This is a genomic window from Rodentibacter pneumotropicus DSM 21403 (assembly GCF_000379905.1).
Classification (GTDB): Bacteria; Pseudomonadota; Gammaproteobacteria; order Enterobacterales; family Pasteurellaceae; genus Rodentibacter; species Rodentibacter pneumotropicus.
Genome location: NZ_KB904040.1, coordinates 57672 through 281812, shown reverse-complemented (window position 1 = coordinate 281812; position 224141 = coordinate 57672). Strand labels below are relative to the sequence as shown.

Annotated in this window: 211 protein-coding genes, 5 tRNA genes, 7 pseudogenes, 1 riboswitch and 1 other annotated feature (1 of these 225 only partly in view); of the genes and pseudogenes, 126 read left to right on the top strand and 97 right to left on the bottom strand. The window is 39.4% G+C overall.

Features of this window, described 5'->3' with window-relative positions:
* The 6 genes and pseudogenes from A3GE_RS0101445 to pssA form a co-directional block, all read right to left on the bottom strand.
* The coding region (locus tag A3GE_RS0101445) for a contractile injection system protein, VgrG/Pvc8 family (protein ID WP_026215342.1) at positions 1-275 on the bottom strand (275 nt) is incomplete at its 3' end.
* Positions 276-498: 223 nt separating this feature from the next.
* Positions 499-1506, bottom strand: a complete 1008-nt coding sequence (locus tag A3GE_RS0101440; RefSeq protein ID WP_018355503.1) for a YeiH family protein — start codon at positions 1504-1506, stop codon at positions 499-501.
* A 266-nt stretch (positions 1507-1772) separates the two neighbouring features.
* Positions 1773-1853 (bottom strand): annotated as a pseudogene (locus tag A3GE_RS12500) (hemerythrin domain-containing protein); the annotation flags it as partial.
* A gap of 63 nt (positions 1854-1916) precedes the next feature.
* Positions 1917-3080, bottom strand: coding sequence for a tRNA guanosine(34) transglycosylase Tgt (gene tgt, locus A3GE_RS0101435; protein ID WP_018355502.1), 1164 nt, complete (start codon positions 3078-3080; stop codon positions 1917-1919).
* 175 nt (positions 3081-3255) lie between these two features.
* Positions 3256-4347: a tRNA preQ1(34) S-adenosylmethionine ribosyltransferase-isomerase QueA gene (gene queA / locus A3GE_RS0101430; RefSeq protein ID WP_018355501.1), complete on the bottom strand. Its 1092-nt coding sequence runs from the start codon at positions 4345-4347 to the stop codon at positions 3256-3258.
* A 91-nt stretch (positions 4348-4438) separates the two neighbouring features.
* Positions 4439-5806, bottom strand: a complete 1368-nt coding sequence (gene pssA, locus A3GE_RS0101425; protein WP_018355500.1) for a CDP-diacylglycerol--serine O-phosphatidyltransferase — start codon at positions 5804-5806, stop codon at positions 4439-4441.
* 149 nt (positions 5807-5955) lie between these two features.
* On the opposite strand from pssA, the gene A3GE_RS0101420 reads away from it, so the two are divergent.
* A complete protein-coding gene (locus tag A3GE_RS0101420) occupies positions 5956-6996 on the top strand; it encodes a TrmH family RNA methyltransferase (protein ID WP_018355499.1) in 1041 nt (346 codons plus the stop codon).
* 100 nt (positions 6997-7096) lie between these two features.
* On the opposite strand, the gene yczE is transcribed toward A3GE_RS0101420, so the two are convergent.
* From yczE to A3GE_RS0101400, 4 genes are all read right to left on the bottom strand, one after another.
* Positions 7097-7759 carry a membrane protein YczE gene (yczE, locus tag A3GE_RS0101415; protein ID WP_018355498.1) on the bottom strand — a complete coding sequence of 221 codons (663 nt, stop codon included), beginning with the start codon at positions 7757-7759 and terminating at the stop codon, positions 7097-7099.
* A 125-nt stretch (positions 7760-7884) separates the two neighbouring features.
* Entirely contained in the window at positions 7885-8214 is a 330-nt protein-coding gene (locus tag A3GE_RS0101410) for a DMT family transporter (RefSeq protein ID WP_018355497.1), read from the bottom strand.
* 69 nt (positions 8215-8283) lie between these two features.
* Entirely contained in the window at positions 8284-9942 is a 1659-nt protein-coding gene (locus A3GE_RS0101405) for a phospho-sugar mutase (protein WP_018355496.1), read from the bottom strand.
* 178 nt (positions 9943-10120) lie between these two features.
* Complete coding sequence (locus A3GE_RS0101400) at positions 10121-10687, bottom strand: DUF5358 domain-containing protein (RefSeq protein ID WP_018355495.1); 567 nt, start codon at positions 10685-10687, stop codon at positions 10121-10123.
* 145 nt (positions 10688-10832) lie between these two features.
* On the opposite strand from A3GE_RS0101400, the gene menB reads away from it, so the two are divergent.
* The 5 genes from menB to accC all read left to right on the top strand — a co-directional run bounded on the left by menB (position 10833) and on the right by accC (position 15363).
* Entirely contained in the window at positions 10833-11690 is an 858-nt protein-coding gene (menB, locus tag A3GE_RS0101395) for a 1,4-dihydroxy-2-naphthoyl-CoA synthase (protein WP_018355494.1), read from the top strand.
* A 54-nt stretch (positions 11691-11744) separates the two neighbouring features.
* Positions 11745-12737 (top strand): o-succinylbenzoate synthase, encoded by a 993-nt coding sequence (menC, locus tag A3GE_RS0101390; RefSeq protein WP_018355493.1) that lies wholly within the window; start codon positions 11745-11747, stop codon positions 12735-12737.
* A 57-nt stretch (positions 12738-12794) separates the two neighbouring features.
* On the top strand, positions 12795-13247 hold the full coding sequence (gene aroQ / locus A3GE_RS0101385; protein WP_018355492.1) for a type II 3-dehydroquinate dehydratase: 453 nt from the start codon (positions 12795-12797) through the stop codon (positions 13245-13247).
* Positions 13248-13494: 247 nt separating this feature from the next.
* Positions 13495-13956, top strand: coding sequence for an acetyl-CoA carboxylase biotin carboxyl carrier protein (gene accB / locus A3GE_RS0101380; RefSeq protein ID WP_018355491.1), 462 nt, complete (start codon positions 13495-13497; stop codon positions 13954-13956).
* A 60-nt stretch (positions 13957-14016) separates the two neighbouring features.
* Complete coding sequence (gene accC / locus A3GE_RS0101375; RefSeq protein WP_018355490.1) at positions 14017-15363, top strand: acetyl-CoA carboxylase biotin carboxylase subunit; 1347 nt, start codon at positions 14017-14019, stop codon at positions 15361-15363.
* 35 nt (positions 15364-15398) lie between these two features.
* Here accC and glmU read toward each other — a convergent pair whose 3' ends face one another.
* Positions 15399-16769, bottom strand: a complete 1371-nt coding sequence (gene glmU / locus A3GE_RS0101370) for a bifunctional UDP-N-acetylglucosamine diphosphorylase/glucosamine-1-phosphate N-acetyltransferase GlmU (RefSeq protein ID WP_018355489.1) — start codon at positions 16767-16769, stop codon at positions 15399-15401.
* A 123-nt stretch (positions 16770-16892) separates the two neighbouring features.
* Between glmU and A3GE_RS10910 the strand changes: the two genes are divergently transcribed.
* The 19 genes from A3GE_RS10910 to rpoH all read left to right on the top strand — a co-directional run bounded on the left by A3GE_RS10910 (position 16893) and on the right by rpoH (position 38113).
* Complete coding sequence (locus tag A3GE_RS10910) at positions 16893-17630, top strand: DeoR/GlpR family DNA-binding transcription regulator (protein ID WP_033259603.1); 738 nt, start codon at positions 16893-16895, stop codon at positions 17628-17630.
* 237 nt (positions 17631-17867) lie between these two features.
* Positions 17868-19637 carry an L-fucose isomerase gene (fucI, locus tag A3GE_RS0101360; RefSeq protein WP_026215341.1) on the top strand — a complete coding sequence of 590 codons (1770 nt, stop codon included), beginning with the start codon at positions 17868-17870 and terminating at the stop codon, positions 19635-19637.
* Positions 19638-19759: 122 nt separating this feature from the next.
* The gene (fucK, locus tag A3GE_RS0101355; protein WP_018355486.1) at positions 19760-21193 is read left to right on the top strand and encodes an L-fuculokinase; all 1434 of its coding nucleotides are present in this window, start codon (positions 19760-19762) and stop codon (positions 21191-21193) included.
* Between the two features lie 10 nt (positions 21194-21203).
* The gene (gene fucU, locus A3GE_RS0101350) at positions 21204-21638 is read left to right on the top strand and encodes an L-fucose mutarotase (protein WP_018355485.1); all 435 of its coding nucleotides are present in this window, start codon (positions 21204-21206) and stop codon (positions 21636-21638) included.
* Positions 21639-21657: 19 nt separating this feature from the next.
* Complete coding sequence (fucA, locus tag A3GE_RS0101345) at positions 21658-22305, top strand: L-fuculose-phosphate aldolase (protein ID WP_018355484.1); 648 nt, start codon at positions 21658-21660, stop codon at positions 22303-22305.
* Positions 22306-22350: 45 nt separating this feature from the next.
* Positions 22351-23640 carry an L-fucose:H+ symporter permease gene (gene fucP / locus A3GE_RS0101340; protein WP_018355483.1) on the top strand — a complete coding sequence of 430 codons (1290 nt, stop codon included), beginning with the start codon at positions 22351-22353 and terminating at the stop codon, positions 23638-23640.
* Between the two features lie 222 nt (positions 23641-23862).
* Entirely contained in the window at positions 23863-25497 is a 1635-nt protein-coding gene (pyrG, locus tag A3GE_RS0101335) for a glutamine hydrolyzing CTP synthase (RefSeq protein WP_018355482.1), read from the top strand.
* A 252-nt stretch (positions 25498-25749) separates the two neighbouring features.
* Positions 25750-26631, top strand: a complete 882-nt coding sequence (locus A3GE_RS0101330; RefSeq protein WP_018355481.1) for a pirin family protein — start codon at positions 25750-25752, stop codon at positions 26629-26631.
* Between the two features lie 183 nt (positions 26632-26814).
* Positions 26815-27615, top strand: a complete 801-nt coding sequence (gene nudC, locus A3GE_RS0101325) for an NAD(+) diphosphatase (RefSeq protein WP_018355480.1) — start codon at positions 26815-26817, stop codon at positions 27613-27615.
* Positions 27616-28680, top strand: coding sequence for a uroporphyrinogen decarboxylase (gene hemE, locus A3GE_RS0101320; RefSeq protein ID WP_018355479.1), 1065 nt, complete (start codon positions 27616-27618; stop codon positions 28678-28680).
* Positions 28681-28689: 9 nt separating this feature from the next.
* Positions 28690-29280 carry a YjaG family protein gene (locus A3GE_RS0101315; protein WP_018355478.1) on the top strand — a complete coding sequence of 197 codons (591 nt, stop codon included), beginning with the start codon at positions 28690-28692 and terminating at the stop codon, positions 29278-29280.
* A 147-nt stretch (positions 29281-29427) separates the two neighbouring features.
* Complete coding sequence (locus A3GE_RS0101310) at positions 29428-29700, top strand: HU family DNA-binding protein (RefSeq protein ID WP_018355477.1); 273 nt, start codon at positions 29428-29430, stop codon at positions 29698-29700.
* A gap of 133 nt (positions 29701-29833) precedes the next feature.
* Entirely contained in the window at positions 29834-30607 is a 774-nt protein-coding gene (locus tag A3GE_RS0101305; RefSeq protein WP_018355476.1) for a DeoR/GlpR family DNA-binding transcription regulator, read from the top strand.
* 55 nt (positions 30608-30662) lie between these two features.
* Entirely contained in the window at positions 30663-32495 is a 1833-nt protein-coding gene (gene glmS, locus A3GE_RS0101300; RefSeq protein WP_018355475.1) for a glutamine--fructose-6-phosphate transaminase (isomerizing), read from the top strand.
* Positions 32496-32676: 181 nt separating this feature from the next.
* Positions 32677-33894 carry an MFS transporter gene (locus A3GE_RS0101295; protein WP_018355474.1) on the top strand — a complete coding sequence of 406 codons (1218 nt, stop codon included), beginning with the start codon at positions 32677-32679 and terminating at the stop codon, positions 33892-33894.
* 120 nt (positions 33895-34014) lie between these two features.
* On the top strand, positions 34015-35718 hold the full coding sequence (gene narQ, locus A3GE_RS0101290; RefSeq protein ID WP_018355473.1) for a nitrate/nitrite two-component system sensor histidine kinase NarQ: 1704 nt from the start codon (positions 34015-34017) through the stop codon (positions 35716-35718).
* A gap of 9 nt (positions 35719-35727) precedes the next feature.
* Positions 35728-36753 carry a UDP-N-acetylmuramate dehydrogenase gene (gene murB, locus A3GE_RS0101285; protein WP_018355472.1) on the top strand — a complete coding sequence of 342 codons (1026 nt, stop codon included), beginning with the start codon at positions 35728-35730 and terminating at the stop codon, positions 36751-36753.
* Between the two features lie 79 nt (positions 36754-36832).
* The gene (locus tag A3GE_RS0101280) at positions 36833-37150 is read left to right on the top strand and encodes a DUF2322 family protein (protein WP_018355471.1); all 318 of its coding nucleotides are present in this window, start codon (positions 36833-36835) and stop codon (positions 37148-37150) included.
* Positions 37151-37267: 117 nt separating this feature from the next.
* Positions 37268-38113, top strand: coding sequence for an RNA polymerase sigma factor RpoH (rpoH, locus tag A3GE_RS0101275; protein WP_018355470.1), 846 nt, complete (start codon positions 37268-37270; stop codon positions 38111-38113).
* 41 nt (positions 38114-38154) lie between these two features.
* On the opposite strand, the gene plsY is transcribed toward rpoH, so the two are convergent.
* Positions 38155-38754 (bottom strand): glycerol-3-phosphate 1-O-acyltransferase PlsY, encoded by a 600-nt coding sequence (gene plsY, locus A3GE_RS0101270; protein WP_018355469.1) that lies wholly within the window; start codon positions 38752-38754, stop codon positions 38155-38157.
* Positions 38755-38839: 85 nt separating this feature from the next.
* Between plsY and folB the strand changes: the two genes are divergently transcribed.
* Positions 38840-39208, top strand: coding sequence for a dihydroneopterin aldolase (gene folB, locus A3GE_RS0101265; RefSeq protein ID WP_018355468.1), 369 nt, complete (start codon positions 38840-38842; stop codon positions 39206-39208).
* Between the two features lie 74 nt (positions 39209-39282).
* Here folB and rplI read toward each other — a convergent pair whose 3' ends face one another.
* From rplI to infA, 5 genes are all read right to left on the bottom strand, one after another.
* Positions 39283-39732, bottom strand: coding sequence for a 50S ribosomal protein L9 (gene rplI / locus A3GE_RS0101260; RefSeq protein ID WP_018355467.1), 450 nt, complete (start codon positions 39730-39732; stop codon positions 39283-39285).
* A 15-nt stretch (positions 39733-39747) separates the two neighbouring features.
* Positions 39748-39978, bottom strand: a complete 231-nt coding sequence (gene rpsR, locus A3GE_RS0101255; protein WP_018355466.1) for a 30S ribosomal protein S18 — start codon at positions 39976-39978, stop codon at positions 39748-39750.
* Between the two features lie 11 nt (positions 39979-39989).
* A complete protein-coding gene (priB, locus tag A3GE_RS0101250; RefSeq protein WP_018355465.1) occupies positions 39990-40316 on the bottom strand; it encodes a primosomal replication protein N in 327 nt (108 codons plus the stop codon).
* Positions 40303-40680: a 30S ribosomal protein S6 gene (gene rpsF / locus A3GE_RS0101245; RefSeq protein WP_018355464.1), complete on the bottom strand. Its 378-nt coding sequence runs from the start codon at positions 40678-40680 to the stop codon at positions 40303-40305. The genes priB and rpsF overlap by 14 nt, the downstream gene beginning before the upstream one ends.
* A 190-nt stretch (positions 40681-40870) precedes the next feature.
* Positions 40871-41089: a translation initiation factor IF-1 gene (infA, locus tag A3GE_RS0101240; protein ID WP_005627617.1), complete on the bottom strand. Its 219-nt coding sequence runs from the start codon at positions 41087-41089 to the stop codon at positions 40871-40873.
* A gap of 219 nt (positions 41090-41308) precedes the next feature.
* Between infA and rsmA the strand changes: the two genes are divergently transcribed.
* The 4 genes from rsmA (at position 41309) to A3GE_RS0101220 (ending at position 45085) form a co-directional block, all read left to right on the top strand.
* A complete protein-coding gene (gene rsmA / locus A3GE_RS0101235) occupies positions 41309-42172 on the top strand; it encodes a 16S rRNA (adenine(1518)-N(6)/adenine(1519)-N(6))-dimethyltransferase RsmA (RefSeq protein ID WP_018355463.1) in 864 nt (287 codons plus the stop codon).
* A 16-nt stretch (positions 42173-42188) separates the two neighbouring features.
* Entirely contained in the window at positions 42189-43016 is an 828-nt protein-coding gene (gene apaH, locus A3GE_RS0101230; protein ID WP_018355462.1) for a bis(5'-nucleosyl)-tetraphosphatase (symmetrical) ApaH, read from the top strand.
* A gap of 10 nt (positions 43017-43026) precedes the next feature.
* A complete protein-coding gene (locus A3GE_RS0101225; protein ID WP_018355461.1) occupies positions 43027-43650 on the top strand; it encodes an HI_0552 family protein in 624 nt (207 codons plus the stop codon).
* Positions 43651-43750: 100 nt separating this feature from the next.
* Positions 43751-45085, top strand: a complete 1335-nt coding sequence (locus tag A3GE_RS0101220; RefSeq protein ID WP_018355460.1) for an NAD(P)/FAD-dependent oxidoreductase — start codon at positions 43751-43753, stop codon at positions 45083-45085.
* Between the two features lie 41 nt (positions 45086-45126).
* On the opposite strand, the gene folD is transcribed toward A3GE_RS0101220, so the two are convergent.
* Positions 45127-45981: a bifunctional methylenetetrahydrofolate dehydrogenase/methenyltetrahydrofolate cyclohydrolase FolD gene (gene folD / locus A3GE_RS0101215; protein ID WP_018355459.1), complete on the bottom strand. Its 855-nt coding sequence runs from the start codon at positions 45979-45981 to the stop codon at positions 45127-45129.
* Positions 45982-46155: 174 nt separating this feature from the next.
* Between folD and A3GE_RS0101210 the strand changes: the two genes are divergently transcribed.
* Together A3GE_RS0101210 and A3GE_RS0101205 are read left to right on the top strand one after the other, a co-directional pair.
* Positions 46156-46232 (top strand) — tRNA-Pro (locus A3GE_RS0101210).
* Between the two features lie 51 nt (positions 46233-46283).
* Positions 46284-46360 (top strand) — tRNA-Arg (locus tag A3GE_RS0101205).
* 478 nt (positions 46361-46838) lie between these two features.
* On the opposite strand, the gene A3GE_RS0101200 is transcribed toward A3GE_RS0101205, so the two are convergent.
* From A3GE_RS0101200 to A3GE_RS0101130, 15 genes are all read right to left on the bottom strand, one after another.
* A complete protein-coding gene (locus A3GE_RS0101200) occupies positions 46839-47132 on the bottom strand; it encodes a type II toxin-antitoxin system RelE family toxin (RefSeq protein ID WP_018355458.1) in 294 nt (97 codons plus the stop codon).
* Entirely contained in the window at positions 47122-47376 is a 255-nt protein-coding gene (locus A3GE_RS0101195; protein WP_018355457.1) for a type II toxin-antitoxin system Phd/YefM family antitoxin, read from the bottom strand. The genes A3GE_RS0101200 and A3GE_RS0101195 overlap by 11 nt, the downstream gene beginning before the upstream one ends.
* Before the next feature lie 487 nt (positions 47377-47863).
* Complete coding sequence (locus A3GE_RS0101190) at positions 47864-49756, bottom strand: DNA primase family protein (RefSeq protein WP_018355456.1); 1893 nt, start codon at positions 49754-49756, stop codon at positions 47864-47866.
* Positions 49753-50040: a hypothetical protein gene (locus tag A3GE_RS0101185; protein ID WP_018355455.1), complete on the bottom strand. Its 288-nt coding sequence runs from the start codon at positions 50038-50040 to the stop codon at positions 49753-49755. Before A3GE_RS0101185 ends, A3GE_RS0101190 begins: the two co-directional genes overlap by 4 nt.
* 8 nt (positions 50041-50048) lie before the next feature.
* A complete protein-coding gene (locus A3GE_RS0101180) occupies positions 50049-50237 on the bottom strand; it encodes a hypothetical protein (protein WP_018355454.1) in 189 nt (62 codons plus the stop codon).
* Positions 50224-50475 (bottom strand): hypothetical protein, encoded by a 252-nt coding sequence (locus A3GE_RS0101175; protein ID WP_018355453.1) that lies wholly within the window; start codon positions 50473-50475, stop codon positions 50224-50226. Before A3GE_RS0101175 ends, A3GE_RS0101180 begins: the two co-directional genes overlap by 14 nt.
* Complete coding sequence (locus A3GE_RS0101170; RefSeq protein WP_018355452.1) at positions 50468-51055, bottom strand: host cell division inhibitor Icd-like protein; 588 nt, start codon at positions 51053-51055, stop codon at positions 50468-50470. The genes A3GE_RS0101175 and A3GE_RS0101170 overlap by 8 nt, the downstream gene beginning before the upstream one ends.
* Positions 51056-51114: 59 nt before the next feature.
* Positions 51115-51345, bottom strand: coding sequence for a hypothetical protein (locus A3GE_RS0101165; protein WP_018355451.1), 231 nt, complete (start codon positions 51343-51345; stop codon positions 51115-51117).
* A complete protein-coding gene (locus A3GE_RS0101160) occupies positions 51326-51541 on the bottom strand; it encodes a helix-turn-helix transcriptional regulator (protein ID WP_018355450.1) in 216 nt (71 codons plus the stop codon). The genes A3GE_RS0101165 and A3GE_RS0101160 overlap by 20 nt, the downstream gene beginning before the upstream one ends.
* Before the next feature lie 62 nt (positions 51542-51603).
* Positions 51604-52269, bottom strand: a complete 666-nt coding sequence (locus A3GE_RS0101155; RefSeq protein ID WP_018355449.1) for a baseplate complex protein — start codon at positions 52267-52269, stop codon at positions 51604-51606.
* A gap of 47 nt (positions 52270-52316) precedes the next feature.
* On the bottom strand, positions 52317-52541 hold the full coding sequence (locus A3GE_RS0101150; protein ID WP_143931426.1) for a hypothetical protein: 225 nt from the start codon (positions 52539-52541) through the stop codon (positions 52317-52319).
* A complete protein-coding gene (locus tag A3GE_RS0101145; protein WP_018355447.1) occupies positions 52534-53532 on the bottom strand; it encodes a phage major capsid protein, P2 family in 999 nt (332 codons plus the stop codon). The genes A3GE_RS0101150 and A3GE_RS0101145 overlap by 8 nt, the downstream gene beginning before the upstream one ends.
* A gap of 354 nt (positions 53533-53886) precedes the next feature.
* Positions 53887-54846 (bottom strand): hypothetical protein, encoded by a 960-nt coding sequence (locus tag A3GE_RS0101140; protein WP_018355446.1) that lies wholly within the window; start codon positions 54844-54846, stop codon positions 53887-53889.
* A 154-nt stretch (positions 54847-55000) separates the two neighbouring features.
* The gene (locus A3GE_RS0101135; protein WP_018355445.1) at positions 55001-55696 is read right to left on the bottom strand and encodes a hypothetical protein; all 696 of its coding nucleotides are present in this window, start codon (positions 55694-55696) and stop codon (positions 55001-55003) included.
* Positions 55693-55914 carry a helix-turn-helix transcriptional regulator gene (locus A3GE_RS0101130; RefSeq protein ID WP_018355444.1) on the bottom strand — a complete coding sequence of 74 codons (222 nt, stop codon included), beginning with the start codon at positions 55912-55914 and terminating at the stop codon, positions 55693-55695. Before A3GE_RS0101130 ends, A3GE_RS0101135 begins: the two co-directional genes overlap by 4 nt.
* Before the next feature lie 476 nt (positions 55915-56390).
* Here A3GE_RS0101130 and A3GE_RS0101125 point away from each other — a divergent pair, with 476 nt between their 5' ends.
* Positions 56391-56645: an ogr/Delta-like zinc finger family protein gene (locus tag A3GE_RS0101125; RefSeq protein WP_018355443.1), complete on the top strand. Its 255-nt coding sequence runs from the start codon at positions 56391-56393 to the stop codon at positions 56643-56645.
* Here the strand turns inward: A3GE_RS0101125 and A3GE_RS0101120 are convergent.
* Positions 56636-57844, bottom strand: a complete 1209-nt coding sequence (locus A3GE_RS0101120) for a tyrosine-type recombinase/integrase (protein WP_018355442.1) — start codon at positions 57842-57844, stop codon at positions 56636-56638. The two genes, A3GE_RS0101125 and A3GE_RS0101120, sit on opposite strands and share 10 nt — an antisense overlap.
* Positions 57845-58057: 213 nt before the next feature.
* Positions 58058-58147: transfer RNA gene (locus A3GE_RS0101115), tRNA-Ser, on the bottom strand.
* A 125-nt stretch (positions 58148-58272) separates the two neighbouring features.
* Between A3GE_RS0101115 and dauA the strand changes: the two genes are divergently transcribed.
* The 5 genes from dauA (at position 58273) to dusC (ending at position 63317) form a co-directional block, all read left to right on the top strand.
* A complete protein-coding gene (dauA, locus tag A3GE_RS0101110; protein ID WP_026215340.1) occupies positions 58273-60015 on the top strand; it encodes a C4-dicarboxylic acid transporter DauA in 1743 nt (580 codons plus the stop codon).
* 58 nt (positions 60016-60073) lie between these two features.
* On the top strand, positions 60074-60790 hold the full coding sequence (rph, locus tag A3GE_RS0101105) for a ribonuclease PH (protein WP_018355440.1): 717 nt from the start codon (positions 60074-60076) through the stop codon (positions 60788-60790).
* Positions 60791-60793: 3 nt separating this feature from the next.
* Positions 60794-61435, top strand: a complete 642-nt coding sequence (pyrE, locus tag A3GE_RS0101100) for an orotate phosphoribosyltransferase (protein ID WP_018355439.1) — start codon at positions 60794-60796, stop codon at positions 61433-61435.
* 73 nt (positions 61436-61508) lie between these two features.
* Positions 61509-62378, top strand: coding sequence for a co-chaperone DjlA (djlA, locus tag A3GE_RS0101095; protein WP_018355438.1), 870 nt, complete (start codon positions 61509-61511; stop codon positions 62376-62378).
* Between the two features lie 3 nt (positions 62379-62381).
* Positions 62382-63317, top strand: a complete 936-nt coding sequence (dusC, locus tag A3GE_RS0101090; RefSeq protein WP_018355437.1) for a tRNA dihydrouridine(16) synthase DusC — start codon at positions 62382-62384, stop codon at positions 63315-63317.
* Between the two features lie 41 nt (positions 63318-63358).
* Here dusC and dapF read toward each other — a convergent pair whose 3' ends face one another.
* Complete coding sequence (gene dapF / locus A3GE_RS0101085) at positions 63359-64183, bottom strand: diaminopimelate epimerase (RefSeq protein ID WP_018355436.1); 825 nt, start codon at positions 64181-64183, stop codon at positions 63359-63361.
* A 133-nt stretch (positions 64184-64316) separates the two neighbouring features.
* Positions 64317-64946: a transcriptional repressor LexA gene (gene lexA, locus A3GE_RS0101080; protein WP_026215339.1), complete on the bottom strand. Its 630-nt coding sequence runs from the start codon at positions 64944-64946 to the stop codon at positions 64317-64319.
* Between the two features lie 160 nt (positions 64947-65106).
* Here lexA and plsB point away from each other — a divergent pair, with 160 nt between their 5' ends.
* Positions 65107-67536 (top strand): glycerol-3-phosphate 1-O-acyltransferase PlsB, encoded by a 2430-nt coding sequence (gene plsB, locus A3GE_RS0101075; protein WP_018355435.1) that lies wholly within the window; start codon positions 65107-65109, stop codon positions 67534-67536.
* 151 nt (positions 67537-67687) lie between these two features.
* On the opposite strand, the gene sodC is transcribed toward plsB, so the two are convergent.
* From sodC to leuA, 6 genes are all read right to left on the bottom strand, one after another.
* On the bottom strand, positions 67688-68236 hold the full coding sequence (sodC, locus tag A3GE_RS0101070; RefSeq protein WP_018355434.1) for a superoxide dismutase family protein: 549 nt from the start codon (positions 68234-68236) through the stop codon (positions 67688-67690).
* An 81-nt stretch (positions 68237-68317) separates the two neighbouring features.
* Positions 68318-69976 (bottom strand): LTA synthase family protein, encoded by a 1659-nt coding sequence (locus A3GE_RS0101065; RefSeq protein ID WP_018355433.1) that lies wholly within the window; start codon positions 69974-69976, stop codon positions 68318-68320.
* A 142-nt stretch (positions 69977-70118) separates the two neighbouring features.
* The gene (gene leuD / locus A3GE_RS0101060) at positions 70119-70721 is read right to left on the bottom strand and encodes a 3-isopropylmalate dehydratase small subunit (protein WP_018355432.1); all 603 of its coding nucleotides are present in this window, start codon (positions 70719-70721) and stop codon (positions 70119-70121) included.
* A gap of 25 nt (positions 70722-70746) precedes the next feature.
* Complete coding sequence (gene leuC, locus A3GE_RS0101055; RefSeq protein WP_018355431.1) at positions 70747-72156, bottom strand: 3-isopropylmalate dehydratase large subunit; 1410 nt, start codon at positions 72154-72156, stop codon at positions 70747-70749.
* 102 nt (positions 72157-72258) lie between these two features.
* Complete coding sequence (gene leuB / locus A3GE_RS0101050) at positions 72259-73335, bottom strand: 3-isopropylmalate dehydrogenase (RefSeq protein ID WP_018355430.1); 1077 nt, start codon at positions 73333-73335, stop codon at positions 72259-72261.
* Positions 73336-73886: 551 nt separating this feature from the next.
* Positions 73887-75440, bottom strand: coding sequence for a 2-isopropylmalate synthase (gene leuA, locus A3GE_RS0101045; RefSeq protein WP_018355429.1), 1554 nt, complete (start codon positions 75438-75440; stop codon positions 73887-73889).
* Positions 75441-75974: 534 nt separating this feature from the next.
* Here leuA and dprA point away from each other — a divergent pair.
* From dprA to A3GE_RS11990, 13 genes and pseudogenes are all read left to right on the top strand, one after another.
* Positions 75975-77096: a DNA-processing protein DprA gene (gene dprA / locus A3GE_RS0101040; RefSeq protein WP_026215338.1), complete on the top strand. Its 1122-nt coding sequence runs from the start codon at positions 75975-75977 to the stop codon at positions 77094-77096.
* Between the two features lie 42 nt (positions 77097-77138).
* Positions 77139-77915 (top strand): peroxide stress protein YaaA, encoded by a 777-nt coding sequence (yaaA, locus tag A3GE_RS0101035; protein ID WP_018355427.1) that lies wholly within the window; start codon positions 77139-77141, stop codon positions 77913-77915.
* A complete protein-coding gene (locus A3GE_RS0101030) occupies positions 77908-78489 on the top strand; it encodes a hypothetical protein (protein WP_026215337.1) in 582 nt (193 codons plus the stop codon). Before yaaA ends, A3GE_RS0101030 begins: the two co-directional genes overlap by 8 nt.
* Positions 78490-78605: 116 nt before the next feature.
* A complete protein-coding gene (gene pfkA / locus A3GE_RS0101025; protein WP_018355425.1) occupies positions 78606-79571 on the top strand; it encodes a 6-phosphofructokinase in 966 nt (321 codons plus the stop codon).
* A gap of 251 nt (positions 79572-79822) precedes the next feature.
* Positions 79823-80347, top strand: a complete 525-nt coding sequence (gene yceD / locus A3GE_RS0101020; protein ID WP_018355424.1) for a 23S rRNA accumulation protein YceD — start codon at positions 79823-79825, stop codon at positions 80345-80347.
* A gap of 22 nt (positions 80348-80369) precedes the next feature.
* Positions 80370-80540, top strand: a complete 171-nt coding sequence (gene rpmF, locus A3GE_RS0101015; protein ID WP_005544470.1) for a 50S ribosomal protein L32 — start codon at positions 80370-80372, stop codon at positions 80538-80540.
* A gap of 21 nt (positions 80541-80561) precedes the next feature.
* The gene (plsX, locus tag A3GE_RS0101010) at positions 80562-81578 is read left to right on the top strand and encodes a phosphate acyltransferase PlsX (RefSeq protein WP_018355423.1); all 1017 of its coding nucleotides are present in this window, start codon (positions 80562-80564) and stop codon (positions 81576-81578) included.
* A gap of 18 nt (positions 81579-81596) precedes the next feature.
* Positions 81597-82547, top strand: coding sequence for a beta-ketoacyl-ACP synthase III (locus A3GE_RS0101005; RefSeq protein ID WP_018355422.1), 951 nt, complete (start codon positions 81597-81599; stop codon positions 82545-82547).
* Positions 82548-82678: 131 nt separating this feature from the next.
* A complete protein-coding gene (gene fabD / locus A3GE_RS0101000; protein ID WP_018355421.1) occupies positions 82679-83617 on the top strand; it encodes an ACP S-malonyltransferase in 939 nt (312 codons plus the stop codon).
* A gap of 12 nt (positions 83618-83629) precedes the next feature.
* Positions 83630-84358, top strand: a complete 729-nt coding sequence (fabG, locus tag A3GE_RS0100995) for a 3-oxoacyl-ACP reductase FabG (RefSeq protein WP_018355420.1) — start codon at positions 83630-83632, stop codon at positions 84356-84358.
* A gap of 260 nt (positions 84359-84618) precedes the next feature.
* Positions 84619-84849 (top strand): acyl carrier protein, encoded by a 231-nt coding sequence (gene acpP, locus A3GE_RS0100990; protein WP_005544465.1) that lies wholly within the window; start codon positions 84619-84621, stop codon positions 84847-84849.
* Positions 84850-85065: 216 nt separating this feature from the next.
* Positions 85066-86736 (top strand): anaerobic C4-dicarboxylate transporter, encoded by a 1671-nt coding sequence (locus A3GE_RS0100985; protein ID WP_018355419.1) that lies wholly within the window; start codon positions 85066-85068, stop codon positions 86734-86736.
* A 244-nt stretch (positions 86737-86980) separates the two neighbouring features.
* Positions 86981-87166, top strand: a pseudogene (locus A3GE_RS11990) (hypothetical protein); the annotation flags it as partial.
* Between the two features lie 90 nt (positions 87167-87256).
* On the opposite strand, the gene A3GE_RS10905 reads toward A3GE_RS11990, so the two are convergent.
* The 7 genes from A3GE_RS10905 to galE form a co-directional block, all read right to left on the bottom strand.
* Positions 87257-91525: a hemagglutinin repeat-containing protein gene (locus tag A3GE_RS10905; RefSeq protein WP_160171485.1), complete on the bottom strand. Its 4269-nt coding sequence runs from the start codon at positions 91523-91525 to the stop codon at positions 87257-87259.
* Positions 91526-91795: 270 nt separating this feature from the next.
* Positions 91796-93433 carry a ShlB/FhaC/HecB family hemolysin secretion/activation protein gene (locus A3GE_RS0100975; protein WP_018355417.1) on the bottom strand — a complete coding sequence of 546 codons (1638 nt, stop codon included), beginning with the start codon at positions 93431-93433 and terminating at the stop codon, positions 91796-91798.
* Positions 93434-93774: 341 nt separating this feature from the next.
* A complete protein-coding gene (gene trhP, locus A3GE_RS0100970; RefSeq protein ID WP_018355416.1) occupies positions 93775-95154 on the bottom strand; it encodes a prephenate-dependent tRNA uridine(34) hydroxylase TrhP in 1380 nt (459 codons plus the stop codon).
* A 174-nt stretch (positions 95155-95328) separates the two neighbouring features.
* Positions 95329-97320, bottom strand: coding sequence for a synaptonemal complex protein 1 (locus A3GE_RS10900; protein ID WP_018355414.1), 1992 nt, complete (start codon positions 97318-97320; stop codon positions 95329-95331).
* Between the two features lie 78 nt (positions 97321-97398).
* Positions 97399-98043 (bottom strand): adenylate kinase, encoded by a 645-nt coding sequence (adk, locus tag A3GE_RS0100955; protein WP_018355413.1) that lies wholly within the window; start codon positions 98041-98043, stop codon positions 97399-97401.
* A 102-nt stretch (positions 98044-98145) separates the two neighbouring features.
* Entirely contained in the window at positions 98146-99420 is a 1275-nt protein-coding gene (locus tag A3GE_RS0100950) for an MFS transporter (RefSeq protein WP_033259596.1), read from the bottom strand.
* Positions 99421-99503: 83 nt separating this feature from the next.
* Entirely contained in the window at positions 99504-100520 is a 1017-nt protein-coding gene (gene galE / locus A3GE_RS0100945; RefSeq protein WP_018355411.1) for a UDP-glucose 4-epimerase GalE, read from the bottom strand.
* A 182-nt stretch (positions 100521-100702) separates the two neighbouring features.
* Between galE and dld the strand changes: the two genes are divergently transcribed.
* Complete coding sequence (gene dld, locus A3GE_RS0100940; protein ID WP_026215335.1) at positions 100703-102397, top strand: D-lactate dehydrogenase; 1695 nt, start codon at positions 100703-100705, stop codon at positions 102395-102397.
* Positions 102398-102509: 112 nt separating this feature from the next.
* Positions 102510-103988 (top strand): aldehyde dehydrogenase family protein, encoded by a 1479-nt coding sequence (locus A3GE_RS0100935; protein WP_018355409.1) that lies wholly within the window; start codon positions 102510-102512, stop codon positions 103986-103988.
* Positions 103989-104092: 104 nt separating this feature from the next.
* On the opposite strand, the gene A3GE_RS0100930 is transcribed toward A3GE_RS0100935, so the two are convergent.
* Positions 104093-104623: an inorganic diphosphatase gene (locus A3GE_RS0100930; protein WP_005695476.1), complete on the bottom strand. Its 531-nt coding sequence runs from the start codon at positions 104621-104623 to the stop codon at positions 104093-104095.
* A gap of 177 nt (positions 104624-104800) precedes the next feature.
* Here A3GE_RS0100930 and A3GE_RS0100925 point away from each other — a divergent pair, with 177 nt between their 5' ends.
* The 10 genes from A3GE_RS0100925 to lipA all read left to right on the top strand — a co-directional run bounded on the left by A3GE_RS0100925 (position 104801) and on the right by lipA (position 114360).
* On the top strand, positions 104801-106117 hold the full coding sequence (locus tag A3GE_RS0100925) for an NCS2 family permease (protein ID WP_018355408.1): 1317 nt from the start codon (positions 104801-104803) through the stop codon (positions 106115-106117).
* Between the two features lie 158 nt (positions 106118-106275).
* Entirely contained in the window at positions 106276-106584 is a 309-nt protein-coding gene (gene rsfS, locus A3GE_RS0100920; protein ID WP_018355407.1) for a ribosome silencing factor, read from the top strand.
* Positions 106585-106637: 53 nt separating this feature from the next.
* The gene (rlmH, locus tag A3GE_RS0100915) at positions 106638-107105 is read left to right on the top strand and encodes a 23S rRNA (pseudouridine(1915)-N(3))-methyltransferase RlmH (protein ID WP_018355406.1); all 468 of its coding nucleotides are present in this window, start codon (positions 106638-106640) and stop codon (positions 107103-107105) included.
* An 18-nt stretch (positions 107106-107123) separates the two neighbouring features.
* A complete protein-coding gene (mrdA, locus tag A3GE_RS0100910; protein ID WP_018355405.1) occupies positions 107124-109079 on the top strand; it encodes a penicillin-binding protein 2 in 1956 nt (651 codons plus the stop codon).
* Positions 109079-110194, top strand: a complete 1116-nt coding sequence (gene rodA / locus A3GE_RS0100905) for a rod shape-determining protein RodA (protein ID WP_018355404.1) — start codon at positions 109079-109081, stop codon at positions 110192-110194. Before mrdA ends, rodA begins: the two co-directional genes overlap by 1 nt.
* A gap of 52 nt (positions 110195-110246) precedes the next feature.
* Positions 110247-111110, top strand: a complete 864-nt coding sequence (locus A3GE_RS0100900; protein ID WP_018355403.1) for a septal ring lytic transglycosylase RlpA family protein — start codon at positions 110247-110249, stop codon at positions 111108-111110.
* 20 nt (positions 111111-111130) lie between these two features.
* Positions 111131-112318: a serine hydrolase gene (locus tag A3GE_RS0100895; RefSeq protein ID WP_018355402.1), complete on the top strand. Its 1188-nt coding sequence runs from the start codon at positions 111131-111133 to the stop codon at positions 112316-112318.
* 109 nt (positions 112319-112427) lie between these two features.
* Positions 112428-112706, top strand: a complete 279-nt coding sequence (gene ybeD / locus A3GE_RS0100890) for a DUF493 family protein YbeD (protein WP_018355401.1) — start codon at positions 112428-112430, stop codon at positions 112704-112706.
* Between the two features lies 1 nt (position 112707).
* Entirely contained in the window at positions 112708-113349 is a 642-nt protein-coding gene (gene lipB, locus A3GE_RS0100885; RefSeq protein WP_018355400.1) for a lipoyl(octanoyl) transferase LipB, read from the top strand.
* A gap of 48 nt (positions 113350-113397) precedes the next feature.
* On the top strand, positions 113398-114360 hold the full coding sequence (gene lipA / locus A3GE_RS0100880) for a lipoyl synthase (protein WP_018355399.1): 963 nt from the start codon (positions 113398-113400) through the stop codon (positions 114358-114360).
* Between the two features lie 119 nt (positions 114361-114479).
* Here the strand turns inward: lipA and A3GE_RS0100875 are convergent, their stop codons facing one another.
* The gene (locus tag A3GE_RS0100875; protein WP_018355398.1) at positions 114480-116135 is read right to left on the bottom strand and encodes a putative transporter; all 1656 of its coding nucleotides are present in this window, start codon (positions 116133-116135) and stop codon (positions 114480-114482) included.
* A gap of 164 nt (positions 116136-116299) precedes the next feature.
* Between A3GE_RS0100875 and A3GE_RS0100870 the strand changes: the two genes are divergently transcribed.
* The 4 genes from A3GE_RS0100870 to mreD all read left to right on the top strand — a co-directional run bounded on the left by A3GE_RS0100870 (position 116300) and on the right by mreD (position 120908).
* A complete protein-coding gene (locus A3GE_RS0100870; RefSeq protein ID WP_018355397.1) occupies positions 116300-118087 on the top strand; it encodes an ABC transporter ATP-binding protein/permease in 1788 nt (595 codons plus the stop codon).
* Between the two features lie 150 nt (positions 118088-118237).
* On the top strand, positions 118238-119293 hold the full coding sequence (locus A3GE_RS0100865) for a rod shape-determining protein (RefSeq protein ID WP_018355396.1): 1056 nt from the start codon (positions 118238-118240) through the stop codon (positions 119291-119293).
* Positions 119294-119367: 74 nt separating this feature from the next.
* Positions 119368-120420, top strand: a complete 1053-nt coding sequence (gene mreC, locus A3GE_RS0100860) for a rod shape-determining protein MreC (RefSeq protein WP_018355395.1) — start codon at positions 119368-119370, stop codon at positions 120418-120420.
* A complete protein-coding gene (gene mreD, locus A3GE_RS0100855; RefSeq protein WP_018355394.1) occupies positions 120420-120908 on the top strand; it encodes a rod shape-determining protein MreD in 489 nt (162 codons plus the stop codon). Before mreC ends, mreD begins: the two co-directional genes overlap by 1 nt.
* Positions 120909-121023: 115 nt before the next feature.
* Here mreD and rho read toward each other — a convergent pair whose 3' ends face one another.
* The 3 genes from rho to A3GE_RS0100840 all read right to left on the bottom strand — a co-directional run bounded on the left by rho (position 121024) and on the right by A3GE_RS0100840 (position 124008).
* Positions 121024-122286, bottom strand: coding sequence for a transcription termination factor Rho (gene rho, locus A3GE_RS0100850; protein ID WP_018355393.1), 1263 nt, complete (start codon positions 122284-122286; stop codon positions 121024-121026).
* A gap of 131 nt (positions 122287-122417) precedes the next feature.
* Entirely contained in the window at positions 122418-123314 is an 897-nt protein-coding gene (locus A3GE_RS0100845) for an AraC family transcriptional regulator (protein WP_018355392.1), read from the bottom strand.
* 61 nt (positions 123315-123375) lie between these two features.
* Positions 123376-124008: a DUF417 family protein gene (locus A3GE_RS0100840; protein WP_018355391.1), complete on the bottom strand. Its 633-nt coding sequence runs from the start codon at positions 124006-124008 to the stop codon at positions 123376-123378.
* A 235-nt stretch (positions 124009-124243) separates the two neighbouring features.
* On the opposite strand from A3GE_RS0100840, the gene argH reads away from it, so the two are divergent.
* Complete coding sequence (gene argH, locus A3GE_RS0100835) at positions 124244-125617, top strand: argininosuccinate lyase (protein ID WP_018355390.1); 1374 nt, start codon at positions 124244-124246, stop codon at positions 125615-125617.
* A 74-nt stretch (positions 125618-125691) separates the two neighbouring features.
* On the opposite strand, the gene A3GE_RS0100830 is transcribed toward argH, so the two are convergent.
* Together A3GE_RS0100830 and serB are read right to left on the bottom strand one after the other, a co-directional pair.
* On the bottom strand, positions 125692-126183 hold the full coding sequence (locus A3GE_RS0100830) for a YajQ family cyclic di-GMP-binding protein (protein WP_018355389.1): 492 nt from the start codon (positions 126181-126183) through the stop codon (positions 125692-125694).
* Positions 126184-126201: 18 nt separating this feature from the next.
* Entirely contained in the window at positions 126202-127146 is a 945-nt protein-coding gene (gene serB / locus A3GE_RS0100825) for a phosphoserine phosphatase (RefSeq protein ID WP_018355388.1), read from the bottom strand.
* A gap of 70 nt (positions 127147-127216) precedes the next feature.
* Here serB and A3GE_RS0100820 point away from each other — a divergent pair, with 70 nt between their 5' ends.
* Both A3GE_RS0100820 and tkt read left to right on the top strand, forming a co-directional pair.
* The gene (locus A3GE_RS0100820; RefSeq protein ID WP_018355387.1) at positions 127217-127885 is read left to right on the top strand and encodes a YtjB family periplasmic protein; all 669 of its coding nucleotides are present in this window, start codon (positions 127217-127219) and stop codon (positions 127883-127885) included.
* A 105-nt stretch (positions 127886-127990) separates the two neighbouring features.
* Positions 127991-129988, top strand: a complete 1998-nt coding sequence (tkt, locus tag A3GE_RS0100815) for a transketolase (RefSeq protein WP_018355386.1) — start codon at positions 127991-127993, stop codon at positions 129986-129988.
* A gap of 305 nt (positions 129989-130293) precedes the next feature.
* Here the strand turns inward: tkt and A3GE_RS0100810 are convergent, their stop codons facing one another.
* The 3 genes from A3GE_RS0100810 to A3GE_RS12105 all read right to left on the bottom strand — a co-directional run bounded on the left by A3GE_RS0100810 (position 130294) and on the right by A3GE_RS12105 (position 131710).
* On the bottom strand, positions 130294-130743 hold the full coding sequence (locus tag A3GE_RS0100810; RefSeq protein ID WP_018355385.1) for a DUF805 domain-containing protein: 450 nt from the start codon (positions 130741-130743) through the stop codon (positions 130294-130296).
* 409 nt (positions 130744-131152) lie between these two features.
* The gene (locus A3GE_RS0100800; protein ID WP_018355383.1) at positions 131153-131428 is read right to left on the bottom strand and encodes a hypothetical protein; all 276 of its coding nucleotides are present in this window, start codon (positions 131426-131428) and stop codon (positions 131153-131155) included.
* Positions 131429-131536: 108 nt separating this feature from the next.
* Positions 131537-131710: a hypothetical protein gene (locus A3GE_RS12105; RefSeq protein WP_018355382.1), complete on the bottom strand. Its 174-nt coding sequence runs from the start codon at positions 131708-131710 to the stop codon at positions 131537-131539.
* 317 nt (positions 131711-132027) lie between these two features.
* Positions 132028-132146, top strand: a riboswitch (glycine riboswitch).
* Positions 132147-132228: 82 nt separating this feature from the next.
* On the opposite strand from A3GE_RS12105, the gene A3GE_RS0100790 reads away from it, so the two are divergent.
* Positions 132229-133596 carry an alanine/glycine:cation symporter family protein gene (locus tag A3GE_RS0100790; RefSeq protein ID WP_018355381.1) on the top strand — a complete coding sequence of 456 codons (1368 nt, stop codon included), beginning with the start codon at positions 132229-132231 and terminating at the stop codon, positions 133594-133596.
* A gap of 237 nt (positions 133597-133833) precedes the next feature.
* Positions 133834-134154 (top strand): ribosome-associated translation inhibitor RaiA, encoded by a 321-nt coding sequence (gene raiA, locus A3GE_RS0100785; RefSeq protein ID WP_018355380.1) that lies wholly within the window; start codon positions 133834-133836, stop codon positions 134152-134154.
* 81 nt (positions 134155-134235) lie between these two features.
* Here the strand turns inward: raiA and A3GE_RS0100780 are convergent, their stop codons facing one another.
* The 4 genes from A3GE_RS0100780 to A3GE_RS0100765 form a co-directional block, all read right to left on the bottom strand.
* On the bottom strand, positions 134236-135552 hold the full coding sequence (locus tag A3GE_RS0100780) for an MFS transporter (protein WP_018355379.1): 1317 nt from the start codon (positions 135550-135552) through the stop codon (positions 134236-134238).
* A gap of 69 nt (positions 135553-135621) precedes the next feature.
* Positions 135622-136365 (bottom strand): 2-succinyl-6-hydroxy-2,4-cyclohexadiene-1-carboxylate synthase, encoded by a 744-nt coding sequence (gene menH / locus A3GE_RS0100775; RefSeq protein ID WP_018355378.1) that lies wholly within the window; start codon positions 136363-136365, stop codon positions 135622-135624.
* Positions 136366-136396: 31 nt separating this feature from the next.
* The gene (menD, locus tag A3GE_RS0100770) at positions 136397-138103 is read right to left on the bottom strand and encodes a 2-succinyl-5-enolpyruvyl-6-hydroxy-3-cyclohexene-1-carboxylic-acid synthase (protein WP_018355377.1); all 1707 of its coding nucleotides are present in this window, start codon (positions 138101-138103) and stop codon (positions 136397-136399) included.
* Positions 138094-139386 (bottom strand): isochorismate synthase, encoded by a 1293-nt coding sequence (locus A3GE_RS0100765; RefSeq protein ID WP_018355376.1) that lies wholly within the window; start codon positions 139384-139386, stop codon positions 138094-138096. The genes menD and A3GE_RS0100765 overlap by 10 nt, the downstream gene beginning before the upstream one ends.
* Positions 139387-139547: 161 nt before the next feature.
* Here A3GE_RS0100765 and A3GE_RS0100760 point away from each other — a divergent pair, with 161 nt between their 5' ends.
* Positions 139548-140762: a pyridoxal phosphate-dependent aminotransferase gene (locus A3GE_RS0100760; protein WP_018355375.1), complete on the top strand. Its 1215-nt coding sequence runs from the start codon at positions 139548-139550 to the stop codon at positions 140760-140762.
* A gap of 74 nt (positions 140763-140836) precedes the next feature.
* Here the strand turns inward: A3GE_RS0100760 and typA are convergent, their stop codons facing one another.
* A complete protein-coding gene (typA, locus tag A3GE_RS0100755; RefSeq protein WP_018355374.1) occupies positions 140837-142687 on the bottom strand; it encodes a translational GTPase TypA in 1851 nt (616 codons plus the stop codon).
* Between the two features lie 272 nt (positions 142688-142959).
* Here typA and glnA point away from each other — a divergent pair, with 272 nt between their 5' ends.
* From glnA to ndk, 15 genes are all read left to right on the top strand, one after another.
* Positions 142960-144378, top strand: a complete 1419-nt coding sequence (gene glnA, locus A3GE_RS0100750; RefSeq protein WP_018355373.1) for a glutamate--ammonia ligase — start codon at positions 142960-142962, stop codon at positions 144376-144378.
* A 173-nt stretch (positions 144379-144551) separates the two neighbouring features.
* On the top strand, positions 144552-145670 hold the full coding sequence (locus A3GE_RS0100740; RefSeq protein WP_018355371.1) for an LPS O-antigen chain length determinant protein WzzB: 1119 nt from the start codon (positions 144552-144554) through the stop codon (positions 145668-145670).
* Complete coding sequence (locus A3GE_RS0100735; RefSeq protein ID WP_018355370.1) at positions 145670-146299, top strand: acetyltransferase; 630 nt, start codon at positions 145670-145672, stop codon at positions 146297-146299. The genes A3GE_RS0100740 and A3GE_RS0100735 overlap by 1 nt, the downstream gene beginning before the upstream one ends.
* 2 nt (positions 146300-146301) lie before the next feature.
* Positions 146302-147339, top strand: coding sequence for an N-acetylneuraminate synthase (gene neuB / locus A3GE_RS0100730; RefSeq protein ID WP_018355369.1), 1038 nt, complete (start codon positions 146302-146304; stop codon positions 147337-147339).
* Positions 147340-147356: 17 nt separating this feature from the next.
* A complete protein-coding gene (locus A3GE_RS0100725) occupies positions 147357-148616 on the top strand; it encodes a cytidylyltransferase domain-containing protein (RefSeq protein ID WP_018355368.1) in 1260 nt (419 codons plus the stop codon).
* Complete coding sequence (gene neuC, locus A3GE_RS0100720) at positions 148616-149773, top strand: UDP-N-acetylglucosamine 2-epimerase (RefSeq protein ID WP_018355367.1); 1158 nt, start codon at positions 148616-148618, stop codon at positions 149771-149773. Before A3GE_RS0100725 ends, neuC begins: the two co-directional genes overlap by 1 nt.
* A 10-nt stretch (positions 149774-149783) precedes the next feature.
* A complete protein-coding gene (locus A3GE_RS0100715; protein WP_018355366.1) occupies positions 149784-150989 on the top strand; it encodes a flippase in 1206 nt (401 codons plus the stop codon).
* 140 nt (positions 150990-151129) lie between these two features.
* On the top strand, positions 151130-152080 hold the full coding sequence (locus A3GE_RS0100710) for a glycosyltransferase family 52 (protein ID WP_018355365.1): 951 nt from the start codon (positions 151130-151132) through the stop codon (positions 152078-152080).
* Between the two features lie 110 nt (positions 152081-152190).
* Positions 152191-153264, top strand: a complete 1074-nt coding sequence (locus A3GE_RS0100705) for an EpsG family protein (RefSeq protein WP_160193522.1) — start codon at positions 152191-152193, stop codon at positions 153262-153264.
* Positions 153265-153277: 13 nt separating this feature from the next.
* Positions 153278-154222, top strand: a complete 945-nt coding sequence (locus A3GE_RS0100700; RefSeq protein WP_018355363.1) for a glycosyltransferase family 2 protein — start codon at positions 153278-153280, stop codon at positions 154220-154222.
* Positions 154223-155032 (top strand): glycosyltransferase, encoded by an 810-nt coding sequence (locus A3GE_RS0100695; protein WP_018355362.1) that lies wholly within the window; start codon positions 154223-154225, stop codon positions 155030-155032.
* A 22-nt stretch (positions 155033-155054) separates the two neighbouring features.
* The gene (locus A3GE_RS0100690; protein ID WP_018355361.1) at positions 155055-156323 is read left to right on the top strand and encodes a sugar transferase; all 1269 of its coding nucleotides are present in this window, start codon (positions 155055-155057) and stop codon (positions 156321-156323) included.
* 1630 nt (positions 156324-157953) lie between these two features.
* Positions 157954-158985 (top strand): dTDP-glucose 4,6-dehydratase, encoded by a 1032-nt coding sequence (gene rfbB / locus A3GE_RS0100685; RefSeq protein WP_018355360.1) that lies wholly within the window; start codon positions 157954-157956, stop codon positions 158983-158985.
* 103 nt (positions 158986-159088) lie between these two features.
* Positions 159089-160393 carry an aminopeptidase PepB gene (pepB, locus tag A3GE_RS0100680; RefSeq protein ID WP_018355359.1) on the top strand — a complete coding sequence of 435 codons (1305 nt, stop codon included), beginning with the start codon at positions 159089-159091 and terminating at the stop codon, positions 160391-160393.
* A gap of 8 nt (positions 160394-160401) precedes the next feature.
* Positions 160402-160824, top strand: a complete 423-nt coding sequence (gene ndk / locus A3GE_RS0100675) for a nucleoside-diphosphate kinase (RefSeq protein WP_018355358.1) — start codon at positions 160402-160404, stop codon at positions 160822-160824.
* Positions 160825-160886: 62 nt separating this feature from the next.
* Here ndk and frdD read toward each other — a convergent pair whose 3' ends face one another.
* From frdD to frdA, 4 genes are read right to left on the bottom strand one after another with little or no spacing between them, the layout of a single operon-like run.
* Positions 160887-161231: a fumarate reductase subunit FrdD gene (gene frdD, locus A3GE_RS0100670; protein WP_018355357.1), complete on the bottom strand. Its 345-nt coding sequence runs from the start codon at positions 161229-161231 to the stop codon at positions 160887-160889.
* A gap of 12 nt (positions 161232-161243) precedes the next feature.
* On the bottom strand, positions 161244-161654 hold the full coding sequence (gene frdC / locus A3GE_RS0100665; RefSeq protein WP_018355356.1) for a fumarate reductase subunit FrdC: 411 nt from the start codon (positions 161652-161654) through the stop codon (positions 161244-161246).
* 10 nt (positions 161655-161664) lie between these two features.
* Positions 161665-162435, bottom strand: a complete 771-nt coding sequence (locus A3GE_RS0100660) for a succinate dehydrogenase/fumarate reductase iron-sulfur subunit (protein WP_018355355.1) — start codon at positions 162433-162435, stop codon at positions 161665-161667.
* A complete protein-coding gene (gene frdA, locus A3GE_RS0100655) occupies positions 162428-164227 on the bottom strand; it encodes a fumarate reductase (quinol) flavoprotein subunit (protein WP_018355354.1) in 1800 nt (599 codons plus the stop codon). The genes A3GE_RS0100660 and frdA overlap by 8 nt, the downstream gene beginning before the upstream one ends.
* 291 nt (positions 164228-164518) lie before the next feature.
* Between frdA and epmA the strand changes: the two genes are divergently transcribed.
* The 5 genes from epmA (at position 164519) to arcC (ending at position 170537) form a co-directional block, all read left to right on the top strand.
* On the top strand, positions 164519-165502 hold the full coding sequence (gene epmA, locus A3GE_RS0100650) for an elongation factor P--(R)-beta-lysine ligase (protein ID WP_018355353.1): 984 nt from the start codon (positions 164519-164521) through the stop codon (positions 165500-165502).
* 227 nt (positions 165503-165729) lie between these two features.
* A complete protein-coding gene (locus tag A3GE_RS0100645; protein WP_026215332.1) occupies positions 165730-166959 on the top strand; it encodes an HAAAP family serine/threonine permease in 1230 nt (409 codons plus the stop codon).
* A 46-nt stretch (positions 166960-167005) separates the two neighbouring features.
* Positions 167006-168373, top strand: coding sequence for an L-serine ammonia-lyase (locus tag A3GE_RS0100640; protein ID WP_018355351.1), 1368 nt, complete (start codon positions 167006-167008; stop codon positions 168371-168373).
* A gap of 141 nt (positions 168374-168514) precedes the next feature.
* Positions 168515-169519, top strand: a complete 1005-nt coding sequence (locus A3GE_RS0100635) for an ornithine carbamoyltransferase (RefSeq protein WP_018355350.1) — start codon at positions 168515-168517, stop codon at positions 169517-169519.
* 73 nt (positions 169520-169592) lie between these two features.
* The gene (arcC, locus tag A3GE_RS0100630) at positions 169593-170537 is read left to right on the top strand and encodes a carbamate kinase (protein ID WP_018355349.1); all 945 of its coding nucleotides are present in this window, start codon (positions 169593-169595) and stop codon (positions 170535-170537) included.
* Between the two features lie 46 nt (positions 170538-170583).
* On the opposite strand, the pseudogene A3GE_RS11370 reads toward arcC, so the two are convergent.
* Both A3GE_RS11370 and A3GE_RS12415 read right to left on the bottom strand, forming a co-directional pair.
* A pseudogene (locus A3GE_RS11370) lies at positions 170584-171822 on the bottom strand (surface lipoprotein assembly modifier).
* Between the two features lie 368 nt (positions 171823-172190).
* The gene (locus tag A3GE_RS12415) at positions 172191-173261 is read right to left on the bottom strand and encodes a Slam-dependent surface lipoprotein (protein ID WP_018355347.1); all 1071 of its coding nucleotides are present in this window, start codon (positions 173259-173261) and stop codon (positions 172191-172193) included.
* Positions 173262-173509: 248 nt separating this feature from the next.
* Here A3GE_RS12415 and A3GE_RS10890 point away from each other — a divergent pair, with 248 nt between their 5' ends.
* Positions 173510-173806 carry a hypothetical protein gene (locus A3GE_RS10890; RefSeq protein ID WP_018355345.1) on the top strand — a complete coding sequence of 99 codons (297 nt, stop codon included), beginning with the start codon at positions 173510-173512 and terminating at the stop codon, positions 173804-173806.
* A 44-nt stretch (positions 173807-173850) separates the two neighbouring features.
* Here the strand turns inward: A3GE_RS10890 and A3GE_RS0100605 are convergent, their stop codons facing one another.
* A complete protein-coding gene (locus A3GE_RS0100605; protein ID WP_018355344.1) occupies positions 173851-174942 on the bottom strand; it encodes a metallophosphoesterase in 1092 nt (363 codons plus the stop codon).
* A gap of 113 nt (positions 174943-175055) precedes the next feature.
* On the opposite strand from A3GE_RS0100605, the gene A3GE_RS0100600 reads away from it, so the two are divergent.
* The 7 genes and pseudogenes from A3GE_RS0100600 to A3GE_RS12295 form a co-directional block, all read left to right on the top strand.
* On the top strand, positions 175056-175385 hold the full coding sequence (locus A3GE_RS0100600) for a YbaB/EbfC family nucleoid-associated protein (protein WP_005629464.1): 330 nt from the start codon (positions 175056-175058) through the stop codon (positions 175383-175385).
* 62 nt (positions 175386-175447) lie between these two features.
* Positions 175448-176050: a recombination mediator RecR gene (recR, locus tag A3GE_RS0100595; RefSeq protein WP_026215331.1), complete on the top strand. Its 603-nt coding sequence runs from the start codon at positions 175448-175450 to the stop codon at positions 176048-176050.
* Positions 176051-176059: 9 nt separating this feature from the next.
* On the top strand, positions 176060-177982 hold the full coding sequence (locus tag A3GE_RS0100590; RefSeq protein WP_018355342.1) for a DNA topoisomerase III: 1923 nt from the start codon (positions 176060-176062) through the stop codon (positions 177980-177982).
* A gap of 141 nt (positions 177983-178123) precedes the next feature.
* Positions 178124-178465, top strand: coding sequence for a preprotein translocase subunit SecG (secG, locus tag A3GE_RS0100585; protein WP_018355341.1), 342 nt, complete (start codon positions 178124-178126; stop codon positions 178463-178465).
* 22 nt (positions 178466-178487) lie between these two features.
* Positions 178488-178573 (top strand) — tRNA-Leu (locus tag A3GE_RS0100580).
* A 105-nt stretch (positions 178574-178678) separates the two neighbouring features.
* A complete protein-coding gene (locus A3GE_RS0100575) occupies positions 178679-180100 on the top strand; it encodes a sucrose-specific PTS transporter subunit IIBC (protein ID WP_018355340.1) in 1422 nt (473 codons plus the stop codon).
* A 13-nt stretch (positions 180101-180113) separates the two neighbouring features.
* Positions 180114-180218, top strand: a pseudogene (locus tag A3GE_RS12295) (D-ribose ABC transporter substrate-binding protein); the annotation flags it as partial.
* A gap of 1 nt (position 180219) precedes the next feature.
* Here A3GE_RS12295 and mtgA read toward each other — a convergent pair.
* From mtgA to A3GE_RS0100540, 7 genes are all read right to left on the bottom strand, one after another.
* A complete protein-coding gene (mtgA, locus tag A3GE_RS0100570; RefSeq protein WP_018355339.1) occupies positions 180220-180963 on the bottom strand; it encodes a monofunctional biosynthetic peptidoglycan transglycosylase in 744 nt (247 codons plus the stop codon).
* Entirely contained in the window at positions 180950-181255 is a 306-nt protein-coding gene (trpR, locus tag A3GE_RS0100565; RefSeq protein ID WP_018355338.1) for a trp operon repressor, read from the bottom strand. The genes mtgA and trpR overlap by 14 nt, the downstream gene beginning before the upstream one ends.
* A 32-nt stretch (positions 181256-181287) precedes the next feature.
* Complete coding sequence (locus tag A3GE_RS0100560) at positions 181288-183471, bottom strand: transglycosylase SLT domain-containing protein (protein WP_018355337.1); 2184 nt, start codon at positions 183469-183471, stop codon at positions 181288-181290.
* Between the two features lie 223 nt (positions 183472-183694).
* Positions 183695-183991, bottom strand: coding sequence for a YciI family protein (locus A3GE_RS0100555; RefSeq protein ID WP_018355336.1), 297 nt, complete (start codon positions 183989-183991; stop codon positions 183695-183697).
* 10 nt (positions 183992-184001) lie between these two features.
* A complete protein-coding gene (gene yciA, locus A3GE_RS0100550; protein WP_018355335.1) occupies positions 184002-184484 on the bottom strand; it encodes an acyl-CoA thioester hydrolase YciA in 483 nt (160 codons plus the stop codon).
* Positions 184484-185044, bottom strand: a complete 561-nt coding sequence (locus A3GE_RS0100545; protein WP_018355334.1) for a septation protein A — start codon at positions 185042-185044, stop codon at positions 184484-184486. Before A3GE_RS0100545 ends, yciA begins: the two co-directional genes overlap by 1 nt.
* Positions 185045-185794 carry a hypothetical protein gene (locus A3GE_RS0100540; protein ID WP_018355333.1) on the bottom strand — a complete coding sequence of 250 codons (750 nt, stop codon included), beginning with the start codon at positions 185792-185794 and terminating at the stop codon, positions 185045-185047.
* Positions 185795-186058: 264 nt separating this feature from the next.
* Between A3GE_RS0100540 and A3GE_RS0100535 the strand changes: the two genes are divergently transcribed.
* Positions 186059-186724 carry an OmpW/AlkL family protein gene (locus tag A3GE_RS0100535; RefSeq protein ID WP_018355332.1) on the top strand — a complete coding sequence of 222 codons (666 nt, stop codon included), beginning with the start codon at positions 186059-186061 and terminating at the stop codon, positions 186722-186724.
* 54 nt (positions 186725-186778) lie between these two features.
* Here the strand turns inward: A3GE_RS0100535 and purN are convergent, their stop codons facing one another.
* From purN to A3GE_RS0100520, 3 genes are all read right to left on the bottom strand, one after another.
* Positions 186779-187420 carry a phosphoribosylglycinamide formyltransferase gene (purN, locus tag A3GE_RS0100530; RefSeq protein WP_018355331.1) on the bottom strand — a complete coding sequence of 214 codons (642 nt, stop codon included), beginning with the start codon at positions 187418-187420 and terminating at the stop codon, positions 186779-186781.
* A gap of 57 nt (positions 187421-187477) precedes the next feature.
* On the bottom strand, positions 187478-188515 hold the full coding sequence (gene purM, locus A3GE_RS0100525; protein ID WP_018355330.1) for a phosphoribosylformylglycinamidine cyclo-ligase: 1038 nt from the start codon (positions 188513-188515) through the stop codon (positions 187478-187480).
* Positions 188516-188654: 139 nt separating this feature from the next.
* Complete coding sequence (locus A3GE_RS0100520; RefSeq protein WP_018355329.1) at positions 188655-188942, bottom strand: YfcZ/YiiS family protein; 288 nt, start codon at positions 188940-188942, stop codon at positions 188655-188657.
* Between the two features lie 203 nt (positions 188943-189145).
* On the opposite strand from A3GE_RS0100520, the gene A3GE_RS0100515 reads away from it, so the two are divergent.
* The 3 genes from A3GE_RS0100515 to mutH all read left to right on the top strand — a co-directional run bounded on the left by A3GE_RS0100515 (position 189146) and on the right by mutH (position 191740).
* Complete coding sequence (locus tag A3GE_RS0100515; protein ID WP_018355328.1) at positions 189146-190471, top strand: outer membrane protein transport protein; 1326 nt, start codon at positions 189146-189148, stop codon at positions 190469-190471.
* A 70-nt stretch (positions 190472-190541) separates the two neighbouring features.
* On the top strand, positions 190542-191081 hold the full coding sequence (locus A3GE_RS0100510; RefSeq protein WP_018355327.1) for a methylated-DNA--[protein]-cysteine S-methyltransferase: 540 nt from the start codon (positions 190542-190544) through the stop codon (positions 191079-191081).
* A complete protein-coding gene (gene mutH / locus A3GE_RS0100505) occupies positions 191078-191740 on the top strand; it encodes a DNA mismatch repair endonuclease MutH (protein ID WP_018355326.1) in 663 nt (220 codons plus the stop codon). The genes A3GE_RS0100510 and mutH overlap by 4 nt, the downstream gene beginning before the upstream one ends.
* Before the next feature lie 64 nt (positions 191741-191804).
* Here mutH and A3GE_RS0100500 read toward each other — a convergent pair whose 3' ends face one another.
* From A3GE_RS0100500 to znuC, 6 genes are all read right to left on the bottom strand, one after another.
* Entirely contained in the window at positions 191805-192422 is a 618-nt protein-coding gene (locus A3GE_RS0100500) for a MarC family protein (protein WP_018355325.1), read from the bottom strand.
* Positions 192423-192500: 78 nt separating this feature from the next.
* Complete coding sequence (gene tilS, locus A3GE_RS0100495) at positions 192501-193790, bottom strand: tRNA lysidine(34) synthetase TilS (protein WP_018355324.1); 1290 nt, start codon at positions 193788-193790, stop codon at positions 192501-192503.
* Positions 193790-194656 carry a pyridoxal kinase gene (gene pdxY / locus A3GE_RS0100490; protein WP_018355323.1) on the bottom strand — a complete coding sequence of 289 codons (867 nt, stop codon included), beginning with the start codon at positions 194654-194656 and terminating at the stop codon, positions 193790-193792. The genes tilS and pdxY overlap by 1 nt, the downstream gene beginning before the upstream one ends.
* 155 nt (positions 194657-194811) lie before the next feature.
* Complete coding sequence (gene accA, locus A3GE_RS0100485; RefSeq protein WP_018355322.1) at positions 194812-195759, bottom strand: acetyl-CoA carboxylase carboxyl transferase subunit alpha; 948 nt, start codon at positions 195757-195759, stop codon at positions 194812-194814.
* 90 nt (positions 195760-195849) lie between these two features.
* The gene (znuB, locus tag A3GE_RS0100480; RefSeq protein WP_018355321.1) at positions 195850-196635 is read right to left on the bottom strand and encodes a zinc ABC transporter permease subunit ZnuB; all 786 of its coding nucleotides are present in this window, start codon (positions 196633-196635) and stop codon (positions 195850-195852) included.
* The gene (gene znuC, locus A3GE_RS0100475; RefSeq protein ID WP_026215330.1) at positions 196635-197438 is read right to left on the bottom strand and encodes a zinc ABC transporter ATP-binding protein ZnuC; all 804 of its coding nucleotides are present in this window, start codon (positions 197436-197438) and stop codon (positions 196635-196637) included. Before znuC ends, znuB begins: the two co-directional genes overlap by 1 nt.
* A gap of 177 nt (positions 197439-197615) precedes the next feature.
* On the opposite strand from znuC, the gene mepM reads away from it, so the two are divergent.
* Positions 197616-199061 (top strand): murein DD-endopeptidase MepM, encoded by a 1446-nt coding sequence (mepM, locus tag A3GE_RS0100470; RefSeq protein ID WP_018355319.1) that lies wholly within the window; start codon positions 197616-197618, stop codon positions 199059-199061.
* A 345-nt stretch (positions 199062-199406) separates the two neighbouring features.
* A complete protein-coding gene (locus A3GE_RS0100465) occupies positions 199407-200360 on the top strand; it encodes a sigma 54-interacting transcriptional regulator (RefSeq protein WP_018355318.1) in 954 nt (317 codons plus the stop codon).
* 26 nt (positions 200361-200386) lie between these two features.
* On the opposite strand, the gene hflX is transcribed toward A3GE_RS0100465, so the two are convergent.
* The 3 genes from hflX to rluC all read right to left on the bottom strand — a co-directional run bounded on the left by hflX (position 200387) and on the right by rluC (position 203090).
* Positions 200387-201742 (bottom strand): ribosome rescue GTPase HflX, encoded by a 1356-nt coding sequence (gene hflX, locus A3GE_RS0100460; protein WP_018355317.1) that lies wholly within the window; start codon positions 201740-201742, stop codon positions 200387-200389.
* Between the two features lie 8 nt (positions 201743-201750).
* Complete coding sequence (gene hfq / locus A3GE_RS0100455) at positions 201751-202029, bottom strand: RNA chaperone Hfq (protein WP_018355316.1); 279 nt, start codon at positions 202027-202029, stop codon at positions 201751-201753.
* Between the two features lie 92 nt (positions 202030-202121).
* Positions 202122-203090, bottom strand: a complete 969-nt coding sequence (rluC, locus tag A3GE_RS0100450) for a 23S rRNA pseudouridine(955/2504/2580) synthase RluC (protein WP_026215329.1) — start codon at positions 203088-203090, stop codon at positions 202122-202124.
* 401 nt (positions 203091-203491) lie between these two features.
* Here rluC and rne point away from each other — a divergent pair.
* The 3 genes and pseudogenes from rne to A3GE_RS0100440 form a co-directional block, all read left to right on the top strand.
* Positions 203492-205999 (top strand): annotated as a pseudogene (gene rne, locus A3GE_RS0100445) (ribonuclease E); the annotation flags it as partial.
* Between the two features lie 57 nt (positions 206000-206056).
* A pseudogene (locus A3GE_RS12495) lies at positions 206057-206287 on the top strand (polyhydroxyalkanoate depolymerase); the annotation flags it as partial.
* Between the two features lie 142 nt (positions 206288-206429).
* Positions 206430-206519 (top strand) — tRNA-Ser (locus A3GE_RS0100440).
* Between the two features lie 46 nt (positions 206520-206565).
* Here the strand turns inward: A3GE_RS0100440 and priC are convergent.
* From priC to gloA, 4 genes and pseudogenes are all read right to left on the bottom strand, one after another.
* Entirely contained in the window at positions 206566-207150 is a 585-nt protein-coding gene (gene priC, locus A3GE_RS0100435) for a primosomal replication protein PriC (protein WP_018355313.1), read from the bottom strand.
* Positions 207151-207180: 30 nt separating this feature from the next.
* Complete coding sequence (locus A3GE_RS0100430; RefSeq protein ID WP_018355312.1) at positions 207181-208533, bottom strand: Na+/H+ antiporter family protein; 1353 nt, start codon at positions 208531-208533, stop codon at positions 207181-207183.
* An 87-nt stretch (positions 208534-208620) separates the two neighbouring features.
* Positions 208621-208743 (bottom strand) — a sequence feature (His leader region).
* Between the two features lie 86 nt (positions 208744-208829).
* Positions 208830-209520 (bottom strand): annotated as a pseudogene (gene rnt, locus A3GE_RS0100425) (ribonuclease T).
* Positions 209521-209592: 72 nt separating this feature from the next.
* Positions 209593-210000 carry a lactoylglutathione lyase gene (gloA, locus tag A3GE_RS0100420; protein ID WP_018355310.1) on the bottom strand — a complete coding sequence of 136 codons (408 nt, stop codon included), beginning with the start codon at positions 209998-210000 and terminating at the stop codon, positions 209593-209595.
* A gap of 266 nt (positions 210001-210266) precedes the next feature.
* Here gloA and pgtP point away from each other — a divergent pair, with 266 nt between their 5' ends.
* Positions 210267-211598 (top strand): phosphoglycerate transporter protein PgtP, encoded by a 1332-nt coding sequence (gene pgtP, locus A3GE_RS0100415; protein ID WP_018355309.1) that lies wholly within the window; start codon positions 210267-210269, stop codon positions 211596-211598.
* 64 nt (positions 211599-211662) lie between these two features.
* On the opposite strand, the gene cmoA is transcribed toward pgtP, so the two are convergent.
* Positions 211663-212388 carry a carboxy-S-adenosyl-L-methionine synthase CmoA gene (gene cmoA / locus A3GE_RS0100410; protein ID WP_018355308.1) on the bottom strand — a complete coding sequence of 242 codons (726 nt, stop codon included), beginning with the start codon at positions 212386-212388 and terminating at the stop codon, positions 211663-211665.
* Positions 212389-212533: 145 nt separating this feature from the next.
* On the opposite strand from cmoA, the gene aspS reads away from it, so the two are divergent.
* Genes aspS through ruvB form a run of 8 tightly spaced genes read left to right on the top strand, consistent with a single transcriptional unit; the run spans position 212534 to position 218806 of the window.
* Positions 212534-214300 carry an aspartate--tRNA ligase gene (gene aspS / locus A3GE_RS0100405; RefSeq protein WP_018355307.1) on the top strand — a complete coding sequence of 589 codons (1767 nt, stop codon included), beginning with the start codon at positions 212534-212536 and terminating at the stop codon, positions 214298-214300.
* A 59-nt stretch (positions 214301-214359) separates the two neighbouring features.
* A complete protein-coding gene (locus A3GE_RS0100400; protein WP_018355306.1) occupies positions 214360-214683 on the top strand; it encodes a MazG nucleotide pyrophosphohydrolase domain-containing protein in 324 nt (107 codons plus the stop codon).
* Entirely contained in the window at positions 214680-215240 is a 561-nt protein-coding gene (locus tag A3GE_RS0100395; protein WP_018355305.1) for an LOG family protein, read from the top strand. The genes A3GE_RS0100400 and A3GE_RS0100395 overlap by 4 nt, the downstream gene beginning before the upstream one ends.
* 3 nt (positions 215241-215243) lie before the next feature.
* Positions 215244-215732 carry a dihydroneopterin triphosphate diphosphatase gene (gene nudB / locus A3GE_RS0100390; protein WP_018355304.1) on the top strand — a complete coding sequence of 163 codons (489 nt, stop codon included), beginning with the start codon at positions 215244-215246 and terminating at the stop codon, positions 215730-215732.
* A gap of 20 nt (positions 215733-215752) precedes the next feature.
* Positions 215753-216493 (top strand): YebC/PmpR family DNA-binding transcriptional regulator, encoded by a 741-nt coding sequence (locus tag A3GE_RS0100385; RefSeq protein ID WP_018355303.1) that lies wholly within the window; start codon positions 215753-215755, stop codon positions 216491-216493.
* Between the two features lie 47 nt (positions 216494-216540).
* Complete coding sequence (gene ruvC / locus A3GE_RS0100380) at positions 216541-217113, top strand: crossover junction endodeoxyribonuclease RuvC (protein WP_018355302.1); 573 nt, start codon at positions 216541-216543, stop codon at positions 217111-217113.
* A gap of 60 nt (positions 217114-217173) precedes the next feature.
* Positions 217174-217788 carry a Holliday junction branch migration protein RuvA gene (gene ruvA, locus A3GE_RS0100375; RefSeq protein WP_018355301.1) on the top strand — a complete coding sequence of 205 codons (615 nt, stop codon included), beginning with the start codon at positions 217174-217176 and terminating at the stop codon, positions 217786-217788.
* 10 nt (positions 217789-217798) lie between these two features.
* Positions 217799-218806, top strand: coding sequence for a Holliday junction branch migration DNA helicase RuvB (gene ruvB / locus A3GE_RS0100370; protein WP_018355300.1), 1008 nt, complete (start codon positions 217799-217801; stop codon positions 218804-218806).
* 65 nt (positions 218807-218871) lie between these two features.
* On the opposite strand, the gene A3GE_RS0100365 is transcribed toward ruvB, so the two are convergent.
* Positions 218872-219177, bottom strand: coding sequence for a DUF5339 domain-containing protein (locus A3GE_RS0100365; RefSeq protein ID WP_026215327.1), 306 nt, complete (start codon positions 219175-219177; stop codon positions 218872-218874).
* 412 nt (positions 219178-219589) lie between these two features.
* Between A3GE_RS0100365 and A3GE_RS0100360 the strand changes: the two genes are divergently transcribed.
* The 6 genes from A3GE_RS0100360 to tolR form a co-directional block, all read left to right on the top strand.
* A complete protein-coding gene (locus tag A3GE_RS0100360) occupies positions 219590-221155 on the top strand; it encodes a cytochrome ubiquinol oxidase subunit I (protein WP_018355298.1) in 1566 nt (521 codons plus the stop codon).
* Positions 221156-221169: 14 nt separating this feature from the next.
* Positions 221170-222306, top strand: coding sequence for a cytochrome d ubiquinol oxidase subunit II (gene cydB, locus A3GE_RS0100355; protein WP_018355297.1), 1137 nt, complete (start codon positions 221170-221172; stop codon positions 222304-222306).
* Positions 222307-222416: 110 nt separating this feature from the next.
* Positions 222417-222701, top strand: a complete 285-nt coding sequence (ybgE, locus tag A3GE_RS0100345; protein ID WP_018355295.1) for a cyd operon protein YbgE — start codon at positions 222417-222419, stop codon at positions 222699-222701.
* A gap of 91 nt (positions 222702-222792) precedes the next feature.
* Positions 222793-223215 (top strand): tol-pal system-associated acyl-CoA thioesterase, encoded by a 423-nt coding sequence (ybgC, locus tag A3GE_RS0100340; RefSeq protein WP_018355294.1) that lies wholly within the window; start codon positions 222793-222795, stop codon positions 223213-223215.
* Positions 223216-223219: 4 nt separating this feature from the next.
* A complete protein-coding gene (gene tolQ, locus A3GE_RS0100335) occupies positions 223220-223912 on the top strand; it encodes a protein TolQ (RefSeq protein ID WP_018355293.1) in 693 nt (230 codons plus the stop codon).
* Between the two features lie 66 nt (positions 223913-223978).
* On the top strand, positions 223979-224141 hold the 5' portion of the coding sequence (gene tolR, locus A3GE_RS0100330; protein ID WP_018355292.1) for a colicin uptake protein TolR. The gene runs 257 nt beyond the window's last position; only the first 163 of its 420 coding nucleotides appear in the window; the start codon lies at positions 223979-223981; its stop codon lies off the right edge, out of view.

Sequence of the window (224141 nt, the reverse complement as noted above, 5' to 3'; positions counted from 1 at the left end):
ATCTGATAAGAGGTGCGCACAAAACCGCTTTTCCCCAAACCGAAGCCCGTGACAATCCCATTGACATACCGAACCGCTTTATCACCCAGCCAAAAGGTGAAGGTCACCGGGGTATCAATCANCGNNGAAAACGACACATTTGGGTTAAAACTTGATAACTGCAACTCCAATTTAAAGGGTTCGGAAAGTCCTTCGGTCAATTTAAAACCCACCACATCAAAGTGATATTTATCGCCTGCATTGAGGGTGTAACGATAGTCGGATTGGGTTGCCATGGTTATTCCTTAATTTGAGGTTTCAAACTCGGTTAGTATAACTGAATTTGTTGTAAGTTAATCGTTGAATGATAAAGACCCAAAGGGCTGAAGTCGATTTTTACTAAATTTTGCAAAATTTTCAAGTGTCAGAGAAATTTGTTTATGACAGCCTTGATTTATATCGTCACTACATCATGGATTTATTCTAATTTCTCAATTCCGAAAGAAAAATTTTCCTTCCTTAGCCTAATAAGTGATAAAGCAGTAAGTTAATAACAAACCCACCAACAACCAGCCATATAAAGACCAATGCACCTAATAAAAGCGGTTTTAAGCCGGCTTGTTTTACTGTACTTACATTTGTTGTTAAACCCAGTCCTGCCATGGCAGCCATTAATAAAATAGTATCAATTTGGACTAATATATTCACCCATTCGGTAGGCAATAAGTTAAATGAATTAAACACGGCAACGAGAATAAATATTAGCGCAAAGTAAGGAATTGAAACCGCGTGCTTTTGTTCTTCATCTTGGTGTAAAAAATAAGATAAGGCGAGTAAAAAAGGTGCAAGCATCATCACCCGTATCATTTTTGAAATCACCGCAATATCAGCGACAACGGGATTAATATTACTCCCTGCCGCATAGACTTGGGCGACTTCGTGTACGGAAGAACCGATGTAAATACCAAATTGATGGGGGGTAATAAAATCAATCAAAGTAGGATAAAGAATAGGATATAAAAACATGGAAATAGTGCCGAAAATAACGATTAAAGCAACAGCAACAGAGACTTTATAAGAGGGGGCTTTTACCACCGGTTCACTCGCAATGATCGCCGCTGCCCCGCAAATACTGCATCCTGCACCGGTAAGGAAAACGATTTGTTTATCAACTTTTAAGATCTTAATGCCTATCCAGCAGGTGATCAAAAACGTCAATATCAACATAATGGCATCAGCCAATATGGCATTTACGCCCACTTGCCCGATATCTTGTAGGGTAATTCTAAAACCATACAAAATAATGCCAAGACGCAACAATTTTCCTTTCGCAAAAGTCACGCCGGAATGCGTAAAATTTTCGATTTTATGATAGAACGTATTGCCGCATAGAATACCAATGACAATCGCCAATGTTAATGCGCTGATATTCAGCCTTTCTACTAACGCATTATTTCCAATTAAAACGGCGATTGTCGTGATCACTAATACCAGAAGTAAACCCCAAATCACGTTTAAATTTTTCATCATTATTCCCTCTTTAAACTAAAATCCTACTACAGAAACTAATTATAGTGATTTTGGTCGATAGGTGTTATTTAATTAAGAGAGATTGAAAGAAATAAATCACAGAATTGAATGTGGTAATCCGATAATCGAAAGCGGCAAAGGGCTGCGATAATCTCGCGTATCAAGTTGATAATCTATAACTCAAGGGGGGCGCTTCGACATAATACGATCCATAGCGTTCAATTCCGTTTCCGACAAGTGTTGTTTGTAAGACTGTTGATGACAAAGCCTTTTACTTTGCTATGGCAGGCATAAAGCATTTCAATGGGGACATTGCAACTGGCGAATTGCTGGGGTTCAAGAATTTACATAATTTTTCTTCTCTTAGTGTGAAAAGTGCGGTCAAAAATGACCGCACTTTTTGTGCTTTATTCAGATAATGATGATGGCGTAGTATCAAGTTGTAGCGGTGGCACAGGCTTGCCTATTCTCGCATAGAACTCTACCACAAAATCATCAAAGCGATCATCTTCAATGGCTTGACGAATTTCCGCCATAAGGCGTTGGTAATAACGTAAATTATGGATAGTATTTAATCGTGCACCTAAAATCTCACCGCATTTATCTAAATGATATAAATAGGCTTTTGTGTAATTCTTACAGGTGTAACAATCACAATGAGGATCGAGCGGGCTGGTGTCATCACGGTATTTGGCATTACGAATTTTCACAATGCCGTCCGTGACGAATAAATGACCGTTACGGGCATTGCGTGTTGGCATTACACAATCGAACATATCGATGCCACGGCGAACGCCTTCAACTAAATCTTCCGGTTTCCCTACGCCCATTAAATAACGTGGTTTATCCGCCGGAATTTGCGGACAAATGTATTCCAAAATACGGTGCATATCTTCTTTCGGTTCGCCCACGGCTAAACCACCCACAGCATAACCGTCAAAGCCGATATTGACTAAGCCTTCCAAGGAAATTTTGCGCAATTCTTCAAATACGCCCCCTTGAATAATCCCGAAAAGCGCATTTTTATTGTTGAGCTCATCAAAGCGATCACGACTACGTTTTGCCCAACGAAGGGACATTTCCATGGATTTCTTTGCATAGTCAAAGGTTGCTGGATAAGGCGTGCATTCATCGAAAATCATCACGATATCCGAACCGAGATCGTATTGAATTTCCATGGATTTTTCCGGAGAAAGGAAGATACGCTCGCCGTTAATCGGATTTTGGAATTTTACGCCTTCTTCGGTGATTTTGCGTAATTTTCCAAGGCTAAATACTTGGAAACCGCCGCTATCCGTCAAGATTGGGCGATGCCATTGCATAAAATCATGCAAATCACCGTGTTTACGCATCACTTCTTGCCCCGGACGCAACCACAAATGGAAGGTATTGCCGAGCAAAATGTCAGCTCCCGTTGCACGGACTTCTTCCGGAGTCATTCCTTTCACGGTACCGTAAGTACCCACCGGCATAAATGCAGGCGTTTCCACTTTAAATGTACCTTGTGGGCGTTCAAAGACTAACCGCCCACGGCGTGCATTGCCGCTCGTTTTGTCTAATTCATACTTCATTTTTGTTTCCTCAACGAATAAACAGTTCGAAGATTATTATCAATAAAAAAGCCTGTTTGAATTTACAGGCTTTATGCTATGGTTTTTTCAATGCTCTTTGAGCAAAGGCGGATATACTAAAGTTCTCACCCCGTGTTTTTTATTGTAGGCGTTGCCTTTCTTTAAGTCAAACGACTTATTCCAATCCCTTCACGTTCGGATTTTTTGTGATGAACATCGCATCGCCATAACTAAAAAAGCGATAGCGATTTTCGACCGCACTTTTGTAGGCATTCATTGTACGGCTGAAACCGGCAAAGGCGGAAACCAGCATAATTAGGGTACTTTCCGGTAAATGGAAATTGGTGATTAAGGCATCCACTACACGGAATTTTTTACCCGGATAAATGAAAATTGAGGTGTCGGAAAAATAAGGTTCGATCAAATCCGGATTACTGTTTTCCTCCGAAGACAACGCGGCAGTTTCAATGGAACGTACGGAAGTGGTTCCTACCGCAATCACGCGTTTTCCTGCTTTTTTGGTTTCAATAATCGCATTACACACTTCTTGTGAAAGCTCCACATATTCGGCGTGCATAATGTGATCTTCAATATTTTCCACTCGAACCGGTTGGAATGTGCCTGCCCCCACATGGAGCGTAACAAATTCAAAATTTACTCCTTTGGCTCGAAGTTTTGCCAGTAGTTCATCATCAAAATGCAAACCGGCTGTTGGTGCTGCCACTGCCCCCGGCACTTTGCTGTAAACCGTTTGATAACATTCTTGATCTGCCTCCTCATCCGGGCGATCAATATAAGGTGGCAACGGCATATGCCCGATTTGTTGTAGCACCGTTAAAAATGCGGTGGATTTATCCTTTAATTCCACTTCAAAAAGTGTGTCGTGGCGTGCTGTCATCACCGCCTGAATGCCCTGATTTTCACCCAGTTTATCTTCCCCTAGAAATAATTCAGCCCCTTCCTTCGGTGCTTTTGAGGAGCGGATATGGGCGAGAAAACGATGATCATCCAGCATACGTTCAACCAGTACTTCAATTTTTCCACCACTGGCTTTGCGTCCGAACATTCGGGCCGGAATCACTCGGGTATTATTAAAAATCAACAAATCACCTTCATCAATGAGGTCTAATACATCTGTGAAAGTGCGGTGAGAAATTTCACCGTTTTCGCCATTTAGTGTCAGAAGACGACAAGAAGAACGATCTTCTTTTGGATAACGGGCGATAAGTTCATCGGGTAAATCAAAATGGAAATCTGAAACAAGCATAATTATATTTGGCTGATAAAAAGAATGGGGTAGTCTAGCTAGTATGATTAGGAAGCTCAAGGGGAAATGTTCGCCATTTCCCCTTTTCCTACTAAAGAATCATTTTTACTAATTTGTCCGCTTTAATTCGGGCAAATTTTTTCAGTAATTTTTGAACCGGCTCAGGGTATTGATACAGTTCTTCCAACTCGGAATAATGACTCAATACGGTGGTATGCTGACGAATATGATTTAATTCTTTTTCAACTTGATCGCGTAATTCCTGCTTCGGATCGTGAATCAATAATCCATTTTCCGCATCTAAACGCCAAGCTCGCGGATTTAAGTTATTACCGGTCAGCAAAATATAATCCTTATCCACCCACACACCTTTTAAGTGGTAAGTGTTATCGCCGTCTTTCCATAAGCGAATGGTTAATCGGCCCTGTTCAATGTCTTGTTGGAATTTTTCACAGAAATGACGGAGATTGCTTTCGTATAAATAAGGTAATGCGCCCGCCATTTTGAAAGGTTGTTCCGGTGGAATATAAAAATCGTTTGCTACTTTGTCACCTACGATAATTTCAATCTTCTTCCCTGCTTCCAAGAGCGTGGTAATTTTGTTTTGCAAGGTACGGGGAAAATTAAAATAAGGAGTACAAACCACCAAATTTTCTTGAACTTGTAAAAATAAATCTTCAATGATTTGATTTAATTCATTACCTGACGCCCCTAAACCAAATAATGGAGAAACACTTAAAATATCGGAAAAACCAACCGCACTTTCCAAGCTATATTCCGCGTGATTGGCTAAATTTTTACGATAGGCACGAATGGCTGCGCGAATTTCTTTTGTGCGGGGGCGGTTTGTCAGATCAAGGGGATGAACGGCATTCAAGTCCAATAAATAATCATTAATAAAATTTACCATTGAATTGGCTAATTCTGCATTCGTGATTTTTTGATAGCGGTCATAGCGGTATTTGTCGTCTTGTTGTAAATACACGTTGTTGATACTCGCGCCACTATAAAGTACCGTATCATCGAAAATAAATCCCTTGATATGCAAAACACCGAACACTTCACGTGTATTAATAGGCACACCGAAAAACATATTCGGATCTTCTGGAAGTTGGTAGGTTTGACGCTGTTCCGAATACCAATCGGCATTGGTCGCAGATTTTTCTGCTCCCAGTAAATTGCGCTGACCACGATGCCAATCCACAAGGATTTTAATATCTAAGTCAGGCTGTTCTTGTTTTATTCGGTAAATTTCATCAAGAATTTCTTGTCCCGCTTCATCTTTTTGCCAGTAAAGTGCGGTTACATAAATACGTTTTTTCGCATTTCTAATTAATTCAATAATCTGAGTTTTGAATTCAGTCGGACTGAACAAAAATTCCACTTGTGCTTTCTCTAAAGGCAAAAAAGGCAGATTTTTGAGATTTTGTTCTGTTCGTTTTAATTTATTGATTAACATAATTTGTCTCTGCATTCTCTAGGAATGGGCTAGTTTACAATATTTCATTGATGGATTGATAGAAAAAAGGTTTTTTTTCGTTATAATGCTCACAAAATTTGACATTTATTGACGAATTATTATCCAAATTTTTTCTTGAGTATCTCCTTATGAACAATTCTCGCAAACCGACTTTTCAAACCAACACGAATAAATCTTTTCAAGAACGTTCCTTTGATGGGCAACAACATTCCAAAAAACACCGTGAAAATCGACCGCACTTTGATAAAAAAAATGATGAAAGAAAAAAGCAACGCCGTTTTCAGCAAGAAGTTCATGAGCCGCAGATTGCTGAACTTTCTTTAAATAAAAGTGGCGGAGTGCAAGGCAGTGTAAAAGTGGTCGTGAAAAGTACGGGTGTAGCGTATAAACCGAAAGAAAAGAAAACCGGTGCACTTTCACCGCGCGCTCCGGAAAAAATTAAAAAAAATCGTGCGGAAGAAATGAAAGTCTATGGTGAAAATGCCTGTTTGGCGTTATTTGAGAAACGTCCTGAAAGTATTATTCGTGTTTGGGCAACGGTGCAGATGTCGCATAAAATCGGTGAGATATTTAGTTATTTGGCGACAAATAAAAAAGTGTATCATGTGGTGGATAATGACGAATTATCCCTTGTGAGCGGCACGGAACATCACGGCGGTATTTGTATGTTGGTGAAAAGACAGCGCCCGTTTACTTTGCAAGGCTATTTGGATATTCCCCGTGAGGAAGATTGTTTAGTGTTGTTAGACAGTGTCAATAATGCACAAAATATTGGCGGTGTATTGCGTACTTGTGCCTTTTACGGCGTGAAGAATGTGGTAACCAATAATGCCGATAAATTGTATTCTGCGGCAGCTATGCGTGTAGCGGAAGGCGGTGCGGAGTACATTCGCTTATTAGAATGTTTAGAGATTGAATCGGCATTACAACAACTCCGTCAAAGAGGGTATCAAGTTGTGCATATTGCACAAGGCAAAGAGGGAATTGCCCTCAATTCACTTCAACTCAATAAAAAGGTCGCGTTTTTATTCAGTGAAGCCGATACATTGGATTTGTACGAAAAACAGGATGTAAATGTTCGTCTATCTTTGAGTAATCCATTAAAAAACGGCTTAAATATTGCGGTAAATAGCGGTATTTTGCTAGCAAAATGGTATTTTTCGAAGTGAAAAACTAAACTAAAGTGCGGTTGTTTTTCTCATTATTTTAAGGCTGAGTTCTCAGCCTTTGATTTTTGAAAAAATACCTGATCATTGTGTTAGATTTTGGCTAAAACTTATGTTTTTCATTTAATGGAGGTGAGACACGAGCAATTAATTCTAGGCAAACTTGCACAACCCAGCCGATTCCGCTGGCAAAAATAAGTGTGCCGATACCGACTATTCCTCCAAGAAAAAAACCTAACAGGCAAACCGATATTTCGATGATGGTACGGACAACTCCTACTTTCAAATGGAAACGTTGGCAAAGCCCCACCATTAGCCCGTCACGAGGGCCGGCTCCCAAATGACAAGTGAGATATAATGCCGTGCCTAATCCATATAGGAAAAGACCGATTATTCCAAAAGCAATACGTGAAGAAAGTGCGGTCGGCTCTGACAGAATTTTTGTGGTAACGTCTAAGAAAAAAGCAATCACAATAATATTTAAAATTGTGCCAAGTCCAAAGCGGAGTTTCAGGGGTAACCATGCAAGCATCACAACGCAGCTAATCAAGAATGATGACCAACCGATACTAATTTCACTCTGTAATGCTACTCCTTGAGAAAGCACTGTCCAAGGAGTCGAACCGAAATTGGATAATACAATTAACCCATCACCAATTCCTAATATTGCCAATGCAAATAACAAAACATAGATTGCTTTTCCTTGTATAGACCATAATGAACTCGCCGCCCAGTTTGTATAAGGAATTGATCGTGCTTTTTTCATAAATTACCTATAGTTAGTTAGATACGGACTATCATAAAGGGGAATCAGTGAAAGGCAAACACTTTAATATCATATTGTATAGCTGAATTCTAATTTGGTGGCAGATCAATTTTTCCCGCTCTTTTTTAGTGAGATGCGGCTGAGAAGAGATTAATCACCAGTACACCGGCAATAATTAGCCCAATACCGATCATTCCTGCGGTATCAATTTTTTGTCCAAAAATAAAATAGGCAACGACTGCGGTGAGGACAATTCCTACCCCGGACCAAATGGCATACACCAAACCAACAGGTAAAGATCGAAAAATAATTGAAACAAAATAAAAAGAAATAGCGTAGAGCGTGAGTGAGCCGAGGGTTGGGAGCAGTTTAGTAAAACCATCACTCGCTTTTAATAAATTTGTTGCGGCAATTTCTAAGCAAATAGAAACGGCAAGTAAAATCCAAGGGTTCATAATAATTCCTCATTCAAATAAAAAGAGACGCAAGCACGCGTCTCCTTTCATCAGGTTAATGTTTATAAATTAGCAATCCTGTTTACCATAAGCATCTTGACGAAGAATGTTGCGTACGCCTTCATCAAAGTCAGCAAGCACTTGTTCGGCATTTTTCGGATCCGTACCACGTGCGTCTAAATAGAACTTAATTTTCGGCTCCGTACCTGAAGGGCGGGCAATTAAACGTGAACCGTTTTCCAATACAAATACGAGAATATCGCTTTGACGATCGGTTTTCGTGTGGTCAATAAATTGTGCCACGTTCACACCACCGATGATGCTTGGTGGGGTATTACGAAGTGCGGTCATTAATTTGCCGATTTCGGAAAGATCGCTGACACGAATAGAGATTTGTCCGCTTACATAAGCACCAAATTCTTTAGTAAATTCATCGGCATAATCCGCTAAGGTCTTACCTTGTTTTTTCAAGTTGCGGACAAGATCTAAGAACATAATTGCCGCTGAGATACCGTCTTTATCACGGACTTTATCCGGATCCACCAAGTAACCGAGTGCTTCTTCAAAACCAAACAGTAAGCCTTGAACTTTACCGATATATTTGAAACCTGTTAAGGTTTCTTCCGATTGGAAACCGTATTTTTTTGCGATTTCGGCAAGTGCAGGGGAGGAGACTAAAGAGCAAGCCAATACCCCTTGTTTGTTTTGTGCATGGTATTGTTTGGCTAAATACCAACCTAAGAAACAACCCACCACATTGCCGTGTAACGGCTTCCAGTTGCCTTCCACATCCGGTACGGCAACGGCTAAACGGTCGGCATCAGGGTCGTTTGCGATAATAAATTCGGCGTTATTTTCTTTCGCCACTTTGATTGCAAGATCCAATGCGCCTTTTTCTTCAGGGTTTGGGAAATTAACTGTTGGGAAAGTACCGTCCGGCCATACTTGTTCGGCGACGATATGCGGTTGTGGTAAACCGGCTTTGGCTAAGGTTTTGCTTAATACTTCATAACCCACGCCGTGCATTGCGGTATAAACATAGTTGATGTCGCATTGTGGCTCTTTAGCAAGAGAGGCGGTTTTGGCAATATAAGCATCCACCACTTCATCATTTAACACAACATAATCATTGCTGCGTGGTAAATCTTGAATACTACCTGTCGCTACTTTGTCAATTAATGCGGCAATTTCCTGATCGGCGGGTGAAACGATTTGCCCCCCTCCGTTCGCTTTTCCTAAGTACACTTTATAACCGTTATCTTCCGGTGGGTTGTGGCTTGCGGTAACCATCACTCCGGCGGTCGTATCGAAATATTGAATGGCGTAGGCCAATACCGGTGTCGGTAATTTGCGTGGCAACAAATAGGCCTTCACTCCCGCACCTGCCATGATTTCAGCGGTATCGCGCGCAAATACATCTGAATTTTTACGCCCGTCATAGCCAATCACAATGGAAGGTTGTTTGTCATAGTCTTTTAAGAAATCTGCTAAACCGCCGGCGGCTTGTGCCACTAAAACTCGGTTCATCCCCATTGAGCCGGCTTGTAAAGGACCACGTAAACCGGCAGTACCAAATTGCAAACGACCGTCAAAACGAGTCTGTAATTCTGCTTCTGCTTTTGTATCGCCTGCTTTTGCTGATTCTAAAAGTGCGGTCAATTCTGCGCGAGTTTCTGCATCAGGATCTTGGTTTAACCAATTTTGTGCTACATCAAAGAGAGTTGCCATAATTTCACCTTCTTAAGTTGAAAAAATATTTTGGATAGACTATCGGAAAACAATTAAACCTCAAAGGGTTATTTACCGAAAGTTTGATCTGTTTAACATTTTTTATTCGTATAATCGTTTACTTAAAAACGATATTTGATTTTTATCTTGAATGATGCCTAGATTCGTTTGATGAAGCTCACAGTAGTAGTGCCGAACCCCATTTTATGATATCAAAAAAGAATTTATTTTGATTGGTGGCGACACCATCAGTATTCTTAGATGTACCGTCTTCATTCTTTGAATTATCGACCATACCGTTTTTATATTGACCTTTCACTACATCTAAATCATCACGTGCTTGGGTGCGTAAAATCTGACAGTATTGATTATTTAGTGATTCCACACTCCCTATTGCGGTACGGAATTTTTTGAATTGATAAGTAGCGTAATTCATTGATTTTTCATCATTTTGAATGATCTTCACATAATCTTCGCCAATAATATTTTCCAGCGGATAGAAAAAAACATATTGAGAGTGGATATAGCTATCTTCTTTGGCAAAATGTTGTTGCTGAATGCGTGTGAGATTAGGGTAAATACATTGCTCCGCTTGTTTACTGGTAATCGCCCACTGTTTCGCATTTTTATCTGAAAGTTGATAATCCGCGCCTGCAAATTCAGCCGGAATAGGCGATTGTGATGAGTCAAAAAGGTTACAAGCACTGAGTAATAGCGTTATGCCGAGTGTAAAAATAAGTTTCATATTTGGTTTCGAGAGATTGGTTGATATGAATGAAATTTTAACAATAAGCACAAAATAGATAAAGGCTGAAATAAATTTTCATTTTCCCGATTAGAAAAACTTCCGCTATAATGACCGCACTTTTCGTTAATTAAAAGGAATATTTATGCAAAATCCAAAAGATGATGTGCTTTATGCGCCCGTTGAATGGGTCGATCATAGCGAGGGCTATACCGATATTCGCTATCATAAATCCACTGACGGTATCGCAAAAATCACCATTAACCGTCCGGAAGTGCGTAACGCATTCCGCCCGCAAACTGTTAAAGAAATGATCCATGCCTTTTCTAATGCGCGTTTTGATGAAAAAATCGGTGTCATTGTATTAACAGGTGAGGGCGAAAAAGCGTTCTGCGCCGGGGGGGATCAAAAAATTCGTGGGGATTATGGCGGCTACAAAGATGAAAGTGGCGTACATCATTTAAATGTGTTGGATTTTCAACGGGATATTCGTACTTGCCCGAAACCAGTAGTAGCAATGGTGGCAGGTTATGCCATTGGTGGCGGTCATGTATTGCATATGTTATGTGATTTAACCATCGCGGCGGATAACGCTATTTTTGGTCAAACAGGGCCTAAAGTGGGATCTTTTGACGGTGGCTGGGGCGCAAGCTATATGGCTCGTTTGGTTGGTCAAAAGAAAGCCCGTGAGATTTGGTTCTTATGCCGTCAATATAATGCACAAGAAGCCTTAGATATGGGCTTAGTGAACACCGTGGTACCTTACGCTGATCTTGAAAAAGAAACCGTACGCTGGTGTCGGGAAATGCTGCGTAACAGCCCGATTGCATTGCGTTGTTTGAAAGCCGCATTAAATGCAGACTGTGACGGTCAAGCCGGTCTCCAAGAATTGGCGGGGAATGCCACTATGTTGTTCTATATGACAGAAGAAGGTCAAGAAGGTCGCAATGCGTTTAATGAAAAACGTGCGCCGGACTTCAGTAAATTCAGACGTAATCCTTAATTATCCAATCAAAAGTGCGGTTAATTTCAACCGCACTTTTTGTAAGCAAAATTTATGACAATTCGACAGTATAATCTTTATCGTTATTCCATTCCCGTTGATAGCCAACTGATTTTGCGAGATCGGTTTTTAAAACGCCGTGAGGGTTTGCTCGTGCGTATCCAATGTCAGAATAATGAAGGCTGGGGAGAAATTGCGCCATTGCCGGGGTTTAGCGAAGAATCCTTAGAAATGGCGGAAAGCCAAGTAATACAATGGCTTGCTGATTGGGATGCTGCCCGTAACCGCGATGAAGAAGTATCACTTGACGGGCTTTATCCTTCCGTGGCGTTTGGTTTGAGCTGTGCACTGGCAGAATTAAAAGGTAAACTGAATGCTGAAGGAAATTACCATACCGCTCCCTTGTGTTATGGCGATCCCGATGAACTTTATGAGGAATTAGCCCATCTTTCCGGTGAGAAGGTGGCGAAAATCAAAGTGGGAATGTATGAAGCCAACCGAGACGGATTGATTGCGGATATGTTTTTAGAGGCGATCCCTGATCTACAATTACGCCTTGATGCAAATCGCCGTTGGTCTTTTGAAAAAGCCTTGCAGTTTGCGGCAAAAATAAAACCGGCACATCGCTCTCAAATTCAATTTTTGGAAGAGCCTTGTAAAACGCCTGAATTAAGTCTTGAATTTGCAGCTCAAACAGGGATTGCGATTGCTTGGGATGAATCACTGAGAGAACCCGATTTTCAGCTTAAAAAAGAACGGCACTTGGCGGCAATTGTGATTAAACCCACATTAATCGGTTCCCTTGAGCGTTGTATTGAATTGATTGACCAAGCCCACGTATTAGGGTTAAAAGCGGTGATTAGTTCCAGTATTGAAAGTAGCCTTGGTTTAACCCAGCTGGCGAGAATGGCGCAACAATATACGCCGAATGTGACACCGGGGTTAGATACGCTGGATTTAATGGACTATCAAGTATTGCGTTCATGGAAAGGATCAACATTGCCGCTTATTGATTTAGAGTCTGAATTGATTACAAAGATTATCTGATTCGACCACCGTTTATCAAAAAATCCGTATAATGCACAATCCCAAAAGGAAGAGAAGATGTTAAAAAAATCCCAAGTTTTGCTGCTAAATGGCCCAAACCTAAATATGTTAGGCGCACGTGAACCCAAACATTATGGCAGTTTATCCCTTGCAGCCATTGAATCTAACCTGAAGGCACTGGCGGAGCAGCACAATGTTGAACTTGACTGTTTTCAAGCCAATAGCGAGGAGAAACTGATTGAAAAAATTCATCAAAGTTTTCAAAGAGTGGATTTTATTTTAATCAATCCGGCAGCCTATACACACACCAGTGTGGCATTACGTGATGCGTTGTTGTCAGTATCCATCCCTTTTGTCGAAATTCATTTGTCTAATGTACATAAACGAGAACCGTTTCGTCACCATTCTTATTTTAGTGATGTGTCGGAAGGGGTAATTTGCGGATTAGGTGCCAAAGGTTATGAATTTGCCTTTTTATTTGCCTTGGATTTTTTAGCAAGAAAGCAATAAAATGCAGTATTTTTAGCGAAATTCACAGAATTTTATCGCAATTTAGATCAATTTAGGGTAATCTTTGCCCGATTAAAAATCGGTTTATAACTGACCGCACTTTTTGTGTGTTGTTGGTATTATGTAGCAGTTTTGTATAAAGTTTTGGGTTCACTTGTAGGGATTTCTGTTCTTGTGCATTTGCCACATAATACTGTGCACTATAATGAAAGTGCGGTTAAAAATTTCATCATTTTAGGAAAAACGTATGGACATTCGTAAAATTAAAAAGCTGATCGAATTAGTGGAAGAATCAGGTATCACTGAATTAGAAGTGCAAGAAGAAGAGGGAACGGTTCGCATTAGTCGTGCTGCACCCGCAGTTGTACCGGCAGCGGTGCAATATGCCGCACCGGTTGCTGCGCCGACAGCTATGCCAGCCCCAACCAATGCCCCAGCACCAACTGCTACATCGGTAGTTCCTGAGGAGGTTGTTGGTCATCAGGTTCGTTCTCCTATGGTAGGAACGTTTTACCGCAGCCCAAGTCCGGAAGCTAAAGCATTTGTTGATGTAGGACAATCAGTTAAAGTAGGTGATACGCTTTGTATCGTTGAGGCAATGAAAATGATGAATCGTATTGAAGCGGACAAAGCCGGCGTGGTGAAAGCAATCCTAGTCAATGATGGCGAACCGGTTGAGTTTGATCAACCGCTGATCGTTATCGAATAATCCTATCAATTATCCAAAATGGCGGGCTTGCTCGCCATTTTTTAACAAATGGAATTTCTTATGTTAGAAAAAGTTGTGATTGCCAACCGTGGTGAAATTGCGTTACGTATTTTGCGCGCGTGTAAAGAATTAGGCATTAAAACCGTTGCGGTACACTCCACAGCAGATCGTGATTTAAAACATGTGTTATTGGCAGATGAAACGGTTTGTATCGGTCCTGCGCCTTCAGCAAAAAGCTATTTGAATATTCCTGCGATTATTGCTGCGGCTGAAGTGACGGGAGCTGATGCGATTCATCCGGGATATGGTTTTTTATCTGAAAATGCGGATTTTGCCGAGCAAGTAGAGCGTTCGGGTTTCACTTTTATTGGACCGACAGCGGATGTGATTCGTTTAATGGGGGATAAGGTTTCGGCGATTAAGGCAATGAAAAAAGCCGGTGTTCCTTGTGTGCCGGGTTCTGATGGTCCGGTTGGAAACGATATTGCCAAAAATAAAGAAATTGCTAAACGTATTGGTTATCCAATTATTATTAAAGCTTCCGGTGGTGGTGGCGGTCGCGGGATGCGTGTAGTTCGTAGCGAGGAAGCATTAGAAGAATCTATCGCGATGACAAAAGCAGAGGCGAAAGCCGCGTTCAATAATGACATGGTTTATATGGAAAAATACTTAGAAAATCCACGTCACGTGGAAATTCAAGTATTGGCGGATACTCACGGTAATGCTGTGTATTTGGCGGAACGTGATTGTTCTATGCAACGTCGTCATCAAAAAGTGGTGGAAGAAGCGCCGGCTCCGGGAATTAGTGAAGAACTTCGCCGTGATATCGGTTCTCGTTGTGCAAATGCCTGTGTGGAAATCGGTTATCGTGGTGCAGGTACATTCGAGTTTTTATATGAAAATGGTGAATTTTATTTCATCGAAATGAATACCCGTATCCAAGTAGAACATCCGGTGACGGAAATGATTACAGGTGTGGATTTAGTGAAGGAGCAGTTACGTATCGCCGCAGGTTTACCGATTTCTTTCAAACAAGAAGATATTAAAGTGAAAGGCCATGCGATCGAGTGTCGTATTAATGCGGAGGATCCTAAGTCGTTCTTACCATCACCGGGGAAAGTGAATCACTTACACTCACCGGGCGGTTTTGGCGTGCGTTGGGATTCCCATGTGTATGGCGGTTATACAGTACCTCCTCATTATGATTCAATGATTGCAAAACTCATTACTTATGGCGATACCCGAGAGGTAGCGATCCGCCGTATGCAGAATGCCTTGGCTGAAACCATCATTGACGGTATTAAAACCAATATTCCATTACATGAGATGATTTTGGAAGATGAAAATTTCCAAAAAGGTGGAACAAATATTCATTACCTTGAGAAAAAATTAGGGTTACATGATTAATTAAAAAAAATGGCTCACGAAAGTGAGCCTTTTGTTTATTTCTTTTTCACCGGGCGTTGCCAGTTTTGAATATGGCGTTGCGGTACTCGGGTTATTACCAATTCATCTTTACCAACATTACGAGTGATGGTTGAACCTGCACCGATGGTTGCACCGTCTTCAACGGTTATTGGTGCGACTAATTGAGTATCGGACCCCACGAAGACATTATCACCGATAATGGTTTTAAATTTATTGGCGCCGTCATAATTACAGGTAATCACGCCAGCACCAATATTACAATTTGCACCGATTTCACTGTCACCCACATAGGTTAAATGATTCACTTTTGACCCTTTACCGACAATGGATTTTTTGATTTCCACAAAGTTGCCGACATGGGTTTCGGCAGCAAGCTCTGCCCCTGGACGTAAACGGGAAAACGGACCAATTGCCGCTTTTTCTCCAATGGTGGCATCGTCTAAAACGGAGTAAGGTTTCACTTCCACATCATCGCCAATCACCACATTTTTTAATACGCAGCCCGTACCGATTTTCACCCGATTTCCTAACCGCACTTCACCTTCAATAATCACATTGGTATCAATCTCCACGTCTTTACCGTGCTCAAGGGTGCCGCGTAAATCAAACCGTTCAGGATCTGCCAACATCACGCCTTCTAACAGTAAACGTTCCGCCTGTTTACGTTGATAGTAACGTTCAAGTGCGCTTAACTGCAGGCGATTATTTGCCCCTTCCACTTCCATCATATCCGTTGCCTGAACGGCAACAACTTGGCAACCATCTTGGTTTGCAAGGGCAATTAAATCCGTTAAATAATATTCGCCCTGAGCATTATTATTGCCTACGCGCGCGAGCCATTTTTTGAAACTCGCTCCATCGGAAACCATTACACCGGTATTCACTTCTTGAATTTTTAATTGTTCTGCATTGGCGTCTTTTTGTTCAACAATAGCTGCCACCTGACCATTTTCACGAATAATACGACCATAACCCATTGGATTGTCTAATTGTACAGTTAATAACGCAATGCCGTTTTCAGGTTTTGCGGCAATGAGTTTTTCCAAGGTTTCTTTTGTAATCAGTGGCGCATCGCCGTAAAGCACCACAATATCCTCATTATCTTTAAAAAAAGGTGCTGCCTGTTGAACCGCATGTGCAGTGCCGAGTTGCTCGGTTTGTAATACCCAATTCACCTTTTCATTAGCAAGACGTTCACGCATTAATTCACTCCCATGTCCGTAAATTAAATGCACATTTTCCGCTCCTAATGAATTTGCCGTATCAATCACGTGTTTGACCATCGGCTTACCCGCCACGGTATGTAACACCTTTGGCAAATCGGAATACATACGTGTGCCTTTTCCTGCCGCCAAAATGACCGCACTTATTGTTTTATTTATCATAAAAATTTCTCTTATCATCAAAAATTGTCAGTATTTTAGCTTAGAAAGGAAAAGATGATAAGCTGTTTATCTTTTCTTAAAAAATTCTATAATGAGACAATTTTTGAGCGATTTGGGGTGAAGATGCGTAGTAGAGATGACATGATTTTGCAATGGATTAATCAGCAAGGAAAAGCGAGTGTGGTTGAACTGGCTGAAAAGTGCGAAATATCTGTTGAAACCATTAGACGTGACCTTAATCGACTTGAGAAACAAGGATTGCTTTATCGTACACATGGTGGAGCGATAAGTAATAAAACGACGGATCTTGGTTCCTTTTTTCAGGCTCGGCGATATATTAACGCAGCGGAAAAACGCTATATTGCTAAGAATGCTCTTGAATTACTCTATGAGAATGCGGTGATTGGCTTGGATGCGAGTTCCACGAGTTGGTATTTTGCTCATTTAATGCCGGATATTCCTTGCACTGTTGTGACCAATTCTATGTTTAATATCAACGCATTGGTTAATAAGCCCAATATCAAAACCATTGTGACCGGTGGGGTTTATTCATCAAAATATGAAGCCTTTTACGGGCCATTATCAGAATATTTATTACAACGTCTTCATATTAACTTTTCTATTTTTTCTTGTTCCGGGATTGATAATCAAGGGAATATTTGGGAATCCAACGAATTAAATGCCTCTTTAAAGCGTAAAATGATGGAAGCATCGGAACATGCTTATCTTTTGGCGGATCATTCTAAGTTTGAGAAAAAAGGTCTGATTCAATTAACTGAATTGAGCAAAATTAATACTATTTTTAGTGATTCCGATTTATCGGAGACCTTCCAAGTATATTGTGAAAAAATGATGTTTTGACCGTTTTATAGCAAATAATGACCGAATTTACCGTTTGTTAAGAATATAAGTAAAAAATGGGCATTATTTTCCTTAGAAAATGCCCGATTATTGTGATCCCTTTCACAAATTTGAAATCAACTTCATTTTCCTTCTGTCTTCTTTCGTTTTTTTATTCAAAAATAATTTCAAGTTAAGCAGATAAACCGCTTATCCGAGGTTTCAATATGAATAAAAAATGATAGGAGACAGACTATGATGACATCTTCCACTCAAACCAATCGTATTAAAATCGGTATTCGTCCAACCATTGACGGTCGTCGTATGGGTGTACGTGAATCATTAGAAGAGCAAACCATGCGTATGGCGAAATCTGTTGTCGATTTATTGCAAACCCATATCCGCTATACGGACGGTGCTTTTGTCGAATGTGTGATTGCCGATACTTGTATTGGTGGTGTTGCTGAGGCTTCGGCTTGTGCCGATAAATTCAAACGTGAAAACGTGGGATTAACTATTACTGTCACACCTTGTTGGTGTTACGGTTCTGAAACTATCGATATGGATCCACATATGCCGAAAGCGATTTGGGGCTTTAACGGCACTGAACGCCCAGGTGCGGTTTATCTTGCTGCGGCGCTCGCAGGTCATTCTCAATTAGGTTTACCGGCGTTCTCAATTTATGGCACAGAAGTTCAAGAAGCGAATGACACCGACATTCCGGCGGATGTAAAAGAAAAATTGTTACGTTTTGCCCGTGCCGGTCTTACCGTTGCCACTCTTCGTGGAAAATCCTACTTATCCATCGGCTCTGTTTCTATGGGAATCGCCGGTTCGATTGTGAACCAACAATTTTTCCAAGAATATCTTGGTATGCGTAACGAATATGTGGATATGACTGAAATCAAACGCCGTTTAGATCGCAAAATTTACGATCAAGAAGAAGTGGAGTTGGCACTTTCTTGGGTAAAACAATATTGCAAAGAAGGAATTGATGTAAACAGCCAGGAAAATCAACGTACACCGGAGGAACGAGCCGAACTTTGGGAAAATGTAGTGAAAATGACCATCATTACTCGCGATTTGATGGTAGGGAATCCCAAATTAGCAAAGTTGAATTTTGCGGAAGAAGCCCTAGGCCATAATGCTATTGCAGCTGGATTCCAAGGTCAGCGTCATTGGACGGACCATTTGCCAAATGGTGATTTTATGGAAGCCATGCTTAATTCTACCTATGATTGGAATGGGGTTCGTCCACCATATATTCTTGCTACTGAAAATGACAGTTTGAATGCCGTATGTATGTTGTTCGGACACCAATTGACCGGTCAGGCTCAAGTTTTTGCTGATGTGCGTACTTATTGGAGTCCGGAATCTGTTGAACGTGTGACCGGTTGGAAACCAGAAAGTGGCTTTATTCATTTAATTAATTCCGGTTCTGCTGCACTTGACGGCACAGGTCAGCACCGAGATGAAAATGGTAAACCAACCATTAAACCGGCTTGGGATGTGACAGAAGAAGACGGAAAACGTTGTTTGGAGAATACCCGTTGGTGTCCTGCTGTACATGAATATTTCCGTGGCGGCGGTTTATCTTCCCAATTTTTAACTAAAGGTGGTATGCCCTTCACGATGCATCGTATTAACCTTATCAAAGGCTTAGGGCCGGTATTGCAAATTGCCGAAGGTTGGTCAATTGATTTACCGGAACGAGTACATAATATCCTCAATAAACGCACCAATGAGACTTGGCCGACGACTTGGTTTGTTCTTCGTTTAACGGGCAAGGGGGCATTTACCGATGTCTATTCTGTAATGGCAAACTGGGGCGCCAACCACTGTGTAACCACTTATGGGCACATAGGTTCGGATCTCATCACACTTGCCTCAATATTACGTATCCCAGTTTGTATGCACAACGTTGAAGAACGCAATATATTTCGCCCAAGTGCCTGGAATGGGTTTGGTCAAGATAAAGAAGGTCAGGATTATCGCGCCTGTCAAAACTTTGGACCACTTTATAAATAATGGCAATCGGCACGTGCTTTTCAGCGAGTACCGCCATTCCATCAAAACCCATAGTGAAGTGCGGTCAAAAAATCCATTTATTTTTCAACCGCACTTTTTTCTAAATTCTAGGGAGGGCTTGTATGCCTATCGTACTGATTTTTGATTGCGGTGCGACCAATTTACGCACTATTGCGATGAGTAATAAAGGCGAGATTTTGGCAGCCTGCCATATTGCGAATAATACCCAACCTGATATCAAATTCGCTGATTATCATATTTGGAATTTTGAAGAAATCTGGCAAAAATTATCCGATTGTGCTGATCAAACTATCGACAAGTTGAGAAGGCAAAATATTGATTTAAAAGATATTGTTGGTATTTCTGTTACTACGTTTGGTGTAGATGGCGCGCCCTTTGATCGGTATGGGCAGCAGCTTTATCCGATTATTTCTTGGAAATGCCCACGCACACTTTCAGTGATGGAGAAACTGGATAATTTGTTGGATGTAAAAGCACTTTATCAACGTAACGGTATTGGACAATACAGCTTTAATACCTTATTCAAACTGCTTTGGTTGAAAGAACATGAACCGGAAGTTTTCCAAAAAATGGATAAGTTTGTGTTCATTTCTTCCATGCTAACCCAGCGTTTAACAGGAGAATGGACCACCGATCACACAATGGCGGGAACATCAATGATGACAAATCTCGCCACCGGTGATTGGGATGAAGGTGTTTTGCGGCTGCTTGGGCTAACGTCAAATCATTTTCCGCCAATGCGTCGTGCCGGTGAAAAAGTGGGTGATCTTACGACCGCACTTGCTATGCGTTGGGGATTAAATTGTATTCCGGTGATTGCTTGCGGACACGACACGCAATTTGCCATGTTTGGTTCCGGTGCGGGATTAAATCAACCGGTGTTGAGTTCCGGTACTTGGGAAATTTTAATGGCTCGTACGCAATATGCGCAGCCACAATTTGATTTTATTTCACAAGGGCTAACGACGGAATTTGATGTTCAACCTAATTGCTTTAATCCGGCGGTGCAATGGGTTGGCTCCGGCATTATGGAATGGCTTGGAAAACTGTTGTTCGCGGATGTATATGGCACAAACAAATATTATTCGACAATGATTGCAGAAGCGATGGAAGTAGGGGAAAGGAGTATCAAAAGTGCGGTCGATTTCCAAGGCGTTTTTAGTCAAATCGGACAAGGGCATCTTGTCGGGCTTTCCATGTTTACTTCTCGTAGTGAAATCTATCGTGCGGCACTTTATTACATGGCAAAGCAGCTTAAGCAAGGTTTGGCGGTGCTACAACAGGTTAGTCATTTTAAAGCGGAAAGTTTGATCTGCGTTGGGGGTGGATCAAAAAATCCGTTATGGAATCAAATTCGCGCCGATGTTTTAGGTTTACCTATTGAGGTGGTCGATGTGGCAGAAACGACAGTATTAGGCGCAGCGATGTTTACTTTTGTTGGTGTTGGCGTTTATGACAACGCAGAAACGGCACAGAAAATCATGCAACCGCAACGCAAACGTATTTATCCTCAGTTTAATTTTGCAAACGAATAGGAGCAATTTAATGTTAAAAGGTATTCATCCGGCAATTTCCCCTGAGTTACTCAAAATTCTAGCCGAAATGGGACATGGTGATGAACTTGTACTTGCCGATGCTCATTTTCCTGCTCACTCACTTCATCATAATGTCGTGCGTGCCGATGGGATTTCTATTGCAACCTTATTAAAAGGTATCGCGCCATTATTTGAATTTGACGCTTATGTCGCGGCACCACTCGTCATGATGCAGGCTGTGCAAGGCGATACGTTGGATCCTGATGTAGAAAAACGCTATTTAGAGGCAATTCAAAGTGCGGTCGATTTTGTGCCAAATCTCACACGTATCGATCGCTTTGATTTTTATGAGCGTACAAAACATGCTTATGCCGTTGTTATGACTGGCGAAACTGCAAAATACGGCAACATTATTATCAAAAAAGGGGTTACCCCTGTTTTATAACAAGTTAGAGGTCTTAAAAATGAATAGAAAAGCACTTTCACAAAAAATTATCGATACCTGCCTTGAAATGACCCGATTAGGTTTAAACCAAGGGACTGCGGGAAATGTAAGCGTACGCTATAAAGAAGGTATGCTGATTACACCCACTGGTATGCCATATCATTTAATCACGCCGGAAAATATCGTTTATGTGGATAACAATGGCAAACACGAAGACGGAAAGCTGCCTTCCAGTGAATGGCAATTTCATTTAGCGGTCTATCAGGCACGTGCGGAGGCTAATGCGGTTGTGCATAATCATTCTCTTCACTGTGCCGGTTTGTCCATTCTCGAAAAATCAATTCCGGCTATTCACTATATGGTGGCAGTGGGAGGAACTGATCATATTCCCTGCGTACCTTACGCAACATTTGGAACCTATGAACTTGCCTCTTATGTGTCGGAGGGAATCAAAAAAAGTAAGGCAATTTTGCTGGCTCACCATGGTTTAATTGCCTGTGGTGAAAACCTTGATAAAGCGTTGTGGCTTGCACAAGAAGTGGAGGTGTTGGCTTCTTGGTATTTGAAATTGCTTGCAACGGGTTTGGATATTCCGCTTTTGAGTCGTGAGCAAATGCAGGTGGTATTAGGCAAGTTCCATACTTATGGATTACGTATTGAAGAATAGTGATTCTTTGTGTTTCTCTCTACTAATTAATAGAAGGAAAATATTATGACTGCCAAGGTGTTAGAAAAGAAATTTATTGTCCCCTTTATTTTAATCACCAGCTTATTTGCTTTATGGGGATTTGCGAATGATATTACCAATCCGATGGTTGCCGTATTTCAAACCGTTATGGAAATTCCGGCTTCCGAAGCCGCTTTGGTGCAATTTGCATTTTATGGCGGTTACGGCACGATGGCGATTCCTGCCGCTATTTTTGCCAGCCGATACAGTTATAAAGCAGGAATTATGTTAGGGCTTGTTCTCTATGCAATCGGTGCGTTTTTATTCTGGCCGGCTGCACAATATGAAGAGTTTAATTTTTTCTTGATCTCACTTTATATTTTAACTTTTGGTCTGGCATTTTTGGAAACGACTGCAAACCCCTATATTCTTGCTATGGGGGATCCGCAAACTGCGACACGTCGTTTGAATTTTGCTCAATCTTTTAACCCATTGGGGTCAATCACAGGTATGTTTGTGGCTTCTCAACTGGTGTTAACAAATCTTAACTCCGATAAGCGTGATGCTGCCGGTAATTTGATTTTCCATACGTTGTCAGAAGCGGAAAAAATGGGGATTCGTACCCATGATTTAGCTGAAATTCGTAACCCATATATTGTATTAGGTTTTGTGGTGATTGCGGTGCTGCTCATTATCAGTCTTTACAAAATGCCGACCGTAAGAGTTGAAGAAGGTCATTGCCGTATCACTTTTAAAGAAGCGGTCCGCCGTTTGATGCAAAAAGCAAAATATCGTGAGGGCGTCATTGCGCAAGTTTTTTATGTGGGTGTGCAAATTATGTGCTGGACGTTTATTGTTCAATATGCAGAACGTTTAGGTTTTACTAAGGCAGAAGGGCAAAATTTCAATATTATTGCAATGGGGATTTTTATCGCCAGTCGTTTTATTAGTACCAGTCTCATGAAATATCTCAGATCTGAATTTATGTTAATGCTCTTTGCTATCGGAGGCTTCCTTAGTGTTCTTGGCGTGATTTTCATTGATGGAATATGGGGATTGTATTGCTTAATTTTAACCTCTGGTTTTATGTCATTGATGTTTCCAACTATCTATGGTATTGCACTCAATGGTTTAAACGAAGAATCCACAATTGGTGCAGCAGGTTTAGTCATGGCTATTGTCGGTGGTGCGTTAATGCCGCCGTTACAAGGGATGATTATCGATCAGGGTGAAGTCATGGGCTTACCAGCAGTGAATTTCTCATTTATTCTACCTCTTGTTTGCTTTGTAGTGATTGCTATCTACGGATTTAGAGCATGGAAAATTCTTAAATAATAGTACAAATGACCGGGCTAAAAGTGCGGTCATTTTTTTACAAGTTTGATGGACAATCCTTGTGTTTAATTCCGTATTCCCGTTGAGTTAGCTCAACAAATAGGGTAAACTACCGTCCCGTCTTTGATAGCTAATCTTCTTCAATTTCCGACCGCACTTTTGTGAAATGTCTCGCAAGATGATTAGCTATAATCATTTCTATCCCAACAAAATAGGTTTCCTATGGCTACAAATTATATTTTCGTCACAGGCGGTGTGGTCTCATCGCTCGGTAAAGGTATTGCAGCGGCATCATTAGCTGCAATTTTAGAAGCGCGTGGCTTAAACGTTACGATTATGAAACTCGATCCCTATATTAATGTGGATCCGGGCACGATGAGTCCTACCCAACACGGTGAAGTATTCGTCACTCAAGACGGGGCGGAAACAGATTTGGATTTAGGTCATTATGAGCGTTTTATCCGCACGAAAATGACGAAACGTAATAATTTCACTACCGGTAAAATTTATTCGGAAGTGCTACGCAAAGAACGTCGTGGTGATTACCTTGGCGCAACCATTCAAGTGATTCCCCATATCACGAATGAAATTAAAGATCGGGTGATTGCAGGAGCGCAAGGACATGATGTGGTGATTGTGGAAGTGGGCGGAACAGTGGGGGATATTGAATCTTTACCATTCTTAGAGGCGTTACGTCAGCTTGCGGTTCAAGTGGGTCGCGAGCATACGTTATTTATGCATTTAACCCTGGTACCCTATATCCCGACAGCCGGTGAAGTGAAAACCAAACCAACCCAACATTCGGTCAAAGAATTACTTTCCATCGGGATTCAGCCTGATGTGTTGATTTGTCGTTCTGACAGAATGATTCCGCCAAATGAGCGGGCGAAAATCGCTTTGTTCTGTAATGTACCGGAGCGGGCGGTGATTTCATTAAAAGACGTGAATTCGATCTATCAAATTCCGGCATTATTGAAATCACAAGGACTAGATGATTTTGTTTGTGAGCGTTTCCGCTTAAACTGCCAAGATGCAGACCTTTCCGAATGGGAACAAGTGCTTTATAAACAAGCCAACCCTGTCGGGGAAGTTACCATTGGTATGGTGGGCAAATATACGGAATTACCGGATGCCTATAAATCAGTGAATGAGGCATTAAAACACGCAGGTTTAACCAACCGCCTATCGGTGAATATCAAATATATTGATTCACAAGATGTGGAAACCAAAGGTGTAGAGGTGCTTCAGGGCGTGGATGGTATTCTTGTACCGGGCGGTTTTGGTTATCGTGGCGTGGAAGGTAAAATTCGTACTGCACAATATGCGCGTGAGAACAATGTGCCTTATTTAGGGATTTGTTTAGGAATGCAAACGGCATTAATTGAATATGCCCGCAATGTAGCAGGATTAGCCAAAGCGAATTCTTCCGAGTTTGACCGTCATTGTGAACAGCCTGTTGTGGCATTAATTACGGAATGGCAAGATGCCGAGGGCAATACGGAAGTCCGTTCCGACAAATCCGATCTTGGTGGTACTATGCGTTTAGGCGCACAACAATGTCATTTAGTAGAGGGAAGCCTTGCACGTGAATTATATGGTGCAGATACCATTGAAGAACGTCACCGCCATCGTTATGAAGTGAATAATGTATTACTTCCACAAATTGAAAAAGCAGGATTAAAAGTGACAGGTTTATCTGCGGATAAAAAATTAGTAGAAATCATTGAAGTGCCAAATCATCCTTGGTTTGTGGCGTGCCAGTTCCATCCGGAATTTACTTCGACGCCACGTGATGGGCATCCGTTATTTGCTGGGTTTGTCAAAGCAGCTTACGAAAACCACAAAAAATCAGCTTAATTTTTGGTCATAAAAAGTGCGGTTAAAAATCTCAATGAATTTTAACCGCACTTTTTTATTAAACATTAGAAGTCTGGTCAGTAGTGATGTGATTTGTCGAAACTTATTGAATTTATTCATGTAATTAGGATTATTGTTTCTTATTGGTAAATTATGTTTTAACTAATGGTCCATTTATTTAAAATTTGGAAAGCATATAATACACTCCATCAACAGAACGATAGGTTCTAACAATAAATTAAGGAGTTTTATATGAAAAAAGTAGCAAATGTTTTTACTGCTCCGGCAAAACACTGGGTAGGTAATGGCTTCCATGTAGCGTCAATGTTTAGTTATAACGATAAAGACAAAAATCTTGATCCGTTTCTTTTAATGGATTACAACCCACCGAAATTTTTCCAAGGCGGTCGTCGTGATAATTCAGAATTTGATTTACGTGGCGTGGAAGAACATCCGCATCGTGGTTTTGAAACTGTGACGATTGCTTATCAAGGCGAAGTTTCTCACCGCGATTCTCACGGTGGTGGCGGTACAATCGGTACAGGTGATGTTCAATGGATGACAGCTGGCTCCGGTGTGATGCACGAAGAAATGCACTCAGAAAAATTTGCTAAAGAAGGCGGATTGTTCGAAATGGTACAGCTTTGGGTAAATTTACCGGCGAAAGATAAAATGACCGAGCCGAAATACCAAGCCATTAAATCAGCAGATATTCCGGTTGTGAAATTGCCTGGCGATGCGGGGCAAGTACGTGTGATTGCCGGTGAATTATTAGGAACAACAGGTTCAGCGAGCACTTTTAGTCCGGTTAATATGTGGGATACCACGATGAATGCAAATGCGACACATACTTTTAGTGTGCCGGAAAGTCATAATGTGGTTATCCTTGTATTAGAGGGAACAATCCAAGTTGGTGGAGATGCGGTTGCGCGTCGTGGCGAGCTAGTTACTTTTGAGCGTGGTGGAGCCGATGTACTTATTGAATCTAACAATGAAGCTAAATTGTTAATTCTTACCGGTGAACCGCTCAATGAGCCAGTTGTAGGTTACGGTCCGTTTGTGATGAATACTCGCGAGCAAATTGTTGAAGCTTTTAACGATGTGCAAACCGGTAAATTCGGTCGTTTAAACTAAAAAATGATAAGCATCCGTGCTTAAATTCAAGGGTAAATTCCGTTTAAGGATTTACCCTTTTTTATATTTTCTCTGTGGTATATCATATTTTTGGAAAATCTAATTGTGAATTAAATCTAAGCTTGTAGGTTTGGAACTTGGTAAAATCATTAAAAAAGCGTGGTCATTTTGGGGAAATATTTTATGCACAATATTAAAGTCACAGATTCAGGATATTGGCTTCTCACACAGGGTTCCAATTTACATTTAGTTAATCGCAACTTACCTTATGGAAATGCCACATTATTCGGTTTTGAAAATTTAAAAGGTATGCTAATTGGCGAATGGGCAGGGCAGCCATTATGGCTTATCGAAGAACAACAGGATGATCAACGAGACTATTTTAGTTTACGAGATCTGCTTTTTCTTTCGGAGGAAAAGTTTTATTTGTTAAGTCGTGGAGTGGAAATTAACCATTTTCTGAAAACTCATCGATTTTGTGGCAAGTGCGGTCATTCCAATCGTCAAACGGAAGACGAGATTGCTATGCAGTGTACACATTGCGGTTATCGTACTTACCCCGTCATTCATCCTTCTATTATTGTTGCGGTACGCCGTGATACGCAGATTTTACTCGCCAACCATAGACGCCATTATCAGCCCCGCGGTGGAATGTACACCACGCTTGCCGGTTTTGTTGACGTAGGGGAAACTTTTGAACAGGCTGTTCATCGGGAGGTATTTGAAGAAACGGGCATTCGGATTAAAAATATTCGTTATTTCGGTAGCCAACCTTGGGCATTTCCTAATTCACAAATGGTAGGTTTTTTAGCTGATTATGAGAGTGGCGAGATTGCTTTACAGGAAACGGAAATTCATGATGCGCAATGGTTTTCTTATCATCAGCCCTTGCCAGAATTGCCTCCAACAGGTACTATCGCACGAAAATTAATTCATGCTACGCTTGAGCTTTGTAAAGTGGCAGATAACAAAAAGGAAACCTAAATGTCAGTATTAAAAAATGATCGCTATTTAAAAGCCTTATTACGCCAATCCGTGGATTACACACCGGTGTGGATGATGCGCCAGGCAGGGCGTTATTTGCCGGAATATAAAGCGACGCGCGCGCAAGCAGGGGATTTTATGTCCCTTTGTCGCAATGCGGATTTAGCTAGTGAAGTAACCTTGCAACCCCTCCGCCGTTATGATCTTGATGCGGCGATTTTATTTTCCGATATTTTAACCATTCCCGATGCGATGGGGTTAGGCTTGAGTTTTGGTGTCGGCGAAGGCCCCAAATTTGCCAGACCGATTGAAAGCAAAAGTGCGGTTGAAAATCTTCCGATTCCTGATCCGGAACAGGAACTGCAATATGTGATGAATGCTGTACGTACTATCCGCCGTGAACTAAATGGTGAAGTGCCACTTATCGGCTTTTCCGGTAGTCCGTGGACGCTCGCCACTTATATGGTGGAAGGTGGTAGCAGTAAAACCTTCAGTAAAATCAAAAAAATGATGTATGCAGAACCGCAAACATTGGATTTATTGCTGGATAAACTTGCGGATGCCGTGATTCTCTATCTTAACGGGCAAATTAAAGCCGGCGCACAATCTGTGATGGTATTTGACACTTGGGGTGGGGTATTGGGACATCGTGAATATTTGGATTTTTCCCTTCAATATATGCACAAAATTGTTAATGGTTTGATTCGTGAAAATGAAGGACGCGTTGTGCCGGTAACACTCTTTACTAAAGGCGGTGGGCTATGGCTTGAAGCAATAGCAAATACCGGTTGTGATGCAATCGGCTTAGACTGGACGGTCAATTTAGCCGAGGCAAAAGCACGTGTCGGACATAAAGTTGCGTTACAAGGCAATATGGATCCAAGTGTGCTTTACGCGCCGGCAGAACGCATTGAACAAGAAGTGCGGTCAATTTTAGCGGATTTTGGCGAGGGCAGCGGACACGTGTTCAATTTAGGGCACGGTATTCACCAAGATGTGCCGGAAAATGCACCGAAAGTGTTCGTTGATGCGATTCACGAATATTCTAAAACTTATCATAAATAAAGAAATAAGATGCGAAATCCTATTCATAAACGTCTGGAAAACTTTGAAAGTTGGCAGCATTTAACTTTTATGGCGGCATTGTGCGAGCGTATGATGCCGAATTTTAAATTGTTTTGCCAAATAAATAATATGGAAGCTGAGGGCAAAATTTATCAAAATATTCTCAACCTTGTGTGGGAGTTTTTAACAGTAAAAGATTGCAAAATTAATTTTGAGAACCAGCTGGAAAAATTGGAAGACATTATTCCTGATGTGAATGATTATGACAATTTTGGCGTGGTACCCGCACTTGATGCTTGTGAAGCATTGTCTGAGATTTTGCATGGAATTATTGCTGGAGAAACTTTAGAAAGAGCGGTCAAAATCAGCCATATTTCTTTGGGGACGATTACGGCGTTATTGGAAACGGAAAACGGTCGTCATTTTTCTGAGAGTGAGCTTAAAGAAAGCGAGGATATTCAAGCTGAATTGGATGTGCAGTGGCAAATTTATCGTTTGTTAAAAGAATGTGAAAAACGGGATGTTGAACTGATTTTAGATCTAAAAAACGAAATTAGAACTGAGGGAATATCCAATATTGGTATAAAATTTAACCAATAACGTGAGATTTATCACAAATTTAAAAAATCTTACTTTTATTTCATTGAAAGTTAGATTATGCTTTACGGAGCTGTTGTTGCCTGGGCTGAATGCTTGGTGGCGCGCTTTATAAGAGAAACAAATTAAATTTAACGAAAGGTGAAGTCTATGAACAAAACAGATTTAATTGATGCAATTGCAAATGCCGCAGAGCTAAATAAAAAACAAGCTAAAGCAGCATTAGAAGCAACTTTAGAAGCAATCGCTGCAAGCCTTAAAAAAGGTGAGCCGGTACAGTTAATTGGTTTCGGTACATTTAAAGTGAACCAACGTGCAGCGCGTACTGGCCGTAATCCACAAACCGGTGCAGAAATTAAAATTGCTGCATCTAAAGTACCGGCATTTGTATCCGGTAAAGCATTAAAAGACGCAATCAAATAATTGATGCATAAATTGCTATAAAGAACCCTGCCTTGAGCAGGGTTTTTTGTTGGCTAAAATTTCTTTACAAAAGCGCTGTGCTGCTATAATCTTACGAACCGAAATTTATTCCGTAATATTTTAAGAGTCATTAATGAAACGAACCGGTCAACCACGTAATACACAACAACGCCGACACGCAATTATGCGACATTTGCAACAGCAAGGTGAAGTGAGTGTAGAGCAGCTAGTTCAACTACTTGATACATCAGAAGTGACTATTCGTAAGGATTTAACCGTATTAGAAAGTAGCGGTTTTTTATTGCGTAAATATGGCGGTGCGATCTTAATGCCAAAAGAGATTATTGATGAAAACGAAAATGAGGAACTTTCGAAACGAAAGTTGGTCATAGCCAAGGCTGCAGCAGAATGTATTCGTGATCACAATCGTATTATTGTGGATAGCGGTAGCACCACCGCGGCATTGATTAAGCAACTTAATCGCAAGCAAGGCTTGATTGTGATGACAAATTCCCTTTCTGTGGCAACGGAGCTTCGGGCTTTGGAAAATGAACCAACTTTACTAATGACCGGTGGAACGTGGGATATACGCTCCGAATCTTTCCAAGGCAAAGTAGCGGAACAGGTATTACGATCTTACGATTTCGATCAGCTTTTTATTGGTGCAGATGGTGTTGATTTAGAGCGGGGAACAACGACATTTAATGAGTTAGTTGGCTTAAGCCAAGTTATGGCGGACGTTTCTCGTGAAGTGATTGTGATGGTGGAATCCCAAAAAATTGGCAGAAAAATGCCTAATTTAGAGTTAACTTGGCGGCAAATAAATGTATTGATTACAGATAGTGGGCTGTCAGAACAAGATAAACAAGCGATTTTGGCACAGGGTGTGGACGTGATCTGCGTATAAAGTGCGGTCAAAATCATTATTATTTTTCAAATTAGTGAGTAAATAGGGAAAACTTATGTGTGGTATTGTAGGCGCAGTTGCGCAACGTGATGTGGCAGAAATTTTAACTAATGGATTACATCGTTTAGAGTATCGTGGTTATGATTCTGCCGGTGTGGCTGTGGTCAATGAAAAGCATGAATTACAACGTGTTCGTTGTTTGGGTAAAGTTAAGGCATTGGATGAAGCTGTTGCGGTCAAACCATTAATTGGTGGAACCGGCATTGCGCATACACGTTGGGCTACCCATGGTGAACCTTCAGAAGCGAATGCTCACCCTCACGTTTCCGGCAATTTTGCTGTGGTACATAATGGTATTATCGAAAATCATGAAGAATTGCGTGAATTACTAAAATCACGGGGTTATGTGTTCCTTTCACAAACCGATACTGAAGTTATCGCTCATCTTGTGGAATGGGAAATGCGCAGCACGGATGCCTTACTTGAAGCAGTCCAAAAAGTGGTGAAGCAGCTTACCGGAGCCTATGGTATGGTGGTGCTGGATCGCAATCATCCTGAACATTTAGTGGCAGCCCGTTCCGGTAGTCCATTAGTGATTGGTTTAGGGATTGGTGAAAATTTCTTAGCGTCAGACCAGTTAGCACTATTGAGTGTGACCCGTCGTTTTATCTTTTTAGAAGAAGGGGATATTGCGGAAATCACACGTCGCACTGTGGATATTTATGATGCGCAAGGGAATAAAGTTGAGCGTGAAGTGCATGAGTCTAACCTTGAAAATGATGCGGCGGAGAAGGGCAAATTCCGTCACTTTATGCAAAAAGAAATTTTTGAACAACCGACCGCACTTATCAATACGATGGAAGGTCGTATCAATCATAATAACGTGATAGTGGAATCTATTGGTAATGGGGCGAAAGACATTTTAGAGAAAGTACAACATATCCAAATTGTCGCCTGCGGTACATCTTACAATGCCGGTATGGTCGCACGTTATTGGTTTGAAGCCCTCGCCGGTGTTAGCTGTGATGTGGAAATTGCCTCTGAGTTCCGTTATCGTAAATTTGTCACCCGTCCAAACAGCTTATTGCTCACCCTTTCTCAATCCGGTGAAACCGCTGACACTTTAGCCGCACTTCGTTTAGCGAAAGAAAAGGGTTACATGGCTGCAATGACAATTTGTAACGTCGCAGGATCTTCTCTTGTGCGTGAATCTGATCTTGCGTTTATGACTCGTGCAGGGGTGGAAATTGGCGTTGCTTCGACAAAAGCCTTTACTACCCAATTAGCAGCAATGCTTATGTTGGTGACTGCAATCGGTAAACTCAATGGTAGTATTTCCGATGAAAAAGAGAAAGAAATTGTTAAAGCATTACATTCTCTTCCGGCAGACATTGAAAAAGGTTTAGCTTTTGATAAAGATATCGAATTGCTCGCAGAAGATTTTGCTGAGAAACATCATGCACTGTTCTTAGGTCGTGGTGAATATTATCCGATCGCCATGGAAGCCTCTTTGAAATTAAAAGAAATTTCTTACATTCATGCAGAATCCTATGCAGCAGGTGAATTAAAACATGGTCCATTAGCATTAATTGATGCAGATATGCCGGTGATCGTGGTGGCACCAACCAATGATTTATTAGAAAAAGTGAAATCCAACATTGAAGAAGTGCGTGCCCGTGGCGGTCAATTATACGTCTTTGCGGATAAGGATGCCGGTTTTAGTGAAACGGAGGGGATGAAAATTATCACTATGCCAAAAGTCAATGAAATTATTGCGCCGATTTTCTACACAGTACCGATGCAATTACTGGCATATCACGTGGCTTTAATCAAAGGTACGGATGTGGATCAGCCGCGTAATCTTGCAAAAGCGGTAACCGTTGAATAAGTGCGGTTGATTTAATCACTGTTTTTAAAAGCACGAAATATGATTTTCGTGCTTTTTATTTGCTTAATATAAAAAGATTCTTTAAACTACGCCCCAGTTTTGAGCGTGGATAGTTTTGCAGCTCATTACATAACCTTTCTCCACTTTAAATACTACCTGCGAGTAGTAAAAGGACATCAACATGACAACCAAAGTTAATCAATATGGCTGGAAAGCCCTTATTGGCTCTGCCGTCGGCTATGCAATGGATGGTTTCGATTTACTTATTCTTGGTTTTATGCTCAGTGCTATTTCTGCCGATCTTAATCTTACACCCGCTCAGTCAGGATCGCTTGTCACTTGGACATTAATCGGTGCCGTATTCGGCGGCATTGTGTTTGGGGCATTAAGCGATAAATATGGTCGTGTGCGTGTCCTGACGTGGACGATAGTATTATTTGCTATTTTCACCGGTTTATGCGCTCTCGCCCAAGGTTACTGGGATTTGTTAATTTATCGCACGATTGCTGGTATTGGTTTAGGCGGTGAGTTTGGTATCGGTATGGCGCTTGCTATTGAGGCTTGGCCCGCACGTCACCGTGCTAGAGCTGCCTCTTATGTGGCTTTAGGCTGGCAAGTGGGCGTGTTAAGTGCGGCGTTATTAACGCCGACATTGCTACCTTATATTGGCTGGCGTGGTATGTTTATTCTCGGTATTTTCCCTGCATTTGTCGCTTGGTATTTACGGGCCCGTTTGCACGAACCTGAAATTTTTACCCAAAAACAGACCGCACTTTTAGCGCAAAAAACATCAAAATTGGAATCTTTTAAGCTTTTAGTGAAAGATAAAGTGAGTGCGAAAGTTAGTTTAGGAGTCGTTGTGCTGACATCCGTACAAAATTTTGGTTACTACGGGATTATGATCTGGATGCCAAATTTTCTTTCTAAACAACTCGGCTTTAGTTTAACGAAATCGGGCGTTTGGACGGCTGTCACCGTATGCGGAATGATGTTGGGTATTTGGATTTTTGGTCGTCTCGCCGATAAAATTGGACGCAAACCGAGCTTTTTATTATTCCAGCTTGGTGCCGTGCTTAGCATTATCGCGTATTCACAGCTCACTGACCCAACTATAATGTTGATTGCCGGTGCGTTCTTAGGAATGTTTGTAAACGGTATGATGGGAGGGTATGGAGCGTTAATGGCTGAGGCTTACCCTACAGAAGCACGTGCTACAGCACAAAATGTTCTATTCAACTTAGGGCGGGCTGTAGGTGGTTTTGGACCGATTGTCGTAGGCGCAATTGTTTCAGCCTACTCATTCAGTCTTGCCATTGCATTCTTAGCAATTGTTTACGTGATTGATATGGTCGCCACGATTTTCCTTATTCCCGAACTAAAAGGCAAAGCATTACAGTAAAGTGCGGTTGATTTTAGGCTTATTTTTAAATCCGTCTTATTACAAGGCGGATTTCTTATTTTAAAAGCCTGATCGTTTTTATGCTAAACTAGCACGAGTTTTTTTCATAAAGGTACTCTTGTGCAAATTACTCGTTCTGTTTCTTTACGTATTGCGAAATATCTTTTTCTTATCATTATTGTCGCAGGCGTGATCAGTTCCTTGAGCTTGGCAATTATGACAAGCAATAAATCCGATGCGGAAGCAATTAACGTTTCCGGTTCATTGCGTATGCAAAGTTATCGTTTGCTTTACTTGATGGAAAAACAACCGGAAACCGTTGAAAAAAACTTGAGTTTTTATGAAAAAAGCCTCCATGCTTCAAGTTTGGTGGATATTCAGCATCAGCTTTTTACACCGGATATCGTAAAACAATCCTACCAAACTATTCTTGAACGCTGGGCAGAAATGGAAACCTTTGCCCGTCAAAATAATATCTACCAATATAGTCAAAATCTGACGGATTATGTGAGTGAGGTGGATTATTTTGTATTTGAGCTGCAACGTTTTAGCGAACAAAAATGGTTTTTTGCCTTATCCGTATTGTGTTTTTCTATGTTGCTGATTGTGGGAATGGTGTCTTATGTCATTTGGTTTACTCAGCGTGAAGTGGTCAAACCGCTAAAATTACTGACACGTGCCAGTACTCAAGTACAAATGCGCCAGTTTAACCATATCCCATTGGATACAAGAAATGATAACGAGCTTGGTACGCTAGCACGTGTGTTCACTCAAATGTCAACGGAGCTAGGCAAATTGTATTCACGTTTGGAAGATGCGGTGAATGAAAAAACTCAAAAATTACGTCAAACCAACCGCTCTTTATCGACGCTTTACCAAATCTCACAATTACTTACTGTGAATACAATTAATGATAAAATTCTTAATCAAGTATTGCACCAAATTTTGGTCAGCGAGCATTTAGGCTATATTGAGTTGGCGGTGCTAGGCGCTGAACATTGGGATATTGTATTAGGGAAGATGAAAGCTCATCAGGGTTTAGAAATACGAGAGTTGAAAGTGGAAAATGAGGCGCTGGGAGTACTTTCATGGCAAGCGGGCTTGCCTTGCCCTGATCCTCGAATGATGCAGAATTTGGCGCAAATGTTAGCTCGGGCTTTATATTTTCACAAAAATCAACGCCAGCAAGAGCAGCTTTTATTAATGGAAGAACGTTCAATTATTGCACGGGAGCTGCATGATTCACTGGCTCAAGTGTTATCTTTCTTACAGATTCAACTTACTTTGTTGAAATATAATTTGAAGAAAAATGATGAAGCGGCTCAACAGGAAAGTTTTGCCATTATTGCCAGTTTTGAACAAGCACTTTCTAGCGGTTATGTGCAGTTGCGTGAGTTGCTCGCGACCTTTCGTCTAACGGTACAGGAGGCTAATTTACAGCAGGCATTAGAACAAGTTGTTGATTCTTTGCGTCCACAAACTCATATGCAAATGAACGTAAATAGCCAGCTCCCATCACAAAGTTTAAATCCTCAGCAACTTGTCCATTTGCTGCAAGTCGTACGTGAGGCTACTTTAAACGCAATTAAACATTCAAAAGGAACGATAATTGAGATTACCGCTCATATCAATACGGAAGGAGAGTATGAAATTCTCATTCAAGATGATGGCGTGGGTATTCCAAGTTTAGATGAGCCTGAAGGCCATTATGGACTCAATATTATGGCGGAACGTTGCACTCAGCTCAATGCCGAATTAAGCATTAGTCGCCGTGAACAAGGCGGTACACAGGTTAAAATCACGTTACCGCAAAAATTATTTTAAGGAAAAACAATGAAAAGTTTACAACTTTTTCACACCTTTCATATCTCTGCGAATGCGCGTGAGATTATAGAAGTGCAAAATCTTGAACAACTGAAACAAGCTTGGTCTAAAGCAAAGGCTCAGCATCTCCCTGTACTCTTACTCGGGCAAGGTAGTAATATACTCTTCGTCGAAGATTTTGATGGAGTAGTCATTATCAATCGATTGCAAGGTATTACGTATGAGCAAGATGATCGCTTTCATTATCTCCATGTCAATGCCGGCGAGAATTGGCATAATTTGGTTAAATACACTCTTGAGCAAGGTATAGGGGGATTAGAAAATCTTGCTTTGATTCCGGGTTGTGCCGGGTCAGCACCGATTCAAAATATCGGTGCTTACGGGGTCGAATTTAAAGATGTTTGCCATTATGTAGATGTACTGGATTTGACAACAAACAAGCAATTTCGATTAAGTGTAGAAGAATGTGAGTTTGGTTATCGGGAAAGTATTTTTAAGCACCGTTATCGGAATGATCATGTGATTACGGCAATAGGGTTAAAATTGTCAAAAAATTGGCAACCTGTATTGGAATATGGCACGCTTGCGAATTTTAGTAGAGAACATGTAACAGCAAAAGAGATATTTGATGAAGTTTGCCATATTCGCCAAAGTAAATTACCGAACCCAGATGAATTTGGCAATGCGGGGAGTTTTTTTAAAAATCCGGTGGTGAGTGCAGAACGGTTTGTTGAACTACAAAAACTTAACGAAAATCTACCGCACTTTCTACAGACTGATGGTCGTGTAAAACTGGCTGCCGGTTGGTTAATCGAGCAATGTAATCTTAAAGGCTTTAAAATTGGTGGGGCATCGGTACATAAAAAACAAGCATTAGTACTGATTAATGAGGCTAATGCGACAGGGCAAGATGTGGTGAGGCTTGCGCATTATATTCGTCAGACAGTGGCTGAAAAATTTGCTATCTATCTTCAACCGGAAGTTCGTTTTATCGGAGAAAAAGGCGAGATTGATAGCGAAAAGGCAATCGCTTAATTTTTTAGTGTATAAATGGTAAAATCTATCACCACGTTAAATGGGTAAATAAAAATTCCTATTAATGAAGGAAAGTAAAATGAATTTTAAAGAAATTTTAGAGACTCTTCCAATAATAGATCACCTGACTGGGTTAAATGTAAAACAAGGTGGTGATGTCATCCACAATATTCCTGCCGTTGAGGGAAAATTAGGGTCGTTGCGCCTTTATAACGCTCTAGCTGAAAAATTTAATGGGAAATTAGACCGCACTTCAGCGCAGCAGGGGATTGAGTGGTTTGCGGAACATGTGGAAGATGCAAAGGGAAATCCGGGTAAACACCCGAATATTGATCTACTTTTTAAAGTACTTGATGAAGATTTAATTTTAGAACTTGAAGTGTTAAAAAATAGCTAAATATATTGAACTTTTAATCGGTAAAACCTGTCTTAAAGAGCAAATTAGTTCAATAAAACCTTTTATTGTGCTATAACGAAAGTTATTAATTGGCAATGTCCAAAAAGAAGGAAAGAGATGGATAAAGAAACACAAATGATGTTAGTTCCTCAAGGTAGTATTGAAGGTTATATTCGTGCGGCAAATGAGTATCCAATGTTGACCGCAGAGGAAGAGAAGGAACTAGCGGAACGTTTATATTACAACGGTGATATTGAAGCGGCTAAAAAATTAGTATTGTCTCATCTTCGTTTTGTCATTCACGTGGCTCGGGGCTATTCCGGTTATGGATTGCCGCAAGCCGATTTGATCCAAGAGGGCAATATTGGCTTAATGAAAGCCGTCAAACGTTTTAATCCGGAAGTAGGTGTGCGCCTGGTTTCTTTTGCGGTGCATTGGATTAAAGCTGAGATTCATGAATATGTATTGAGAAACTGGCGTATCGTGAAAGTGGCAACCACAAAAGCACAACGTAAGTTATTTTTCAATTTACGCAAGACAAAACAGCGCTTAGGTTGGTTCAATGAAAATGAAGTCGATATGGTTGCAAATGAGCTGGGCGTATCAAAAGAAGATGTGCTTGAAATGGAATCCCGTATGACAGGGGCTGATGTGGCCTTTGATTTGCCGAACGATGACAGTGAAACAGAAACTTATTCACCGTCACTTTATTTGGAAGATAAAACTTCTAATTTTGCTGCTGAACTTGAAAATGAGGCTTTTGAAAGCCAAGCCGTAGAGCAGTTAAGTGTGGCATTGAAAAATCTTGATGCCCGTAGCCAAGATATTATTAAAACCCGTTGGTTGGATGATGATAAAGCAACGCTACATGATTTGGCTGCAAAATATAATGTTTCCGCAGAACGAATTCGTCAACTTGAGGCTAATGCCCTTAAAAAATTAAAAAGTGCGGTGAGTTTTTAGCGACTTTTGAAAAAAGAAAACCTGCCAAATGGCAGGTTTTTTTAATTTTTCTTTAATTTTGACCATACTTTGTCTTCTTGTCCACGCCATAGGCGCTGAATGTTGTCATGATGGCGATAAATCAATAAACAGCTTACCAATGCCACCGGGAACGTAAATTCAGGTTTGAACCACCACACATAAAAAGGAGCGAGTAGTGCAGTGATGACGGCACTTAAAGAAGAATAACCACTCGCTAAGAAAACGATAAACCAAGTACCGAAGATAGATCCTGCTACTGCCCATGCAATTGGTGCAATAGCCCCAAATGCTGTGGCGACCCCTTTTCCGCCTTTAAATCGAAAAAAGATAGGGAAGATATGCCCTAAGCAAGCTCCTAATGCTACCATACCCAATTCAAATTGGGTTAATCCTAGATAATAACCTACCCAAACCGGTAACATGCCTTTTAGAATATCAAAAATGAGGACGGCGAGCGCAGTCCAGCGTCCTCCAATGCGAAATACATTAGTTGCACCGGGATTATGAGAGCCATATTGGCGGGGATCGGGCAAGCCCACGATTCTACAAATTAATATTGCGCTGGAAATCGATCCTAAGAGATAGGCAAAAATCATGTAAATAATGGCGAATAGGCTCATTTAATCCCCCGGAATGATAAAATTTCCTCGCTATTTTACCTAAACTTGCTAGCATACGCCTACTATAATTTTAGGAGAATCTGATATGGATCGTATTTTTATTGAAGAATTAACAGTATTTGCCCAAATCGGTGTTTATGATTGGGAGCAGCAAATTAAGCAAAAGTTAGTATTTGATATTGAAATGGCGTGGGATTGTCGAAAAGCGGCAGAAACCGATGACGTACAGTATTGTCTTAATTATGCGGAAGTCAGTCAGTTTGTTTTAGATTATGCACAAGCCAAGCCTTTTTTACTTGTTGAGCGTGTTGCTTATGAGGTCGCTGAACAGTTACAACAACGTTTTGCTATTCCGTGGCTTCGTTTGAAACTAAGTAAACCTAAAGCGGTAGCTCAGGCATATAGCGTAGGGATTGTTATTGAGCGGGGCACTTTATCGACAGAGATAAAATAAATGAAAAAATGCGAAATTTTTACCGCACTTAGTAATAAAAAACCCGACTTGGTCGGGTTTTTTTACGGATAAAATTATTCCGCAACAATAGTGATGTTTAATGCCGCAAACACTTCGCTGTGAAGTTGGAAACGAACATCGTGCTCACCAAGTGTACGAATTGGACCGTTTGGTAAACGAACTTCACTTTTTGCCACTTCAACACCTGCCGCGCTAACTGCTTCAGCTACATCACGGGTAGTGATAGAACCGAATAAACGACCTTCATCACCGGCTTTAGAAGTGATAGTCACTTTTTCTAATGCTTCTAAACGCTCTGCGCGGTCGATTGCAGCTGCTAATGATTTAGCCGCTTTTTCTTCCAATTCGGCACGACGTGCTTCAAAGTGTTCGATGTTTGCTTTAGTTGCCATAACCGCTTTACCTTGTGGGATTAAGAAGTTACGGGCAAAACCTGATTTAACATCTACTTGGTCACCTACATTACCTAGGTGAGCAATTTTATCTAAAAGAATAACTTGCATTTGACCTTCTCCTTCTTAGTGATGATGTGCATCAGAGTAAGGTAATAACGCTAAATAACGCGCGCGTTTAATTGCACGGGCTAATTGACGTTGGTACTTCGCACGAGTACCGGTAATGCGGCTTGGTACAATTTTGCCGCTTTCAGAAATGTAGTTCTTTAATGTAGCGATATCTTTGTAATCGATTTCTACAACATTTTCCGCTGTAAAACGGCAGAACTTACGACGACGGAAATAACGTGCCATTTGGCTGTCTCCTAATCTATAAATTCGATTTGCTCGGCATGTAAAACTAACTGGTTTAAACCGTTTGCGGTTCTATGTGAGGTGATGAAACCCACAACCAATAGCTGATTGCCGACCGTAATGCTTTGAGTTTTTTCTACTAATTGATTACCACTAATTTGAATGGGCATCTTTAACCACGCTTGGCGTGATAAACCACTTTCAAGCTGCTCGGAACGATGTTCCAACCAAAACTGGCAATGTTCAATGCCATTAGGGCTTTTATATCGCTTTGGTAATTGGCAAACTGTGCCGATTAATGAAAAGCGATTATCAACTTTTGAATTACTCTTCAGCATCCTCAAAATCGTTGTTTTCAACTTCAGCTAAAGCTTTACGATCATCTTTTGCTTTAACCATTGGGGACGCTTCTGTTACGGCGTGCTTAGTATGAATAACAAGACTGCGTAATACAGCATCGTTATAACGGAAAGTCGTTTCTAGCTCGTCGATGACTTGTTGAGGCGCTTCTACATTCATGAGCACATAATGTGCTTTGTGTAATTTGTTGATTGGGTATGCTAATTGACGGCGACCCCAATCTTCTAGGCGATGAATTTGACCACCGGCTTCTTTAACAGAACCTGTGTAACGTTCAATCATACCTGGTACTTGCTCGCTTTGGTCCGGATGAACCATAAACACGATTTCGTAGTGACGCATTACTGCTCCTTACGGGTTAATCAGCCTTTGACGTAGATTAGTCACCAATCTGCAAAGGCAAGGAACGAAAAATTGAATGTGACTAAGGGTTGCGGATTATATCGAAATTTTTGTTTTTTGCAACCGATTTGCAGTTTTTTTAGACAAGAAAAAACCGATATAAATTATCGGTTTTCTTTTTCCATTAAAACTAACGACTACGGAAAATAATGCGTCCTTTACTTAAATCGTAAGGAGTCATTTCCACTGTCACTTTATCACCGGTTAAAATACGAATGTAGTTTTTACGCATTTTGCCGGAAATGTGGGCTGTCACTACATGACCGTTTTCTAATTCTACACGAAACATTGTATTAGGTAAGGTTTCTAAAATTGTGCCTTGCATTTCAATGCAATCTTCTTTTGCCATTGTATCCTCTAAAAAATAACTGATTTTTTGACCGCACTTTCAGCGGTAATTTAAGAAAAACGGGCGGATTATAGCCGTTTTTGCGTTGAGGTGAAAGGTGAAAATCAAGTTGTGTTGAAAAAATAACCTTTTTGTGTGGGGAAGGATTCAATAGCTCAATGATTTACAAACCCAAATCACGTTCTATAATAACTGCACTTTAATAGAAGATAGAATATTATGAGCTCAAAAAAACACTTAGGGCATACGGCCCGCAAACGTTTCGGACAAAATTTTTTGCACGATAATAATGTGATTCAAAATATTGTTGCGGCGATTTATCCGCAAAAGGATCAATTTTTACTGGAAATAGGTCCGGGACTTGGTGCACTAACCGAACCGGTCGCGGAACAAGTCGATCGTTTAACTGTGGTGGAACTGGATCGTGATCTTGCCGAACGTTTGCGTCATCACCCATTTTTACATCACAAAATTACCGTAATTGAAAATGATGCGATGCAATTTGATTTTGGCGAGCTTTATCGTCAAGAGAATTTGGCGGAGAAGGGGCAAAAATTACGTGTATTTGGAAACCTGCCCTATAACATTTCTACTCCATTGATGTTCCATCTTTTTAAATATCACCATATTATTCAAGATATGCACTTTATGTTGCAAAAAGAGGTGGTAAAACGTTTATGTGCTGCACCGAATAGTAAGGCTTACGGGCGTTTAACTATTATGGCGCAGTATTTTTGTCAAGTGATGCCTGTATTAGAAGTGCCGCCAACAGCCTTTAAACCTGCGCCCAAAGTAGATTCAGCCGTGGTACGTTTAATTCCTCATCAAGTATTACCACATCCGGTAAAAGATTTATATTGGCTTAACCGAGTATGTTCACAAGCTTTTAATCAACGCCGTAAAACCTTACGTAATGCACTGTCAACACTATTTTCAGCAGAAAATTTGACCGCACTTGGGATAGATTTAAATGCACGTGCGGAAAATCTTTCTATTGCGGATTACGCCCGTTTGGCGAATTGGTTGACGGATAATCCTCCGGAAGAAATGAATAAACCGGAAATTATTGATACGGATGATTAATTAAAGAGCGGTTAACATGGCGACATATTTTGTAGGCGATCTGCACGGTTGTTATGATGAATTGCAACTTTTGCTGGAAAAAGTGGCATTTGAACCTACGCAGGATAAATTATACCTTGTGGGGGATTTAGTCGCGCGAGGGGATAAATCGCTAGAGTGTTTGCGTTTTGTGAAATCCCTGGGTAATGCGGCTCAAACGGTTTTAGGCAATCACGATTTACACTTAATTTCTACTGCACTTGGTATTAAAAAAGTGAAATCAAAGGATCGGGTAGATAGTATTTTTCAAGCACCGGATTTTGAAGAACTGATAGATTGGCTACGCTATCAACCTTTGCTTGTACATAATGAAAAACAACATTTTGTTATGTGCCATGCTGGTATTTCACCTGATTGGGATCTGGTTATGGCAAAAGCCTGTGCGAAGGAAGTGGAAAATGTATTAAGGCAGGGCGATATTCATCATTTACTGGAAAATATGTACGCGGAACAACCGGATTGTTGGTCGCCTGAATTACAAGGGCTGGATCGCCTTCGCTATATTATTAATGTCTTTACCCGTATGCGTTTTTGTTACAGGGATCATCGCCTTGATTTTAGCTGTAAATCACCACTGAAAGATGCACCGCCGGAATTAACGCCTTGGTTTAACTTGTATAATCCTCTTTATCAAAAAATTCCGATTATTTTTGGGCATTGGGCGAGTTTAGTGGATGAATCGACACCGAACGGCATTTATGCGCTGGATACAGGCTGTGCGTGGAATAATAGAATGACAATGTTACGTTGGGAAGACAAACAATTCTTTACACAAAGTGCGGTTAAAAATTACCGTGTTTTCTAAGGAGTAATGAGTGCTCTCTCTCAGTGCCGAATCGTGCGAAATTTTTGAGATTCCTTTTTATCAATTCGCACAAATGAAAAAATTTTGTCCGGCAGAAATCCCGTCAATCAAAGCCAATTACAAATGCCATTGGGATAATTGGAAAGCCATTATTCAAGTCGTTGCGAAACAACTTGGTACGCCTTTTGCTAAACCTCATATCGAAAGCTGGACAAACGGTTGGCAAGTCAGAGCGCATTTTTTTGCCTATTTTAAATATGAATTTAATCAAAATTCGGCAGCAATTTTTTCGGTATTGTTAAATCGCCGGCGTTTATCGGTGAGTTTAGATTGGCATTGTTACCGAGCAGATCGTTCGCAAATTAGTTTGCAACAATATAATCAATGGCTGGATGAATTCGATTTTCAGATGTTTCCTGATTGGGATATATGGCGTGGCGATGAAACTGAATACGATGATTTTCGTCAAGTTAATCAGTTGGAGGCGAAAGATTTATTGCTACGTTCCGATGATGATTTTTGGTGTATTGGTCACAATATTGAAAAGAATGCGTTGCAGAATATTGATATTGTAAATTTTATAGTGAGTACCATTCAGAGATTACAACCGCTTTATGAACGTTGTCATCGATAAGTGCGGTCATTTTAGTGAAAGTTTTTCTTATCATTTCTTTACTTATGTTATCATTACAAAGATTTAACATTTTTAACAATATTTTATTTAGGAGAGCAATATGAAAAATGTCGTGGTCGTTGGCGGTGGTGCCGGCGGTATTGAATTGGCGACTTTTTTGGGTAATAAATTAGGGCGCAAGGGGCAAGCTAAAATAACCCTAGTGGATCGTAATGCTACCCACCTTTGGAAACCGTTATTACACGAAATTGCAACCGGTGTTCTAGATGACGGAGTGGATTCTTTAAGCTACCGTGCCCATGGTAAAAATCATCATTTCAGCTTTGAACAAGGTACGATTACCCGTATCAATCGCGAACAAAAATATGTGGAACTCGCCCCGATTTATGGTCAAGAAGGGGATATGTTGGTGATCGCTCGCCGTATTCCTTATGATTATTTGGTTTTGGCTATTGGCAGTAAATCTAATGATTTCAATACTAAAGGTGTAGCGGAAAATTGTATTTTCTTGGACAGTTCTGATCAAGCATTACGCTTCCAGCGAAAAGTTTTGGAACTCTTTTTGAAATTCTCAGAAAATCGGGCATTGGACGATATTGGTGAGGAAGAATTCAAACAGAAGTTAGTGGATGAAAATAAAGTTAATATTGCCATTGTCGGTGGTGGGGCGACGGGTGTGGAATTAACAGCAGAACTTTATCATGCCACTGAAGACTTATCTTCATATGGCTATGGAAAAATTGACAACTCCTGTTTGCAAGTAACCTTAGTCGAAGCCGGTCCTCGTTTGTTACCGGCGTTACCGGAAGATTTATCCACTGCTGTTTTAGATGAGTTAAAAGATATGGGCGCAGATGTGAAGCTCAATACGATGATTACCGAAGCACAACCCAATACGCTAATCACAAAAGTGGGAGAAGAAATCAAAGCTGATTTAATTGTTTGGGCAGCAGGCGTTCGAACTTCAAAAGTCACCCACAATTTTGATGGTTTAGAAATTAACCGCACTAATCAATTAGTGGTGAAAGATACGCTACAAACTACGGTGGACGAGAGTATTTTTGCTATCGGCGATTGTGCCGCATTCACTCAAGATGACGGTACATTAGTACCGCCTCGTGCTCAAGCTGCACACCAGATGGCAAAAGCTTGTGCGAAAAATATTTTTGCCATCTTTGATAATAAACCGCTGAAGACGTTTAAATACAATGATAAAGGTACTTTGGTATCGCTTTCCAGTTTCACTGCATTAGGCAGTTTAACCAATAAATTTGGCAAGAATCCACTGACCGTACACGGCAAGTTTGCACAATTTGCTTACGTATCACTTTATCGTATGCATCAACATGCATTGCATGGTTGTACTAAAATTGGATTGATTATCTTAGTGGATAAAATTAATCGTTATTTAAAACCGAGATTGAAATTGCATTAATCATAAGTAAAAGTGCGGTCTTTTTTGACCGCACTTTTTCGTTATACTGGAATATTATGTTCGTAGGCATAAAGTGTGTTATACATCAACATTGCAACGGTCATTGGACCTACCCCACCTGGAACAGGGGTAATATGACTTGCTTTTTGGGCTGCAGCTTCAAACCCTATATCTCCTACTAATTTACCTTCAATTCGATTAATGCCTACATCAATAACGACAGCACCTTCTTTTACCCATTCGCCCGGTACAAGATTCGGTTTTCCAACAGCGACAACCAAAATATCGGCTTGTCGTACGTGATTTTCAAGATCTTTTGTGAAACGGTGAGTAACCGTGACTGTTGCGCCTGCAAGCAATAATTCCAAAGACATTGGGCGGCCCACAATATTTGAAGCACCAACGATAACCGCATGTTTGCCGTGTAAATCAATGCCGGTTGTTTCCAATAATTTCATCACGCCATAAGGGGTGCAAGCACGTAGAGTTGGGATACGCTGGCATAAATGCCCAACGTTATAAGGGTGAAAACCATCCACATCTTTTTTCGGGTCAATGCGTTCAATAATAGCTTCAGAATTGATTTGTTTTGGAAGAGGGAGTTGTACCAAAATGCCGTCAATGGTTTCATCTGCATTTAACTGGTCGATTAAAGCAAGTAATTCCTGCTCGGTTGTTGTTTCCGGCAAATCATAGGATTTAGAATTAATCCCGACTTCCTCACAACTGCGACGTTTACTTTCTACATAAACTTGAGAGGCGGGATCTGAGCCGACGAGAATCACAGCAAGCCCGGGGGCTCGTTTATCCTCGTTACGATACTGGGTAATTTTTTTTGAAATTTCGGATTTTATCTGCTTAGAAAGTCTGGTTCCCGAGATAATTTGTGCTGTCATTAAAAGTCCTTAATAATGGAAACGTAAACGTTTGCTATTTTATCCAACAATGGGAAATTTACAAAATCAAATATGCTGAATAGTGAAATTGAAATAATTTTGAGCAGTCAAATACAAAAATAATAAAAATTGATTGACTGAACAAGAAACCTCTCTATAATTGAGCGCACTCGTCGGCGAGTAGCGCAGCTTGGTAGCGCAACTGGTTTGGGACCAGTGGGTCGTAGGTTCAAATCCTATCTCGCCGACCACTTCTTTTGTATTTCCCTTGGAACTTCATAAAAAAGATACAATCCTTAAATGCGCCCTTAGCTCAGCTGGATAGAGCAACGCCCTTCTAAGGCGTGGGTCAAAGGTTCGAATCCTTTAGGGCGTGCCATTTGCCTTTTAATTTATTAATTCATTGTTATTGAAGTTTACGCAATAAATTTTTTTGTGTTTACATAAATACAAATTAAGTATATTTGCAGAAATATATTGAACAAATAGAGGCTTTTTTCTCCATTAATAAAATCCGAGGCTATTTTAAAAACTTAGAATTTTTTATATGAAAAATGTTACTGTTTTTGATAGTTAAGCTTTGATAGTTAAGCTTTGATAAAAAGAATCTGCTAGAGTAAATAGAATAGATAAATGGCGGTGAGAGGGAACAACAACATTTAACGTTCAAGCCTTGATTTTACTGGGTTCTTCTCTGATTGCTTTTGTCTAGAGGGATCTAAACAGGGATCTAAAATCCCAATTCAATCTAAATGAGGTAAAAGCCATAATCAAGTAATATCGTTAAATCTCGTTTAATAACAGGCAAGAAAAAGGGCGATATTCTCGCCCTTTATTTATGTACTCTTGAAAAGGGTTTATTGAGGTTGTCTATTACGCGCATTTTCATAGGCTTGTAGGCGGTCTCGCTTGCCTACGGATAACACAAAAACGGTGATCTCATTATCTTGCATTTCATAGACAAGGCGATAACCCGCCGAGCGTAGTTTGATTTTATAAAGTGCGGTCGAAAAACCGCTTAATCTGTCGGCTTGAACGTGCGGATTTTCTAAGCGTTCGTACAATTTCTTCTTAAATTGGCTTTTTACCGGTTCACCGAGTTTCTGCCATTCTTTTAAGGCTTTTTCGTGGAATTTTAGGCTATAAGTCATCAAGATTCACCGCGATAAATTCACCGTCTTTCATGCGTTCTTGTGCAATTCTGCCTAACTCCGCATCTTCTGCCAATTCTTGAAAATATTCAAAAAGTGCGGGGGTAACACAATAAAAAGCCGGTTGATTACGGTTCAAAATAGCGACTGCGCCCTGTTCACTTGCCTGTGCAATGCCCATTGGGTCGCGTTTTAAATCGGTAATGCTTGCCGCCTGCTGTGTCAAAATTTGGTGTATTGCCATGATTTGCTCCTTATCAATAGTTTCAATTCAATAATAGCACTCTAAAAAGTTTTTTTAAAGTGTTTGTTAGATATAGAAACGATCCTTTGGGGGCGGTAGGTTAATAGTTAAAAGCGATTGGATGGGCTTGCGTTTCGCTATTTGGGGCAAATAATGAAATGAATCCAAAGTAATTTCATTTTTTTATTCACTTTTTCACTTTTTCACCCTAAAAGAAAGTAACGTATTGATTTAAAAGATAAAAATGGTGGGTGAATAAAATAAATCATTCTCCAATGAGGTCGCTTTATTCACTTTATCACCCTTTTTATCACTTTATCACTTTTTCACCCTAGAATAATTTTTATAAAATCCTTATATATCAATATCTTATTCATCTTTAGGGTGAAAAAGTGAAAAAGTGAATAAAAAAAATCACTTTCAGAAAAATTTCAAAATTCCATAAAAAAACGCATTTTCGGTTAAAAAATGCGCCTTTGGGTGGGTTTTACAGATTCTGCCACTTTATCATCGTGCCGTCTTTATCCTTAAATTTAACGTTTGTGTAATTATAGCCCCCTTTTAAATTCCTATTTTGGAACCGGGTTTTATAGCCGGCAGTTTTGAAGGCAATATCTAATTCTTGTTTTAAATCGTTTGGTTTTAATCGCGCTTTTTCCGGTCTGCCGTGGATATCGCAAAAAAGTAAATACGTCCAATAAAGGCGGGTGTAAATTTGCGGGCTATCATTTGCCGGCATGCCTCGCGAGCTGCCAAAAATAAGCCCTTGATTTGTTACTTGCTCCAGTAGGGTAAATTCTTCGATAAATTCTAAAATATGGTCGTTTTTTCTTTTCATTTCTAACGCCTCTTTGCTCTTTCTTTGTCGGTTTAATGCCTCTTTCGCCTCATTCGGGTCGCTAAATTCATCATAAAGTTTACGGATAATACCGCCTAATTCACGTTGAATTTTCTCCACAAGGTGCTCATCTTTGTCCTTATCTTCTACCGCACGTGTAAAAGGAAATAATACGCGGCGGCGTTCCATGCCGCCCCCATCATTTTTATAAATTGGCAAGGTGTTTGAACAGATAGCAATAATGGCATTCACTTTTGCACTGAATGATTTTTTATTTTTAGGGTTGAATGTAATTTCATCGCCGCCGGAAATTCGTTTGATAATTGAGGAATCACCAACAAAACGCGTCTGATCCGGTGAGAATAAAAAGGTTTTATTCAAGATAATATCGCGCGCCTTTTCATCTTTTAATAATTCCAAGTCAATTGCGGTATGGTTGCCCTCACCGCTTATCATCTTGGCGACTTGTAAAAAAGTACTTTTACCGCCGCCCGGCTCGCCAATCAATTCTAGAGTTAATTGCCAGTCGTGGCGATTATTCAAAATCATATAAAGGGCGGCTAATAATGATTTTTTCCGCTCTTTACTATCGTTACTGATAAAATCAATCCACTTGTCAAAATTCGGGGTAGGCGTTTGCGTTTCTAAATAATCGCAAGGATTAAAACCGGTTAAATAATATTCCTTACGGTGTGGCATAAATTCCAATGTATTTTTATTTAGTACGCCATTTTTAAACGCCAATAATTTCGCGTCTGTTTGTTCAAATAAAGGCAGATCTACATTTAAACATTTGATCACATTATTAAGCGTATCAACATTCTTGTATTTCGTGTTGTATTCTTCATAAAAGGCTTTAACTTTGCGTTGTAACTCATTTTCTCCAATAACTTCCCAAATGATCCCGTTATAACCATAAATAATGCCTTGCTCTGCATGATAAGAAAGGGGCTTTTTCTGCCACTTATAAAAATATTCCGCTACTTCCGCGGCTGAAAGTTTTTTCAATGTTTCTGCATCAAGCTCTATCATTTCTGGCGATATAGTCAAATCGGAAAATTCCACATCTTGGCGGATTCTTCCGATATAGCCGCTTAAATCTTCTAATAGTTCGCCGGTGCTATTTTTTAATGTAAAAGATTTAACCTTGCTTGTTTTGGCTAGGTGATTACATAAATCAGTCAGAATCTGTTGATTTTCACGAATCGTTATGCCGTTTTCACTGCTTTTGACTTTGAAAAAATCGCTTGTGTCGATAATACTTGCCACTTCATGATCGTCAGGCAAAATAGCAAGATTAAATAAGTTCTCCAATGCGTTATCGTCAAGAATAACGGGGCTTTCATTGTATCGATTGGGGTTATCGGGATCCCGTAAATCGGCTAATAGCTGCCATTTTAAACCTTGTCCGTTGGTTTTTTCGTCTTTCGGGTTTTGGCGGTAAAATTCCCAAGGCTCGCCCATCAAAATATAGATTTCTTGTGCCGGTGATACGTTCTCTTTTAAAACGTTTTTCAAATTAGGGGCTCTTTTTAATTTCATTTTGAACACTCCTTAACATTTCTATTCTTAAAAAACGCAATCACATCGCCGGCGCGGTATTTTTTCGGGCTGCGTGGGCGCGGGTCGCCTAAGGTTGCCGGAAAGCCCGGCAATTTAATTAAGGTTTGAATCACATAACCATAAGAACAGCCCGCATAGTCGGCTATGTCGTGTGGTGTCCATATTTTATCGGCGTTTAATTGTTGCGCCTCTATGGTTTGCACTCGGGCTTTCAGGCTTTCCAATTCCTTTAATAAAAAATCTGTGGTTGGTTTCTTTTCCATATCTCCCCCTAGCGTTGTTGCCGTCTTGCTTGTTTTTGTTGAATGCGCTGTTTTTTCTTGCGGCGTTGTGCTTTGGCTTTGATAAATTGCGCTTGTTGTACTAATCGTTCGGCTTTCTGCCATAGGGCGATCCCCTCTTCATCGCTAAAAATTTCAATCAGCGTGCCATTTGGTAAAGTGATTCTATGCGTGATCATGGCTCGCTCCTTTCTGTAAAGTAGGGTGGGATTTGGGAAAACATTGATCTAATTTCCCTTGAATTCGGTCGATCTGTAACTGTTGAAAGTGCGCAATATTCAACATAAAGCCGCGCAATTCGTTTATATCTTTCAAATAATCGGTAGCACCAGCTATTTCTAAGCACGTGCCTAGGGTTTCAAGACGAGAAACTTCCGTTTGGATTTCATCAAGAAAAGAAAGGGAAAGATTAGGCATAAATCCCCCCTTGCACAAAAGTGCGGTCAAATTTCGGGTTGATTTTGGCGATAAGTGAAAGGCATTGAAAATCGGCGCTAAGGCTTAGGCGCGCGTTGGTTTCGTTGTTGGCTTGAATAGTTTGAACGCACAAATTAAAGTGCGGGTGCGTGCGATTCACGCATAGAAATTTGTAGATCATTTCTGCGGTTTCCTTGTATTCATTTTCAAGAGTTACCGCTAAAATTGTCACGTTTTGGCGGTAACGCGTAACGGGGTGACAAACTGCCATACAAGGAAAGCAGCCAACCGCAAGCGGTTGCCCATTACGCGCTACCATTGAGAATAGTCTATCAGAAGATAGATTATTTGGGAGAGGTGCGCGAGCGCTACGAACAAAAAAAGCGCAAATTGGCGCGCTGTTGTTCGCCTTGTATATTTTCAGCTTGTCACGGCCGGCTTCAGATTTTGCTAAAGCGGATTTAATATAGTTTAATTTCGTTTTAACTGTCAAGCCGCTTTGTAAAAATTTTCTGTTTTTAGGTGCGAAAAGGTTGCACCCCACCGCATTAAACGGTAGATTGTCGTTTAAATAGTTCATTGAATTATTCGCTTTAAATTGTCGTTATAGGGAACGGGCTTATCTTTCGGGGTAAGCCCTTATTTTTTGTTTGAGGTTTCCGCTTTGTCGTCTTGCGCCCATCGGTGCGTTTGAGCTACGGGAGAAAATTGCGCAAATTGCCCTTGTTCAAATCCGGCGCGAACAATGCCTTTCAATTCGCATGATTCGCAATAAACGTGAGCAACCGTCACAACCGCGCTAGGGCGTGTGGAACTCCGGATTTTCAACGCTTTGCCACATTCCGGGCAATCAAGCCGTAAGCCTGCCATCTTCTCCGCCTTTTGTATGGTTGGGATTTTGTTTATCTAGCCACGCTTGCACATCTTCACGCGCCCATCGGTTGGTTCTGTCATATTTAAGCGGTTTGGGAAAGTCACCCCGTTTCACTAAATAATAAATTTTTGTGCGAGAGGCGATCCCCATTTCTTCTAATTCTTGAATGGTTAATAAGGCTTTTAATGTCATATTCTTTCCTTTTATTTAAGTGCGGAATTGACCGCACTTTGATTAAATTAAACGGGTTTTAATCAAACACCGTGATTACTCCAATCTCCTTTTGCGCCTGCTTTTATCGCTCCCAATAAATCCCCCTGATTTAATCGACCTGATGCACTCATATCTGTTTCTGAACCGCCTATTAGTTCGTTTTCCGGATTTTCCACCGCACTTTTATTCGTGCTTTTATTCGCCGATTGCGCCACCGGGGCTTTTTCGCCCTGTACTTTGGCTTTTGGTTTTTTCTTGCGTTGGTCTTTTTTCTCTGCAACAGAATTGACTTCTCGAAGAGTAAATGAAACCGCCCAACCTAATTGCCCGTTTTGTTCTGTAGCAGACACTTCGCTGCTGAATTGCACTTCACGCATATTCACCGCCTCGGCAACGGTGCAAGAAACTCGATATTTACTTTGTTCGCCTTTGCCGTCTTCCGATTCGGCAAGATTAAACAATTGAGTGAGCCATTCTTTACGGTTGTAAGGAATGAATCCTGTTACGCTTAATTCTTTCGCTTTTATGCCCTTATCCGATTTCTTAGTGCTGGATTTTTGCCCGCTCATGTCTTTTTCTTCCCGTTTTACGGAAACGGTCATCAAAATATTATGCAGATAAATAGGTGTGCCATTAAGTGCCAGTTGTACGCTTGGATTGCGTTTTATCGGTTGTGGTGATGAGCCTTTGATAGCTTGTAAAGTCATAATTTTTCCTCTAATTGAAGTGAGTTATAAACCGTACTTTTACTAAATTAAATTAGGGTTTTGCCTACAATATCTTTTTCTAAATATTCCATCAGAATAACAAAGAATGTCATTTTTTCTCTTTTATCCAGTTTGTTATAGTCAGGCAAAATTGAACTATAAATTGGTATTCTTTTTTCTAATAACTCACCTTTCGTTTCATTTATAAAACGGCGTTGTTGTGATATTGGTAAGTGTGATAACTGGATCATGAGGGATAAGGGTTTACTCATTTTCAAATACCACATTTTTGTGTTCTATCGCCGCCATTAAATTAAGATTTTCCACGATATAACATTCTTGTCTTAAATAAGCGCTGATATAATCCGTCGTCTCTTCATCATTATAAATTGAGCGGTGACAACTGCCTTTTTGAGTATAAATACTTAGATTTTTCAATGTGGTAACCACGGCGCATTTTAGAGGGAACTGCGGCGGAATAATTGCCGGCATACCACCAAAATAATTTGATAAATAAAGATTGTTGATACCGTTATTTTCTGAATAATTAAATGCCCCTTGAATATTGGCATTCGTTTTAGCCACTAAATCCGCCCCCACAAAGAAAACAAGATCATTACGCTCTTGATATTGTGCCGGCAATTTATTGCGGAGTGCGGTTGCCAATTCGTCTAAGTTTTTATAATCGGCTTGTTCAGAAAATAAGGTAATTTTGCCCGCACTTTTTCCACCGGTGATGATATTTGACGGGTTTTGTTCTTTCAGTTGGGCGATCCAACCTTTCACCACATCAGATAAATCTTCGGCTTGTGTGTTTGTTGCTTCGCTTTCACCGTGCCAACCTATTTGCAACATATCTAAAATAAATTGCTGTTCCGTCAAGCGTGTGAAATTTTCCGAAAAGTTATCTTGAATCACTTCAAGCTCATCAATTAAACGCCAATCAATTTGCACGCCGCTGTCGATTTCTTGGAGTTGATAAATGTCGCCATATTCCACAATAGAACGATTACGCCCCTCATATTTACGCCCCGTTGTCGTGCCTTTTAATGCACCAAAGATTTTTTTATCTTTTTGATTTCTCACCGTTATCCAGTTAATCGCGTTGAGAAAATCAGAACGGGCTTTAAAATCTTTCATCAGCTCTTGCTGCGCCTTGTCATTAAGTGAAATGGATAATAAAACGCCTTTTCTTTCATCCAATTTATCTTGATATTTTGCCGCCAATTGGCTGGCATATTGTTTTAGTGGGGATGTTGTCATCTTGTTTTCCTCTTTAAAAAGTAAAGTGTGTTTATATACTCCGCAATCTTCATCAACGTTCACCATTTGTTTATTTCGATTGCGGAAAGGATTGTAGGGAAAAGAGAAAAAAGAAGTTGGCAATTGCCAAAAAATGGGACGAAATGCCAAATAAAAATATAACCTATTGATTTTTAAAGGTGTGAGTGTGGGATTAGTGAGAAGTTGGCAAGTGATTAAAGAATAGGCTAAAAATAACAATAGGCAAAAAAAATCTCCCGTGCTGGGACACATAGGAGATTTTCAGTTAAACCCTTAATACACTTATCATAAGGATTAGAATAAGTGTAAGGCTATTTTAGCATAAAACGCTATTTAATCATCTTTAATTTCTTTTAATACATCACCTAAATATTTTCTTATTGTTCTATCTTTTATTTTATCATCAAGAAAATCATTAGGATTTTCCTCAATAATCGTTAAAATTTCTTTGCTGATTTCATTTGTTGTGATTTTTCCTCTTGGTGATGAAAAAATCCGTTTCTTATTGTGTATTTTGTCAATAACAAGTAGTAAGCCTTTAATAATAGCACGGTGGCTTGACAACATTTTTTCGTTATTATTTGAGGGTGATTCTATTTTATTAATCTCTTCTTTAATTTTATCTTCTTTATGTTTAATAAAATCTTCATAGTGTTCTATCTTATATAAAATATCTTCTATTTGAAATTTTGAAACATAAACTTCAGATATAAAATCAAATTCGTGATTTACAATATCAGAAAGAGTGATATTAAAGGTAGGGCAAAACCATTCATCAGATTCATAATCAACAAGTTTATTCTCTAATAAATTACCATTCATATAAAACTTTTTATCTTTATATCCCACTAGTGAAAAATAGCCAGAAAATTGTTCTATTTCATCAACTACAATTACCTCTTGTCTCCCTAAATCTGAATCATTCATAAAAAAATTAGATTTAAAACTAAAGCTAATTTTTCCTTTCAAATCAAATAAAGGTGCATAAAATGATTTTCCCCTTTTATTTAAAATAACTCTACCCACGCTATAATATTTATCTTCATCGTCTAGGTGATAACCAAAAGAGCCAGAAATATCCATAATAGAAATATAAAAACTAGCACTTTTTCTAGGTATAGGGAAAGAGAATTTTTTTGTAAAAAATAGCTGCTTATTTTTGAAATAAATAAACGTAAAAAGAGAGATTTCACCAGCATCAAATAAATTCATTAGATGTTCTCGGTTTACTTCTAAATTCTGTTTAAGAAAATCATCAAGAAGAATAAAATCATCATCAAATTGGTTTTTCATACATGTCTCAATACTGTTTATTTATATAGTAAAGATAGCACAATACTTTTTGTTTGAATAGTCTCAAGTCGTCAAAATTCGTCCCAAATCGTTCAAAACGGCATAAAAAAGCCCCGTATCTTCTACGGGGCGTTGCGCCATCCACAATTTTCAGCTACTGATTAGCCAGCTCTTCTAGTTCGCGTATATATTCACGCTTTTGCCATGAGCCGCCGCCCGGATTAGGAATGCTAAATTTAATCTCCGGCATATTAATTTTTAAATGGCTAATATCAGATTTTTTATCTAGATGAGATTTAACTTTCCCAACAAATAGATTTAAAAATGCTTCTTCATGATTATAGTGAATATAGTTTGAAAATAAAACGCTGCTTTTATTTTCAAATAGAATTGAATAGATTTCATTGATTTTCTTCATAGACTCACTTTTGAAAAACTCTTCCATGAATTCTTGAGCAATTAAATCTAAGGCTTTTGTTTTGATACGGATAGAGTTATCTGAAAATGCTTTATATTCTGTGATTAGTAGAAGTTTTAATTTCGCATCAAATTTTGTGATAACTTTATTCAGTGCATTAATCTTTAATGTATTTTTACTCACACGCTCGGAAACTTCATCAAAGCCCTCAAAATTAATCTCTCCGGTATCACTTACTTGAAGGTTATCAATTTCTTTTTGTGCCTCTTGGTTTTCCTGTTCCAGTGCCTCAATCATTTTTTGATTGCGTTCAATGTTTGATTTAATCGTTAAAGCCTTATCTTGAACGGCTAAAAAGGCTTGATTATTTTTGTTTAGTTCTGCAATCAGCTTTTCTAGTTCCGCTTGCTTTTCCGGATTTTGTAGTGTCATTGGTTTGTCTCCTGTTGGTTTCGTTTGTTAATTTGTTCTTTCATCCAGGCATTCACTTCACTTTCAAGCCAAACTGAATTTTGTTTATTCAGTTGAATACTTTTAGGAAATTCACCGGCTTTCATATTTCGATAGATTGTGGAGCGACCTAAGCCTGTTTTATTCATCACTTCCGGCAGTTTAATAAATCGTTCCGCCTGTGCTGTCTTCTCGGCCATAACTTTCCTTATCATAAAAAAGTAGATTCATAGGTATCCAAATTCATCCCATTGGATAGGGCAAAAATAAAATATTTATCTCGGATCAAATAGAAAATTTAATTGTGAAATGACGAACCACAATAAAAGGATAAAAAATAAACAATTCTTAGACATGACACGGAAATTTTTCACGGAAAATCCCACGCCACGGAAAATCCACTTCCTCCCCCGCCAAATTTGCGTTAAAAATTGATAAAATTACAGTTAATTTTCAGCCGCTAAAATAGCGAAAACCCTTGCTATATCTAGCTTTAGATACATCAATCTAACTAATTCTTAACTGTAAAAATTACACTCTTTTTCACTATTTTTCAGTTAAGAAAAAGTATGATTTTCTTGATATAAACTATAACCATTTGATTTATAATAAATTTCAAGATTTTACGTGGGCTGAATAGCAAAAAAACATTTCAGTTAAGAGGGAAAAGCGGTAAATGGTAGAGTGTAAAATATGCGGCTCAAAAGCCCTAATAAACAAAGGCCAAAGAGAACACAAAGAATTTACTAAGCTCTATTGCACCTGTAAAAATCAGGATTGCGGGCATAAATTCGTATTAAATTTAGAATTTAGCCACACAACAAAGCCTAGTAAATTAAAAGAACAAGATTATTTTAAATATATCCTCACTTGCTTACCGAATGACAAAAAACAAGAAATTTTAGAGGTGTTAATGAATGATCAAGCGTAAAGTGCCTTAAATTTACATTCTTCCACATAATCGCCCCATTTCTGCATAATTTCTTGTCGGGAGCGCCATTTTTTCGATTTATCATACGCCGCACGCACCTTACCGCGGTTCTCATGGGATAAACAAAGCTCAATGGCTTCTGATGAAAAAATATCAAGCTCATGAAGATAAGTGCTGGCAATACTGCGCAATCCGTGAGCGACTAACAAATCTTTAAATCCCATTCGTTTTAATGCCACGTTAGCCGCACCGCTATTCATAGGGCGATTATAAGGCGCAACACGGCTACAAAACACATATTTACGGTTGCCCGTATAACGGCGCATTTGCTCTAACACATTCAAGGCTTGAGAGGAAAGCGGAACACTATGCGCACGTTTACCGCCTTTCATCCGCTCTGCCGGAATATGTAAGGCTTTTGCTTCCCAGTCAATATCAGCCCATTCTATCGTCACCGCCTCGGAACTTCTCAAAATGCTCAATAACTGCCACTCGATTAAAAGTGCGGTCGGTTTCTTCACATCTGCCCCTTGTAACACTTGGAATAGGCGCGGCAAATCTTCCGGCTTAATGGTCGGGTGATTCCTCGTCTCTACATACGTAAATTCATCATGAATATTGCGAAAAGGATTCTTAATAATCAAATCTTCATCTTCTGCCATTCTAAAAATCTGATTAATAGCAATATTGATTTTATAAAGCGTATTGGAATTTTTCAGCGGTGAAAGCGCCGGGCCAAAAGTCTCATAATTTGCCTCATCAATCGGCAGATCTGCGATTTTAGGGAATAAATGCAACTCTACGCGGCGGAATGCTTCATTTACGGTTTGCGCCTTGAGTTTCCCCAATTTTAATCGTTTATCGCGCCATCTAATCGCCATCTCTGCAAAGGTGATTTTCTTTTCCTCTACAACCTCATTTAAAGATTGGCGATACTTTAGCGGATCAACATTACGCAAAATAAGTCCCCGGTATTCCCGCGCTAATTCGCGTGCATGGATAAGAGATAAATCAGGGAACGCCCCTAAACTAAGTTTTCTGTGTTTCCCCTGCCATTTATAGGCAAAGTACCAAATCTTAGCGCTATTGGGTTTTATTCTGACATAAAGTCCGCCCCCATCTGATTTAATGTATTCTTTTTCGGCGGCTTTAAGATTCTGAATCGTTGTATTTGTTAAAGGTTTAACTATCTTGCTCATATCACATCATCTCATAAAGAATAAGGTGTAATCGCATTTTTAGATCCCTCGCAAAAAGCCCTAAACAGTGAGGGATCTAAACAGGGATCTAAAAAATGCGGCTATAAGCAATCAGAAATAAACAGTAATGAACATTAATGAATAGCAACTCATTGAAATATTAATGAATTTTTATCTGAAGTGAACGTTGGTGAACGTTGATGAATTGTGTTCTGGCGGTGAGAGGGGGATTCGAACCCCCGATGCAGTTTCCCACATACACGCTTTCCAGGCGTGCTCCTTCAACCACTCGGACATCTCACCGTGCTGAGGTGCGCAAACTATAAAGATTTGCAGAAATTTAGTCAAGTTTTTTGAGCTATAATATAAAAATCTTCTTAAATTTTCGTTAGAATAACGATATTTTGTTCATGTTTTGCCGTTTTTTTATGCACCTTAAATCATTATTTTCTAAAAATGTGTTTTTAGCCGTAAAACCTTTCAGTGCTTTAAAGGATTCATTTCGAGCCGGATACACAAAAAAATCATTCATTCGGGATATTATTGCAGGCTTAACCGTAGGCGTGATAGCTATTCCCCTTTCTATGGCGTTGGCGATTGCTAGTGGTGTACCGCCTCAACATGGGCTTTATACGGCAATTATCGCAGGAACGGTAATCGCAATTACGGGGGGCTCCCGCTTCAATATTTCAGGCCCTACTGCCGCTTTTGTGGTGATTTTGTATCCGGTAACCCAGCAATTTGGTTTGAGCGGTTTATTGATGGCAACGCTACTTTCCGGACTGATCTTAATTTTAATGGCACTATTTCGCCTTGGTCGATTAATTGAATATATTCCATTGCCGGTAACTTTAGGTTTTACCTGTGGGATTGGGATTACCATCGGTACTCTACAAATTAAAGATTTTTTAGGCTTGAAGATTGAGCAAATGCCGGCACATTTTTTAGAAAAAATTCATGCAATTTTGACCGCACTTCCTACGATTAATTGGGCTGATATGGTGGTGGGCATGGTAACTTTGTTGGTATTAACCCAATGGCATAAATTACGCCTTGCGATACCGGGACATTTACCGGCAGTGATTATCGGCACAATGCTGGCACTCGTTTTACAATATTTTGAATTTAATGTGGAGACGATTGGATCCGCATTCCAATATACGTTGCCGGACGGTTCAATCGGGTATGGTATTCCGGACGTTTTGCCAGATCTTTCCTTACCATGGAATATTCCTCATGCACAAGGTGAGTTGGTTCAATGGGATTTTGATAGTTTGCAAGCCTTGTTACCGGCTGCGTTTTCTATGGCGGTGTTAGGTGCGATTGAATCGTTACTCTGTGCGGTGGTGCTTGATAATATGACGGATACCAAACATCATTCGAATAACGAACTGTTAGCACAAGGATTAGGAAATATTGTTTCCCCATTTTTCGGTGGAATCACTGCTACGGCAGCTATTGCTCGTTCTGCAGCGAATGTCAAATCCGGCGCGGTTTCACCGATTGCCAGCGTAGTGCATGGGCTTCTCGTGTTATTTGCATTATTGTTTTTCGCAAAAGCCCTCTCTTATCTTCCTCTTTCCTCTATGGCTGCGCTACTTTTAATCGTTGCATGGAATATGGCAAGTGTACACGAAATCATAAATCTTGCCCGCCGTTCCAGTAAAAATGAGCTTACCGTATTATTTACCTGCTTAATTTTAACCGTGTTATTTGATATGGTAATTGCAATCAGCGTAGGCGTATTGTTAGCGAGCCTCTTGTTTATCCGTACCATTGCGGAAATGACAAAAGCCATTGAATATAATGCACCGGACGATCTTAATGATGTTTTAGTCTATCGCATTAGTGGACCTTTGTTTTTTGCTGCGGCAGATAAATTATTTTCAGATTTGCATGATAAAACGGTACATACGGATCATGAAATCAAGCATATCGTATTACAGTGTGATGCTGTGACGGTACTGGATGCAGGGGGAATTCATGCACTCACAAGATTTGTGCAACATATGTTACCGCACCAGCAACTTTATTTGTGTAATATGCAGTTCCAACCGCTCAGGATGTTAGTGAAATCAAATACAGTACCTGAAATACAAAAAATTAATTTTTCCTCTGATTTACCGGAAACCTTTAATAAAATTCGCGATTTTGAGCAATCTAATCCATAATAAAAACAAAAGCGTGCTAGAATAGTGCGCTTTTTTATAACATATTAAGGAATTTTCAATGCGCCCAAATAACCGAGAAAATTATCAATCCCGTCCGATAAAAATTACCCGTCATTACACCAAACATGCCGAAGGTTCGGTTCTCGTCGAGTTTGGTGATACGAAAGTCCTTTGTACTGCTACGGTGGAAGAGACTGTACCGCGTTTTTTAAAAGGTCAAAATCAAGGTTGGGTTACTGCTGAATATGGTATGTTGCCACGCTCTACCCATAGCCGTATGCAACGTGAAGCGGCAAAAGGTAAACAAGGTGGGCGAACAATGGAAATTCAACGTTTAATTGCCCGCTCTTTACGCGCGATGATTGATTTAAAAGCCTTGGGAGAACGGGCAATCACCTTAGATTGTGATGTGATTCAGGCTGATGGTGGTACTCGCACCGCTTCAATTACCGGTGCGGCTGTTGCATTATGTGATGCGGTTAATGGTTTAATTGAGAATGGTACGTTAAAAACAAATCCGATTAAAGGCTTGGTCGCTGCTGTTTCAGTGGGGATTGTTGAAGGAAGAGCCGTCTGTGATTTGGAATATGTGGAAGATTCTGCGGCAGAAACCGATATGAACGTCGTGATGATGGAAGACGGGCGTATGATTGAAGTTCAGGGCACCGCCGAAGGTGAGCCGTTTAGTCATGAAGAATTACTGACCTTATTGGATTTAGCCAAACAAGGTTGCCAACAAATTTTTGCCGCACAACGTGAAGCATTGGGGTTATAAAAAATGGAACAATATAAACGTGATTTTATTGAGTTTGCCCTAAGCCGTAACGTATTAAAATTCGGCGAATTTACCTTAAAATCCGGACGTAAAAGTCCATATTTTTTCAATGCAGGTTTATTTAATACAGGTGCAGATTTAGCGCGTTTAGGCGAATTTTACGCCGCCGCTATTCAAGCAAGTGCGGTTGATTTTGACGTTATTTTTGGGCCAGCCTATAAAGGTATTCCGATTGGTACGACAGTATCTGTGGCATTATTCAACCGTTACGACATTGATAAACCGGTATGTTTTAACCGTAAAGAAGCCAAAGATCACGGTGAGGGGGGGAATTTAATCGGCAGCCCACTACAAGGAAAAATCTTATTAGTGGATGATGTGATTACCGCAGGAACGGCGATTCGTGAATCGATGGAACTTATTCAGGCAAATAATGCCGAATTGGCGGCTGTATTGATCGCTTTAAATCGTAAAGAACGTGGCAAAGGCACACTTTCTGCCATTCAAGAAGTTGAACGTGATTATCAATGCCGAGTGTTATCCATCATTGATTTAGATGATTTAATGCAATTTATTGAGCAAGATCCACAATATCACGATTATTTGCCGACAATGCGTGCTTATCGAGTGGAATTTGGTGTATAAAACTTGATAAATCAATCTTTATCTCCATTTTAGAAAAACATTGGCAAAATTAACCGCACTTTAGAGGAAAAGAATGAATTTTATTGGAAAAATTTTAGGTGTGTTTATTGGCTGGAAAATGGGCGGATTTTTTGGTGCTATTGCCGGGCTCATTTTGGGATCTATTGCTGATAAAAAGTTATACGAACTGGGGGCCGTAAACTCAAGTTTTTTCAAACGCAAAACTACACGGCAAGAACTTTTTATGCAAACGACTTTTGCCGTATTGGGGCATTTGAATAAATCTAAAGGGCGGGTGACGGAAGAAGATATCCAAATTGCCAATCAGTTAATGACACAAATGAAGTTGGATGATAACGGTCGCAGTCTCGCTCAAGAAGCTTTTCGACGCGGTAAAGAAGCCGACTTCCCAATCCGCCAAGTTATTCGTGAGTTTCGTATCGGTTGTGGACAACGGGCAGATTTATTGCGAATGTTCTTACATGTGCAAGTGCAGGCCGCATTCTCTGACTCTCAATTACATGAAGGAGAAAAAGAAGTGCTTTATGTGATTGCGGAAGAACTTGGGCTTTCCCGTATGCAATTTGAGCAGATGATCGCTATGGAAATGGCCGCCAGAGCTTTCACGCAAGGCGGATTCTATCAGCAATATCAACAGGGCGCATATCAACAACAAGGAAATTATCAATATCAGCAAAACAACAGTGGGTATCAACGCTCTTCCGGTCCGACTTTAAGTGATGCTTATAAAGTGCTGGGTGTTAATGAATCGGATGATCAGAGTACGGTTAAACGGGCTTATCGTCGTTTAATGAATGAGCACCATCCTGATAAGCTCGTGGCAAAGGGATTGCCTCCTGAAATGATGGAAATGGCGAAAGAAAAAGCACAACAAATTCAATCAGCTTACGATTTAATTTGCAAATCAAAGGGCTGGAAATAAAACGTGCGTGTTATTCTCGCACCTATGCAAGGCGTACTGGATCCTTTCGTACGCCAACTTCTTACTGAAATCAACGACTACGATTTATGTATTACGGAATTCGTCCGTGTAGTTGATCAGCTTCTTCCTAAAAAAGTATTTTACCGTTTATGCCCTGAACTAAAAAATCAGGGATTCACGCCCTCTGGTACACCCGTGCGGGTTCAGTTACTTGGGCAACATCCCGATTACTTAGCCGAAAATGCCATTCGTGCCATTGAACTCGGTTCGAGCGGCGTTGATTTCAATTGTGGTTGTCCTTCTAAAACTGTAAATGGTAGTCATGGTGGAGCAGTGTTACTCAAACAACCTGAATTGATTTATCGTGCGACACAGGCTTTACGAAAAGCAGTACCGAGTCCCCATGCTGTCAGTGTCAAAGTGCGGTTAGGTTGGGATGATATTTCCCAAGCCATTGAGATTGCTGATGCGGTACAACAAGGTGGTGCGACAGAGATCGCTATCCATGGTCGAACTAAGACAGATGGATACCGTGCCGATCGTATTAACTGGGAAAAAATTGGTGAAATTCGTGAATATCTCTCCATTCCAGTCATTGCAAATGGTGAAATTTGGCATTGGCAAGACGGGCAGAATTGTCTTGCGAAAACAGGTTGCTATGATCTTATGGTGGGGCGGGGGGCATTAAATATACCGAATTTAAGCCGCGTTTTAAAATCAAATGTGCCGAAAATGCCATGGTCAGAAATTCAGATGATATTACAAAAATATGCCGAAATGGAGAATTCTCACGATTCCGGTTTTTACCATGTCGCACGTATTAAACAGTGGTTACGTTATTTGAATAAAGAATATGATGAAGCCAATATTGTTTTTGAAAAGATAAAAACTTGTCAAACGGCTGAGGATTTAAGACAAAGATTAAATCAAGATATGTAAAATAAAAGTGCGGTCAAATTTGAGCGCACTACTTTTTGTATTTAAAGTTGAATATATCCATCGTAAATATGGGTGGCATCACCTGTCATATAAAGCGGATGACCTTCGCCTTGCCATTCAATCATAAGGCTTCCCCCCGGTAAATCAACTTGTATGTTGTTATCAAGCAAACCTTGCATTATTCCCACTGCCGCGGCTGCACACGCCCCACTACCACAAGCCAGTGTTTCACCGGCACCGCGTTCATAAACACGTAATTTAATATGGTGACGGTTTATTACCTGCATAAATCCAACATTGACACGCTCAGGAAAGCGTTCGTGACTTTCTAATAAAGGACCAAGTTGTTCAATATTTGCCGTTCGAATATCTTCCACTTGTACCACACAATGAGGGTTTCCCATAGAAACTGCACCGCACAAAACCGTTTGAATATCTGTACGTAAGATATAATTTTTTTCAAATTTATTGGCTATAAAAGGGATTTTTGCCGGTTCCCAAATAGGTTCACCCATGTTTACACGAATTTGCCCATTGTCTTTTACGGTTAAAATCATTTTGCCTTTTTGCGTGCTAACTGAAATATCTTTTTTATTGGTTAAACCTTTCAGTGTAACGAATCGTGCAAAACAGCGCGCGCCATTACCGCATTGTGATACTTCGCTACCGTCGGCATTAAAAATACGGTAGTGAAAATCTAAATCAGGATCGTAAGGTGGTTCTACGATCAATAGTTGATCAAAACCAATTCCACGGTGACGATCTGCAAGACGTTTAATCGTTTCAGGTGTAAAGTAAACATTTTGTGTAATGGCATCGACCACAACAAAATCATTGCCTAAACCATGCATTTTGGAAAATTGCATTTCCGTTCCTTAGTTCTTTTAAAATGATATTTCGGCATTATAGTAAGCAATGAATTGAATGGCAAACAGCTGAAAATAAGAGGTAAAAATAAAAAAGTGCGGTTGGTTTTGACCGCACTTTGTTGGTTAAGAGTTACATCCACGCATTGTTACGAATAATTCCAACAGCAATACCTTCGATTTCAAAATTAGGTTGTTCTGCCAAATTTACAACAATAGGCTGAAATTCCTCATTTTCAGCATGGAGATAGATAATCGATCCTTTGCGTTCAAAACGTTTTACGGTTACTTCATCTTCAATGCGTGCGACAACAACTTGTCCATTTCGTACATCTTTTGTGCTATGCACAGCCAGTAAATCACCATCTAAAATACCAATATCTTTCATGGATTGACCATAAACTTTCAATAAAAAATCTGCTTGTGGTTTGAACATACTGGCATCTACGCTGTAAGTTGCTTCAATATGCTGTTCGGCAAGAATCGGTTCGCCTGCAGCAACTCGACCAATCAATGGTAAACCTTCCATTTCATCGTTAGCGCTATCATAATCACTTAGGATGCGAATACCGCGTGACGCACCGGCGATAATTTCAATGGCACCTTTGCGGGCGAGTGCTTTTAAATGTTCTTCAGCTGCATTCGGGGATTTAAATCCTAGCTCACGTGAAATTTCTGCACGAGTTGGGGGCATACCGGTAGTTTCTAGATGCCGCTTTAATAAATCCAGCACTTCCTGTTGTCTATTGGTTAATGGTTTCATATCCACTCCTGTCGTTATATACAGATTTTTTGATATTATATACAGAGGGCAAGCTATTGCAACTGTTATTTATATTCTATGGAAAATTTTAAGGAGTGATTAAAGAGGCTAATATGGTATTATTGTGACGATAATTGAATAACTAAAAGAGAACCTAATTATGTCGAGTATCGTGAATGTTTACCGTAAATTATTAGAATTTCCACTGTCATTCTTGGTAAAAAATAACCCTATTCCGGCTAATCCTGCTGAAGAACTTCAACTAAATCTTTCTCAACCTATCGTCTATGTTCTACCTTACACCTCACAAACGGATTTTGTCATTTTTCGTCGTAATTGTTTGAGTTTAGGCTTACCTGATCCAGCAGAAAAAAATGAAATACAGGGTGTGATGTTGCCGCGTTATGTGTATTTGGATGAAGGACGTCGATTTTTTAAATCAAAAGGGGCGAAAGATGAAACCATTCAAGTTTTTAATAAGTACCTGGAATTACACCGCACTTTTGCAGATTTAGACGTGCAGCTCGTGCCGGTTTCAGTACTTTGGGGGCGCTCTCCGGGGCATGAGGATAAAGCTGGTTTACCTAATTTGCGTTTACTAAACGGCATACAGAAAACCTTTGCAGCAATTTGGTTTGGGCGCGATACGTTTGTGCGTTTTTCTCAAGCGGTTTCATTGCGCTATATGGCAAATATGCATGGTTCCGATGAAAAAATGGCGCAAAAATTAGCACGGGTTGCAAAAATGCATTTCGCTCGCCAACGTATTTCCGCAACAGGTCCACGCTTGCCGAATCGCGAAGCGATGTTTAATAAATTATTGCAGTCAGCACCGATTCAAGCAGCGATTGATGATGAAGCAAAAAGCAAAAACATCAGTCGTGAAAAAGCACAAAAAGAAGCTTACAAAATTTTAGATGAAATTGCCGCGGATGTCAGTCATTCAAGCCTTCGTGCGGCGGATCGTTTCTTGCGTTGGTTATGGAATAAATTGTATTCCGGTATTGATGTACAAAATGCGGATCGTGTTCGTAAACTTGCCCTTGAGGGACACGAAATTGTTTATGTCCCTTGCCACCGAAGCCATATTGACTATTTATTGCTTTCCTATGTGCTTTATCATCAAGGGTTAGTACCGCCTCATATTGCAGCAGGAATTAATCTGAATTTCTGGCCGGTGGGACGTCTTTTCCGGAGCTGGGGGGCATTTTTTATTCGCCGTACGTTCAAAGGAAATCGTCTCTATTCGGCGATTTTCCGTGAATATTTAGCGGAATTATTCCATCGTGGCTATTCTGTGGAATATTTTATTGAAGGCGGGCGTTCTCGCACCGGTCGTTTGCTTGCTCCGAAAACGGGGATGATGTCGATGACATTGCAAGCGCTCCAACATCATCAAACCAGACCTATTTCCGTTGTGCCGGTGTATGTCGGTTATGAACACGTATTGGAGGTAGATACTTACGCAAAAGAATTACGTGGTGCGGCAAAAGAAAAAGAAAATGCCGGTTTAGTGATACGTGTTATTAAAAAATTACGTAATTTGGGGCAGGGTTTTGTAAATTTTGGTGAACCTATTACCTTATCAAATTATTTGAATCAACATTTTCCCGATTGGAAAGATAATCACCATGAGGAAAAGCCACAATGGTTTAACCATGCAGTGAGTGAGATTTCTAATCAAGTGATGATAAATATTAATAAAGCAGCCGCAGTTAATGCGATGAATTTGGTTGGAATGGCGTTACTTTCTTCCCGTCAGCGTGCCCTTTCCCGTGAACAATTAGTTGAACAACTCAATAGTTATCAACAAATGTTACAACACGCGCCTTATTCGGAAGATATGGTTATTCCAAAAGATTCACCTGAAACAATGTTGGAGCATGTGTTAAGCCTTGATCGTGTCGGTGTTCTAATAGAGAAGGATAATTTTGGTGAAATTGTTCGCCTGGAGCGCACTTCTGCGGTGTTAATGACTTACTATCGCAACAATATTCAACACGCTTTTGTACTCCCTTCTTTAGTTGCAAGCATTGTTCTGCATTACGAAACGATTCAACGGGACTTGTTGTTGGATGCGGTGAGTAAAATTTACCCGTTCTTACAAGGGGAATTGTTTTTGCATTTCAATCAAGAAGGGTTAAGAGAGCAAATTAGTAAAATCATTGCTGAATTTACCCGTCAAGAAGTGATTTATTCTAGCGAAAACCTACTTTCAATTAATCGACCGAAAGTGCGTATCTTGCAACTTTGGGCGGCAGGAGTGCGGGAAATTTTGCAGCGCTATTATATTACTGTAACCATTTTGCAAAAAGATCCAAAAATCGCCCGTGCTACACTAGAAAAAGAGAGCCAATTGGTCGCGCAACGTCTTTCTGTGTTACATGGTATTAATGCGCCGGAATTTTTTGATAAAGCAGTATTCTCTACCTTTATTGCTAGCCTGAAAAACGAAAACTATTTTGATGAACAAGGTAATGGAAATCTCGCTTATTTAGATGAACTTTCTTCTATCCTTGAACATCTCATTTCAACTGAGATCAGTTTGACCATTAAAGGTACGGTTGAAAAGGCTGACGAGATGAAATAGCACAAAAGTGCGGTTAGAATTGATTGTATTATCAGAAAACTGATTGATAACGATAAATCAATCTCCTTTGTTTTTGCTTAGTATCAAAGGAGATGTTCTATATAAAAGCGAGCTAAATTAGTTAGCTCGCTTTTATATTTTTAGTAACAGATTATTTAATCACACCACAGGCCATACGAGCACCGCCACCGCCGAGTGGGGCTGGGTGATCGGAGTGATTATCGCCACCGGTATGAATCATAATGGCATGGTCACGAACCTCATCTAAATGTTTAATACGTGGTGCTAGAACAGGATTGGTTGCCGTACCATCGTGTAATACGGTTAATGCCGGCAGATCTCCTAAATGGGCATCATCTTGCCAAGGATAGCCGTGTTGTTTGGTTTCTTTTGGATCCCAGTGACCTCCGGCAGCCAAACCGGCAGTGAGTTTGCCGTCTTTTTCTTTCGGTTCACAGCTTGGATTCTGGTGAAGATGGAAACCGTGTAAACCTGCCGTCAAACCTTGTAAATTTGGTGTGAACACCAAACCGTAGGGGGATTCAGTGATCGTTACTGTTCCCACATCTTTGTTACCGTTTACCGGATCAAGTTGCTGTACTTTAACTTCAATTGATTTATCGGTTGTTTGTTGTACGTTTGCGATAGCCGATGTACAAACGGCACCCAATGTTAATGCTAAGAGAGTTTTTAGACTCATATAAGCTCCTTAATTTTTGAAAAACTCGGAGTCATTGTAATCAAATTTAAACAATAATCCGACAAATTTTACAAATTTCATTTATTGCACGATTTTCAACGTTTGGTAAAGATAATGGCGATAATCGTTCACGAATTGAACATTATGATGATCTTCCAGTTTTCCTTCACTTAATTGGCGCATAGCCTTGTTGGCTTTCATAAAATCATCCTGTGCCGGTAATCCGGCAATGTCTAATAATAAACCACCGGCAAAGGCGAGATCGAGAAACGCCTGTTTTTGTTTAAATTTTACTTCCAAATTGCTTCTTACCACAAATTGAGTGACATAATCAGGGAAAGGAAAATTCCCTTTTTTAGGTGGTATGGCGTTATCAAATGCCACTTGATGATCACCGAAATAGCCGAAAACGAAGGGATTATGGCGTTGATGTAAATATTCATCCATTTTTTCAATGGCTTCATTAAGATCGACAATACGTTGCGTGTAATCATTGAGAGAAGAAATACTTTTGGCACTAAGATTCGGTATTTCAAGTTGATAGCGATTTGCCATCTCCAAACTGTAAGGTCCATGTTCACGCATGGTTAAAACATAGACGAACATCGGCTGGTCAACTTTTTCGAGCGAAGGATGCTGTTTTTCTAAAATCATTCTGGTGTATGCCATCATTTCTTCACTGCTGATTGTCCACAAATTTTTGCTCAAAGGGGCGGGATACCCCAAATCTTGCGGTTGTAACATAAGATCGAAACCAAAATGATCGTAGGCGGATTTCGCATTGTAATTGCCTTTTGTAAAAGGCGAAAGTGCCACGCAGAAATAGCCCTGTTCGCGTAAATTTTTAATTAATCCTGACTGTAAATGAGGGACGACCGAATAAAATACTCCACTGGCTAGCGCACCAAAATCTGTGCAGGGCACACCGGCAAGAAAGCTAAATTCGGATCGCCAAGTCGCGCCGGCAAAGGTATGTACCCGTAGCGGCGACATAAAAACCGTATCATTTTGCCGTTCAAACATCGACAATGGTGGGATATTTTGTTGAGTGAACGCAAATTGATGGGGATTGAGGGTTGATTCTAATAATGCCACGACAATATCCGGTTTGGTGGCGGAATGTTGCTCTGGTTGTTCGGCATAAAGTGCGGTCATTTTTTTCGTGAAATTTTCGCTTTCGCCCGAAAATTGCGGCACATTAAAGAAAATTCCCCGACAAGACATCGGTAAATTTAAAAACACATCACGTCCGTCATCCGGTAAGGAATCAAGCCAAACCTGTAATGCGTTGGGATCTTTGGAATAATGCCACATTAAACCGAAACTCGTGAGAAATAACACTGCCCCCAATATATGCCCGAACATTCCCCATGATTCGGCATTTGACCAAGAGAAAATCGCATAGCAGAGTAACCCAAGCAAGCCAATTACACCGCCTAATGCCCCCTTATAATGGAGCAGGGTTTCCCAGTTTCGCCAATCGACTACTAGAAAAAAATCGGAAATGAGTAAAGGTTGTTTGTAATAATGAATTTTTAAGCGGTGGAATAGCATGAGTGCCACAAATAGTACGGAGGAGAAATTAAGCGCTCGCTGCCATTGTCCTGTCAGAGTGAGCATTCCGCCAAAGAAAAAAACGAATAACGAAATCGCAAAAAGATATGTCCAACGATAATGAGAGTTGATGATAAAAATTATGGCTGCGATTGTAAATAGAGATAAAAAGGTGTAAGCAATCATTGTGCTGTTCCTTGAAGTAATAAGTATAAGATAGCTTGGGAGATAATAGGGGGAAGGGAAAAGCCTGTCAAACGCTATGGGTAAATTTTAGGGAAAAGTGCGGTTAAAAAACACTGAGAATCTTAGCCGCACTTGAAAGGTATTAACGCAAAAATGCCGGAATATTTTTCTCGTATTCTGAGATTTTATTCTCGTGTTGAAGGGTCAAGCCGATGTTATCCAAACCGTTTAATAAACAATGACGGCGGAATTCATCCAGTTCAAAGTGATAGACTTTGTCGCCCACAGTTACGGTCATGGCTTCCAAATCTACATGAATTTGTTTTCCTTCATTCGCCCATACCCATTGGAAAATTTCTTCAACTTCTTGTTCGCTCAAAAGAATCGGCAGCATATGATTGTTTAAGCTGTTATTGTAGAAAATATCCGCAAAACTTGGTGCGATCATCACTTTAAAACCGTAATCGGCGAGTGCCCAAGGGGCGTGTTCACGGGAAGAACCGCAGCCAAGATTTTTACGGGCAAGCAAAATTGTCGCGCCTTGATATTGTGGAAAATTCAGTACAAATTCAGGATTCGGTTGTGTGCCTTCTACATCTAAATAACGCCATTCATGGAATAAATGTTTACCAAAACCCACACGTGTGATCGCTTGTAAAAATTGTTTTGGAATGATGGCGTCAGTATCCACATTTGCTGCATCCAAAGGGACGACCAAGCCTGAAAGTTGTTTAAATCCTGTCATTTTTTCTTTTCCTCTTTTTCGTACCTTAATTTAATGCGACATCACGAATATCAACAAATTTACCGAACATGCCTGCGGCCGCAGCCATTGCAGGGCTGACGAGGTGAGTCCGTCCGTTTCGACCTTGGCGACCTTCAAAGTTACGGTTGCTGGTGGAGGCGCAACGTTCCCATTCGCCTAAGCGGTCATCATTCATTCCTAAGCACATGGAGCAGCCCGGGTTACGCCATTCAGCCCCTGCTTCCATAAAGATTTTATCTAAGCCTTCTTTTTCCGCTTGTTCTTTGACTAGACCTGAACCCGGAACAACTAAAATTCGTTTTACGTTATCTGCTTTTTTCCGCCCTTTCATTACTGCCGCTGCTGCACGTAAATCTTCAATGCGTGCATTGGTGCAAGAACCGATAAACACTTGATCCACGGAAATATCCTTCAAATTCGTATTGGCTTCCAAACCGATATACTGTAAGGCTTTTTCGGCGGAAGCACGGGTGACGGGATCATCCATTTCTATCGGATTCGGCACTAACTGGTTGATGCCGATGACCTGCCCCGGGTTGGTTCCCCAAGTGACTTGTGGGGCAATATCTTTTGCTTCCAAGATCACCACAGTATCAAATTGTGCATCCTCATCGGATTTTAAGGTTTTCCAGTATTCCACCGCCTCATCCCAATCTTTGCCTTTCGGGGCGTGAGGGCGACCTTTTAAATAGGCAAAGGTGGTTTCATCCGGTGCTATTAAACCGGCTTTTGCACCCATTTCGATGGCCATATTGCAGACGGTCATTCTGCCTTCCATAGAAAGATCCCGAATTGCTTCACCGCAAAATTCCACAACGTGTCCAGTGCCACCTGCCATAGTGGTTTTACCGATGATCGCGAGGATAATATCTTTTGCGGTTATACCCGCTGCAACCTTGCCACGTACTTCAATTTTCATACTTTTCGTGCGTGCTTGCTTTAAGGTTTGCGTGGCTAAAACGTGTTCTACTTCGGAGGTGCCGATACCGAATGCTAATGCTCCAAATGCACCGTGGGTTGCGGTGTGTGAGTCGCCACAAACAATCGTCATCCCAGGAAGGGTTAACCCTTGTTCAGGCCCCATTACGTGTACAATACCTTGTTCTTTAGTATTCATATCGAACAATTGAATACCCGTAGCTTTGGTGTTTTTTTCAAGTTCTAATACTTGAATTTTTGCCTGACCTTCTAATTTACTTACATCTCGTACTTGCGTGGAAATACTGTGATCCATCGTTCCAAAGGTTTTACCCACTTGACGGACTTGACGACCGGCAACACGCAAACCGTCAAAGGCCTGCGGGCTGGTCACTTCGTGGATCAAATGGCGGTTAATATATAAAATCGGTGTTTCTCCTTCCACTTCGTACACAATGTGAGAGTCAAATAATTTTTGATAAAGTGTTTTTGCCATAATCTTTTCTCTATTTATTAAGGGGAAAGTGCGGTCGAAAAACGAGTTAAATTTTGACCGCACTTGTAGGGGGCATAAAATGTAGTTTCACACAGCCTACGGTTAAATTGCGTTTGTAATCAATGTCCCCATTTCTTCCGTTGAAACAGGCGTGGAATCATCTGCTAAATCTGCGGTGCGATAACCGGCTGCCAAAACTTTTTGTACTGCATTTTCGATGGCATCAGCCGCTTCGTTCAAATTGAAACTGTAACGTAACATCATTGCCGCCGACAAAATTTGCGCAATAGGGTTGGCAATGCCTTTGCCTGCGATATCCGGTGCGGAACCGCCCGCCGGTTCGTATAAACCAAAGCCTCCTTCATTTAAACTGGCGGAAGGTAACATTCCCATAGAGCCTGTGATCATTGCGGCTTCGTCGGAAATAATATCGCCGAAAATGTTTGAGCAGAGCAACACATCAAACGATTCCGGTGCTTTGATTAATTGCATGGTCGCATTGTCGATATACATATTTTCAACGGTGACTTCAGGATAATCTTTTGCGATTTCTGCGACAGTTTCACGCCATAAAATAGAAGATTGCAATACATTGGCTTTATCTACGGAGACCACCCGTTTACGGCGCTTCATTGCTGCCTCAAAAGCCGCGCGGGCAATGCGTTCGATTTCATATTTGTAATACACTTCCGTATCGAATGCTTTGGTTTGTCCTCCTTCGCCTTCACGACCTTTTGGCTGACCGAAATAAATCCCTCCGGTAAGTTCACGCACCACCACCATATCAAAACCTTTCGCCGCAATATCCGCACGCAATGGGCAGAATTTCTCTAATCCTTTGTAAAGAGTTGCCGGACGAAGGTTACAGAATAATTTGAAGTGTTTACGTAAAGGCAAGAGTGCGCCTCGTTCCGGCTGTTGATCCGGCGGTAAATTTGTCCATTTAGGGCCGCCTACGGAACCGAATAAAATAGCGTCTGCTTCTTCACAACCTTCTAAGGTTTCAGCAGGTAACGGACTGCCACAATTGTCGATAGCGGCTCCTCCTACATAAAATTCATTAAAGTTGAATTTAACGCTTAATTTCTCTTGGATTTTGTTAAGGACTTTAATCGCCTCTGTCATCACTTCAGGACCAATTCCGTCACCGGGGAGGACGGCGATGTTGTATGATTTCATTTGTTTTTTCCTATTTTGTTTAAATTCTGTTTTTTTATTTACATCGGGTTTCGCCCGATAGCGATTTTTATTAGCATCGGATTTCGCCGATGGCGGCTTACTTTCTTTTGCTTGTACAAAAGAAAGTAAGCAAAGAAAAGTACACCCCGACTAAGCAGCTTATTCTTATTCCAAGCTCATTTTCTTTACGCTAAATTTGTCAACTCGCTACGCTCAACAGTACAAATTTAGCTAAAAATGACCTTTCCATAAGGGCGTCTTACACGGGGATCCCATAGTAGTCCTAAAAGTGCGGTTAATTTTAAGTTTGTTTTTCTACTGCACTTTATTAGTAGAAAGAACAAAATGGGTTCCCTTCTTTGCCGCATTTGTGTAATTGAATTTGTAGGAAATTTTCGTCTGTTTGAGCGTAGCGAGTTCAGAAAATTTCCGTCAAGCAAATTCAATGGAATAAAGGATTAAGGCAAAGCAGGGTTGCCTTTCTTTTGGTTACTTTTCTTTGGCAAAGCAAAGAAAAGTAACTTGCCCTTCAGGGCGAAACCTGAACGGGACTAAGCTCCGACTGCTTTATAATGTTTAATATCCGCCACTCTATGAGCTCGATAAATCGCATTAATCGCATGCACCAACGCTAACGCCGAGGATTCCACAATATCCGTTGCCAAACCGACACCGTGGAATTTTCTGCCTTCGTGTTCCACCACAATATCCACTTGTCCCAAGGCTTCTGCACCCTCTCCTTTGGCGGTTAAGTGATAGTGGGACATTTTGATGTTTAAACCGGTTAAGTTTAAGATGGCGTTATATACCGCATCCACAGGTCCGTTCCCCCCGATAGAGGAGGTGCTTAATTTTTCGCCGTCTAATTGTAATTGAACAAATGCGGTGGCCGGATATTCTTTAGTGGAGTGTGCAGAGAGTTTGTCTAATACCAAACGATCTTCATCACCTTGCTGCATATCAATAAATGCCAAGGCTTCTAAATCGTAATCAAACACTTGTCCTTTTTTGTCTGCCAATTTCAAGAAGGCATCATATAATTTATCCAAATCGTAGTCTTGCTCGGTGTAACCCATATCCGCCATATGACCTTTCACTGCTGCACGACCGGAACGGGCGGTGAGGTTTAATTTTTCTTTCTTCAAACCAATGGTTTCCGGTGACATAATTTCGTAAGTATTTTTGTTTTTCAACATGCCGTCCTGATGGATACCTGAGGAATGGGCGAAGGCGTTAGAACCAACGATCGCTTTGTTCGGTTGAATTGGCATATTGCAAAGCTGGCTCACCATTTGGCTGACACGGTGGATTTCTTGCGTGTTAATACGAGTATCCACACCTAACAATTCTTGACGGGTTTTAATTGCCATTACCACCTCTTCAAGGGCCGTATTACCGGCACGTTCACCGATACCATTAACCGTACACTCAATTTGACGTGCTCCATTTTGTACGGCAGTTAAGGAATTGGCGGTTGCCATGCCTAAATCATTGTGGCAATGCACGGAAATAATGGCTTTATCGATATTCGGCACGCGATTGCGTACTTGCGCGATAATGTTGCCGTATTCTGTTGGTAAGCAATAGCCCACGGTGTCGGGAATATTGACCGTTGTTGCACCGGCGTTAATGGCGGCTTCTACAATGCGGCAAATATTATCAATCCCGGTACGTCCAGCATCTTCGCAGGAAAATTCGACATCGTCTGTGTAGTTACGGGCACGTTTTACCGCAGCAACGGTCATTTCCACCACATCATCAAAGGTGCGTTTCAATTTCGCTTCTACGTGTAAGGCAGAACTGGCGATGAAAGTGTGAATACGGAAGGCTTCTGCAATTTTTAAGGCTTCATAGGCGGTGTCAATATCTTTATCAACGGCACGGGACAGGGCGGCAACACGGGAATTTTTGATATGACGGGCGATAGTTTGTACCGATTTAAAATCTCCCTGAGAAGATACCGGAAAGCCCACTTCCATCACATCCACGCCTAAGCGTTCCAATGCCAAGGCAATTTGCAATTTTTCTTTGACGGTCAAGCTCGCTTTTAATGCTTGTTCGCCGTCACGCAAAGTGGTATCAAAAATAATGACGCGCTCTGTCATAACAATATCCTTCTAAAATCACTCCAAAAGTGCGGTTGTTTTTTGCAAAATTTTTTTAAACAAAAACCCGCAGTTCTGTGAAGTGCGGGTTGATTAAAAAGGGAATTTACATTTAATTGTTTTTCATCCACAACCTAGCCGCACAAAGAATGTGTGAGTAGCAGGTTGAGAGATAAAGAAACAGAAGAAAACATAAAAATCCTATAAAAATTCGTTGTAAAACGCTTGTTATGTTACGAATAAATAAAAAACTGTCAAATGCTTTTTTAGTGTTTTATCTCTTTTGTTGTGCTATTAGTAATATCTGTGTAGTTAAATAGTCTTTTTATTTTTGTTTTATTGGAATAATATTCCTTTGTTTTCGGTTTAAAACCTATTTTTTCTCTGCCTTTCATTTATTTCTAAGAGTGTAAAAAAATCATCAAATTTTCTTTATTTTTACGATCTTTCTCGCAAAAGTGCGGTTAAAAACTCGCAACTTTTTTAAGTTTCTTGAACAATTTGACCCTCACTAAAGAAGGGATGATGAAAATAATGACAAATATTAATGAAACTTTGCTTCGTTTGATGCAGGTGCCCAAATTAGGCGGTGTAACGATTAACAAAATTTTATCAGCCATGACATTAGATGAATTGTTGAACGCAGATGAAAGTGTTTTTCGTCAAATGGGTTGGGGGGCAATTCAGATTCGTCGTTGGTTTAAACCGGAAAAGAAATTTATAGAATCTGCTCTCGTTTGGGCAGAAAAAGAAGGGAATCATTTAGTGAATTATTTTTCACCTTTTTATCCTTTTTTGTTAAAGCAAATCGGGAGCTTTCCTCCTCTCCTATTTGTTAAGGGGAATGCAACAGCAATTTCACAGCGTCAAATAGCAATAGTCGGTAGTCGATACTGTACGTCCTATGGTGAATATTGGGCAAAGTATTTTGCCACGGAGCTTTCCTGTGCCGGTTTTACTATTACAAGCGGATTGGCATTAGGCATTGATGGATATTGTCATCAGGCGATAGTGGATATTAAAGGGCAGACCATTGCTGTTTTGGGGAGCGGATTAGAGGAAGTTTATCCGGCAAATAATCGACGGCTTGCCGAACAAATTTTGGAAAACAATGGGGCGTTGGTTTCGGAATTTATGCCAAACCAGCCCCCGATTGCAACAAATTTTCCCCGTCGTAATCGTATTATTAGCGGTCTCTCTGTGGGGACATTGGTAGTTGAAGCCACTGAAAAAAGCGGTTCGTTAATTACTGCACGTTATGCGTTGGAACAGAATCGGGAAATTTTCGCCGTACCCGGCAACATTCAAAGTGAGTTTAGTCAAGGCTGTAATCGTTTGATTAAACAAGGGGCTATGTTGGTAGAGAATGTGAAAGATATTTTAGAAGCCTTGTATCAACATTCTCTCCATAGCCAAACAGAGATTGATTTTAGTCGGCTTGAAAGCGAAAGCTGTAAGCCACCTCCGTATTCTCATCGGTTAATCGAAGCCCCAAGCCATCCGAAACTTTATGCGAGAATTGGCTATACTCCAGTGAGTATTGATGATCTTGCTCAAGAGTTTGGTTTAAGTGTAGAGGTATTGTTGGTGCAACTTTTAGATCTAGAATTACAGGATTTGATCCTCAATGAAAATGGACTTTATAAACGAGTATAGAAATATGTTAAGATAGCTCCGCAATTTTATTGAGGATCAACTATGTTAGCTATTATTTCCCCTGCAAAGACCTTAGATTTTGAAAGTGCGGTCAGAAAATTCCCTGTTTTTCAACCGCACTTAACCGATTATAGCGAGCAATTAATTGAAATTTGCCGTGAACTTTCTCCACAAGATATTGCTTCATTAATGTCCATTAGTGATAAGCTTGCCGGTTTAAATGCAGCACGTTTTACCGAGTGGACAAAAGAACACAATGAACAAAATTCCCGTGCGGCTATTTTTGCTTTTAAAGGCGATGTTTACACAGGATTGGATGCTGAAACCTTATCTGGTGAGGATATTAGTTTTGCACAATCTCATCTTCGTATGTTATCGGGTTTATATGGCTTACTTCGACCTCTTGATTTGATGCAGCCTTATCGCTTGGAAATGGGAACAAAATTAGTGAATGCCAAAGGCAAGGATCTTTACGCATTTTGGGGCAATGTGATCACCCAAGCCGTGCAACAGGCACTTGATGAGCAGGGAGATAATGTGCTGGTAAATCTTGCTTCCGATGAATATTATAAGTCCGTAAAAGAAAATGGGCTTCAGGCGCATATTGTAAAACCGATTTTTTTGGATAATAAAAATGGTCGTTATAAAGTTGTCAGTTTTTATGCGAAGAAAGCCCGTGGCTTAATGTGCCGTTATATGATTCAAAATCGTTTAACCCAGGTTGAGCAGTTAAAAGACTTTGATTTGGGAGGATATTGGTTTGATACAACGGCTTCTACCGAAAATGAATTTGTATTTAAGCGAGATCATGATGAATAAAATTCTTGTTATTTTAACCGCACTTTTGCTTTCTGCGTGCGTAAGTACATCTTCTCAACTAGATGTACCTAATCAAATTAAATATCACAATAAAACTTATCGCATGATTGTCGAACAGGATTTAGGTCCTGTGGCACGTTATATTTATTTGAGTAAACCCGATACCTTAGAAAAATGGCAATCTCAGATAGAATTGCTGTTGGATCGTAATGAACAACACCGCGATATTAAAGAACGTGTTACATTACGCGAGCGGATTTATCGTAATACAGATGTTGCATCCTTCAAATTGACTCCGATCAGAAATGAGAAAACAAAAAAAGATGAGGGGATAAAGGGCTACGTCGTTTATGCACCTACGGATAAAATGCCTTCTTGGCAAGTGAATGTCATGATAGGCAAAGAAATTCCACAATGCGGTTTTGTTCAATTCCAGTATTCACAAAAAGTAAAAAATAGCCGGCGCTTAAATGATAAAAAAGCATTACGGCATTTGAAAAAATATTTGATTGAGAAAGAAATGAAGCTCTTGGATAAAATGGATTGGCAGTGGTATTGCCAGAGTTTGAAGTAAAAGTATATTTAGAACAAGGGATAAAATTTCTCAAATTTTTTATAGAGCAGTATGTTTGAATAGTGTAACCTTAGCATATTCCAGATTTGATTAAATTTAACTTAAGCAGGTAATATATGATTAAAAAAATTGCGGTATTAACCAGTGGTGGTGATGCACCGGGTATGAACGCGGCTATTCGTGGCGTAGTGCGTGCGGCATTAGCGGAAGGGCTAGATGTTTTTGGTATCTATGATGGTTATCAAGGCTTATACAATAACAAAATTAAGCAATTAAATCGTTATAGCGTATCCGATATTATTAATCGTGGTGGTACATTTTTAGGTTCTGCTCGTTTCCCTGAGTTTAAAAATCCGGAAGTGCGGGCAAAATGTGCAGAGATTTTACGCTCACATGGTATTGATGCCTTAGTGGTAATCGGTGGTGACGGTTCCTATATGGGGGCAAAACTTTTAACGGAAGAACATGGTTTTCCTTGTGTGGGGATTCCGGGTACCATTGATAATGATGTGGCGGGTACCGATTATACTATCGGCTATCAAACCGCGTTACAAACGGCAGTGGATGCTATCGACCGTTTACGTGATACCTCAAGTTCCCATCAACGTATTTCTATCGTAGAGATTATGGGACGTCATTGTAGCGATTTAACGATTTCTGCAGGTATTGCGGGCGGATGCGAATATATTGTTGCCTCTGAAATAGAATTTAATCGTGAAGAGTTAGTGCAACAAATTGAACGCAGTATTATTCGTGGTAAACGTCACGCTATCATTGCAATCACTGAATTAATTACTGATGTACATTCTCTCGCCAGAGAAATTGAAGCACGGGTAGGTCACGAAACCCGTGCTACTGTATTAGGCCATATCCAACGTGGTGGTTCACCTTGTGCATTTGACCGTATTTTAGCTTCTCGTATGGGGGTTTATGCGGTGGATATTCTGCTTCAAGGTAAAGGTGGTTATTGTGTGGGTATCCAAAATGAACAGCTTGTTCACCATGATATTATTGATGCGATTAATAATATGCGCCGTGAATTTAAAGCGGATTGGTTGGAAGTGGCGAAACGCTTAGAATAATTCGTAAAAAGAAAGTGCGGTTGTTTTCAGCCGCATTTTTAATGATAGTAAGTGAATAATATGTAGGCTTATTTAGTCTTGAATTTGGTAGCGTAATTGATATACCACGAACAATTTCCTCAATTTTGGAGTGATGAAAAAAGGGAATTTTTGTAAAAGTTAATTTTATCTGAAATTTGCGTATCTTTATTGCGTAAAAAGTGTGATTTCCCTTTGACTATTTTCTTTACAACGGGTAATATTCACGCCCTATGCAAAAGGTAAAACTACCCCTCACCGTTGATCCGGTTAAAGGCGCACAACAGCGAATTGATTATGAAGGTTGTTATACGATTAATCAGTTAGTGCGGTTAGCTGAATCTGTGGTAAATGTGCTTAGCGATGCACAGGTAACATTATCGTTTTATATTGATCCGCAAAAATTAGTAGTGATGAAAGGGAAAGCACAGGTTGATGTTGAATTAGAATGTCAGCGTTGTGGTGAACCATTTAAACATACATTGGAATGTGATTTTATTTATAGTCCGGTGGCTAATTGGGATCAGGCTGATGTATTGCCAGAAATTTATGAACCGATTGAATTTAATGAATTCGGTGAAATAGATTTACTTGGTGTAGTGGAAGATGAGTTAATTTTAACCCTGCCACTTGTACCAAAGCATTCATCTGAACACTGTGAAGTGTACGCGCAGGAACAGGTTTTTGGCGAATTGCCGGAAGAATTGGCAAAAAAACCGAACCCGTTCGCTGTATTAGCTAATTTAAAACAAAAGTAAATTAAATTTAGGAGTATAGCCAATGGCTGTTCAACAAAATAAAAAATCTCGTTCACGTCGTGATATGCGTCGTTCACACGATGCATTGACTACTGCTGCAGTATCAGTGGATAAAGCAAGTGGTGAAACTCACTTACGCCATCACGTAACCGCAGACGGTTACTATCGTGGTCGTAAAGTGATTAATAAGTAATTTTTACTTATAGGTATTCACTTGAATCGTCTAACCTTAGCGTTAGATGTGATGGGCGGGGACATTGGTCCCCGTATTACTATCCCCGCATCGCTTTTAGCGTTGGAAAATGATCCAATGCTCTCCTTAATCTTATTTGGTGATAGCCAACAAATTTCCCCTTTTTTTGAAAATATCCCAAAACCCTGTTTAAACCGTATTCGAATTCATCATTGCACACGAACGATTGATAATAATCAGGGGATTTCTTATGCACTTCGTCGTAGTAAAAATACCTCGATGCGTTTAGCCCTTGAGTCGGTTCAGCACGGTGTTGCGCAAGGTTGTGTCAGTGCCGGTAATACCGGGGCATTGATGGGATTATCGAAGATTTTATTACAACCTCTTAAAGGAATTGCCAGACCTGCTTTGGTTTCTATGATACCGACCGTTGACGGTGAAAAATCGGTGATGTTGGATCTCGGTGCGAACCTTGAATGTAGTGCGGAAAATCTTTATCAATTTGCTATAATGGGGAGCATTTTTGCCGAACATCGACTTAATTTAGTTTATCCCAGAATCGGATTATTGAATATTGGCGTGGAAGAAATTAAAGGGCATCAATTTATTCGTGATGCTGCCAATTTATTAGAAAAATCGACCGCACTTAATTATATCGGGTTTGTTGAAGGTGATTTATTATTAAACGGTAAAGCTGATGTGATCGTCAGTGACGGTTTTTCCGGCAATGTTGCTTTAAAAACCTTAGAAGGTGCGGCAAAAAATGTTTTATCTTTATTCAAAGGGCAGTCTAAACATTACTGTTTAAAACCTGTTTTTTGGGGAGTGCGTTATTTGTTTAAAACAAGCTATCAACGCTTAAAACATATTAATCCTGATGAATATAATGGCGCGTCGCTTATTGGATTGAATGCGGTGGTGGTAAAAAGCCATGGCAGTGCAAATGTGAATGCTTTTGCTCATGCTATTGCCGATGCCGCTTTTCAAGCCCGTCAGAAATTTCCTGAAAAAATTTTGGCAGGTCTAGCCCGTTATTAATGACTTAACTTATTGATTATGAATAGCAGAATTTTATCTACCGGTAGTTATTTACCAAGCCAAATCCGCACCAATGCGGATCTTGAAAAAATGGTTGACACCTCAGACGAATGGATTGTGACTCGTTCGGGGATTCGTGAACGTCGTATTGCCACAGCGGATGAAACTGTTGCAACAATGGGATTTGAGGCAGCGAGAAATGCCATTAAAAGTGCTGAACTTAATCCTCAAAATATCGATCTTATTATTGTTGCAACCACAAGTAGTTTTTATGCTTACCCAAGTGCAGCTTGTCAAATCCAAGGGATGCTGGAGATTGATGATGCTATTTCTTTCGATTTGGCCGCTGCTTGTACCGGTTTTGTTTATGCTTTAAGTGTTGCCGATCAATTTATCCGAACAGGTAAAGTAAAAAAAGCTTTAGTAATTGGTTCTGATCTTAACTCTCGCAAATTAGATGAAACGGATCGCAGCACCGTTGTGTTATTTGGTGATGGTGCTGGTGCGGTCATTTTAGAAGAAAGTGAACAAGAAGGGATTATTTCAACGCATTTACACGCTTCTGTAGATAAACATAATGCGTTGGTTTTACCACAACCCGAGCGTGGTGTTGAAAAATCCGGTTATATTGAAATGCAAGGCAACGAAACTTTCAAACTTGCAGTGCGTGAACTTTCTAATGTAGTGGAAGAAACCTTAGCGGCAAATAATCTCGATAAAAAAGATTTAGATTGGCTTGTGCCACATCAAGCAAATTTACGCATTATCAGTGCAACGGCGAAAAAACTAGAAATGGATATGTCTCAAGTAGTCGTTACCTTGGATAAATATGCGAATAATAGTGCGGCAACCGTGCCGGTGGCATTGGATGAAGCGGTGCGTGATGGGCGTATCCAGCGTGGGCAACTGTTATTATTAGAAGCCTTCGGCGGTGGTTGGACTTGGGGTTCTGCATTGGTGCGTTTCTGATAATTCTGTTAGAATCAACGTGGAATTATTGGAAAGTGCGGTTAAATTTGACCGCACTTTTTAATATATGCAGTCAAGGACGCTGATTTTTATCAAAGAAATATTTCAATTTAGAATAAATAGGAAAAAGGATGAAAAAATTTGCAATGGTCTTCCCTGGACAAGGTTCTCAGAGTGTCGGTATGCTTGCGGAGCTTGCCACTGAATACCCGATTATTATTGAAACCTTCAATCAAGCCTCTGATGTACTTGGCTATGACTTATGGAAACTTGTTCAACAAGGTCCTGCCGAAGAACTTAATAAAACCTGGCAAACCCAGCCGGCGCTTTTAGCCGCATCTGTTGCTATCTATCGTGTTTGGCAAGAAAAATATCCTCATCTGAGAGCAGACGTGATGGCGGGGCATAGTTTAGGTGAATATTCAGCTTTAGTTTGTTCTGGGGCGTTAGACTTTCAAGATGCGATTAAATTAGTGGAATTACGAGGCAAATTAATGCAACAAGCAGTACCTGAAGGGACTGGTGCAATGTATGCGATCATTGGTTTGGATAATGAGGCTATTATCAATGCTTGTAAGCAAGCTGAGGAAGGCGAAGTGGTTGCAGCAGTGAACTTCAACTCACCGGGACAAGTCGTGATTGCCGGTGCAAAAGCGGCAGTCGAGCGTGCCGCAGCATTGTGTAAAGAAGCAGGGGCAAAACGTGCGTTACCATTAGCGGTGAGTGTTCCATCACATTGTGCATTGATGAAACCGGCTGCGGATAAATTATCTGTTACCTTGGAAACGATCGAGGTGAATGAACCAAAAATTGCAGTAATTAATAACGTTGATGTCGCAACAGAATCAGAAGATACTACTATTCGTGCGGCCCTTATTCGTCAACTTTATAGCCCGGTACGTTGGACGGAAACCGTAGAAAAAATGGCGCAAGATGGGGTACAGGTTTTGGTTGAAATTGGTCCGGGCAAAGTATTGAACGGTTTAACAAAACGTATAGTGAGTGATTTACAAGCAATATCGGTAAATGATCTTACCCAACTCAGTACCATTGAAGAATTTTTAGCGTAAAAAGGAGAAAAGATGCAAAATAAAATTGCTTTAGTAACAGGCGCGACACGTGGAATTGGTCGTGCGATTGCAGAAGAATTGGCCTCAAAAGGCGCATTTGTTATCGGTACGGCGACTTCAGAAAAAGGCGCAGAGGCGATTTCCGCATATTTAGGTGAAAAAGGCAGAGGTTTAGTCTTAAATGTAACAGATAAAGCCTCTATTGAAGTTGCACTAGAACAAATCAAAAATGATTTTGGTGATGTTGATATTTTAGTAAACAATGCCGGTATTACGCGTGATAATTTACTCATGCGTATGAAAGATGATGAATGGTTTGATATTATGCAAACCAATTTAAGCTCGGTATATCATCTTTCTAAAGCGATGTTACGTTCTATGATGAAAAAGCGTTTCGGGCGCATCATCAATATTGGTTCAGTGGTGGGATCAACAGGTAATCCTGGACAGAGTAATTATTGTGCAGCGAAAGCGGGTGTGATTGGTTTCTCGAAGGCATTAGCAAAAGAAGTCGCGTCTCGCGGTATTACCGTTAATGTGGTCGCACCGGGTTTTATCGCAACAGATATGACGGATGTATTAACGGACGAACAAAAAGCGGGGATTCTTTCTAATGTACCTGCTGGCCATTTAGGTGAAGCAAAAGATATTGCAAAAGCAGTTGCTTTTTTAGCTTCGGGTGATGCTTCTTATATTACGGGTACTACATTGCACGTAAATGGTGGCTTATATATGAGCTAATTCCTTGATGGGAATAGCTATTTTTTGTTAGGCGATTTCTCCTTATAAAATCATAGCCAAAGATTTTAGATAATGTTAAAATCAGCCTCGCAATATAATTTGGTTATACCTTAAATGTATAAAAGGTATATCGTTATTTTTCTCTGTATGTATTTTGATTGCGCTTTTGTGGTGCGACCACTTGTGAAAAGCTTGCAAGAATATTAAAAATTCATACACTAACCGCTCAGTAATGAGTTATAACAACATAGGAAAAACAAATGAGCATTGAAGAACGCGTAAAAAAAATCATCGTTGAACAATTAGGTGTCAAAGAGGAAGATGTGAAACCTGAAGCTTCTTTCGTTGAAGATTTAGGTGCGGATTCTTTAGATACAGTTGAATTAGTTATGGCTTTAGAAGAAGAGTTCGATATTGAAATTCCGGATGAAGAAGCTGAAAAAATCACAACTGTTCAATCTGCGATTGACTACGTTCAAAATAATCAATAATTTCAAGTTGGGCGACCTTTTTTAGGTCGCCTAATTTTTTATCTAAAATTTCTTTCAAACAAACCGCACTTTCATTTTTCAATTGATTTATTTCATTAATACTTTCTTAATTGATATAGAACAATAAGTTATCGAATACTACTTAATTAGTGTTAATTATTTGTGTTAGTATTTACCAAATTTTTTAGCCCGTATTTTAAATTTATTGGAGTATCTATGGATTTTCTAACTAACTTAGGTGAAGGTTCTCAATTTGTTATTCAACTCGCTATTGTACTAATCTGTTTGTTTTATGGTGCAAGAAAGGGCGGTATCGCATTGGGGATGTTAGGTGGTGTAGGGTTAATTGTGTTGGTATTCGGTTTTGGTATTGAGCCGGGTAAACCAGCAATTGATGTTATGTTAACAATTCTTGCGGTAGTGGTTACCTCAGCAACATTACAAGCAAGTGGTGGCTTAGATGTAATGTTACAAATTGCGGAGAAAATGCTACGTAAAAATCCAAAATATATCAGTATTCTTGCCCCGTTTGTGACTTGTTTTTTAACGATTCTTTGTGGTACCGGACATGTGGTTTATACCATGCTACCAATTATTTATGATATTGCGATTAAAAATGGTATTCGTCCTGAACGCCCGATGGCTGCGAGCTCTATTGCCTCTCAAATGGGGATTATTGCCTCACCGGTTTCTGTTGCGGTTGTCACATTAACTGCGTTTTTGGTTAATACCAAAACACCACTAGCAGGCTTTGATGGTTATTTAGATTTATTAAAAATTACTGTTCCGTCTACGCTTTGTGGAGTATTGGCGATTGGTATTTTTAGCTGGTTTCGTGGTAAAGATTTGGATAAAGATGCTGAATTTCAAGCAAAACTACAAGATCCTAGTTTCAAAGAATATGTTTATGGCGATAGTGCCTCATTACTTGATAAAAAATTGCCACAATCCAGTTGGAATGCGATGTGGATTTTCTTTAGTGCAATTTTAGTTGTTGCGTTACTAGGTTATTTTAAAGAATTACGCCCCGCATTTGAGAAATCAGTACCGGCACAAGTTCTTGAAGTTGTTTCCTACGGTAAAACAGTAAAAAGCTTTAATGTAAAAGAAGGTCAAATTATTGCTACCACAAAAGATGGCGTTGTGGCCTTTGATGTGAAAGATAATAAAGCAAAAAGTAAAACCACTTATAGTCGTGTTGAAGTTTATAATGAGAAAGGAGAACTCGCTCAAATTATATCTGTACAAGACAACAGCTCAGTTGTTATCCATACAGGTGATAAAGCCGAAACGATTGATAATGCCACAATTGTTTTAAAAGATAGCATGAATAAAAAGGTTAACATCAGTATGGTTCATGTAATTCAAATTTTTATGCTATTAGCCGGCGCACTAATTGTTATCTTTACCAAAACAGAGCCAAATAAAATCAGTAAAAATGAAATTTTTCGTTCCGGTATGATTGCGTTAGTCGCGGTGTTTGGTATCTCTTGGATGGCTGAGACTATGTTTACTGTCCATACGCCAATGATGAAAGCAACACTGGGTGATGTTGTAAAAGCATATCCTTGGACCTATGCAGTAATGCTGTTATTAATTTCTAAGTTTGTAAACTCTCAAGCTGCGGCATTAGTGGCGTTTGTTCCACTCGCATTAGGTATTGGCGTTGATCCTGCAATTATTCTTGCCTTTGCTTCGGCATGTTATGGTTATTATATTTTACCGACTTACCCAAGTGATTTGGCTGCGATTCAATTCGACCGTTCCGGCACAACCCGTATTGGTAAATTTGTGATTAATCATAGCTTTATTTTACCGGGTTTAATCGGAGTAATTACTTCCAGTATCTTTGGTTATATTTTCACAGGTTTATTCGGTTATTTATAATTGTATTGCTTAAATTAACTATTACTTAAATTAACTATTACTTAAATTAACTATTACTTAAATTAACTATTACTTAAATTAACAAAGGCTATTCGAAAGAATAGCCTTTTTGTTTCTAAAGTGCGGTTAAAAAATCGATTATTTTTCACATGACCTATTGGCAAGCAATAGAAAACTGGGAGAAATTGCCGATAGATGAACTGGCAGACTTCAAGAAAAGTAGCTTTGAAAATCCAAAGATTTTCTACAAGCTGATTTAGATAAGTGGTGAATGTATTATAACTGTCATCGACCCCATCAAGGAAAAATGTGCTGAGGAAGAAGACCTATGGTAACACTGCTTAATGGAAAACGGATTTGGGCGGAAAAGAATTTAGGCTCAAATGAACCTGATAGGCACTGTAATTTTAAACGAGAATTGTTAGATTGAGTTTGATCTTCTACAGCTTGCAAAAAATTTACCGAAACACACTGCTTTGAAAGCAGTGTGTTTCGGCAAGGTCATTTATTTAACGTCTGACTATCTGCGGAAATATCCACGTTTCATCATATTGAGAAGCTGTTCTTTCTTTTTGGTGGTTAAAACAACGTTAGTTTTCACCACCTTGTTTTTGACTACTTGAGGTTTCTCCGGATTAATCCCGCCTTGTTTTACCGTTTCGGTTTTGGTGGAATCTACTTTCACATTCACATCGGATTTTACCCCTGCAATTGTGCCGTTATCCCAATCTTTCTTCGCACTTTCTGCCCATTTATCCGCAGGGTATGGGGTAAATTTACCGCTACCATTCGCAGAAAGGTGTACGCTAGTTTCGTTCACCTTATCTGTAACAGGGCGGGTAGTGACGTTACCTTTAAGGTTATTGATGACATTTTCTGCATTGATACTGCTACCGTTAAAGTGAGCATTATTTCCAGAAAGGGTAGCATTTTGCGAATTTAAATCGGTTGTAGTATGAGTTTCATTACGTACTACATCTACATTGAGTTTGCCTGAACCGCTCGCCGGTGTCCATTTATCATCGCTAATCCCGCCGTTTAGTGATAAACCGACATCGACCCCAGTTTTGTTCACGTTATTTTTCGCCGCATTTAAGCTCACATCACCTTTGCCACCATTGAGGTTAAGGTCGGTACTGTTTGAACTTACACCGATTAAATTCACACCATTATTAGCTTGAATGTTCACGTTTTGACCGTTGAGCGACACACCTTGATGGGTGGTACTATTTTCGTGTTGGACGTTCACATTGCCGTTAATGCCAAGGCTAGAGGTATTTGCACCGACACTCACTCCACCACCCACGCTTACGTTGAGATCCTGTACTTGGCTTTTACCTGGCTGTACGTTGACGGTTTCACCAGTGATCGATACATTATTGCCTGCCACAACATTTGTGCCCTGTAAATTCACACCCTCTTTACCATGAATACCCACATTGTTGCCACCTTGAACATTATGCGAGACAGCATCTGTACGGTTGCCTTTATGCCCATTAGCCGTGAAATTTACATCGACAGACGGTACTGCTGCACCTGCTGCTGGAACGACAATCGCACCAACACCAACATTAAGGGTAAAACCCCCTCCTTTATGGCTGCTGGTATTTTGCGATTGGGTAAAGTTTGCTTGATCAGAATTGATATTCACATTGTGTGTTGCCGAAATATCCCCCTGGCTGTTTAATGTCCCAGTGGTGATATTAACATTCTCCCCCTGTACATTTGCTTTATGAGCCGTCGTTGAATTGCTCTGATCTTTTTGGAAGTGAATTCCTGCATTTACCCCAACATTTGCACTTGCAAAATCTTTTGTACTGGCACTAACCCCAATAGTAACCCCCGCATTTAATTTATCATTCTGCTTGGTGTTTTGAGCCGATTGAATATTGTGCGACTGTGAGTTGAGATTAACATTACTACCGCCTTGATATTGTGTCCCAACATCAATTAAGTGGTTGGCATTCACATTTACATCATTACCTGCCGTTACAGTTGTACTTTGTGCATTTGTCGCAGAACTTTGCTCACGTCCACCAGAAGCACCCAATACAAGACTGCCACTCACAACTTTGTTTTTATCAAGGGATGTCGTTAAGGTTAAGCCAACATCAACATTTTTCTTATTGCTGTTTTCTGTATTGTTTTCCGATTTATGACTCACATTTTGTGCGTTTTCAGCTATATTCTGCCCGGCATTAAGCTGTGAACCGCTATGGTTAATAGCTTGATTTGCATTTATATTCAGATTATTAGCAGCGGATAATTGACTGCCTTGTGCGGAAGTTGTTGAACTATTGGCTTGTGAATGTTGGATTCCTAATGAGAGTTTATTTGTAATACCGCTTTCGGTTACGGTTACCGTATTAGTAATCCCTACATCCGTATTTTTCTTCGTAGAAGTCGCAGAATTATGCTGTGCCTGCGTATTGACATTGTTTGCGTTGATATTCAAATCGGTCTTTGTTGCAGACACTTTACTCCCCGCTATATTTACATTATTAGCGGTTAAATTGGTTTCACCACCGCTCACTGACGATGCAGTATGCGTACCTTCCATCAATGATTTATTATGTTTATAAAAACCAAGAGTGGCGCTAGCTTCGCCTTTAAACTTCAAATTGTCTTTGACATTACTCACTAAATTTTTAGCGAACTCATCACGTTTAACCTTACCCTCAATCACATTGACAAGAAGATCAACGGAAGATTTTACAACGCCTTCTTTATCCAGCAATAATGTAGGTTTTTCCACTTTAGTGGTAAACCCAATACCCGATTGGGTATGATTTTGGGATAAATAGTCTCGGCTGCCTTGAATATTAATATCGCCACCGGCAACAATATCAAGCACGCCACCTGCTTGTACGCGGCTACCAATAATATCTACATTTTTATCTGTAACTAATTTCAAATTGGACTGAGAATGTAAAGCTGAACCCTGTTGGGTAGAAACAACCTTATAGCCCTTAGTACGCTCTTTCGTAATATTGAAAATTGTCCCTATACGACCTTGTTCTTGATAAGAGCTGAAATTTTCTACAGAATCTAATCGTAGGCTACCTTCATTTGCTTTAACTAACGCCTCTTTACCTGAAATGACCCGGCTACCTGAAATATTCACTCCTTTCTTAGCATCAGCTAAAATTGTCCCTTGTACAGTAAAATCCGCTCCGTGCTGCTCTCTATCATTACGGGTAGAAACCAAGGTTTTTGAGCCTGCTAAACCTCCCCAGTATTTTTCTTTATCATCAACATTATGACTATTTTTAACTTCCTCTGACTTGAATTGAAGTTCGCCATTATTTGCAACAACCACATCACCATCAATACGTCCGATTGTTCCTGCAAACTGAATATCTGCCCCACTTGAAATAATTAAATTGTCTTTCACATTCAATTCGCTTGCCACATAATTCTGAGTAGCTGCAGATTGTGAACTTCTACCGGTCTTACGTTTAGACGAAATATTTTTAAAGGTTGAAGAATCAGCATAGTAACTCTGTTCTGTTACCCCTTGGAACGTAACCCCTTTTTCACCGTGTAAAACAAGATTTTGAGCATTAATCTTGGACGCATCACCTGTTAATTTTCCATCTGTGGCAATGAGTTTAAGATTATCCGATACAATTTTTGTGCTATGAGCCTTTTCAGTCGTACCAAATGAACTTTCGGATATTTTTGCATTTCCTTTTGCACGATCTTCAGATGATATAGTTCTTTCTTTCGTTTTTACCGTGCCTAAATGAGTTTTACCACCGACTAATACTACATCTTTAGCTTGAATATCTGCCCCCTCTAATGTCAAGTGATTAGACGCAACCACAGTCGCAGAATCCGCTTTCACATAGGTTTTATCAAACTGTTGAGTGTCTTTACGTAATTTACCTTTACCAACAAGTCGATCCTTATCACTAATATTTTTAGAGGAAGAAGTAGTATTGTTAACCATCTTCCCATTTAATTTCACATTACCGCCGGTTACTGTCACTTGCTTCGCGGTTAAGTTGCTACCAGTAACCTCTAAACTAGCACGATCGTCTGTTGAATGGATACGAATACGACCCGCTTGAATACTACCTGCGACTGTACCGTCTAATACTTTTTCTTGCTGTGGTAATACACTAACGGTTAATTCTCCGTTATCCGCCCGCTCAATTTTATTATGACCCTGTAAAATATTCACATTACCATCTGATTGGAGATTGCCTGACACATTGACTGTTGGAGCAATTAAATCCACATTGGTTGCTCCTGACATCGTACCTTTTGTCGTTAAACCCTGTTCACCATCTATGCTATAACCGGTCAATTTACCACTTTCGACAGTTGCTTTACCCACCACTAATGATGCTCTCGGTGTATTGATAAAACCACCGCCATCCACACTAATCCCGTTCGGGTTAGCTAACACATAGTCAGCTTTTTGCCCCGCAATTTCCTGTTTTCCCGCAATATAGGATGGATTATGACTGACCACTTCATTTAAGATAACCGTAGCCGCTTGTGTGCGTAAATTAGGGTTTTTACCTACCTCTCCGGCAAGCTGAGTTTGGCTGGTTTGTAATCCGTTGTTGAGTACAGCCCCCGCTTTATCAACATTAAATTTATTATATTGGTTATGGGATAAGCCTGATTGACTTGGTGTAGCAATATTCACTATTTCTACACCTTTTTGACGAGTGACTTGTGTATTGCTGTTTGAGGTTTGAATATCCGCATAGCTAAATTGTGTTACATAGCACAATGATAAGCTGATTGTGATTTTAGAAAGAGAAAATTTTTGCATAGATAGAGATCCAGAATGAAAAAGAATAAAAGTTAAGTTGGCAAGCATTCCTGTTTACCCCTCTTTTGCCAACAATTTGTTTTACTCATTTCTTGATAAAAACTAACACATCGTTTGGCGTACAGGATATTCTAAGCATCAATTATTAAATATCCGATGATTTTTTTTTTTAATATGTAAATTTGTGACCTGTATCACAATTTTTTACCAATTTTTATTTCCTTCAAATTTAGATAACCTATGCCTAATTAAGAACATCTTATTGACTAATTAAAACATAACATGCCAATTCACATTAATACTTCGTTCTTGAATAATTTGATTCCGTTGGAATAATCGTCCCGTTGCCCATTCCAATTGTATGTACCAACGAGGATGAGAGGCTTTCATGCCCAACGCATAACCAAACGCTTTTTGGCTATTAGCATCCGGTGCCGTTGCTTTTTGTATCCCGATATCCAGCCCTAAATAGGGTTCAATCTGCCATTGCTTGTATTGATGTAACCAACCTAAATTATTTTGTAGTACAGCACTTTTCTCAGCTGACAGGGAAAAATCATTAAGACCACGTACAGCATAACGCCCGAGCAATTCTTCCTGCTTAATACTCGGTAAATAGTTATGACTATACTGCCCGACTAAACGGCTAGATTGGCGGAAAATCTGAGATTTAATTGGATAAAACGCGTTAAATTGTAATTCTGCCCGCCAACGATTAAATTGCCCTTCCGGTTGATCGCGTCCATGATTTGCTATGGAATTCCACCATTTTAAACCTCTTTCATAGCTAAAATCGGTCATCAATGAGCCATAAGAAAATAATTGTAAGTGATTAATACCAATCTGAGCGGTTGTTAATGTGGGGCTTTGCAACAAAATTAAACTATCATGAAAATAACTTTTACTTTTAATCCTTTCTAACTGTGCATAAAGATTGGAAATTGAATTAGAATCACGTTGAAATGTGTAGTCGCTACGCAATGCTGCCTGCCAAGTATATCCCTTTTGCTCAACGGTATTATATTGTAATGGAAGAGTAGACTTAAATGTCGAAAAAGAGCCAAAGGTACTTAATGACCAATAACCATAAGGGATAGTATGGAAGAATGAAAATGAGCGGTTAAAATTATGATGATAAGATTTCAAACTGTGACTGACATTAAGATAAAGACTGTCGGAAAGCCCCAGAGGGTTATCAATATTTAGCCCGCCTTTAGCTTGCCAACGTCCCGAGCGTTTTGAAGCAAAATTATCCATACCAGCATAACCTGTTACACGAGATTTTTCTTCATTTACAAAGGACAACTCAATTTCTCCATTTTTTGTCGGTAGCACATCAACGCTCACTTTACTTCCCGGCATTTTATTTGCCTGATCTAATGCTTGATCCAGATCCTTAATATTTAACGGCTTACCTAAAATATTCGGGAAAAGCATAGTAAAATTGAGTCGCTCGCTGTTACTGGAAAGCAAACTTACCTTCCCTTCTGTTACTCTCATTGTGAGTTTTCCGGAGCCATCGTCTTCAAATTGAAAAGGATTATAAACATAACCTAAAGCTAAGTAAGCAGAAGTAAGATCCTGACTGAGTCGGTTTAAACGCTCTTCATTTAAACACTCATTCTTTTTTGGTGCAAAAGGCAAAGGATCGATTAAATGGAAACCCACAAACTTCACTTCACTATACGGTAGGCAAACTTGAGATAAATCAGCTTGAGTATGCTCTTGTTGTTCCGTTTGATATTGATGCTGTGAAAGCCAACGCTGTTGCTGTACTTGCTGAAGCTGCTCATTTTGATTTTTTGCTTGCTGTTGAAAACGGTTAAATTCATTTTGTATTGGTATTGATTGCTGATTTGCCCAAGTAAAAATCGGCATACAAGCCAGTAAGATTGAGAGATGCTTCATAGTGTATCCTTAAATAAATTCCGCGCCACATCATACCGTATAATTATTAGAGTGCGAAGATTAGAGTGTATTTTTTATGCGATTTGTTTTGTAGTTTTGGATCGCTGCTTATAGCTTAAAAGATTCACAATTTATCCATTCAGAGAGAAAAAAGACCGAATTATAAAACTGCGATTGTTTGACTTTACTGACAATGTTTCTTAAATGCACACAAAAAAAGCCCTTTCAAAAATTGAAAGGGCAAAATATTTGGAGTCATACTATGAGTTGTTGAATTAACAAATCAGGTATGGCTAGGGATTATAATGATTTTTAAAGTAAATGCAACATTTATTTAACAATTAATTGTGAGGGTTACGTGTGTTTGTATTCACCAGATTGCGCATCAAGAGAGCGTATTCTAAATTAATATCTTTCGGTACATCTAAGAATACGAAATGCCCGTCACCTGATGCGGCTTCCACTGCTTCATTTTTTCGATTTAGCATTTTCTCAATTTTAAAATTGATATTACCTTGTGGTGTCATCATTTCCACTTCATCATTGAGTAAAAATTTATTTTTTACCGCCACTTCTGCCATGCCTTGTTCGTTACGTTTCCCGGTAAATTCACCGACAAATTGCTGGCGATCAGAAATAGAATAGCCGTATTCATAGTTTTGATACTCATCATGTGTATGACGGCGCAAGAATCCTTCGGTGTAACCTCGGTGGGCGAGAGATTCTAGGGTATCCATCAAACTTTCATCAAAAGGTTTACCTGCCGCGGCATCATCAATTGCTTTTCGATACACTTGTGCGGTACGGGCACAATAATAGAAAGACTTGGTTCTACCTTCAATTTTTAAGGAATGAACACCAAGTGCAGTCAATTTTTCCACATGTTGTACTGCACGTAAGTCTTTTGAATTCATAAAATAAGTGCCGTGTTCGTCCTCAAAGGCAGTCATTTGTTCATCAGTTTTTTGAGATTCGGTATAAAGGAATACCTTATCTGTTACACTACCTTCACCTAAAGTTGGCGCAACATTTTTTATTTCAATTTGTTGGCTAGGATCAATTTTCGGTACAATGTTGCCCACTTCATCTACCGTGCCTTCTTCCATTTTATATTCCCAGCGGCAGGCATTAGTGCAAGTGCCTTGGTTTGGATCGCGTTTATTAATGTAGCCGGAAAGCAAGCAACGGCCAGAATATGCCATACATAATGCGCCATGTACGAAAATCTCAAGTTCAATATCTGGCACCTGTTGGCGAATTTCAGCAATTTCATCTAAGGAAAGTTCTCGGGACAAAATCACGCGGGTTAGCCCCATTTGTTTCCAAAATTTCACCGTTGCCCAGTTTACCGCATTGGCTTGTACGGAAAGATGAATATCAATATCGGGGAAATGCTCACGCACCAGCATAATCAAACCAGGATCGGACATAATCAACGCATCCGGTCCCATATTTATAACGGGTTGTAAATCTTTAATAAAGGTTTTGAGTTTAGAATTATGCGGTGCAATATTCACAACGACATAGAATTTTTTACCAAGGGCGTGCGCTTCATCAATACCGATTTTTAAATTTGCATGATTAAATTCATTGTTACGCACTCGTAAGCTATAACGAGGCTGACCGGCATAGACGGCATCTGCACCATAGGCAAAGGCATAGCGCATATTTTTTAGAGAACCGGCGGGAGAAAGTAATTCGGGCTTAAATGAGGTGGTCATAATCTACTCTTTTTCTGATTTCAAGTCAGTAACCTACCCGTAGGCAAGTCGTGTTAAAAGCCCGTATTTTAGGTTTATTTCACTATTTGTAAAGGATAAAGTGCGGTCAGATTTTGGTGTGTTTTTCATTAATGATAAAAAAATACCCACCATACCGTCCGTGGGCATTTTTTATTATTTCTCTGATGAACTTTCTTCTATTTCCTTAAAAGATTTGCCGTTAATGAAATAGCCATTGTCATTTTTTTCAAACTTAGCCACATAATTCTCACCTTCTGCTACAAAAGCAGGAAGAATAGTATCATATGGTTTAATTTTACTTTGAATCATACTCCAGAATGAACTTAGTTCTTTAATCTTACTTGTTTTCTCATCCTGAATTTCAACTAACCTTTTATCAAAGGAAATCCTTAATAGACCTTCTATTCTATCTAGGAAAGACCAACCCTGAGATGATTTCGCATCTTTCGGTGCTTTAGCCATCATACCATTGGCTTCAAATTTTACCGGATAGGCTTTCGTTTCGGGCGATGTGTTGAGATTAAAGGTAACATTGGTATGATCTAAAATAAAATTTAGATCCGACCATGCGTTATTCAAATATTTTTCTTGTGTCGCTGTTGTTAAATAAGTCTGACAAAGCGTCTCATAAGCTCCTAAACAAAATGCTGAAGACCAATACGAACGAGGGGCATTAAGTTTTAGTGGAATTGAAATCGACAAATCCTCAATTTGCATACTTTGTTCCGGTACACTAATTTTTTTTGTATTTAGTGTAAAACTTGTATTATATTGATCACTTTCTGACCTAGATTTATTATTAAATGTAAGAGCAGTTATTTTATTTTCAAATAGATTTAAACTATGCAGTGAAAAATCAATGTTCGAATTTTCCCTAAACTCTCTCACCCATTTGTCTTTTAAATGAAGGAAATCTTTATTATCTTTAGATGGCGGAGACTTTACAGTAAGCGTTTCCAAAAAGAACGGAATAAGACTCAACTCATTTGCAATATTATAGTCTTTTAATTGAACACTAAGTTTTCCGTCTTTAGCATCCCATTTTTGGGCATTATCTTCCGGTGTTTGTTTAACACTCCCCACTAAGAGTTCAAAATTGGCGTTGTTTTTAGTGAGATCCGTATTATCTAATTTCAATGCTATATTGCCATTTTGTAAATTAAAATAAGGTTTTTGCTTTTTCGGTGCATTAACTGAAATAACAGAAACTTTACTGTCAAAATAATCATTTTTAGTCAATATAGCGATTAATAAATCCACCCCATTTCTAATATTTTGATCGCCCGTACTAAGTTTTTTAAATTCATTATAAAAATTGACCGCACTTGGGACGCCTTGTTGATTCAAACTGATATTTAAACCCCCAAATGTTGTTTGGCTTTCTTCTGTGGTACGGTTTTTATTAGAAATACGTAAAATATCACTACTTAGCTTTGTGGTTAAATCACGTTTTTCTGTATTATTCTCTTTGTTTTTATTAAATTTATAGGTGGTATTTTTTAGTTGTAAACGTGTGTTTTCACCATTCAATAATGCCAATTCGGCATTTTCTGCGGTTAACTCAATATTGGTTAAATCATATTTATTTTCGGTTGATGAAGTAAAATAAACTTTACCTTCTACCTGATTTAATTTGCTCTCATTATCATAGTTGAAACCGGTCAAATTACCTTTTAATTCAATATCCCGATCGTTCAAGAAATTTAATGAAATTGCCATCTGTTGCGGTTTATTGGCAAAATCTCGAAATTCCGTCAAAATATTAGATTGTAAATAATCGCCTACCGGTGAAAATTTACTATTAATTGTATTTTTATCAATCGTAATATTTAAATCTTTATTTAGTTTTCTAACAAGCTGATCAGAAAATTTGGATTCCGCCGTAATAAAGAAAGGTAGCGTTGTTAATTTGGTGAAAATAATCTCAGCATCCTGTTCACCATTATCTGTTACGCTGAATACTAAATCACGGCTAAAAAAGTTTTTATTGCTTTCGGTAATCTTTAATATCGCTTGGTTATCTAAAGAATAAGGGAATTTTTGCAATACCTGATCCACTTTATGATTGGTATAAATTTGTGCACCTGCACCAATGATAACAAGTATCGCAGCAAGGGTTAAAGTGATCGTTTTTCTTTTACTCATATTTTCCCCAATTCAATATTGAAAACAAGCGAGAAAATGACCGCACTTCGTTAAAGTGCGGTCAAATTTTAATGGGTTTTAACCTAAGATTTTATCTAATTCTTGGCTTACGGCTTCCACTTTTTGTGTGCCGTCTAAGCGGAAATATTGCGTGTTGCCCGCTTTCGCCTCAGCTTGATAGTAATCTACTAACGGTTGAGTTTGTTTGTGATAAACCGCTAAACGATCTAACACGGTTTCCGGTTTATCATCGGCACGGATAATGAGATCTTCACCGGTAATATCATCTTTGCCTTCTACTTTCGGCGGATTGTAAACAACATGGTAAGAACGCCCTGACGCTTGATGAACGCGACGACCGCTCATACGTTCGACAATCACTTCATCAGGCACATCAAACTCTAACACATAATCAATTTTCACACCTGATTCTTTTAAAGCATCCGCTTGTGGAATCGTACGCGGGAAACCGTCTAACAAGAAACCGTTTGCACAATCCGGTTGGGCAATGCGATCTTTCACTAATGCCACAGTTAATTCATCCGGTACTAATTTTCCTTCATCCATTAACGCTTTAGCCTGCTTACCAAGTTCAGTGCCCGCTTTAATTGCTGCACGGAACATATCACCGGTTGAAATTTGAGGAATACCGAATTTTTTCATAATAAATTGTGCTTGTGTTCCTTTTCCTGCGCCCGGTGCGCCTAAAAGAATAATTTTCATAGGAAATCTCCAATTAAATCAATCAATGTAAATAAACTTGGGTAAGATACTGATAAAGCGAAGTGCGGTCAAATTTTTTATATTTTTTACCGCACTTTTTCACTATACGGATTTTTTCTCGTTCCAAGGTGCGACCCAAAACAAACAAATCATGCCCGGAACCGCTAAAAGCAAGCATAGCCAAAAATAATCGTAATAGCCTATCGCCCCCACAACATAGCCTGAAAGCATTCCTAACCCTTTACTTGGCAATGCCGAAAGGCTGGTAAAAAGTGCAAGTTGAGTGGCGGTATAAAGTGGGTTTGTTTCTCGTGCCATAAAGGCAACAAAAGCCGCAGTGCCTAGCCCCACACCAATATATTCCGCCGCAATAACAATACCTAATCGCCATAATTCGGTAGAGGTGATGTTGTCAAAATGACCAAAATTTGCCAACCAAATAAAACCGCCAATGGTCACTATTTGCACAAAACCGAATAACCATAATGCTCGGTTAATTCCCAGTTTTAACATCATCACTCCGCCGGCAAGTCCGGATAAAATGCTTGCCCAAAGAGAGGTACTTTTCACCACAAGAGCAATGTCTTCTTTGCTGAATCCCATATCGTAGATAAATTTAGTTTGGAGTGTTGTAGCAAAAGAATCACCAAATTTATATAGGAACAGAAACAGTAAAAAACCTATCGCTTGTGTTACGCCTTTACGTTGGAAAAATTCTTGTAAGGGGATCCAAAAGGCTTGATAAAAAGGCTGATTGTCTTGTGGCGTATCAATCTTCGGTTCTTTAGCGAGAAATAAGGTCATAAAAATACCTGCCAACATACAAAGTGCGGTCCATAAAAATACCGTTTCCCATGGGTAAATCATGGCGAGATAAAGGGAAAGCCCACCGGGAATTAGACCCGCAATACGATAAGCATTGATATGAATGGTATTGCCTAAGCCAAGTTCGTGATCACTTAAAATTTCACGGCGATAAGCATCGAGTACGATATCCTGTGTCGCGGAAAAAAATGCAATTAATAACGCAATATTGGCAACAATACTTAACTGTGAGAGAGGATCAAAAAGGCTAATAACATAAAGTAAAATGAGTAAAATAATTTGTGAGATAAGAAGCCAACTTCGGCGGCGGCCTAAAAAACTGGGGAAATAGCGATCTAATAAGGGCGCCCATAAAAATTTTAAGCCATAAGGCAACATGACTCCGGTCACTGCCCCGATTAATTCCACAGAAAGCTGCTTATCTGTTAACCAAACCGGTAACATTTGTAATAGGACAAATAAAGGCAAACCGGAGCTGAAACCGGTGAACACGCAAATCAACATCTTACGTGTGAAAATTTGGGAAGAAAGGGAATTTGGTCTATTTGGCATATAAAGTGCGGTCAATTTTAATGATGTTTTAATGGCACGAGTTTTTACCCTGTGCCACCATAAAGTGATATGTTTCGGAAAACTTAATCTTTGTATCCTTGCGGATTATTTTTCTGCCAATTCCACGTATCTTTCATCATTTGCTCCAGATCACGTTCGGCTGTCCAGCCTAATTCTTTTGCGGCTAGACTCGGATCCGAGTAACAAGTAGCAATATCACCAGGACGGCGATCCGCCAATTTATAAGAAATTTTAATATTGTTGGCTTTTTCAAAGGCGTTCACCATATCCAATACGGAATAACCTTGCCCGGTGCCAAGATTGTAAATGTGTAAACCGGCATCCCCTTCGTGACGCTGAAGGGCTTTTAAATGTCCAATGGCTAAATCTACTACGTGTATGTAATCACGCACGCCCGTGCCATCGTGAGTGTTGTAATCGCTACCGAAAACAGAAAGTTGTGCAAGTTTACCGATCGCCACTTGGCTAATATAAGGCAATAAATTATTCGGAATTCCGTTTGGATCTTCACCAATCAAACCGCTTGAATGTGCCCCCACCGGATTAAAATAGCGTAAAATCGTCATACTAAATTGGGGTTCGGCTTTTGCCACATCACGTAAAATCTGTTCAACCATATATTTTGATGTGCCGTAAGGATTAGTTGTGCCGCCCACTTCGCAATCTTCGGTAATTGGAATGATTTTGGGATCGCCATATACGGTCGCAGAAGAACTAAAGACAAAATTCCATACCTTCGCTTTTTTCATTTCTTGCAACAATACAATCGTACCGGCAACATTGTTCATATAATATTCTGCCGGTTTTTGCACGCTTTCACCCACTGCCTTTAATCCTGCGAAGTGAATCACAGAATGAACGTTGTTTTCGGCAAAGATTTTTTGCAGTAATACACGATCTAAAATATCGCCCTCATAAAACTTAACCGATTTACCTGTGATTTGTTTGACACGCTCAAGGGATTTAGGTGATGAATTACAAAGATTGTCTAATACCACAACCTCTTTGCCTGCATTTAATAATTCGACAACCGTATGTGAACCGATATATCCGGCACCACCGGTGACTAAAATACCCATCTTCGACTCCTTTTCATAGACTTGTAACTGGCACTGATTATAGCACTATTTCATCTCAAAAAACGGATCTATTTTAACCGCACTTTTATGTGATCTTTGTCACAGAACTATTTTTTTGTACTGGCATAATTTTTTATTGGAGTATATAAAATAGAAACGACTTTTTAACATACGCATTACAAATTTCTATGAATCAACTTATTTCTCAACTTACAAAAATTGTTGGTAAGCAATACATCATTACCGATCCTTCAAAAACAGAATCTTATCGTAGCGGATACCGTTTCGGTTCAGGAAATGCCGTTGCAGTTGTTAAACCTGCAACCTTACTTGAATTCTGGCAAGTCCTAAAAATATGCGTAGAACAGGATGTCATTATGATTAACCAAGCTGCAAACACGGGATTAACCGGTGGCTCAACGCCGAACGGCAATGATTATGATCGTGAAATTGTCATTATCAATGCAATGAGAATTGATGGAATTCAATTGATTAATAATGCTTCTCAGGTCGTTTGCTTACCGGGCTCTACCTTAAATGAATTAGAAAATAAATTGAAACCTTATGGGCGTGAACCTCATTCGGTGATCGGTTCTTCTTGTATTGGTGCTTCTGTCATCGGGGGAATTTGTAATAACTCCGGCGGCGCATTGGTTCAACGCGGTCCTGCTTATACTGAAATGGCACTTTATGCTCAGTTAAATGAACAAGGTGAATTAGAACTTAAAAATCATCTTGGCATTGATTTAGGTAGTACACCGGAAGAAATTTTAATTAATTTGCAAGGTCATCATTATCAGCAAAAAGATATCTTGCAAGATTTTGGAAAAGGACATGATCACAGTTATTGCAATCATGTTCGCCAAATTGATGAAAACTCTCCGGCTCGTTTTAATGCTGATTCTGCCCGTCACTATGAAGCCTCCGGTAGTGCGGGTAAATTGGCGGTTTTTGCGGTGCGTTTAGATACATTCCCATTAGAAAGTGAAACCGCTGTTTTCTACATCGGCACTAACCAAACCGATGTGCTTAACGATATTCGCCGTCAAATGTTAGCACATTTTGAACAGTTGCCGATTTCCGGTGAATACATTCATCGAGATGCGTTTGATATTGCCGCCCGCTATGGAAAAGATACGTTTTGGGTGATTAAAAAATTTGGTACCCATTGGTTACCTAAGTTATTTTCCTTAAAAGCGAATGTGGATCGCTTAAGTAAAAAAGTGTCATTTTTACCACATCATTTAAGCGATAAATTTTTACAATTAATTTCCAAAATATTACCGGAACATTTACCAAAGAGTTTATGGCAGTATCGGGATCGCTATGAACATCATTTAATTATAAAAATGGGCGGGAAAGGTGTGAATGAAGCCCGTATATTCTTGAAAGACTATTTTAGTGGGCATAAAAAGGGGGGATATTTTGAATGTAATGCGATAGAAACACAGGCAGCAATGCTCCATCGTTTTGCAGTCGCTTCCGCAGCAGTACGCTATCGTGCGATTCACGAGAAAGAAGTTGAAGATATTGTCGCGCTTGATGTTGCATTACGTCGTAATGATAAAGAATGGTTCGAGAGATTACCTGAGGAAATAGACGAACAAATTAGCCATAAACTTTATTACGGACACTTTATGTGCCACGTATTCCATCAGGATTATATCGTTAAGAAAGGTTATGATTGCGTAAAATTAGAACACAAAATGTTGAAATTACTGGATCAACGAGGCGCTCAATATCCTGCGGAACACAATGTTGGCCATTTGTATGAAGCAAAACCGGAATTACACAAATTCTATAAAAAATTGGATCCAACTAATAGTTTCAATCCCGGTATCGGACAAACTTCAAAGAAAAAATATTGGGCTGAATAGTATTGTAATTTAACTGTTTTATTCAATTTTATCGGTGTATATCGGTAATATTTTCAACTCAACAAAAGAGTTGAAAATAAACTGGTAACAATGACAATCAAAGGAGCAGCATATGGCAAAAAATCTCAATGTTTTTGATCAAGAGTATGGTTTATTAATTAACGGTGAATGGAAAATGAGTGGTGCACTACTTGTTTCTCATAATCCTGCAAACGGGGAAGAACTTGCGAAATTTGTTGATGCCACGGATGCAGATGTTGATGCTGCCGTTGAGGCAGCACAACAAGCGTTCAAAACTTGGCGACATACAACCGTGACCGAACGGGCGGCGATATTAAATAAAATTGCTGATGTGATTGATGAAAATGCAGAATTATTCGCCTTACAAGAAACTTTAGATAATGGCAAACCGATTCGAGAAACGAGGGCGGCGGATATTCCATTAGCGGCGGATCATTTCCGTTATTTTGCCGGTGTGATTCGTTCGGAAGAAGGGACGGCAAATCAACTAGATAGCGAAGATTTATCCGTGGTGCTGCGTGAACCTATTGGTGTTGTGGGACAAATTATTCCGTGGAATTTTCCATTTTTAATGGCTGCATGGAAAATCGCCCCTGCATTAGCTGCCGGTTGTACGATCGTCATTCATCCGTCTAGTACGACTTCATTGAGTTTATTATCTCTCGCTCAAAAAATTAATCATTTGTTACCGAAAGGTGTACTGAATGTGATTACCGGACGAGGCAGTAAATCCGGAGAATATATGTTGCATCACAAAGGATTTAACAAATTAGCCTTTACCGGTTCAACAGCTATTGGGCGTAATGTTGCCGTGGCAGCAGCGGAGATGCTCATTCCTGCAACCCTTGAGTTAGGCGGTAAATCAGCCAATATTTTCTTTGATGATATGCCGTTTGATAAAGCATTAGAAGGGGCACAAAAAGGCATTTTATTCAATCAAGGTCAAGTCTGTTGTGCCGGTTCTAGAATTTTTGTTCAAGAGGGCATTTATGATAAATTCGTGGCGGCACTCGTCGAAGAATTTCAAAAAGTCAAAGTTGGTTTGCCTTGGGAAGATGATACTCAAATGGGCGCGCAGGTTAATGCCGGTCAATTAGAAACTATCCTGAAATATGTCAAAATTGGAGAGCAAGAAGGTTGTCGCATCATTACAGGCGGAAAACGCTTGCAGGAGACAGGTTTGGATAAGGGAGAATTTTTAGCCCCGACATTAATTGAAGCACCGAATAATCAAGCTCAAATTGCACAGGAGGAAATTTTTGGCCCTGTTGCTACCGTCATCAAATTTAAAACCGAAGAAGAGGTCATTAAAATGGCAAATGACAGCGAATATGGTTTAGGTGGCGGTATCTGGAGTCAAAATATCAACCGTTGTTTACGTGTTTCTCGTGCACTTGAAACAGGTCGGGTTTGGGTAAACTGTTATAACCGCTTGCCGGCAGGCGCACCATTCGGGGGATATAAACAATCCGGTATCGGTCGTGAAACCCATAAAATGATGCTTGATGCTTATACTCAAGTAAAAAATATTTATATCAGCACTCGTGAAGATCGGGAAGGTATGTATTAAGAACCATAAAGAAGGGGCAGCCTATAAGCTGCCCTCACTTCAAATATTAAGAGGATTGATTCCAATAATCTTTTGGATTCAGTTCTCGCTATAAATATTAAAAATTAACGCTCGTTCCAACGTTTGATTGATTCACGAATCACTTCTTTTGCTTCTTCGACATCACCCCAGTGAGTCACTTTTGTGCTACCCGGTTTTTTCAATGCTTTGTAGTTGTTGAAATGAAATTCAATTTGTTTGATTAATTGAGCCGGCACATCTGCAAGGCTGTTGTAAGCATTGCCAGTGTCGCGATCATCTGCCGGTACACAGACAATTTTATCGTCCACTTCGCCATCATCTACGAATTTCATTACGCCAATCACTTTAGCTTCAAGGAATACGCCGGTTGCAAGCGGTTGGCGGGTTAGTAATAACACATCCAGTTCATCACCATCTTCATCTAATGTTTGTGGAATAAAGCCATAATTTGTCGGTTTTGCAAAAATTGCCGGTTCAACTCGGTCTAATTGGAATGCTGCGACTTTACGGTTCCATTCGATTTTGTGGCAGCTACCTTCTGGAATTTCATTTACAACGTTGATAATCCCAGCATCAACATCACCCGGAGTTAAGATTTGATTAAAATCAGCCATTGTCTTTCCTTATTTTGATTGAGTTAAAAAACGGCGAGAGTATAGCAGTTTTTACATAATTTTGTCGCTCTAAATTTTCATTCCAAAAACGACCGCACTTTACTCACGCAAACGTTTACATCTTATATTGTTTCGGTAAAATATGCCCTTTTCATTCTGACTTATCTTAGAGGCAATATGTCTAATTTCGAAAAAATCTTTGAATTGCAAGAACGGGGTTCAAGCGTTCGCCAAGAAATTATTGCGGGTTTAACCACATTTCTTGCAATGGTGTATTCTGTAATTGTCGTACCTAATATGCTCGGTGCTGCCGGTTTCCCTGCCGAATCCGTATTTATTGCCACTTGCTTGGTAGCAGGTTTAGGGTCAATTTTAATCGGTTTATGGGCAAATGCACCAATGGCGATTGGTTGTGCGATTTCCCTTACGGCATTTACCGCCTTTAGCTTGGTCATTGGTCAGGGGGTTTCTATTCCCGTTGCGTTAGGTGCGGTATTCCTAATGGGGGTTGTCTTTACCCTCATTTCTGCAACGGGTATTCGAGCTTGGATTTTACGCAATCTTCCTTCCAGTATTGCTCATGGTGCAGGAATCGGGATAGGTTTATTCTTGCTTTTAATTGCCGCAAACGGCGTAGGATTAGTGGTGAGTAATCAAGCCGGTTTACCGGTGAAATTGGGCGATTTCACCTCATTCCCTGTCATGATGTCATTAATTGGTTTAGCATTTATCGTTGGCTTAGAAAAAATGCAAGTAAAAGGCGGGATTTTATGGGTGATCATTGCCATTACAATTATTGGTCTCATTTTTGATCCAAATGTAAAATTTAACGGCGAAGTCTTCAAAATGCCAACTTTCGGTGAAAACTCGTTATTCTTACAATTAGATTTACAAGGTGCGTTGCAGCCGGCTATTTTACCTGTGGTTTTTGCTTTAGTAATGACCGCAGTCTTTGACGCGACAGGTACAATCCGTGCCGTTGCAGGACAAGCGAATTTATTGGATAAAGACGGGCAGATCATTAATGGCGGTAAAGCCCTAACCTCTGATTCCGTCAGTAGTTTATTTTCAGGACTATTTGGTACAGCTCCCGCAGCAGTCTATATTGAATCGGCAGCCGGTACCGCAGCAGGAGGTAAAACAGGGATTACTGCCGTTGTAGTGGGAATATTGTTTTTATTTATGCTTTTCTTTCAACCTCTTGCATTTTTAGTACCGGGGTATGCAACCGCTCCGGCATTAATGTATGTGGGATTATTAATGCTAAGCAATGTGAGCAAATTGGATTTTGATGATTTTGTCGGAGCAATGAGCGGGTTAATTTGTGCGGTATTCATTGTACTCACCGCTAATATTGTTACTGGCATTATGCTTGGTTTTGCTGCATTAGTGATTGGTCGTATTGTGAGCGGTGACGTAAAACGTCTAAATCTTGGTACGGTAATTATTGCCATTGTATTGGTCGCCTTCTACGCCGGCGGTTGGGCGATTTAATTTTCTTACCTCAAAACATCAGTCCATTTTTAACCGCACTTTTAAAGTGCGGTTATTTTTTATGTGATTTTATTTTTATCCGACTTTTTCTTCCCTTTGCCTAGTCCTTCCTCTTATTCAATGGTAGAATTTCACGTTTTTGTAAGTAAGGAAAAATAATGACATTAGTTGAATTTGTAATGGATAAATTGGACGATTTGAAAGGCACGGATATTGTACATTTTGATGTGCGTGGAAAATCTTCCATTACGGAAAATATGGTAATTTGTACTGGAACTTCGAGCCGACAAGTCTCTGCGATGGCAGATAATTTAATCGCAGAATGTAAGAAAGCCGGGGTTGAAACCTTTGGTGAAGAAGGTAAAAATACGGCAGATTGGATAGTGGTGGATCTTGGTCAAACCATCGTTCATATTATGCAACGTGATGCACGTGAGATGTATCAATTAGAGAAACTGTGGGCGTAAAGTGCGGTTATTTTCCCGTTAGATTTCGTCTTGCTTGATAAAAAGGAATACTCGTGAAAATCACATTAATTGCAGTGGGGACAAAAATGCCGACTTGGGTTATTAGCGGATTTGAAGAATACCAACGCCGTTTTCCTAAAGAAATGCCCTTTGAATTAATTGAAATTCCGGCAGGAAAGCGGGGGAAAAATGCGGATATTAAACGTATTTTAGAGCAAGAGGGAAAAGCAATGTTGGCAGCTTGTGGAAAAAGCAAAATCGTTACCCTTGATATTCCCGGTAAACCTTGGACAACACCGCAACTCGCAGAACAGTTGGAAGTGTGGAAAAATGATGGGCGGGATGTTTGTTTATTAATTGGCGGACCGGAAGGGCTTTCAGCGGAATGTAAATCTGCAGCAGAGCAGAGTTGGTCGCTTTCACCTCTCACGTTACCTCATCCGTTAGTGCGTATTGTGGTGGCGGAAAGTTTATATCGAGCGTGGTCGCTGACAACCAATCATCCTTACCATCGTGAGTAAAAGTGCGGTCAATTTTAGATGAATTTAAAGAGATTTTTCGCCGTCCCGACACATGAACCGATTCGTGATAAAAAAGCGGAACGGAATCTTTTTGCACGCCGAACACTGGTGGCATTTATTGGTATTCTGGCGCTCACCGGGGTGTTATTTACCAATATTTATAATCTCCAAGTGGTCAATTTTGATACTTATCAAACACGTTCTAATGGCAATCGAATCAAACTCTTGCCTGTCCCGCCAACCCGTGGATTAATTTACGATCGCTACGGTGAATTGCTCGCTGAAAATCTGACTTTTTTCGGCTTATATATTGTGCCGGAAAAAACTGAAAATTTAGACCGCACTTTTGAGGAACTTCGTTATATTATCGGTTTAACCGATGAAGATATTGAGAATTTCAAAAAAGAGCGTCGCCGTGGTACACGTTATACGTCCGTTATGCTCAAACCTAATTTAACGGAGGAACAAATAGCCCGTTTTGCTGTAAACCAATATCAATTTCCCAGCCTTGAGGTCCGCCCTTATTTTAAGCGTAATTATTTATATGGCGATATGATGGCACATATTCTTGGTTATGTGGGCAAGATCAATGATAAAGATGTTGAAAAACTTAAAAAAGACGAAAGATTCGCCAATTATGCAGGTTCTCATGATATGGGAAAATTGGGAATTGAACGTTATTACGAAGATCAATTACACGGTACAACGGGCTTTGAAGAGGTAGAAATTAATAACCGTGGAAAAGTGATCCGTAAATTGCGTGAACAACCTGCCGTTGCAGGTAAAAGTGTGCATCTTACCATCGATCTTGTTCTTCAACGTTATATTACAGATTTACTTGATGGACAAAAAGGGGCGGTAGTTGTACTTGATCCTAAGGATAGCAGCGTGTTGGCAATGGTTTCTACACCAAGTTATGACAACAATTTATTTGTGGACGGCATTTCCAGTGCCAATTATAAGGCCTTGTTGGAAGACCCCGCCCGCCCGCTTTATAGCCGTGCAACCCAAGGTATTTATCCACCGGCTTCAACGGTAAAACCATTTATTGCCGTGGCAGCACAAACGGAAAATGTGATTAATCAAAACACAACGATTTTTGATCCGGGGTATTGGATGTTACCAAATACGACAAAACGTTTTCGTGACTGGAAAAAATCAGGGCATGGCTACACCGATTTGAACAAAGCGATTACCGAATCTTCCGATACTTATTTTTATCAAGTCGCTTATAATTTAGGCATTGATCGTTTATCTTCGTGGATGAAACGTTTTGGTTTTGGTGTGCCGACAGGGATTGAAATTAATGAAGAAGCCTCGGCAAATATGCCGACTCGGGAATGGAAGCAAAAACGCTATAAACGTCAGTGGGTACAGGGAGATACGATTTCAGTGGGGATTGGACAAGGGTATTGGACATCCACTCCGTTACAGGTGGCAAAAGCGACAGCCGTTTTAGTCAATAACGGCAAGGTAAACACCCCCCACTTAATGAAATCTATTGAGGGTGCGACAGTCGAGCCTTATCAAGATCCGAGACTTTATGAGGATATTACTGAACCGAAACAAGCTTATTGGGATGCGGCAAAGCGGGGAATGTTTAATGTAGTGAATTCCGGCGCGGGAACGGGAAGAAAGGCTTTTGCTGGCACGAATTATCATGTCGCCGGAAAATCCGGTACGGCACAAGTATTCAGTTTAAAAGAAAATCAAAAATATAATGCGGCAGGCTTGAAAAAAGAACTACACGATCATGCTTGGTTTACCGCTTATGCACCTTATGAAAACCCACGAATGGTGGTGGCAATTATTTTAGAAAATGCCGGGGGCGGTTCGAGTAATGCCGCTCCGGTTGTGCGTAAAATTATGGATTATTATTTAAATAAACGTTTACCGGAAATCGAACGAAAAGAAAATGCAGATAAGCCTCAAGCAGTTAATAATGGCTCATCAACGGAAAACGGAGCGGAATAATGGAAGAAAAAACACCACTTTGGCTTCGTTTATGGAAGCCGTTACATTTGGATTTTTGGTTATTACTGGGGTTAATCGCTATCACCGGTTATGGAATGTTAGTACTTTATAGTGCTTCGGGCGGTAGTGAAACCATGTTTAGAAATCGTATTATTCAGGTATTCCTTGGTTTTACGGTAATGTTAGTGATGGCTCAACTTCCGCCTAGATTTTATCAACGGATCGCGCCCTATCTTTATTTGGTCGGTTTGATATTGCTGATTTTGGTAGATGCGATAGGCGCAACCAGTAAAGGCGCACAACGTTGGTTGGATCTCGGTTTTATTCGTTTTCAACCCTCAGAGATCGTGAAGCTGGCAGTACCTTTGATGGTGGCGGTTTATTTGGGGAATCGCCCACTTCCACCAAAATTAAGTGAAACCTTTATCGCTATTGCGATGATTATAGTGCCTACTTTGTTGGTGGCGATTCAACCTGATCTCGGTACATCAATTCTAGTGAGTGCCTCTGGTTTGTTCGTGGTTTTTCTCGCAGGGATGAATTGGTGGTTGATTCTCGTCGCTGTTGTAGGGTTGGCGGGATTTATTCCAATTATGTGGCTTTATCTAATGCACGATTATCAGCGTACGCGGGTTCTGACCCTACTTGATCCTGAAAAAGATCCGCTCGGGGCAGGGTATCATATTCTGCAATCTAAAATTGCCATCGGTTCAGGAGGAATTTGGGGAAAAGGTTGGATGCAAGGCACGCAATCCCAGCTTGAATTTCTGCCTGAACCCCATACCGACTTTATTTTTGCTGTGATGAGTGAAGAACATGGTATGGTTGGGTTTGGCATTTTAATTGCGATTTATATGTTTATCATTGTTCGTGGTTTAATGATTGCCGTTAATGCACAAACCTCTTTTGGGCGTATTTTAGCGGGGGCGACGACGTTAATTTTTTTCGTGTATTTATTCGTCAATATTGGTATGGTAAGCGGTATTTTGCCGGTAGTAGGCGTTCCATTGCCATTATTTAGTTATGGCGGAACTTCTTATGTGGCGATTATGGCGAGTTTTGGCTTAATCATGTCAATCCACACCCATCGCACAAGATTTATAAATGGGAACTAATCGGCGTTTTAGTTTTCTTACATACAACTTTGTTTATTGGAAAATTCATGTTATGAAATTCAAAACGCTTGTAAAATCGACCGCACTTATGGTGATAGCGGCTTTAATTATTTTACCGGCTCAAGCGCAAAATGATTCCCAGAAACAATATGGGATTAAAGGTGCAAGTCTGAGCCGTACAACGTCAGTTAACTCACCGAAAAGCTATACGGTGAATGGGAAAACCTATACGACTCATGGCACGAATAGTGCCAAAGAATATTCAAAAAGTGGAATCGCAAGTTATTACCATCGTAAATTTCAAGGTCGCCGAACTTCTAGTGGGGAACCTTATAATGCGAATCTCTACACGGCAGCACATAAAACTTTGCCACTCAATTCTTATGCGTTAGTCACTAATTTACGTAATAATAAGAAAACGATTGTACGTATTAATGATCGCGGTCCTTTTAGTCGTGATCGTATTATTGATCTTTCTTATGCTGCAGCGAGAGAAATCGGTTTAATTGCACGTGGCGTGGGGCAGGTTAAAGTTGAGGCATTACATGTGGCGGCAAATGGTAATATTTCGGGTGCGGGAGTTAAAACGCTTGCTAAATATGCAAAAACCGAAGCGGCTTTCCAACGTCTTGTTAATATAGAAAAAGGCAAAAGAAAAAAACTCTCCAAGGAATCAAAAACATTTAAAGAGCAATACACGTTAAAAATGTTAAATCTTCCTAGTGAAAAGTACGCTAATGATATGATTACACGCCTTGCGCTTAATAATGTTGATGTGGTGGTCAATCATCGCAATGGCGGGTATGAAATTCATTTTGGTCCTTTAAAAGATAAACAAGTCACAACACAGTTAAAAGCAAAATTACAAAAAATCGCCGGTGAAAGTCCGTTAATCGTTTATACTCATAAAAATTAAGATTTTATTAAGGAAACGCTATGTTAAAGCAAAGTGCTAAATTCACTAAAATCGTTCTTCTTTCAGGTATTCTTGCCGTTTCTTCCGCAGCTATCGCGCAAGAGGATATGCAATACGGTATTACGCTACCGGAAGTGAACGCACAAACCTATGTTTTAATGGATTACCATTCCGGTGCAGTACTCGCCGCATTAAATCCAGATCAACGCCAATATCCCGCATCATTAACCAAAATGATGACAAGCTATGTTGTAGGTCAAGCTTTAAAACAAGGAAAAATTCACAATACCGATATGGTCACCATTGGTGAAAGTGCTTGGGGACGTAACTTCCCTGATTCTTCAAAAATGTTCTTGAATCTAAATCAGCAAGTATCGGTGCAAGATTTAAATAAAGGGGTGATTATTGTTTCCGGAAATGATGCCAGTGTAGCACTGGCGGAGCATACATCAGGCACCGTATTAAACTTTGTGGATACCATGAATAAATACGCCCAACAACTTGGTTTAAAAAACACTCATTTCACCACCCCACATGGTTTAGATGATCCAAACCAATACTCTTCGGCACGGGATATGGCGATTATCGGTGCACATATTATTCGTGATACGCCGGAAGAATATAAAATTTATGCAGAAAAAGAGTTCACTTTTAACAAAATTAAACAACCTAACCGTAATGGTTTGTTGTGGGATAAAACCATGAATGTGGACGGAATGAAAACCGGTCACACCAGCCAAGCAGGATACAATCTTGTGGCATCGGCAACCAATCCAAGCAATATGCGCTTGATTTCCGTTGTCATGGGCGTACCTACTTACAAAGGTCGTGAGGTTGAAAGTAAGAAATTACTGCAATGGGGCTTTACAAATTTTGAAACCTTAAAAACTCTTGAGGCAAATAAAGAGATTTCCGAACAACCGGTCTATTATGGTGATGAAGGTAGTGTGAAACTTGGTGTATTACAAGATAGTTTTATTACCATACCAAAAGGGAAACAATCTGAATTAAAAGCACGTTACGAATTAGATGACAAATACTTACAAGCCCCTTTGGCGAAAGGTCAAGTTGTCGGAAAAGTGATTTATCAACTTGATGGAAAAGATGTAGCAGTGGTCAATTTACAAGCGATGCAAGAAGTCAAAGAGGGGGGATTTTTTGGAAATGCTTGGGATTGGTTAGTTTTAACCATAAAAAGTCTTTTCTAAAACACCTTGAATTTTAACCGCACTTCCCCATTTTACAAGGGTATTGATTATCTCAGAACCGGGCAGATTTAACATCTGCCCTTTATCTCACTCAAAGTAGAGAACAATTATGGCAACAGAACAAGATTACGAAAAACTGAAAGAATTAATGGAATTTCCTGCTGCAATGACATTTAAAGTAGCCGGCATAAATCGAGAAGATTTAGCACAGGATTTAATTGCCGTCGTACAAAAATATATCCCTGGGGATTATATTCCCAGAGAAAAACGTAGCAGTAAAGGTACCTATAATTCCGTTTCTATTGATGTCATTGCACAAAACTTTGAGCAAGTGGAAACCCTCTATAAAGAACTCGCTAAAGTCGAAGGCGTGAAAATGGTTATTTAATATGGCTAAATTACCCCTTATCGTACGCCAACTGGGTTTACAAGATTATCAAGAAACCTGGCATAAGATGCAGGATTTTACGGATAATCGTAAAGCCGACACAATTGATGAAATCTGGTTGGTTGAACACCCCCCTGTGTTTACACAAGGACAAGCAGGCAAGCCTGAACACTTGCTACAAAGTAGCGATATTCCAGTTGTGCAATCTGATCGTGGCGGACAAATTACTTATCATGGACCCGGTCAGCTGGTGATGTACGTATTGATTGATATTCGCCGTCATCAAAATTTAAATGTGCGTCAGTTAGTGACTGCTCTTGAGCAATCTGTTGTAAAAACTCTCTCGGATTACGCCATTGTGGGTTACCCAAAACCGGATGCACCGGGTGTCTATATTGAGGGGAAAAAAATCTGTTCATTGGGATTGCGTATCCGCAAGGGTTGTTCGTTCCATGGATTAGCCTTCAATGTCGATATGGATTTGAACCCTTTCCATTATATTAATCCTTGTGGTTACGCTGGTTTAGAAATGTGTCAACTTGCCGATTTTATAGAGAAAAAAGAAGCGACGTTAGATAATGTTTCGCCCAAATTAATTAAACACTTTGCCGAACTTTTGGGCTATAATGTAACGAATATTTAACATTTACAATAAAATGCCTATTCTAGGCATTTTTCTTAGGAAAAAATCATGTCAACGCCATTTAAAATGGAACGTGGTGTCAAATATCGTGATGCTGCAAAAACCTCCATTATTCCCGTTAAAAATATCGATCCAAACCAAGAATTACTGAAAAAACCGGAATGGATGAAAATCAAACTTCCGGCGAGTTCAGTAAAAATTAACAGTATCAAAAATGGAATGCGTCGTCACGGCTTGCATTCCGTCTGTGAAGAGGCCTCTTGTCCGAATTTACACGAATGTTTTAATCATGGTACGGCAACCTTTATGATTTTAGGTGCTATTTGTACCCGTCGTTGTCCCTTCTGTGATGTTGCTCACGGAAAACCTTTGCCTCCCGATCCTGAAGAACCACGTAAACTTGCTGAAACGATTCAAGATATGCAATTGAAATATGTGGTGATCACCTCTGTGGATCGGGATGACCTCCCCGATCGTGGCGCGGGGCATTTTGCAGAATGTGTAAAAGAAGTGCGTGCGTTGAATCCGGGAATTAAAATTGAAATTTTAGTGCCTGATTTTCGCGGTCGTATTTCCCAAGCATTAGAAAAATTAAAAGATAATCCGCCTGATGTGTTTAACCACAATTTAGAAAATGTACCGCGTTTATATAAGGAAATTCGTCCGGGGGCTGATTATGAATGGTCGCTCAAACTACTTCGTGAATTTAAGGAAATGTTTCCGAATGTTCCGACAAAATCAGGTTTAATGGTGGGGCTGGGTGAAACGAACGAAGAAATTTTAGAGGTGATGCAAGATCTACGTAATAACGGCGTGACAATGCTTACTTTGGGGCAGTATTTACAGCCAAGTCGTCACCATCTGCCGGTCGCACGCTATGTGCCCCCTACAGAATTTGATGAATTCCGTGACAAAGCTAATGCGATGGGCTTTGAACATGCTGCTTGCGGTCCATTTGTTCGTTCCTCTTATCATGCGGATCTCCAGGCTAGCGGCGGTTTAGTGAAATAAAAACAGCATCAAAAATGACCGCACTTTTGCCAATTAAAAAGGGTTGCTTCCAAAAGAGGCAACCCTTTTTATTAGGGGGAGGGCAATTTTGCCGCAATGTCCGATAAAATGCCCTTGGTCTAAGCAACCCAGAGTAATACTGCCAATAACTGCGGAGAGATAATCCTTAAGAACATCACTAACGGATAAACGGTGGCATAAGAAAGTGAGGCAGCACCATTGTCCTCTTTTATTTCATTCGCGAAAGCAAGGGCTGGAGGATCTGTCATTGAGCCGGCAAGTAGCCCGCAAATACTGAGATAATTAAGTTTGCTATATAAGCGTGCAATCATCCCGACTATCATTAATGGAACGAATGTGATAATTATCCCATAGCCCATCCATTCAAGTCCGGCACCGTTTATCAAGGTATCCATAAAACTGCCGCCGGATTTCAACCCTACAACGGCGAGGAAAAGCACAATGCCGATTTCACGTAAGGCAAGGTTCGCGCTGGGCGGCATAAACCAATAAAGTTTGCCTATGCTACCGATTCGGGCAAGAATCAATGCCACGACGAGCGGCCCTCCTGCCAAACCGAGTTTAAAGGCAACGGGGAAACCGGGGATATAAAAAGGAACCGAACCGAGTAAAACACCCAAGCCGATACCAATAAATACGGGTAACATTTGTACCTGCTGGAGCTTTTGCTGTGCATTGCCGATAACCGAAATGGCTTGATTTAACACATCGGCACGCCCAACCATATGTAGCACATCACCAAATTGTAATGAAGTATTCCCACTTGGCACCAATTCTACGCCGGTACGATTTAGGCGGGAAATCACTACGCCATATTTTTGATGAATGTGAAGTGTACGAATTTTTTTACCTAATACTTTCTCATTTGTCACCACGACCCGCTCAGCCCGAATTTCCCCACTCGTGGAAATAACGGGGACATCTACTTCATCGCCAATTACAATACGCATCTTTTTTAAACCCTGTTCGTCACCAACCAGATGCAATATATCGTCAAGATGAATTTCCGTATCCGTTTTTGGTACGATGACGCTTTCTCCACGTATTAGACGGGAGCAAACCACTTCTTCATCATCAAATCCCGGAATTTCAATTAATGTGATCCCGTCTAAATTACGGTTGGCTACTTTCACGGAAATGATATGCAAACTCTCTTTATCTTGCCCGCTTTCCTTATTGAAACGTTGGGCTTCCTCATCAATTTTTATTCTAAAAAACAAACGAATGAGCCACATCGTCAGCAAAATTCCGCAAATTCCGAAAGGGTATGCCATCGCATATGCAATCCCCATTGTAGCGGTAGCCTGTGGCATCCCTAGTTCACTCAAAATTTGTTGTCCTGCCCCTAGAGAGGGAGTATTGGTGACCGCACCGGAATAAATTCCTAAAATAATGTCTAAAGGCACATCCGCCATTTTGTGTAACACAAGAACGGAAATAGAGCCAATAATGACAATTAAAATAGCGAGTCCATTGAGTTTTAAACCGGATTGGCGTAAAGAGGCAAAAAAACCGGGCCCCACTTGAATCCCAATGGTATAAACAAACAAAATCAATCCGAATTCTTGCACAAAATGCAAGGTATGTTCATTGAGCTGCAAGCCGTACTGATTCGTAAAGTGTGCAACAATAATGCCGCCAAATAATACACCGCCTACCCCTAGACCAACGCCCTTAATCTTCCAATGCCCGATCCATAAACCGACAACTGCGACAAGGGCAAGGAGACTAATTGTAATTGCAATTTCACTCATTATGACCTCATAAATATTAAATTTACCTATTACGGATTATAACAACTTGATTTTTTGAAAACTTTAACGAAACTCAAAAAATGATAACTTCATCACAATTTTTCTTGCTTAATCATGAACTCCGCCTAAAATGACCGCACTTTTGTTTTTTTACGGATACATTTATGGATTACGGACAAGAAGCGATAACCTCGCTCCTGTGGATTTTGAAAACCCTTACGATTACTGCGGTAGTATTTAGCGCCGGAATTTTTTTGCTTGTACGTTTTACTCACTGGGGAAAACAATTCTGGATGTTTGCCGGTGGTTATCTCTCACCTAAACGTAGCATTAAGCCTTTGTTGTTTTTCCTATTGATTGTCGCCTTTACCTTGGTGAGTGTTCGCATCAGTTTGGTAAATTCCACATGGTTCAATAATACGTACACATCTCTACAAGAGTTTAATATTCCGGTTTTTTGGCAACAAATGGGCTTATTTGGCGGCATTGTCGCCAGTGCACTCCTAAATTTATTAGTCAGCTATTACATTGAACAACGTTTTGTGATTGATTGGATTACTTGGCTAAACGATGAGTTGGCAAATAAATGGATGACAAACCGTGCCTATTATAAAACCCAATATTTGTCCGCCAATTTGGATAACCCGGATCAACGTATCCAACAAGATATACAATCTTATGTGAAAACTACGCTGTCATTAAGCACCGGTGTCATTGATGCGGTTACGTCTATTATTTCCTACTCCATCTTATTATGGGGATTGGCAGGCCCGATGATGGTATTTGGGGTAAACATTCCACATATGATGGTGTATTTAGTTTTTGCTTACGTCATCTTGACCACATTTATTGCCTTCCGACTCGGTCGCCCGTTAATCGCACTCAATTTTGCCAATGAACGTTTAAACGCAAACTATCGTTATTCCCTCATTCGTATTAAAGAATATGCGGAAAGTATAGCCTTTTATGCTGGAGAAAAAGTGGAACAAAACCTACTTTATCGCCAGTTTAGGGCAATTATTGCCAATATGTGGGATCTGGTATTTAGAATGCTAAAATTCTCAGGCTTCAACGTAGTCGTCAGTCAAACTTCCACGGTGTTTCCCCTATTAATTCAGGTCGGACGCTATTTTGAAAAACAAATCAAACTCGGTGATTTAATGCAAACCGTACAAGTGTTCGGTCAACTACATGCTAATCTATCCTTCTTCCGTAACACTTATGATAGTTTCGCCGGCTATAAAGCAACGCTTAACCGTTTAACCGGCTTTACTTATGCTATTGATATGGCAAATAGAGAATCACAAACTGAAATTCAGAGCGCTGAAAATGAGGTTGTTTTCGAGCATTTAAGTATCAAAAACCCCTTCGGACAAACGCTTATTGAAGATCTCAATCTTACTTTGCCACAGGGAGCAAGCCTATTGATCCAAGGAAATTCCGGTGTCGGGAAAACCACCTTATTACGCACTGCTGCCGGGCTTTGGTCTTATTCTTTAGGAAAAATTTATTGTCCTCAAGAACAACTTTTTCTTTCACAAAAACCTTATTTACCACAAGGTAGCCTACTCACAGCGTTAGCCTATCCAAAAAATGTGGAAGAAATTGACCGCACTTTGGCGGAGGAAACCTTACGTAAAGTGCAACTCGGGCATTTAGTCGAACGTTTGGGACAAACCCAAGATTGGACACGTATCCTCTCTCTTGGCGAACAACAGCGTTTAGCCTTTGCCCGTTTATTGTTACACAAACCGAAAGTCGCTTTTTTAGATGAAGCCTCGGCAAGTATGGATGAAGGGTTGGAAGATGCAATGTATCGTTTATTAAAAGATGAATTGCCGACCATGACGCTCATCAGTGTGGGACATCGTTCTACATTGAAAGCTTTCCATCAACAACAGCTTAATATTTTGTCGAACGGTGAATGGTCGTTAAGCCATATCAACAGATAAATGGGTAAAAGTGCGGTTATTTTTCACTGTATTTTTTTGTGCGGTATAAAAATACTGTAATCAATAGTGATTTTTTGGTACATTTAGCACAATTTTTTGTGTATTCAAATATGAGTAAATTTTTAATCAATTCAAATTAACGGAATTATTATGTTATTTAAAAAAATACGCGGTTTATTTTCAAATGATCTTTCTATCGATTTAGGTACGGCAAATACCCTGATTTATGTAAAAGGGCAGGGAATTGTACTCGATGAACCTTCTGTGGTGGCGATCCGTCAAGATCGTATGGGCGCATTGAAAAGCATTGCCGCAGTCGGTAAAGAAGCGAAACAAATGTTGGGACGTACGCCAAAAAGCATTGTGGCGATTCGCCCGATGAAAGATGGGGTAATCGCAGACTTTTTTGTAACCGAAAAAATGTTGCAGTATTTCATTAAACAGGTTCATAGTGGCAACTTTATGCGTCCAAGCCCCCGTGTATTGGTATGCGTGCCGGCAGGCGCAACACAGGTTGAACGCCGTGCGATTAAAGAATCGGCGATTGGCGCAGGGGCTCGTGATGTCTATTTAATTGAAGAACCGATGGCGGCGGCAATCGGTGCAAAACTACCGGTTTCGACTGCGGTTGGTTCAATGGTGATCGATATCGGTGGGGGAACTACCGAAGTCGCCGTGATTTCTTTAAACGGTATTGTCTATTCTTCTTCTGTCCGCATTGGTGGCGACCGCTTTGATGAAGCCATTATTTCTTATGTTCGCCGTACTTTTGGTTCTGTTATCGGAGAACCTACGGCAGAACGGATTAAGCAGGAAATCGGTACGGCTTATATTCAGGAAGGGGATGAAATCAAAGAAATGGAAGTGCATGGTCATAACCTTGCCGAAGGTGCGCCTCGTTCTTTCAAATTAACTTCTCGTGATGTCTTGGAAGCCATTCAACAGCCGCTAAACGGTATTGTTGCGGCAGTGCGTACTGCACTTGAAGAATGTCAGCCGGAGCATGCGGCGGATATTTTTGAGCGTGGGATGGTTTTGACCGGTGGCGGTGCATTATTGCGCAATATTGATATTTTACTAGCGCGTGAGTCAGGTGTACCAACGATTATTGCCGAAGAACCTCTTACATGTGTGGCGCGTGGCGGTGGTGAAGCGTTAGAAATGATCGATATGCATGGTGGCGATATTTTTAGCGATGAAATCTAATTTCTCATCAATGAAAAGTGCGGTTGATTTTGACCGCACTTTTGCTTTAAGCCATTAATGGATTAGGTATTTTAATGAAACCGATTTTTGGTAAATCTCCCCCTTTAGGATTACGCCTGGCTCTTGCAGTGATTGCATCTGTCAGCCTTATTTTGGCGGATGGACAGGATTCCATGAATAAAGTTCGCAGTATGATGGAAACCGCTGTGGGCAGTTTGTATTATTTGGCAAATAGCCCACGTACAGTATTAGACGGCGTATCGGATAATTTTGTCGATACCAACAAACTGCAAATTGAAAATAAAGTGTTACGTGAACAGCTCCGTGAAAAAAATGCGGACTTATTGTTGTTAGATCAGATTAAAGTCGAAAACCAGCGTTTACGTTTATTACTTAATTCGCCACTAAGAAGCGATGAATATAAAAAAATTGCAGAAGTGCTGACCGCAGAAACCGATATATATCGCCAGCAAATTGTGATTAATCAGGGAGAAAAAGACGGTGCTTATGTCGGGCAATCTGTCATTGATGAAAAAGGCGTGATTGGACAAATTATCTCTGTAGGAGCTAATACCAGTCGAGTATTGTTGATGACGGATGTGACTCATTCCATTCCTGTCCAAGTGCTGCGTAATGATGTACGTGTGATTGCCAGTGGAACAGGGCATACCGATGAACTTACGCTTGATAATGTACCGCGCTCAGTAGATATTGAAAAAGGCGATTTATTGGTGACATCCGGTTTAGGGGGGCGTTTTCTTGAAGGTTATCCCGTAGCTGTGGTGCAAAGTGTATCACGTGATGGAGCAAATTATTTCGCAACGGTAAAAGCCAAACCGCTCGCATCTTTAGAGCGTTTACGTTACGTGCTTTTACTTTGGCCAAGCACCTTGGATATATCGAAAGTAAAGTCTATGTCACCGGAAGAAGTGCGTGAGCTTGTACAAAAACGGTTGAAAAGCCAAGCCAATGAAGTAAATAATAAAGTGCGTAAAATGAAAATTATTGAGGAACAAGAACCAAAGACCGAAAATAATAAAGAAGAAATTGAGCCTGAAATTCCAACTGAGACACTGCAAGATGAGCCGGTTTCACCGGAACAAAAGGAATATAGGGAGGAAGGCTAATGCAAATGCGCTTAATTTTGCAATGGGTAATGATCATCTTATTCTTTGTTGTCTCGCTTGTTATGGAACTTGCACCTTGGCCAATCGGCTTTCAAGCCTTTAAACCCTCTTGGTTAGTTTTAGTGCTAACCTATTGGGCATTAGCTATTCCTAACAAAGTGAGTATTGGTATTGCTTTTTTACTCGGTGTAATTTGGGATATCGTGCTTGGTTCCACTTTGGGTATTCATGCTTTGGTACTTTCAGTTGCTTTTTACTTTATTGCTAAAAATTATTTGGTGCTTCGTAACCTTTCCTTATGGTTTCAAAGTCTATTGGTGATTATTTTTGTTTTTTCTATCCGTTTTGCTATTTTTCTTGTGGAATTATTTTTACATAGCGCGGTTTTTAATTGGCAAGAAATTTTTGGTGCTATCGCTTCAGGTATATTGTGGCCGTGGGTGTTTTTACTGATGCGAAAAATGCGCAGAAAAGTAGGGTTAAGTTAATATAAAAGTTAGTTGGTGAGATTATTTTTCAACGAATCTTATAATTGTAAAATAGAAAGGGAAACTTAAGTTTCCCTTTTTTGTATTTTGTTATTGTTTAGCGCTAGCAACGCCATTATGAACGTTTCATTATTTCGAAAAATTCTTCGTTGGTTTTTGCTACACCGAGTTTATCAATGAGCCATTCCATTGCTTCTACCTCTCCCATAGGATTAAGAATTTTACGAAGAATCCACATTTTTTGTAGCTCATCAGGTGTGGTGAGTAAGTCCTCTTTACGTGTTCCTGAGCGGTTGAAGTCAATAGCAGGGAATACGCGTTTTTCAGCAATTTTACGGGAAAGATGGAGTTCCATATTACCCGTTCCTTTAAATTCCTCGAAAATCACTTCATCCATTTTTGAACCGGTATCCACAAGTGCGGTCGCAATAATGGTTAAACTACCGCCCTCTTCTACATTACGTGCAGCACCGAAGAAGCGTTTAGGACGATGTAACGCATTGGCATCCACACCACCGGATAAAATCTTACCGGAAGCCGGTGTGACCGTATTATAAGCTCGAGCTAAACGGGTAATGGAATCAAGTAAAATCACCACATCTTTTTTATGTTCGACAGAGCGTTTTGCTTTTTCGATTACCATTTCCGCCACTTGAACATGACGGGCAGCCGGTTCGTCAAAGGTAGAGGCGATTACCTCTCCTTTTACTGAGCGTTGCATTTCGGTTACTTCTTCAGGCCGTTCATCAATTAACAAGACGATGAGTTCACATTCCGGATAATTGTGGGTGATGCTTTGAGCAATATTTTGCAAGAGCATTGTTTTTCCCGCTTTTGGTGGTGCGACAATCAAACCACGCTGACCTTTACCAATAGGTGAGGCTAAATCCAAAATACGGGCGGTTAAATCTTCGGTTGAACCGTTGCCTCTTTCCATTTTTAGACGGGAATTGGCATGAAGAGGTGTTAAGTTTTCAAAGAGAATTTTGCTGCGGGAAACTTCAGGTTTGTCGTCATTGACTTGATCTACTTTAAGCAGGGCAAAATAGCGTTCACCCTCTTTAGGCGGTCGAATTTTGCCTTCAATTTTATCTCCGGTTTGGAGATTGAAACGACGAATTTGGCTTGGTGAAACATAAATATCGTCAGGACCGGCAAGGTAGGAACTATCGGCAGAACGGAGAAAACCAAACCCATCGGGTAGAATTTCTAACACGCCACCACCAAAAATATCTTCGCCGCTTTTAGCGTGTTGTTTTAAGATAGCAAAGACAATATCTTGTTTACGCAAGCGGGCCAAATTTTCTAAGCCCATTTGCTCCTCGCCGAGTTTCACAAGATCCGAAACTGGCGTATTTTTAAGTTCTGTTAAATGCATAATGAATAATTGTTGGAATTATTAAGAGTTGAGTTAATTGAATTGAATAGTGGAATATCATCCTAAAATTTTTGCGTAAGGTATCACTAAAACTACATACTGTCTAGTTTTTGCGACAAACTTTTGTAAATTTATTTACTTTTCCGATATTGTCCTGGTGTGAATTTATAATATTTTTTAAATGCTTTACCAAAATTACTTTCCGACTGAAAACCGCAATTTAACGCAATACTGAGTACGGATTGTTGGGAATGTTTAAGTAATTCCGCTGCTTTTTGTAATCTAATATGATTGACAAAATTATAAGGACTGACACCGATTTGCTGATTAAATAACCGTATAAGCTGAGCTCTGGATAGATTAGCTATATGACAAAGCGTTTCAATTTTCCAATTCTGCTCAGGTTTCGCAATGATGTTCGATATCACATTGTAAAGACGCTTATCGCGTAATCCGTTTAACAATCCGTTAAGCTGCGCATTATCTTGTTGTAAATAGGTGCGAATTAATAAGGTGAGCAATACACTGAGTAAAGCATTAATAATATTTTCGGAACCGGCTTGATAACCGTCTGCTTCCCGTTGCAATATTTCCAGTAACGGCTTTAAAGAAGCATCTTGCAAATTTAATAAAATAACTTCAGGAAGGTTATTAAATAATTCTGATTGTTTATCATAAGTAAAATTGGCACAAAATAAGCTTAAATCAGGCGATTCACCGCCACATTGTTTCAAAGTAAATGCACCGTTAGAAATAGTCTTTATTTTGCTCGAACCCTCGTAGTTAGGCTGGTGCGTTAAGGAATGACCTAATGAGTGAGGGAGAAACACTACATCGTTAGTCTTCAGTTTTATCACCCGCTCAACGCCATCAATATGTAAATATCCCTGTCCTTGCGAAACAATATGCACAATGCCATGACAAGACTGTCGTTCATGGCGAATATACCAAGCGTCTTGTAATTTACATTGAACATTAATGCTCCCGGATATTTGAGCAAATTTCATGAGTTGATCGAGAATATCCATTACTTACCTCTATAAATAAAAATAGGGAGCCAACTCCCTATTTTTTGCATTGTATATTTTATTAAGCCAATCCGCCCGCTTTTCTACGTAGGATTCGATTTGCACATTCTGCCGCTACGGTTAATCCGCCCGCCATCATAATAATATCTTTTAAGATTAAGCGTCCTGCAGCGGATAAATAAGGGAAACCGTAATTTGGCGTAGGCAAATCACCGCCTAAATTAGGCACCCAAGTTTCCGGTGTGGTTATTAGGAATGAGAGCGTAACAATTGACATACCAAAGGTCAATAGCCCCCCAATCAACCCGATGTTGGCATTCCAAATTCCCATCAAGGTTAAAATGCCGATAGTTACAATCACCACGCCTAATCCGTAAGAGAAGGTATAAGTACCGTTTTGCTTATGCCATTCAATATTTTTTTGAACCATTTTCCCTTCCGGGTTTTTGTGCAAAACATATTCTTTAACCATTTCGCCTTTTTCGTTCGGTGCGTATTTATCGCTGTTATTGTAAAAAAAGCTCATAAAAGGGCTGTTTGATACGAAATGAGCGATACCGTCAGCTTCATATTGGAAGGCTTTTAAACCGCCAATCCAAGCCATAACAATGAAAATGGCAATACGGATAAAATTGATAAATTGACGTTGCCAAGGGGCAATAATTCTAGCAATAAATTCAATCAAAGCTTGCATAGATAACTCCTAATTATTAATGATAAATCAGGCTTGGATTTTAAGATAATTAAGCCAAAGTTATTAGACGATTTGTCTTAAATTATCCATAAATTGTCTCATTTTATAAACTGGATATACCGATGATTTTTAAAATATTTCACTTATTTTAGGGGAATTGATAGAATGACGCCTTTAAAAAACTGATATATTTTGACCGCACTTTGGGTCTATTGATAGTAAAAAAGAGGATATTATGGCACTTTGGGGTGGGCGTTTTACACAAGCAGCGGATAAACGTTTTAAAGATTTTAATGATTCTTTACGTTTTGATTATCGTCTAGCCGAACAGGACATTGAAGGATCGATTGGTTGGTCGAAAGCGTTAGTCAAAGTGAATGTATTAACGCCAGAGGAACAGCAGCAATTAGAACAAGCATTAAACGAATTATTGATCGAAGTGCGGTCAAATCCGCAAGCGATTTTACAAGATGAAGCGGAAGATATTCACAGTTGGGTAGAAAGTAAACTGATTGATAAAGTGGGTAATCTTGGCAAGAAATTGCATACCGGGCGTAGTCGTAACGATCAGGTCGCACTTGATATTAAAATGTGGTGTAAACAACGTGTGGTTGAACTACAGAATTCGATTCGGAATTTGCAACGTCATTTAGTTCAAACTGCTGAAAATACACAAGAAGCCGTGATGCCGGGCTATACGCATTTACAGCGTGCACAGCCTATCACTTTCGCCCATTGGTGTATGGCTTATGTGGAAATGTTTGATCGGGATTATACCCGTTTAACGGATGCCTATAATCGTATGAACACTTGCCCGCTCGGTAGTGGTGCTCTGGCTGGAACAGCTTATGCGGTCGATCGTGATGCGTTGGCTCAGGATTTAGGATTTAGTTTTGCCACCCGCAATAGTTTGGACAGCGTATCGGATCGTGATCATATCGTGGAATTACTTTCTACAGCCTCTCTAAGTATGGCGCATCTTTCCCGTTTTGCGGAAGATATGATCATTTTTAACAGTGGCGAAGCGAATTTTGTGGAATTATCGGATCGGGTGACATCCGGTTCATCTCTTATGCCGCAAAAGAAAAATCCCGATGCCTGCGAATTGATTCGTGGCAAAGCTGGGCGAGTAATGGGGGCTTTAACCGGTATGTTGATGACGTTAAAGGGCTTACCGCTCGCTTACAATAAAGATATGCAGGAAGACAAAGAAGGGATTTTTGATGCCCTTGATACTTGGCAAGATTGTGTCGATATGGCGACCTTTGTGCTGGATGAATTAAAAGTGAATGTTGAACGCACCCGTGAAGCAGCCTTAAAAGGCTATTCCAATGCTACCGAACTGGCGGATTATCTTGTGGCAAAAGGCGTGCCGTTCCGTGATTCTCATCATATTGTAGGGGAAACAGTGGTTTATGCCATTGAGAAAGGTAAGGGATTGGAAGATTTGACTATTCCGGAATTCCGTCAGTTTAGCGAAGTGGTGGGGGATGATGTGTATGATATTCTTTCCCTTCAATCCTGTTTGGATAAACGTTGTGCGAAAGGCGGTGTTTCACCATTACGCGTGGCAGAAGCTATTGCGGAAGCCAAGGTTAGATTTGCTTAACGGATAAAGTAAATAAAAAGTGCGGTCAGAAATTCAAATATTTTTCTGACCGCACTTTTTCTTGGGTAAAAGAATTAATCTCTAAAATTATTAAACTGGAATGGTTGCCCCAGCTCTGCGCCTTTCACCAGTTGAATCACGGCTTGTAAATCATCGCGGGATTTTCCGGTGACCCGCACTTGATCGCCTTGGATTTGGGCTTGAACTTTAATTTTAGAATCCTTCACTAATTTTGTGATTTTCTTCGCCATCTCGGTTTCGATACCCTGTTTTAATTTTATTTCTTTGGTGTAAAGTTTACCGTGGTGTTCACTTTCCGTCGGAATATCCAATGAACCGTGTTCAATACCACGCTTAACGAATGCACCAATTAAGATTTCGATCAGCTGTTCAAGTTGAAACTCGGATTCCGTCGTTACTTTTACAGTTTCATTTTTTTCATTGAGTTCAATCACGGCTTCCACACCACGGAAATCATAGCGTGTACTTAATACACGGTTTGCATTTTCTACGGCGTTACGTACTTCGTGCATCGTAATTTCAGAAACAATATCAAAAGATGGCATAATTTTCTCCCATTAACGTTAAATTCTCTCTCTTGCACTTAAAAGACATAAAAGTGCGGTCAAGTCGGCAAAGTTTACCACAATTTGTGCTTGTTGTTGCACTTTGGGCTTTGCGTGGAAAGCGACCCCTAATCCCGCTACATTCATCATCGCTAAATCATTTGCACCATCGCCAATAGCAATGGTATTTTCAGGCTCAATATGGTATTCATCTCGTAAACGTTGAAGCGTGTGGGCTTTATATTGCGCATCCACAACATCACCTTTAACTAAACCTGTGAGCTTGCCATCCACAATATCAAATTGATTGGAGACGGCGCAGTCTAATTTCAATAAATCTTTCAAATAATCGGCGAAGTAAGTGAAACCGCCGGAGGCAATAGCGGTTTTCCAGCCATGTTCTTGTAAGGTTTGGAGAGTTTCCTGCAAACCGGGCATTAAGGGCAAATTTGATCGTACCTCTTGTAAAATACTTTCCGGTGCATCTTTTAATGTGCTGACTCGGCGACGTAAACTCTGTTCAAAATCCAGTTCGCCCCGCATCGCACTTTCGGTAATGGCGGAGACTAATTCACCCGTACCGGCAAGTTTAGCGATTTCATCAATACATTCAATTTGGATTGCGGTGGAATCCATATCCATCACTAATAATCCTTTTTCCGATAACTTAGCCTTGAAGTTCAGTGGGGCAATGTCTAAACCTAGCCCGTGTGCAATAGCAAGGAATGTATCCTGCCATTTACCTTTAAGTAAAACGATCGTATTTTTAGCCACATTCCAAGCATCAAAACACTGAAAATTTTGACCGCACTTTTGCTGAAATTGAGTGAGTGCGGAAAGGTTTAGTTGTGTACTATAGAGAATGAAATTATCTTCTAATAAGGCAAGGGAAGAATCGGGCAAAAGTGCGGTCGGAAATGTTGGGTATTTTTGTGTAATACTTGCAAGGTTTTGAATTTGCATAGAAAATCCTGTAAATTGTAAAAATTAAAACTATTCTAGCCGATTTAAGGGCGAATTGGGGAAAAATAACTTGCATTTAATTAAAGAAAAATTAACCAAATCAGTGATGCTGGTGCTGATTTTGATCTTTTGTTCTGGTGCGTTGGCGGTCATTTTGTTTGGTGTTCAGCAATTTAAAATAGGATCGCAGTTTGCTAATGTGAATCAGGTGGCTAATTTATCCCATATCCTTGTGCGTCAACAGGCTAATTTGTTTTCCGTATTGTTGGTGAATAATGCTGAAGCTGAAAAACTGACGGAAAACTTAGATAATTTTGTGCAGGAACATTTTGTGTTGGATGCTTCAATTTATAACGCACAAGGAAAATTATTGGCACAAAGTACCGAGTCGGAAAGTTTGCGTTTACGTTTAGGGCTTGAAACTAATGAGGAGAAAAACACTGGGCAACAAATTGTTGAGCCGATTTATTCTAATTTAGGTATTCAAGGTTTTTTGCGTGTAACCTTTGATGGTCAGTATGCGCAAACTTCCCAAGGTAAAATTAATCAAATTTTTCGTCAACTATACGGTGAGTTGATTGTGGTATTTTTATTAGGCGTAGTATTGGCGAGTTCCATTCACTATTTTTTAAGTCATTATCGTCGTGCTTATCGTAAATCAAATGAACCTAAAAAACTGGTTAATTTACCAATTAAATCTAATATTCAACGGTATCGTCAAAGACGGCGAAGAGTGTAACTTACGATAGTTCAGCGCTATTGCATAAAATTTCAATTATTTTGCCTAAATGACGAAATAAATAAGGTAGAATACGTAAAAACTTACTTTATACAGGAGAACAATATGGCAACTCGCAGACAATTAGCCAACGCAATCCGTTTCTTATCTATGGATGCGGTACAGAAAGCAAAATCAGGTCACCCTGGTGCCCCAATGGGGATGGCAGATATTGCCGAAGTATTATGGCGTGATTTTTTAAAACATAATCCAACCAATCCGAAATGGGCGGATCGCGACCGTTTTGTTTTATCCAACGGACATGGTTCGATGTTGATTTACAGCTTGTTACATTTAACAGGCTATGATCTTTCCATTGAAGATTTAAAACAGTTCCGACAATTACATTCTAAAACTCCGGGTCATCCTGAGTATGGTTATGCACCGGGTGTTGAAACCACAACAGGCCCGCTAGGGCAAGGTATCACCAATGCAGTAGGTATGGCGATTGCTGAAAAAACCTTAGGTGGTCAATTTAACCGTGAAGGTCATGACATTGTCGATCACTCCACTTATGTATTCTTAGGTGACGGCTGTTTGATGGAAGGTGTTTCTCACGAGGCTTGCTCTTTAGCGGGTACGCTCGGTTTAGGGAAATTAATCGCTTTCTATGATGACAACAATATTTCCATTGATGGCCACGTTGACGGCTGGTTCAGTGATGATACCGCAGCCCGTTTTGAAGCTTACGGCTGGCAGGTGATTCGTAATGTAGATGGTCATGATGCGGAACAAATTCGTGCGGCGACCCTTCTCGCTCAAGGGGAAAAAGAAAAACCGACTTTAATTATTTGCAAAACTATTATCGGTTTTGGCTCACCAAATAAAGCAAACTCTCACGACAGCCATGGTGCACCTTTAGGTGATGAAGAAATCGCTTTAACCCGCCAAGCTTTAAATTGGGATTATGCACCGTTTGAAATTCCGGCGGAATACTATGCGGAGTGGGATGCAAAAGCGAAAGGGGCTGAAGCGGAAAAATCTTGGGAAGAAAAATTTGCTGCTTACGAAAAAGCCTATCCGGAGCTGGCGGCTGAATTTAAACGTCGTATGGCAGGCGAATTACCGACAGATTGGTCAAAATACTCACAAGCCTTCATTGAAAAATTACAAGCTAACCCGGTGAGCATTGCAAGCCGCAAAGCCTCACAGAATGCCATTGAAGCCTATGCTCAGGTATTACCTGAGTTTTTAGGCGGTTCGGCAGATTTAGCAAGCTCCAACCTCACCTTATGGAGCGGTTCGAAACCAATCCGTGCCCATGAAAACGTTGGCGGAAACTACATCAACTACGGGGTGCGTGAATTCGGTATGTCAGCCATCATGAATGGTATCGCTTTACATGGTGGTTTCATTCCTTATGGTGCAACTTTCTTAATGTTCTACGAATATGCCCATAACGCAGTACGTATGGCGGCATTAATGAAATTACGCAACCTCTTTGTTTATACCCACGATTCCATCGGTTTAGGGGAAGACGGTCCAACCCATCAACCGGTAGAACAAACAGCCGCATTGCGTTTAATTCCGAATCTTGAAACATGGCGTCCGTGCGACCAAGTGGAATCAGCAGTGGCATGGCAACAAGCGGTAGAACGTCAAGATGGCCCTAGTGCATTAATTTTCACCCGTCAAAACTTGGCGCAAATTGACCGCACTTCCGAGCAATTAGCCAATGTGGCGCGCGGTGCATATATCTTAAAAGACAGCAACGGTACAGCGGATTTAATTTTGATTGCGACAGGTTCTGAAGTGGAACTTGCGATCAAAGCGGCAGACGTGCTTGCAGCAGAAGGTAAAAACGTGCGTGTGGTTTCAATGCCAAGCACCAACCGTTTCGACAAACAAGATGAAGCATACCGTGAAAGTGTCTTGCCTTCTTCTGTGACCAAACGCGTAGCGATTGAAGCGGGCATTTCTGATTTCTGGTACAAATACGTAGGCTTCGGCGGCCGTATTGTAGGGATGAATTCATTCGGTGAATCTGCACCGGCAGATCAATTATTCAAATTGTTCGGCTTCACCGTGGATAATGTGGTGACGACAGCGAAAGAAATTTTGTAATTTTAAACTTCAAAGGGTGGAATATATCCACCCTTTTTTGTTGCATTAGATTTTGATGATTGTTCTAACACTTTAGAATGCGGTGCTAATTAACGGCATTTACATACACTCGAACCATATTTGTTTCCACTGGGTAAACATTCACAGGCTTCCCCATCCCTATCTAAAGAAGTTAATCCATATCTTACCATATAGGCTTGTGCTCCCTCTTGAGTGGAAAAATCTGAACATCTTACTTTGGTAAGAATAAGAAGGTAATATTGCTAAAGATAAAGCAGAGAGTGATATTAATATTTTAGATTTCATCATTTAGGTAGACCATATTCATTTTCAACATCACTTGGACTGCAAGCTAAGTATATAAATAACCCAATAAATATAAGATATTCATATGGGAATGAGTAACCTATCAATTGGTCATAAATAGCAACTATATAATCAGAAAGATAATTATAAGCAATATTTAGTAAGTAAATAAAAATAGCTAATCCACCTGATATGCCCACATCATGAGAACGCCTAATGAAAATAAATAAAACAGGGATTCTAATAAATAGAGGCTCTATAATCCCTAGTAGATCTAATAGAGAGTCAAAATTAAGGGGTGGATATATTTCTGGTAATTTAAAAATAATAAAGAATAGTGAAATTCGAGTAAGTATAAAATAAAGAAAAACAAAAAATATAAATTCTTTTCTTGTTGCTCTTCCTGAGAAATTAAAGATATTTTTAAAGGATCTAACTATGTCATCCATTAGTACATTCCTTTATTATTCATTTTTTGTAGATTATCACAGGATTCTTGGAGATTTAGATTACAAGCCTTAGAACAACTGACTAAGTCATACCAATGTATCTGAGGATAATTTGTGAATGCAAATAAAACCGCGATAATAATAAATAGATTTAAAATACCACAAATAATTTTTTCTTTCATTATAATAATCACCAAAATAAACACATTAGACCTCCGATTACTACAATAAAAATTGTACAAAATCTAATGCAGTCCACATTAGTTCATTAGATTTTAAAATAGTTAAATGCGGCATAGATGATAAGAGTAAATTAAAATTTCCAAAAAATACTAGTGATTAATATATAAACCATCTATAAATTCAAGTGATTTATTTATTTTTTAGTCCTATATTTTATTAAATAAAATTATTCTATCGGCTCATCTTCTTCTGCTAAATCAAGATTTGTTACAAACCCATTACCAAAATAATGCTTATATAAAACATCACGAATATACTCTGATAAGGTGCAATTATTTAGGTTGGCTAATTTTTCTAAATCATTTTTTAGTTTTTTATGACAGGCAATTTTAGAAGGGATATTTTTCTTTCCTAAAATAGGCATTTCTAAATTTACTTTATTTTCTGAAGTCGGAAATTTAATTTTTCTCTCATAATTTTTATCAAAATATTTTCTACGCATTTGCTGTACCGCAATTTTTCCGTAACAATGTTCAATTAAAATTTCTCGGATGCTATTTGCAACAGAGTAACCATTTTCAGTAATATATTGATAGAGGATATTTGGTAGCTAAATTCTAATTTCAGCATTAAAATCTTTATCTAGGTTAGGTAAAATTTCTCCTTTTTCTGTTACTTCTTCAAGATTTTTTAGCGGAATAACCTTGTTTTTGCCCAAGTAATTTAAAATTTCTTTTTTGATTTCTTTTCTATTATTCTTATTAAGATCAAACAGCAACCACATTTTAGATTTCCTGAAAAATTAATCACTCTTTTTATTCTACTATGTAATTGTTTTATTAGCGTTAAAAATCATAGAGACTTTTTAGGTTAAAAAATAATCAAAAATGTCATTGTGAATCTCAAATATTGTGTGAGCTGGCTCTGTTAAAATCATGGTATTACATTGATCAATTTTCTTGATTTTGCTAGAATCCGCCCCGTTTTTCCTGACGTATCAGGGAAAATGAGTTCGGATGAAGGTAGCTGGAGAGTAGGGAATGAACCCTACGCCGACGATGTAAAATCTTTCAGGCGCGCGTAAGTGCAGGGACTGTTACTGGACGAACCCTTGGAGAGATCCATTGCAGAATGCTGTAAATGGACGCCGAAGGCGCAAAAGAGCGGTGGTTTTTCACGCCGTTTTCCAAACGCTCAGGCAAAAGGACAGGGGCTGAAAGACAATCTGTATTTTATTTCTTTTCACGGATGCTTTTCGTCTCCTTGTCGCATTTTTGTTTTTTTAGACGACGAGGAATCACAATGTCATTTACGACAATTTTATCTGCTATTGATAGTTTCATTTGGGGGCCACCGTTACTGATTTTATTATCGGGAACGGGGCTTTATTTCACTTTACGTTTAGGTTTCATTCAAATCCGTTATTTACCCCTTGCGATTAGTTATTTGTTTAAAAAAGAACGTGGCGGAAAGGGGGATGTGTCTTCTTTTGCTGCACTCAGTACCGCTTTAGCAGCAACAATCGGAACGGGGAATATTGTCGGTGTGGCGACAGCTGTACAGGCTGGGGGACCCGGTGCGATCTTTTGGATGTGGCTGGTGGCATTGCTTGGTATGGCGACGAAGTATGCGGAATGTTTACTGGCGGTAAAATATCGGGTGAAAGATCGCCGGGGGTTTATGTCAGGTGGGCCAATGTATTATATTGAGCTTGGTTTAGGCATCAAATGGCTTGCCAAGATGTTTGCGGTGTTTGGTGTGTTGGTGGCGTTTTTCGGTATCGGCACATTTCCACAAGTGAATGCAATTACGCACGCCATGGAAGATACTTTTCATATTCCGGTCATTATCACTGCTGTTGTGGTGACGGTGTTAGTGGCAATGATTATTCTAGGCGGTGTAAAACGCATTGCCACTGCATCGTCGATCATTGTGCCTTTTATGGCGATTTCTTATGTACTTGTATCAACAATTATCATTTTATTAAATTGGGAACGGGTACCGAATGCCGTGATGTTGATTATTCGTAGTGCCTTTGATCCGCAATCGGCACTGGGTGGCATATTAGGTTTTACGGTAATGAAAGCCATTCAATCGGGAGTGGCAAGGGGGATTTTCTCCAATGAATCCGGTTTAGGGAGTGCGCCTATTGCCGCTGCTGCTGCACAAACACGAGAGCCGGTTCGTCAAGGTCTTATTTCAATGACCGGAACATTTTTAGATACCATTATTGTGTGTTCGATGAGCGGCATTGTATTGGTTTTGACCGGAGCATGGAGCAATTCCGAACTTGCCGGTGCAGCAGTTACTAATGCTGCATTTGCACAGGGGCTAGGATTAGATTTAGGCGCAACTGTTGTTACCGTAGGTTTATTATTTTTTGCATTCACGACTATTTTAGGTTGGTGTTATTACGGTGAACGCTGTTTCGTGTATTTGGTTGGAACACGTGGTATTCGTTTATATCGCTTGATATTTATTATTTTGGTGGGGATCGGCTCATTCTTAAAATTAGATTTGATCTGGATTTTAGCGGATATTGTTAATGGTTTAATGGCATTTCCAAATTTAATTGCATTAATCGGATTACGTAAAGTTGTGATTGAAGAAACTAAAGATTATTTTGCTCGTTTAAAAATCAATCATCATGGACGAGATGACGTGCTTTAGTTTAATAGAAAAACGAAAAGGATGCTGAGGCATCCTTTTTTCTTACAGCTGGTTATAGTAACAATATTTTATGAAAAGAAAACAAGTAATATTTATAAATGGGATCTAGATCATATTTTTTAATATTACTTATTTTTTTCATACAGAAATGACTTGAAAAAGCCTGTTCAGGGGGCTATTTTGATATTAGTTCAAACCGAACCGAAAGGTTCTTAACAACGCAAAGAGGTAAATGTTATGACATTAAATATCACCAGCAAACAAATGGAAATCACCCCTGCAATTCGTGAACATGTGGAAAACCGTTTAGCTAAATTGGAAAAATGGCATACACAATTAATTAACCCCCATTTTGTGTTAAATAAGGTGCCGAATGGTTTTTCCGTTGAGGCTTCCATTGGTACGCCACTTGGTAATTTAATTGCTACTGCAACGGCTGATGATATGTATAAAGCAATCAATGAAGTGGAAGAAAAATTGGAGCGTCAGTTAAATAAATTACAGCATAAAGGGGAATCCCGTCGTGCAGATGAGCGTTTAAAAGATTCATTTGAATAGAAATACGGTCATTTTTAAAGCGATTTTTTAGGAAAAAATGCCAAGGTGTTGCTACCTTGGCATTTGTGTTTTTATGAACCATTAAATTTGGGTTAGATCAACGTTTTTTGTTTCTTTCGAAGCAAGTAATGCCAACAAGGTCATTAATGCATTAATCGCCAAATAAATCCCTACACCCATGACACCAAATGAAGCGTTGATTTTCAATGAGATCATGGCAGCAATGGTTGCACCAATAATAGAAGCCAAGTTATAGGCAAGAGACGCACCGGAATAGCGCACTTCAGTTGGGAATAATTCAGGTAATAGTGCAGCCATTGGACCAAAAGTCATCCCCATTATTGCCATACCGATGACAAGGAAAGCGAATACGCTGATTGGTGTGCCGTTTTGTAAGAACACGGGCATAGATAACCCAAGTACGCCAATGGCGAGCGTAACCCAAATCAGCCATTTACGACGCCCGATTTTATCGGCATAAATACCGGAAATACTAATAAAAATACCGAAAACAATAGCGCTGATTAATAGTAAACCTGTAAAGGTATTTGCCGGAATCCCTAATCCGAGAGGATGACCGGCTTCGGAAAGATTTGGTGCGGTACGTGAATAGGCTTGTGCAAAGGCGGTCATAATGTAGAAAAGTGAATAGGTTGCAACCATAATGAATGTTCCAATCACCATAGGTTTTAAGTGCTTAGTAAATACGACACTCACCGGTGCGTTTAATTTTTTACCTTTTTGTTCTGCTTCAATGAAAACATGGCTTTCATGTAGGGTTAAACGAACGTATAAGCCGACAAATACCAATAGTACGGAAGAGATAAAAGGAATTCGCCAAGCCCATTCAACCAGTGCTTCTTGACCCCAAAAATAGCTTACTAAGAAGAAAGTACCATTAGCAACAAATAAACCGATAGGAGCGCCTAACTGTGGAAATGTACCGTACCATGCACGTTTGCCTTCCGGTGCATTTTCTGTTGCAACTAAAGCCGCCCCACCCCATTCTCCGCCAAGACCGATGCCTTGTCCTACGCGACAAATACAAAGCAAAATCGGTGCCCAAATACCAATTTGAGCATAGTTGGGCAATAAACCGATAATCACTGTGGAGCCTCCCATAAGCAGGAGAGAGGCGACAAGGGTTTTTTTACGTCCGATTTTATCTCCAAAGTGTCCAAATAATGCCGAGCCGATAGGGCGGGCAAAAAAGGCTAAGGCTAGGGTTGAAAGGGAAAGAAGATCATTTGAAAGGGGATCATCGCTATGGAAAAACTGGGTATTGAACACCAGCACGGCAGCTGCCGCATAGATATAATAATCAAAAAATTCAATTGCTGTACCGACCATTGAGGCAAGCGCCACCTTCATCGGATTATTGCGAAGTTGTGCTGTCATATTGCTTTCCTTAGAAAATGTAAGATAAAAAACTTTATAAATACAAAGGCTTAAATCCTAGCATTTCCTTTAAAATTGAGCAATTTCTAAAATAATATTCTCAAGTTTTTTAGCAAATAGGAGAGGATTTTCCAAATGTGCGTTATGCCCTGCATTAGGAATGGTGGTTAAATTGAGTTGCTCAGAATGAGCAAGGGCTTGGAATTTGAGATCCTGCTCACCGCAAAAATAAAAAAACGGCAGAGAACTTGACCGCACTTTTTCACGGAAATCAGGTTGTTTGGCAAGACTGGTGGCAAGCAACATTTTTCCAATGTTAGCGCCACAATTCGTTTTTCGTTTCTCAACGAGTTTTGCCTGTTGATGAGCGGTTAAATGGGAAAACACAGGCTGTTTATACCAATCCTCCAACACATTTTCAGGAGATTCACAAGTAAATCGCTTTGCCCAATGGGTATCATTTTGCCAGCGAGCCTGTTTTTCTTCCTCCGTTTTTAAGCCTAAATTTGCCCCTTCCAAAACAACGGCTTGTAAACATCCCCTTTCAACATTGGCTTGTAAGGCGTAGTGCATGGCAATGCGTCCGCCAAGGGAATAGCCCACCAGAAAATAGGGTTCGTTTTTGACCGCACTTTGGATTTGTTTAGAAAGATATTCAGTTGTGTCGTTAAAACTATAGACAGGGGTTTCCTTTGCTTTGCCATGGAAGGGTAAATCAATAGAAATACAGTGAAAGTGCGGTAGATTTTCGATGACTTTTTGCCAATCGGAGGCGGTGCCAAGAAGACCATGGAGAAAAATAATATTCATCATAAAACAAAGGGCGGAATACACCCTTATTTTCCTATGCGCCAATCACCGCATGGCTGATTTGTTCAATTAAACGTTTGTAAATGTTGCTACCGTCATTCGGATTTGTTTTGATCTCAATCAGCGTGGTTTTACGGCGGGTATAGGCTTGTTTTAACACACTACCTAAATCAGCCCAAGTGTAAGGGTGAGCGTATTTTATATCAAACATTGCGGCAATTTGTGAGAAATCGCCGTTATGCGGTAAGCGATAAAAACGGTCTTTGACCTCTTCATCTACCGGCAACATATCAAAAATCGCACCGCCATTATTGTTGATTACAAAGATAATAGTCGGTTGCATCACATTTTTGAAAAGCGCAAGGGAATTGAGATCGTATAACGTTGAGGTGTCACCAATCATTGCTACAACGGGTTGGTTGGCGCCTACGCCAATTCCGGCAGCCGTCGCCAATAAACCATCAATCCCGCTTGCACCACGATTGGTATAAATCGGGTAGCCTTCAGGAAGTTTGGTGAGAGCATCCACAAGGCGTACAAATAAACTATTGCCAAGGAACAAGATCCCATTGTAGGGCAACACTCGTTCAATGTGATGGGCAAGGGAGGCTTCGTTTAAATTTCCACCCACTTGTTGTTCGATAAAACCGGCGCAGAATTTTGATAACGCAAGAGGTTCCAACAACCAAGGTTTTTGACGAAGAGGAGGGTGCGCTCGAAACCAGTGATGAGCTTTTGCATTAAAACGTGTATGCGTATGATGGTAAGGATCAACGGCTTTTTGCGTTTGTTCCACAATCCAAAATTCACCTTTGAAGGTTTGTAAAAACTGGTTAATACGTTTGCTGATAAAACGTGATCCGAATTGAATCACTATATCTGCTTGTAATAATTTTTCACGAACAGTTTGGTTGGCAAGCCAAATGTCGGCATAAGGAGTCATTGGTTCCACACCGGATTGAATATCGGTTAATAACACCCAGCCCATTGTGGTGGCCCAAGCATTAATGCCCATAGCTTGTTCCATTGGGAGTTGTCCGACTACTATCACCCCACGTTTGGTACGCCAGTGATCCCAATTTTCATGCATCATCACTTCTTGCTGTTGGGATTCATGGTTGATCCAAGGCTTATTGTGTGAAAGCCAACGTTGAAGAGGTTGTAGCCAAGGATGTGTGTCGATAGCATTTTCCGAAGCTTCGTAAAGCGGTTCGGCAAAAGGCACATTAATATGAACTACGCCACCCTGTTGTGTTTGCTGAAATATTGCTTGTTCAAGCAAGGAGACTAACCATTGTACGGAATAGTCCGTATTTGGCTTTGGCAGGTTTACATTGGCAACAGGATAGTCGCCAAACATATTTTGTTGCAAGATGGCTTGATTTGCACCGCATTCCCATAGTTCAGGCGGACGATCTGCTGTTAAAACAACGAGTCCAACACCGCTTTGGCGTGCTTCAATAATTGCCGGATAAAGGTTTGCCGCAGCCGTACCTGAGGTAACGATAATTGCCACAGGCGATTGGGTGGATTTGGCAATACCAAGGGCAAAAAAGCCTAAACCACGCTCATCAAAATGGCTATAACAGGCGGCGCGACCGGCATTTTGTAAGCGTACGGCTTCAAGTGTTAAAGGGGTTGAACGTGAACCGGGCGCAATACAGAAATGGGAAATGCCTTGGCGTACCAAGGTTTCTAAAATCACTTTTGACCAACAACGATTAAACACGCTTACAGACATTCTTTTTCTCCATAATTATTTTCTGCAAAAAGGGATATTAATCCCGATGCCTTACGTTCAATTTCTTTCCACTCTGCTAAAGGTTCGGAGCCTTCAACAATCCCCGCGCCGGCAAAGACTCGAATCCGATTTCCCTCAATAAAAGCAGAGCGGATTGCCACACAAAATTCCGTATAAGCCTCGCTCATCAATCCTAATGTGCCCGCATACCAACCACGATCGAAGGTTTCAATTTCTGATAAGATTATTCTTGCTTGTTGTTGAGGTAAACCGGAAACCGCAGCCGTAGGGTGAATCGCTTTGAGTAGTGTAGAATCCCGATAATGTGCGGTCAAATTTGCCCGAATTTTTCGCAACAAATGCTGGACTTTACGCAAAGGCTTGAGTTCTACTTCGCTGACGTCAAAAGATTCCACCATAGAATGAATATTTTGTGAAATATCTTGCACCACAAGCCAGTTTTCGTTCAAATTTTTTTCATCATTTAATAACCATTCTGCTTGTTGCTGATTTTCTTCTGGATCAGCCGTAATCGGTGCTGTGCCGGCAAGGGCTTCCGTTAAAAACAGATTGTATTCACGGGCAAATAAGCGTTCCGGTGTTGAACCCATAAATGTTGAATGAGGATTTTCAGCCCATAAAAAATGGTAGCACCCATGATTTTGACGTTCACTTTCCGCAAGGAAATCATAGGGATTGATGGCTTGTTTTAAATAAAAAACCGTTTCATTAGCTAAAACAAGCTTAGTAAGCTCTCCCTGTTTTATTTCATACAGAGCTTGATTGACCCAATCGCACCACATTTGTTTATTTGCCCGTTGCTCGGTATGTAAGGGAATTTGTTTCGGGAGTGCGCAAAGTGCGGTTGTTTTTGGCAAAGTTTTTAATTGTTTCAATGCGATTTGTGCAGAGGTTTTGTCTTCCACAAAACAACTAATAGTGGTGGTGTTTTCATTTTCTTCTAACAATAGCAAAGGCAAAATAAATTGCCCGCTTCCCTGAAATTGTAAACCGCCTATAAGGGGGAAATGATGTTCCTCAATAAAAGTTTGGGCTAAATTAAGCTGAGAAAATGACCGCACTTGACCGATAGCAGCGAAGCGCTTATTTTCGTCACGAAAATGCAAATAAAATTGTGGATAAGTGTGCTGGGCTTTTAGCCATGCCAATAAATTGACATTAGTGATCTCCATTCGGAAACATGCCATATCCTTTTTTTCTTGCCGCAAATAGCCCTCAATTTGCAAACTTAATTGGTTTGCAGCTTGCTCTAAACTACCCATTAGAAATTATTTAAATTTATAGTAAAAATTATCCAATATTCTACCGCAGTTTGCTTGTTACAAAAAATTTTTTTACAAAATCTTTTCAAGATTGAAAATTCAGCGTAAATTAGGTGTTCACAGACCCAAAGCACTTTGCACAAAAATAAAAGGAATTAGATATGCGATTATTCCCCAAATCCGATAAATTGGAACATGTTTGTTATGACATTCGCGGACCGGTACACAAAGAAGCGCTCCGTTTGGAAGAAGAAGGCAATAAAATTTTAAAATTAAATATTGGTAATCCTGCGCCATTTGGTTTTGAAGCACCGGATGAAATTTTGGTAGATGTGCTGCGTAATTTGCCTTCCGCACAAGGTTATTGTGATTCCAAAGGATTGTATTCTGCCCGTAAAGCCATTGTGCAATATTATCAATCAAAGGGCATCCAAGGCTCAACGGTGAACGATGTCTATATTGGCAATGGCGTGTCTGAGCTGATTACTATGGCAATGCAAGCCTTATTAAATGATGGTGATGAAGTCTTAGTACCAATGCCTGACTATCCATTATGGACCGCTGCAGTGACCCTCTCCGGTGGTAAAGCCGTGCATTATTTGTGTGATGAGGAATCGGATTGGTTCCCTGATATTGCTGATATTAAGGCGAAAGTGAATGGCAAAACCAAAGCCATTGTGGTTATCAACCCGAACAACCCAACCGGTGCGGTATATAGCAAAGCCTTGTTGGAAGAAATTGTGGAAGTGGCTCGTCAACATAATCTGATTATTTTTGCGGACGAAATTTACGACAAAATTTTATATGATGATGCTGTTCATCATCATATTGCGGCATTAGCACCTGATTTATTAACAGTGACTTTTAATGGTTTATCGAAAGCTTACCGTGTCGCCGGTTTCCGTCAAGGTTGGATGATTCTAAATGGTCCGAAAAATCATGCGAAAGGCTATATTGAAGGCTTGGATATGCTGGCTTCAATGCGTTTGTGTGCCAATGTACCAATGCAGCATGCGATTCAGACAGCGTTAGGCGGTTATCAAAGTATTAATGAATTTATTTTGCCGGGCGGTCGTTTATTGGCACAACGCAATAAAGCCTATGAGTTGATCACGCAAATTCCCGGCATTAGTTGCGTGAAGCCTATGGGGGCACTTTATATGTTCCCGAAAATTGATGTGAAAAAATTTAATGTTCACAGTGATGAAAAAATGGTGTTGGATTTACTCCGCCAAGAAAAAGTGTTGCTTGTTCATGGTAAAGGGTTTAATTGGCACTCACCGGATCACTTCCGAATTGTCACTTTGCCTTATGTGAATCAGTTGGAGGAAGCGATTACAAAGTTAGGGCGTTTCCTAGAGAATTATCATCAATAAGAAAAAGTGCGGTGAAAATTAACCGCACTTTCAATGTAAAAAAATGGAATCATCGCGCTGATTCCATTTTTTGTTTAGTGAGTACTTGTGCTGGTTGTGGTTCGACTTGCCCGCTTACGATCGTTTTCCGTCAAAAGTTTTTTGCGAATGCGGATCGATTCAGGCGTCACTTCCACTAATTCGTCATCATCAATAAATTCAATGGCTTGTTCGAGGCTGAATTTTACTGGTGTGGTGAGTACAATGGCATCATCCTTACCCGATGCACGCATATTGGTGAGTTTTTTACCTTGCAAGCAGTTGACGGTTAAATCGTTCGAACGGCTATGGATACCAATGATCTGCCCTTCATACACTTCTACGTTGGCATCGATCATTAACTTGCCGCGTTCTTGTAAACCGAATAAGGCATAGGCAAGGGCTTTACCTGTTGCGTTAGAAATTAATACACCATTTTTACGTTGACCGATTTCGCCGCCTTTGATGTCATCATAATGGCTGAAGCTGGAGTAAAGTAAACCGGTACCGGAAGTCATCGTCATAAATTCACCACGGAAGCCGATTAAGCCACGGCTTGGAATGATGTATTCTAAACGAACACGGCCTTTACCGTCCGGTAACATATCACGTACTTCACCTTTACGAATACCTAAGGCTTCCATCACAGAACCTTGGTGCTGCTCTTCTACATCGATAGTGACTTGTTCGTAAGGCTCTTGTTTTTTACCATCAATTTCACGATAGATGACTTTTGGACGGGAAACGGCGAGTTCATAGCCTTCACGGCGCATATTTTCAATCAATACTGAAAGGTGTAATTCGCCTCGACCGGAGACACGGAATTCGTCCGGGTTCGGAGTTTCTTCCACACGCAACGCCACATTGTGTACCAATTCTTTATTTAAGCGCTCAAGAATTTGACGTGAAGTGACATATTTTCCTTCCTGACCGGCAAACGGTGAAGTATTCACGCAGAAGAACATCGTAACGGTCGGTTCATCAACGGTTAATGACGGTAAGGCTTCAACGGCATTGATATCGCAGATGGTATCGGAAATATTGAGCTCGCCTAAACCGGTAATTGCCACGATATCGCCTGCATAGGTCATTTCTTCTTCATAACGCTGTAAACCAAGGTGTCCAAGCACTTGACTAACACGCCCTTGACGGGTTTTGCCTTCGCTATTAATGATAGTGACCGGTTGATTTGGTTTAATCGAACCACGTTTAATGCGACCGATACCAATTACCCCAACATAGCTGTTGTAGTCTAATTGGGAAATTTGCATTTGGAACGGTGCATCTAATTCCACTTTTGGTGGTTCAACGTGTTTAACAATGGCTTCAAATAGCGGTGTCATATCTTCTGCTAATTCTTCATGTTCTAAACCGGCAACACCATTCAGTGCAGAAGCATAAATAATCGGGAAATCTAACTGTTCATCAGTTGCCCCGAGGTTGACAAAGAGATCGAATACTTGATCCACCACCCAATCAGGGCGGGCACCCGGACGGTCCACTTTGTTGATTACAACAATCGGTTTTAATCCGTGAGCAAAGGCTTTTTGAGTAACGAAACGGGTTTGTGGCATCGGGCCGTCAAAGGCATCCACCACTAAAAGTACAGAATCGACCATTGAAAGAACACGTTCTACTTCACCGCCAAAGTCAGCATGTCCCGGTGTATCGACAATGTTGATACGGTAATCATTCCAATTAATTGCGGTGTTTTTGGCAAGAATCGTAATGCCACGTTCTTTTTCGAGATCATTAGAATCCATCACACGTTCATCTATATCGCCACGTGTTGCTTCAAAAGTACCGGATTGTTGAAGAAGTTTATCTACAAGTGTGGTTTTGCCATGGTCAACGTGCGCGATAATCGCAATATTGCGCAGTTTGTTAATATCAATTTTGTTTGTCATTGCTTATTCTGAATAGGTTATGTAGGGTGTATGAAACAGGGTTTCACGCACGAATTAAAAGGTCTGTTGTTTTCGTGCGTGGGTTGCAGGCAATTCACACTCCCTACGCGGTAAATTGCCCCTATTTTGGCACGAAAGGGCGGGAATTATACATGACTTTTATATTGCCCGCTATGTTAAATCAGAAAAATAAATCCAATGAAAAGCGCGAGGGATTACGCTATAATGTGCCCTATTTTAATAATCCTTACCCAGCAAATAGAGGAACTACTATGTCAAACGCAAATGCCATCGCTAATGTATTTAAACTTATTGAAGAAAATGATATTAAATTCGTGCTTCTTCGATTTACTGATATTAAAGGTAAAGAACACGGCGTATCTATTCCGGTTAATCTTGTGGATGAAGATATGTTTGAAGACGGTAAAATGTTTGACGGTTCATCCGTAGAAGGTTGGAAAACTATCAATAAAGCCGATATGCTTTTAATGCCAATGGCTGAAACCGCCGTTGTCGATCCGTTTGCGCAAATCCCGACGCTTTCGCTTCGTTGTAGTGTGTATGAACCTACTACGATGCAAAGTTATGATCGTGATCCTCGTTCTATTGCGATTCGTGCTGAAAATTATATGCGTTCTACCGGTATTGCCGATCAAGCATTCTTTGGTCCTGAACCGGAATTCTTTTTATTTGACGATGTGCGTTTTGACATTTCTATGAACCGTGCTTCTTTCTCTGTTGATGACATAGAAGCAGCATGGAATACCAATAAAAAATATGAGGGAGGCAATAATGCTTACCGTCCGCTTAAAAAAGGCGGTTATTGTGCCGTTGCACCAATTGATAGTGCACACGACATTCGCTCTGAAATGTGTTTGCTTTTAGAAGAAATGGGATTAGTTATTGAGGCGCATCACCATGAAGTGGCAACAGCTGGTCAAAACGAGATTGCCACAAAATTCAACAGCTTAACCTTAAAAGCAGATGAAACCCAAATCTATAAATATGTTGTGCAAAACGTAGCGCTTGAACATGGTAAAACAGCGTGTTTTATGCCGAAACCGATTACCGGTGATAATGGTTCGGGGATGCACTGTAATATGTCATTAAGCAAAGAGGGTAAAAATATCTTCCAAGGCGATAAATATGCCGGTCTTTCTGAAACCGCACTTTACTATATCGGCGGTATCATCAAACACGCCAAAGCATTAAATGCCTTTACTAATCCAAGCACCAACTCTTATAAACGCTTAGTGCCGGGTTATGAAGCGCCGGTGTTATTGGCTTATTCTGCAAGCAACCGCTCCGCCTCAATCCGTATTCCTGCTGTGACAAGCCCGAAAGCGATTCGTATTGAAGCCCGTTTCCCCGATCCAATGGCAAACCCATATTTAGCTTTTGCTGCTTTATTAATGGCGGGGTTAGACGGTATCGTGAATAAACTCCATCCGGGCGATGCGATGGATAAAAACCTTTATGATTTACCACCGGAAGAACTTAAAGATATTCCAGCAGTAGCAAGCTCGCTTGAAGAAGCCTTGAATGCTTTAGATAAAGACTACGAATTTTTAACCCATGGTAATGTATTCAGTAAAGAGTTTGTGGAAGCCTTTATTAGCATCAAACGTAAAGAAGTGGAACGCTTGAATATGACCCCGCATCCGGTAGAGTTTGAGATGTATTATGCGTAATTTTTGCTAGGAAACGGTATGCCAAACAGAGAAAGTGCGGTTGATTTTGACCGCACTTTTTTAGTTTTGATTTACATCTATCTTACGTTCTTTATTCTCATCCTTGTGAAAGGAAGGAATATAGCCTAGAATACCCGCTTAATATTTATGGGATAAGCATTGAGGATTTTATAGTGAATAACACAAATGCAGCTAATAATGATGAGATTGATCTCATTGAATTGATTAAAGTTTTATGGAATAAGAAGATTTGGATTTTACTTTCTGCATTTGTATGCTCCTTGATTGCAGGTGTGTATGCATTTACTGCTAAAGAACAATGGACTTCTAAAGCGGAAGTGATAGAGCCTAAAATTTCTGACTTGGGAGAGTATTTTAATGTTCGTAAAGAATATGCTCGAATCTTAGGACAAGAGTTTGATGTTAATGGGTTGAGAAAATCATTATTTGATAAATTTAATCTGATGTCTGAATCTTTAGATACACGTAAAACTTTTTTTGAACAGTCAGACATTTATCAACAACTTTCGAAAAATAAAGAAGAGTTGTCAAAACGGCGTATTCTTTCTGATCTCATGACTAAAGATATTAATATTACTAAACCAGATCCTAAAAAAGAGCCGGATTTATTAGGGCGTAGAATAAAGTTTATAGCTGAAACACCACTTGAAGCGCAAGAAACATTACAGCAGTTTATTACTTTTGCAGGAAAAGAGGCTTATCAACTTGAAGTTGAAAATTTTCTCATTGACTTTAACGAAGTTGTTTCTGATTTAACTTATGAAAAAATAAGATTTGAGCGAGATCTTGCTATTCAAAAAAAGGTTCAATTAGAAAATTTAAACAATGCATTAAAAATTGCTCAAGAGGCAGGTATTAAAGATTATGCCAAATCGTTTGGTACAACTGCAGATAGTTTAGCCCAAGCCCTTGCTATGTCAGAAGTAAAATTACCTCTTTCCGATTCAAAATTGAGTGATGGTGCATATCTGTTTATGCTGGGTGAAAAATATTTAAAAGCTCAGGTTGAGGTGTTAAATCAAGAAGCGATTGTGTATCCACCGAGATATTATCAAGTTACTGCACAGTTAGAAGAATTAGAACCATTATTAAGAAAAGTAAAAGAATCTAAAGTAAATGCGTTTAGCTATCATGCTTCACCTGATTATCCAGTGATGAAGGATAAACCTAAGAAAGCCTTAATTCTTGTAATTGGGTTTATTATTGGGGTAATTTTATCTACTTTAATTATTTTATTCGCCTCAGTGATCCAAAACGGTAGAAAGGTATAATGAAGAAAAAAGTAATATTTATTGGTGCTGGTGGCTATGCAAAATCAGTACTGGATTCTTTAGATGATTCTCAATACGAGTTTTGCGGGTTTATTGATAACTTCAAACCAGAAGGGGCAACTCATTTAGGCTATCCCATTTTCGCAAAAACAATTGATGAGTTTAAGGAAAGAAATAATTATAGTTTTTTCATTAGTATTGGCAATAATAGCTACCGTTTGGAAAAATACTTAAAACTAGAAAAATACCAATGTAATATTATTAATGTAATTGATAGAACATCAATTATTTCTGATCATTCGACTTTAGGTAAAGGTGTATTTGTTGGAAAAATGGCAATTGTTAATAGCGGCGTTACTATCGGCAATAATGTTATTATTAACACAAAATCACTTGTGGAGCATGGTTGTTATATTGGTAATCATAGTAATATTTCTACAAACAGCACATTAAATGGTGATGTGATTGTTGAAGATTATTGTTTTATTGGAAGTTCATCTGTTATTACAGGACAGTTGAGGATTGGTGAAAGTGCGATTGTAGGTGCTGGTGCCGTAGTGATTCGTAATGTTAAACCACGAACAGTGGTGGCTGGAGTTCCCGCAAAATTAATTAAGGAAATTGAGTAAAAATGAGTCAAGTATTTATTGTAGCGGAGATTGGTTGTAACCATAATGGTGATCCTGTATTAGCAAAAAAAATGGTAGATGTCGCCAAAGAATGTGGTGTTGATGCCGTTAAATTCCAAACATTTAAAGCTGATAAATTAATTTCAAAATATGCCCCTAAGGCAGAATATCAAAAAGTTACCACTGGTACTGCAGATAGTCAGCTTGAAATGACCAGAAAATTAGAACTTCCTTATGATGAATTCCGTAAATTAGAAGTTTATGCCCGTTCACTTGGATTAGAAGTATTTTCAACCCCTTTTGATATGGAATCTATTGATTTCCTTGCAGGTGAAAATCAAAAAATATGGAAAATTCCATCAGGCGAATTAACCAATTTGCCTTATTTAGAGAAAATTGCTCGTTTACCAATTGAAGGCAAAAATATTGTGATTTCAACCGGAATGGCTACAATTGATGAAATAAAAGATGCTTTGGTAGTGTTAGAGAAAAATGGTATGTCAAAGAAAGATATTACGATCCTTCATTGTAATACAGAATATCCAACACCTTATGAGGATGTGAATTTAAACGCATTTTATCAATTAAAAGCAGTATTCTCTGATTATAATTTAGGTTTTTCTGATCATTCGACAGGTTATTTTGTAGGTCTTGCTGCTGTGCCTTATGGTATTACTTTCATTGAAAAACACTTTACGTTGGATAAAAATTTTGAGGGACCTGATCATAAAGCATCGGTGACTCCTGAGGAATTAAAATTACTTTGTGAAGGTATTCGTGCCATTGAAAAATCTCTTGGCTCATCAGAAAAGATTGTGACTACTTCAGAAGCAAAAAATAAAATTGTTGCGCGTAAATCCATTATTGCTGCATGTCCAATTAAAAAAGGAGAAATGTATACTACAGAGAACCTGACGACTAAGAGACCGGGAAATGGTATTAGTCCAATGTTTTGGTATGATGTTTTAGGTAAAAAAGCCGAAATGGATTTTGAAGAAGATCAGCTTATCCAGGATAGTCGTTTCCAAAATCAAGAATAAAAAGAGCGGTCAAATTTATGAAAAAAATTGCAATTATCACGGCAAGATCGGGGTCAAAAGGTTTACCAAATAAAAATGTATTATTTGCAAACGGAAAGCCACTTATGGCTTACAGCATTGAGGCTGCTTTGGAAAGTGGGGAATTTGAAAAAATTATTGTCAGTACAGATTCGCAAGAATACATTGATTTACTTTCACATTATCCTATTGAATTTGTAAAACGTTCTGCAGAGTTGGCTTCAGATAAAGCCAGCTCTTTTGTGGTAATTGAAGATGTATTGAATAAGTATCAGCACATTGATTTTGATTATTTTGCACTATTGCAACCAACTTCCCCATTAAGGACAGCACAACATATTCAAGAAGCAAATGCTAAATTTGAGCAACATTTTGATCAATTTGATTTTTTGGTTTCTGTATCAGATGCACACAAACCAACAACGCTCACGCGTGAAATTGATGAAGATGAAAGTTTGAAAAACTTTAAATTGGATTATTCCAATTATGCACGTCAACAATATTATTCAGAATATTCACCGAATGGAGCAATTTTCTCAGCAAAACCGCAGGCTTATTTAAAGCAAAAACATTTTTATGGTGAAAAATGTATCGCTTATTTTATGGATAAAGAAGTGTCGGTAGATATTGATGATCGTCTTGATTTTGAATATTTCTATTTTATTCTTCAGCAACGCAACAAAACACAAATTTTATTAGAAACCATTAAGAGAACGATCACGTCAAAAAAAGAGAACTTTGATCAACTAAAAGACATCAGTTTAATTGGACATTCCATTTTAGATTATTGGAACATTGAAACACTCAAGCAGCAAGCGGTAAATAACTTGGCGATTGCCGGAATTTCTACAAAACAATATCTTAAATTAATTTTGGATAAAGGTTTCATTCAAGATCTTGGAGATAAAGCGATTTTAATGTTTGGAACGAATGATATTGTTTATGATGGTTGGTCGAATGAACAAGTTTTGGCTGATATTCAGAAAGTGATTGATAAGTTAAAAGCAATTAAAGAAGATATTATGCTTTATTTTTTAGAGATTACACCGGTTGCATTACGTGTTGATCGAGACAATACCGTCATTAGAGAGTTGAATAAATACTTAAAAGCAAACTTGAAAGGCGTAAAATGGATTTCATTAGATAGCCAATTTAGTGACCAATACGGCAAATTGAATTTAGATTATACCCAGGATGGTTTACATCTTAATGAACAAGGCTATCAATTACTAAAAAATATTGTTGAATCAGAATTATGATGAAAAAACGAATTGCCTATGTAACAGGTTCTCGGGCTGAATATGGCATTGTAAAACGTTTATTAAAGAGTTTACAAAACGATCCCGAATTAGACTTTAGCCTAATTGTGACTGCAATGCATCTTGATCCACAATACGGCAATACCGTAAAAATAATTGAAGAAGATGGCTTTTTCGTTCGTGAGAAAATTGCCGTTAAGCTCAATAGCCAAAATAATCAAACCATCTTAACGTCAATAGCGGAAACCTTAGATTTATTTGGCAAACATTTTCAAATGCACAGCTATGATGCTGTAATGGTGTTAGGCGATCGTTATGAAATGCTTGCCGTAGCAACAGCTGCCGCCATGCATAATATTCCCCTAATTCATTTACATGGTGGTGAGCAAACCTTAGGCAATTATGATGAATTTATTCGCCATTGTATTACTAAAATGTCAAAACTACATTTAACAGCAACAGAAGAATATCGTAAGCGTGTTATTCAATTAGGGGAAGTCCCTGAGAGTGTTATTAATGTTGGTTCTTTAGGCGCGGAAAACAGTTTATTACTAGATTTACCAAGTAAAGAAGAGCTAGTGGTAACATTAGGTATTCCAACTCAACCTTATTTTATGGTGGTATTTCATCCGGAAACGATAACAGGTCAATTAGTTGAAGAACAAATTAAACAACTTTTTTTAGCTCTGGATATTTTTAAGAAAGATTATCAATTTATTTTTATTGGTTCAAATTCAGATACGCACTCAGATGTAATTTTTGAAAAAATTAGAAATTATACTCAAAAAAATAATTTTGCATTTTTCACCTCTATAAAACCTGAAGAATATTTAGCATTGATTAAATATTCAAAAGGTTTAATAGGAAATAGTTCATCAGGGTTACTTGAGGCACCATCATTAAAAGTTGGTACTGTCAATATTGGAAAACGCCAAGAAGGACGAGTACGAGGAGAGTCTGTTATTGATGTAGAAAGTAGTCAAACTGCTATTGAACAAGGTATTCAAAAATTACTTTCTGATGCTTTTCAAGCACGTTTACCTATGATGGTGAATCCATATTATCAAGAAAATTCAGCAGAGAAAGCTTATTATTTAATTAAAGATTTTTTACAAAATAATAAGAATAATAATCCAAAAATATTTTATGATTTATAAGGAATAGTAAATGAGCCTGATCAAAGATAGTTCGATCTATCTCATTGGTGAACTATCATCTAAATGTATCCCTTTTTTATTACTACCTTATTTATCACGTAAGTTAGGGGTGGAAGGGTTTGGAGAGCTTTCTTATTATCAAACTCTTTTAGCATTATTTATTATTTTTATTGGATTAAGTCAGGATGGGGCAGTAGCTCGTTATTTCTATGTTTATGGCAATCGTTCTTTAAATTTAGTAGTAAATACGGGTTATGTCTATACACTTTGTACAGGAGGAATAGCTTTAGTATTTTGTTGGTTTTTGCATTCAGAAGTTATGTTTTATTTGGTGCTAAGCGCAATATTTCAGGTTTTTTTATCGGTACAGCTAAGTATTAGACAGTGCCAAAAACAAGCCATTCCTTATACTTTGATCCAACTAGCTTCTACTATTACAAATGCATTATTAACTATATTAATGTTAGAAATATATGAAACAGAGTTAGTTGAAAAACGCATTTTAGCTATTTTATTCAGTAATATTTTGGTTTCTTTATTGGCTTATCTGATTTATCAAAAAAGAAGCATTAGCAAAAAATTTACTTTTTTACGATATAAAACCGCTTTTTTATATATCGTTGCATTTGGAGTTCCAATGATCTTTCATCATGGCAGTTTCTTTATTAAAGGACAGCTAGATAGAATTTTTATTTTTCATCGTTTTAGTGACGGTGACCTTGGTTTATATGCAATGGGGGCACAAATTGCTTCTATTCTATCAGTTTTTATTCTTGCAATGAATAAAGCATTAGTGCCTTATTTATTTGAGAACTTAAAAAAAGGAACTGTTACGCTGAATAAATTACATCGTTGGGCATTATTCTCATTCTTAATTGTACCAGTTCCATCATTGGTAATGTTGATTATACCTGAAAAATGGATACTGTTCTTCTTGGGGCGACATTTTATCGGTATAAAGTATTATATTATAATATTTTTACTTTCTAATAGTTTAATAATTCCTTATCTATTCTTGGTAAATTATTTGTTCTATCATGGTAAAACAAAACAAATTTCATTTTGTTCGGTATTATCAACAGTGATTTATTTGGGAGCATTAGGTGGGCTTATTTTTACTGATGTAATTTATATTCCTTATGCAAGTATTTTAGGAGCTTTAGGAATTTTACCTATATTATATTTTTTTGCTAAAAAAGAGAACAACACTGAATAATTCAGTTGTATATTTATATCTATTTAAAATTTTAATAGATAAGATATAAAAATATGGAGCTAAATTAGCATATATAAATAATATTTATTCTATTTAAATAGTGCTAATTTATTAGTGGTTGATGAAATATGAGGTTTTCGATGAATTTAATTGTATGTTGTACACCTTTACAAATGAAAATTGCCGAACATATTATAAATGAATATAGAAATGAAAAATTTATCTCTATAGTTTTAATTAATAGTCTCAATATAAATTCAAAGTACCAATTTTATATAAACAGATTATCTGAAAAATCTACAAAAACGATTTCTATAGACACAAAAATTGAAAAAGATAGATTTAAATTTTTGTGGGAATTAATAAACCTGAAATGTGAAGAATTTATAGGGTGTAGCTTAGATAAGATATTTTTTGCTAATATTAACTCTTTATGGATACAAACTATCATTTCAAAGTGTAATATCGAGAAAATATATACTTTTGATGATGGTTTAGCAAATATAATTGATAAATCTCCATTAATTCAAGACAATAATATTAAAAGAAAGTTAGTTAATTTTTTGGTTAGAAATAAATTTAGCTCAAAAAAAATATTAAAACTTTCCCAAAATCACTTCACTATTTATCGTAATATGGAAAATATTATTCCTAATACAGTATATATAGATATATTTAAAAAAAGTTACATTAAACATAAAAAAAATAATAGCAGTGAAGTAAGTATCCTTATTGGACAGCCTGTATTCTATGAAGAAGATATTAATAATAAATTAATAAAAGAAATTTACTATAAATATAATTTGGATCACTATTTTCCTCACCCAAGAGAAATTTGTAAAATAGATGGATTAAATTATATCTACACTGATCTTATTTTTGAGGACTATATTTCTAGTTTACAAGAAAATAAAATTATAATTTATAGTTTTTTCAGTTCTATTGTTATAAACCTTATTAATTTTTCTAATATTGATATTAGGATTCTAAAAATAGAAAATACCCGTAAGATAGAAATTGAAGAATCTTATAAGCTGCTAGCTAAGCTTGGTTTGGATTTCTTTGATAAAATAGATTATATGGCATTGTAATTTTACCTATGATTTTATATATTTCTTTTATTAATATAATTTTTCCTGTATTTGGGCTTGCAGTAAGTCTATTTTATTTTTTTTATAAGAGGATGAGCTCTAGTGCGGATATGCAGATTTTATTTATAAATATTTCTTACTCTTTAGGGGTATTAGGATATCTCTACATTAGAAGACATGAGACGGGAGACATTTATCAATATTATTTAGCATTTGAATCTCTTAAAGAAAATCTAAATTTTTCAGAGTTATATTCAGAATATTCATCTTATTATTTCAGTTGGGTTTCCTTATTAGGGATTGCTGCATATTTTAATTTGGAATTTCAGAAAATTAATTTTATATGCATTTTTACTATATATATTTCTATTCTTACAGCTTTTAGAAAATTATATGATGACGATCAAGACATAACTTCAATAAGAATTATTTTTTTCAAACTTATGACTATGGTAAGTTTTATAACAATAATCTCCTCTTATAGAAATATTCTTGCTTTTTCAATTTCTTTTTTGGGATTGATATACATACTAAAGAATAAGCAATATATTGTAGGTTTAATACTCATTATTGTAGGTATTGGATTTCATCCAAGTTCAATTATAATTCCAATATCATTGTTGGTATCTAGGGTTGTTTTATTTCGAAAAAAGTATCTTATTGTATGCTTGTTATTAGGTATGTTTATACCCAAAATACTAGAAATTTTCACCTTTAATAATGCTTATTTTTCTACAAAAATAAATGAATATATATATGGACAATGGGCGACTTATAGTTTTAACTCTCTAATTGATTATTCTGTATTTATAGGGATTTATTCTTTCATTCTCTTTTGCTTCATTGCGGTTATTTTTTTAGAAAAACTAAAAGTTTCAAATCCCTTTAAAAAGGATTTATTGAATTTTATATTTACTTATTTTTCAATTTCTATACTTTTCTTACAATTCAAGACTATATCGGATAGGTTGATGTTTAGTGCCGGTGGATTCATCCTAATTTTATTAGGATACTTTCTTTTTATTAATAGGATGATTTATAAGAAGAAAATAACCTCTCTAATTTTATTAATAATATGGTATGTGTATATAGATCCTCAACTAATAAATTTTAAACAAGATTCTTATAGTATGGGGGACGGGGTAAATATTATTTATTCTCCGATTTTTTCTTTCTTTTCATAGGGATGTTTTGATTATGCTTATGCTACCTAAAATTTCTATCATAATGAGTGTATACAAAGAGCCCATAGAATGGGTAGAACTATCAATTAACTCTATATTAGAACAGACATATTCTAATATAGAGTTAATAATAATATGTGATAATCCACAAGATAGACATCTCGTCTGCTATCTTCTTAGAAAAAAAAAATCAGACCATAGAGTAATACTACACATTAATGAATCCAATAAAGGTCTAATTTATTCATTAAATAAAGCAATTTCACTTACATCAGGAACATATATAGCTAGAATGGATGCTGATGATATATCATTATCTTCTAGATTAGAAAATCAAATGGCTTTTTTAGAAAAAGAAGAGCTAGATCTATGTGGATGTAATGCTTTACTATTCTCTGAGAAAGGAATCATAGGAAAAACAAATAAGCTGGAAAAACATAAATTTATAGAAAAATTAATGTGGTATGGAGATATAGGTATAATTCATCCAACTTTCTTTGGAAAGCGTGAAGTTTTCATAAAGTCAGGGGGATATAATAAAAAAGCAATACACGCTGAGGATATGGAGTTTATAGCCCATATTCTTACATTGGGGTACAAAGTAGGAAATCTATCGAAGTATCTGTTGAAATACCGTTTTTCGGAAAATAGTATAACTAGAAAAAATGCGTTTTCTTTATATACTACTATTAGTTGTATTAAGAAATCTTATAGAAAATTTAAAAAAAGTGAAAAATACTTTTTTGAAAATAAAATAATTAACAATCCCAAAAAAGAAATTAATTATACTAAAAATAAAATTTATCTGACTAAGTCTAGAGAAGCAATAAATAGTAAAAGATTTTTAATAGTTATTTATTTTCTAGTATTAGCTATAATAAAATCTCCAATTTTATTTTATCATTCAATTAAAATATTAATTATAAATAAACTTCTGAAAAGAATGGAGAGTAATTAGATGTATTCTATATTATTATCTTTATATCATAAAGAGCGAGAAGAGTATCTTGCTGCTTGCTTAGATAGTTTAATAGTTCAAACTTGTCCAGTGAGTGAAGTAATTATTGTTTTTGATGGAGCTATTAAAAAATCATTAGAAGAAATAGTGGTGCAATATCAAGCTTACTTACCAATAAAAATTATTAGGTTAAAATATAATCTTGGTCTTGGTAAAGCATTAAATGAAGGACTGAAATATTGCTCATATGAATGGATATTTAGAATGGATACAGATGATGTTTGTTTACCTGATCGTTTCAAAAAACAGCTAGAGTATATTAATAGTCATCCTAATATCGCATTGTTGGGCACTCAAGTGGCTGAGTTTGATGAAACTATGAAAAGCATTATTGGTGTTAAACAAGTTCCTATCTCAAAATTAGAGATTGAGAAATTTGCTTTAAAAAGAAACCCATTTAATCACATGACTGTTGCATATCGGAAGAGTATTATAGAAAAAGTAGGCGGATACCAACATCATCTCTATATGGAAGACTACAATTTATGGCTAAGAATTATAGCGAAAGGATATGAAGTTGCTAATCTACCGGAAATATTGGTTAATGTAAGATCCGGTATTCAAATGTATACTCGAAGAAAGGGATTATCATATATTAAAAGTGAATATACTTTGGCAAAGCTAAAAACAGATTTAAAATTACAGCCTGTTGGTATGGCTTATGCTTATTTTTTTATAAGGACTTTACCTAGATTGCTACCAAGTTCTCTTCTAGGAAGGTTGTATCATTCTCTAAGACAAAAACAGTGATCTATAATTGAGGATATAAATAATGGTTAGTGAGAAGAAAAGACATTCCCGTTGGTATGAAAGAGTTTTTTTCAGCACAACGCTACAAAGTTTTCTAGGTGTTACATTTTCAGTATTTTTACCAGCGTGTATTTTTTGGGGCGATAAACTATGGCTTTTAGAAACTAGGTTAAATACTTTGATTGCTACATCCTTAGCATTTATAAGTATCGCAATAACCTTAAGAATTTTAATGAAATACCCAGGTAATAAATCAAGTAGTTTTATTATTTCTACAGTACTTTCATGGTATTTCATTGTATTGTTAGTATTAACAATTTTACGTTTAGATTACTCTAATCTTCTATTATCAATTAGTTTTATTTTAACGTTATTTTTTTGTTTTATCGGCTATTTTCTATCAAGACGTTGGATCATACCCAAAATAGCTTATATCCCTTTGGGGAGGGCTGTTAATGTCCAAAATATTCCTAATGTAGAGTGGATTGAGTTATCCAAACCTGCTCTAGATAGTCGTCGTATTAATGCAATTGCTGTAGATTTACATTCTACGGAATTAACCTATGAATGGCAAAAATTTTTATCAAACTGTACATTGAATCAGATTCCTGTGTATAACGTAAGACAACTAGAAGAGTCATTAACGGGAAGGGTAAAAATTCACCATATGTATGAAAATGATCTCGGTTCATTATTACCTTCTCCTATTTATTCATTAATTAAACGGGTTATAGATATTTTTCTTATTTTAATTAGTTTTCCAATTACATTGCCTATAATGTTAATAACAGCCGTTGCTATTCGTCTAGAAAGTCAAGGTGGAGCGATGTTTATTCAAAAACGGGTAGGTCAAGGTGGAAAAGAATTCAATATTTATAAATTTAGAAGCATGTGTAAAGACTCGGAAAAAGATGGTGCTCAATTTGCATCGGCTAGTGATATGCGTGTAACAGGTATTGGAAAATTTATTCGTAAAACACGTATTGATGAATTACCGCAGTTTTTTAATGTTCTTAAGGGGGATATGAGCCTTATTGGACCCCGTCCCGAACAGAAAGCTTTTGTAGAGCAATTTGAAGAACAAATTCCATTTTATAATTACAGGCATATAGTAAAGCCGGGGATATCTGGCTGGGCACAAGTAGTCCACGGCTATGCAGCTGATGTAAATGATACTAGAGTAAAAGTAGAACATGATTTTTACTATATTAAACATTTTTCCCTTTGGTTGGATATTCTGATTATATTTAAAACATTAAAAACAATGCTTACAGGATTTGGGGCAAGATAGAACACGAATTATTTCATTGAGAATAAATGATAGTTCTTTATCTATATCTATTTTAGCTACAACTGTTAAGGGGTTTTAATAAAACTCAGGTTGTATTAGAACGAAAAATATTTGTTACTACCAATAGTGGGCCTTATCAGTTTCTCTATTATTCACTATATTATTGAAAATATGAAAAATAATGTAATTAATGATTGAATAATTGAGCTATACAAACAATACTTATAAAAATAATTTAGAATCTTTAGATTCAGTGGTAAATAATTTACGTTATATCTTTGGGGGGATATTCGTATCGAATGCAGGAGAACATTATGACAAGCAAAAAACAAACACAGTATTGTGGGTTTTAATTAGTACTGTCGTTATAACAATAGTATCAAAACTTATTTCACGTGGAACAAGTATTTTTGTTAAACCAACTTATCAGAAAATTGTTTTATTTTCGTTGTTTACAATATATGTATTATCTTCTAAAAAGCTTTTTGGTTTCTAGGTTTTCCTTTAATGTTAATTTATGTGTTGTATTTACCTGTAGGATTGTCTTTCGGCTATCCTCAATATCAACATATAATAAGCTTTTTTGCAACAGATGCATCTGAAGTTGGAGAGTTTCTATCGTTAATACCACTTAAAAATTATGCTTATGCATTTTTTGTCTTGTTTTCTATTATTCTTGTTCGAAATATTTTAGAATCTAAAAATATAAGATTTTTAAAAATAAGCTTTTCTTGATATTTTCTTCTTTATTCTTTTTATTCCATTTAACTCCTTTTGAGTTTTTCATAAATCATATTTAACAGTAAAGGAAACGCTAAAAACACTCAATAATGGGATTAAAAACGAATGGGGAGAATATCAATTAAACAAATTTAAATATGATGATTATATTCTTATAATTGGTTAAAGTGCTATTGCTGATTATTTTAATCTATATGGATATCCGAATAGAAAACATGCTGTTTTTAAGAGCAACCAATGGTACATTTATTCATGGGGTGTTAGCTGAAGGAGAATATACAATAGGTTCTTTAAAATTAATGCTGACAAAACCTGATATAGCTAAATGGAAATAAAATTTAAAGAAATTATTGTTAAGGATTATAACGGAAAGAGATTTATTGTCTTACATACTTTGGGATCTAACCCACATGCATGTGATAGAGTTAAAAACTATAATCATATTTTTAAAACTCAAGAAATAGATAAAAAATATCCTTATATTAATTGTTATATTTCTTCAGTTTTTAATATATTAAATGAGTCATATATATTCAAAAAATGCTCTTTTTCGTTGATTTATTCTTCAAATCATGGTCTTGGTCATAAATAAGTAGATGGTAAGTTAGTATTAAACAATAATCCCGATGTGGCTAAGGGGAATGCCTATTTTACAGTTCCTCTTTTAAAAATATCTTCAGATAATAAGGAAAGAAATATTTATCATTTTTTAAATCGGGTTTAAATTTTACAGATGATATTGCCCATTAGATTGGAATAGATAATGATAAACTTAATTCTAAAGCAGATTTATTTACCGGTTTAAATGATTCTAATAGTTATGGGCAAATTGAAAAGTTGAAAAACATTACTAAAGATGATTCTGCAGTAGATATAAGACCAAAATAGAATGAAAAAAATCTTAATCACAGGTGGAGCCGGTTTTATCGGCTCTGCAGTTGTTCTCCATATTATTAATACGCAAGATAGTATAATTAATGTTGATAAATTGACCTACGCTGCCAATTTAGAATCGCTTAAAACGATAGGAGAGCATCCTTGTTATGTATTTGAACAAGTAGATATTTGCGATACAAAAGAGCTCACTCGTATATTTGAACTACATCAACCAGATGCTGTTATGCACTTAGCGGCCGAAAGTCATGTTGACCGTTCAATTTACGGATCTGCTGCTTTTATTGAAACTAACATTGTTGGCACTTACACTTTATTGGAAGTTGCTCGCACATACTGGAGTAACTTAAGTAATAAGAAAAAATCGGCATTTCGTTTTCTTCATATTTCAACTGATGAAGTCTATGGTGATTTAGCAAATAAAGAAACACTATTTGCCGAAACTTCCCCTTATAACCCAAGTAGCCCTTATTCTGCTTCAAAAGCAGCAAGCGATCATTTAGTTAATGCATGGCATAGAACCTACGGTTTGCCTGTGATTATCACACATAGTTCTAATAATTACGGGCCATATCAGTATCCTGAAAAACTTATTCCACTAATGATTTTAAGTGCTTTAGAGGGAAAACCTCTTCCGGTGTATGGTAGTGGTCAGCAAATTAGAGATTGGTTGTTTGTGGAAGATCATGCTAGGGCGCTTTATAAAATTATGACGCAAGGAAAAATTGGTGAAACTTATAATATCGGTGGACATAATGAGAAAACAAATATTGAGGTGGTTTATTCTATTTGTTCTTTATTAGAAGAATTAGTGCCAAACAAACCGCAAGGTGTGAAAAAATACGAAGACTTAATTACTTACGTGAAAGATCGCCCTGGCCATGATATGCGTTACGCAATTGATACTACAAAAATTGAGCGTGAATTAGATTGGAAACCGGAAGAAACTTTTGAATCAGGATTAAGAAAAACAGTAGCATGGTATGCGAAACAATTTAAATTAGGAAAATACCACAATAGAAAATAGCTAAGTGTCTAGCAGATAAAATAAATACATTTAAGATTATCTTCCTATGTAAAAACTGGTATAGTTCGCTAACCGGTTTTTTCTTTATAAGGAGAGTTAAAAAATGGAGATTATTCTTTCTAACCGTCCAGCAGCGGATTGTTGGGGTAGAAATGCGATAGTAAGTTTTAATGGCGAAGAAGCAATTATTCACTTAAAAAATAATGAAAAAAATGACCGCACTTTAGTGCAACGCGCTGCACGTAAGTTACGTGGGCAAGGTATTAAAGATGTAGAATTAGTCGGTGAAGAATGGAATTTAGATTTTTGTTGGGCGTTTTATCAAGGGTTTTATACCGCAAAACAAGATTATTCCATTGAATTTCCGCATTTAGAGCATGATTTACAAGATGAATTATTGGCTCGTATTGAATGTAGCGATTTTGTTCGAGATGTAATTAATGAACCGGCACAAAGTCTAACACCTATTAAATTGGCCGAGCGTGCAGCAGAATTTATTACGGTTCAAGCGGAAAATTATTCGGAGAAAAGTGCAGTCAGTTTTCAAATTATTTCCGGGAAAGAGTTGGAAACGCAAGGTTATCAAGGGATTTGGAACGTAGGGAAAGGTTCATCAAATTCTCCGGCAATGTTGCAGCTAGATTTTAATCCGATAGGGGATTCGAATGCACCTGTATTAGCTTGCTTGGTTGGTAAGGGAATTACTTTTGATAGTGGCGGATATAGCATTAAACCAAGTGATGGTATGAGTACAATGCGTACGGATATGGGCGGAGCAGCTTTATTAACAGGGGCTTTAGGCTTGGCTATTGCTCGTGGATTAAAGCAAAGAGTGAAGCTCTATTTATGTTGTGCGGAAAATTTAGTGAGCAGCAATGCATTTAAATTAGGCGATATTATTACCTATAAAAACGGCATCACGGCAGAGATTTTAAATACCGATGCAGAAGGTCGTTTGGTATTGGCTGACGGATTAATTGAAGCAGATAATCAGTATCCTGAATTTATTATTGATTGTGCGACATTAACCGGTGCTGCTAAAGTAGCGGTGGGTAATGACTACCATTCAGTACTCACAATGGATGATGAGTTTGCGACAGCGCTTTTTCAATCGGCTAAGGCTGAAAATGAGCCATTTTGGCGTTTACCCTTTGAGGAATTTCATCGTTCACAAATTAGCTCTTCATTTGCGGATATTGCCAATATTGGGACAGTGCCGGTTGGTGCAGGGGCAAGTACAGCGACAGCATTTCTTTCCTATTTTGTGAAAAATTACCAACAAAATTGGTTACATATTGATTGCTCTGCAACCTATCGTAAATCAGCAAGTGATTTATGGGCGGTTGGTGCGACAGGTATTGGGGTACAAACATTAGCGAATTTATTGTTGTCAAAATCAGAAAAGTGAGGATGAATATGGTAGAGAGAACGCTTTCAATTATAAAACCCGATGCGGTGAGACGTAACCTTATCGGAGCAATTTTAGCACGCTTTGAGCAAAATGGATTTAAAATTGTTGCAACCAAAATGGTGCATTTAACGAGAGAGCAAGCTGAGGGTTTCTATGCAGAACATCAAGGCAAGGCGTTTTTTGAATCATTAGTGGATTACATGATGTCTGCACCTGTTGTGGTTTCGGTATTGGAAAAAGAAAATGCCGTAAAAAACTACCGCACTTTGATTGGTGCAACAAATCCGGAAAATGCAGAAGAAGGGACGATTCGTAAGGATTTTGCATTAAGTCAGCGTGAAAATTCTGTTCATGGCTCTGATAGCATAGAAAGTGCAAATCGTGAAATAGCCTATTTCTTTGCTGATTCGGAAATTTGTAACTATTAATTTTATAGTAGATAAAAAATAGCGAGTATAAAGCTCGCTATTTTTTTATATCTGATTTTTGCTTATAAACCAATCACCGCAAATAATGCCCAAATGGTATAAATAGTTGCTAAACCATAGAAGATAAAGCCACCTGCCGGTACATGGATTTTAAGATCGTGCATCCCATGGTGAATTCGGTGTAAACCACACCACATTGGGAAAATGGTTAGCACTAGAATCACAAGTTTACCGATCCAAGAATAGGCAAAAGTGACGAGGTTTTCTGGATCAATTAAACCAAAGGGAAGTAATAAACCCAAGATTAAAATCACCACAGGAAAGAAAATAGCGCTTACTGTACCACCTGCACCGAAAAGCAACCATACCGGTGGTTCGCCAGAGCGTTTTGGATTTTTATCAACCATTTTGCCTCTCCCTTAAATATAAGCTAAAACTAATGCAACGACGCTGACAAGCGCAGTCACAGCCCAAAGTGCATTTCTGATGACATGATGTGGTAAACGTTCATTCTTGACAATGATGTTCATCACTTTTGGTGTCATTAAGAAATAGGTGACGGTATGGTAAAGTGTGGCGACCAGCGTAATGATATTTAAGAGCACCACAATTGGGTTTCTTAAAAATTCAATAAAGCTAAAAATGCCGTGTCCTGGGATTGGATTACTGGCAAGACAGAGTACGCCATAAAGCAGAACGATACAGAACCATACAGCAAAGATTGAGGTTGCTTCACGTAGCATATAGGCTTTGTAGAAGTCTAATTTTTGCCACCAAGTCGCCGTCATCGGGCGAACATATTTTTTGCGTTTACTTACAGTTACTGACATTTCCTCCCCCTTAGCCTTTTGGTTTTAGCATAGAGATAACATAATCTTTGGCACTTTCTACTTTACCTTGGTTAATTGCAGAAGCCGGATCCACGTGTTTTGGACAGACTTCAGAACAATAACCCACGAAAGTACAGCTCCACACCCCGTTTTTACCGTTTAACAATGGCATACGTTGTACTTTTCCGCGGTCACGGTTGTCGAGGTTATAACGATGAGCCATAGTAATCGCAGCAGGTCCTAAGAATTCAGGATTTAGACCGAATTGCGGACAAGCTGCATAACACAAACCACAGTTAATGCACATTGAGAAAGTGCGGTATTTTTCAAGTTGCGCCGGGGTTTGTTTCGTGCGGCTTTTCGCAAGTTCTGCCGATGGATGCGGTTTACCATCTAATGGTGGTGCCTCATTGCCAATAATATATGGTTTGATTGCTTCTAAGCTTTCAATGAAGTGGCTCAAATCTACTACCAAATCACGTTCAATCGGGAAGTTTGCCAATGGTTCAATACGCATATGACCGCTGTAATCACGTAAAAAAGTTTTACATGCCAGTTTAGGCTTATTGTTAACCATCATTCCGCAAGAACCACAGATTGCCATACGGCAAGACCAACGGTAGGAAAGGGAAGGTTCAAGTTTATCTTTAATATAACCTAACGCATCAAGTAAGGACGTTTGGTTGTCATAAGGCACTTGGTAAGTGCTTAAATGTGGTTCTTGATCGCTTTCAGGGTTGTAGCGTAAAACTTCCACATTCATTACTGGTGAATTAGCCATTTGCTTGCTCCTTAGCTTTTGCAGCAGCTTCGGCAGCTTCTGCTTCCGCACCATAAACACGTTTTGCTGGTTGAGATTTAGTGATTTTTACCGGGCTGTATTCAATGCTCGGTGCACCATTCTCATTGTAGAAAGCAAGGGTGTGTTTTAAATAATTTACATCATCACGCTCAGTGTAATCTAAGCGTTGATGTGCCCCACGAGATTCTTTACGTTCAATAGCGGAATTAGCGATAGATTGCGCCACGTCAAGGATGTAACCTAATTCAACGGTGTAAAGCACATCAGTGTTAAATACACTTGAATTATCTGCGACACGAATACGTTTATAACGTTCTTTTAATTCTGCAATTTTATCAACCGCTCTTTGCATACTCGCTTGGTCACGGTAAATACCACAACCTTCTTCCATTACTGTACCCATTTCATCACGGATTTCAGACCAAGATTCGTTTCCTTCTTGCTTATGAAGGGCTTCCAAACGAGTGACAACATCTTTAGCTTGAGCATCAACTGCACTTTGATTTGCCGGCTGCGCTTCAACAGCACGTTGTGCAGCATATTCACCAGCGACGCGACCAAGTACAACAAGTTCCGCTAATGAGTTAGAACCTAAGCGGTTTGCACCGTGTAGCCCTGAAGAAGCACATTCGCCCACGGCAAATAAGCCTTTAATTCGGGTTTCGCTATTGAAATCAACTTCAATGCCACCCATGGTATAGTGAACAACAGGACGCACCGGAATCGGTTCATTGACGGGGTTTACCCCTTCGTATGCACTTGATAATTCACAAATGAATGGAAGACGTTCGTGTAAGTATTTTTCACCGAGATGGCGTAGATCTAAGTGCACGACATCTACACCTTTAGCCGTTTTTAAAGTATTACCCTTTTTCCATTCCTGCCAGAAAGCTTGGGATACTTTATCGCGAGGCCCTAGCTCCATATATTTATTTTCAGGTTTACCGATTGGTGTCTCTGGACCGAGACCATAATCTTGAAGATAACGATAGCCATCTTTATTGACTAAGATACCGCCTTCACCGCGACAGCCTTCGGTCATCAAAATACCGGTATTTGGTAAGCCGGTTGGATGATATTGTACAAATTCCATATCACGTAGCGGTACACCGTGACGATATGCCATCGATAAACCATCACCGGTTACAATACCACCGTTAGTATTGAATTTGAATGCACGACAACCACCGCCGGTTGCGATAACCACCGCATTGGCATTAATTTGAACAAGTGTACCTTCCATCATGTTCATCGCAACCATACCGCGCGCATGGCCGTCATCAACTAAAATATCTAATACGAAGTGTTCGTCAAAGCGTTGAATTTGAGGGAATTGTGTTGAGGTTTGGAAAAGTGTATGTAATAAGTGGAAACCGGTTTTATCAGCTGCGAACCAAGTCCGCTCGATTTTCATTCCGCCAAAACGACGTACGTTAACATCGCCATCAGCTTTACGACTCCAAGGGCAGCCCCAACGTTCTAACTGGGTCATTTCTACCGGAGAATGTTCTACAAAATACTCTACAACATCTTGTTCGCATAACCAGTCACCTCCGGCAACGGTATCGTGAAAGTGTTTATCATAGGAATCTTCTTCTTTAATAACTGCCGCTGCGCCGCCTTCTGCCGCAACCGTATGGCTACGCATTGGATAAACTTTTGAAACCAATGCGATTTTTAAATTAGGATTTGCTTCTGCTGCTGCAATTGCCGCACGTAATCCGCCGCCGCCCGCACCAACAATTGCAATATCGACATTAACTGTTTGCACGATATCCTCCAATCATGTAGTAAAGTATAAATAAAAAAATCCCTTAAAAGGGGAGCGTGAGCATTGTGCCATCTTTTTTACAAATTAATAACTTTTTTTCAGAGGAATTTCGGAGAAAATGCGAATTTTGTGATCTACCTCAAAAAAGTAAATTTATCTAAGTAAATCAAATGAGAAAGCTTTTTATTTGATGTGCTTTTGACGGTGATAAGACGGAAAGTTGAGTTATAAAATAGTCTCGTTTACAATGCTCGGGTTAATTATAATTTCACTAAGAAAACAACAGAAAAAATGACCGCACTTACTCCGAAAACTGTGTCGTGGCAACCCTCAGCCTCCATTAAAAATTTACTTGCTAGAGCTAAAATTATTGCCGAAATCCGCCGTTTTTTTACCGATCGAGGTTTGCTTGAAGTTGAAACCCCGGTTTTGAGTGAATTTGGTGTGACGGATATTCACCTTTCCACGTTTAGCACAGAATTTATTGCTCCTTTTGGTGAATTATCAAAAACGTTATGGCTCTCAACCAGCCCTGAATATCATATGAAACGTCTGTTGGCAGCAGGGAGCGGACCAATCTTTCAAATCAGTAAAGTGTTTCGTAATGAGGAAGGGGGGAATCGCCATAATCCGGAGTTTACTATGCTGGAGTGGTATCGACCGCACTTTGATATGTATCGTCTCATTAATGAGGTAGATGATTTATTGCAACAAATTTTAGATTGTAAACCTGCGGAAAGCATGAGTTACCAATTTGCTTTTCAAGAGTATGTAGGGCTTGATCCGCTTTCCGCCAGCCGTAAAGAATTGGTTGAGGCGGCACATCAACATAATTTTATGGCAGAAAAGGATGAGGATCGCGATACTTTATTGCAGTTTTTATTTAGCGAAGTGGTTGAGCCTAGAATTGGACAAAATGCTCCTGTGGCGGTTTACCATTTTCCTTCCTCACAAGCTGCACTTGCCCAATTAAGTCCGGAAGATCATCGTGTAGCAGAACGTTTTGAGTTTTATTACAAAGGGTTGGAGCTTGCCAATGGTTTTCATGAATTAACAGATGTAAATGAGCAGCGACGCCGTTTTGAGCAAGATAATCGTCAGCGTGAAAAAGTCGGGTTGCCGGAGCGTGCGATAGATGAGCGTTTCCTTGGTGCATTGCAAGCGGGGATACCGAATACCTCTGGAGTTGCCTTAGGCGTAGATCGTTTAATTATGATTGCTTTAAATGCTTCCAGTATTAAAGACGTGCTCTCCTTTTCTATTGAGAAAGCTTAATTTACATGGCAAGTGCGGTTAAAATATTGGTTGCTTTTTGACCGCACTTTAATCTAAACCAAATTTTGCTCATTTAATCGTGGAAAAACTGTTATCTAGATCACATTTCTAAAAATATTCTTTTGAATTTCACTTCCTTAAAGCATATTATGCGCGCCAGACTTTTAGGTGGTTACCTGAATAATTATAGTAAACCGATTTCTTTTTTAACTTTGAAGGTCTTTATTATGAAAAATCCAAAATGGAATAAATTTGATGCATCATGGATGTTAAATTTATTTGGTACAGCAGTGGGTGCCGGTGTTTTATTCCTACCGATTAATGCTGGTATGGGTGGTTTCTGGCCGTTAGTCATTATGGCAATTTTAGTTGGTCCAATGACTTATTTTGCACATCGTGGTTTAGCGTATTTTGTGCTTTCTTCCAAAAAGCCGGGCAGTGATATCACTGAAGTCGTGGAAGAACATTTCGGTAAAACGGCGGGTAAATTAATTACCTTACTTTACTTTTTTGCTATTTTTCCGATTCTGTTGATTTATGGCAATGGTATTACTAATACCGTAGATTCTTTTATTGTGAATCAGCTTGGCATGGTATCGCCTAATCGTGTGTTACTTTCTTTTGTTTTAATTGCTGTATTAATTTCAGTGATGCTTTTCAATGAAAAAGTGATGTTAAAAATTACCGAGTGGCTTGTATATCCGTTAGTACTTATTTTATTTGTGTTATCGATTTATTTAATTCCGGAATGGAACAGTGCGATGTTGCAGGAATTTCCGACTGCAAATAGTTTTATTACGACATTATGGGTAACAATCCCTGTTTTGGTTTTCTCTTTTAACCATTCTCCGGCAATTTCTTCTTTCACCTGTTCGCAATATCGTGAATATAAAGAATTTGACCGTACAGAACGCCATATCGGACGCACTGAAAAAGGCACGTCAACTATTTTACTTTTCTTTGTCATGTTCTTTGTATTCAGCTGTGTATTAACTTTAACGCCGGAAGAGTTATTGGCGGCAAAAGAACAAAATATTAGTATCTTGTCTTTCTTAGCGAACAAATTCGATAATCCTTATATTTCCTACTTTGGACCGCTAGTAGCATTTTTAGCGATTACCAGTTCTTTCTTCGGTCACTACATGGGGGCGCGTGAAGGTTTGGAAGGATTGTATTTAAAAATGAAAGGCGAGTCGGTTAACCGTAAAAAATTAAATTATGCAACCGCACTTTTCTTCTTAGTCACTCTATGGGGTGTTGCTATTATCAATCCGAGTATTCTTGGTTTAATTGAATCTCTTGGCGGTCCAATCATTGCGATGATTCTATTCATTATGCCAATGTATGCCATTCGCAAAGTGCCGGCAATGAAACGTTATCAAGGTCGCTTTAGTAATGTATTTGTAACCATAATGGGATTGATAGCTATCTCTGCGGTCGTATATGGATTATTATAAGCAGCTTAGAAGTTTAATTTAGCTTATCTTAATTAACGAGAAATATATGATTAGCGTATTTGATATGTTTAAAGTGGGAATTGGGCCTTCCAGTTCCCACACTGTTGGTCCGATGAAAGCGGGCAAACAATTTGTTGATGATCTTATCAAGCGTGGGCAGTTTGAAGAAACAGCTGAAATCCATGTTGATGTGTACGGTTCCCTCTCAATGACCGGGCGTGGCCATAATACGGATATTGCTATTATTATGGGGCTTGCCGGTTATTTGCCGCATGATGTGGATATTGACTTAATTTCACATTTTATCGAAAAAGTGAAAGAAACAGCACAGTTGCCGATTGACCAAGGCAAAAAAACGGTGAAGTTTGATTTTGATGACAATCTCATTTTTCACAGCACTTTTTTGAAACTACATGAAAATGGCATGACGATCATTGCATTAGATGCTGATCGTAAGGAACTTTACCGCCAGACTTATTATTCTATCGGCGGTGGTTTTATCGTGGATGAAGCGCATTTCGGTCAGGAAGAAGAAAGCGCAGTTAGTGTTCCTTATCCTTATAAAAATGCAGAAGATATTTTAAAGCATTGCAGCGAAAACGGTTTGATGCTTTCTACAGTCATGCTTGAAAATGAGACGGTCTTACATGGTAAGGAAGCGGTGAGTGCGCATTTAGATAATGTATGGAAAACCATGCAGGCTTGTATTGATCATGGGTTACACACTGAAGGTATTTTGCCGGGCCCATTGCGTGTTCCTCGCCGTGCTGCTTCGTTATATCGTATGTTACAAGCTAATACGAATTTATCGAACGATCCAATGCGTGTAATTGATTGGGTGAATATGTTTGCTCTTGCCGTTAATGAGGAAAATGCGGCAGGTGGGCGAGTGGTAACCGCACCGACCAATGGTGCTTGCGGTATTATTCCTGCGGTACTTTCTTACTATGATAAGTTTGTTTCGCCTTTAACACCGGAAATTGTTGAACGCTATTTGTTAGCAGCAGGAATGATTGGTTCCCTTTACAAAATGAATGCTTCAATCTCCGGTGCTGAAGTGGGTTGTCAAGGGGAAGTCGGTGTGGCTTGTTCCATGGCCGCGGCAGGTTTGGCTGAGATTCTTGGCGCTAATCCAATGCAAGTATGTATTGCAGCAGAAATTGCCATGGAGCATAACCTTGGTTTAACTTGCGATCCTGTTGGTGGGCAAGTTCAAGTACCTTGTATTGAACGTAATGCTATTGCTTCAGTAAAGGCGATTAATGCTGCTCGTATGGCATTACGTCGTACTACTAACCCGCGTGTTACACTTGATAAAGTGATTGAAACTATGTACGAAACGGGAAAAGATATGAATGCAAAATACCGTGAAACTTCTCAAGGAGGGTTGGCGGTAAAAATTGTTTGTACCTAATAAATAATAATGGGATGCGAAAGCATCCCTCTTTTTTACCGCACTTTCCTTTCCTCCTTCCGACTTTTCTCTTGAACGCAAACGTTTGCTTTGCTAAAATTCCGCGATTTTTTGTCAACACACGAGAAAAAGGGAGCAACTATGGCGTTTAATCTTAAAAACAGACATTTACTAAGTTTGGTAAATCATACTGAGCGTGAAATTCGATTCTTATTGGACTTAGCGAGAGATTTAAAAAGAGCAAAATATGCGGGAACCGAACAACCTCGTTTAACCGGTAAAAATATTGCACTTATTTTTGAGAAAACGTCAACGCGCACTCGATGTGCTTTTGAGGTGGCTGCTTATGATCAAGGCGCACACGTCACTTATATTGATCCCGTTTCATCCCAAATTGGGCATAAAGAATCAATAAAAGACACCGCACGTGTATTAGGTAGAATGTATGATGCCATTGAATATCGTGGGTTTAAACAATCAGTTGTAAATGAGCTTGCGCAGTATTCAGGCGTGCCGGTATTTAACGGTTTAACCGATGAATTTCACCCGACCCAAATGTTTGCTGATGTTCTCACTATGATTGAAAATTGTGATAAACCATTGAGTCAAATTAGCTATGTGTACATTGGCGATGCGCGTAATAACATGGGAAATTCTTTATTATTAATTGGTGCAAAATTAGGTATGGATGTACGTATTTGTGCACCAAAAGCACTATTACCGGAGGATTCACTCGTAAAAATGTGCGAAGAGTTTGCAGTGCAATCCGGCGCACGTATTACTGTTACCGAAGATATTGATCTCGCTGTCAAAGGGGTAGATTTTGTGCATACGGATGTATGGGTTTCAATGGGAGAACCGCTTGAGGCTTGGGCGGAACGAATCGATATGTTAATGCCTTATCAAGTCACACCGGAATTAATGAAACGAACTGGCAATCCAAAAGTTAAATTTATGCACTGTTTACCGGCATTCCATAATAGCGAAACCAAAATGGGGAAAGAAATTGCAGCAAAATATCCTCAGTTAGCAAATGGTATTGAGGTGACAGAAGATGTGTTTGAATCACCTGCAAATGTGGCATTTGAACAAGCGGAAAATAGAATGCACACGATTAAAGCCGTGATGGTGGCAAGTTTGGCATAGCAAGTTACAGATAGCATCGTAAATATCAAATTAACGGTGCTATTTTTTTATCAATTGAGAAGGAAAGCAAAAAATGAGAATTGTCGTTGCATTGGGTGGAAACGCCCTGTTAAAAAGAGGGGAGCCGATGACGGCTCAAAATCAGTCTGCGAATATTCGTATTGCAGCAGAACAGTTGGCAAAAATTAAACAAGAAAATGAATTGGTGATTTCTCACGGTAACGGTCCGCAAGTCGGGTTGTTAGCATTGCAACACGCAGCATATCATGCACAAGACCCTAAAATTGAACCTTATCCGTTAGATGTACTGGTTTCGCAAACGGTGGGAATGATCGGTTATATGTTGCAACAAGAATTAACCAATTTATTACCACAAACCCCAACTATTACCGTATTAAATCAAGTGATTGTTGATCCAAAAGATCCGGCATTTGAAAAACCAAGTAAACCTATTGGACAGGTTTATTCCAAAGAGGAAGCTGAAAGATTAGCGGCAGAAAAAGGTTGGACGGTAATGGCGGATGGGCAATATTATCGCCGTGCTGTACCCAGCCCCTTACCACAATCTGTCACAGGAATGGATTCCGTGAAAACCTTATTAGCCAATCGTAATATTGTCATTTGCGGTGGAGGTGGTGGAATTCCAAGCTATTATAACGGGAAAGGGGAACTACAAGGCGTTGAAGCCGTGGTGGATAAGGATTTATGTAGTGCCGTGATTTCTCAAGAATTAGAGGCGGATTTATTTATTATTGCCACTGATGTTCCTGCGGCTTGCGTGAATTTCAACAAACTGGATCAAAAACAAATAGCCAAAGCCAATCCACGGATGTTAGAAACCCTTGCTTCAGAGTTTGCTCCGGGTTCTATGGAGCCAAAAGTAAAGGCAGTGATCAATTTCGTAAAAGCCACCGGTAAAGAGGCAGTTATCGGCTCACTCAATGACATTGAACGCATTGTCAAAGGTGAAGCCGGTACAAGAGTGACCAACAGTATTGAAGGGGTTGAGTTTTATTAAACAAGAAAAAAGGGGATGAAAACATCCCCATTTTTGACCGCACTTTTTAGAAATTTTTCTCAATAGACATAAAGAACTCGCTGGTTTGGCGTGAGTAAAATTCAGGAATGTTACTGTCGATTTTACGATAGCGATAATTCAATTTAGGTGTGAAACCTTTCTATTGCAACTTGTTATGCCAAACCGTTACATTCACGCCATATTCCTTGTCTTGCCGTTTTTTGGTCGGGAAATAGAAATTTTCTGCTCGGAAATCACGTTTCACATAACGTCCGCTTAAACGCATCGCAAAATCCTTGATTTGCCATATCGTGCCAAGATTGATCCCTCGGCGAAGGAACGATTCTGCCTTATCTTGACTGTGATCGACGCTTCCTTCAATGCCACCAAATAGCAACCAATTCGGTTTAGCTTGATAACTGAATGAAAGGATTGCTCCGTTAATGTAGCCATTATGTCGGCGTGCCACATTGGTTTCGGCGTAGCGTTTTTGGGTATGAGAAAGCGTGCCTGAAATTGACCAGCGAGCGGTCAGTTCCTGCTGAAAATTTGCCACAACGCCATAATTTTTGCTGTAACGTGGTGAACCTAACCAATTTTGCTCAAAAAAGGGCATAAACCCGACTGATTGTAAGGCTGAACGGTAGCGATAGCCTAACGTCGCATACAAAGATTTTTCGCTGTAATCTTGATTATCCCAATAATGCACGCCGTTAAAATAGCCGTTGAATGCGACAAAATGATTGCCTGCCACATTCACTTCACGATTTAGCCCTAAGCCATAACGAAAACCGTGCGCCTTTTGGGGTAGCGAGTCTTTATCTTTTTGGAAACGGAGACCACCAAGTAGAATATCCTGTTGATCGGAGGCATTATTTACATTATCCGTCTGCATGTACTGCAATTCCGCGTCAACTTGCCAGTTTTGGCGTGTTTTCATTTCTTGTAGGTAGCGTTGTGCTAAACCTCGCATTTGTGGCGATAAATCCGGCACTGCTTGCTCAATGTCCGCTTTCGCTTGGCGATATTGTTTGTTTTCAAACCGCATTACCCCCAAATCGAAACGTGGGTAAGCCAGTGCGGGATGTTCATTCACGATCTGTTGATACAGGGAAATCGCTTCAGCGTATTGGCGTTCGGCACGCAACATTGCCCCTTTAGCGTAGCGGTAAAGGGTGGCATCATAATGGGCTTGCGCTTGATAGAGCGGTAATAACCGTTTCAACAATCTCCACTGTTGATTTACTACGCCATAGTTAATCAATTTTTCCAGTTTTGTTTGCATTGAATCCCTTTCATTCAGGGCGATTTGCGGTGTCGAAAGTGCGGTCGATTTTTGCGGTGTTTTTAGCTGAGGCTCATCGGTTTTCGGCACATTTGTTTCTTCAAAGAAGATAGATTTGGGCAAATGGACGGTTTCAGCCTGAGCGAGAAAGGGAACAAGCGGTAGAAAATAAGCAAATTTTTTCATAATAAATAGTAGGGACACACTGCGTGTGTCCGCTTATAACATATTGAAATAATTTGATTTTATAACGGACGCACGCAGTGTGTCCCTACAGATCAAAAAATTAAATTTGTGTCACGATATATAACGGAACAAAAGAATGCCGTTTAAATTGCTTTAAACGGCATTTGGTTAAAGGTTAACAATTATTTTTGGATTTCGCCACGAGTGCCGCCAAAGCCTACGACATCTTTACCATCAAAGGATACTTTACCGCCAATTTCTTCTGCATTTTTACCGAAGAAATCTAACGTGTAATTGCCCGAATTATAACTTTGGGTTGCAGTAGCCGAAATGCTTGTGCCAGAAATAGAGCCTTGTTCTAAGGTAATATCACGTCCTAAACCTGTGATATTTCCTGAACCAGTTTTATTTGAAAAATTGACTTGATAAGATAATTTACCTTGATTTAGAGCATCAAATGCTTTGCCATTATAAGAAGCTGTTCCTTCTGTCGGAAGAGCGTCAACTTTAGTTTTTAATCCATTAATACCAACGTTATGAAGCTCATTAACTTCAGAATAATTACGAGTTCCTGATTTTGTATCCGCAGTAATTATTGAATATGGTTGATTATAAATGGCTTTGCCTGTTGTCAGTACTTCCCTGATAGCATAGCAACGACCATTGGTACAGCTACTACTTGATCTGCTTGAAGTACCATCAGTACTAATAGATAACCCATCTTTATATTGCCCTTCATAAATCCCTTTAGCATTGTTAATTAGCAATTTATTAAGGTTATTTTCTACTTGTTCATCACTAGATCCAACATTACGTTTAGCAAAAGCTTCAGCTTCATTTTCCGTGAGACCTTCGGCAATTGCACGTTTAGTTAAATTTTTTACTTTAATAAACGTATCTAAATTTACTTTTAAAGCACCATCTTCACTATCAATATTATTTTGGGCAAATTCCTGTGCTTCTTCATCTGTCAATCCATTATCTTTTGCTAGGGTAACTAATTCTTTAGTTTTCTTTTCTATTCTTGCCTCTTCAGCTTTACGAGTTTCCTCTGCTAAACGAGCTTCTTCGGCTTTACGGGCTTCTTCGGCTTTGCGATCTTCTTCCGCTTTTTTAGCTTCACTCACTTGTTGCTGTGTTTTTTCATTTTTAACCGTGGGCTTGCTATCGGTAGAATTAGAACCACCACTACTCCCACATCCGGTTAATGCCAATAAAAGTGCGGTTGCAATTGAGAGGTTTTTTAGTTTCATTTTGGTATCCTTAAATAGTAGTATGATTAAAAAACCAAAAAAATTATAATTTTGTATTAATTTGTGTACAATCAACCACCAGTTACAGTGAGTTACCGTATTAAGGTAACTATTCATAATGAGAGTAAACTATGAAAATTAATGAAAAGATCCGTCAATTACGTGAACAACACCAACTATCTCAGGAAAATATGGCGGAGAAATTAGGAATGTTGGTAACGGGGTAGGCCAAAATTGAGCGGGGAGAAGTGCGTTCGACCTTATCACGTTTAGAACAGATTTTAGACGTTTTTGAGCTGGATATTTGTGAATTGCTGGCGTTTGGGGAAAACGAGAAGGTTTATTTTAATAATTCCTCAAGTGGCTCTACAAACTCAAATAATTCTAATCATTTCTTGTTTGCAGTAGGGAATGAGAATTTAGAAAAAGCGATTCAACAATTACAATTAATGGTGACACACAAAGACGAATTATTGCTACAAAAAGACAAAATTATTCATGGTTTAGAGCGTGAGCTTGAGTTACTCAGAAAATTACAAAATTAAGAAATTGAAACGGGGATGAAAATATCCCCATTTTTGACCGCACTTTATTTGCCTTTCACATCAATAATCATCACTTCCGACTGTGTTCCCAAGCGCATTGGGATTCCCCAGAATCCGTAGCCTGATGTCACCATAAAATATGGATTGCCGATTTTTTCTAAGCCATAATCAATACGGTAGGTGAGGGCGGTGATGAGATTCGCTGGAAAAATTTGCCCTTTGTGGGTGTGGCCGGAAACCTGTAAATCAAAAGGCAATGTTGAATGGATTTCCACTTCGGAAGGGCGGTGATCGAGGACAATAATCGGTAAGTCCTGTTTAGCTTGTTTTAACAACATTTCCGTACTTGGACGGTGTTTTTCGAGATCGTCATTTCGTCCGATTAAAACGAGTTCGTCGTTAATTGTCGCCACTTGATCTTTTAATAGGATAATACCTGCTTGACGGATTTCTGCGGTGATTTCATCTTGGTGTCCAAAAAAATCGTGATTGCCTAGAGTGGCATAAACCCCCATCGGCGCACGAAGTTTCGCCAAATGTGGACGCATATTTTCTGCTAAATAGGCAGTGACATTATCGTCCATAATATCACCGGGGAGGAGGATGAGATCGACCTTTTGTTCCGTCATTATTTGTGCCAATTTGTCTAAGGCTTTTCCACCAAATAAACTACCTAAATGCAAATCGCTTGCCACGCCGATTCGCAGCGGTTTCATGGGTTTATCCAAGGTGATTTCATAATTGACGATACGTGGTGTATAAGCATTATAAAGGCTCAAACCGATTAATCCGGCAAAGGCGAAAGGATAGGCGAGACGTAAAGTGCGGTTGATTTTTGCAATGGATTTTGTTTTTCTAAAGAGAAATGAAATAGCCGCAATAGTGAGGCTGATAAAGGCAGAAAAAAGCAATAAGGCGAGCATTAATGCGATAATGCGGAAAGCTGTGAAAAATTGTAGGACTTGCCCAATCCAGAGGGCATTCGGTAGTGCAAAGATGATGATAATGAGGTATTTTTTGCCCCGTTGGGAGAGTTTTCCGGCAAAAAGCCATTGCAAAGTGCGGTTAAAAATAAAGAGAAATAATTGCAAGCCGATGATTACGGCGGTAAAGATAATATAGTAACGGGTTTCCATAAAGTTCGTGCTTTCCTCAAATTCTAAAAGGGCGAATAATAAATTTCTCTGTTTCCAAAGGCAAATTTTTTCGCTAGAATGCGTCTAATTTTTTGACTTAAAAGGATGACATTATGTTTGGAAAAGGCGGTTTGGGCGGCTTGATGAAACAAGCGCAACAAATGCAAGAAAAAATGCAGAAAATGCAGGAAGAAATCGCACAACTTGAAGTAACCGGTGAATCAGGCGCTGGATTAGTGAAAATCACTATTAACGGCGCACATAATTGTCGCCGTATTGATATCGATCCTTCTTTAATGGAAGACGATAAAGAAATGTTGGAAGATTTAATTGCTGCCGCATTCAATGATGCGGTGCGTCGTGCGGAAGAATTGCAAAAAGAAAAAATGGCATCGGTCACTGCCGGTATGCCGTTACCGCCGGGAATGAAGTTTCCTTTTTAATTGTTTGGTGCGTGAAAGCAGATTTTCACGCACCATTTCCTATTGTCCTTTCATTTATCATTATGCAAGGTAGTCCACTTTTAGAACATCTCATTGAAAATCTCCGTTGTTTGCCGGGCGTGGGGCCAAAATCTGCACAGCGTATGGCATATCATCTTTTGCAACGCAATCGCAGCGGTGGAATGAATTTAGCGCGAGCGCTCACTGAGGCGATGTCTAAAATTGGGCATTGTTCCCACTGTCGTGATTTCACGGAAGAAGAGGTTTGCAACATTTGTAATAATCCGCGCCGTCAAAATTCCGGCTTACTTTGTGTGGTGGAAATGCCGGCGGATATTCAAGCTATTGAGCAAACGGGGCAATTTTCCGGTCGATATTTTGTGTTGATGGGGCATTTGTCGCCACTTGATGGCATTGGTCCTCGTGAAATTGGTTTGGATTTATTGCAAAAACGTTTGGTGGAAGAATCTTTTCATGAAGTGATCCTTGCCACTAATCCTACCGTAGAGGGTGATGCCACGGCGAATTATATTGCGGAGATTTGCCGTCAACACAATATCAAAGTGAGCCGTATTGCCCATGGAATCCCTGTGGGGGGGGAACTTGAGACCGTTGATGGCACCACACTGACCCATTCTTTCCTTGGTCGCCGTCAGATCGACTAATCTTTTACTATGCGTTTATTTATCGCCGAAAAACCAAGTTTAGCGCGGGCTATTGCCGATGTGTTGCCTAAACCTCATCAACGTGGTGACGGCTTTATTAAATGCGGCGATAAAGACGTGGTGACTTGGTGTGTGGGGCATTTGCTGGAGCAGGCAGAACCCGATGTTTATGATCCCAAATTTAAACAATGGCGGTTGGAGCATTTACCTATTATTCCCGAAAAATGGCAACTTTTACCACGTAAAGAGGCGAAAAAACAGCTTTCTGTGGTGGAAAAACTAATTCATCAAGCGGATGAATTAGTTAATGCGGGAGACCCGGATCGAGAAGGGCAACTTTTAGTGGATGAGGTGTTTAGCTATGCGAATTTGAGTGCAGAAAAGCGTGATAAAATCCAACGCTGTTTAATCAGCGATCTCAATCCGAGTGCGGTGGAAAAAGCCGTTAAAAAATTACAGCCGAACCGTAATTTTATTCCTCTCTCCACTTCTGCATTGGCACGAGCCCGTGCTGATTGGCTTTATGGTATTAATATGACGCGTGCTTATACCATTCGCGGACGGCAGGCTGGCTATAACGGTGTGCTTTCTGTCGGGCGGGTACAAACCCCTGTGTTGGGGCTGATTGTACGCCGAGATTTGGATATCGAGCATTTTCAGCCGAAAGATTTTTATGAAGTGCTGGCGTGGATCAATCCGGAAGATCAGGCTGAAAAAACATCGGAAAAATCGACCGCACTTTTCAGCGCATTATGGCAGCCAAGCAAGGCATGTGAAGATTATCAAGATGAAGACGGGCGTGTGCTTTCCAAAGCCTTGGCTGAGAATGTGGTAAAACGTATTACTGATCAGCCGGCGGAGGTGACGGATTATAAAGATGTGCTAGATAAAGAAACCGCCCCCTTGCCTTACTCTTTATCCGCTTTACAAATTGATGCGGCGAAACGCTTTGGTATGTCTGCTCAAGCGGTATTGGACACCTGTCAGCGATTGTATGAAACCCACCGCTTGATTACTTATCCTCGTTCTGATAATCGTTATTTGCCGGAGGAGCATTTTGCCGAACGTCACCAAGTATTGAAGGCAATTTCTGTTCATAGTGAAACCTATCAAACATTGCCAAGTGTGGTGGATACAAACCAAAAAAATCGTTGCTGGAATGATAAAAAAGTGGAAGCGCACCACGCAATCATTCCTACTGTGAAAAGCCGTTCGGCGAATTTAACTCATGACGAACGTCATATTTATGATCTCATTGCTCGGCAATATTTAATGCAATTTTGTCCTGATGCGGAATATCGTAAAAGCAAGATTACATTGAATATTGCCGGTGGCACCTTTATTGCACAAGCTCGAAATCTACAAGTGGCAGGCTGGAAAGCACTACTTGGCAAAGAAGACGATACGGAAAATCAAGAACCGTTATTGCCGATTGTGAAGAAAGGGCAGGTTTTGTATTGTGAACGTGGGGAAGTGATTAGCAAAAAAACACAACCGCCAAAACCTTTTACTGATGCAACCTTGCTTTCAGCGATGACGGGGATTGCCCGTTTTGTTCAAGACAAAGAATTGAAAAAAATTCTGCGGGAAACCGATGGGTTAGGTACGGAAGCAACCCGAGCCGGTATTATTGAATTACTCTTTAAACGCGGCTTTTTAACTAAAAAAGGGCGTAATATTCATAGTACGGAAACAGGGAGAATATTGATTCAGGCCTTGCCGGATATCGCCACCCAACCGGATATGACGGCACATTGGGAAGCACAGCTTACAGATATTAGCCAAAAACAAGCCACCTACCAACAATTTATGTATGGAGTGAATCAAATGTTGCCGGATTTGGTTCATTTTGTTGATTTCAATGCCTTGAAGCAGTTAAGCCAAATCAGCCAAACATTAGAAAAGCCGAGAAAAAGAGCGGTCAAAAAATGAAATAATTTCATATCGGAAAATAAGTTGGTTAAAGTTGATACAGTCGAGCAATAAATAAGAAAAAAAACTTGCGAAAAAGATGAAATGTTTATATTATTCGCCCCAGTTTTCTTGCGTAATACGCAATTTAGAGTAGAAAAAATGTATCAGGTTCTTTTGTTTATTTATGTTGTTGTCGCCATTGCATTGATCGGGTTTATTCTCGTTCAACAAGGTAAAGGTGCAAATGCGGGTGCCTCTTTTGGTGGTGGCGCATCTGGCACAATGTTTGGCTCAGCAGGTGCAGGCAACTTTTTAACCCGTACCAGTGCAATTTTAGCAACGGCATTTTTTGTTATTGCGCTCGTGTTGGGCAACTTAAACTCTCATCGTGCCAATGTAGAGAAAGGTGCGTTTGATGATTTATCAAAAACTGCGGAGCAAGTTCAGCAACAACTGTCTTCCCCTGCAGTAGAAAATAAGAATAACGATATTCCGCAATAAATTAAAATAGATAAAATTTAACGCTCTGGTGGTGGAATTGGTAGACACGCTATCTTGAGGGGGTAGTGACCACAGGTCGTGCGAGTTCAAGTCTCGCCCAGAGCACCAAGACACTTTTCAAAGCCTTTCGTAACATCTCGAAAGGCTTTTTTACATTAGTTAAATTTAGTCAGAATTTATCAGTTTTATTTTTTTACTAATCAGGAGAAACTTATGAACTTCCCCAAAATTGCTGAACAAGTGATAGAAAAATTGGGTGGTAAAAGTAATATTGCCACAGCGGCGCATTGTGCAACGCGCTTGCGTATCGTTTTAAACGATGAAAGCAAAGTGGATAAAGAAGGTATTGATAATATTGAGGGCGTAAAAGGACAGTTTTCCGTTGCCGGTCAATATCAGATTATCTTCGGTTCAGGTACGGTGAATAACGTTCACGTAGAGCTGACCAAACAGCTTGGTATTGGTGATGTCAGTAAAGCTGAGGTTGCGGAGGCTGCAGTCGGTAATCAAGGTTTATTACAACGCTTGGTGAAAGGTTTGGCGGATATTTTCGTACCGATTATTCCTGCGATTGTGGCAGGCGGTTTGTTGATGGGTATTCACTCCATGCTAACCTCTGTCGGTTTCTTTTGGGAAGGGCATTCGGTTGTAAGTAAATATCCTGAAGTTTCTGATTTAGTCGATTTCATCAATACGATAGCCAATGCTCCTTTTGTCTTTTTACCTGTCTTGCTAGGATTTTCCGCTACGCGTAAATTTGGTGGTAATCCATTCTTAGGGGCGGCTTTAGGCATGCTCTTGGTTCATCCGGCTTTGGCTGATGGGTGGAACTATGCGAAAACCTTAATGGAAGGCAATATTCAATATTGGAATGTGTTTGGGCTCGAAATTGAGAAAGTCGGTTATCAAGGAACCGTGATTCCAACCATTATTTCAGCTTGGGTGTTAGCAACGCTGGAAAAAACATTTCGTAAGTTTGTGCCTTCTTATCTAGATAATCTTGTTACACCATTATGCTCGCTCTTTATTGCCGGTTTCTTGGCATTCACCGTGATCGGTCCGTTTGGTCGTGAGGCGGGGTCATTAATTTCAGCCGGTTTGACATGGTTGTATGACACTCTTGGTTTTGTGGGTGGTGCGATTTTCGGTACGTTCTATGCACCGATTGTTATCACCGGTATGCATCAAACTTTTATTGCGGTAGAAACCCAACTATTAGCTGATGTCGCACACACAGGCGGTACGTTTATTTTCCCAATTGCAGCCATGTCTAACATTGCACAAGGGGCTGCTTGTTTAGGGGTTGCTTTGGCATTAAAAGATCCAAAAGTGCGTGGTTTGGCCGTGCCTTCAGGGGTTTCTGCCTTATTAGGGATTACCGAGCCGGCAATGTTCGGTGTGAACTTACGTTATCGTCAAGCGTTTTTTGCGGCAATGATTGGTTCTGGCTTGGCAAGTGCTTTCATCGCATTTTTCAATGTAAAAGCTATTGCGTTAGGTGCAGCCGGTTTCTTGGGTGTTCCATCAATCAAACCGGATAGCCTTGCGATGTACAGCATGGGTATGGCAATTTCTTTTATCGTGGCATTTAGCCTCTCTTTTGTGATGGTAAAACGTGCTGACGTGAAAGCTTAATTTCTAACAAAAAGTGCGGTCGAAATTATTCACAAACTCGCTTACTCGTTTGTTCCCCCCTATCGGGGCTGTTGGCAAAGCCAACGTTCAAAAAACGTTGTTTTTTGTGACCGCACTTTTTAATCTAGCTGTTTTAAATAATTTATTCCTAGATTTCTCATTTGCCTGATAATCCATTGCTGTTTTTTACGTACCAATGCACTCGGCTTTTTGACTTTATAAATGATGGGATTCGGCAAAACGGCTGCCAGTAATGCTGCTTCGGATTGTGTCAAATTTTTTGCTGATTTATTAAAATAAAAACGGCTTGCGGCTTCAATGCCAAAAATTCCTTCGCCAAATTCTGTAATATTTAAGTAGATTTCTAAAATCCGTTTTTTTGACCAGCTCAGTTCTAATAACGCTGTGGCAGGTACTTCTAATCCTTTACGTAGCCAACTTTGTCCGTGCCACAGCATTAAATTTTTGGCGGTTTGTTGGGAAATAGTAGAACCACCCCGAATTTTGCGCGTTGATTTTCCGTTATGTTTGAATGCTTTTTGAATGGCTGTGAAATCAAAACCGTAATGAGAGGGGAATTTTTGATCTTCCGCTGCAATGACGGCAAGTTGCATATGTGGCGAAATTTTCTCAAGGCTCACCCAAGTCGATTTTGCCCAATAATGGAAATTTCCTTGTAACCAATGTCCGACTTGCTGTTGAGCCATATAAGAAGAAAAAGGCACGGGAACAAAGCGAAAAAGTAGGACAAAAGCAAAAATGGCGAGGAAAAATCGGATTGCTATGCGCTGCCAATTTTTCTTCCACCATTTGGGACTCAATAACCGCAAAAGTGCGGTTAAAATTTGCTTAGTTTTTTTCAACGTCGTCAAGATGTTGTTTTACCCATTCTATAAAATTCGGATCCATGGTTTTGATCATATTTGAACCGCGTGTAATGGTGGCGGCACTGGTATTCAGATTTTGTTGGATTTCACGTTGAGATAAATTTTTATCTAATAGCTGTGAGACAATTTGTAAGCGTAAGCCCACGGCATCGCGTTCGTCAGCAGTGAGAAGCAAGGTTAAAAAATCTTGTGCTTTGCCTTGTTCAAAAGCTGTTTGTAGCATGGTAAGAAAAGCGTTCCATTGATCTAAATTGCGACTGATATACATAATTATCATCCTATACTATTAAACTAGTGCGCTTAGTATAGCCGATCAAATTCTTCTTGGCTAAAGGTTTGTGGATTTTCTTGATGTTGTAATAGTTGGTAGTAAAAATCATAGGCTAGCACATTCTGCACATAACCACGGGTTTCAAAAAAGGGAATTGAGGCGATGAATTCATCCATTGCTAATTTTCCTCCTGCTCTTGCCAGCCATTTTTCCACCCGATTTGCTCCGGCGTTGTAAGCGGCGGCAATGAGAATGCGATTATTCGGGTATTTTATATTCAGCTCATTTAAGTGTGCCGTACCAAGCAAAATATTATTGAACGGTTTGAATAAATCGTTTTCCGCTTGATAAGGTAATTGATTATTATCGGCGGTTGCCTTGGCAGTGTTTGGTAAAAGCTGCATTAATCCTCGAGCATTAGCGGAAGATTGCGCCATTGGATTCCATGCACTTTCTTGACGGGCTATTGCCATAGCAAAGGTTTTAGTTACGGAGTTGTCAATTTTTGCGGGAAGAGGCATTAAAGCAATATCAAAATAATTTTGATAGGCATTTGGTAGGCGCAATGCAATATGATTCCACGCTTTAGCGATGATCGAACCGTCCACACCCAAATCAAACCATCCTTGCTGATTGGCATATTCACTCAAAGCAATTTGTTTAGCTTGTTTTGAGTCGCCGGAAAGACTTTCAAGTAAAAAACGCCAACGTTGTTTGGCTGCACCGAGACGATCTAATTGACGAAGTTCGGCAATTTCATTTAGTGTGGTACGGTGACTCTCGATAAGTGCGAGTTTCGTTTTTTTATTTAACGTGGATTGAGGCAATTCAATACGATAGTCAGCACCACGATTTTGAGGGTTGAGCATGGCTTTGGCTAACATCGGATAAAATCCCCGCTCTTTGGAAAGTGCGGTTAAAATTTCTTGTGTTTTTTGTTGATCGCTTTTTGCCAGCCAATAACGCCATTCCTGTTTTTCCTTTCCTTCTTTTGAAAGGGCATTAAGCCAAGGTATCAGATCGGTTTTTTGCCAAATTGCCATTCGCAAACGGCGTTCAACAAGATTATCAGCCTTTAACGCCAAGATTTCAGCATCACGCCATTGTTGAAAATGTAGTGTTTCATTATCAAAAAAACGACTAATAAAAGCGATTTTCCAGTGACGAATTTGAGTATCGCTGAGTTGCCAGTTTTTTGCCCATTGTAAATAGAGAGTAAAATCCGGATTATCCATATTTTCAGGAAGAGTACGTAAATAACGTGAAAAGCCTTGGATGATGGCAAATTGGCGACGAATTTTACCCTTTTCACTATCAGGCAATGTCTCCGCAAATTTTTTTAAATTCACCGGATTTTTTAGTAAATCGGTATAGTCTTGTAGGTCTGCCAAAATTATTGGATCTTCTTTTATATTATCAAGATTATCCAATTCTCCCGCCAGTAATGCTAAGCCTTTTCCATCATTTTGAGCGAATAAATTTTCCGCTTTTTGATAAATTTTGTCTGCCGTTCTGCCACCATTGGCATACCATTTTTTCCATAGGTCGGAGTTATTGGTCAGTTCACCATTATTGAGCCAAAGTGTTTCAAAACGGTTCAAAATATCCGCTTCTTGAGCCTGTTGATGATTTTTATTTGATTCTGATGATTTTTGAATGAGCTGATATTCCTTACCTAATACGGCAATTTGCATTTCCACCCCATTTGGGGTAATCTTTTTGGCGTAATCCACGAATTGTTCGGAATCACTGTTATTAAGTAAGGTAAGAATGTTTTGTTCCAAACGGGAACGGAGAAAATGATGGGGATAGTGAGCAACATAATCCTCTATCTCTTTTTTTAGCGTCATTACTTCTGTTGAAGGCGTGTTTTGCGTTACCGATTTTATTTGACTGTCAAAGTAGGCAAACCAAGCATCAGTTTGCAGTGGATAGCCTTCCAAGGAATGAATTAATGATAGAAAAAACGCTCGATTTTCAAAAACACGATTATTTTTAACCGCACTTTTCAATAGGTTTTCAAATTGTAAGAAAGTTGCCCGTTGATTAAGGCGTTTCAACTCGGTATTCTGTTGGTTCTGCTGCCATTTTAACTGTTCTTCTGCGAGATTAATGGTTGGCATGCTTTTCGACTTATCTGCATTTGTATTTGCTCTGATAGGCTGAGAAAGTGCGGTTAATATTGCAAGAGAAATAAGAGGGAGTTTTTTCATACTATTCCTGTGAGATAAGAATTTATCGATATTATGTAGCAGTTGCACAAAGCTGGTTTGGGGTACATTTCGTGAAATTTCTGTTTTTGTGAATTTACTACATAATACCGGAAATTATTCCTTGTTAGGTTGAATTGGTTTAACAGTATAGGCGGTTAAACTTATATGCTCCAATTAACAAAAAAGCGAATCTTTAGATCCGCTTTTTCATATATTAGTTCCCTTAGAAAACTTTTTTAAAGGGTTTTACTGTGACTTCGCCATAAACACCTGCGGCTACATAGGGATCTTGTGCCGCCCAATCTTTTGCGGCGAGTAAGCTGTCAAATTGAGCAATCACGGTCGAACCGGTGAATCCTGCATCGCCGGGGTTTTCATCGTCAATCGCCGGATTAGGGCCGGCAGTAAGTAAACGATCTTCGGCTTGTAGTTGTTTTAAACGGGCTAAATGTTGTTCACGAACGGCAAGGCGTTTTTCAAGCGTGCCGGGAATATCTTGGGCAATAATAACGTAATACATGGTTTCTCCTTTAAGTATTTTTAGTTTGTTGATTCTCATATTCTTGAATCAATGCGAGAGCTTTTTCTAGCTCCTCATTGCCTTCCCGTGGAATTGCGCGGGATTTTCCTTTGTTATCCACAGCAACGAAGGTAAACACCGCATCGGTTACGCAATAGCGTTCGCCAATCGGTTCACTGGCAACTTTTTTCACCCAGACTTCTACTTTAATTTGAATGGAAGAACGTCCGATTTTTAGGCATTGACCGTAGCAGCACACCACATCACCCACTGCAATAGGTTTGATGAAATTCATACTTTCTACGGCAACGGTAACGACCCGCCCATGTGCGATTTCTTTGGCTAAAATGGCACCGCCCATATCCATTTGCGACATTATCCAACCGCCAAAAATATCACCGTTTGCATTGGTGTCGGATGGCATTGCAAGCGTACGTAGTAGGAGTACGCCCTTTGATTGACGACCGTTTTTATCAATAAAATTTGAGGACATTAGTTCTCTCCGTCTTTATGGTTATTTTGTTCATCTTTGGGTAAAAATTTGTAAATGTAAGCGCCGGAAATGATGGTGGCAATCAGTGTCATTCCGATTAAACCGAAGGATTTAAAATCAACCCAAGCCTCTTCCGACATATTGTGACTAATATAAATATTCACCAACATACAAATAATAAAGAAAATTGCCCAGCCGAGATTGAGTGTATTCCAAGCCTGATCCGGCAGCTTAATTTCTTTACCCAGCAATTTTTTCATCAAAGGTGTTTTAAATTGAAATTGTGCTACAAGCAATATGATGGCAAAAAGTGCATTTACAATGGTGACTTTCCATTGCAAATAGCGTAACTCGTTGAAATAAGCGGTTAAAAGACCGAAGAAAACGACCGCACCAGCCATGATTTTTTGTTGTTTTTCAACCGTGCCGTATTTCCATTTTAAGATCACCATTTGCACAAGGGTGGCGATGACTAAGACGATTGCCGCATCACGTACGCCGCTCAATTTATAAGTGATAAAAAATAAAATCAGTGGAATAAATTCAAGTAGTTGTTTCACTTATGACTCCTTCATAAATAAGCTGTAAAAACGATAGGTCACAACCTGCATTAATATATTTAGTAGTGAAGCAAAGGCACTGACCACAAGTATAAAAATTATATTGTTGGATAGGGTCGTGAGCTGAAAAATTAATGTTGGTACAACAAAATACATTAATAGAGCATAAATAAACAATGCCCCTTTTTGGTTTCGCCCTTGTAGCCAAATTTTTTGCAGGCTTTGTCCGATGCCATCCTGTGTCGTTAAGTAGTGGGTTGTCGATAAATTTAGACGAATAAAAAACCAAATGCCGACAAAAATCGCTACAAGTGAAATTATTGAGGGTGAGCTTTTGGTGAGTGCTGCAGCGCCGATTTCAAATAAACCAAGCGATATAGGAATAACAATAATAAGCTCAAGGAGCACGACACCGATAAAACGTGAGAGTGTTGCGCTGAAAGTTTGTCCTAAAGTGAGGTAATTTTGTTGGCTGATTTTATGGATTGTCATCAATCCCCAAGCACTTACAAAGGTTGTAGTTAATTGTGTGATAGAAAATGAAGTAAGAAAACCGATGACATCAATATTTGTCATATCAGATAAAGTTTTCATACCGCTTAAGGCTTCTTGAGAAGTAAATGACGGGCTTAACAATAGGTTTAAAACCTGTACCATTAATAGGATTGATACAAGTTGAAACATAGTTTTTTTCTGATTGCGGAAAAAATTCCAACTATCTTGTAAAATCTGTGTAAAGTTGATATTCATTCAAGCCTCTCTTTTTCAAAATGAGGCGATTATACCTTGTTTATACTACTATGCCATTTATCTTCTGTAAAAATTTACTTTTGGGTGAAGGATAGAATTTGTGATTTCAGGTTTTTAAACTAAAAATTAAAATAATTTTATTAAATGTTTAAAAGCTTGAATTAGATCACAGAATTTATACTCAATATGGAGTATATTACAAGCCGAAAATAACCATAGTCATTTTATGGTTATAAATTAAACATTATACTTAAGGAGTTCAATATGAAAAAAACTGCATTAGCATTAGGTTTAACCGCAGCATTATTTGCCGGTGTAGCAAATGCTCACCAAGCCGGAGATGTTATTTTACGTGCCGGTGGTGTGTTTGTGTCAGCAAATTCTGAATCTACAACTAAAACTAATACGCAGGTTAATTTAGAAGTGAGTGACAATGCTCAATTGGGTTTAACCGGTACTTATATGTTCACTGATAATATTGGTTTAGAGTTGTTAGCTGCAACACCTTTCTCACACAAAGTGAGTGCGAATGTACCAGCATTAGGTGCGGCTTCAAATCTTGGTGATGTAGTGAAAGTAAAACAATTACCGCCAAGTTTATATTTACAGTATTATTTCTTAGATAAAGATGCAGGTTCTCGTCCATACCTTGGGGCAGGTTTAAACTATACGCGTTTCTTTAATGCAAAATCAACAAATCCGTTAATTACTGATGTTAATGTGAAAAAACATTCTTTTGCACCTGTTGTCAATGCGGGTATTGATATTAAATTAACGGATAATTTATATTGGAATACTGCAATGTGGTACACCCGCATTAAAACTACCGCTAAATTTAAAGTTCCAGCTGTAACAGCGGGTTATGAACACGAAGTGAAACTAAAACTTGATCCGTTTGTGTTCTTCACCGGTTTAGCATATCGTTTCTAATTATCAATTGTCCTCTATTCAACAAGAAAGCGATGAATGATTTCATCGCTTTTTTTATTCGTCACTGGCATAACCTTGCTCAGATAATGGCTTTCCGTCTAAATAGGCAATACCTTCTTTTAAGGTTAAACGATCTTCAATAAACCATTTAACCGCCATAGGGTAAATACGATATTCTTGCTCTCTTGTGCGTAATTCAATGTCTTCCACATTATCATCTGGGAAAATAGGCACTTTGGCTTGTAAGATGATTGCGCCTCCATCGACTTCTTCATTCACAAAATGAACCGTCGTACCGTGTTCGGTATCTCCTGCCTCTAGAGCCCGTTGATAAGTGTTGAGACCTGCATATTTAGGAAGTAGAGAAGGGTGAATATTTAAAATTTTTCCTTGGAAACGTTGAGTAAATTCAGGCGTCAAAATTTTCATATAGCCGGCAAGCACAATGAGATCAACCTCAAAACTTTCTAAATAATCGCCAATTTTGCGATCCATCTCTTGATTGTTAGTAAAATTTTGACGTAAAAAAACACCCGTAGGAATGACCGCACTTTTTGCCCGTTCAAGCCCAAAGGCATCACTTTTATTACTGACCACACAGGCAATTTTAGCGGAGATAAAGCCTTTTTCACAAGCATCAATGATAGCTTGTAGATTATTTCCTTGTCCTGAAATCAGAACGGCAATTTTTTTCATAAAGATCCTAAAATATTGAGAAAAGTAAAGGCGAACTTTCATTCGCCTTAAAGGGAGTTATTGAATTACAACTTGCTCTTCGCCATCTGTTGCCTGTTCAATATGTCCGATCAGCCATGCATTTTCACCGGCTTGTTTTAAAAGTGCCAATGCGGTTTCCACTTGATTTTGTGGAAGAGCAATCACCATCCCCACGCCGCAGTTAAAGGTACGATACATTTCATAAGTGGAAATATTACCTTGTTCTTGCAGCCATTTGAAAATTGGTTGCCACTCCCAACTTTTTTCATCAATGACTGCTTTGGTATTTTTGGGTAATACACGTGGAATGTTTTCCCAAAAACCACCACCGGTGAGATGAGCGATAGCATGAACATCCGTTTGTTTAATCAGGGATAAAATAGATTTCACATAAATTTTAGTCGGCGCAAGCACTTGTTCGCTTAATGGTTTACCGGCTAATTGTTCTGTTGCCGGATTGACACCGGAAACCTCAATTACTTTACGGATTAAAGAATAACCGTTTGAATGAGGCCCGCTTGAACCTAGGGCAATTAAGGCATCACCGCTACGAACTTGATTGCCGTCAATGATTTCGGATTTTTCTACTACGCCAACACAGAAACCGGCTAAATCATAATCACCCTCATGGTACATCCCCGGCATTTCTGCGGTTTCACCACCGACTAACGCACAGCCTGATTGTACGCAACCTTCCGCAATGCCTTTCACCACATCCGCTGCCACATCGACTTCTAATTTTCCGGTCGCATAATAATCTAAGAAAAACAACGGTTCGGCACCTTGTACGACCAAATCATTTACGCACATTGCGACTAAATCGATACCAATGGTATCGTGTTTCTTCAAATCAATGGCTAAGCGTAATTTTGTACCGACACCGTCAGTGCCTGAAACCAAAATAGGCTCTTTATATTTGCTTGGAATGGCGCATAATGCGCCGAATCCGCCCAAGCCACCAATCACTTCCGGACGTGTAGTGCGTTTGACATGTGGTTTGATTCGTTCGACAAGCTCATTGCCTGCATTAATATCGACGCCGGCATCTTTGTAACTTAATGATGGTTTGCTCACAATGTTTTTCCCATGTTAATTAAATGAAAAATCAGCGCGGATTGTATCAGTTTAGGCAAACGTTTGCGATAAATTTTATATGAAAAAAAGACCGCACTTTATAACTTTAATAAAAGTGCGGTCTCATTGAATACCGTTTTTAGCGATTCGCTAATTCAAAGATCATGGCTTCGGCTTGGCAACTAAAGGTAAAACTTGCATTTAATTGTACGCCACCTTCAACAGGCGATATTTCACTCACAATTTCACAAGGATCACTTTCTGTTTTACGTGCCTTTTCCGTGAGACTGGCGAGGGTTTGTTCCGCCTCTGCTTGGGTTGCATAAATTTGCTCAATATTAACGGTGCGCTCGGAACCGTCGATAATGGCTCCCACATCTACACAACTACAAGTCAATGATTCTTCTGCTTTGCATTTTACGGTCATATTTTGTCCTTATTTTGAAATTAAATTGGCGTCATTTTAGCACTTTTAAAAAGTAGATGAAAATTCACCGCACTTTAAATAGAAATCTTCACTGGTCGGAACTCTATAAAAATAAACAAAATGAATTTGCGCTCTAATAAATAGCGTTTTAGAATCTCACGGATTTTATTTTTATATAAATTATAAATAACAAAAGGTTCCCAATGAAAAAATTTAATCAATCTTTATTAACAACAGCAATGTTGCTTGCTGCCGGTGGTGCAAATGCCGCAGCGTTCCAATTAGCTGAAATTTCCACATCCGGTTTAGGGCGTGCCTATGCTGGTGAGGCTGCGATAGCGGATAATGCCTCTGTGGTGGCAACAAATCCGGCGTTGATGACGTTATTTAAACGTTCGGAAATTTCTTTTGGTGGTGTTTATGTTGATGCAAAGGTTAATTTAAAAGGAGAATTTACGTCAAATTCGCCACAAATTAGTAGATTATTGGTGAATAAAAACGCAGATCAAAATAGTGTTGTGCCTTCAGCCTTTGTTCCAAACGCTTATTTTGTTTATCCGATTAACGAGAAATTTTCTGTTGGTGGAGGAATGAATGTTCCTTTTGGCTTAAAAACGGAATTTGATTCACATTATAGTGCGGGTGTGTTTGGTGGAAAAACAGATTTAGCGGCGATTAATTTAAATCTTAGTGGTGCTTATCGTATTTCAGAAGGCTTGAGTTTCGGTTTAGGTATTAACGCACTCTATACCAAAGCAAAATTGGAACGAACAGCCGGTGTTGGCGCAGATTTAGTTAATGCTCGGGCTAGTGCACAAGCGAGTGCTCAAGCGGGTCAGCCTGTAAATGTAAAAGTGCTGGATAGCAGTGATGTAGTGACCCGTTTACAAGATAATGGATGGGGATTCGGTTGGAATGCCGGCTTGGTCTATGAATTTAATGAACGCAACCGTTTAGGGGTGGCTTATCATTCTCCGATTACTGTGAGTTATAAAGATAATACCGCTTTCAATCGTAACTTAAAGCGTGCAGACACAGCAGAATTGGATCTTGATTTACCGGGCTATTGGGAAATTTCCGGTTATCATAAAGTGACGGATAAATTTGCGTTCCACTATAGCTATAAATATACCGATTGGAAACGTTTTAAAGAGCTGAAAGCGACCTATAATAGCGATGGTGCAGAGGCTTTACAAAAAGATGAATATTTCCGTGGTAATTCCCGTATTGCCCTAGGGGTTTCCTATGATGCGACGAATAAGCTAACTTTACGTACCGGTATTGCTTATGATGAAACGGCTGCAGATCAATATCACTCTGCCTCGATACCTGATACGGATCGGACTTGGTATAGTTTAGGCGCGACCTATAAAGTGACGCCTGATTTATCAATTGATGTTGCCTATGCTCATTTAAAAGGTAAGAAAATAACATTTAAGGAGCAGCAAGAAAATATTCCTTTTGCCGTGAATTATACGAGTAAATCCACAGCCAACCTTTACGGTTTAAATGTAAATTATCGTTTCTAATCAGCAAAAAATTCCGCATAATAAAGCGTACTTCGGTACGCTTTTTTTATGTTAAAAAATGAGGCAGAAAATGACCGCACTTTATTACACTTATTATCCTTCCCCGGTGGGGAAACTTTTGATTCTATCTGATGGTGAACACATAACTCATATTGATTTTGAAAAAGAGCAGTTCGAACCAAACCCTAAATGGATTGAAAAAAGTGAGCTTCCTCTTTTTCAAAAAGTGCGGTCAGCTTTTGAGCGTTATTTTAAGGGAGAGGCAGAAAGTTTTTCGGATATTCCCTTGAAAACGGAGGGAACACCATTTCAACAAGCCATTTGGCAGGCATTACGGCAAATTGGTTATGGTGAAATCTCGAGTTATGGAGAATTGGCAAAAATGATTGATAATCCCAAAGCAGTGCGAGCCGTGGGGGGCGCAGTGGGAAGCAACCCGATTAGTATTATCATTCCATGCCACCGTATTTTAGGCAAAAATAAAACGCTCACCGGTTTTGGTGGTGGGCTAGCAGCGAAACGTTTTTTGCTCCAATTAGAAAATATTCCTTATATTGATAAAGGAACGGAAGATACTAAACCTCGTTTTTTCAAAAAATATCGCGAATGATTCCGCAAACATTAACGCAACTTCTTGAGCGCGCACAAGCTATCGCTGGATTAAGTTTTGGTGAACTTGCCGATGATCTTGGCATTCTGGCTCCCCCTGATTTAAAACGTGATAAAGGCTGGGTGGGAATGCTTTTGGAAACGGCATTAGGTGCCAGTGCTGGTAGTAAAGCCGAGCAAGATTTTGCCCATCTTGGTGTAGAGCTCAAAACCCTTCCTATTAATGAACAAGGCTTTCCGTTGGAAACCACCTTTGTCAGCCTTGCACCTCTGGTACAAAATTCCGGTGTGCAGTGGGAAAATTCTCACGTTCGTCATAAATTATCTTGTGTGCTTTGGATCCCTGTTGAAGGGTGCCGACATATTGCTCTGCGTGATCGCCATATCGGTTCACCGATTTTATGGCAGCCCAGCCCGGAACAAGAACGCCAATTAAAGCAAGATTGGGAAGAATTGATGGAATATATCACTTTGGGAAGGCTGAATGAAATTACTGCCCGTATTGGGGAAGTGATGCAGTTACGACCAAAAGGTGCAAATAGCAAAGCGATAACCAAAGGGATTGGAAAAAATGGCGAAGTGGTGGAAACATTGCCGTTGGGATTTTATTTGCGGAAGGAGTTTACAGCAGGGATCTTAAGGGATTTTTTAGGTAATTAGATTTCAAAAAAGAAAACAAAAAAGGCTCCCATCACAGAAGCCTAATTTTCGATCTCTAACCTTTTTACGCCACCTGAGTAAAAAAGTCCCTCAATCCGATTAATACATTGTTCACTGCCACAGTAGCCAAAATTAATCCCATTACACGGCTGATAATTGCTGCGCCGGAGTTTCCAATAAAGTGCTGAATGCGATTGGCGGCAAGTAATAAAATATAGGTGATTAATAATACCGCTAACATAATTCCGGCGGTAATAAATTGTTCGGTAAAATTAAAACGATGGTTGTCTGTTAAAAGCACTATCGCCATCATCGCACCCGGTGAGGCAATAGAGGGCACTGCAAGTGGGTAAACGGCAATTTCGGTGATATTTACTCTCATTTTAATTTCTTGTTCAGGTTTGCTTTCACCAAAAATCATTGTTAAAGCAAAGAGGAAAAGGACTAATCCCCCTGCGATTTGGAAAGCCGGAAGAGGAACTTGCATGGCTTCAAAGAGAATTTGTCCGCCAACTAAAAAGAAAAGTAGAATACCGGCAGAAATAATCACTGCGTTACGTGCAATTTTTCGGCGTTCTTCAAGGGAAAAACCAATAGTTTTAGAAAGATAAACGGGAATCGAGCCAATGGGGTCAATTACAGCCCAAAGTACAACAAATTGAACAATCAAAGAATCAAACATTTATTTTCCTTTATGTTATAAAAATATAAGCCTGAGTTATTTTATCAGATAAAAAGTATAAAGTGCGGTAAGTTTTGGCTATTTTTCGGAATGTTCAAAAACTTTGAAAAAACCGACCGCACTTTGTAATTTGTCACCATAAAAAATAAGTGGAATGCGGTTGCGTTGCCAGGGGGGAACCCCCAGTTTTTGCCATATTTTCTTGATCTCTTCCCTTGGGCGTTTCGGGTGGTATTTGATTTTTCCTGAATAGCCGAAGCGGATTTGAATCGGTAAATCAGTGGGCGGTAATTCAATGGAATATTGTTGCCAAGAAAAAATAAAGTGCATAGGGGTGCGTTGCAAATAAAGTCCGCCAAGATTATCTGGAAGCAAAATGTGGTTATCTTGCATTTCAAGACAAGCCCCCGTTACATCCAAAAAATCCGCGGTGAGATACAAACAGAATTGATAACGGCGGACAATCTGTTTTCCTAAATGAAACTGTGGATTGGCTTCTTTTTTAGCTAAAACCACGTCATTTATCAGTTGTTCGAGTTGGCGTTTACTTGGCATTTCCCATTGATTTAGAGAAAACCACATTCGCAAAAGTGCGGTCTGTTTTGCTGGCGAATATTGACTGAAATGGCGGAGTTGAAATTCCGTTGGTGTTTGGCAATGCTCAAGAAAACAGTCTTGTAGTAACTCATTAATCAGTTGTTGTTGCTCAAAACAATGTTGTGCAGAGCGTTGAACGGTGCGATCAAAATGTGTCCAACGTTCACGGACTTTTGGCAGAATTTCATTACGTAAAAAATTGCGTTCATAACGGTTATCATCGTTACTTTCATCATAAATCCAAGTCAAATTTTCAGTTTGTGCATAGTGTTCTAATTGTTCTCGAGTAAAAGAAAGCAATGGACGAAAAATATTCATACCAAATAATTCGCTTTGGGGTTGCATCGCCCCTAAACCTTGTAAACCACTGCCACGTTTTAGTGCAAGGAAAAAGGTTTCCGTTTGATCATTTAAATGGTGAGCGGTGGCGAGAGTTTCGTTGGGTTGAATATGATACTGAATAGCCTGATAACGGGCCTCACGCGCCCCTGCCTCAATACCCTTAGTTTGATCCACCTGAACATATTCAATAATTAACGGAATATGAAATTGATCACATAAAGATTGACAATGTTCAACCCAACTATCGGCATTAGGGCTTAACCCATGGTGGATATGAATGGCGCGAAGATGAAAGTGCGGTCGATTTTGACGGTGTTTTGCAAATAAAGAAAGAAGAGCAGTCGAATCCAAACCACCGCTCAAGGCGATAAGATAGTGTTGAGCGGTGGTTTGTTTAAGTTGTTGTTCAAAAGCCGAAAACAAATCCATTAGGCGATTTTTTCTGCTTTGTATTGAGCGGTCGGATTGAGAATTTCAAAACGTGCTGCAATGGTTTGTAGTTCGTAAGAATTGAGTTCAAAGGTAGTTTTCATCACGCCCGCCACTTCATTATTCATTGCTTCAAAGGCTTCCACATCCGATTTTCCATTGAGTAAATTCGCTAAGAATGTACCGGCGATTAAATCACCCACTCCCACCGGTTCAAAGTTGAATTGATAAAGCGGGCGGCTTAAATGCCAAATGCCTTCTGCTGTTGCCATAATGATTTCAAAGGTGTCCGGATCATTGATTTTTCCTACTTTGCCTAGATGTTTCACAAGGACTTTTTTCACGCCTTTATCCAATAAGGCTCGCACTGCTTTTAATACATCGTCAAAAGAATTGATTGGAAAATCGCTGAGTTGGCGTAGCTCATTAAGGTTTGGAGTCATAATATCCGCAATGGGAATGGCTTTTTCAATGAGTGCTTCGCGAACACCATTTGCCACCACACAAATTTTTTCCGGATTTGGCATCACAGGATCGCATAAATAAATTGCATTTGGGTTGTGTTTTTTAATTTGTTCTAAGGTATACAGGATTTGATCTACTTGTTCCGGTGAGCCTAAATAACCTGAAAGCAAAGCATCACACTCTTGTAATTTTTCGATATTATCCAAGCCGGTGACGATTTCACGGATTTGCTCTTGTGGAATCACCATACCCGTCCATTTTCCGTATTGTGTGTGGTTAGAAAATTGCACGGTATTGAGTGCCCATACATCTACTCCTAATAATTGCATTGGAAAAGTGGCAGATTTATTGCCGGCAAAGCCATATACTACGTGGGATTGGATGGAAAGTACATTTTTCATATTTATCTCCTTTTTATTAATGTGATTTTCCGTATATCGAATCCAAAATTGATTCGTAAGATGGGTGAACCGTTGTTTGACGTGCTTCTAAAATAATATTCAATAATTTTTCACGAAAAAAGAGCGAAAAATAACCGCTCTTTTTTTTAACTCACTTAGCAATAGCCATAAGACATTAAACGTTGGTAACGTCTGGTTAATAACTCTTCTTTATCTAAGCTATCAAGTTCAGCCAAATCTTCGCTTAATCGTTTTTTCAAATTTTCAGCCATCAAAGTATAATTACGATGTGCGCCACCTAATGGTTCCGGTACGATATTATCAATTAAATTAAGTTCTTTTAAACGTAAAGCCGTTAGCCCCATAACTTCTGCTGCGGTTGAGGCTTTTTCTGCACTTTTCCACAAAATAGAGGCACAACCTTCCGGTGAAATAACGGAGTAGGTGGAATATTGCAGCATATTTACTTTGTCGCCCACGCCGATTGCCAACGCACCGCCCGAGCCACCTTCACCGATTACGGTACAGATGACAGGAACGGATAATTGCGACATTTCACGCAAATTGCGTGCAATGGCCTCCGCTTGTCCCCGTTCTTCTGCACCAATACCGGGATAGGCGCCCGGAGTATCAATAAAAGTGATGATTGGGAGTTTAAAACGTTCCGCCATTTCCATTAAACGTAAAGCTTTGCGATAACCTTCCGGAGCGGGCATACCAAAGTTACGTTTTACTTTATCTTTAACTGTGCGACCTTTTTGATGACCGATAACCATCACAGGGCGACCGTCCAAACGTGCCAATCCGCCAACAATGGCTTTGTCATCAGCAAAAGCACGATCACCGGCAAGCTCTTCAAATTCGGTAAAAATATGTTCAATATAATCAAGGGTATAAGGTCGGTTTGGATGGCGAGCCATACGTGAAACCTGCCAAGCATCAAGGTTGGCGAAGGTTTTTTTGGTTAATTCATCGCTTTTCTTTTGTAAACGTGTAATTTCGTCTGTTAAATCAACTTTATCATTAGAGGCAGAGCGTAATGCACCGATTTTTGCTTCTAATTCGGCAATCGGCAATTCAAAATCTAAATATTCTTGGGTCATTTTCTTATCCTAAAAAACACCGTAAAAAATCCACCGCACTTTATCAAGAATTAACTGGTGGCGCAAATAGTTTTCACTGGTTGGGCGAGCTTACAAACGTGCCTTTTTTAGTAATGACAAAACAAATAAGAAGGTCGAGCAAATAACAACCGATGGGCCTGCTGCCGTGTCATAAAATGCTGAAAGTATTAATCCGCCAATAATCGAAAGCATACTTATCATAACGGCAAACCCAACCATAGATTCGGGAGTTTTGGCGAAACGGCGTGCGGTCGCTGCCGGAATGATCAGTAAGGAGGTAATAATTAGCGCGCCGACAAATTTCATACTTAGTGCAATAGTAAGGGCGGTCAAAATCATCAAAATAAAACGCATTTTTTTAATGTTTATGCCTTCCACTTGGGCGAGTTCCGGCGAAACGGTGGTAGAAAGGAGGGCTTGCCAAAAATGGAGTAACGTACCAAGTACGATTATCACACCGATAGTGATATAAATTAAATCGGTGTAATTTATCGCTAATAAATCACCGAATAAATAGCTCATCAAATCAACACGAACATTTTTTAGCAAACCGACGGTGACAACACCGAGCGATAAACAACTGTGTGCAATAATACCGAGCAAGGTATCAATGGAAAACTGAGTGTTGCTTTCCAGCCACACCATAACAATCGCCAAAATAAGGGTGAGTACGACTATCGCGATATAAGGATTGATGTGTAAGAAAATCCCCAATGCAACGCCGAGTAAAGCCGAATGAGAAAGCGTATCGCCAAAGTATGCCATTTTACGCCATACTACAAAGACCCCAAGCGGTGCGGTGATGAGGGATAATAGAATGCCGGTAAGCAGTGCCGGAAATAGAATTTCAAACATTAAGTATCCTTATTTTGACAACGATTAGCTGTGCCGTTACAGCGACAAACATCACCGTGTAAATTATGGTGATGGTTGTGGCGATGGGTGTAGAAGCCAACATTTTGTGAAAGCCGGTTGCCCCATAAACGTATAAATGTAGGGTTATTTGATAGCGTTTCCGGTGTGCCGGCACAGCAAATGTGCTGATTAATACAAATCACTTCTTTACTATCCGCCATCACAATATGTAAATCATGGGAGACCATTAATACGGCACAATTTAATTGCTGTTGGGTTTGATGAATGAGTTGATAAAGCTCTGCCTGACCGGTGATATCCACCCCTTGAGTAGGTTCGTCCAATACTAATAAATTCGGTTTGTTTAAAATCGCACGGGCGAGCAATACTCGTTGCATTTCACCACCGGAAAGTTTTTGCATATTATTTTTGCGTAAATGTGTAATCGAAAGTTGCTCAAGTGCGGTTGAAATTTCGGATGTTTTTGCCCCCTTTTTTAGGGCAAGAAAACGTTCTACCGTAAGAGGCAAACTGTGATCTAAGTAAATTTTTTGCGGTACATAGCCAATACGTACATTTTGACTATAAACGACTTCGCCTGATGTCGGTTGTTGCAGTTTTAAGAGCGTTTTTAACAATGTGGATTTCCCACCGCCATTTGGTCCAACGATGGTGATGATAGATTGGGGATAAATATTTAAATTGATATTTTGTAATGCTGTTTTTTGTTCAAATACCACATTGATATTTTTGAGTTCTATTAATGGGGAATTTGGATCACATTGAATGGAATGAATTTGCATAATGCCGCCTATGTCAAATTTAGCGGCTAACATTAGCTCATTTTGCCATCTTTCTCAAGATGTTCTCTCTTTATGGTGAATATTTCGACAACTTTTTTATGTATTTTAGGGTAGAATGAACCTCCTTTATGATTCGCAGTCTGAAGACGATATTATTTTCACTTTAGGTACTTATTCTTGCAACATGTTAAATTAGCCCGAGACAGAAGAAAAAGAAAATCCCGTATTAAAGCGGCGATTTTTTTTGTCGCATTGGCGTTAATTTTCAGCGGTGTTATGTTGGGATTGAAAGATAGTGCGGAATCGGAACCGTCGGTTCAAAGTAATCTTGAGCCAGAAATAGTGGATGACGTGCAGTATCAGCCCCTCAAACCGGAAGAAAATCTGCATACCCCGCCAGTATCTGAACAGTCACATACTGAGGATGCCACCTCTTATGATGATGAATTGCAGGCTCAAGATGATGAAGCGGAAGAAGTTAAACCGGAATTTGACGAGCTTAATGATCTTCCGCAAGATGCCCAAGATGCCTTGAGTGGTTTATTGGATGTCGCCGATCAAGCCTTACGTATTACCCATCAATTTAGTCATACTGTTGTACGTGGCGATACTTTAAAAGACGTATTAGAATTTTCAGGGTTGGAGGATGATACGGCAAAAGGATTAATCGCCTCTTATCCTGAACTTAAAAATCTTCAAGCAGGACAACAATTTTATTGGATTTTAGATAAAAATGATCAACTGGAATATTTAAACTGGCTTGTTTCTGAGAAGGAAGAGCGGATTTATGAACGTGTTGAAGAGGGAAAATTCAAACGTCAAATTTTAGAGAAACAAAGCGTTTGGAAAAAAGAAGTGCTGAAAGGGAAAGTGAGCGGATCTTTTGCAGCGAGCTTGCGTTCTTTAGGCTTAGAAGCTCGTCAAATCTCACAATTAAGTTCTGCATTACAATGGCAAGTGAGTTTGCGAAAACTCAAAAAGGATACAAAATTTTCGGTTTTGGTTTCCCGTGAATATTTGGGTGATAAATTGACCGGACAGGGGAATGTCGAAGCGATCCATATCCTTGCAGACGGTAAGAGTTATTATGCGATTCAAGCGGCAAACGGTCGTTATTATAACCAACAGGGTGAAACCCTAGGTAAGGGGTTTGCTCGTTACCCATTACAACGTCAGGCACGGGTTTCTTCTGGATTTAATCCGAATCGTCGTCATCCGGTGACCGGGCGTGTACGCCCTCATAAAGGCGTGGATTTTTCTGTGCCTCAGGGGACTCCGGTGATTGCTCCGGCAGATGCTTTAGTTGAAAAAGTCGCTTATCAAGCAGGGGGCGCGGGTCGCTATGTGGTATTGCGTCATGGGCGTGAATACCAAACGATATATATGCACTTAAGTCGCCCGTTGGTTCGGGCTGGACAAACCGTGAAAAAAGGCGAACGTATCGCCCTTTCCGGTAATACGGGTATTTCAACCGGACCTCATTTGCATTATGAGTTCCATATTAATGGGCGGGCGGTTAATCCGCTTAGCGTGAAATTACCGGGAACAAGCAGTATGGCAACTGCGGAACGTAAACAATTCCTGAGAAGAGCAAAAGAAGCAGAGCGAATGCTAAAACTATAATTCAGATTTAATTGAAAAAGTGCGGTTAAAATTAACCGCACTTTATTGAGCCTTCGATAAAAAATGCCGGTTAAGAGACGAATTAGCTGAATTGGCTTCCGTAGTGAGGTAAGTGAGAAAGAAGCAAAAAATATAGCTATTAGTATGAAAGCAAAATGAATGTCTTTGCCTTTAGTGGTCAGGAATCAATGGAGATAATCTCAAAAGAATTGAACAATGCTGTACAGAAATAAATTGAATAAAACCCCTTTCTAGGGGTTTTTTATTTGTCTGTAAAATAATCTTTACAGGTTTATGTAAACAACATATCATTAGCTCAGTTTCCATTTATTCGGATTGTTCAAAATGACGCTTAAATTTGATCCTCAGCATCCCTTCGATTGCTTTGTCACACAAAGTGAAACCATGAAAAGTTCGGTAGAAAATGCCCTGCGTTTTGCTATGTTTGATGTGCCGTTATTGATTCAAGGTGAAACCGGTACGGGGAAAGATTTATTGGCAAAAGCCTGCCACTATCAAAGTTTGCGCCGAGATAAAAAATTTATTGCGGTGAATTGTGCAGGCTTGCCTGATGAAGATGCGGAAAGTGAAATGTTTGGGCGAAAAGTGGGAAGCAGCGAGACGATCGGTTTTTTTGAATATGCCAATGAAGGTACGGTATTGTTGGATGGGATTGCAGAATTATCACTCAATCTTCAAGCCAAATTATTGCGTTTTTTAACGGACGGCTCATTCCGCCGCGTGGGGGAGGAAAAGGAGCATTATGCTAATGTGCGGGTTATCTGCACGTCTCAAGTTCCTCTCAATCGCTTAGTTGAGGAAGGTAAGGTTCGGGCAGATTTATTTCATCGTTTGAATGTGTTAGTCATCAATATACCCTCATTACGAGAGCGTATAGCGGATATTCAACCCTTGGTTGAAGGCTTTTTACAAGAAATTAGTGATGAGTTGAAAATAAAATTGCCTGTTTTCAATCAGGATTTTCTCGCTTGTTTGCAACAATATGATTGGCGAGGAAATGTTCGGGAACTTTATAACACCTTGTATCGCGCTTGTTCTTTATCGAAAGATAATCAGCTAAGCATTAAAAGTTTAAATCTCACTTTACCGCAAAGTGCGGTCATTTCTGTTGATGAATTTGAAAACCAAACATTAGAGGAAATTATCGGGCAATATGAAGCCAAGGTTTTGCGGGCTTTTTACAAAGAGTATCCTAGTACCCGCAAGCTGGCACAACGTTTGGGGATATCCCATACCGCGATTGCAAATAAATTAAAGCAGTATGAGATCGGAAAATAATATTGAGCTGTATAAAAGTTTACGTGCTAAATTTTTATCCGAGTTAAAGTTGGAAACTGTTTGCACAACTTTAGCCATTCCACTTTATTGATCTGTACATTTAATGTAAGTTCGCCTTGCTCTGTAATTTGTTCATTTCGCACAGAATCTAATTGATAAAGGGCATGACGGAGTTTTCCATCATAAGGCTGAAGAGTAAGGTGCAGCGAAAGTATTTCTCTTTTTAACCGCAGTTTAATGGCTTCAAGCAATAAATCAATGCCTTCCCCGTTATGGGCTGAAAGATAAACCGCAATAGGATTATTTTCATCATCATATTCAATATGAGGCAGTACGCCATCTAATAAATCAATTTTATTGTAAATCAGCAAGGCGGGAACTTTATCCGCTTTAATTTCTTCCAACACGGAAACCACAGCATCTATATTTTCCGACATTCTAGGGTCGGTTATGTCGATGATATGCAATAAAAGGCTGGCTTCGATAGTTTCTTGTAAAGTAGATTTGAATGCAGAAACTAAATCATGCGGCAGTTGGCGAATGAACCCCACCGTATCTGCAAGAATAGTTGTGCCGACGTCTTGAATTTGTAAACGGCGCAAAGTGGGATCGAGAGTGGCAAAGAGCTGATCCGCTGCATATACTTTGGCTTGTGTAATCGCATTGAAAAGTGTTGATTTTCCTGCATTGGTATAGCCAACCAGTGAAATTGTCGGAATATCGGCTTTCTGTCTCGTCTGACGATTTTGATTGCGTTGTTTCTCGACTTTTGCCAGACGATTTTGTAACTGACTAATACGCACTCTGATGAGACGGCGATCTGTTTCTAACTGAGTTTCTCCCGGTCCTCTAAGCTCAACAGCCCCTTTTTGTTGATCTAAACCGGTTTTACGGCGAACCAAACGCGTTGCTAAATGTTTTAATTGCGCCAGTTCTACTTGCAATTTTCCTTCGTGAGACCTTGCCCGTTGGGCAAAAATATCTAATATAACCCCCGTGCGATCGACAACACGACAGCCGCACAGATTCTCTAAGTTACGTGCCTGAGCAGGTGTAAGTTGGTGATTAACCAATATCACATCAGCATTATACGTTTTTACCGCATCGGCGATTTCCTGTGCTTTCCCTTCTCCCACAAAATATTTAGCCTGAGGCGTACTACGACCGGTTGTAATCACTTCCAAAGTATCCACATTGGCAGATTTGGCAAGTAGAAGAAATTCTTGGAGATCGTCAAGATTTTTAATTTGTGAAAAGAATACATGCACGACGATGGCAGTATCATGCAGAGAATTTGAATGTTGATGAATCTGAGACAAAGAAAGTGCGGTTGAAATTTCAGGTAAATTTTCAACCGCACTTAGTGTTTTTTTACAATCCATTTACTAGATTATTCTGCTTGTGTTTGGGTTTCTTCTGCCGTTTCAACAGGCTGCACATTATGGTGATTATTGTTGTGATGAGAAACAGAACGCGCTGGTACGACAGTCGAAATCGCATGCTTGTAAACCATTTGGTTTACGGTGTTTTTTAATAAAATCACAAATTGATCGAATGATTCAATTTGTCCTTGTAATTTAATTCCATTCACAAGATAAATTGACACAGGAATACGCTCGCGGCGTAGTGCGTTCAAGTAAGGATCTTGTAAAGATTGTCCTTTTGCCATTTTGCTATCCTTTAATATGTTTTGTTATTATGAAATTACGATAGAAACGAGTTGTCTCCGAACCCAAATATAACAATAAATACCAAATTTGTCTATTTGCTTTCCCGTAACTTTTTTAATACCGCCTTTATTTTCTCATCAAGAGGTGCATTAAAGCGTAAGGTTTCACTTGTTTTTGGGTGTTCAAAACGAATGGAAAAGGCGTGTAAGAACAGGCGATTTAAGCCAAAAGTTTGAATTTGCGTATCAAAGTCCTTATCTCCATATTTGTTGTCTAATGCAATAGGGTGACCGACATATTGGGTATGAACGCGGATTTGATGGGTTCGCCCAGTGACCGGTGAGGCCTTGATTAGAGTCGCATTAGAATAGCGTTCCTCAATCGAAAAACGTGTTTCGGAAGGCTTGCCTTGTTCGCTCACACGCACGATACGCTCACCGCCGGCAAGTTCATTTTTCAGCAGTGGCGCTTTTACAACTTTAACATGAGACTGCCATTGCCCTCGAACGAGGGCTAAATAATCTTTTTGTACCGTTTTTAGGCGAAGCTGTTCGTGCAGATTTCGTAGTGCAGAACGTTTTTTAGCGATAAGCAAAATGCCGGATGTATCCCGATCCAAACGATGAACTAATTCTAGAAAACGGGCTTCAGGGCGTAATGCGCGTAAGGCTTCAATCACACCAAAATTTAATCCGCTGCCACCATGTACTGCAATGCCGGAAGGTTTATTTAGCACGATTAAACAATCGTCTTCAAACAAAATTTTATGTTCAAGATCCGCAACTTTATTTAAATTTTTCGATATCGGAGCATTATTTTTTTCTGCTGTACGCACCGGTGGTACGCGTACTACATCGCCTATTTGTAGTTTATACTCAGGCTTAATTCGCCCTTTATTCACCCGCACTTCACCTTTACGAACGATGCGATAAATCAAACTTTTGGGTACGCCTTTGAGTTTTGCCAACAAATAATTATCTATGCGCTGACCAGCTTCATCTTCACTAATTGTGAACATTTTTACGGAAGAATTGATGATATTTTCTTTTTGTTCAGTCATTTTTTCACCTTTCTGAAAATTGACGCGAATCATATCATAAAAGCCTTATCTAGAGTAATTATGACCTTGCTAATTTATCGGTTTATATGGATAATAGAGCGTCCTTTTGCACATAAAATTTAGTGTGAGAGATGGCAAATTAGGTTGATGGAAATTCAGTGCGGCATTGGCATAAGACATTGATAATCAACATTTTTCTCGAAAATAAACAAGCCGCTTATAACGCGTGCGAAATATCGCGTTGTTTTATTAAACATCCTTTTATCGTTTCATAACGTTATCAATGCACCCAGCAACATACAATCGTGAGATTGACTGGCGCGAGAAACACGAGGTCGATAACGAAGCAAAGTGCGGTTTATTTTGAGGTATTTTTAAAAATTTAAAAAAGAGAATTGACAATGAAAAGAATGTTAATCAATGCGACTCAAAAAGAAGAGTTGCGAGTGGCGCTTGTTGATGGACAACGCCTTTTTGACTTGGATATTGAAAGTCCGGGACATGAACAAAAAAAAGCAAATATCTACAAAGGGAAGATTACCCGTGTAGAACCAAGCCTTGAAGCGGCTTTTGTGGATTACGGTGCGGAACGCCACGGTTTTTTACCGTTAAAAGAGATTGCACGAGAATATTTTCCGGCGGATTATGTGTTTCAAGGTCGCCCGAATATTCGTGATATTTTAAGCGAAGGGCAAGAAGTTATTGTACAAGTAAACAAAGAGGAGCGGGGTAATAAAGGTGCCGCGCTGACAACCTTTGTTTCCCTTGCCGGCAGTTATTTAGTAATTATGCCTAACAATCCGCGCGCGGGTGGGATTTCTCGTCGTATTGAAGGCGATGAACGCACGGAATTGAAAGAAGCACTAAGTTCATTAGAGGTGCCGGAGGGTGTTGGCTTAATAGTTCGCACCGCAGGCGTAGGCAAATCTCCGGAAGAATTACAATGGGACTTAAAGGTTCTATTACATCATTGGGAGGCGATCAAACAGGCATCGCAAAGCCGTCCGGCACCGTTTTTAATTCACCAAGAAAGTGATGTGATTGTTCGCGCTATTCGTGATTACTTACGTCGTGATATTGGTGAAATTTTAATTGATAGTCCGAAGATCTTTGAAAAAGCGAAAGAACACATCAAATTGGTTCGTCCGGATTTTGTGAACCGTGTGAAATTATATCAAGGTGAAGTTCCTCTCTTCAGTCATTATCAGATTGAATCTCAAATTGAATCTGCATTTCAACGTGAAGTACGTTTGCCGTCAGGCGGCTCAATCGTTATTGATGTGACGGAAGCTTTAACGGCGATTGATATCAACTCTGCTCGCTCAACCCGAGGGGGGGATATTGAAGAAACTGCCCTTAATACAAACCTTGAAGCGGCTGATGAAATTGCACGACAATTACGTTTGCGTGACTTAGGGGGATTAGTCGTTATTGATTTTATCGATATGACGCCAATCCGTCATCAACGTGAAGTAGAAAATCGCATTCGTGATGCGGTACGTCAAGATCGCGCCCGTATTCAAATTAGTCGTATTTCACGTTTTGGCTTGTTGGAAATGTCGCGTCAGCGTTTAAGCCCGTCTCTCGGTGAATCTTCCCATCATATTTGCCCACGTTGTCAAGGAACCGGCAAAGTACGTGATAATGAATCGCTTTCTTTATCAATTTTACGTTTGATTGAAGAAGAGGCATTGAAAGAAAATACCAAACAGGTACATACTATTGTGCCGGTGCAAATTGCTTCTTACCTATTAAATGAAAAACGTAAAGCGATCAGTAATATTGAAAAGCGCCATGATGTTGATGTGATTGTTGTTCCGAATGAAGCGATGGAAACACCGAATTTTAGTGTGTCCCGTGTACGTGATGGTGAAGAGCTTAATGAGCTAAGTTACAATTTGGCAAAAGTCTATAGTGTGCAGGAAGAGGTTGCTGATGAGTCATCGGCTTCACGAAATACTGAAACGGTGTTTGTTTCTGAGCAACCGGCAGTAGAAAGTGCAGCACTTTCACTTTCTATCTCTGAAGCCGCACCAACACCGATGGAACGTAAATCGAATGAGCTGTCGCTATTGGCAAAAATTATTGCAAAAATCAAAGCATTATTCAGCCCGGCACCGGCGGTTGAAGAAAAACCAAAACACAATCGTAATAACAATCGTCACTCGCGACGCGCTCAAGAACGCCGTAATGTAGCGCATCGTTCAAAATCAGAGAATAATGTAGCGGAGAAAACGGAGCAGGGAAATGCACCTTCTACGCGTGAGCGTAATCAGCGTCGTTTACGCCGTCATTCTGTGGCAAATGAAAATCCGGCTGAAAGTGCGGTCAATTCTACGCCTGTTTCCGATAATAAGGGGGATAAAGTAGAGCAGCCGGCACAACAACGTCGTCAACGTCGCGAACTACAGAAACGTGTGCGTATTGATGATAATGCGGTTAATGCTAATGTAGCTCATGCACCGGTAGCAACAAAGGTTGAAATCGTTGAGGAAACCCTAGAGAAGGTGCCGACAGAGATAATCCAAACGGTAGAGGTTGAAGAAAAACAAAATCGTCAGGACCGTCAGCGCCGTACGCCACGCCATTTGCGTGTATCAAATAATCAGCGTCGCCGCCGTCAAGAGCCTAAGTCACCAATGCCACTGTCTTTCGCTGTTTTTTCTCCTGAATTGGCAAGTGGGAAAGTCTGGGTCGATTATTCGGCATTGAATGTAGCAAAAGAAAATAATTTCTTATCCGTAGATGAATTGCTTGAGCAAGAAAAAACGAAGAAAGGATTTATCACGCCAGCTACTGGTATTATGGTTGAAAATAGTTCAGTAGAAGTGAAACCTGCTTTGGACTTTATCACACAACCAGCAAATGAATCGGTACAGAAAAAAGTACAGGAATCGTTAGCTCGCCTTGATGCGGAGAATGTGCAAAATGAAACCATTTCAAATGAAACTACTGAGGTTGAAAATTCGGCTAAATTTGACCGCACTTACGAGTTTTCAGGTCGTTTAGGTACAGTTTCTTCAGTTATTCATACTAAGGCAGAAATCACTCTTGCGAAAGCCAGCGAAGAAACGGCAGAATCTTTCCCGATTGTTGAATGGATGGAATCTCGTTATTACTTCTATGGAAAAGGAGCGGCAGGGCATCACAGCGCAATTAGCCATGTGTATTCCGAACCCACACATGCAAAATCGTAATAAGTAAAAATAAAATTGGTACGAAAAGTACCAATTTTTTTGCCTTTAGATTGAGTTAAAATTAATCACTCAAGAAAAAAGATATCTTTTTATTCTTGACGGAATTGGGGAAAAAACGTATTATTCACCCCGCTTAAATCACGGAGGAATGGTCGAGTGGTTGAAGGCACCGGTCTTGAAAACCGGCGAGGGTTTACGCCCTCCGTGAGTTCGAATCTCACTTCCTCCGCCATCAAATTCCAAAAATCCCTTAGTCAAAAGATTAAGGGATTTTTCTTTTATTCATCTGTGTGATTGTTGCTTTTTTGTTCTTCTTTAAAGGTTAAGTATTCTTCTAATAAATCAATGGCTTCTTGACATTTCTGACGACGATGTTTATAGCCATTGGTTCGTTCTATCATTCTTTTTTTCTCAACGGGATCAGTTTTCGTGCGAGCCAGATCTCGATGTTGTTGATATAAATCATTCAGTTGTTCAAGTGCTTCGTAATATTTCTCTAAACGTTCACGTGGGGGTAATTGATGAATACTATGTTGTGTTTTCTTTATAGTCGGATTTTGTTGTCGTTTCTGTTGAGTAAACTTCGTATTTTTCCGATTGAGCGTTTCAGATAACGCGTTACACTGTTTGAACAGATGCGCCGCAATAAAGCTGTAATGATTTACATCATTAGAATCAAGCGATTTAATTCTTATCAGTGTTTGGTTAATTTCAGTAAAATAAAATGATACGGTTTGTCCATTTTCACTAAATAAAGTGCGGTCAAATTTTGTGAAGATTTTTTCTTCCAGTTGGGCTGAATGAATTTGATAAAGCTGTTGAACCTTTTGTTCTAACTTGTTGATGAGTTGTTGAATAAGCATAAAAAATCCCCCGATGGGGGATTATAATCGTTAAAGATACATTGCTGCAATCCAGCCAAACGCTAATAAGGGAATATTGTAGTGAATGAATGTCGGCACAACAGAATCCCAAATGTGATCGTGTTTTCCGTCTATATTCAATCCTGAGGTTGGTCCTAAGGTGGAGTCGGAAGCAGGAGAACCCGCATCACCAAGTGCCGCTGCGACGCCTACAATTGACACGGTTGCTAATGGTGAGAAACCAAAGGAGAGGCAAAGTGGAACATAGATTGAAGTAATAATCGGCACGGTAGAGAAAGAAGAGCCGATTCCCATCGTAATTAATAAGCCGACAAGTAGCATTAAAAATGCGGCTAATCCTTTGCTTTGAATTGCACCATTGCTTAGGTTTTGCACCAAGTCCGTTACGCCCGTAGTAGCATTAATTACATTTGCAAAGCCCGAGGCGGCAATCATTACAAATCCGATCATTGCCATTAAACGTAAACCTTGTTGGAAAATATCGTTACTTTCTTTGAGTTTGAAGATACCGAATAGTGCAAAGATCGCCAAACCGACTAAACCACCGATAATTGTTGAGCTGGTAACCAGTTGTGTTGCAAAAGTTGCAAAGATTGCAATGAGGCTTGCTGTAATTTGTTTTGGTCGAATATTTGCAATATGCGTTTCAATTTCTTCAGTGGTGGGTTCCTCAACAAGAACATTGTATTTACGTGGTTTGCGATAAGTGATAAATACGGCGGTTAATAGTCCCAAAATCATGCCGGTTACCGGCAACAACATTGCTAGAGATACTTGGGTAACATCCGTTTGTAAACCAAGGTTCGCTCCTGCCTGATTGATATTTTTTACCAAAATACTTTCAATAAAAATCTTACCGAAACCCACAGGAAGTAACATATAAGTTGCAGTTAAACCGAAAGTGAGTACGCAAGCAACTGCACGGCGGTCGATGTTTAAACGATTAAAGATTGAAAGCAATGGCGGTACGACAATGGGGATAAAGGCAATGTGCACGGGTAGCAGGTTTTGGGATGAAATAGAAAATAATACCAAAATGCCGAAAATTAAATATTTAAACCAGGCAAGATTGTTACTTGTCGGAGTTTTGTTTATTTTTGTGATGATTTTATAGGCGATTAAGTCGGTGATACCGGATTTGGAAATTGCGATAGCGAAAGCGCCGAGCATCGCATAGTTCATGGCAACTTCAGCACCGTCGCCTAGCCCACCGGTAAAGGTTTCAATGGTTTTAGTTAAACCAAGACCGCCACATAAACCCGCAGTGAGTGCAGCAATGACGAGAGCAATAATAACATTAATTCGTAGTAAGCTGAGTGTCAGCAAAACGATAATTGAGATAACAACTGGGTTTGATAACATTGTGTTTTTCCTTATAAATAAATGTGTAAATTGAATTATTTAATTTTATTGAATATGTAATGTTGATGGTCGGTGCTCCTCTAATCATAAAATAACCCCCCGAAAGTTGCCTTCCGAGGGGTAAGATTTTTATTATCCTGTCTGCTCGGAAGAAATCTTCCAAGCACACCAAAAAACCTGAAAGATTATTCAGTTAAATGGTGGCAATGATGGCGACAGACTACGTTCATTTTTTTATCTCCAAATAAGAATTGCTCTCTAAGCTACTGTAAAATAGCAAGAATTGCAACTTAATTCTAAAAAAAATTAAGTGCGGTTATTTTTTCTTCCGTTTTTTCATTATGTGGGGATATGCGGAAAGCCCCCTAAATTTTTCAAATGATTTACCATATAGCAAAATAACTCTGCGGTACGCTCCGTATCATAGAGGGCTGAGTGAGCTTGTTTCCCATCAAAAGGGATGTTTGCTGCCTGACAGGCTTTTACTAACACTGTTTGCCCAAACATTAATCCCGCTAGGCTTGCGGTATCAAACATACCAAAAGGGTGGAAAGGATTACGTTTTATGCCTGTACGCTCTGCAGCAGCCATGACGAAACTTTGATCAAAGGTTGCATTATGAGCTACGATAATGGAACGTTGGCAGTCAGCCTCTTTTTGTCCTCGGCGAACCATTTGGAATAATCCGGTCATTGCATCTAACTCTGATATTGCGCCACGTAAGGGATTATGAATATCTATACCGTTAAATTTTAGTGATTCCGGATTGATATTTGCGCCCGCAAAAGGCTCAATATGAAAATGGCATTTTTGATCAGGGTGTAAATACCCGTTTTCATCCATTTTTAACGTAATCGCGGCTAATTCTAATAAGGCATCTTTTTTTGCATCAAAACCCGCAGTTTCCACATCAATAATGACGGGAAAATAGCCTCGGAAACGATTTTTTAATTGATTGTGATGAGGAATTTCTTGAGAATCGGACATTATTTATCCTTAAAATAAAATAACGCAGGTGAACCTACGTTATTAAAATACTGTAGAAAATGACCGCACTTTTTAATTACCTAGTCCGGCTTTTGCGTTTTTATTTTCAATAAATTCAATTTTGTAACCATCAGGATCTTCCACGAAGGCAATTACTGTGCTACCGCCTTTAACCGGACCGGGTTCACGGGTAATTTTACCTCCGTTTGAACGCACAGATTCGCAAGTCGTATAAATATCATCCACACCAATCGCGATATGTCCGTACGCCGTACCGAGATCGTATTCTGTTACACCCCAGTTATAAATCAGTTCAATGACTGAGGATTTATCCTCATCATCATAACCTAAGAATGCTAAAGAATATTTATATTCGGGATTTTCACTGGTTCGCAATAAACGCATTCCTAATACATCTTGATAAAACTTAATTGAGCGATCTAAGTTACCTACTCGTAACATAGTGTGTAAAATTCGCATGGGTTTAATCCTTTTTGAACAGGGAAACAAATGAGTCGATTATGTCATAAATTGGGCAATAAATCAGTAAAAGCTATTTAAAGGATTATATTTTTGAAATTATTAGGATGAAAAGTGATATTTTTTGATTTAAAACAAAATTGGTAAACAATACAAATGTTACACTCCGCCGCCTATCTTACATTGACATTCGTTTTGAATGTATCAGTGCAAAACACCGTCTGTTGTTTCAATCAGCGTGTTTAAATTTTACCATAGGGGTTTGTATGTTCTCTTTTTTAAAGGCGTCTCCACCGTCTCCACGAATTGATAATTCTAGAATTGATTCTGAGTATAAAAAATTACGTTGGCAAGTTTTTGCCGGAGTATTCATTGGTTATGCTGCATATTATCTTATCCGCAAAAACTTTTCTCTCGCTATCCCCTATTTAATTGATGAATATGGTTTTACTAAAGCTGATTTAGGGGCAGTAGGCGTTGCTTTATCCCTCGCTTATGGTTTTAGTAAGTTCATTATGGGGAATGTGTCTGACCGTAGTAATCCAAAATATTTTATTACTATAGGCTTACTTGGCTCAGCAGTGGTGAGTTTAATTTTTGGTCTAGTGCCGGGTGTGCTGGCTTCTATTCCATTTATGATTATCCTAGCCGCCCTTAATGGTTGGTTTCAAGGTATGGGGTATCCGCCGGGTGCGAAAACCATGACTAACTGGTTTTCAGTGTCTGAGCGCGGTGTTTGGTGGAGTTGGTGGAATGTATCTCATAATTTAGGTGGCGGTTTAATTGGTCCATTAGCAATCCTCGGTTTAGCGATTTTTGGTACATGGCAATCACTATTTTATTTGCCGGCATTAATTGCTATCGTGTTAGCGTTTATTATGTTTTGGTTTATGCGGGATACGCCGGAATCTCAAGGTTTACCGCCGGTTGATGAATGGAAAGGTGAGAAAATGGTGCAGAATGTTGAGTCTGCACATACGCTTTCATCTAAAGATATTTTCAAAAAATATATCATTAATAACAAATTCTTATGGTCAATTGCCATTGCGAACGTCTTTGTCTATTTTATTCGTTACGGCATTATTGACTGGGCACCAACATACTTAAAGGAAGTGAAACATTTTTCTGTGGATAAACAGAGTTGGGCATATTTCTTATATGAATATGCGGGGATTTTCGGTATGTTAACCAGTGGTTATTTAAGTGATAAAGTCTTCAAAGGGCATCGAGCACCACCAATGTTATTATTTTTAACAGGTGTATTAATCGCTATTATTGTTTACTGGAAAAATCCGGAGGGTAATCCGTTAGTCGATAACATTTGTCTTGTTGCAATCGGTTTTTTAATTTACGGGCCGGTAATGATGATAGGGTTACAGGCTGCTGATCTTGTTCCACGTATAGCGACAGGTACTGCAACAGGTTTAACCGGTTTATTCGGTTATTTATTGGGATCGGCGAGTGCAGGTTATGTGATGGGTAAATTAGTGGACTTATTCGGCTGGGATGGTGGTTTCTACGCATTAATCGTCTCCTGTTTCTTGGGTTTCATATTCATCGCATTCACCCTATTTTATAAACCGAATGCATCTAACTAATTCTTAGTTTTGTCATAAAGAGCGCTCAATTTGACACTTACTTACTGAGCGCTTTTTTATTTCACTATTTCACTGCTACCATTGAGCCAAAATTAAAACATTGAAACCATAACTCTACCTGAGAAAATCCGATATTTTTTAACCGTACTTTATGTGTTTCAATGCTGTCCGTTCGCATCACGTTTTCCAGTGCAGTACGTTTTTGACTGACTTCAAGTTCACTATAGCCGTTGGCTCGTTTAAACTGGTGGTGCAGATCAATCAGCAAATTATCCACCTTTTCGTTTTCAAAACGGAATTTTTCTGAAAGTACTAATACTCCGTTTGGATTTAAACCTTGGTAAATTTTTGTGAGCAATGCTATACGATCTTCCGGTGCTAAAAATTGTAAGGTGAAATTTAAAATCACCATGGAAGCATTTTTGAGTTCTATATGTCGAATATCATCGCATAAGATTTCTACGGGAATCTCACTGTGATAGGCGGCAATATGCTGACGACAACGTTCAACCATCGGTTGGGAATTATCGATACCAATAATTTTTACATTGGGTTGATGGATATTACGACGTACGGAAAGTGTCGCAGCACCTCGAGAACAACCCAAATCATATACAAGGCTATTTGCTGTCACAAAGCGTTCGGCAAGCATTCCGATGGCTGTAATGATATTGGAATAACCAGGGATAGAACGTTGGATCATATCAGGGAAGACTTCGGCAACACTTTCGTCAAAAGTGAAATCGCCCAGTTTTTCAATAGGGGCGGAGAAAAGGGTATCTTTTTGCATATAATTTGGGAGGGAGAGTTAAAAGTGCGGTTATTTTAGAGAAAGTTTTGTCGGGCGCAAATAAATTTCTGTTTCCAATTTAAAAGCGATGCCAATTTCCGTATAATCAACTAGTTAATTTCAGAGTATAAAAAGGAATATAAAAATGATGCGTACACACTATTGTGGTGCTTTGAACCGTAGCCATGTAGGACTAGAAGTGACATTAAGCGGTTGGGTTCATCGTCGTCGTGATTTAGGCGGCTTGATTTTTATTGATATGCGAGATCGCGAAGGGATCGTACAAGTGTATTTTGACCCCAAATTCCAAGATGCCCTTACCGCTGCAGGCGCGTTGCGTAATGAGTTTTGTATTCAAATCAAAGGGGAAGTGATCCCACGTCCGGATAATCAAATTAATAAAAATATGGCAACGGGTGAAGTGGAAGTGCTTGCCAAAGAACTCAAAATTTATAATGCATCCGATGTATTGCCGTTAGATTTCAATCAAAATAATACCGAAGAACAACGTTTAAAATTCCGCTATTTGGATTTACGCCGACCGGAAATGGCGCAACGTTTGAAAACCCGTGCAAAAATTACCAGTTTCGTCCGTCGTTTTATGGACGATAATGGTTTCTTGGATATTGAAACGCCAATGCTTACCAAAGCCACACCGGAAGGGGCACGTGACTATCTTGTTCCAAGTCGTGTGCATAAAGGAAAATTCTATGCGTTACCGCAATCACCGCAATTATTCAAACAGTTGCTGATGATGTCAGGTTTTGATCGTTATTACCAAATTGTGAAATGTTTCCGTGATGAAGATTTACGTGCGGATCGTCAGCCTGAATTTACTCAAATCGATGTAGAAACGTCTTTTTTAACTGCCCCTGAAGTACGTGAAATTATGGAGAATATGATCCACGGTCTATGGAAACATATTCTTGATGTGGATCTTGGTAAATTCCCGATTATGACATGGCACGAGGCGATGAACCGTTTTGGTTCCGATAAGCCTGATTTGCGTAACCCGTTAGAATTGGTGGATGTGGCTGATATTGTTAAAGATGTGGATTTCAAAGTTTTCCAAGGGCCGGCAAAGGATCCGAATGGCCGTGTTGCCGTCATTCGCGTGCCGAACGGTAATGAAATTACTCGTAAGCAAATTGATGAATACACTCAATTTGTTGGTATTTATGGTGCAAAAGGTTTGGCATGGTTGAAAGTCAATGATGTGAATGCCGGTCTTGAAGGCGTGCAAAGCCCGATTGCTAAATTCTTAAATGAAGATGTGTTAAAAGCCTTGTTTGCCAAAGTGGGTGCACAAATTGGCGATATTCTCTTTTTCGGTGCGGATAAATGGAATGTCACCACCGATGCTATGGGCGCATTACGTTTGAAATTAGGTCGTGATCTCGGTTTAACTCGCTTAGATGAATGGCAACCGCTTTGGGTAGTTGATTTCCCAATGTTTGAACGTGATGAGGAAGGCAATCTTGCCGCAATGCACCACCCGTTCACTTCACCACGTGATTTTACGCCGCAAGAATTAGAGGCTAACCCGACCGATGCTGTGGCGAATGCCTATGATATAGTGATTAACGGCTACGAAGTGGGCGGCGGTTCAGTGCGTATTTTCGATCCGAAAATGCAACAAACTGTGTTCCGTATTCTTGGTATCAATGAGCAGGAGCAGCAGGAAAAATTTGGTTTCCTACTTGATGCCTTAAAATTCGGTACGCCACCACACGCTGGTCTTGCTTTCGGTTTAGATCGTTTAACGATGCTTCTTACCGGCACGGATAATATTCGTGATGTAGTTGCCTTCCCGAAAACGACCGCTGCCGCCTGTTTAATGACGGAAGCCCCAAGTTTTGCCAATCCACAAGCTTTAGCTGAGTTAAACATTCAGGTTGTGAAAGCGGAATAATAAATTTATAAAGATAAAGTGCGGTCGGAATTGACCGCATTTTTATAGGGAAAATTAATATGAACCTTCAATCCTATCAAAAATGGCTTTGTAATTTTTATCGTTCGCGTAAGTGGTATCAATATGACCCTTTTATCCGTTTGAATTTTTTAACTGAAGAGGTAGGGGAATTAGCCCAAGCGGTGCGAGCCTATGAAATTGGGCGGGATCGTCCTGATGAGAATGACCAATCTCAAACAGAGAAATTGCAACATATTGAAGAAGAAATTGGTGATGTATTGAATAATTTACTGATCCTAGCGGATAAATATGAATTGAATTTGACCGATATTTTGCAAGCAAATCAACAAAAAATCCTGAATAGGTTTAAGGACGAAAAATGAATATTACCGTGTATTGTGGTGCAGCCTTAGGTAACCAAGATAGTTTTTATAAGTCAGCCGTAGAATTGGGGAAATGGATTGCGGAACGAAACGATACTTTAGTTTATGGGGGCGGTAAAGCAGGTTTGATGGGTGTAGTGGCAAACACCGTACTACAATTCGGTGGAAAAGTAATAGGCGTTATTCCTGAATTTTTACAGAAACGCGAATTGGTGCATACAGGATTAAGTGAGATCTTTGTTGTGCAATCAATGACGGAGCGTAAAAAATTAATGATAGAAAAAGGTGATGTCTATATTGCTTTACCCGGGGGCCCCGGTACTTTGGAGGAAATCAGTGAAGTGATTTCTTGGGCGAGAATCGGACAGAACAATAATCCTTGTATTTTATTCAATCAGAATGGTTACTATGAGCCATTAAAAGAAATGTACGATCTGATGGTAAAAAAGGATTTTTTAACTCAATCTGATCGGGAAAAGATCTTATTTTCGGAAAACTTAGCTGAAATTGAACAATTTATTGAGAATTATGTGCCGCCGGCAGTGCGTCAGTATTAAGTTATGGCGGAACAAAAATATAAAAATCCTCATTCTGTTTTAGTGGTCATTTATGCTGAAAATTGTGATCAAGTATTAATGCTCCAACGCCAAGATGATCCTGATTTTTGGCAATCCGTTACAGGTTCTTTGGAAGAAAATGAAACACCACGACAAGCGGCAATTCGTGAATTATGGGAAGAAGTGCGGTTAAAAATAACGGAAAATTCCACCGCACTTTTTGATTGTAACGAAAGTGTAGAATTTGAAATTTTCCCTCATTTCCGCTATAAATACGCACCGAATGTTACCTACTGCCGAGAACATTGGTTTTTATTGGCGGTGGAAAGGGAGTTTATTCCCCAATTATCGGAGCATTTGGCGTATCAATGGGTTTCGCCGGAACAAGCTGTGAAAATGACAAAATCCCCTAATAATGCCGAAGCGATCAGAAAATATTTATTAAATGATAAATTCGTAAAAACGAAAAAATTATCCCTTTTAACAAAATAATTTTAAGAAGGAAAACAATTATGGCAGGCCATAGTAAATGGGCAAATATTAAACACCGTAAAGCAGCACAGGATGCGCAACGCGGTAAAATTTTTACAAAATTAATTCGTGAATTAGTGACTGCAGCAAAATTAGGCGGCGGTGATGTCAGCGCAAACCCGCGTTTACGTGCGGCAGTGGATAAAGCATTAAGCAATAATATGACACGTGATACGATCAACCGAGCGATTGATCGTGGCGTGGGCGGTGGCGATGACACCAATATGGAAACCAAAATTTATGAAGGTTACGGACCGGGCGGCACGGCAGTGATGGTGGAATGTTTAAGCGATAATGCTAACCGCACGATTTCACAAGTTCGTCCTAGTTTTACCAAATGTGGAGGAAACTTAGGAACGGAAGGTTCGGTAGGATATTTGTTCAGCAAAAAAGGCTTAATTTTAATTGCTGAAGCCGATGAAGATGCTTTGACAGAAGCCGCAATTGAAGCCGGAGCAGACGATATTCAACCGCAAGACGACGGTTCATTTGAAATTTATACGGCGTGGGAAGATTTAGGGAATGTGCGTGATGGTATCGAAAAAGCCGGTTTCAAAGTTCAGGAAGCCGAAGTGACGATGATTCCATCTACAACAGTTGATCTTGATCTTGAGACTGCGCCGAAACTTCTTCGTTTAATTGAGATGCTGGAAGATTGTGATGATGTACAAAACGTCTATCACAACGGTGAAATTAGTGATGAAGTGGCGGCACAGCTTTAGTGGTATGGTAGATGGGTAGGATTCCTACCCATTTTTTATAGAAAACGATGAATATTATTTTGGGCATTGATCCCGGTTCTCGTGTGACCGGCTATGGTGTGATTCGCCAAGTGGGTCGTCATTTAGAATATCTTGGTAGTGGCGCAATTCGGACTCAAGTGGATGATCTTCCTACTCGATTAAAGCGAATTTATGCCGGAGTGACGGAGATTATTACCCAATTTCAACCGGATATGTTTGCTATTGAGCAAGTCTTTATGGCAAAAAACGCAGATTCGGCATTAAAACTCGGACAAGCACGCGGAACCGCAATCGTGGCAGCAGTAAATCATGATTTACCGGTATTTGAATATGCGGCAAGGTTAGTGAAACAAACTGTTGTCGGGGTCGGATCGGCAGATAAGGTTCAGGTTCAGGATATGGTTACACGCATTCTGAAGCTTTCCGATAAACCTCAAGTGGATGCAGCGGATGCTTTAGCAATTGCGATTACCCATGCTCATTCTATGAACCATTCTTTGCATATTGCAGGTTCTGTAAAAATAGTAGAAACTCAAGAAAAAATCACCGCACTTTTAAAAACACGCTATAGTCGAGGGCGTTTTCGATTAAAAAAATAACTGGATGTTCGTCCAGTTTTATTTTATTCTATGCAAAATTTTTATGCTTATGGATAAATTATGATTGGTCGTTTAACAGGCATTCTATTAGAAAAACAACCTCCCGAAATTCTGCTTGATGTGCAAGGCGTCGGCTATGAATTGCTTTTGCCGATGACGAGCTTTTACGACTTGCCTGAACTCGGACAAGAAACAACCTTGTTTACTCATCTTGTTGTTCGAGAGGATGCACATTTACTCTTTGGGTTTGCCCAAAAAACCGACCGAACTTTATTTCGGGAATTAATTAAAACCAACGGTGTTGGACCAAAATTGGCACTGGCAATTTTATCAGCAATGTCTGTCGAACAATTTGCTTATGCGATTGAACGTGAAGAGCTTTCTAAGCTGGTTAAAATTCCGGGAGTGGGCAAAAAAACGGCAGAACGTCTATTAGTTGAATTAAAAGGGAAATTTAAAGGCGTTAAACAAAGCGATTTCTTTATAGAAAGTAAGCATATTCCGAGTGAATCCTCCGCTATTTCATACCAGGAAAGTTCGGAAGATGAGGCGATTGCGGCTTTGATCGCATTAGGATATAAGCCGACGGATGCTGAAAAAATGGTTAAACGTGTGGTAAAACCTGAATTGAATAGCGAACAACTAATTCGTGAGGCCTTAAAAGCGGCATTATAAGGGCGAATGGATGATTGAAGCTGATAGAATAATTAGTAGTCAAGCTAAACTTGATGAAGATGTGATTGACCGTGCAATTCGCCCAAAATTACTTGCAGATTATGTCGGGCAACCACAGGTACGTGAGCAGATGGATATTTTTATTAAAGCGGCAAAATTACGCAAAGATGCTTTAGATCATTTGCTTATTTTTGGTCCTCCGGGATTGGGTAAAACAACGCTTGCTAATATTGTCGCCAATGAAATGGGCGTGAATATTCGTACAACATCAGGCCCTGTTTTAGAAAAAGCCGGTGATTTAGCTGCGATGCTAACGAATCTTGAACCCTATGACGTATTATTTATCGATGAAATTCATCGCCTTTCACCGGCTATTGAAGAAGTACTTTATCCGGCAATGGAAGATTACCAACTTGATATTATGATTGGAGAAGGACCGGCGGCTCGTTCTATTAAATTAGATTTACCTCCTTTCACTTTGGTCGGAGCAACAACACGTGCCGGCTCTTTGACTTCGCCTTTACGCGATCGTTTTGGTATCGTACAGCGTTTAGAATTTTATTCAGTAGAAGATTTAACCTCAATTGTTGTTCGAAGTGCGGTTTGTTTAAACCTTGAATTAGAGCAGAGGGCCGCTTTTGAAGTTGCTCGTCGTTCTCGTGGTACACCACGTATTGCAAACCGTTTACTACGCCGTGTGCGTGATTATGCCGATGTAAGAAACGGGGGGATAATTTCTTTAGATATTGCAAAACAAGCACTTTCAATGTTAGATGTTGATGATGCCGGTTTTGATTATTTAGATCGAAAATTACTGACTGCTATGATTGAGCGCTTTGATGGTGGTCCGGTTGGATTAGATAATTTGGCTGCCGCGATAGGCGAAGAGCGTGATACCATTGAGGATGTGTTAGAGCCTTATCTAATACAGCAAGGTTTTTTACAACGTACTCCGCGTGGAAGGATTGTAACGACGCAAACCTATCATCATTTTGGCTTGCAAAAATTAGTTTCTTAGACGAGTGAATAATAAAAAAGACTTATTGAAAATTTTCAGTAAGTCTTCTTTATTTAATATTAGGATTAATTAGTTTCTTCAGAACTACTTTTCATGCTATTTAGTCTTGCTAATCCTACATTGCAACTTTTGAGTTGGGTTGCAAGTTCCATTTCAAGAATTTGTTTTTTACTTTGATTGAGCTTATTTTTAATCTTGCTAACCTGCGTGTGAGTGCCGGGTTGTTTTTCTGCTTGAATGATTAAATTTTCAGTTTCTTTAAATAACTGGGCACATTGGGGAAGTATTTCATTAGATTTATGTGGTGCTGCAATTGTTGAAAATGATACCGCTGAAAAAAGTGCGGTCAAAACCATTGAAATTTTCTTCATTGTGAAGTCCTGTAAGAAAAAACTGTCTAAATATATGTAAACCTAACTCTGCGAGGTTAGCAAAATATGTAGTGTATGTCTAGATATTAATCAATATTTTTGTGAGTGATTGATTTTCATCAGAAAATCACCAAAATTTTTTCTAGTTTATATCAAAAATGTGAGCGAGCTAACATTTTAGCTGTTTTTTATCCTTATGATTAGTAGTAAAATGATACCCGTTCTGAGTTATCTGCTTCATAATTCATCATTTTATTGTATTACTGTAATTCTCAAAAAGATTTATTATGTGTGGTGATTTAGTATTTGCTTAATTGGATTAAGTAGTTTAATTAGGTATTTGGGGTGATTATTTAAAGGATGGTCTTTATTAATCATAGTGAATGACTTGTAATTTTTACAAGAGGTTGAGATGTTAGACGTTGTTGAACTTTCTCGCTTGCAGTTTGCTTTAACTGCGTTATATCACTTCATTTTTGTCCCTTTAACATTAGGTTTGACTTTCGTATTGGTAATTATGGAAACCACCTATGTTGTAACAGGCAAAGAAGTTTATAAAGATATGACAAAATTCTGGGGTAAGTTATTTGGTATTAACTTTGCCCTTGGGGTGACTACCGGTATCATTATGGAATTCCAATTTGGTACTAACTGGTCTTACTATTCTCATTATGTGGGTGATATTTTTGGTGCGCCGTTGGCTATTGAAGCGTTACTTGCATTTTTCTTAGAATCAACATTTGTTGGTTTATTCTTCTTTGGTTGGGATCGTTTATCTAAAGGTAAACACTTACTGACTACATACTGTGTTGCGTTTGGTTCAAATCTCTCCGCAATGTGGATCCTTGTTGCAAATGGTTGGATGCAAAATCCGGTTGCGTCAGAATTCAATTTTGAAACTGTACGTATGGAGATGACCAGCTTTATGGATTTATGGTTAAATCCGGTTGCACAAAGTAAATTCTTACATACGCTTTCTGCCGGTTATGTAACGGGTGCATTCTTCGTATTAGGAATTAGTGCATACTATTTATTAAAAGGTCGTGATCTTGGATTTGCAAAACGTTCTTTCTCTATCGCTGCAACCTTTGGTTTTATTGCTTCGATCTCAGTATTAATTCTTGGTGATGAGTCCGGTTATGATATTGGTAAAGCACAACCGGTGAAATTGGCCGCAATGGAAGCTGAGTTTGAAACCCAACCTGCGCCGGCTGCATTTCATATAGCTGCAATCCCTAACACTGCTGAAATGAAAAATGATTTCGAAATTAGTGTGCCAATGATTGGCGGTATTGTTGCAACCCGTTCTTTTGATAAAGAAATCACAGGTTTAAAGGAACTCCAAGCTTTAAATGAGCAAAGAGTACGCAGTGGTATCGTCGCTTATGATCTTTTCACTCAATTAAAAGCTGAGAAAAAAGCAGCGGGTCAAGTTAATCCTGAAACAAAGGCAAAATTTGAAGAAGTGAAAAAAGATCTTGGATTTGGTTTATTGCTAAAACGCTATACCGATAAAGTAGTGGATGCGACAGAAGAACAAATTAAACAAGCTGCAAGTGATACTATTCCAAATGTTGGTCCTAACTTCTGGGCATTCCGAGCAATGCTTGCTGTCGGCGGTTTACTCGCATTATTGGCATTTGGTGCGTTTGTTCAAAATCTACGTAACAAAGTGACACAAAGTCCATTGTTGCTAAGAGCATTGTTATGGAGTTTACCTTTACCTTGGATTGCCATTGAATGTGGTTGGTTCTTAGCCGAATACGGTCGTCAACCATGGGCAATTTATGAGGTGTTACCGGTAGGGGTATCTGCTTCAAATTTAGGTGTAGGTGATCTTTGGTTCTCTATTGGTTTAATCTGTGCACTTTACTTGGCGTTTATCATTGTTGAAATGTATCTAATGTTTAAATATGCACGTTTAGGCCCGAGTGCATTGAAAACCGGTAAATACTACTTTGAACAATCATCTAAATAAGCAGGAGACGAATTATGATTGATTATGAATTTCTACGTTTTATTTGGTGGGTGTTAGTCGTTGTATTGCTGATCGGTTTCTCTGTAACTGACGGATTCGATATGGGGGTGACTGCACTTTTACCTATTGCCGGTAAAAAAGAAGTGGAACGCCGTATTATGATTAACTCAATTGCGCCTCACTGGGATGGTAACCAAGTTTGGTTATTAACTGCCGGTGGTGCAGTGTTTGCAGCATGGCCAATTGTCTATGCGGTATCCTTCTCAGGTTTCTACATTGCACTGGTATTGGTATTAGCAGCACTCTTCTTCCGTCCAATCGGTTTTGAGTATCGTGCAAAAATTGATAACCCGACATGGCGTGCAGTGTGGGACTGGGGCTTGTTTGCCGGTGGTTTTGTTCCCGCATTAGTTTTTGGTGTCGCATTTGGTAACTTATTGCAAGGTGTTCCATTTGAATTTAATGAAATCGCACAGGTGACTTATACTGGTTCATTCTTTGCGTTGTTAAATCCGTTTGCTTTATTATGTGGTGTGATTAGCTTAGCAATGCTTGTAACACACGGTGCAAATTGGTTACAAATGAAAACCACTTCTGAATTAAGAGATAGAGTTCGTGCTATAACCCAAATTGGTGCGTTTGTGACTCTAATTGCATTTGTTCTTGCTGGTGTATGGTTATACTTTAAAGATGGTTATGTTGTCACCAGTACTATTGATCACTTTGCACCATCTTCCCCTATAGGTAAAGAAGTTGCAGTTGAAACCGGAGCATGGTTCAGAAACTTTAATGAAATGCCTATTTTGTGGATTTTCCCTGCTCTAGCTGTAGTGAGCGCATTGTTGAATGTGATTTTCTCAAAAGCAAATCGTTGTGGTTTTGCATTTTTATTCTCCTCATTAACTATGGCTGGCGTGATTATCACTGCCGCTGTTTCTATGTTCCCATTTGTGATGCCTTCAAGCTCACATCCGGAACAAAGCTTATTAATGTGGGATGCTACATCTAGCGAATTAACGCTAACTTGGATGCTCTTCTTAGCGCTAGTATTTGTGGTTATTTCCCTTGCTTATACCATTTGGTCATACTTCAAAATGTTTGGTCGTTTGGATGAACGCTTTGTGGAAGAAAACACAAACTCATTATACTAAAGGAGATATGAGATGTTATATGTGATTTGGGTAGTGGGTATTTTAGCGGCAATTTTTGCAAGCGTAAAAGTCACAAAAAACAAAGAAAATTTAGGGCAATTTGACGAATAATGATTCAATTTCTCTATCAATATGTTAATAAGGGTTCGTTAAGAACCCTTTCATTTATCCTGGCGATTATACTAACACTTGCCTTTTTGTTTAATTTCAATCTATTTTCCACTCAATTGAGAACCGTTAACCCATTTTTGATTCTTTTTATTCTATGGGGTGTGGTGTGTGCATGGATTCATGGAATTGGCTTTAAAATTAACCGCACTTTTTGGCAAGTGATATTTTTCCCTTATTTTGGTTATTTAGGATTTTTAGTTGCGATAGTCGTACATTATTCATAAATCAGATTTTGCTTATTTGAAAGTACTTGCGAATAGCAAAATCTGACTCTAAAATACACAGTTTCAGATTATTGAATAAGGAAAAATTAAGGTGTATTCAAAGATCTTTCGTTTTCCCGTGCGAGTTTATTATGAAGATACGGATGCGGGTGGTGTGGTTTACCACGCACGTTACTTGCATTTTTTTGAACGTGCGAGAACGGAATATTTAAGAAAACAAAATTTTTCTCAGCAAATATTATTGCAGGAACAACAAGCAGCATTCGTTGTCAAATCAATGACAATTGACTATTGCGTTCCGGCAAAACTGGATGATTATCTTATTGTTGAAACAGAAGTTATGGCAATAAAAGGTGCAACAATCCTTTTTAAGCAGCGACTGATGCGAGGAACAGTAATTCTATCAAAGGCTACTGTAAAAGTAGCCTATGTTGATCTTGGCAAAATGAAACCGGCGGCAATTCCAACTGAAATAAAAGTCGCTTTTTCAAACAATATAACCTTCTCGGAGTAGGGTGATGACTGCAGAATTAAATTTTTTAGACCTTTTTCTAAAAGCAAGTATCGTTGTACAACTTGTCATTGTTATTTTAATTTTATTTTCAATTATTTCTTGGGCTATTATTATTCAACGTAGCCGTGTACTAACAAATGCGTTGAAAGAAGCGAACACATTTGAAGATCGTTTTTGGTCTGGCGAAGATCTTAATAAATTATACGAAGGTTTATCAAATCGCCGTGATGTATTAACCGGTAGTGAACAAATTTTCTTTGTTGGATTTAAAGAATTTTCACGTTTAAAACAAGTTAATGCAGATGCACCGGAAGCAATTATTAAGGGAACAACACGAGCAATGAATTTGGCAATGAATCGTGAAATTGAAGTTCTTGAAAGCCGAGTTCCATTTTTAGCAACTGTAGCTTCCGTCAGCCCTTATATTGGATTATTCGGTACAGTTTGGGGAATTATGCATGCATTTATGGCGTTAAGCGGTGCGAAACAAGCCACATTACAAATGGTTGCGCCGGGTATTGCGGAAGCATTGATTGCCACAGCAATTGGCTTGTTCGCAGCGATTCCTGCGGTGATGGCGTATAACCGTTTAAGTTTACGTGTGAATGCTATTGAGCAAAATTATGGTAACTTTATTGATGAATTTACCACAATTTTACACCGCCAAGCCTTTGGTAAAGCAGCACATTCCCAGTAAAAAATAACAGGAAAATCAACCGCACTTTGAAGTGCGGTCATTTTTAGCGAAGTTTTAGAGGAAAATATGGCACGTCGCTCACGTAAAGAAATTAAATCTGAAATCAATATTGTCCCGTTTTTAGACGTTTTACTTGTACTTGTATTGATTTTTATGGCTACTGCGCCGATCATTAGCCAAAGTGTTCAGGTTGAGCTTCCAGATTCAGTACAAAGTCAAAATGTATCGA

Coding starts and splice junctions, on each gene's coding strand:
- A3GE_RS0100900 (WP_018355403.1), top strand. CDS start 110,247: ATGAAATTCAAAACGCTTGTAAAATCGACCGCACTTATGGTGATAGCG.
- A3GE_RS10900 (WP_018355414.1), bottom strand. CDS start 97,320: ATGAGTAAAAGAAAAACGATCACTTTAACCCTTGCTGCGATACTTGTT.
- rsfS (WP_018355407.1), top strand. CDS start 106,276: ATGACATTAGTTGAATTTGTAATGGATAAATTGGACGATTTGAAAGGC.
- A3GE_RS0101440 (WP_018355503.1), bottom strand. CDS start 1,506: ATGAAAAATTTAAACGTGATTTGGGGTTTACTTCTGGTATTAGTGATC.
- A3GE_RS0100560 (WP_018355337.1), bottom strand. CDS start 183,471: ATGAAAAAACTCCCTCTTATTTCTCTTGCAATATTAACCGCACTTTCT.
- A3GE_RS0100765 (WP_018355376.1), bottom strand. CDS start 139,386: ATGGGTAGTTTAGAGCAAGCTGCAAACCAATTAAGTTTGCAAATTGAG.
- A3GE_RS0100360 (WP_018355298.1), top strand. CDS start 219,590: ATGTTAGACGTTGTTGAACTTTCTCGCTTGCAGTTTGCTTTAACTGCG.
- accA (WP_018355322.1), bottom strand. CDS start 195,759: ATGACCCAAGAATATTTAGATTTTGAATTGCCGATTGCCGAATTAGAA.
- dapF (WP_018355436.1), bottom strand. CDS start 64,183: ATGCAATTTTCCAAAATGCATGGTTTAGGCAATGATTTTGTTGTGGTC.
- lipA (WP_018355399.1), top strand. CDS start 113,398: ATGTCAACGCCATTTAAAATGGAACGTGGTGTCAAATATCGTGATGCT.
- hflX (WP_018355317.1), bottom strand. CDS start 201,742: ATGGATTGTAAAAAAACACTAAGTGCGGTTGAAAATTTACCTGAAATT.
- queA (WP_018355501.1), bottom strand. CDS start 4,347: ATGCTTGTTTCAGATTTCCATTTTGATTTACCCGATGAACTTATCGCC.
- fucU (WP_018355485.1), top strand. CDS start 21,204: ATGTTAAAAGGTATTCATCCGGCAATTTCCCCTGAGTTACTCAAAATT.
- frdC (WP_018355356.1), bottom strand. CDS start 161,654: ATGTCAGTAACTGTAAGTAAACGCAAAAAATATGTTCGCCCGATGACG.
- A3GE_RS0101310 (WP_018355477.1), top strand. CDS start 29,428: ATGAACAAAACAGATTTAATTGATGCAATTGCAAATGCCGCAGAGCTA.
- A3GE_RS0100365 (WP_026215327.1), bottom strand. CDS start 219,177: ATGAAGAAAATTTCAATGGTTTTGACCGCACTTTTTTCAGCGGTATCA.
- lipB (WP_018355400.1), top strand. CDS start 112,708: ATGGCTAAATTACCCCTTATCGTACGCCAACTGGGTTTACAAGATTAT.
- A3GE_RS12105 (WP_018355382.1), bottom strand. CDS start 131,710: ATGTGGTTGCTGTTTGATCTTAATAAGAATAATAGAAAAGAAATCAAA.
- menB (WP_018355494.1), top strand. CDS start 10,833: ATGCAAAATCCAAAAGATGATGTGCTTTATGCGCCCGTTGAATGGGTC.
- secG (WP_018355341.1), top strand. CDS start 178,124: ATGTATCAGGTTCTTTTGTTTATTTATGTTGTTGTCGCCATTGCATTG.
- A3GE_RS0101125 (WP_018355443.1), top strand. CDS start 56,391: ATGGTAGAGTGTAAAATATGCGGCTCAAAAGCCCTAATAAACAAAGGC.
- A3GE_RS0100535 (WP_018355332.1), top strand. CDS start 186,059: ATGAAAAAAACTGCATTAGCATTAGGTTTAACCGCAGCATTATTTGCC.
- A3GE_RS0101005 (WP_018355422.1), top strand. CDS start 81,597: ATGAATAGCAGAATTTTATCTACCGGTAGTTATTTACCAAGCCAAATC.
- cmoA (WP_018355308.1), bottom strand. CDS start 212,388: ATGCAAAAAGATACCCTTTTCTCCGCCCCTATTGAAAAACTGGGCGAT.
- plsY (WP_018355469.1), bottom strand. CDS start 38,754: ATGAGCCTATTCGCCATTATTTACATGATTTTTGCCTATCTCTTAGGA.
- A3GE_RS0100430 (WP_018355312.1), bottom strand. CDS start 208,533: ATGTTATCAAACCCAGTTGTTATCTCAATTATCGTTTTGCTGACACTC.
- galE (WP_018355411.1), bottom strand. CDS start 100,520: ATGGGTATTTTAGTCACCGGTGGTGCCGGATATATCGGTTCACATACG.
- A3GE_RS0101180 (WP_018355454.1), bottom strand. CDS start 50,237: ATGATCACGCATAGAATCACTTTACCAAATGGCACGCTGATTGAAATT.
- A3GE_RS0100925 (WP_018355408.1), top strand. CDS start 104,801: ATGTCTAATTTCGAAAAAATCTTTGAATTGCAAGAACGGGGTTCAAGC.
- cydB (WP_018355297.1), top strand. CDS start 221,170: ATGATTGATTATGAATTTCTACGTTTTATTTGGTGGGTGTTAGTCGTT.
- rpoH (WP_018355470.1), top strand. CDS start 37,268: ATGGATAAAGAAACACAAATGATGTTAGTTCCTCAAGGTAGTATTGAA.
- djlA (WP_018355438.1), top strand. CDS start 61,509: ATGAATTTTATTGGAAAAATTTTAGGTGTGTTTATTGGCTGGAAAATG.
- A3GE_RS0101280 (WP_018355471.1), top strand. CDS start 36,833: ATGAATTTTAAAGAAATTTTAGAGACTCTTCCAATAATAGATCACCTG.
- A3GE_RS0101145 (WP_018355447.1), bottom strand. CDS start 53,532: ATGACAACATCCCCACTAAAACAATATGCCAGCCAATTGGCGGCAAAA.
- A3GE_RS0100735 (WP_018355370.1), top strand. CDS start 145,670: ATGAAGAAAAAAGTAATATTTATTGGTGCTGGTGGCTATGCAAAATCA.
- A3GE_RS0101135 (WP_018355445.1), bottom strand. CDS start 55,696: ATGACACTACAAAATCCGGAAAAGCAAGCGGAACTAGAAAAGCTGATT.
- pdxY (WP_018355323.1), bottom strand. CDS start 194,656: ATGAAAAATGTACTTTCCATCCAATCCCACGTAGTATATGGCTTTGCC.
- A3GE_RS0100395 (WP_018355305.1), top strand. CDS start 214,680: ATGAATATTACCGTGTATTGTGGTGCAGCCTTAGGTAACCAAGATAGT.
- aspS (WP_018355307.1), top strand. CDS start 212,534: ATGATGCGTACACACTATTGTGGTGCTTTGAACCGTAGCCATGTAGGA.
- A3GE_RS0100840 (WP_018355391.1), bottom strand. CDS start 124,008: ATGCAAGCTTTGATTGAATTTATTGCTAGAATTATTGCCCCTTGGCAA.
- argH (WP_018355390.1), top strand. CDS start 124,244: ATGGCACTTTGGGGTGGGCGTTTTACACAAGCAGCGGATAAACGTTTT.
- yciA (WP_018355335.1), bottom strand. CDS start 184,484: ATGTCCTCAAATTTTATTGATAAAAACGGTCGTCAATCAAAGGGCGTA.
- A3GE_RS0101185 (WP_018355455.1), bottom strand. CDS start 50,040: ATGGAAAAGAAACCAACCACAGATTTTTTATTAAAGGAATTGGAAAGC.
- hemE (WP_018355479.1), top strand. CDS start 27,616: ATGTCAGTATTAAAAAATGATCGCTATTTAAAAGCCTTATTACGCCAA.
- A3GE_RS0100865 (WP_018355396.1), top strand. CDS start 118,238: ATGTTATTTAAAAAAATACGCGGTTTATTTTCAAATGATCTTTCTATC.
- rho (WP_018355393.1), bottom strand. CDS start 122,286: ATGCATTTAACAGAACTTAAAAATACGCCAGTTTCGGATCTTGTGAAA.
- neuC (WP_018355367.1), top strand. CDS start 148,616: ATGAAAAAACGAATTGCCTATGTAACAGGTTCTCGGGCTGAATATGGC.
- A3GE_RS0100935 (WP_018355409.1), top strand. CDS start 102,510: ATGGCAAAAAATCTCAATGTTTTTGATCAAGAGTATGGTTTATTAATT.
- hfq (WP_018355316.1), bottom strand. CDS start 202,029: ATGGCAAAAGGACAATCTTTACAAGATCCTTACTTGAACGCACTACGC.
- yceD (WP_018355424.1), top strand. CDS start 79,823: ATGCAAAAGGTAAAACTACCCCTCACCGTTGATCCGGTTAAAGGCGCA.
- ruvC (WP_018355302.1), top strand. CDS start 216,541: ATGAATATTATTTTGGGCATTGATCCCGGTTCTCGTGTGACCGGCTAT.
- aroQ (WP_018355492.1), top strand. CDS start 12,795: ATGTTAAAAAAATCCCAAGTTTTGCTGCTAAATGGCCCAAACCTAAAT.
- mutH (WP_018355326.1), top strand. CDS start 191,078: ATGATTCCGCAAACATTAACGCAACTTCTTGAGCGCGCACAAGCTATC.
- ybgE (WP_018355295.1), top strand. CDS start 222,417: ATGATTCAATTTCTCTATCAATATGTTAATAAGGGTTCGTTAAGAACC.
- tolQ (WP_018355293.1), top strand. CDS start 223,220: ATGACTGCAGAATTAAATTTTTTAGACCTTTTTCTAAAAGCAAGTATC.
- ybeD (WP_018355401.1), top strand. CDS start 112,428: ATGGCAACAGAACAAGATTACGAAAAACTGAAAGAATTAATGGAATTT.
- A3GE_RS0101220 (WP_018355460.1), top strand. CDS start 43,751: ATGAAAAATGTCGTGGTCGTTGGCGGTGGTGCCGGCGGTATTGAATTG.
- A3GE_RS0100760 (WP_018355375.1), top strand. CDS start 139,548: ATGCGATTATTCCCCAAATCCGATAAATTGGAACATGTTTGTTATGAC.
- A3GE_RS0100590 (WP_018355342.1), top strand. CDS start 176,060: ATGCGTTTATTTATCGCCGAAAAACCAAGTTTAGCGCGGGCTATTGCC.
- A3GE_RS0101410 (WP_018355497.1), bottom strand. CDS start 8,214: ATGAACCCTTGGATTTTACTTGCCGTTTCTATTTGCTTAGAAATTGCC.
- A3GE_RS0100520 (WP_018355329.1), bottom strand. CDS start 188,942: ATGACCGTAAAATGCAAAGCAGAAGAATCATTGACTTGTAGTTGTGTA.
- A3GE_RS0101150 (WP_143931426.1), bottom strand. CDS start 52,541: ATGAGTAAACCCTTATCCCTCATGATCCAGTTATCACACTTACCAATA.
- tgt (WP_018355502.1), bottom strand. CDS start 3,080: ATGAAGTATGAATTAGACAAAACGAGCGGCAATGCACGCCGTGGGCGG.
- A3GE_RS0101130 (WP_018355444.1), bottom strand. CDS start 55,914: ATGGCCGAGAAGACAGCACAGGCGGAACGATTTATTAAACTGCCGGAA.
- purN (WP_018355331.1), bottom strand. CDS start 187,420: ATGAAAAAAATTGCCGTTCTGATTTCAGGACAAGGAAATAATCTACAA.
- mreC (WP_018355395.1), top strand. CDS start 119,368: ATGAAACCGATTTTTGGTAAATCTCCCCCTTTAGGATTACGCCTGGCT.
- A3GE_RS0100690 (WP_018355361.1), top strand. CDS start 155,055: ATGGTTAGTGAGAAGAAAAGACATTCCCGTTGGTATGAAAGAGTTTTT.
- leuD (WP_018355432.1), bottom strand. CDS start 70,721: ATGACAGGATTTAAACAACTTTCAGGCTTGGTCGTCCCTTTGGATGCA.
- A3GE_RS0101330 (WP_018355481.1), top strand. CDS start 25,750: ATGAAAAAAGTAGCAAATGTTTTTACTGCTCCGGCAAAACACTGGGTA.
- A3GE_RS0101175 (WP_018355453.1), bottom strand. CDS start 50,475: ATGCCTAATCTTTCCCTTTCTTTTCTTGATGAAATCCAAACGGAAGTT.
- A3GE_RS0101170 (WP_018355452.1), bottom strand. CDS start 51,055: ATGAACTATTTAAACGACAATCTACCGTTTAATGCGGTGGGGTGCAAC.
- A3GE_RS0100715 (WP_018355366.1), top strand. CDS start 149,784: ATGAGCCTGATCAAAGATAGTTCGATCTATCTCATTGGTGAACTATCA.
- glnA (WP_018355373.1), top strand. CDS start 142,960: ATGTCAAACGCAAATGCCATCGCTAATGTATTTAAACTTATTGAAGAA.
- lexA (WP_026215339.1), bottom strand. CDS start 64,946: ATGAAACCATTAACCAATAGACAACAGGAAGTGCTGGATTTATTAAAG.
- A3GE_RS0100830 (WP_018355389.1), bottom strand. CDS start 126,183: ATGCCATCTTTTGATATTGTTTCTGAAATTACGATGCACGAAGTACGT.
- rluC (WP_026215329.1), bottom strand. CDS start 203,090: ATGACTGAACAAAAAGAAAATATCATCAATTCTTCCGTAAAAATGTTC.
- A3GE_RS0100555 (WP_018355336.1), bottom strand. CDS start 183,991: ATGTATTACGTTATTATTGCCCAAGATATTCCCGGCACGCTTGAAAAA.
- mreD (WP_018355394.1), top strand. CDS start 120,420: ATGCAAATGCGCTTAATTTTGCAATGGGTAATGATCATCTTATTCTTT.
- A3GE_RS0101195 (WP_018355457.1), bottom strand. CDS start 47,376: ATGGCAATACACCAAATTTTGACACAGCAGGCGGCAAGCATTACCGAT.
- dprA (WP_026215338.1), top strand. CDS start 75,975: ATGACAAATATTAATGAAACTTTGCTTCGTTTGATGCAGGTGCCCAAA.
- rpsR (WP_018355466.1), bottom strand. CDS start 39,978: ATGGCACGTTATTTCCGTCGTCGTAAGTTCTGCCGTTTTACAGCGGAA.
- A3GE_RS0100875 (WP_018355398.1), bottom strand. CDS start 116,135: ATGAGTGAAATTGCAATTACAATTAGTCTCCTTGCCCTTGTCGCAGTT.
- folD (WP_018355459.1), bottom strand. CDS start 45,981: ATGACAGCACAAATTATCTCGGGAACCAGACTTTCTAAGCAGATAAAA.
- leuA (WP_018355429.1), bottom strand. CDS start 75,440: ATGACAGAGCGCGTCATTATTTTTGATACCACTTTGCGTGACGGCGAA.
- menD (WP_018355377.1), bottom strand. CDS start 138,103: ATGTCTGTAAGCGTGTTTAATCGTTGTTGGTCAAAAGTGATTTTAGAA.
- A3GE_RS0101295 (WP_018355474.1), top strand. CDS start 32,677: ATGACAACCAAAGTTAATCAATATGGCTGGAAAGCCCTTATTGGCTCT.
- ndk (WP_018355358.1), top strand. CDS start 160,402: ATGGTAGAGAGAACGCTTTCAATTATAAAACCCGATGCGGTGAGACGT.
- A3GE_RS0101305 (WP_018355476.1), top strand. CDS start 29,834: ATGAAACGAACCGGTCAACCACGTAATACACAACAACGCCGACACGCA.
- trpR (WP_018355338.1), bottom strand. CDS start 181,255: ATGTATATCAGTCGCAATTTAGATCAATGGAACGCTTTTCTTACCATG.
- accC (WP_018355490.1), top strand. CDS start 14,017: ATGTTAGAAAAAGTTGTGATTGCCAACCGTGGTGAAATTGCGTTACGT.
- pepB (WP_018355359.1), top strand. CDS start 159,089: ATGGAGATTATTCTTTCTAACCGTCCAGCAGCGGATTGTTGGGGTAGA.
- raiA (WP_018355380.1), top strand. CDS start 133,834: ATGACATTAAATATCACCAGCAAACAAATGGAAATCACCCCTGCAATT.
- A3GE_RS0100985 (WP_018355419.1), top strand. CDS start 85,066: ATGGATTTTCTAACTAACTTAGGTGAAGGTTCTCAATTTGTTATTCAA.
- A3GE_RS10910 (WP_033259603.1), top strand. CDS start 16,893: ATGCGTAGTAGAGATGACATGATTTTGCAATGGATTAATCAGCAAGGA.
- fucK (WP_018355486.1), top strand. CDS start 19,760: ATGCCTATCGTACTGATTTTTGATTGCGGTGCGACCAATTTACGCACT.
- A3GE_RS0100645 (WP_026215332.1), top strand. CDS start 165,730: ATGAAAAATCCAAAATGGAATAAATTTGATGCATCATGGATGTTAAAT.
- A3GE_RS0100510 (WP_018355327.1), top strand. CDS start 190,542: ATGACCGCACTTTATTACACTTATTATCCTTCCCCGGTGGGGAAACTT.
- sodC (WP_018355434.1), bottom strand. CDS start 68,236: ATGAGTCTAAAAACTCTCTTAGCATTAACATTGGGTGCCGTTTGTACA.
- A3GE_RS0100465 (WP_018355318.1), top strand. CDS start 199,407: ATGACGCTTAAATTTGATCCTCAGCATCCCTTCGATTGCTTTGTCACA.
- A3GE_RS0100635 (WP_018355350.1), top strand. CDS start 168,515: ATGGCGTTTAATCTTAAAAACAGACATTTACTAAGTTTGGTAAATCAT.
- pssA (WP_018355500.1), bottom strand. CDS start 5,806: ATGTTAATCAATAAATTAAAACGAACAGAACAAAATCTCAAAAATCTG.
- fucP (WP_018355483.1), top strand. CDS start 22,351: ATGACTGCCAAGGTGTTAGAAAAGAAATTTATTGTCCCCTTTATTTTA.
- infA (WP_005627617.1), bottom strand. CDS start 41,089: ATGGCAAAAGAAGATTGCATTGAAATGCAAGGCACAATTTTAGAAACC.
- rodA (WP_018355404.1), top strand. CDS start 109,079: ATGGAAGAAAAAACACCACTTTGGCTTCGTTTATGGAAGCCGTTACAT.
- znuC (WP_026215330.1), bottom strand. CDS start 197,438: ATGCAAATTCATTCCATTCAATGTGATCCAAATTCCCCATTAATAGAA.
- ruvA (WP_018355301.1), top strand. CDS start 217,174: ATGATTGGTCGTTTAACAGGCATTCTATTAGAAAAACAACCTCCCGAA.
- rfbB (WP_018355360.1), top strand. CDS start 157,954: ATGAAAAAAATCTTAATCACAGGTGGAGCCGGTTTTATCGGCTCTGCA.
- rsmA (WP_018355463.1), top strand. CDS start 41,309: ATGAGCTCAAAAAAACACTTAGGGCATACGGCCCGCAAACGTTTCGGA.
- nudC (WP_018355480.1), top strand. CDS start 26,815: ATGCACAATATTAAAGTCACAGATTCAGGATATTGGCTTCTCACACAG.
- rph (WP_018355440.1), top strand. CDS start 60,074: ATGCGCCCAAATAACCGAGAAAATTATCAATCCCGTCCGATAAAAATT.
- A3GE_RS0100725 (WP_018355368.1), top strand. CDS start 147,357: ATGAAAAAAATTGCAATTATCACGGCAAGATCGGGGTCAAAAGGTTTA.
- A3GE_RS0101200 (WP_018355458.1), bottom strand. CDS start 47,132: ATGACTTATAGCCTAAAATTCCACGAAAAAGCCTTAAAAGAATGGCAG.
- glmU (WP_018355489.1), bottom strand. CDS start 16,769: ATGATAAATAAAACAATAAGTGCGGTCATTTTGGCGGCAGGAAAAGGC.
- rpmF (WP_005544470.1), top strand. CDS start 80,370: ATGGCTGTTCAACAAAATAAAAAATCTCGTTCACGTCGTGATATGCGT.
- A3GE_RS0101140 (WP_018355446.1), bottom strand. CDS start 54,846: ATGAAAAACCAATTTGATGATGATTTTATTCTTCTTGATGATTTTCTT.
- fucA (WP_018355484.1), top strand. CDS start 21,658: ATGAATAGAAAAGCACTTTCACAAAAAATTATCGATACCTGCCTTGAA.
- priB (WP_018355465.1), bottom strand. CDS start 40,316: ATGCTGAAGAGTAATTCAAAAGTTGATAATCGCTTTTCATTAATCGGC.
- recR (WP_026215331.1), top strand. CDS start 175,448: ATGCAAGGTAGTCCACTTTTAGAACATCTCATTGAAAATCTCCGTTGT.
- A3GE_RS0100515 (WP_018355328.1), top strand. CDS start 189,146: ATGAAAAAATTTAATCAATCTTTATTAACAACAGCAATGTTGCTTGCT.
- frdD (WP_018355357.1), bottom strand. CDS start 161,231: ATGGTTGATAAAAATCCAAAACGCTCTGGCGAACCACCGGTATGGTTG.
- A3GE_RS0100870 (WP_018355397.1), top strand. CDS start 116,300: ATGGATTACGGACAAGAAGCGATAACCTCGCTCCTGTGGATTTTGAAA.
- dauA (WP_026215340.1), top strand. CDS start 58,273: ATGCACCTTAAATCATTATTTTCTAAAAATGTGTTTTTAGCCGTAAAA.
- typA (WP_018355374.1), bottom strand. CDS start 142,687: ATGACAAACAAAATTGATATTAACAAACTGCGCAATATTGCGATTATC.
- A3GE_RS0101400 (WP_018355495.1), bottom strand. CDS start 10,687: ATGAAACTTATTTTTACACTCGGCATAACGCTATTACTCAGTGCTTGT.
- murB (WP_018355472.1), top strand. CDS start 35,728: ATGAAAAGTTTACAACTTTTTCACACCTTTCATATCTCTGCGAATGCG.
- gloA (WP_018355310.1), bottom strand. CDS start 210,000: ATGCGAATTTTACACACTATGTTACGAGTAGGTAACTTAGATCGCTCA.
- folB (WP_018355468.1), top strand. CDS start 38,840: ATGGATCGTATTTTTATTGAAGAATTAACAGTATTTGCCCAAATCGGT.
- A3GE_RS0101160 (WP_018355450.1), bottom strand. CDS start 51,541: ATGACATTAAAAGCCTTATTAACCATTCAAGAATTAGAAGAAATGGGG.
- rplI (WP_018355467.1), bottom strand. CDS start 39,732: ATGCAAGTTATTCTTTTAGATAAAATTGCTCACCTAGGTAATGTAGGT.
- A3GE_RS0100600 (WP_005629464.1), top strand. CDS start 175,056: ATGTTTGGAAAAGGCGGTTTGGGCGGCTTGATGAAACAAGCGCAACAA.
- pyrE (WP_018355439.1), top strand. CDS start 60,794: ATGGAACAATATAAACGTGATTTTATTGAGTTTGCCCTAAGCCGTAAC.
- nudB (WP_018355304.1), top strand. CDS start 215,244: ATGGCGGAACAAAAATATAAAAATCCTCATTCTGTTTTAGTGGTCATT.
- arcC (WP_018355349.1), top strand. CDS start 169,593: ATGAGAATTGTCGTTGCATTGGGTGGAAACGCCCTGTTAAAAAGAGGG.
- A3GE_RS0101065 (WP_018355433.1), bottom strand. CDS start 69,976: ATGATTGCTTACACCTTTTTATCTCTATTTACAATCGCAGCCATAATT.
- fabD (WP_018355421.1), top strand. CDS start 82,679: ATGAAAAAATTTGCAATGGTCTTCCCTGGACAAGGTTCTCAGAGTGTC.
- apaH (WP_018355462.1), top strand. CDS start 42,189: ATGGCGACATATTTTGTAGGCGATCTGCACGGTTGTTATGATGAATTG.
- A3GE_RS0100975 (WP_018355417.1), bottom strand. CDS start 93,433: ATGAAGCATCTCTCAATCTTACTGGCTTGTATGCCGATTTTTACTTGG.
- A3GE_RS0101190 (WP_018355456.1), bottom strand. CDS start 49,756: ATGAAATTAAAAAGAGCCCCTAATTTGAAAAACGTTTTAAAAGAGAAC.
- acpP (WP_005544465.1), top strand. CDS start 84,619: ATGAGCATTGAAGAACGCGTAAAAAAAATCATCGTTGAACAATTAGGT.
- menC (WP_018355493.1), top strand. CDS start 11,745: ATGACAATTCGACAGTATAATCTTTATCGTTATTCCATTCCCGTTGAT.
- A3GE_RS0100950 (WP_033259596.1), bottom strand. CDS start 99,420: ATGCCAAATAGACCAAATTCCCTTTCTTCCCAAATTTTCACACGTAAG.
- A3GE_RS0101165 (WP_018355451.1), bottom strand. CDS start 51,345: ATGGCAGGCTTACGGCTTGATTGCCCGGAATGTGGCAAAGCGTTGAAA.
- adk (WP_018355413.1), bottom strand. CDS start 98,043: ATGAAAATTATTCTTTTAGGCGCACCGGGCGCAGGAAAAGGAACACAA.
- A3GE_RS0100500 (WP_018355325.1), bottom strand. CDS start 192,422: ATGTTTGATTCTTTGATTGTTCAATTTGTTGTACTTTGGGCTGTAATT.
- A3GE_RS0100605 (WP_018355344.1), bottom strand. CDS start 174,942: ATGGAAACCCGTTACTATATTATCTTTACCGCCGTAATCATCGGCTTG.
- A3GE_RS0100790 (WP_018355381.1), top strand. CDS start 132,229: ATGTCATTTACGACAATTTTATCTGCTATTGATAGTTTCATTTGGGGG.
- pyrG (WP_018355482.1), top strand. CDS start 23,863: ATGGCTACAAATTATATTTTCGTCACAGGCGGTGTGGTCTCATCGCTC.
- epmA (WP_018355353.1), top strand. CDS start 164,519: ATGACCGCACTTACTCCGAAAACTGTGTCGTGGCAACCCTCAGCCTCC.
- mrdA (WP_018355405.1), top strand. CDS start 107,124: ATGAATTTAAAGAGATTTTTCGCCGTCCCGACACATGAACCGATTCGT.
- tkt (WP_018355386.1), top strand. CDS start 127,991: ATGGCAACTCGCAGACAATTAGCCAACGCAATCCGTTTCTTATCTATG.
- A3GE_RS0101030 (WP_026215337.1), top strand. CDS start 77,908: ATGAATAAAATTCTTGTTATTTTAACCGCACTTTTGCTTTCTGCGTGC.
- fucI (WP_026215341.1), top strand. CDS start 17,868: ATGACATCTTCCACTCAAACCAATCGTATTAAAATCGGTATTCGTCCA.
- leuC (WP_018355431.1), bottom strand. CDS start 72,156: ATGGCAAAAACACTTTATCAAAAATTATTTGACTCTCACATTGTGTAC.
- A3GE_RS0100385 (WP_018355303.1), top strand. CDS start 215,753: ATGGCAGGCCATAGTAAATGGGCAAATATTAAACACCGTAAAGCAGCA.
- znuB (WP_018355321.1), bottom strand. CDS start 196,635: ATGTTTGAAATTCTATTTCCGGCACTGCTTACCGGCATTCTATTATCC.
- pgtP (WP_018355309.1), top strand. CDS start 210,267: ATGTTCTCTTTTTTAAAGGCGTCTCCACCGTCTCCACGAATTGATAAT.
- fabG (WP_018355420.1), top strand. CDS start 83,630: ATGCAAAATAAAATTGCTTTAGTAACAGGCGCGACACGTGGAATTGGT.
- A3GE_RS0100810 (WP_018355385.1), bottom strand. CDS start 130,743: ATGGATGACATAGTTAGATCCTTTAAAAATATCTTTAATTTCTCAGGA.
- A3GE_RS12415 (WP_018355347.1), bottom strand. CDS start 173,261: ATGAAACTAAAAAACCTCTCAATTGCAACCGCACTTTTATTGGCATTA.
- A3GE_RS0100695 (WP_018355362.1), top strand. CDS start 154,223: ATGTATTCTATATTATTATCTTTATATCATAAAGAGCGAGAAGAGTAT.
- trhP (WP_018355416.1), bottom strand. CDS start 95,154: ATGACCACCTCATTTAAGCCCGAATTACTTTCTCCCGCCGGTTCTCTA.
- A3GE_RS0101315 (WP_018355478.1), top strand. CDS start 28,690: ATGCGAAATCCTATTCATAAACGTCTGGAAAACTTTGAAAGTTGGCAG.
- A3GE_RS0101120 (WP_018355442.1), bottom strand. CDS start 57,844: ATGAGCAAGATAGTTAAACCTTTAACAAATACAACGATTCAGAATCTT.
- pfkA (WP_018355425.1), top strand. CDS start 78,606: ATGATTAAAAAAATTGCGGTATTAACCAGTGGTGGTGATGCACCGGGT.
- yaaA (WP_018355427.1), top strand. CDS start 77,139: ATGTTAGCTATTATTTCCCCTGCAAAGACCTTAGATTTTGAAAGTGCG.
- accB (WP_018355491.1), top strand. CDS start 13,495: ATGGACATTCGTAAAATTAAAAAGCTGATCGAATTAGTGGAAGAATCA.
- leuB (WP_018355430.1), bottom strand. CDS start 73,335: ATGAAATCATACAACATCGCCGTCCTCCCCGGTGACGGAATTGGTCCT.
- A3GE_RS0100705 (WP_160193522.1), top strand. CDS start 152,191: ATGCAGATTTTATTTATAAATATTTCTTACTCTTTAGGGGTATTAGGA.
- serB (WP_018355388.1), bottom strand. CDS start 127,146: ATGCAAATTCAAAACCTTGCAAGTATTACACAAAAATACCCAACATTT.
- yczE (WP_018355498.1), bottom strand. CDS start 7,759: ATGAAAAAAGCACGATCAATTCCTTATACAAACTGGGCGGCGAGTTCA.
- tilS (WP_018355324.1), bottom strand. CDS start 193,790: ATGGATTTGTTTTCGGCTTTTGAACAACAACTTAAACAAACCACCGCT.
- glmS (WP_018355475.1), top strand. CDS start 30,663: ATGTGTGGTATTGTAGGCGCAGTTGCGCAACGTGATGTGGCAGAAATT.
- A3GE_RS0101420 (WP_018355499.1), top strand. CDS start 5,956: ATGAACAATTCTCGCAAACCGACTTTTCAAACCAACACGAATAAATCT.
- A3GE_RS0100660 (WP_018355355.1), bottom strand. CDS start 162,435: ATGGCTAATTCACCAGTAATGAATGTGGAAGTTTTACGCTACAACCCT.
- A3GE_RS0100700 (WP_018355363.1), top strand. CDS start 153,278: ATGCTTATGCTACCTAAAATTTCTATCATAATGAGTGTATACAAAGAG.
- A3GE_RS0100895 (WP_018355402.1), top strand. CDS start 111,131: ATGTTAAAGCAAAGTGCTAAATTCACTAAAATCGTTCTTCTTTCAGGT.
- A3GE_RS10905 (WP_160171485.1), bottom strand. CDS start 91,525: ATGCAAAAATTTTCTCTTTCTAAAATCACAATCAGCTTATCATTGTGC.
- A3GE_RS0100575 (WP_018355340.1), top strand. CDS start 178,679: ATGAACTTCCCCAAAATTGCTGAACAAGTGATAGAAAAATTGGGTGGT.
- A3GE_RS0101155 (WP_018355449.1), bottom strand. CDS start 52,269: ATGACTTTACAAGCTATCAAAGGCTCATCACCACAACCGATAAAACGC.
- A3GE_RS0100800 (WP_018355383.1), bottom strand. CDS start 131,428: ATGCGTAGAAAATATTTTGATAAAAATTATGAGAGAAAAATTAAATTT.
- plsB (WP_018355435.1), top strand. CDS start 65,107: ATGTCGAGTATCGTGAATGTTTACCGTAAATTATTAGAATTTCCACTG.
- A3GE_RS0100845 (WP_018355392.1), bottom strand. CDS start 123,314: ATGGATATTCTCGATCAACTCATGAAATTTGCTCAAATATCCGGGAGC.
- A3GE_RS0100640 (WP_018355351.1), top strand. CDS start 167,006: ATGATTAGCGTATTTGATATGTTTAAAGTGGGAATTGGGCCTTCCAGT.
- A3GE_RS0100930 (WP_005695476.1), bottom strand. CDS start 104,623: ATGGCTGATTTTAATCAAATCTTAACTCCGGGTGATGTTGATGCTGGG.
- neuB (WP_018355369.1), top strand. CDS start 146,302: ATGAGTCAAGTATTTATTGTAGCGGAGATTGGTTGTAACCATAATGGT.
- A3GE_RS0100710 (WP_018355365.1), top strand. CDS start 151,130: ATGAATTTAATTGTATGTTGTACACCTTTACAAATGAAAATTGCCGAA.
- A3GE_RS0100400 (WP_018355306.1), top strand. CDS start 214,360: ATGAACCTTCAATCCTATCAAAAATGGCTTTGTAATTTTTATCGTTCG.
- priC (WP_018355313.1), bottom strand. CDS start 207,150: ATGCTTATTCAACAACTCATCAACAAGTTAGAACAAAAGGTTCAACAG.
- A3GE_RS0100540 (WP_018355333.1), bottom strand. CDS start 185,794: ATGAATATCAACTTTACACAGATTTTACAAGATAGTTGGAATTTTTTC.
- A3GE_RS0100780 (WP_018355379.1), bottom strand. CDS start 135,552: ATGACAGCACAACTTCGCAATAATCCGATGAAGGTGGCGCTTGCCTCA.
- ruvB (WP_018355300.1), top strand. CDS start 217,799: ATGATTGAAGCTGATAGAATAATTAGTAGTCAAGCTAAACTTGATGAA.
- A3GE_RS0101405 (WP_018355496.1), bottom strand. CDS start 9,942: ATGGCAACTCTCTTTGATGTAGCACAAAATTGGTTAAACCAAGATCCT.
- rpsF (WP_018355464.1), bottom strand. CDS start 40,680: ATGCGTCACTACGAAATCGTGTTTATGGTTCATCCGGACCAAAGCGAG.
- menH (WP_018355378.1), bottom strand. CDS start 136,365: ATGATGAATATTATTTTTCTCCATGGTCTTCTTGGCACCGCCTCCGAT.